At 50.2% G+C, this 230,686-nt stretch carries 177 protein-coding genes, 1 other RNA gene and 1 riboswitch (2 of these 179 cut by a window edge); of the genes, 84 read left to right on the top strand and 94 right to left on the bottom strand.

Annotated features, from left to right (window positions below):
* Positions 1 to 2,920: the 5' portion of a TonB-dependent receptor gene (locus J7619_RS05280; RefSeq protein WP_291195098.1), read on the bottom strand. The gene continues 104 nt to the left of window position 1, outside the view; only the first 2,920 of its 3,024 coding nucleotides appear in the window; it begins with the start codon at positions 2,918 to 2,920; its stop codon lies off the left edge, out of view.
* A 340-nt stretch (positions 2,921 to 3,260) separates the two neighbouring features.
* On the opposite strand from J7619_RS05280, the gene J7619_RS05275 reads away from it, so the two are divergent.
* Positions 3,261 to 4,427, top strand: coding sequence for a substrate-binding domain-containing protein (locus J7619_RS05275; RefSeq protein ID WP_291195095.1), 1,167 nt, complete (start codon positions 3,261 to 3,263; stop codon positions 4,425 to 4,427).
* A gap of 97 nt (positions 4,428 to 4,524) precedes the next feature.
* Here J7619_RS05275 and J7619_RS05270 read toward each other — a convergent pair whose 3' ends face one another.
* The 5 genes from J7619_RS05270 to J7619_RS05250 all read right to left on the bottom strand — a co-directional run bounded on the left by J7619_RS05270 (position 4,525) and on the right by J7619_RS05250 (position 12,769).
* On the bottom strand, positions 4,525 to 5,475 hold the full coding sequence (locus J7619_RS05270; protein ID WP_291195092.1) for a sugar phosphate isomerase/epimerase: 951 nt from the start codon (positions 5,473 to 5,475) through the stop codon (positions 4,525 to 4,527).
* Positions 5,476 to 5,517: 42 nt separating this feature from the next.
* Complete coding sequence (locus tag J7619_RS05265) at positions 5,518 to 7,182, bottom strand: RagB/SusD family nutrient uptake outer membrane protein (RefSeq protein ID WP_291195089.1); 1,665 nt, start codon at positions 7,180 to 7,182, stop codon at positions 5,518 to 5,520.
* Between the two features lie 47 nt (positions 7,183 to 7,229).
* The gene (locus J7619_RS05260; RefSeq protein WP_291195086.1) at positions 7,230 to 10,808 is read right to left on the bottom strand and encodes a TonB-dependent receptor; all 3,579 of its coding nucleotides are present in this window, start codon (positions 10,806 to 10,808) and stop codon (positions 7,230 to 7,232) included.
* A 189-nt stretch (positions 10,809 to 10,997) separates the two neighbouring features.
* Positions 10,998 to 12,080 (bottom strand): FecR family protein, encoded by a 1,083-nt coding sequence (locus tag J7619_RS05255; protein ID WP_291195083.1) that lies wholly within the window; start codon positions 12,078 to 12,080, stop codon positions 10,998 to 11,000.
* Between the two features lie 77 nt (positions 12,081 to 12,157).
* The gene (locus tag J7619_RS05250; protein WP_291195080.1) at positions 12,158 to 12,769 is read right to left on the bottom strand and encodes an RNA polymerase sigma factor; all 612 of its coding nucleotides are present in this window, start codon (positions 12,767 to 12,769) and stop codon (positions 12,158 to 12,160) included.
* A 216-nt stretch (positions 12,770 to 12,985) separates the two neighbouring features.
* Here J7619_RS05250 and J7619_RS05245 point away from each other — a divergent pair, with 216 nt between their 5' ends.
* Entirely contained in the window at positions 12,986 to 14,065 is a 1,080-nt protein-coding gene (locus J7619_RS05245) for a glycoside hydrolase family 76 protein (protein WP_291195077.1), read from the top strand.
* A gap of 67 nt (positions 14,066 to 14,132) precedes the next feature.
* Here J7619_RS05245 and J7619_RS05240 read toward each other — a convergent pair whose 3' ends face one another.
* Positions 14,133 to 15,596, bottom strand: coding sequence for an alpha-L-fucosidase (locus J7619_RS05240; RefSeq protein WP_291195074.1), 1,464 nt, complete (start codon positions 15,594 to 15,596; stop codon positions 14,133 to 14,135).
* Positions 15,597 to 15,812: 216 nt separating this feature from the next.
* On the opposite strand from J7619_RS05240, the gene J7619_RS05235 reads away from it, so the two are divergent.
* Positions 15,813 to 16,100 carry a hypothetical protein gene (locus J7619_RS05235; RefSeq protein ID WP_291195071.1) on the top strand — a complete coding sequence of 96 codons (288 nt, stop codon included), beginning with the start codon at positions 15,813 to 15,815 and terminating at the stop codon, positions 16,098 to 16,100.
* A 91-nt stretch (positions 16,101 to 16,191) separates the two neighbouring features.
* Here the strand turns inward: J7619_RS05235 and J7619_RS05230 are convergent, their stop codons facing one another.
* On the bottom strand, positions 16,192 to 17,613 hold the full coding sequence (locus J7619_RS05230; RefSeq protein WP_291195068.1) for an alpha-L-fucosidase: 1,422 nt from the start codon (positions 17,611 to 17,613) through the stop codon (positions 16,192 to 16,194).
* Between the two features lie 38 nt (positions 17,614 to 17,651).
* Positions 17,652 to 18,686 (bottom strand): isoaspartyl peptidase/L-asparaginase family protein, encoded by a 1,035-nt coding sequence (locus tag J7619_RS05225; RefSeq protein ID WP_291195065.1) that lies wholly within the window; start codon positions 18,684 to 18,686, stop codon positions 17,652 to 17,654.
* 298 nt (positions 18,687 to 18,984) lie between these two features.
* Here J7619_RS05225 and J7619_RS05220 point away from each other — a divergent pair, with 298 nt between their 5' ends.
* The 3 genes from J7619_RS05220 to J7619_RS05210 are packed head-to-tail and all read left to right on the top strand — an operon-like array spanning position 18,985 to position 21,608.
* Positions 18,985 to 19,878: a hypothetical protein gene (locus J7619_RS05220; protein WP_291195062.1), complete on the top strand. Its 894-nt coding sequence runs from the start codon at positions 18,985 to 18,987 to the stop codon at positions 19,876 to 19,878.
* A 15-nt stretch (positions 19,879 to 19,893) separates the two neighbouring features.
* Entirely contained in the window at positions 19,894 to 20,532 is a 639-nt protein-coding gene (locus J7619_RS05215) for an ATP-binding cassette domain-containing protein (protein ID WP_291195059.1), read from the top strand.
* On the top strand, positions 20,529 to 21,608 hold the full coding sequence (locus tag J7619_RS05210) for a hypothetical protein (protein WP_291195057.1): 1,080 nt from the start codon (positions 20,529 to 20,531) through the stop codon (positions 21,606 to 21,608). Before J7619_RS05215 ends, J7619_RS05210 begins: the two co-directional genes overlap by 4 nt.
* Before the next feature lie 208 nt (positions 21,609 to 21,816).
* Here the strand turns inward: J7619_RS05210 and J7619_RS05205 are convergent, their stop codons facing one another.
* Complete coding sequence (locus J7619_RS05205) at positions 21,817 to 22,527, bottom strand: SDR family oxidoreductase (protein WP_291195054.1); 711 nt, start codon at positions 22,525 to 22,527, stop codon at positions 21,817 to 21,819.
* A gap of 44 nt (positions 22,528 to 22,571) precedes the next feature.
* A complete protein-coding gene (yiaA, locus tag J7619_RS05200) occupies positions 22,572 to 23,006 on the bottom strand; it encodes an inner membrane protein YiaA (RefSeq protein ID WP_291195051.1) in 435 nt (144 codons plus the stop codon).
* Between the two features lie 150 nt (positions 23,007 to 23,156).
* Between yiaA and fabG the strand changes: the two genes are divergently transcribed.
* From fabG to trmD, 10 genes are all read left to right on the top strand, one after another.
* Complete coding sequence (fabG, locus tag J7619_RS05195) at positions 23,157 to 23,903, top strand: 3-oxoacyl-[acyl-carrier-protein] reductase (RefSeq protein ID WP_223403474.1); 747 nt, start codon at positions 23,157 to 23,159, stop codon at positions 23,901 to 23,903.
* Positions 23,904 to 23,977: 74 nt separating this feature from the next.
* A complete protein-coding gene (locus J7619_RS05190) occupies positions 23,978 to 26,050 on the top strand; it encodes a VWA domain-containing protein (RefSeq protein WP_291195044.1) in 2,073 nt (690 codons plus the stop codon).
* Between the two features lie 19 nt (positions 26,051 to 26,069).
* A complete protein-coding gene (locus tag J7619_RS05185; RefSeq protein WP_291195041.1) occupies positions 26,070 to 27,038 on the top strand; it encodes a DUF2279 domain-containing protein in 969 nt (322 codons plus the stop codon).
* A gap of 53 nt (positions 27,039 to 27,091) precedes the next feature.
* Positions 27,092 to 28,075, top strand: coding sequence for a DUF2027 domain-containing protein (locus J7619_RS05180; protein ID WP_291195038.1), 984 nt, complete (start codon positions 27,092 to 27,094; stop codon positions 28,073 to 28,075).
* A 94-nt stretch (positions 28,076 to 28,169) separates the two neighbouring features.
* Complete coding sequence (locus J7619_RS05175) at positions 28,170 to 29,510, top strand: DUF4403 family protein (protein WP_291195035.1); 1,341 nt, start codon at positions 28,170 to 28,172, stop codon at positions 29,508 to 29,510.
* A gap of 108 nt (positions 29,511 to 29,618) precedes the next feature.
* An RNA gene (rnpB, locus tag J7619_RS05170) (RNase P RNA component class A) lies at positions 29,619 to 30,028 on the top strand.
* 63 nt (positions 30,029 to 30,091) lie between these two features.
* On the top strand, positions 30,092 to 31,603 hold the full coding sequence (locus J7619_RS05165; protein WP_291195032.1) for an OmpA family protein: 1,512 nt from the start codon (positions 30,092 to 30,094) through the stop codon (positions 31,601 to 31,603).
* Between the two features lie 142 nt (positions 31,604 to 31,745).
* The gene (locus tag J7619_RS05160; protein WP_291195029.1) at positions 31,746 to 32,327 is read left to right on the top strand and encodes a 30S ribosomal protein S16; all 582 of its coding nucleotides are present in this window, start codon (positions 31,746 to 31,748) and stop codon (positions 32,325 to 32,327) included.
* Between the two features lie 90 nt (positions 32,328 to 32,417).
* Positions 32,418 to 32,978: a ribosome maturation factor RimM gene (rimM, locus tag J7619_RS05155; RefSeq protein WP_291195026.1), complete on the top strand. Its 561-nt coding sequence runs from the start codon at positions 32,418 to 32,420 to the stop codon at positions 32,976 to 32,978.
* Positions 32,968 to 33,642, top strand: a complete 675-nt coding sequence (gene trmD / locus J7619_RS05150) for a tRNA (guanosine(37)-N1)-methyltransferase TrmD (RefSeq protein WP_291196490.1) — start codon at positions 32,968 to 32,970, stop codon at positions 33,640 to 33,642. Before rimM ends, trmD begins: the two co-directional genes overlap by 11 nt.
* 35 nt (positions 33,643 to 33,677) lie before the next feature.
* Here the strand turns inward: trmD and J7619_RS05145 are convergent, their stop codons facing one another.
* Both J7619_RS05145 and J7619_RS05140 read right to left on the bottom strand, forming a co-directional pair.
* The gene (locus J7619_RS05145; RefSeq protein WP_106597281.1) at positions 33,678 to 34,121 is read right to left on the bottom strand and encodes a GNAT family N-acetyltransferase; all 444 of its coding nucleotides are present in this window, start codon (positions 34,119 to 34,121) and stop codon (positions 33,678 to 33,680) included.
* A gap of 50 nt (positions 34,122 to 34,171) precedes the next feature.
* Entirely contained in the window at positions 34,172 to 35,203 is a 1,032-nt protein-coding gene (locus tag J7619_RS05140) for an RluA family pseudouridine synthase (protein WP_291195019.1), read from the bottom strand.
* 37 nt (positions 35,204 to 35,240) lie between these two features.
* Between J7619_RS05140 and J7619_RS05135 the strand changes: the two genes are divergently transcribed.
* Positions 35,241 to 36,137: a 1-aminocyclopropane-1-carboxylate deaminase/D-cysteine desulfhydrase gene (locus tag J7619_RS05135; protein ID WP_291195016.1), complete on the top strand. Its 897-nt coding sequence runs from the start codon at positions 35,241 to 35,243 to the stop codon at positions 36,135 to 36,137.
* On the opposite strand, the gene J7619_RS05130 is transcribed toward J7619_RS05135, so the two are convergent.
* The 3 genes from J7619_RS05130 to rfaD all read right to left on the bottom strand — a co-directional run bounded on the left by J7619_RS05130 (position 36,127) and on the right by rfaD (position 41,103).
* Positions 36,127 to 38,400: a cation:proton antiporter gene (locus tag J7619_RS05130; RefSeq protein WP_291195013.1), complete on the bottom strand. Its 2,274-nt coding sequence runs from the start codon at positions 38,398 to 38,400 to the stop codon at positions 36,127 to 36,129. The genes J7619_RS05135 and J7619_RS05130 overlap by 11 nt on opposite strands.
* 99 nt (positions 38,401 to 38,499) lie before the next feature.
* On the bottom strand, positions 38,500 to 39,945 hold the full coding sequence (gene sufB / locus J7619_RS05125; RefSeq protein ID WP_291195010.1) for a Fe-S cluster assembly protein SufB: 1,446 nt from the start codon (positions 39,943 to 39,945) through the stop codon (positions 38,500 to 38,502).
* 192 nt (positions 39,946 to 40,137) lie between these two features.
* A complete protein-coding gene (rfaD, locus tag J7619_RS05120; RefSeq protein ID WP_291195007.1) occupies positions 40,138 to 41,103 on the bottom strand; it encodes an ADP-glyceromanno-heptose 6-epimerase in 966 nt (321 codons plus the stop codon).
* A 177-nt stretch (positions 41,104 to 41,280) separates the two neighbouring features.
* Here rfaD and J7619_RS05115 point away from each other — a divergent pair, with 177 nt between their 5' ends.
* The 3 genes from J7619_RS05115 (at position 41,281) to J7619_RS05105 (ending at position 43,890) form a co-directional block, all read left to right on the top strand.
* Positions 41,281 to 41,700: a 6-carboxytetrahydropterin synthase gene (locus J7619_RS05115; RefSeq protein ID WP_291195004.1), complete on the top strand. Its 420-nt coding sequence runs from the start codon at positions 41,281 to 41,283 to the stop codon at positions 41,698 to 41,700.
* 39 nt (positions 41,701 to 41,739) lie between these two features.
* On the top strand, positions 41,740 to 42,849 hold the full coding sequence (gene lpxB, locus J7619_RS05110) for a lipid-A-disaccharide synthase (RefSeq protein WP_291195001.1): 1,110 nt from the start codon (positions 41,740 to 41,742) through the stop codon (positions 42,847 to 42,849).
* A 96-nt stretch (positions 42,850 to 42,945) separates the two neighbouring features.
* Complete coding sequence (locus J7619_RS05105) at positions 42,946 to 43,890, top strand: helix-turn-helix domain-containing GNAT family N-acetyltransferase (RefSeq protein ID WP_291194999.1); 945 nt, start codon at positions 42,946 to 42,948, stop codon at positions 43,888 to 43,890.
* Here the strand turns inward: J7619_RS05105 and J7619_RS05100 are convergent.
* Positions 43,887 to 44,483 carry a Uma2 family endonuclease gene (locus J7619_RS05100; protein ID WP_291194996.1) on the bottom strand — a complete coding sequence of 199 codons (597 nt, stop codon included), beginning with the start codon at positions 44,481 to 44,483 and terminating at the stop codon, positions 43,887 to 43,889. The two genes, J7619_RS05105 and J7619_RS05100, sit on opposite strands and share 4 nt — an antisense overlap.
* 99 nt (positions 44,484 to 44,582) lie before the next feature.
* Complete coding sequence (locus J7619_RS05095) at positions 44,583 to 45,836, bottom strand: asparagine synthetase B (protein ID WP_291194993.1); 1,254 nt, start codon at positions 45,834 to 45,836, stop codon at positions 44,583 to 44,585.
* A gap of 148 nt (positions 45,837 to 45,984) precedes the next feature.
* Here J7619_RS05095 and J7619_RS05090 point away from each other — a divergent pair, with 148 nt between their 5' ends.
* Both J7619_RS05090 and J7619_RS05085 read left to right on the top strand, forming a co-directional pair.
* Positions 45,985 to 46,572 carry a Crp/Fnr family transcriptional regulator gene (locus J7619_RS05090; RefSeq protein WP_291194991.1) on the top strand — a complete coding sequence of 196 codons (588 nt, stop codon included), beginning with the start codon at positions 45,985 to 45,987 and terminating at the stop codon, positions 46,570 to 46,572.
* A gap of 103 nt (positions 46,573 to 46,675) precedes the next feature.
* Positions 46,676 to 47,461: an alpha/beta hydrolase gene (locus J7619_RS05085; RefSeq protein ID WP_291194989.1), complete on the top strand. Its 786-nt coding sequence runs from the start codon at positions 46,676 to 46,678 to the stop codon at positions 47,459 to 47,461.
* 63 nt (positions 47,462 to 47,524) lie between these two features.
* Here the strand turns inward: J7619_RS05085 and J7619_RS05080 are convergent, their stop codons facing one another.
* Entirely contained in the window at positions 47,525 to 49,225 is a 1,701-nt protein-coding gene (locus tag J7619_RS05080) for a hypothetical protein (RefSeq protein ID WP_291194987.1), read from the bottom strand.
* A gap of 274 nt (positions 49,226 to 49,499) precedes the next feature.
* Here J7619_RS05080 and J7619_RS05075 point away from each other — a divergent pair, with 274 nt between their 5' ends.
* Entirely contained in the window at positions 49,500 to 50,957 is a 1,458-nt protein-coding gene (locus J7619_RS05075) for a hypothetical protein (RefSeq protein WP_291194985.1), read from the top strand.
* Between the two features lie 122 nt (positions 50,958 to 51,079).
* On the opposite strand, the gene J7619_RS05070 is transcribed toward J7619_RS05075, so the two are convergent.
* Both J7619_RS05070 and J7619_RS05065 read right to left on the bottom strand, forming a co-directional pair.
* Positions 51,080 to 52,666 (bottom strand): amidase, encoded by a 1,587-nt coding sequence (locus tag J7619_RS05070; RefSeq protein WP_291194983.1) that lies wholly within the window; start codon positions 52,664 to 52,666, stop codon positions 51,080 to 51,082.
* A gap of 51 nt (positions 52,667 to 52,717) precedes the next feature.
* Entirely contained in the window at positions 52,718 to 52,864 is a 147-nt protein-coding gene (locus J7619_RS05065; RefSeq protein WP_291194981.1) for a hypothetical protein, read from the bottom strand.
* 227 nt (positions 52,865 to 53,091) lie between these two features.
* On the opposite strand from J7619_RS05065, the gene J7619_RS05060 reads away from it, so the two are divergent.
* From J7619_RS05060 to J7619_RS04935, 26 genes are all read left to right on the top strand, one after another.
* Positions 53,092 to 53,286, top strand: a complete 195-nt coding sequence (locus tag J7619_RS05060) for a hypothetical protein (protein WP_291194979.1) — start codon at positions 53,092 to 53,094, stop codon at positions 53,284 to 53,286.
* 149 nt (positions 53,287 to 53,435) lie between these two features.
* On the top strand, positions 53,436 to 54,425 hold the full coding sequence (locus J7619_RS05055) for an FAD:protein FMN transferase (RefSeq protein WP_291194977.1): 990 nt from the start codon (positions 53,436 to 53,438) through the stop codon (positions 54,423 to 54,425).
* Between the two features lie 175 nt (positions 54,426 to 54,600).
* Positions 54,601 to 55,212, top strand: coding sequence for a TetR/AcrR family transcriptional regulator (locus J7619_RS05050; RefSeq protein WP_291194975.1), 612 nt, complete (start codon positions 54,601 to 54,603; stop codon positions 55,210 to 55,212).
* Positions 55,213 to 55,267: 55 nt separating this feature from the next.
* Complete coding sequence (locus J7619_RS05045) at positions 55,268 to 56,584, top strand: TolC family protein (protein WP_291194973.1); 1,317 nt, start codon at positions 55,268 to 55,270, stop codon at positions 56,582 to 56,584.
* A gap of 269 nt (positions 56,585 to 56,853) precedes the next feature.
* Entirely contained in the window at positions 56,854 to 57,903 is a 1,050-nt protein-coding gene (locus J7619_RS05040; protein WP_291194970.1) for an efflux RND transporter periplasmic adaptor subunit, read from the top strand.
* A gap of 18 nt (positions 57,904 to 57,921) precedes the next feature.
* A complete protein-coding gene (locus tag J7619_RS05035; protein WP_291194967.1) occupies positions 57,922 to 61,068 on the top strand; it encodes an efflux RND transporter permease subunit in 3,147 nt (1,048 codons plus the stop codon).
* Between the two features lie 450 nt (positions 61,069 to 61,518).
* On the top strand, positions 61,519 to 62,730 hold the full coding sequence (spt, locus tag J7619_RS05030; RefSeq protein WP_291194964.1) for a serine palmitoyltransferase: 1,212 nt from the start codon (positions 61,519 to 61,521) through the stop codon (positions 62,728 to 62,730).
* Positions 62,727 to 63,848, top strand: coding sequence for a hypothetical protein (locus J7619_RS05025; RefSeq protein ID WP_291194961.1), 1,122 nt, complete (start codon positions 62,727 to 62,729; stop codon positions 63,846 to 63,848). The genes spt and J7619_RS05025 overlap by 4 nt, the downstream gene beginning before the upstream one ends.
* Positions 63,845 to 64,855: an NAD(P)-dependent oxidoreductase gene (locus J7619_RS05020; protein WP_291194958.1), complete on the top strand. Its 1,011-nt coding sequence runs from the start codon at positions 63,845 to 63,847 to the stop codon at positions 64,853 to 64,855. The genes J7619_RS05025 and J7619_RS05020 overlap by 4 nt, the downstream gene beginning before the upstream one ends.
* Positions 64,856 to 64,967: 112 nt before the next feature.
* Positions 64,968 to 67,538: a DUF5686 and carboxypeptidase-like regulatory domain-containing protein gene (locus J7619_RS05015; protein WP_291194955.1), complete on the top strand. Its 2,571-nt coding sequence runs from the start codon at positions 64,968 to 64,970 to the stop codon at positions 67,536 to 67,538.
* 27 nt (positions 67,539 to 67,565) lie between these two features.
* A complete protein-coding gene (locus J7619_RS05010) occupies positions 67,566 to 68,279 on the top strand; it encodes an NTP transferase domain-containing protein (RefSeq protein ID WP_291194952.1) in 714 nt (237 codons plus the stop codon).
* A gap of 77 nt (positions 68,280 to 68,356) precedes the next feature.
* On the top strand, positions 68,357 to 69,226 hold the full coding sequence (locus J7619_RS05005; RefSeq protein ID WP_291194949.1) for a hypothetical protein: 870 nt from the start codon (positions 68,357 to 68,359) through the stop codon (positions 69,224 to 69,226).
* Positions 69,226 to 70,185 (top strand): CDP-alcohol phosphatidyltransferase family protein, encoded by a 960-nt coding sequence (locus J7619_RS05000; protein ID WP_291194946.1) that lies wholly within the window; start codon positions 69,226 to 69,228, stop codon positions 70,183 to 70,185. The genes J7619_RS05005 and J7619_RS05000 overlap by 1 nt, the downstream gene beginning before the upstream one ends.
* Positions 70,178 to 71,221, top strand: coding sequence for a lysylphosphatidylglycerol synthase transmembrane domain-containing protein (locus J7619_RS04995; RefSeq protein WP_291194943.1), 1,044 nt, complete (start codon positions 70,178 to 70,180; stop codon positions 71,219 to 71,221). Before J7619_RS05000 ends, J7619_RS04995 begins: the two co-directional genes overlap by 8 nt.
* 296 nt (positions 71,222 to 71,517) lie before the next feature.
* Positions 71,518 to 72,240 (top strand): HAD family hydrolase, encoded by a 723-nt coding sequence (locus J7619_RS04990; RefSeq protein ID WP_291194940.1) that lies wholly within the window; start codon positions 71,518 to 71,520, stop codon positions 72,238 to 72,240.
* 30 nt (positions 72,241 to 72,270) lie between these two features.
* Entirely contained in the window at positions 72,271 to 73,176 is a 906-nt protein-coding gene (locus J7619_RS04985; RefSeq protein WP_291194937.1) for a PfkB family carbohydrate kinase, read from the top strand.
* 21 nt (positions 73,177 to 73,197) lie between these two features.
* Entirely contained in the window at positions 73,198 to 73,767 is a 570-nt protein-coding gene (locus J7619_RS04980; protein WP_291194934.1) for a DUF4833 domain-containing protein, read from the top strand.
* Between the two features lies 1 nt (position 73,768).
* Positions 73,769 to 74,407, top strand: coding sequence for a sterol desaturase family protein (locus J7619_RS04975; protein ID WP_291194931.1), 639 nt, complete (start codon positions 73,769 to 73,771; stop codon positions 74,405 to 74,407).
* A gap of 17 nt (positions 74,408 to 74,424) precedes the next feature.
* On the top strand, positions 74,425 to 75,174 hold the full coding sequence (gene cmoA / locus J7619_RS04970; RefSeq protein ID WP_291194929.1) for a carboxy-S-adenosyl-L-methionine synthase CmoA: 750 nt from the start codon (positions 74,425 to 74,427) through the stop codon (positions 75,172 to 75,174).
* On the top strand, positions 75,171 to 75,899 hold the full coding sequence (locus tag J7619_RS04965) for an isoprenylcysteine carboxylmethyltransferase family protein (protein WP_291194926.1): 729 nt from the start codon (positions 75,171 to 75,173) through the stop codon (positions 75,897 to 75,899). The genes cmoA and J7619_RS04965 overlap by 4 nt, the downstream gene beginning before the upstream one ends.
* Before the next feature lie 127 nt (positions 75,900 to 76,026).
* On the top strand, positions 76,027 to 77,304 hold the full coding sequence (locus J7619_RS04960; protein ID WP_291194923.1) for an NAD(P)/FAD-dependent oxidoreductase: 1,278 nt from the start codon (positions 76,027 to 76,029) through the stop codon (positions 77,302 to 77,304).
* 105 nt (positions 77,305 to 77,409) lie between these two features.
* Complete coding sequence (locus J7619_RS04955; RefSeq protein WP_291194920.1) at positions 77,410 to 79,806, top strand: GAF domain-containing protein; 2,397 nt, start codon at positions 77,410 to 77,412, stop codon at positions 79,804 to 79,806.
* A 24-nt stretch (positions 79,807 to 79,830) separates the two neighbouring features.
* Positions 79,831 to 81,114: a Pycsar system effector family protein gene (locus J7619_RS04950; RefSeq protein WP_291194917.1), complete on the top strand. Its 1,284-nt coding sequence runs from the start codon at positions 79,831 to 79,833 to the stop codon at positions 81,112 to 81,114.
* 11 nt (positions 81,115 to 81,125) lie between these two features.
* Positions 81,126 to 83,162, top strand: a complete 2,037-nt coding sequence (gene ppk1 / locus J7619_RS04945; RefSeq protein WP_291194914.1) for a polyphosphate kinase 1 — start codon at positions 81,126 to 81,128, stop codon at positions 83,160 to 83,162.
* Positions 83,162 to 84,028 (top strand): SdiA-regulated domain-containing protein, encoded by an 867-nt coding sequence (locus J7619_RS04940; protein ID WP_291194911.1) that lies wholly within the window; start codon positions 83,162 to 83,164, stop codon positions 84,026 to 84,028. Before ppk1 ends, J7619_RS04940 begins: the two co-directional genes overlap by 1 nt.
* Positions 84,029 to 84,046: 18 nt before the next feature.
* Positions 84,047 to 87,838 carry a metallophosphoesterase gene (locus J7619_RS04935; protein ID WP_291194908.1) on the top strand — a complete coding sequence of 1,264 codons (3,792 nt, stop codon included), beginning with the start codon at positions 84,047 to 84,049 and terminating at the stop codon, positions 87,836 to 87,838.
* 42 nt (positions 87,839 to 87,880) lie between these two features.
* Here the strand turns inward: J7619_RS04935 and J7619_RS04930 are convergent, their stop codons facing one another.
* Complete coding sequence (locus J7619_RS04930) at positions 87,881 to 88,402, bottom strand: DUF4142 domain-containing protein (protein WP_291194905.1); 522 nt, start codon at positions 88,400 to 88,402, stop codon at positions 87,881 to 87,883.
* Positions 88,403 to 88,440: 38 nt separating this feature from the next.
* Here J7619_RS04930 and J7619_RS32220 point away from each other — a divergent pair, with 38 nt between their 5' ends.
* The 9 genes from J7619_RS32220 (at position 88,441) to J7619_RS04890 (ending at position 99,602) form a co-directional block, all read left to right on the top strand.
* Positions 88,441 to 88,764, top strand: coding sequence for a PAS domain S-box protein (locus J7619_RS32220; RefSeq protein ID WP_409012704.1), 324 nt, complete (start codon positions 88,441 to 88,443; stop codon positions 88,762 to 88,764).
* Complete coding sequence (locus J7619_RS04925; protein WP_291194902.1) at positions 88,707 to 88,958, top strand: hypothetical protein; 252 nt, start codon at positions 88,707 to 88,709, stop codon at positions 88,956 to 88,958. Before J7619_RS32220 ends, J7619_RS04925 begins: the two co-directional genes overlap by 58 nt.
* 93 nt (positions 88,959 to 89,051) lie before the next feature.
* Entirely contained in the window at positions 89,052 to 89,477 is a 426-nt protein-coding gene (locus J7619_RS04920) for a two-component system response regulator (RefSeq protein WP_291194899.1), read from the top strand.
* Positions 89,478 to 89,708: 231 nt separating this feature from the next.
* Entirely contained in the window at positions 89,709 to 90,317 is a 609-nt protein-coding gene (locus J7619_RS04915; RefSeq protein ID WP_291194896.1) for an RNA polymerase sigma factor, read from the top strand.
* A 108-nt stretch (positions 90,318 to 90,425) separates the two neighbouring features.
* The gene (locus tag J7619_RS04910) at positions 90,426 to 91,523 is read left to right on the top strand and encodes a FecR family protein (RefSeq protein WP_291194894.1); all 1,098 of its coding nucleotides are present in this window, start codon (positions 90,426 to 90,428) and stop codon (positions 91,521 to 91,523) included.
* 99 nt (positions 91,524 to 91,622) lie between these two features.
* Positions 91,623 to 95,120: a TonB-dependent receptor gene (locus J7619_RS04905; protein ID WP_291194891.1), complete on the top strand. Its 3,498-nt coding sequence runs from the start codon at positions 91,623 to 91,625 to the stop codon at positions 95,118 to 95,120.
* A 12-nt stretch (positions 95,121 to 95,132) separates the two neighbouring features.
* A complete protein-coding gene (locus J7619_RS04900) occupies positions 95,133 to 96,815 on the top strand; it encodes a RagB/SusD family nutrient uptake outer membrane protein (protein WP_291194888.1) in 1,683 nt (560 codons plus the stop codon).
* Positions 96,816 to 96,833: 18 nt separating this feature from the next.
* Complete coding sequence (locus J7619_RS04895) at positions 96,834 to 97,988, top strand: glycan-binding surface protein (RefSeq protein ID WP_291194885.1); 1,155 nt, start codon at positions 96,834 to 96,836, stop codon at positions 97,986 to 97,988.
* Between the two features lie 327 nt (positions 97,989 to 98,315).
* Positions 98,316 to 99,602 (top strand): aminotransferase class V-fold PLP-dependent enzyme, encoded by a 1,287-nt coding sequence (locus J7619_RS04890; RefSeq protein ID WP_291194882.1) that lies wholly within the window; start codon positions 98,316 to 98,318, stop codon positions 99,600 to 99,602.
* Here J7619_RS04890 and J7619_RS04885 read toward each other — a convergent pair.
* Complete coding sequence (locus J7619_RS04885) at positions 99,599 to 100,231, bottom strand: response regulator transcription factor (protein WP_291194878.1); 633 nt, start codon at positions 100,229 to 100,231, stop codon at positions 99,599 to 99,601. The two genes, J7619_RS04890 and J7619_RS04885, sit on opposite strands and share 4 nt — an antisense overlap.
* 483 nt (positions 100,232 to 100,714) lie before the next feature.
* On the opposite strand from J7619_RS04885, the gene J7619_RS04880 reads away from it, so the two are divergent.
* A complete protein-coding gene (locus tag J7619_RS04880) occupies positions 100,715 to 103,756 on the top strand; it encodes an ATP-binding protein (protein WP_291194875.1) in 3,042 nt (1,013 codons plus the stop codon).
* Here the strand turns inward: J7619_RS04880 and J7619_RS04875 are convergent.
* Positions 103,743 to 104,378 carry a response regulator transcription factor gene (locus J7619_RS04875; protein WP_291194872.1) on the bottom strand — a complete coding sequence of 212 codons (636 nt, stop codon included), beginning with the start codon at positions 104,376 to 104,378 and terminating at the stop codon, positions 103,743 to 103,745. The two genes, J7619_RS04880 and J7619_RS04875, sit on opposite strands and share 14 nt — an antisense overlap.
* 300 nt (positions 104,379 to 104,678) lie before the next feature.
* Between J7619_RS04875 and J7619_RS04870 the strand changes: the two genes are divergently transcribed.
* Positions 104,679 to 105,692, top strand: coding sequence for an AraC family transcriptional regulator (locus J7619_RS04870; protein WP_291194869.1), 1,014 nt, complete (start codon positions 104,679 to 104,681; stop codon positions 105,690 to 105,692).
* Positions 105,693 to 105,775: 83 nt separating this feature from the next.
* Here the strand turns inward: J7619_RS04870 and J7619_RS04865 are convergent, their stop codons facing one another.
* Positions 105,776 to 108,025, bottom strand: coding sequence for a GH92 family glycosyl hydrolase (locus tag J7619_RS04865; protein ID WP_291194866.1), 2,250 nt, complete (start codon positions 108,023 to 108,025; stop codon positions 105,776 to 105,778).
* Between the two features lie 296 nt (positions 108,026 to 108,321).
* Here J7619_RS04865 and J7619_RS04860 point away from each other — a divergent pair, with 296 nt between their 5' ends.
* The 3 genes from J7619_RS04860 to J7619_RS04850 all read left to right on the top strand — a co-directional run bounded on the left by J7619_RS04860 (position 108,322) and on the right by J7619_RS04850 (position 112,312).
* Positions 108,322 to 110,898, top strand: coding sequence for a galactose oxidase (locus J7619_RS04860; protein ID WP_291194863.1), 2,577 nt, complete (start codon positions 108,322 to 108,324; stop codon positions 110,896 to 110,898).
* 80 nt (positions 110,899 to 110,978) lie between these two features.
* Entirely contained in the window at positions 110,979 to 111,563 is a 585-nt protein-coding gene (locus J7619_RS04855; RefSeq protein ID WP_291194860.1) for a Crp/Fnr family transcriptional regulator, read from the top strand.
* A 95-nt stretch (positions 111,564 to 111,658) separates the two neighbouring features.
* A complete protein-coding gene (locus J7619_RS04850; protein ID WP_291194856.1) occupies positions 111,659 to 112,312 on the top strand; it encodes a hypothetical protein in 654 nt (217 codons plus the stop codon).
* A 71-nt stretch (positions 112,313 to 112,383) separates the two neighbouring features.
* Here J7619_RS04850 and J7619_RS04845 read toward each other — a convergent pair whose 3' ends face one another.
* The 4 genes from J7619_RS04845 to J7619_RS04830 all read right to left on the bottom strand — a co-directional run bounded on the left by J7619_RS04845 (position 112,384) and on the right by J7619_RS04830 (position 119,535).
* Positions 112,384 to 113,934: a tail fiber domain-containing protein gene (locus J7619_RS04845; RefSeq protein ID WP_291194853.1), complete on the bottom strand. Its 1,551-nt coding sequence runs from the start codon at positions 113,932 to 113,934 to the stop codon at positions 112,384 to 112,386.
* 162 nt (positions 113,935 to 114,096) lie between these two features.
* Positions 114,097 to 114,792, bottom strand: a complete 696-nt coding sequence (locus J7619_RS04840) for a T9SS type A sorting domain-containing protein (protein WP_291194850.1) — start codon at positions 114,790 to 114,792, stop codon at positions 114,097 to 114,099.
* Positions 114,789 to 116,675: a tail fiber domain-containing protein gene (locus J7619_RS04835; protein WP_291194847.1), complete on the bottom strand. Its 1,887-nt coding sequence runs from the start codon at positions 116,673 to 116,675 to the stop codon at positions 114,789 to 114,791. The genes J7619_RS04840 and J7619_RS04835 overlap by 4 nt, the downstream gene beginning before the upstream one ends.
* Before the next feature lie 502 nt (positions 116,676 to 117,177).
* A complete protein-coding gene (locus tag J7619_RS04830; protein WP_291194844.1) occupies positions 117,178 to 119,535 on the bottom strand; it encodes a PAS domain-containing protein in 2,358 nt (785 codons plus the stop codon).
* Between the two features lie 190 nt (positions 119,536 to 119,725).
* On the opposite strand from J7619_RS04830, the gene J7619_RS04825 reads away from it, so the two are divergent.
* The 7 genes from J7619_RS04825 to J7619_RS04795 all read left to right on the top strand — a co-directional run bounded on the left by J7619_RS04825 (position 119,726) and on the right by J7619_RS04795 (position 133,693).
* The gene (locus J7619_RS04825) at positions 119,726 to 121,762 is read left to right on the top strand and encodes a PAS domain-containing protein (RefSeq protein WP_291194841.1); all 2,037 of its coding nucleotides are present in this window, start codon (positions 119,726 to 119,728) and stop codon (positions 121,760 to 121,762) included.
* Between the two features lie 515 nt (positions 121,763 to 122,277).
* Entirely contained in the window at positions 122,278 to 125,337 is a 3,060-nt protein-coding gene (locus J7619_RS04820; RefSeq protein ID WP_291194838.1) for a TonB-dependent receptor, read from the top strand.
* A gap of 26 nt (positions 125,338 to 125,363) precedes the next feature.
* Positions 125,364 to 126,932 carry a RagB/SusD family nutrient uptake outer membrane protein gene (locus tag J7619_RS04815; protein ID WP_291194835.1) on the top strand — a complete coding sequence of 523 codons (1,569 nt, stop codon included), beginning with the start codon at positions 125,364 to 125,366 and terminating at the stop codon, positions 126,930 to 126,932.
* A gap of 28 nt (positions 126,933 to 126,960) precedes the next feature.
* Positions 126,961 to 128,550 (top strand): arylsulfatase, encoded by a 1,590-nt coding sequence (locus tag J7619_RS04810; protein WP_291194832.1) that lies wholly within the window; start codon positions 126,961 to 126,963, stop codon positions 128,548 to 128,550.
* 42 nt (positions 128,551 to 128,592) lie between these two features.
* The gene (locus J7619_RS04805) at positions 128,593 to 130,902 is read left to right on the top strand and encodes an arylsulfatase (protein ID WP_291194829.1); all 2,310 of its coding nucleotides are present in this window, start codon (positions 128,593 to 128,595) and stop codon (positions 130,900 to 130,902) included.
* Between the two features lie 186 nt (positions 130,903 to 131,088).
* On the top strand, positions 131,089 to 132,912 hold the full coding sequence (locus J7619_RS04800; RefSeq protein ID WP_291194826.1) for a sulfatase-like hydrolase/transferase: 1,824 nt from the start codon (positions 131,089 to 131,091) through the stop codon (positions 132,910 to 132,912).
* 58 nt (positions 132,913 to 132,970) lie between these two features.
* Positions 132,971 to 133,693, top strand: coding sequence for a thioredoxin domain-containing protein (locus J7619_RS04795; RefSeq protein WP_291194823.1), 723 nt, complete (start codon positions 132,971 to 132,973; stop codon positions 133,691 to 133,693).
* Positions 133,694 to 133,756: 63 nt separating this feature from the next.
* On the opposite strand, the gene J7619_RS04790 is transcribed toward J7619_RS04795, so the two are convergent.
* The 4 genes from J7619_RS04790 to J7619_RS04775 form a co-directional block, all read right to left on the bottom strand.
* Positions 133,757 to 133,945: a hypothetical protein gene (locus tag J7619_RS04790; RefSeq protein WP_291194820.1), complete on the bottom strand. Its 189-nt coding sequence runs from the start codon at positions 133,943 to 133,945 to the stop codon at positions 133,757 to 133,759.
* Positions 133,946 to 133,983: 38 nt separating this feature from the next.
* A complete protein-coding gene (locus tag J7619_RS04785; RefSeq protein WP_291194817.1) occupies positions 133,984 to 134,475 on the bottom strand; it encodes a DUF6934 family protein in 492 nt (163 codons plus the stop codon).
* A 142-nt stretch (positions 134,476 to 134,617) separates the two neighbouring features.
* Positions 134,618 to 136,243: an NADP-dependent glyceraldehyde-3-phosphate dehydrogenase gene (locus tag J7619_RS04780; protein WP_291194815.1), complete on the bottom strand. Its 1,626-nt coding sequence runs from the start codon at positions 136,241 to 136,243 to the stop codon at positions 134,618 to 134,620.
* A gap of 110 nt (positions 136,244 to 136,353) precedes the next feature.
* Positions 136,354 to 137,682, bottom strand: a complete 1,329-nt coding sequence (locus J7619_RS04775; RefSeq protein ID WP_291194812.1) for an MATE family efflux transporter — start codon at positions 137,680 to 137,682, stop codon at positions 136,354 to 136,356.
* Positions 137,683 to 137,846: 164 nt separating this feature from the next.
* Between J7619_RS04775 and J7619_RS04770 the strand changes: the two genes are divergently transcribed.
* The 3 genes from J7619_RS04770 to J7619_RS04760 all read left to right on the top strand — a co-directional run bounded on the left by J7619_RS04770 (position 137,847) and on the right by J7619_RS04760 (position 143,381).
* Positions 137,847 to 140,312, top strand: coding sequence for an outer membrane beta-barrel family protein (locus tag J7619_RS04770; RefSeq protein ID WP_291194809.1), 2,466 nt, complete (start codon positions 137,847 to 137,849; stop codon positions 140,310 to 140,312).
* A gap of 137 nt (positions 140,313 to 140,449) precedes the next feature.
* On the top strand, positions 140,450 to 140,899 hold the full coding sequence (locus tag J7619_RS04765) for a response regulator (protein WP_291194806.1): 450 nt from the start codon (positions 140,450 to 140,452) through the stop codon (positions 140,897 to 140,899).
* Positions 140,900 to 140,951: 52 nt separating this feature from the next.
* Positions 140,952 to 143,381, top strand: coding sequence for a PAS domain S-box protein (locus J7619_RS04760; protein WP_291194803.1), 2,430 nt, complete (start codon positions 140,952 to 140,954; stop codon positions 143,379 to 143,381).
* Positions 143,382 to 143,383: 2 nt separating this feature from the next.
* Here J7619_RS04760 and J7619_RS04755 read toward each other — a convergent pair whose 3' ends face one another.
* Genes J7619_RS04755 through J7619_RS04745 form a run of 3 tightly spaced genes read right to left on the bottom strand, consistent with a single transcriptional unit; the run spans position 143,384 to position 146,705 of the window.
* A complete protein-coding gene (locus tag J7619_RS04755; RefSeq protein WP_291194800.1) occupies positions 143,384 to 144,244 on the bottom strand; it encodes a DMT family transporter in 861 nt (286 codons plus the stop codon).
* A 9-nt stretch (positions 144,245 to 144,253) separates the two neighbouring features.
* Positions 144,254 to 144,463, bottom strand: coding sequence for a YwbE family protein (locus tag J7619_RS04750; RefSeq protein ID WP_291194797.1), 210 nt, complete (start codon positions 144,461 to 144,463; stop codon positions 144,254 to 144,256).
* A gap of 1 nt (position 144,464) precedes the next feature.
* Positions 144,465 to 146,705, bottom strand: a complete 2,241-nt coding sequence (locus J7619_RS04745) for an FUSC family membrane protein (RefSeq protein ID WP_291194794.1) — start codon at positions 146,703 to 146,705, stop codon at positions 144,465 to 144,467.
* A gap of 245 nt (positions 146,706 to 146,950) precedes the next feature.
* Here J7619_RS04745 and J7619_RS04740 point away from each other — a divergent pair, with 245 nt between their 5' ends.
* Positions 146,951 to 147,544, top strand: coding sequence for an HPP family protein (locus tag J7619_RS04740; RefSeq protein ID WP_291196487.1), 594 nt, complete (start codon positions 146,951 to 146,953; stop codon positions 147,542 to 147,544).
* Positions 147,545 to 147,598: 54 nt separating this feature from the next.
* On the opposite strand, the gene J7619_RS04735 is transcribed toward J7619_RS04740, so the two are convergent.
* The 5 genes from J7619_RS04735 to J7619_RS04715 form a co-directional block, all read right to left on the bottom strand.
* On the bottom strand, positions 147,599 to 148,123 hold the full coding sequence (locus tag J7619_RS04735; RefSeq protein WP_291194791.1) for a ferritin: 525 nt from the start codon (positions 148,121 to 148,123) through the stop codon (positions 147,599 to 147,601).
* Positions 148,124 to 148,234: 111 nt separating this feature from the next.
* Positions 148,235 to 148,582, bottom strand: coding sequence for a hypothetical protein (locus tag J7619_RS04730; protein ID WP_291194789.1), 348 nt, complete (start codon positions 148,580 to 148,582; stop codon positions 148,235 to 148,237).
* 100 nt (positions 148,583 to 148,682) lie between these two features.
* A complete protein-coding gene (locus tag J7619_RS04725) occupies positions 148,683 to 148,994 on the bottom strand; it encodes a HigA family addiction module antitoxin (protein WP_291194786.1) in 312 nt (103 codons plus the stop codon).
* Between the two features lie 5 nt (positions 148,995 to 148,999).
* Positions 149,000 to 149,251, bottom strand: a complete 252-nt coding sequence (locus J7619_RS04720) for a type II toxin-antitoxin system RelE/ParE family toxin (protein WP_291194783.1) — start codon at positions 149,249 to 149,251, stop codon at positions 149,000 to 149,002.
* Positions 149,252 to 149,344: 93 nt separating this feature from the next.
* The gene (locus J7619_RS04715) at positions 149,345 to 151,015 is read right to left on the bottom strand and encodes a glutamine--tRNA ligase/YqeY domain fusion protein (RefSeq protein WP_291194780.1); all 1,671 of its coding nucleotides are present in this window, start codon (positions 151,013 to 151,015) and stop codon (positions 149,345 to 149,347) included.
* Between the two features lie 104 nt (positions 151,016 to 151,119).
* Here J7619_RS04715 and truA point away from each other — a divergent pair, with 104 nt between their 5' ends.
* Positions 151,120 to 151,866: a tRNA pseudouridine(38-40) synthase TruA gene (truA, locus tag J7619_RS04710; protein ID WP_291194777.1), complete on the top strand. Its 747-nt coding sequence runs from the start codon at positions 151,120 to 151,122 to the stop codon at positions 151,864 to 151,866.
* On the opposite strand, the gene J7619_RS04705 is transcribed toward truA, so the two are convergent.
* The 4 genes from J7619_RS04705 to J7619_RS04690 form a co-directional block, all read right to left on the bottom strand.
* The gene (locus J7619_RS04705) at positions 151,859 to 153,454 is read right to left on the bottom strand and encodes an aldehyde dehydrogenase (NADP(+)) (protein WP_291194773.1); all 1,596 of its coding nucleotides are present in this window, start codon (positions 153,452 to 153,454) and stop codon (positions 151,859 to 151,861) included. The two genes, truA and J7619_RS04705, sit on opposite strands and share 8 nt — an antisense overlap.
* Positions 153,455 to 153,558: 104 nt before the next feature.
* The gene (locus J7619_RS04700) at positions 153,559 to 154,521 is read right to left on the bottom strand and encodes a MoxR family ATPase (RefSeq protein WP_291194770.1); all 963 of its coding nucleotides are present in this window, start codon (positions 154,519 to 154,521) and stop codon (positions 153,559 to 153,561) included.
* A gap of 56 nt (positions 154,522 to 154,577) precedes the next feature.
* Positions 154,578 to 155,951, bottom strand: coding sequence for a peptidylprolyl isomerase (locus tag J7619_RS04695; protein ID WP_291194767.1), 1,374 nt, complete (start codon positions 155,949 to 155,951; stop codon positions 154,578 to 154,580).
* Positions 155,952 to 156,045: 94 nt separating this feature from the next.
* Positions 156,046 to 158,337, bottom strand: a complete 2,292-nt coding sequence (locus tag J7619_RS04690; protein WP_291194764.1) for a peptidylprolyl isomerase — start codon at positions 158,335 to 158,337, stop codon at positions 156,046 to 156,048.
* A 345-nt stretch (positions 158,338 to 158,682) separates the two neighbouring features.
* On the opposite strand from J7619_RS04690, the gene J7619_RS04685 reads away from it, so the two are divergent.
* Positions 158,683 to 159,168, top strand: coding sequence for a hypothetical protein (locus J7619_RS04685; RefSeq protein ID WP_291194761.1), 486 nt, complete (start codon positions 158,683 to 158,685; stop codon positions 159,166 to 159,168).
* Positions 159,169 to 159,183: 15 nt separating this feature from the next.
* On the opposite strand, the gene J7619_RS04680 is transcribed toward J7619_RS04685, so the two are convergent.
* The 5 genes from J7619_RS04680 to J7619_RS04660 all read right to left on the bottom strand — a co-directional run bounded on the left by J7619_RS04680 (position 159,184) and on the right by J7619_RS04660 (position 164,609).
* On the bottom strand, positions 159,184 to 159,573 hold the full coding sequence (locus tag J7619_RS04680; RefSeq protein ID WP_291194758.1) for a VOC family protein: 390 nt from the start codon (positions 159,571 to 159,573) through the stop codon (positions 159,184 to 159,186).
* A gap of 43 nt (positions 159,574 to 159,616) precedes the next feature.
* Positions 159,617 to 160,822, bottom strand: coding sequence for an acyltransferase family protein (locus J7619_RS04675; RefSeq protein ID WP_409012703.1), 1,206 nt, complete (start codon positions 160,820 to 160,822; stop codon positions 159,617 to 159,619).
* A 123-nt stretch (positions 160,823 to 160,945) separates the two neighbouring features.
* Positions 160,946 to 162,664: a GMC family oxidoreductase gene (locus J7619_RS04670; protein ID WP_291194755.1), complete on the bottom strand. Its 1,719-nt coding sequence runs from the start codon at positions 162,662 to 162,664 to the stop codon at positions 160,946 to 160,948.
* 62 nt (positions 162,665 to 162,726) lie between these two features.
* Positions 162,727 to 163,326, bottom strand: coding sequence for a gluconate 2-dehydrogenase subunit 3 family protein (locus J7619_RS04665; RefSeq protein ID WP_291194752.1), 600 nt, complete (start codon positions 163,324 to 163,326; stop codon positions 162,727 to 162,729).
* A gap of 227 nt (positions 163,327 to 163,553) precedes the next feature.
* Positions 163,554 to 164,609, bottom strand: coding sequence for an acyl transferase (locus J7619_RS04660; RefSeq protein ID WP_291196481.1), 1,056 nt, complete (start codon positions 164,607 to 164,609; stop codon positions 163,554 to 163,556).
* Positions 164,610 to 164,660: 51 nt separating this feature from the next.
* On the opposite strand from J7619_RS04660, the gene J7619_RS04655 reads away from it, so the two are divergent.
* A complete protein-coding gene (locus J7619_RS04655; protein WP_291194749.1) occupies positions 164,661 to 165,215 on the top strand; it encodes a hypothetical protein in 555 nt (184 codons plus the stop codon).
* Positions 165,216 to 165,219: 4 nt separating this feature from the next.
* Here the strand turns inward: J7619_RS04655 and J7619_RS04650 are convergent, their stop codons facing one another.
* Positions 165,220 to 166,503 carry a PAS domain-containing sensor histidine kinase gene (locus J7619_RS04650; RefSeq protein WP_291194746.1) on the bottom strand — a complete coding sequence of 428 codons (1,284 nt, stop codon included), beginning with the start codon at positions 166,501 to 166,503 and terminating at the stop codon, positions 165,220 to 165,222.
* Between the two features lie 273 nt (positions 166,504 to 166,776).
* On the opposite strand from J7619_RS04650, the gene hemA reads away from it, so the two are divergent.
* Positions 166,777 to 168,036 carry a glutamyl-tRNA reductase gene (gene hemA / locus J7619_RS04645; protein ID WP_291194743.1) on the top strand — a complete coding sequence of 420 codons (1,260 nt, stop codon included), beginning with the start codon at positions 166,777 to 166,779 and terminating at the stop codon, positions 168,034 to 168,036.
* 261 nt (positions 168,037 to 168,297) lie between these two features.
* On the opposite strand, the gene J7619_RS04640 is transcribed toward hemA, so the two are convergent.
* From J7619_RS04640 to J7619_RS04600, 9 genes are all read right to left on the bottom strand, one after another.
* The gene (locus J7619_RS04640) at positions 168,298 to 170,088 is read right to left on the bottom strand and encodes an ABC transporter ATP-binding protein (RefSeq protein ID WP_291194740.1); all 1,791 of its coding nucleotides are present in this window, start codon (positions 170,086 to 170,088) and stop codon (positions 168,298 to 168,300) included.
* Between the two features lie 50 nt (positions 170,089 to 170,138).
* Positions 170,139 to 171,476 (bottom strand): DEAD/DEAH box helicase, encoded by a 1,338-nt coding sequence (locus J7619_RS04635; protein WP_291194737.1) that lies wholly within the window; start codon positions 171,474 to 171,476, stop codon positions 170,139 to 170,141.
* A gap of 146 nt (positions 171,477 to 171,622) precedes the next feature.
* Complete coding sequence (locus J7619_RS04630; protein ID WP_291194734.1) at positions 171,623 to 173,020, bottom strand: glycosyltransferase family 39 protein; 1,398 nt, start codon at positions 173,018 to 173,020, stop codon at positions 171,623 to 171,625.
* Between the two features lie 87 nt (positions 173,021 to 173,107).
* A complete protein-coding gene (locus J7619_RS04625) occupies positions 173,108 to 173,749 on the bottom strand; it encodes a porin family protein (protein WP_291194731.1) in 642 nt (213 codons plus the stop codon).
* A gap of 203 nt (positions 173,750 to 173,952) precedes the next feature.
* On the bottom strand, positions 173,953 to 175,008 hold the full coding sequence (locus tag J7619_RS04620) for a hypothetical protein (RefSeq protein ID WP_291194728.1): 1,056 nt from the start codon (positions 175,006 to 175,008) through the stop codon (positions 173,953 to 173,955).
* 24 nt (positions 175,009 to 175,032) lie between these two features.
* Positions 175,033 to 175,947, bottom strand: a complete 915-nt coding sequence (locus tag J7619_RS04615; RefSeq protein WP_291194725.1) for a hypothetical protein — start codon at positions 175,945 to 175,947, stop codon at positions 175,033 to 175,035.
* An 11-nt stretch (positions 175,948 to 175,958) separates the two neighbouring features.
* Complete coding sequence (locus J7619_RS04610) at positions 175,959 to 176,528, bottom strand: phosphoribosylglycinamide formyltransferase (RefSeq protein WP_291194722.1); 570 nt, start codon at positions 176,526 to 176,528, stop codon at positions 175,959 to 175,961.
* Between the two features lie 134 nt (positions 176,529 to 176,662).
* Positions 176,663 to 177,358, bottom strand: coding sequence for a hypothetical protein (locus J7619_RS04605; protein ID WP_291194719.1), 696 nt, complete (start codon positions 177,356 to 177,358; stop codon positions 176,663 to 176,665).
* A gap of 90 nt (positions 177,359 to 177,448) precedes the next feature.
* Complete coding sequence (locus tag J7619_RS04600) at positions 177,449 to 178,330, bottom strand: geranylgeranylglycerol-phosphate geranylgeranyltransferase (RefSeq protein ID WP_291194717.1); 882 nt, start codon at positions 178,328 to 178,330, stop codon at positions 177,449 to 177,451.
* A 181-nt stretch (positions 178,331 to 178,511) separates the two neighbouring features.
* Between J7619_RS04600 and bshA the strand changes: the two genes are divergently transcribed.
* Together bshA and J7619_RS04590 are read left to right on the top strand one after the other, a co-directional pair.
* Positions 178,512 to 179,654 (top strand): N-acetyl-alpha-D-glucosaminyl L-malate synthase BshA, encoded by a 1,143-nt coding sequence (gene bshA / locus J7619_RS04595; protein ID WP_106598535.1) that lies wholly within the window; start codon positions 178,512 to 178,514, stop codon positions 179,652 to 179,654.
* A 128-nt stretch (positions 179,655 to 179,782) separates the two neighbouring features.
* On the top strand, positions 179,783 to 180,040 hold the full coding sequence (locus tag J7619_RS04590; RefSeq protein WP_291194713.1) for a DUF4834 family protein: 258 nt from the start codon (positions 179,783 to 179,785) through the stop codon (positions 180,038 to 180,040).
* Positions 180,041 to 180,114: 74 nt separating this feature from the next.
* Here the strand turns inward: J7619_RS04590 and J7619_RS04585 are convergent, their stop codons facing one another.
* The 6 genes from J7619_RS04585 to nuoB form a co-directional block, all read right to left on the bottom strand.
* Complete coding sequence (locus J7619_RS04585) at positions 180,115 to 184,365, bottom strand: T9SS type A sorting domain-containing protein (RefSeq protein WP_291194711.1); 4,251 nt, start codon at positions 184,363 to 184,365, stop codon at positions 180,115 to 180,117.
* Positions 184,366 to 184,516: 151 nt separating this feature from the next.
* Entirely contained in the window at positions 184,517 to 187,360 is a 2,844-nt protein-coding gene (gene carB, locus J7619_RS04580; protein WP_291194708.1) for a carbamoyl-phosphate synthase large subunit, read from the bottom strand.
* A gap of 209 nt (positions 187,361 to 187,569) precedes the next feature.
* Complete coding sequence (locus tag J7619_RS04575) at positions 187,570 to 189,405, bottom strand: hypothetical protein (protein WP_291194705.1); 1,836 nt, start codon at positions 189,403 to 189,405, stop codon at positions 187,570 to 187,572.
* A 62-nt stretch (positions 189,406 to 189,467) separates the two neighbouring features.
* Complete coding sequence (locus tag J7619_RS04570; RefSeq protein WP_291194702.1) at positions 189,468 to 191,147, bottom strand: hypothetical protein; 1,680 nt, start codon at positions 191,145 to 191,147, stop codon at positions 189,468 to 189,470.
* Positions 191,148 to 191,244: 97 nt separating this feature from the next.
* Complete coding sequence (locus J7619_RS04565) at positions 191,245 to 191,787, bottom strand: NADH-quinone oxidoreductase subunit C (RefSeq protein ID WP_291194699.1); 543 nt, start codon at positions 191,785 to 191,787, stop codon at positions 191,245 to 191,247.
* 8 nt (positions 191,788 to 191,795) lie between these two features.
* The gene (gene nuoB / locus J7619_RS04560) at positions 191,796 to 192,326 is read right to left on the bottom strand and encodes an NADH-quinone oxidoreductase subunit NuoB (protein ID WP_291194696.1); all 531 of its coding nucleotides are present in this window, start codon (positions 192,324 to 192,326) and stop codon (positions 191,796 to 191,798) included.
* A gap of 130 nt (positions 192,327 to 192,456) precedes the next feature.
* On the opposite strand from nuoB, the gene J7619_RS04555 reads away from it, so the two are divergent.
* Positions 192,457 to 193,200, top strand: coding sequence for a hypothetical protein (locus J7619_RS04555; protein WP_291194693.1), 744 nt, complete (start codon positions 192,457 to 192,459; stop codon positions 193,198 to 193,200).
* A 1-nt stretch (position 193,201) separates the two neighbouring features.
* On the opposite strand, the gene J7619_RS04550 is transcribed toward J7619_RS04555, so the two are convergent.
* The 12 genes from J7619_RS04550 to thiS form a co-directional block, all read right to left on the bottom strand.
* On the bottom strand, positions 193,202 to 193,537 hold the full coding sequence (locus J7619_RS04550; RefSeq protein ID WP_291194690.1) for a helix-turn-helix domain-containing protein: 336 nt from the start codon (positions 193,535 to 193,537) through the stop codon (positions 193,202 to 193,204).
* Positions 193,538 to 193,771: 234 nt separating this feature from the next.
* The gene (locus J7619_RS04545) at positions 193,772 to 194,239 is read right to left on the bottom strand and encodes an NADH-quinone oxidoreductase subunit A (protein WP_291194687.1); all 468 of its coding nucleotides are present in this window, start codon (positions 194,237 to 194,239) and stop codon (positions 193,772 to 193,774) included.
* 64 nt (positions 194,240 to 194,303) lie between these two features.
* Positions 194,304 to 195,185: a sulfite exporter TauE/SafE family protein gene (locus J7619_RS04540; RefSeq protein WP_291194685.1), complete on the bottom strand. Its 882-nt coding sequence runs from the start codon at positions 195,183 to 195,185 to the stop codon at positions 194,304 to 194,306.
* Between the two features lie 114 nt (positions 195,186 to 195,299).
* A complete protein-coding gene (locus J7619_RS04535; RefSeq protein ID WP_291194682.1) occupies positions 195,300 to 196,439 on the bottom strand; it encodes an ATP-binding protein in 1,140 nt (379 codons plus the stop codon).
* A gap of 102 nt (positions 196,440 to 196,541) precedes the next feature.
* Positions 196,542 to 197,483, bottom strand: a complete 942-nt coding sequence (locus J7619_RS04530; RefSeq protein ID WP_291194679.1) for a nitrilase family protein — start codon at positions 197,481 to 197,483, stop codon at positions 196,542 to 196,544.
* A 72-nt stretch (positions 197,484 to 197,555) separates the two neighbouring features.
* Complete coding sequence (locus J7619_RS04525) at positions 197,556 to 198,362, bottom strand: helix-turn-helix transcriptional regulator (RefSeq protein ID WP_291194676.1); 807 nt, start codon at positions 198,360 to 198,362, stop codon at positions 197,556 to 197,558.
* 6 nt (positions 198,363 to 198,368) lie between these two features.
* Complete coding sequence (gene moeB / locus J7619_RS04520; protein ID WP_291194673.1) at positions 198,369 to 199,406, bottom strand: HesA/MoeB/ThiF family protein; 1,038 nt, start codon at positions 199,404 to 199,406, stop codon at positions 198,369 to 198,371.
* Between the two features lie 58 nt (positions 199,407 to 199,464).
* A complete protein-coding gene (thiH, locus tag J7619_RS04515; RefSeq protein ID WP_291194670.1) occupies positions 199,465 to 200,583 on the bottom strand; it encodes a 2-iminoacetate synthase ThiH in 1,119 nt (372 codons plus the stop codon).
* Entirely contained in the window at positions 200,573 to 201,340 is a 768-nt protein-coding gene (locus tag J7619_RS04510) for a thiazole synthase (protein WP_291194667.1), read from the bottom strand. The genes thiH and J7619_RS04510 overlap by 11 nt, the downstream gene beginning before the upstream one ends.
* Complete coding sequence (locus J7619_RS04505) at positions 201,334 to 202,812, bottom strand: thiamine phosphate synthase (protein WP_291194664.1); 1,479 nt, start codon at positions 202,810 to 202,812, stop codon at positions 201,334 to 201,336. The genes J7619_RS04510 and J7619_RS04505 overlap by 7 nt, the downstream gene beginning before the upstream one ends.
* Positions 202,812 to 204,689 (bottom strand): phosphomethylpyrimidine synthase ThiC, encoded by a 1,878-nt coding sequence (gene thiC / locus J7619_RS04500; RefSeq protein ID WP_291194661.1) that lies wholly within the window; start codon positions 204,687 to 204,689, stop codon positions 202,812 to 202,814. The genes J7619_RS04505 and thiC overlap by 1 nt, the downstream gene beginning before the upstream one ends.
* Before the next feature lie 46 nt (positions 204,690 to 204,735).
* Positions 204,736 to 204,936: a sulfur carrier protein ThiS gene (gene thiS / locus J7619_RS04495; RefSeq protein WP_291194657.1), complete on the bottom strand. Its 201-nt coding sequence runs from the start codon at positions 204,934 to 204,936 to the stop codon at positions 204,736 to 204,738.
* Between the two features lie 72 nt (positions 204,937 to 205,008).
* Positions 205,009 to 205,104, bottom strand: a riboswitch (TPP riboswitch).
* A gap of 141 nt (positions 205,105 to 205,245) precedes the next feature.
* On the opposite strand from thiS, the gene J7619_RS04490 reads away from it, so the two are divergent.
* A complete protein-coding gene (locus tag J7619_RS04490; protein ID WP_223403222.1) occupies positions 205,246 to 205,749 on the top strand; it encodes a GNAT family N-acetyltransferase in 504 nt (167 codons plus the stop codon).
* A 197-nt stretch (positions 205,750 to 205,946) separates the two neighbouring features.
* Here J7619_RS04490 and J7619_RS04485 read toward each other — a convergent pair whose 3' ends face one another.
* The 6 genes from J7619_RS04485 to J7619_RS04460 form a co-directional block, all read right to left on the bottom strand.
* Complete coding sequence (locus J7619_RS04485) at positions 205,947 to 207,053, bottom strand: bile acid:sodium symporter family protein (RefSeq protein WP_291194651.1); 1,107 nt, start codon at positions 207,051 to 207,053, stop codon at positions 205,947 to 205,949.
* 96 nt (positions 207,054 to 207,149) lie between these two features.
* Positions 207,150 to 208,082: an RraA family protein gene (locus tag J7619_RS04480; RefSeq protein ID WP_291194648.1), complete on the bottom strand. Its 933-nt coding sequence runs from the start codon at positions 208,080 to 208,082 to the stop codon at positions 207,150 to 207,152.
* Positions 208,083 to 208,185: 103 nt separating this feature from the next.
* Complete coding sequence (locus J7619_RS04475; RefSeq protein ID WP_291194645.1) at positions 208,186 to 209,460, bottom strand: amidohydrolase/deacetylase family metallohydrolase; 1,275 nt, start codon at positions 209,458 to 209,460, stop codon at positions 208,186 to 208,188.
* 169 nt (positions 209,461 to 209,629) lie between these two features.
* Positions 209,630 to 211,192: a SusD/RagB family nutrient-binding outer membrane lipoprotein gene (locus tag J7619_RS04470; RefSeq protein WP_291194642.1), complete on the bottom strand. Its 1,563-nt coding sequence runs from the start codon at positions 211,190 to 211,192 to the stop codon at positions 209,630 to 209,632.
* Between the two features lie 14 nt (positions 211,193 to 211,206).
* Positions 211,207 to 214,635, bottom strand: coding sequence for a SusC/RagA family TonB-linked outer membrane protein (locus tag J7619_RS04465; RefSeq protein WP_291194639.1), 3,429 nt, complete (start codon positions 214,633 to 214,635; stop codon positions 211,207 to 211,209).
* 206 nt (positions 214,636 to 214,841) lie between these two features.
* Positions 214,842 to 215,942: a FecR family protein gene (locus J7619_RS04460; protein WP_291194637.1), complete on the bottom strand. Its 1,101-nt coding sequence runs from the start codon at positions 215,940 to 215,942 to the stop codon at positions 214,842 to 214,844.
* Between the two features lie 366 nt (positions 215,943 to 216,308).
* On the opposite strand from J7619_RS04460, the gene J7619_RS04455 reads away from it, so the two are divergent.
* Both J7619_RS04455 and J7619_RS04450 read left to right on the top strand, forming a co-directional pair.
* Positions 216,309 to 216,533: a type II toxin-antitoxin system HicB family antitoxin gene (locus tag J7619_RS04455; protein WP_291194635.1), complete on the top strand. Its 225-nt coding sequence runs from the start codon at positions 216,309 to 216,311 to the stop codon at positions 216,531 to 216,533.
* Entirely contained in the window at positions 216,533 to 216,718 is a 186-nt protein-coding gene (locus J7619_RS04450; protein ID WP_291194632.1) for a type II toxin-antitoxin system HicA family toxin, read from the top strand. The genes J7619_RS04455 and J7619_RS04450 overlap by 1 nt, the downstream gene beginning before the upstream one ends.
* Positions 216,719 to 216,736: 18 nt before the next feature.
* Here J7619_RS04450 and J7619_RS04445 read toward each other — a convergent pair whose 3' ends face one another.
* The 10 genes from J7619_RS04445 to J7619_RS04400 all read right to left on the bottom strand — a co-directional run.
* On the bottom strand, positions 216,737 to 217,915 hold the full coding sequence (locus J7619_RS04445; RefSeq protein ID WP_291194629.1) for an acyltransferase: 1,179 nt from the start codon (positions 217,913 to 217,915) through the stop codon (positions 216,737 to 216,739).
* Positions 217,916 to 218,027: 112 nt separating this feature from the next.
* On the bottom strand, positions 218,028 to 218,639 hold the full coding sequence (locus J7619_RS04440) for an RNA polymerase sigma factor (RefSeq protein WP_291194626.1): 612 nt from the start codon (positions 218,637 to 218,639) through the stop codon (positions 218,028 to 218,030).
* Between the two features lie 303 nt (positions 218,640 to 218,942).
* Positions 218,943 to 219,410, bottom strand: a complete 468-nt coding sequence (locus tag J7619_RS04435) for a RidA family protein (RefSeq protein WP_106598504.1) — start codon at positions 219,408 to 219,410, stop codon at positions 218,943 to 218,945.
* Between the two features lie 36 nt (positions 219,411 to 219,446).
* Positions 219,447 to 220,943: a sorbosone dehydrogenase family protein gene (locus J7619_RS04430; protein ID WP_291194620.1), complete on the bottom strand. Its 1,497-nt coding sequence runs from the start codon at positions 220,941 to 220,943 to the stop codon at positions 219,447 to 219,449.
* Positions 220,944 to 221,048: 105 nt separating this feature from the next.
* Entirely contained in the window at positions 221,049 to 221,480 is a 432-nt protein-coding gene (locus J7619_RS04425) for a cytochrome c (protein WP_291194617.1), read from the bottom strand.
* 127 nt (positions 221,481 to 221,607) lie between these two features.
* Entirely contained in the window at positions 221,608 to 223,341 is a 1,734-nt protein-coding gene (locus tag J7619_RS04420) for a PQQ-dependent sugar dehydrogenase (protein ID WP_291194614.1), read from the bottom strand.
* A gap of 130 nt (positions 223,342 to 223,471) precedes the next feature.
* A complete protein-coding gene (locus J7619_RS04415; RefSeq protein ID WP_291194611.1) occupies positions 223,472 to 224,722 on the bottom strand; it encodes an amidohydrolase/deacetylase family metallohydrolase in 1,251 nt (416 codons plus the stop codon).
* A gap of 54 nt (positions 224,723 to 224,776) precedes the next feature.
* On the bottom strand, positions 224,777 to 225,997 hold the full coding sequence (locus tag J7619_RS04410; RefSeq protein WP_291194608.1) for an aminotransferase class V-fold PLP-dependent enzyme: 1,221 nt from the start codon (positions 225,995 to 225,997) through the stop codon (positions 224,777 to 224,779).
* 248 nt (positions 225,998 to 226,245) lie between these two features.
* A complete protein-coding gene (locus J7619_RS04405) occupies positions 226,246 to 227,823 on the bottom strand; it encodes a SusD/RagB family nutrient-binding outer membrane lipoprotein (RefSeq protein WP_291194605.1) in 1,578 nt (525 codons plus the stop codon).
* Between the two features lie 27 nt (positions 227,824 to 227,850).
* Positions 227,851 to 230,686: the 3' portion of a SusC/RagA family TonB-linked outer membrane protein gene (locus tag J7619_RS04400; RefSeq protein ID WP_291194602.1), read on the bottom strand. 548 nt of this gene lie beyond the right edge of the window; 2,836 of the gene's 3,384 nt are visible here — the last part of the coding sequence; the start codon falls outside the window, past its right edge; the stop codon is at positions 227,851 to 227,853.

Here is a 230,686-nt window from a genome sequence, read left to right as displayed (position 1 = left end):
GATCATATCCGCTGTATTTGGTGATCGTGAACAGGTTGTTCGCACTCACGTACAAACGGATACCTTGCAAGCCCTTGAACTTCGGCACGGTATAGCCCAGCGTGAGGTTTTTACAGCGGAGGTAAGAGCCGTTTTCCACCACATAGTTGGTGATCGGTAACCGGCCGCCCTGGAAACCGCTGACATACTGATTGCTGGGGTTGGTCGGCGACCAGCGATCGGCAACACCGGCCAGCAGGTTACGCTGTCCGAGCGGGTTTTCGAATGACAGGCGGCTGGCATTGTAAATATCGTTGCCTTGCGAGCCTGAGATGAATGCAGCAAGGTCGAACCCGGCGTAAGACAGGTTGGTCGAAAAACCGTAGATGAACTTAGGGTTCGGGTTGCCCACCAGCACCTGGTCGGCCGCGGTGATCTGGCCGTCGCCGGTTATGTCTTTTACTTTATGGCCACCGATGCGACCATCATAGCCAGGGAGGATGGTTTCGCCGGTTTGGTTAACGCCATCGAAAACATAGGTTTTAAACATCCCCAGCGGCTGTCCCACTTTGAGAACCGTGTAGGTCGTCATGAAGCGCTCGGTGGTAACGCCGCCATCGAGACCGAGTACCTTGTTGCGATTAATCGTTGTATTAGCTGAAACATCCCATTTCAGTTTTCCATCCAGGATACGCGCGTTCACAGCCAGTTCGAGCCCTTTGTTTTGCAATGCGGCGAAGTTCCCGGTAATAGCGCCATAGCCAGAGCTTAGCGGTAGCGTTTTCACATAAAGCAGGTCATCCGTTTTCTTGTGGTAAACGTCGGCAATAACGCTGATGCGGTTGTTCAGCAAGCTGATGTCGATTCCGATGTTAGCTTGTTTCGACCGCTCCCAGCGCAGGTCCGGGTTTGCGATGCCGGTAGGTTCGATGCCTGTTACATAGGTATGGTTAATCATGTAGCTATTCCCCGAAGCCACTGTGGCCAGCGACTGGTAAGGGTCGATCCCGCCTGCATTCCCTGTGATACCGTAGCTACCGCGTACTTTGAAATCGGAAAGCCAGCTGATATCCTTCATAAATGACTCCTCGATGATCCGGTAAGCGGCCGAAACTGCCGGGAATACCCCGTATTTATGATTGGCCCCGAACTTGCTCGAACCGTCGGCACGAGCAGTAACATCTATGAAAAACTTATCCTTGAAACCATAGTTCACACGTGCCATATAGGAATCCAGTCGCTGGGAGCTCCTGCCGCTGCTGATGGTACGGGTCAATGCGAGCTGCATTGCCTCGTTTTTCGTCGCGTCGTTCGGGAACCCCGTCGCACTCATAGTGTTGGAATTGCCTTGTTCAAGCTGCGTACCAAATACGGCTGTGGCTTTGAAAGAATGGTTTTTAGCAAAAGTGGTGCTGTATGTAAGGATGCTTTCGTGAAGCAATGCCAGGTAATTGGAATTTGCTTTCGTACCGGAACCGGAATTGTCGTTCAGGTCGCTTTTGTTGACGATCGAACGGGGTGAATAGCCGTCGAAAAGCTCGCCTTTCTGGTCGAGGTTGAACGACGCACGGTAAGTAAGCCCTTTAAAAAGAGATACTTCGCCGTAAATATTCGCCAACGTCCTTTTGATCGAACGTTTGTTGAGCACGGCCGAAAAATTCAATGGATTGACCACCTCGCGATACTGGCCGCCGGCTTGCTCGCCGAAGGGGAAAATACTGCCGTCGGGACGGTAAGGTTGCAGCATAGGAGGAGCTCCGATGGCCGCTCCCAGAACGGATGAAAGTACCGCGCCGCCATCGCCGATGTTGGTGCCGCCTGTCTGGATACCGTTCGCGATGGAGTAGCTGCCCAGGATGCTTGTACCTATTTTGACATTTTTGCTGATGCGGTGATCAAGGTTCAGGCGGTAGGAGTAGCGCTGGAACTGAGAGCCTATCAGCGTACCATCCTGGTCGAAATAGTTGAGCGAAATAGCCAACTGTGTTTTTTCGCTGCCGCCATTGATAGAAAGCTGATGGTTTTGAATAGGGGCCTTCCGGAAAATCAGTTTTTGCCAGTTGATACCCTCGCCAAGCGATGCCGGGTCCGGATAGTAATTGTTTTTAAATACTTCATTTTCAAGTTGGGCAAACTGAGACGCGTTGAGTACATCCAGGGTTTTGTTCACTTTCTGAGAACCATAATATCCGTCGTAGGTCACCCGGGTAGCCCCATTTTTACCGCGTTTGGTGGTAATCAGGATCACACCGTTGGCTGCTCTGGCCCCGTAGATAGCCGAAGCGGATGCATCTTTCAGGACTTCAACCGATTCAATATCATTGGGATTGATCGTCGAAAGCGGGCTGACATCGGTAATCCCGCCACCGTTCGAAACCTGGATACCGTCGATAACATACAGGGGTTCGGACGACCCATTGATGGAGTTGGTACCCCGGATACGCACGCTGATGTTACCGCCGGGAGAGCCGGAGTTCTGGTTGATCTGCACCCCTGCTACACGTGCCTGCAAGCCTTGCGCGATATTCGCAACGGGTGTCTGCACGAGGTCGGCTGCTTTGACGGACGCGATGGAGCCGGTCGTCTCGACCTTCCGCTGGGTTCCGTAACCTACCACGACCACTTCTTCCAGTGCCTTGGTGTCGGTTTTCAGCGAAACATCGATTTTCGAGCGGTTCGATACGGGCACCTCTTCTTTCAGATATCCAAGGAATGAGAACACGAGCGTCGCATTGCCTGCCACATCGATGGAATACACACCTTCTGCGTCTGTCAGTGTTCCTTGCTGAGATCCTTTTACGGTCACGCTTGCGCCGGGAATCATTTCGCCCTTTTCGTCGGTCACTTTGCCTTTCACTGTTACGTCCTGCGCGAGCAGCAACTGCGTAATACCCAGGCACAGGAGGCCGAGCAGGAACAAGTCACGTATTTTTTTCTTCATGTAGTTAAAAATTAGGGTTTGATCAAAAATGATAAAATTGAAATAGTGCAATTTTTTCGCGTTGAAACGGCCTTGGCGAAGGCTCACTATACTTTTGAATAACCGGGCTGGATGGCGGTTTTTACCTAAATATAGCTGCATACAGAGGCGATACACATGTGGGTTTAGCGCATGAATTTCCGGGAATTGAACAAAAAGTATCGGTAACGTTTGCGGAAACGATACCGATATATGGTTTTGCTGATGATTAATAGGAGATTTTTATATTTTTGTAGAACGGCGTGAATCCGGGAGGAGTGGGAGGATTTGAAAGAGGTATTATTTAAAAAGTACAAGGTTTATGATTCAATGTGTGAAGTGTGCGCAGGTGGATGGTATCATGAAAGCAGGCTATGTGAGAGGAAAGCAACGGTACCTGTGCAAATGGTGCAACTACTATTTCACCCATGCGGAAAAGGACGACTCGATAGCATCGCTCGTGAAGCGTAAGCGGCATCAGACCACGATCATCGATATTGCGAAATCGCTTGGGGTGTCCAACTCTACGGTTTCGCGCGCATTACACGGGCACGCGGACATCAGCCCGGAGACGCGCCAGGCTGTGCTCGACAAGGCAGCCCAACTCGATTACCAGCCCAACCAGCTGGCTTACAATCTGGTGAAAAGCAGGACGAACACAATTGGAATGATCGTTCCGGAATTTCAGAACCAGTTTTTTCCCAATGTGATCATCGGCGCACACGAGGTCCTGACCGAGGCTGGTTATAACCTGACGATCATGCAAAGTAATGAATCCTACCAGGTCGAGATATCGAACACAAAGGCGATGCTGGCGAACAGGATCGATGGTCTGCTCATTTCGCTCACGCAAGAGACCAACAACTTCGATCACCTCAGCCTGTTCGCCAAGCGCGGTATTCCGCTCATCCAGTTCAACCGCGTCTGCGACCAGATTGATGTACCAAAAGTAGTTGTAAACGACTTCGAGGCGTCGTTCAAAGCGGTGGAGCATTTGATTTTGAATGGCTACGAGCGCATTGCCCATCTTGGCGGGCCGCTCACGTTGCAGGTGAGTCAGGAGCGTTTGAGGGGTTACAGGGCGGCGATGGAGAAGTATGGTAAACCCATTCAGGACCGGCTGATCATCCAGGGCATGCTCACCCAGCAGAAAGCCCGCATTTACGGCCAGTACCTCCTCGACCTCGCGGACCGTCCCGACGCGATCTTCGCCGTCAACGATTCTTCCGCCATCGAAATCATGCTGATGGCCATGGAAAAAGGTATTTCTATACCGGATGAACTCGGAGTAGTAGGTTTCAGTGATAATGCGGAATCCGCCTACATCGGCCCCGGCCTCACCACCGTGCGTCAGCCGACGAACCTGATCGGGCGTACCACGGCAGAGTGGATTTTACAGCTGGTCGATGCGGAGGAGATTATTGTCAATGAGAAGCGGGTATTGAGTACGGAACTGGTTGTGAGAGGGTCTTCGCGTCGGTGCAGGTAATGTTTAGTGCCTTCGTGGCATTAAAAAGAAAAAGTGCAACCCCAGAGAAGCAGCACTTTATTAACTACAGAATATAATTATGAAAATCTTGAAAAGGCTAACTCAGCGCCTCTCTTAATACTTTCAGGCTTTTAGGTACCGCGGTGGCCGGGTCTTCTTTTCCTTCCATTTCCAGCGATACGTAACCTTTGAAATTCGCTTTTCTCAAAATGCCCGCGATCCGTTTGTAATCCAGGTCGAGGTCGTAATAATGCCCGCCGCCGTAATATGTCTTGGCCTGAACGATCGTCGCGTAGGGCGCCAGGCGTTCGAACTGCGGGTAGGGATCGCCTACAAAATTCCCCGTGTCGACATTCATCCCCATTGCCGGCGACGACGCCAGCGGCTTGTATATTTCAAGCAGGTAATCGATGTTCGACGACAGCCCCCAGTGGTTTTCGATCGCGAGTACAATCCCCGCTTTCTCGGCAGCCACCAGACATTCCTGCATGGATTCGATACACCATTTGATGGCGTCCTGATCCGTGAAACCCTGGATCGGCGGCTCTTTGCCATCCTTGTAATAGTTGGCATCGCGCTTCACCGTCCGCCAGCTTCCCGTGTTCATCCGGATCGCCGGAATGCCCATTTGGGTCGCAAGGTTAATACATTTTAGGGTATGTTCAATGTCCTTTTTTCGATCTTCCGGCTTAGGCTGCACAAAGCTCTGATGGATAGAGAGAAGCGGAAGCGACAAGCCGTTGTCGAATGCAAGCCTTTTCAGCTTGTTCATGTACGGAACTGTCTCGTTATCCATTTGCCGGTGCAGGATCTCCACGCCGTCGAAGCCCAGCCGGGCAGCGTCCTCGATCACCTTGTCGATCGGGTACTTCTGCTCCTGGAAGTGCCAGTAGGAGTAGGTCGAGACGGCAATAGGGATCCTGCGTGCGGCCGGAGAAGAAGCTGTTTCGGCCTGTGCGACGTGGCTGGTCATAGCCGCCGCGCCGCCGAGTGCGATGGTTTTAAGCCAATCGCGCCGTGAAGTATTATCCTGTTCGTGAGGTACCATTGAGTGATAATTTTGGATAATAATATTAAAAAATTGTCACTTTTATGGATTTTGCTTCAAAACGTTTGCACCCATGATATCTATCTGTGCCTGAGGGATGGGGAAATACTCGCTTTTACCCTTCACGAAAGTGGCGCCGGCGAGGTAAGTACGTTTCTTGCTTTCCTTGGTCAGATAGGCATTCAACACCACATCCGCATTGCCCCAGCGCACGAGGTCGAAATGGCGGTGGCCTTCCATAGCGAGTTCGAGACGACGTTCGAAACGCACGGCCTTCCGCGCGTATTCCTGGTTCGCGAATGCCGGATAGGGTTTCACCAGGTAGTTGGCGGCGGGCTTGTTCGCAGCATCGAGTACCACCACGTTGGCTGCACGGGTACGTACCTGGTTCACGAGTTTCAATGCGGTGGCGAGGTCATTGTCTTCCGCGGCCACTTCGGCGCGCATCAGCAGGATGTCGGCCAGGCGAATGGCGCGGTAGTTGTTCGCATTGGCGCGGGGCGACTCGGCGCCGGCATTTTCACCACTGTAAGCAAAGAACTTCTTGAAAGTATAAGGCCCGCCGAAGCTCTGATCGCGGATCCAGTTTTTACCCGGGTGAACGCCCCAGTTCAGGAACGGCAGCCCGCGACGACCCACGGTCCAGTCCAGGCGCGGATCCAGCGTGCCCTCGTAAGGCGTGAATGCATCGGTGGAAGAAAGTCCCTCGTCATTCTTTACATCCGCATCATTGAATGTATCCAGCAATGGCAGCCCGCTGGCGTCGGTCTTGAATGCATTTACGAGGTTTTGAGTGGGTTGGAAGAACCCGCAGCAACCGCCGGGTGCCGAGCCGTAAGGGAAGTTGTAGTTATCTCCCCAGCTTCCGTTTTGGCCCGCGCCGCCGTCAGCAACGGACATTTGCACTTCGAAAATGGATTCCGAATTGTTTTCCGTGGTAATACGGAAGTTGTCGTGAAAGCTGTTGACGAGCGAGAACGGGCCATTGTTGATCACGTCGTCGAGCAAAGGTTTGGCAGCGAGGTAATCCTGCTGATACATATGTACTTTGGCCAGGAATGCTTTCGCGGTCCATTTGCTTGCGCGGCCCACCTGTGCTTTGGTTGCCGATACGTTGTCGATCGCGAACTGAATATCGGCCTCGATGTTCGGCCAGATATCCTTGTCGTTGGGCAGGTTGATGTAGTCGGTGACCGTCTCATCTACGTAAGGCACCATGTTCCAGAGTTTTTTCGCCTCGAAATGATACCAGGCACGCAGGAAGCGGGCTTCGCCGAGGGCCTGCGCTTTTTCGGCGGCAGTCATATCCGTAGCCTTGGCAATGAGGTTGATCACGTTGTTGGAGCGCGAAACGCCGTCGTAAACGGCCACCCATTTGTCGTTATAGGCGCCGATGTCGGCCTGGGCAATGTAACGTTCGATGGTCGTGATCTGCGCCTGATCGCCTACGTCGCTGCCTTTATACGCGTCGTCGGAGGCGATGGAACCGTAAATCCAGTTGCTGACCGACGATGTATTGACCGGTCCGGATCCGACGCCGTCGAGCAAACTGTATGCGCCGATCAATACCGCATTGACCCCGGTTTTATTCGCAAGCATGGCCTCGTTGCCCACGCCGAGCGGCGTGGTTTCGAGAAAACTGTCCCCGCAGGAGGTGAGTACGCCCACGCAGACCATTGCAGTTAATGCTAATACGCTCTTTTTCATATTGATAATGAGAATGATGCCGTGTTAAAGATTTTGATTAAACCAAACTAGAATCCGAAGTTGATACCGATCTGGTACATCTTCGAATTGGGATAATTCCCCTGATCCACACCGAGGACCGTGCTACCAGGTGTAGAGCCTACCGAGGTCACCTCCGGATCGATGCCGCTGTATTTGCTGATCGTGAAAAGATTTTGTGCCTGTAAGTACACGCGTGCGCTCTCGAAACCGATTTTGGACAACATCCCGGCAGGCAGCGTGTAACCCAGCGTCAGGTTTTTCATGCGGAGGTAGGAACCGTCCTCGATGAAGTAACTCGAAGGCTGTTGGCTGCGGCTGTCGTTCGCATCGAGGATCGGCAATACCGCATCCGGGTTCTGAGGCGTCCATGAATCGTTGAGCATGCGGAGGCTGCGGTTACCCGCCTGGTTGTTGAAATCCACCCAGCGTTTCACCATGTTGATGATCTGGTTGCCTTTCACACCCTGGAAGAATGCGGAAAGGTCGAAATTCTTGTAACCTACATTCAGGTTAATACCATAGGTGAAGTCCGGATGTGGATTACCCAGGAACTTGCGGTCGTTGTCGGTAATGGTGCCGTCACCGTCGGTATCGTGGTATTTGTATTTACCCACAGCAGCATAGCCGGGATATTTCGGACCGTTGTCCACTTCACCCTGGTTCTGGTAAATGCCGTCGATTTGCAAGCCATAGAATGAATAGAGCGGCATGCCCGCCACCGAGCGCGTCCAGGTGTAACTGCGGATCGCAGGCCCAAGGAGCACGGCGGTAGCGCTGTTGTTCAGTTTTTTGACCTCGTTTTTGTAGGTCGAGAAATTGACGCCTACAGAGTAGGTGAGATCGCCATTCAATGCCTTGTTATGGAAGTCGATGCCGAGGTCGATACCCTTGTTGTTCATTTCACCCACATTGACGAAAGGAATGGTCGCGACACCTTGCGTTGCCGGCAACGCAACCTGGTAGAGCATATCGGAAGTGGTACGGTTGTACAAATCGAGGTTCAGGCCGAACATCCCTTTCAGAAAGGTAGCATCGATACCCACGTTGGTCTGCGTGGTGGTTTCCCATTTCGCATTCTGGTTACCGAATGCCTCGGTGTCGAAGCCTGGTTGTACGGCATTGTTCGACCCGTCAATCGCGTACGACGACTGGCTCAGGCTCGAACGGTAGGTGCTGAAACCATTGTAGTTTCCAATCTCCTGGTTACCGGTTTGTCCCCAGCCTGCGCGGAGTTTCAGATCATCCAGCCAGGGAATGCTTTTCATAAAAGTCTCTTCCGACAGGCGCCATCCTGCGCTGAATGCCGGGAACGTGCCATAGCGGTTGTTTTGCCCAAAGCGCGAAGAACCATCGCGGCGTACGGTCGCTTCCAGCAGGTAGCGGTCCTTGAACGCGTAGTTTACTTTCCCGAAAATCGAGAATAACGCCCACTCGTAACCTGCGCCGGTGTTGGCAATGCCTGCGGTTCCTGAGTTGAGGTACATATAAAGCGGGTCTTCCGAGAAGAAGGTCGTGCGCGTTCCCGAGAAGTCGCGGCCGGTACCTTTAATAGCTTCTGTACCCGCCAGCACGCTAACTTTGTGGGAAGTACCGAGGTTTTTGGTATAGTTCAAAGTGTTCGACCAGGTCCAGTTGACGTCATAGGCATTGCCATTGGTCATCGCGTTGGCTGCTTCGATTTCGGCTTCTTCGAGGTCAAGCAGGGTATAACTCACGCGGTTGGCATTAATGAAGTCGATACCGATGCTCGATTTGGCGGTAAGGTCTTTCAGGATGTCCACTTCGATGTATGCATTGCCAAATGCGCGCAACGTATTGGTCTGGTTGTTGCGGCTTCTCCATAACTGCGCAACCGGGTTGGTGGCAGGGCCGAGGCCGGCAGCGCGGGTAGCCGCGAAGTTGCCCATAATGTCGTACACCGGAATGATCGAAGGAATGCGGTAGCCGTTCCCGATCGGGTTGCCGTCCTGGTTGTTGGTCGAGCTCGCGGTACCGTTCGCATTGTAGTAGCCTTTGTTTTCGGTGTAGCTCAATTCCAGGTTCTCTCCAAGGCGAATGCGTTTTTTGAAAGTAAACTCGGTATTTGAGCGGATTGAATAGCGGTCAAATGAGGTGTGAATCAATACACCATCCTGTTTGAAATAGTTGAGCGCAATGGCATAGCGTCCATTTTCGGTACCACCGTTTGCGCCGATATTATATTCCTGGATGGCCGCCGGGCGGAGGATTTCCTTGTGCCAGTCGGTACCTTCCTTGTTGGCTTTCACGATCTGGTAAAATCCGGTACGGTTGTAGTTGTAAAGCGACGGGTCTGTTTTGGGGTCTCCCTCAAAAAGGCCATAGTTGGAACCTGCCAGAATGTAGTCGGGTACCACTGCAGTAGGGCCGTTGCCGTATTGTTGGTGCGAAGGATTACCGTTTGTAAGCACGCCCGCATTTTTCCGCTGTGTCCAGAGAAGGTCGCCGAATTGCTGTGGGTCTTTAATCAGGCCAAGGTCCACTTTGCCTGTCTGAAACCCTGCGCGGGAATTGAATGTAAATCTAGGAGCGCCTACTTTTCCCTTCTTGGTCGTAATGATAATCACCCCGTTGGCAGCGCGAGAGCCGTAAATGGAAGCGGAAGAAGCGTCTTTCAATACCTGCATCGACTCGATGTTGTTCGGGTTAATGCTGTTCAGACCACCTTTCGTAGGCACACCGTCGATGACGTACAGCGGGTCGTTGTTATTGATCGTACCAAAACCCCGGATACGGACCGTCGCTTCACCGCCGGGTGTGTTGTTGGAAGTAACGGTTACGCCAGCCACACGTCCCTGTAATTGCTGTGCCACGTTCGGGGCAGCTACTTTGGTCAGTTCGGTAGCGTCAACGGTCGAAACCGCGCCGGTAATATCGCGCTTGGATTGGGACGAATAACCCGTCACCACCACTTCGCTCAACGACTTGATATCGGATTGAAGCGTCACTTCCACCATGGTTTTATTGGTAATGTCGATCTCCTGGCTCAGGAAGCCGATAGACGAAACCACCAGCGTGGTGCTGCCATCGGGAACATTGAGTGAAAATCCGCCATCGGCATCGGTGGTGGTCCCTACCGACGAGCTGCCTTTGAGGACGATCGTGGCACCGGGAATGGTGCCGCCGGTCGCGTCTTTTACGGTACCCTTAATCTGAAAATCGATGGGCTGGATCGTTTTGACGGACGTTCCTGCTCCTTCCGGCAGATTGATGACAGGCTTGGATGCAGCCCTTTTCAGCAAAATCTGCTTACCCGAAACTTCGTAGGAAACCTGCAAAGGAGTCAGAAAGCTATCTAGAATAGCTTCCAGCTTCTCCTCACGGGCGCTGAATGTGACCTTGCGCTGCGAGCGGATGAGCTCGGGGCTGTACATAAAATGCACGCCGGACAGCTTGCCGATCTGTTCGAGGGCCGCACCGATTTTCTGCTCCCGGATGTTGATCGTCAGACGACGGTTGAGTACCTCCTGCCCGTAGCCGTCGAACGCCACGGCGAACCCGGAGAACCCGATGATGATGAACAATTGTATGAGGCTGATTCTCATAATTTTGAGCAGGTAACTCTGCCGGTAAAAGGTTTTTTTCATACTTTTGTCTGTTTTGTAGGTTTAAAAAAATCGGCAAAATAATTCCCGTGTCCCTTCTCGAATTTCCATTCGGGGGACCTTCTTAGCGCCAGCACAGAAAGAGGGGATTTGCATTCGGGTGAATGATGTTGGTAGCATCGTTCACCTTTTGTTGTTTTTATCCAAATAGTCGGGTTTTGAAGTGAATAATCAGTTGCATGGGTTTCCGGTAATGGTAATGCTGTCTTCGGTAATCGTGTATTTTGCTTCCAGGATGGTACAGAGCCATTTCAACTTGTTTTCAAGCGGCTCGTCGCCCAGCGTCGCAGTAATGCTGCAATGCGCCAGACTGTTCCGGTCGAATGCAATGTTCACACCGTAAGCTTTTGCAAGTGCGTCAAAAACCGTCGTGGCAGGTGTTTCAGTATAAGTAAATTCCTGATTTTCAATAGGGATATTCAGTAGGACAGAGCTTTTGAGCGCCGATCGCACGAACGTTGCATGTGCGCGCTCGTAGGTGGCTTGCTCGTTGCAGGTAAGCAGGAGAGTAGGGGAAGCCCGTTCACTGAACACGGATACCTTACCGGTTTTCACGGCGACGGTAATCTCCTTTTCATCGGCAATGGCCTTGATGCTGAAACTGGTACCATGCACTTTGGCGACCAATTCGCCCGCATATACAAAAAACGGCTGATCCGGGTCCTTCGTGACTTCAAAAAACGCCTCTCCCGTCAGGTACACTTCCCGCTTTTTGCCCGTGAAGGTCTGAGGGTATTTAAGTGTACTGTTTCGGTGCAGCACCACGGAACTGCCATCAGGAAGCTGCACATATTTGAACGGCCGTTCCATATTGACCACTTCTTTTAATGCATTCGCGGGCTGGTTTGTTTGTGCCATCTTCGGTGCAGGATGATCGCGGTGGTAAATGCGGAACAATGCGAAGCACAGCCCGGCGACGATCAGCAGGCTCGCCGCGACGTTCCATCCTGAGAGGAACACGGGGAAAAACGATTCTTTTTTTTCGCTATTCTCCATCTGCTCCTGCCGTTTTGCGGCTTGCAACGCGTCGCTGACTTTGCGATGGATGTATTCGTCCGTCAAATGTTCGTCGCGAACGGGTACGGCCCGCACGATCTCCACAGCCTGGCGGAGGATAGCCTGGCCATCTTCATGTTCCGCAGCCCATTTCTCCCACACCGCGTTATATTCGGCACACCGGCCTTCCGCCCAACATCTGAATGCAGGATTTCCGAGGAGCGATTGCAGTAAATGGTCGGATCGGTCGTGAGACATGGAGTAACGCGCTTTTATGCATTATCCGTTTATTCCGCCGGAATACTCGCTTTGGATTAAAAATTTTTAAAACTAAATCAGAGCCAGGAGGAAATTTGGCAAAAAGAGCAAAAAATAACTGAAATGGAAGGGGGCGTACGCCACAGTCCGCGTAGATTGGACAATGCCCGCTGGATGATATTGCTGACCGATTGTGCATTGATTGCCAGAAGCCCGGCTATTTCCTCGGGCATCAGGTTTTGAAAAAAACGCAGGTAAATAACTTCCTGCTGACGCGCCGGTAGCTGGTGGATGGCTGTGCGGACCTGTTTTTTCAGCGCCAGATCGTTTTCGCGGTCAATCCAGTTGTCCTCGCTCGAAAATTCGGACAGGAGGTTATCGCATCCGTCGGTCAGTGAGGTTTCCTCTGAGAGCGGTTTGATCGTTTTCAGCATCCGGTGCCGGAATGCCTTGATAAGGTAAAACTTCACTGAAGGAGTCTCATTGATGGTAGTGCGGTGAAGCCATAAATGTATCAGCAGATCCTGGATCACATCTTCGATCAACTGCATATTGGGCGTGAACCGCTGGCCATACTGAAAAAGTGTCCGGTAATAGCGCCTCGCAAGCTCCGTATATGCGTGCTCGTCCCCACCACGGAACGAATTCCAAAGCACGGCATCGTCGGTATGTTTGTCCAATGCAGCCAAAAAGGTTAGTCAGGTTAATGGGGGATTTAATCAAAAATAGGTGGTGCGATCCGGATATGAAATAGTGTTTTGTATATTATTGGAATAACCAAATTTTATTATTCTATTTTACCAGAAAGCCGTTTATTCGGATTTTTAAACCGGCAATTTTGAAGAGGATCTTTCAAGTAGAGAACCTCTCAGGGCGTCCTTCTACTCAAAAACCGAAATAATTTTATGAAAAGTATGTACACAACGGCGCTGGTTTTACTCGGCATTGCCCGCTTCGACCTCGCCGTGTCGCAATCCGCCGCGCCCGACTATAAATCGCGCCGCGGACAAATTCTTCACAACATTGAGGGTGTCTTTTACGAGTCGTCGACAGGCCTTTTTATTGAAACAAATGGCAAGAACGAGAAGCCGCATTCCTATCTGTGGCCGCTTTGCGCATTGCTCCAAGCAGCGACCGAATCGGAAGCAGTGAGCCCGGGTAAGCAATATATGAAACCGATTTTGGGGGCCATCCGCCAGTATTACAACACCAGCGCACCTGCGCCGGGGTATCAGGCGTATGTGACGAGCGAACAAAAGGACTCCCGGTTTTATGACGACAACCAATGGATCGCGATCGCGTGCCTGGATGCGTACAACCGCACAGGCGAGAAGGACTACCTGAGCATCGCGGAGGAAATTTACCGGTTTATGATGACCGGCTACGACGATCAGGCGGGCGGCGGCCTCTATTGGAAGGAGGATGAAAAGAATACGAAAAATACCTGTTCGAATGGGCCTGGAATACTCGTGGCTTTGCAGTTGTACCAGATCAAAAAGGAGCCGGAATATCTCAAAACAGCGATTAACCTATACGATTGGACCAAAAAGAACCTGCGCGCCAGCGATGGGACGTATTATGACGCCATCAAAGTCCCGTCGTTGAAAATTGACTCAGCCAAGTACTCGTATAACACCGGTACCATGCTGCAATCCGCGGTTTTGCTGCATAATATCACCGGTAAAAAGGAATACCTGGACGAAGCGAAAGCATTGGCAGACGGTTCAAAAAGGCATTTCTACAAGAACAACAAGCTGCCGGACAATTATTGGTTCAATGTGGTGCTGTTACGCGGTTTTGAAGAACTTTACAAAATCGACCCGCAGGCGGGGGACTATCAAATCTTCATCGCCGATGCCGAACGAATCTGGAAAGAAGAACGTGACGGCAAAAACCTTCTCGGCCGCAAACCGGTAAAAACGCTCATCGATCAGGGCGCGATGCTGGAAATGTATGCAAGGTTGGAGCGGCTGGCGAAGGAGTAATATCAGGTTGTAAACAAAGAGGGCCGAAACTATCAAGTTCCGGCCCTCTTTTATTTTGTTATCGCTGCTATTCCGTATCCTTATAAACCCCAAACTCGCTGATCGCAATGCTTACCGGCGATTTGGTGATGCGGAGACGTACTTTGTTGGAGGTGATCGGCACGTCGAGCTTTGCGATGCGCTTCGCCCCTACGCTGGTGCCCTTGTACACTTCCTTCCATTCGTTTCCGATCCATGCATCGACAGCGAATTCCTCAATGCGCTGGCCGAGCTTGATATACTCCTGCAAGCTGATGATGTCAAACACGACCGGCTGGTTCATTTCAATGACTACTTCCGGGGTTTTGAAATCGTCGTCGGTTGCCCAGTAAGTATCAGTTTTGCCGTCGAGCAGGTTTTTGGCACTGTAAACGGAGTTGTAACCACGGACATTTACCGCTTTTGAGGAGGCCCGCCCGATGAGATTTGTCGCAAAGGTATTTTTGACATGGTCGCCGAATGTTTTGAGCGCCGCTACATCGTCGTTATGCAACTGACCGCGGGTATCGGGTGCAAGACCTAGGTCCAGGGCTGCGCCGCGTCCCACACTTTTCAGATAGAGGTCGAAAAGCTTTTCCGGTGTTTTGGGCTTCTCGTTGGCATGGTAAAACCATCCTTTGCGCAATGGCACATCGCATTCCGCCGGTATCCAGAACTTTCCGCCGCGGGTACCGCCTGGGTTTTCGGTGGCATTGGCCTGGCCTGGTACCGCTACATTCTGCCCCTCGGATGGCTTCGGTGTAAGCGTCGCCCATGAAGTAGGGTTTACGCTGCCGTCCTCGTTGCCTGCCCAGCGCACGTCCCAGCCGATGTCGCTGAAAATACTGGCATTCGGTTGCAACTTGCGGGTATAATTGGTCCAGGTCGAATCCCACTGATAGTAGGTGGTGTTATCGATCGAACGCTTTTCTCTGGCGCCGCCATAGTAGCCGTCGCCGCCATTTGCGCCGTCGTGCCACGACATAAACAGGTCACCGTAGTTGGTGTACAACTCGCGGAGCTGCTCGCGGTAGATCTTAATATATTCCGGCGTGCCATACTTGGCATTATTGCGGTCCCAGGGCGAGCAGTACACCCCGAATTTTAGCCCATGTTTGCGTGCTGCGTCCGCCACCTCACGCACGAGGTCGCCTTTGCCGCCACGGAACGGGCTTTTGGTGATATTGTAGTCAGTCGTTTTGGTCGGCCAGAGGCAAAAGCCGTCGTGGTGTTTCGCGACAAGGACAATTCCGCGCAGCCCGCCCGCTTTTGCAGCTTGTACGATCTGGTCGGCATTGAAATCGGTTGGGTTGAAAGTTTTGGGATCTGCATCGCCATAGCCCCATTCCTTGTTTTCGAATGTGGTAGGCGTGAAGTGCATGATACCGTACACTTCGGTTTCGTGCCATGCGATCTGACGCGCTGCCGGCAGTGCACCGTAAGGTTTCGGAGGAGTTTGGGCAAAAGCGATCGACGCCGTCAGGCAGAGGAGACCGGATATTTTTTTGATCATTTGAAAAGGTGTTTCTGATGATACAGACAGGGGTGATGCAAATTGAAAGTGAAGATCGTTTTTTTAAAAGAGTTCACAAATTTTTTGCTTATGTTCCTCTCTGATCACCATAGGCTCATTAATATGTATTGGTTGAAAACTTGATACAACATAACAAAAAGCTTAATTTTAATTTAGAAAATAGAAATATCAACTTCTTGCAAAATCAAGATCGTTATGTTGAATATCGTTGAGAATTATATCGCTTTGAAAAAGAGCATGGCATCTTTGATCAATAAATCAGGTTATAAAAATGCCTACCTGGCTGAGCAGATCGGGATTCCGGCGCCGACGTTCAGTGTCAAGAAGCAACGTGGTAATTGGAGCGAAAACGAAATGCTGCAAATCCTGTCCATCATCGAAAACGAAAAACTGAACGACTATTTCTTGCTTGAACTGATGCGTGCCGAAAAAGACGAGCCCAGACTCCCGGTCTCTGACCTGAAAAAGGAAATGGGATGGTAGTATTTTTCGTCAGCAGGTACATTCACCCCGGCGTTACCTTTTTACGTGTTTTGAACCGGGGCGAAATGTATAAGTCGTTTCCGCCGAAATCCTAATTAATCACAAATAAGTAAGCAGGTTGTGTACCAACGTCTGCGACGGTTTTTGCGGGTAGCTCAATCGCTCCGTTCTTCACTTTCAATGCCTTTTTATTACCGGCAAATGTGATTTTTGCTTTTGCCGGTATTTCCAGACCTTCCGGTTTCAGGCTTGCGGGCAGCTTTTCGCCAGCTTCGGCCAGATAGAACGCATAGGTGGTTGTGCCTTTTTTGGTGTAAGCCCATTTGCCGGCGCGGTATGGGGCCAGTGGCTTGGTTTCGTAGATACCGACACCATTTACATTCATCCATTTACCCATTTCTTCCAGGCGCGCGTAGGCTTCTTCGTGCCATTCGCCGTCAGGACCGGGAGCCACGTTGAGGAGGAGGTTACCGCCTTTTGCAACAATATCAACGAGGGTATGGACCAGTTTCTGGGTCGATTTGAAATTCTCTTTCGGAATGTAAGACCACGAGTCGCCCATTGTCATGCAGGATTCCCATGGAATGGACATATAATGATCGGGGATCGATTGCTCGGGTGTTACATAGTTCTCGAATTCGCCGGTAACCGTACGGTCTACCACGAGCAGGCCGGGCTGATGCGAGCGGGCCATTTTAGCAATGCGCGCCATATCGATGTCCTGGTCGTAAGGAATCGTTTTCTGCCAGCTGATGGTTGTATCGATGCTGCTGAACGGGCGTACCCAGCCGCCGTCAAGCCACAGAATGTCTACCGAACCATAATCGGACATCAGCTCTTCGATCTGGTTGTAGGTAAAGTCTTTGAACTTGTTCCAGATTTCGGGGCGCTTTTTGGGGTCGTAGGAAACATTTCGATCCTTTGGCGGGAAATACGGCCACCAGTAGGAGTCTGTATGCCAGTCGGGTTTCGAGAAATAGGTGCCTGTCATGAAGCCCTCATTGCGGAATGCGGCGAGTACTTCCTTGGTAACGTTCGCTTTCGGGTTGGTTTTGAATGGCGTGTTGGTGATCTTGTAGTCGGTGTATTTCGAATCGAACATCGAAAAGCCGTCGTGGTGCTTGGTCGTGAATACTACATATTTCATACCTGCGCCCTTGGCTGCCTTTGCCCAGCGCTCCGGGTTGAACTTGACCGGGTTGAAGGTTTTGGCGATGTCCTCGTAAGCCTTCTTATATTCGAACCAATCGTGAGCATGCGGCCCGCGGCGCTCGCACCAGCCTTCATCCTCCGGACATAGCGACCATGATTCCACAATGCCCCATTGGCTATATGTTCCCCAGTGCATCAGCAAGCCGAATTTAATGTCCTGCCATTTGGAAAGCTTTTGCTGCACGAGCGGGTCGGCAGGGGCAACGTATTTGGAGTGATTTTGCTCCGAATGCTGCTGTGCATACGATCCGGAAGCCCATAGCAGTCCTGCCAGGAGGGCCGCTGTCGATTTGAGGTTCATTGTAATGGTTAAGTGTTTGGTAAATACTGTATGCGGGTTTACGCGAAATAGCTTTTCGACTCGATAACCTTGCCTTTGCCATCGCCGGTCGTGATGGTATAGGAAAATCCGGGTTGTACCGACCAGGCACCTACTTCTCCTTGCTTGTTGATGGCCAGAAAACCCACCTGGAAAGTTTTGGCACGCTCGGGGTCACGTTTCACAATTCTTTCCACCGCTTTTTTGCAGGCTTCCTCAGGGGAGGAGCCATTGCGCATAAACTCGACCACCAAATGGGTACCGGCCACGCGGATCACTTCCTCGCCCTGACCGGACGAGGTAGCCGCGCCGATTTCGTTATCGACAAAAAGCCCGGCGCCGATAATGGGTGAGTCGCCCACGCGGCCCCGCATTTTGAACCCCATACCGCTCGTTGTGCACATGCCCGAAAGGTTACCTTGCGCATCCAATGCGAGGGTACCCATGGTGTCGTGGTTGAAATCGCCGTTGTCCAGCCGTGCAGGAGCAAATGGGCCGTGGCCTTTCGATTGCTTGTGTTCGATATTGATAACAGGCTTGTATTCAGCCTTTTTGAGCCATTTCTTGTACTCTTTTTCCGCGTCAGGTGAAAGTTTGCCGGATTCCAGTTTGAAACCATTCGCCAATGCAAACTGCTGTGCGCCGGCACCTACGAGAAACACGTGCGGAGTGGTTTCCATGAGCTTGCGGGCCACCGATACCGGATGTTTGATCCTTTCGAGGAATGCGACCGAGCCGCAGTTCGACTTCTCATCCATAATACATGCATCCAACGTCACATGTCCGTCGCGGTCGGGATTGCCACCGAGGCCAACGCAGCAATTGATATCGTTTTCAATGGCGATCGCAGCTTGTTCCACTGCGTCGAGGGCACGGCCTCCCTTTTCCAATACCGGCCATGCGGCGGCGTTTGAAATTTGTCCGCTGTCCCAGGTGGAGATCACCACAGGACCGCTGGCGCCGGCCACGGGCGTTTTGGCAAACAATTGATTGATGCGCGTGAAAGGCAGGGCGAAGGCCGACAAGCGGAGGAAGGAGCGGCGGTTGGTGTTCATGGTGTCCGGGTTTATGAATAGTAAGTGTAGTTTTGTAAAATTTTAAAAATGATTCCGCGGATTAATTAAAATTTTTTCAAATATACGCCCCGCGAAATTTGTGATCAATGAAAATATGAAATTTCGTATGATCTGTTCGTCGAAGTATCTTATTTTGAAATATTTGTAAGGAACCGCATGAGAAGCGACCGAGAATGCGGCTTTGATACACTTACTAATTTTTTCAAACGAAAAACAGGTGGTTTCTGATTTAATGGCAACCTTTGGCTACTTGTTGGGAAAAAGAAAGACATACACGATGATGAACTCTCCAAAAGCACGTGTGGATGTGGCGATCAATGCCTATGGTAAGCCGTATCAGACGGCGATTACACTGCTAACGCTCATGAAGCATTCGCACCAATGGATCAATAAAATCTATTTTGTAGAAGAAGCCAGGCAGCCGGAGCCACCGAATTTCAAATTTATTTTTGATCATTTTGGTGATAAGATCGTCTACTATAAACCTAACGTCTGGCTTTGGACCAAGAACGTAAAATTCGATTTTTTGCTGAATTTCAAGCGGTATCGGCATGCGGTGCGCTACCAGTATGCCTGGGAGAAGTCGGACCAGAAGTACCTGCTTGTGATCCATAATGACGTGTATTTCAAAAGCGATCTGGTAGGGGAGTATATTAATGGTATCGGCGATGCGTCCGGCATAGGCAGTATCGGGCAATGTTGGGTTTGCCCTGCGAGAGAAGCGGGCCTGTGTGATTCTGAAAGATATACGCAATACAAGCCGGATTATCAGGAACTGATGCAGCTGGCTACCACCTATCCGCAAGCCCGTACGGGCGAGTACAAGCTCGTGGTCGACCGTGCTGCGCCATGGCCTTTGCCCGAATGCCGGTTGAATGAATATGTGGCGATGATCGATCTCGAAAAAACGCGAAAGGACACTATGCCGGTGGGCAAAGGCGCGGCATTCGGGGCCTACGACCGTCTGGATGTGGGGGTGAAATGGTTTGCCGATATGAACAATGCGGGCCATAGTTTTAAACATTTCAACTACGATCCGTACGCAACGCACAGCTGGATCAGTTTGCAGAATGCAGGTCATAATGCGCTTTTCAATAAAGAACTTTACCGTTACGAAGAATCCGTAGCATTGCAGGTGCTTAAAGACGAGTTTAATATTGTTCCCTCATAACGGCCATTCTGCGATATGGTATTGGAAATCAGTCAGCTGACGCAGCGGTATGGCGAGCGGGAAATCCTTTCGATCCCGTCTTTTGCAATTGAAAAGGGCATTTACTGGATACAGGGAGAAAACGGCGCGGGGAAGTCGACGCTTTTCAGGACGCTGGCCGGGATGCTGCCATTTGACGGGCGTGTGAGGCTTGATAATAAGTATGACCTGAAAAATGACCCGGTCGAATACCGTCTCCGCCTGAACCTCGGGGAAGCCGAGCCGCTTTACCCTTCCTTTCTGACGCCTGCGGATTTGATCGCCTTTGTGGCCGAAGCGCAGAAAACATCTCGCGAGCAAAGCGAAAAGCTCATTGAAGCATTCGGCATTAATTATCTTCAAAATCCGTTCGGCAGCTGTTCCAGCGGAATGGTGAAGAAGGTTTCCCTGCTGCTGGCATTCCTGGGTGACCCTTCGCTCATTATTCTCGACGAGCCGCTCATCACCATCGACCGCGAGGCCCGCGAAGTGCTTTTCGAATTGATTAAGGAATATCATCACAACGGCGTCACATTTCTGCTGTCGTCGCACCAGCTTTTCGAGCAGGAAGGGTTGCACGTATCCCAGAGTTTCCGGCTAAAAAACAAAACACTCATAGCAACCGATGCGCTATGAAAATGCTGCTGCTCTCCACGGTTTCGGCGTTTTTCAGGCAGCGGGCCGGAACGTTCCTGGTTTTGCTCGGCGTGCTTTTCGGGTTTTTGAGTGCCAATGAGCACCATGCGTTCGCGGTATTCTTCCTGACTGACACTTACGGAATGCTCAGCCTTTTTATAATCTGGCTGGCTTACAGTTTGCTATGTGCCCAGTTTCTGGTGAATACCTGGAAGCTGCCGGAATATACCTTCATCTTTCATGCCCGTACCTGGCCTGCGCTCACGCGTGCGGGGAGGTTTTCGATGCAGGCGTTAGGCTTTCTTCAACCCATTCTGTACTACGGCGTTTACCTGTTGATCATCGCTGTTCAGGACAAGCTGCTGGGTTTCCTCTGGCCGATCATTCCTTTTTACATTAGCCTGGTGCTTATCCTCGCTTCAATCGCCGAATGGCGCATCAGGAAGCCGGTTCTGTATGTTCCTGTCAACAGTCGGAGCTTCATTAAATGGCCATTTCGGCGACCGACATCGTGGCTGTACTGGTCGATGGAATGGCTGGTGAGGGAACGAGGGATTACATTGCTGGTAGGGAAGCTGGGAGCGATGCTGGTGGCTGCGGGGACAATGCTTTATTATAGCACCGGTGAGTACGACATCCGGATGCCGGCTGTCGGCATGTCGCTGGCTTACCTGCTCAACCTGGGGCTCTCATTGGAGTTATATCAATGGGAAGGCGAGATCTGGCTCTGGGGAAGGTCGCTGCCAGTACCGGTCTGGAAACGTTGGGGCAGGGTATTGGCAGCACATATGGTGCTGATCGTTCCTGAAACCATGGTAGTGCTTCGCAGTGGCGCTCTCGGCTTTGCAGAGGTGGCACAGTTGTACCTGCTTGGCCTGACAATCCTCCTGGTCTCTCACCTATATTTATATAAGAAAAAAGGACTACCTGAAAATGCAATGCAAGTATTCCTGTTCGGATTTATTGGGCTTACTTTATTGATTTTATATAAAATACCGCTTCTTCTGCTGGCAGCATGTGGATTGCTGTTCTCGCTTTATGCATCCTGGCCTCGGGAGAGAAGCAGTCAGAAGTAGTCAGGTATGGTCATTGATGGTCAGGTATGGTCATTGATGGTCAGGTGTTGTCATTGGTAGTCAGGAGTTGTCATTTTTGGTCAGGAGTTGTCATTGGTGGTCAGGAATTGTCATTGATAGTTCTGACTACACCTGACTACACTTGACTATACCTGACTACACCTGACAATACTTGACCACACCTGACCAAAAATTTCCCAAACGAAACTTACTTGGGCGTAGTAGGCCGTACCTCAATTTTGCTAGGCAGTGTCCGTGCCGGCATTTTGATCAGGTCGGAAACGATCTGGCCGATGTCTTCCGGCTGGATTTTCCATGCGTCCTTATCCGATGGTTCGTGGTTGTTGAACTCCGTCGCCACGGAGCCCGGCATAATGGTCGTTACTTTCACACCCGCATTACGTACGTCGAGCATCATCGCCTGTGAAAAGCCGACCAGACCGAATTTGCTGGCATTATATGCGGTGCCATTGGCAAAGAAATTGGTGCCTGCCAGGCTTGCAATGTTGATAAAATATCCTTTCGACTCCGTCAATGCTGCGATAGACGCTTTGGCACTGAAAAATACCCCGGTGAGGTTGATATCGATGGTTTCCTGCCACAATTCCGCGCTGAGCTCCTGGATTGGTGCGAAATGGCCGACGCCCGCATTCGCGATGAAGTAATCGAGCCGGCCCCAGCGGCTTAGCACGGTTTGTACCGCTTTTTCCTGCGACGCCAGATTCCTCACATCCGACTCGATGGCCAATGCATAGCCTTCACGGATTTTGTTCAATGCATTGGCCGCATCGTCGGCATTCTGTTGCGACCGGCTGGTAATTGCGACACGGATGCCGTCACGAATGAGCGCTTCGGCAATGCCGTATCCTATTCCTTTGGAACCGCCTGTGATCAGGGCTGTTTTGATTGTTTCTGCCATTACCTGAGTTTAGTTTCAAAATTATACGTAACGGCTTAACAGCATCAATGATCAGAAGGTTTGGAAAATGAGCCACCGGTTTCGAAAATAGCATTGTCGCGGGTGTTCTTCTGAACGGCGATCGCCCCGAAAATTCCCAGCAAGAAGGCGAAGGCATAGAAGCCCTTTTCGCTGGGCAGCAATGTGGCATTCCAGAGGCCAACCACGAGAAGTACGATCGCGAGGATCGTGGAAAACCACGCGATACCGTAGTAAATACCCGTCACCGGAACACCTTCCAACCGGTCGCGAACGCTTTTCTGGACGGATACGGCGGCGAATAGTCCGTACATTAATACCGTAAAATAATATCCCTTTTCGCTCAGCAGCATTTCCGACCGCCAGAGGCCGATGATGAAGCCCGCCATTCCCACGCCCAATGCGATCCATGATGCGGCAATGAAGGCTCCTGATGTTTTCTGGACATTTGTAGTGTTCATGTTAGTGTAAGTTAAATGGTTGGAGAAGGTTTTTTGCCTGAATATTACATCATTTTGTAATAAAGTACCATACGTCGTTTATTTGCCGGTCTCTGCCCAATATCCTATTTTTGCCGGCAGTATACATTTTGACAGATTCTAATCCTATTTATGAAGTTAGTAGCAAATAAAGTTGCATTGGTAACAGGAGCTTCGCGGGGTATCGGACGTTCGATCGCGCTGCGCCTGGCTCAGGAAGGTGCTGATGTCGCATTTACATATTTGTCCAGCGTCGAAAAAGGCGAGGCTTTGGCAAAAGAACTGGAAGCGTTCGGTGTGAAGGCGAAAGGCTACCGTTCGGATGCGTCCGATTTTCAGGCCGCAGACCAGCTCGTTACCGACGTCATTGCCGATTTCGGCAAGCTCGATGTGCTTATCAACAACGCAGGCGTTACCCGCGACGGGCTCCTCATGCGTATGAGCGAAGAGCAGTGGGACACGGTAGTGAACATCAACCTGAAATCGGTTTTTAACCTTACCAAAGCCGCTACAAAATCCATGATCCGTGCTAAAAGCGGTTCGATCATCAATATTACATCGGTGGTCGGTATACGCGGTAATGCGGGGCAGTCGAACTATGCTGCTTCCAAAGCCGGCATCATCGGTTTCACCAAATCGATCGCATTGGAACTAGGTTCCAGAAATATCCGCTCGAATGCAGTTGCGCCAGGCTTTATCGAAACTGAAATGACCGATGCGGTGGACGCGAAAGCGGTGGAAGACTGGAAACAGTCGATTCCGATGAAGCGCGGAGGCCAGCCCGAAGAAGTGGCGGATGCCTGTGTGTTCCTCGCTTCGGATATGTCGCGTTATATCACCGGCCAGGTAATCCAGGTCGACGGTGGTATGTTAACATAGAGACTTTCTTCGTTAGTTAATAGCTGGCGGTTTCGTTGTATATTGTAACGTCGCCAGCTATTGAATACCAACACATGCGGTCAGAGCTCATATTCCAAACCCCTTACTGGTTCATCATTTTCTGCGTAGTTGCGGGCCTGGCCTATGCCTGGCTGCTGTATCAGCCGCAACCGGCCTGGGGTAAGAAACTGAATTATGCGCTGGCAGCTGTGCGTGGGATTGTGGTTGCGTTGATTTGCTTCCTGCTGCTAAGCCCGCTGGTGCGGCGTACGCAAACTTCGGTCGATAAGGCCAAGATCGTTTTCGCGATCGATAATTCCGAATCTGTTGGTAAACACGGTCAGGCTGCGATGGAGCAGGTGAAGGCCGCTGCCCGCGAACTGAACGACTCCGGCTTCGAGGTAAGTATTGAATCCCTCGGAGGCACCGAAAGCAATGCGGATTCCCTTGCATTTAATCAAAACAAAACCAATCTGGCAGGGCTGTTGCAGACAGTCCGTACCAATTTCGAAGGCCGGAACCTGACCGACGTAGTATTGCTGTCGGATGGGATTGTGAACCAGGGCGTTTCACCAACCTATAACCGTTACCCGTTCAGGGTCAATACGCTGGCAGTGGGTGACTCGGTGCCTAAGCTGGATATCCGGGTGAAAGATGTGGTGAGCAATCGCATTGCGTACCTCGGTAACGAGTTTCCGGTGCGGGCGGAGATCGCCGCGAACGGCTTGCAGGGGAAAAGTACCACGGTGACTTTAAAACAAAACGGACGTGTAATCCAGAGTCAGCCCGTGGTGATCGACCGTGCGGATTATTTCAAGGCATTTGATTTCAAAACTTCTTCTGCGCAAAAGGGCGTTCAGCATTATACTGTGGAGCTAGGTGCGGTTTCGGGCGAAACTTCGGGCAGGAACAACCGGAAGGATGTTTACATCGATATTATCGATGGCCGGCAAAAAATCCTGCTCATGGCGCTCGCGCCGCATCCCGATATCAAAAGTATCCGGAGCGTGATCGAGGCGAATGATAATTATGAGTTGGATATCAATATCTTATCCATTGCCAACAATCCGCCGGCCAGTACAAAGCCTTACGACCTGGTAATTCTGCACCAGATTCCGAACGTGCTCGGGCTGGGTAATGCACAGGTTCGCAAATTTCTGGATGCTAAAATGCCTTTGTTTTTCATTCTGGGAAATCAATCGGCGGTGCCGCTGGCCAGTTCGCTGAACCGGTCGCTGTTTATCAATGCTTCCGCGAATAATCAGGTCGATAAAGTCACGGCGCGGTTCAATCCCTCGTTTTCACAGTTGAACCTGGATGCCGAGAGCCTGAAGTTGCTCGAACGCCTTCCGCCGCTTTCGGTGCCTTTTGGTGAATACAACGTGTCGTCGGGGACCGAAACCATATTGTACCAGAAAGTAGGTACACTCAATACGAGTAAGCCGCTGCTGGTATTGAATACAAACGGCGACCAGAAAACGGCTGTGCTGGCGGGAGAGGGGATCTGGCAATGGCGGCAGGAAGAATTTGCCCAAACCAGCAAGCAGGAAGTGGTGGATAACCTTTTCCAGAAGCTGATCCAGGTCCTTTCGGTGAAGGAAGACCGACGAAAATTCCGCGTGTATCCAATTAGTAACGAGTTCGAGGCGGGTGAGCAGGTGGCATTTCAGACCGAAGTTTACAATGATATTTACGAGCCGATTTTCGGTCAGGAAGTGAAGCTGGAATTGGTGGATGAAAAGGGCAAAAGCAAGCAATTCACGTACACGCATTCGAAGGAGACACCGAGGTTCAATGTGAGCGGGCTGGCCGACGGCGTTTATCGTTATGCGGCTTCCACGACATTGAAAGGGAAACAGGAAAATGTATCAGGTCAGTTTGTGATCCGCAATGCCGATCTTGAACTGAGTAATACCACGGCGGATTTCGGAATGCTCCGCGATCTCGCGCGGCGGTCGGGCGGCACGTTTATGACGCCGGCATCGTTGCAACAATTTATTCAAAAACTAAAAACTGACCGCCCGGCCGACAGGCTGGACAGCACCGAGGACATGGTTGAACTGATCTATCTGAAATGGCTGTTCTTCCTGCTCGTAGTGCTGCTGGGGGCGGAGTGGGGACTGCGAAAATACCATGGCGATTATTAAATGCCCCCGATATGATCGAATGCGTTTTACTTTTCATTGCTTACTGATTTGTCTGCTGGCGGGAACGCTGCATCCCGCATATGCGCAGGTCGTCGTACCTTCCGCGGATACGCTCGTCCGGGACACGCTTGTCCGGGACACGCTTGCCCGGGATACGTTTTTCCGTGACTCTGTGCCGGAAGTACGGCCTAATTACAAACTGCTCCGCGGCATTTTTGCGGCTCAATCGGCGATTTATCTTGGAACGCTTTACGGCCTAAGCAAGTCATGGTACAAGAATCCGCTGACCAAATTTACCATCCAGGATGATAGTCACGAGTGGCTACAAATGGACAAAATGGGGCACCTTTACACATCGTACCAGATTGCCCGGCACACGGCGGCATTGTACAAAAAAACAGGTATTTCGAAAAGACAAATGCTGGTCTACGGCGCTATTTCCGGGGTGATTTTTCAGACACCGATTGAGATTCTGGATGGCTTCTCGCCCGACTATGGTTTTTCGCCTGGCGATATGATCGCGAACATCACGGGGTCGGCGCTGTACCTCGGTCAGATAGCATTGTGGGACGAGGTTCGTATACAACCCAAGTTTTCATTTCACTACACATCGCTGGCGCATGTGCGGCCGCAACTGCTCGGAAGCAGTTGGTCGGAGCGCTGGCTGAAAGACTACAACGGGCAGACGTACTGGTTCTCGGCGAGCCCGAAATCATTTTTTAGGGGTTCCAACTGGCCTGCCTGGCTTTGTTTTTCAGTAGGGTATGGGATTGAGAACATGGTTTCGGCGGAGACCGACAAGAGCATTGAAATGGGGTACCGGCCTTACCGGCAGTATTATTTGTCGCTGGATATCGATCTCACGAAGATCAAAACCCGGAGCAAGTTTGTTAAGACGCTGGGTTTTCTGGCCAACTCCCTGAAAATCCCGGCCCCGGCATTGCAGTTCAGCAGAAAAGGCGTCGGTTTCAAACCATTTTATTTTTAAAAACATTGTTTGAACCAATAAGCGGTTCGAATGACGAGAAAGCACTATTTACTATGAATATCGGAGATAAAGTACGATTGGTACACGGCAGGGAAGAGGGGGTTATTTACGCTTTTCTGCCTGGCAACGTGGTCGAAATTGAGATTGAGGACGGGTTTCGCATTCCCGTGCTGAGGAATGAGATTGTGACGATTTCGCCGGTGGAATCGCAGCGAATGGTAAAACCGGAAGAAGCGAAGGCGGTAGCCGCGCGGGCGGATGTGATCGTTCCGCGTAATGCGCCATTCGCTGAAAAAGGTGTTTACCTGGCATTCATTTCCGTGAACGACCGCACGTTAACGGTCCATGTGATCAACAATACCGACTGGATATTGCCATTCACGGCCGTAGCGGCTTCCGAATCGGTGAGCAGGGGGTTAGCGGCCGGCGTGCTGCAACCGCGCACCTCGCAGAAGCTGACCGAAGTGGAGATGAAGGATTTTGAATCATGGCCGGTGTTTGACATCCATGCATTGTATTTTCGCGAGGGTAATCACCAGTTGCCCGTTGGATTGAACAAGCGCATTCGTTGCCGTGCGCAGTCTTTTTATAAAAACAAGGGCAAGGTGCCTGTACTCGCGAAGGATGGATTTGTGTATCAATTGGATGACGAAAGCCTGAAACGCGAGACGCCCGGTATTTCAGAGGATGTGGCGGGGGAGATCAAGGCCAGCATGCTCGGCCAGTCGTCGCCGGAGCAGAAGACCCTTCCGAAACCGGAGCAGGTGATCGACTTGCACATCGAAAAGCTGGTTAACAATTCTAAAAGCCTGTCGAACGACGAGATCTTGAAAAAGCAGCTCGACGTTTTCGAGAGTAATCTGGAATCGGCCATCGCCAACGGAATGGAGGAAATCACGTTTATACATGGCGCAGGCAGCGGTGTGCTGAAAAACGAGCTGCACCGCAGGCTGGGCAAAAACCAGCATGTGCAATTTTTTAAAGATGCATTAAAAGAGAAATTCGGATACGGTGCAACCCTCGTCAAAATCAAGTAATGTCTACGTCAGGCGCGGTTATTTTCTGATAATCGCTTTGGCAGCCGTTGTTTTTTGGAGCTGCGGTTCTAAGAAAACCTCCCCTAAGGCCCCTATGGAAGAATACAAATATTCGGATAAGGAGATCCAGAACGAGAAACATCTGTCGGTGCTGAATGTGCCGGTCGAGATCCCGGTAGCGGAAATCGAAAAACAGATCAATAACCAGATCAAAGGGTTGATCTACGATGATAACAGTTATGAGGATGAGAATAACGATAACCTGAAAGCGAAGGTCTGGAAGATCAGTCCGATTAAAGTTGTAGCGATAGATTCGTCGTTCCTTTTTGAAGTGCCGCTGAAAATCTGGGTAAGCGCGGGGTATAAGGTCAGTCCGCTGGGCATGACGATGTCGGGCTATAAGGATACCGAATTCTCCATCCGCATCCGGCTGATTTCGAAGATAGGCATCACACCGTCATGGCAGATCAAATCGGAAACGTATGTGGACAGCTACGACTGGATCAGCGAGCCGAATATCCGTGTGGCGGGTATTAATATTCCTATCAAAGGGATGGTGAGCCGTATGCTGAACAAGAATTTTGAAAAGATAACGGAGGCAATCGACGAACAAGTCGCGTCGAATTTGGAGCTCAAAAAGAATGCGGAGCTTGCCTGGAACATCGCGCGTCAGCCGGTGATGCTTGCAAAGGAATATGATACGTGGCTGGTAATTATGCCTACCGGCGTGGAGATGACGCCGCTATTGGCGAAAAACAATGTCCTCCGCTCGGTGATCGGCATTAAAGGCTATACGCAAACCATTACGTCGGCTGTAAAGCCGGCCGTCCCTCCTGTACATAAGCTGCCCGATCTGCGCATTGTGGAGAAAGTTCAGGACGACTTCAAGATCGGGTTGATCAGTCTCGTGTCTTACGAGGATGCCGCCAGGCTGGCTACCAAACAGTTTGCCGGGGAGAAGTTTTCGTTTTTGGGCGGGAAGTATCATGTAGAGGTTACTTCCATCGAAATGTACGGACAGAACGACCGGCTGGTGATCAAGGCAGGTTTGAAAGGAAGTATTAGCGGGGATATTTATCTAAAGGGAATCCCTTACTATGATCCTGCCACGCAGCAACTGTCGCTCAAAGGCCTTGATTACGACCTGGATACCAAAAATTCGATCGTCCGGACGGCTGGCTGGCTTTTGCAGGGGCAGTTTAGCAGGATGATGGAAAAACGGATGGTGTTCCCGGTAGGAGGGCAGATTGCCGATGCCAAAAATACGATTCAGAAAACGTTGGCCAACTATAAAGTCACCGAAGGTGTAGTTGTAAAAGGAATACTTTCCGATATTGTACCCGATAAGGTTTACCTCACTCCGAAACATCTTTATTCTGTTGTATTTGCGACCGGCAAAGTGAATTTGAAAGTCGACGGATTGAAAGGAATCTGATCAAAAATTTGTACAATATTCAGCGTAAGTGCCATAATTTTTTACTTTTTATGGTATATTGACTGCTGATCGAAAGAAAGTATTTCTTAGCTTTGTGGTCAGAGGAAAGGTCTAAGCTGTCCTGCCGCTGCGGTTTTTTAACCGGGGAGGAAAGTCCGGGCAGCACAGAGTGCCGTACTTCCTAACGGGAAGGCAGTGTACTGGTGACGGTGCGCTGACAGCAAGTGCCACAGAGAAGATACCGCCCTGGCATATTTTTTGTATGCCTCGGTAAGGGTGAAAAGGTGGAGTAAGAGCCCACCGGTTTCCTGGTGACAGGGAATGCATGGTAAACCTTACGGGCTGAAAGATCAAATAGGTGTCGGTTAATGGGGCTACTCGTCCCTGCTCTCCGGGGCGCCGATACGGGTAGATCGTTAGAGGTTCCGGGTGACCGGAATCCTGGATAAATGGCAGGAACGGAGATCAGGTTTTCCTGATCGAAGTCACAGAATCCGGCTTACAGGCTTTGGCCTTTTTTCTGATTTTTGAATTTATTTATAATGCTATATTTGAATTGAATCACATAACGCGTGTTTCCCATGAAGAAAAAGAATCTTTACGTTGCTTTACTTTGTTCTACCCTCCTGAGCTACAATACGGAAGCTCAAAACCGCACCTATGAAGGACCTAACAAAATGAACACTTGGTCGATCACAGGTTACGGAGGGATTACAAAATTCTTCGGAGATTTGACCCAGTACAATGGCTTCAAGCGTGGAGACCGGGAAGAATTGACAGGTGCATGGGGGCTTTCATTGAACAAGCAACTTACACCACTGTTCGGTATCCAGCTGACTGGCTATAACGGTCGTCTCCAGGGAGCCAAAGACAATCACCAGAGCTCTTTGAGCGGTGATACTTACAGCGCGACTTTCAACAGCCCTTCATTTGTTCAGTTGACATTGGATGGAACACTGAATGTGAACCGCCTACTGCTCGGCTATAACAAGCTTCGCCGCTGGAAAGTAGATGCTCATCTCGGGGGAGGCATTATCTACTACCACACGGATGTTGACTATACCAACGTCACCAAAGGGGGGCCTGAGAAGCATTTTTCTACCAACACCGACGCCAGTTCCAAAACGGCTGGTAAATGGGAGCGTAATGGATCTACGTACACTCGTGAGTGGGTAGTACCTGTTGGTTTTACAGTGCATTATGAATTGAGTTCGCGGTTTGACCTCGGTTTGGATTACACGCATAATTTCGTGAACACAGAAAAACTGGATGCGACCGTCGGCGGATTGAGCGACTACGATTCACAACAAGGCATCTGGACCTTCGCGAAAGGTGACTCTAAAAACGATGCTTACGGAATGTTGTCGCTCGCACTGACTTATAAGCTCGGTAAAAACGCGGTAAGAGCAAAAGACGGAAAATACGATCCGGCTGCCGGACGTTACCACCTGCGCTGGGCTAACCCTCAGCAGCTGATCCCGGTACCTTATAACCCGACGATGAACGATGCGGATTCAATTGCAAAAGCGAATATGCCGAAGCCGGTTGATCCACGTCTTTATACTGACTCCGACGGTGACGGTGTAGCCGACCTGTTCGACAAAGAAGCGAATACTCCTGCGGGTAGCATTGTATCAGGTGGTGGTGTAGCGTTGGATATCGACAAAATTATCCGCGACGCTATCAAAAACAACCTGCCGAAAGACGAATGCGAAGCGTTGTTCAGCAACATCGAATTCGATACTGATAAAGCGATTATCCGCAATGCTTCGAAAGAAACCCTTAGCAAAGTGGTTGAGCTCCTGAACATGCGTACCAACTGCCGCATTGTACTCGTAGGTCACACCGATGCCCGTGCTTCGGACAGCTACAACGTATCTCTGTCACGTCGTCGTGTGGATGCAGCGAAACGCTTCCTGGTTCGTGCAGGTTTGACAGATCCTAGCCGTATCATCACTGAGTACTACGGTGAATATCGCCCAATCGCAGAAAATACAACTGTGGAAGGTTTGCAGTCTAACCGTCGTGTTGAGATCAAGATCCTGCCTAACAATACAATCCGCTCTACTTACCCGGCTGGTTTCCGCCGCTAGTAGTTTTGGGAAATACACTGAAAAGGGAGACGAGAAATTGTCTCCCTTTTTTATTTGCCCATATCAAAAAACAGGAAAGTTTTACGTACCTTTGCACCCTGTTTAATTACGGGACGAGTTCCCAACCATAACAAATTCACAAATGGCAGTTAAAATCAGATTAGCGCGTCGGGGACGCAAAAAGAAAGCGATCTATGATATCGTAGTCGCAGATGCCAGAGCACCACGTGATGGTCGCTTCATCGAAAAATTGGGTCTTTATAACCCAGGTACCAACCCTGCTTCCATCGTTTTGGAATCAGACAAAGCAGTTGACTGGCTTTTGAAAGGAGCTCAACCAACTGATACAGCTCGTTCAATTTTGCAACACGAGGGCGTATTGCTTCGCAAGCACCTTCAAGTAGGTGTTTTGAAAGGCGCTATCACGCAGGAAGTTGCTGATGCTCGTTTCGAAGAGTGGAAAGGATCTAAAACAGACCGTAAAACTACTGCTGCCGATACTTTGGCACAGCAGAAAGAGGCTGACAAGAAAGCGAAACTTGACGCTGAACGTAAAGTTAACGAAGCTCGCGCTGAGGCTATCGCTAAGAAAAACGCTCCTCCTGTGGAAGAAGTTGCAACTGAGGAAGTGGCTGATGAAGCTGGTGATGCGGCGGATACAACTGATGCAGCAGAAGCCGATGCTCCGGGAGCCGATGCTCCGGCAGAAGAGTCAGCAGAATAATTTAATGTACATACATTGCGCTATGGGTCTGTCGGTATTCCGCACAGACTCATATTGTTTTATACAGAACCAAAATTTGAAATCCCGCAAATGACGCAGGACAACTGTTATTTATTGGGCTATATCGTGCGGACACACGGCACCGCAGGCAATGTGGTAATCTATCTGGATGTGGATTATCCGGATGATTATGAAGACCTCGAAACGGTTTACGTCGAGATCAAGGGAGAACTGGTGCCTTACTTCATCGAAGACATCAATTTGCAGAAGCAGAGCAATGCGATCGTGACTTTCGAAGATGTGGACACGATCGTGAAAGCACAGGCGCTCGTAGGAAGCTCGCTTTACCTGCCTTTGGAAGAATTACAGGAGCTTGATGACGACGAATTCTACTACCACGAGATCAAAGGATTTAAAGTAGTGGATGAAACGAAGGGCGAACTGGGTGTTGTACGCGAAGTATATTCACTGAATGGCCAGGATCTGATCGCGATGGATTACCAGGGCTCGGAGGTATTGATCCCTACTGCCAATGATATTGTGATCAAGGCGGATAAGGACGCCAAATCGCTGCTGGTAAACCTGCCGGAAGGTTTGTTGGAAGTTTATCTCGACAATTCATCAGAAAGTATTCCCGATGATGCGGATTGATATACTAAGCTGTGTTCCCAGTCTGCTCGATAGCTTTTTCGCGCATTCGATATTGAAGCGGGCGCAGCAGGCAAATCATGTGGAAGTGGTAATCCATGACATTCGTGACTATTCCACGAACAAGCACCGCACAATCGATGATTACGCATTCGGAGGTGGTGCGGGAATGGTGTTGCAGATCGAGCCGATCGCGCGCTGCATACGTGCATTGCAGGCAGAGCGGGCGTATGACGAGATCATTTACCTCACACCCGACGGCGAGCAGATGCGTCAGCCAATGGTGAACCAGCTTTCGCTGAAAGGCAACCTGATGATGCTTTGCGGGCATTACAAGGGCGTCGACCAGCGTGTGCGGGATTTGTTTGTGACGAAGGAAATCAGCATTGGCGATTACGTATTGTCGGGAGGGGAACTTGCCGCGGCAGTACTTGCCGACGCGATTATTCGCCTTATTCCAGGCGTTTTGAATGATGAAACCTCCGCGTTAACCGATTCATTTCAGGACAATTTGTTAGCCCCTCCCGTATATTCGCGCCCGGCCGATTTTGAAGGCCATAAAGTGCCCGAAATCCTGATGTCGGGCCATGAAGCGAAGATTGAGGAGTGGCGTTACGAGCAATCGCTCAAAAGGACGAAAGAAAGAAGGCCGGACCTGTTGCAATGACAACGGCCCGGCCTTTATTTTGAGGCTGTAATCTTTTAAAAGTCCAGGTTACAGTTGATCCATTCATTATCGAAATTGGTGCCGTACTTGCGGTAGAAGTTAACCGCCGACGTATTCCAGTCGAGTACCTGCCACATCATCCCCGTACAGCCAACATTCTTTGCAGCGACAACCGTGGCATCGAAAAGGATTTTGCCAATCCCATTACCCCGCATGGATTCGGTGACGATGATATCCTCCATGTAAAGCCGCTTTCCCTTCCAGGTGGAGTAACGATAGTAGTAAAGACAAAGCCCGATGATCTTTGAATCCACTTCGGCGACGAAAAAGTCGAAAAGCTTTTCGTTGTAATCGCGGGTCATTTTGTCGACATTATTGGTTACCTGGTTCAAAGCCCGTTCGTAGATCGCAAGCTCCTTCACCAATTCAAAAATTGCGGGTATATCCTCTGCTGTTCCCTGCCTGGTCGAAATATTCATGTTAGTGGTTTATTGATTAGAAAGGTTAAGAATTCAGAATATACTATTTCCTACTGAGAGTTCACATAGTTTTCCCACTTTTCGAGAATCGCCTGGAAATTTTCGGGCAATTCGGTGTCGAATTGGATCCACTGGCGGGTGGTAGGGTGGATGAAGCCGAGCGATTTGGCATGTAGCGCCTGCCCGGGAATGAGGCTGAAACCGTTTTCGACCATCGCCTTATAACTGCCGCTCGACACGCCCCGGAGGATTTTATCGCCTCCATACATCGGGTCATTGAAGATCGGGTGGCCAATATGCTTCATGTGCGCGCGGATCTGGTGCGTCCGGCCGGTTTCGAGGTTGCATTTGATCATCGAAACGTAGCGAAGCGGTTTGATTACCTCATAATGCGTCACTGCGCGCTTGCCCTGGCTGCCGTCCACGTACACGTCCATTACACGCCTGTCGCGCACGCTGCGCCCGATGTGGCCGGTAACAGTGCCTTTTTCAACTTTGGGTTGGCCCCATATCAATGCGTGATAGGTACGTTCTATGGAATGATCGGCGAACTGGCTGGCGAGAAATGTCATCGCAAATTCGGTTTTAGCGATCACCAGCAGGCCGGAAGTGTCCTTATCGATGCGGTGTACAAGCCCCGGACGGCCTTCTCCATTCCGGCCGGTTGGGAGTTGCTGGAAATGATATACCAATCCGTTGATGAGTGTGCCTGTCCAGTTGCCATAAGCGGGGTGGACGACCATGCCCGCCGGCTTGTTGATAATCATCAGCACATCGTCCTCGTACACGATATTCAGCGGAATGTTTTCCGGTACAATTTCGGTGTCACGGGGTGGCTCGGGGAGCGAAAGCGTGATTATATCCAGCGGCTTGACCTTATAACTGGCTTTCGTTGGCTGGCCGTTTACCTTTACCGCTTCCGCTTCGATACCGTTTTGTATTTTTGTCCTGGAAGCGTTGGCTACGTGAAGATTCAGGAATTTATCGAGCCGCATGAGGCTTTGGCCCTTGTCGGCGACAATGCGGTAATGTTCGAATAAATCGTCCTCTTCGGAGGCAATATCAACTAGTTCTACGGACATTCTTTTTGATTTACTATCAACAAAATTATCAAAATAAGTGGATTTACTAAGTCCGTCGGTGCCCACGCCACTGGAACGACTCGTCAACGCGGAGATAGAGAAGGCCGAAGTGCAGCTTTACATCAAGCGCGATGACCTTATTCACCCAACGGTTTCGGGGAATAAATGGCGGAAGTTGAAATACAATTTACTCGATGCGCAGGCGAGGGGGGAAGGGACTGTATTGACCTTTGGAGGGGCATACTCGAACCATTTATATGCGACAGCTGCCGCTGGGAACGCATTGGGTTTGAAAACGATCGGCATTGTCCGTGGATTAGAACTGGAAGGAAAGGAGAATGAGACCTTGCGGTTTTGCCGGCAGCACGGAATGCAATTGCATTTCGTATCGCGCGAGGAATACCGGCAACGGCATTTGGAAGCCTATCTACAAGAGGTTGCCAGGCGTTTTGGAAACCCCTACCTCATTCCCGAAGGTGGTACCACGGAGCTTGCATTGAAAGGCGTGGCCGAAATGGTATTTGAAATAGAAAGCCAGCTGGGTTCGATACCTGATTTCATCGCGACGGCCGCCGGGACTGGCGGCACGGCGGCGGGAATTCTCTCTGCAGGAGCCAATGTGCTTGCTTTTTCAGTATTAAAAGGAGGGGATTTTCTCCAGGAAGACATTTTTCGGCTTTTGGCTAAATGCAAACAACCCGGTAATCTTACTTTGCTCGCCGACTATCATTTCGGCGGGTATGCGAAATGGAACAGTGAACTGCAGGCCTTTATGCAAGATTTCCGGGCTGAATTTGATATCCAGTTGGAGCAAGTTTATACAGCGAAAATGTTCTTTGGTCTGTTTGACCTTATTCGAAAAGGCTTTTTTAGAGCCGGAACGACGATTGTAGCGGTACATACCGGAGGACTCCAAGGGTTGATCAAGGCGTAGCTACTTCCACTTCCTCCTCGTTGTTGGCCGGTTTGTTGGCAATGAATTCCTTGATCAACTCCCGGTCGCCGGCGATCCAAAGCACATCCTGGTTTTCGATGACCATCGACGAGTCCGGATTGAGAATGCGCTCGCCGTTTCTTTCGAGACCTACGATCATACCATGCGTCATTTCGCGGATCTGGCTGTCCCGGATCGTTTTGCCGCGGATATTGTACTGTGTTTTCACTTCGACGCGTTCCAGTACGACGTTATCCTCATGCGCCATATACACGTCGCCGTTCGTACTCACCTCGATATGGCTCCTGAAAACGTCGAGCTGGTCGTCTGTACCGATGACCTCAATGCGGTCACATGGATAGAGAACCTCTGTGGGCCTTGGTAAATGGATGGTTTTGCTTCCCCGCTCGATCAGCACGACATTGATACCGAATGTTTCCCGGATTTTAAGTTCCTGCAAGCTTTTGCCGATCAGATTCGAGTCGGGGCTCACTTCGAGGAATGCAAAGTGTGCGTCCCACGGCAGGAGAATTCTTTTCGATTTACCGCTCCCTTCCAGTTGCCTTGCATTGAGGTTTTGCAGGAAACGATCTTCGATTTTGTGGTAAAATTGTTGAAGTCTTTGGTAAAAAATAGCGAAGCCGAGTACCATAATGCCTCCCGCTACGATAAATGCAGTCTTGGTGGAGAAGAACGAATTGAGCAGGAAGGCCATCAGCAGAATCGCTATGACCACCCTTGAAAGTTCTAGTACTAACAACGGTCCGCGGCTGTACTTCCGGCTGAGCCAAATCGTAGAATAAGCTTTCCGATTACCTCTTTTGAAAACCAACGCCCAGAGGAATGGCGAGATCAACAGGAATGTAATGGCAAAGAGCACCGAGTTGGTCAGGAACGTCTCAGGCAGGCGCGCATGCAACTGGTGTGCGAGCTGGCGGGAGGACGCGAGGATGATGCCGACCACGACGACTGAGTTCAAAATCACCGTCTGCGCATAGGATTTGAGAATTTCATTCCATTGCGTGGTTTGCGCTATGGTTTCCGTACTTGTGCTGTACCGGTTCAGGTAGAGGCGCCATTTTTCAGGGAGATGCTTGTTCAGCCATTCATATAGCGGTTCGGAGGCCTTCATCATGTAAGGCGTGGCAAATGTGGTAATCACCGAAACACCGACCGCGATCGGGTACAGAAAGCCGCTGGTTACTTTCAGCGACAGGCCAAGGTTGGCGATGATGAACGAAAACTCCCCGATTTGGGATAAGCTCATTCCCGATTGCAGCGATTTTTTCAATGGCTGGCCAGAAATAACCGCCCCCAGTGTGACAAACGTCGTTTTACCGAGCATTACAACGAGCACGAGAATGGCCGTCGGTATCGCGTATTCGAGCAATAGCCCCGGATTGATCAGCATTCCTACTGAAATAAAGAAAACGGCTCCGAAAAGGTCTTTGACCGGTTTGAGCAAATGCTCGATTTTTTCCGCATGAGTAGTTTCGGCGAGGATAGAGCCCATGATAAATGCGCCCAGAGCCGCCGAAAAGCCCGCTTTGGTAACGAGAAATACCATTCCGAAGCACAATGCGACCGAGGTGATCAGCACGCTTTCATCGTTCATCAGATGCCGGTAACGCCTGAGCAGGGTAGGGAACACGAAAATCCCGCCGAGGAACCAGATTGTGAGGAAGAAAAAGAGTTTCAGGCTCGATTGGATCAGTTCAAATCCGGCAAACTGTTGGCTTAGCGACAATGTCGAAAGCAATACCATCAGTAAAACGGCTGTAAGGTCCTCGATGACGAGAATGCCCATTACCACCCGGGTGAATTTTTGCGTTTTCAGCCCCAACTCGTCGAATGCGCGGAAAATGATGGTGGTAGATGAAATGGCGATGATGCCGCCAAGAAAGAGGCTGTCGGTTTTGCTCCAACCGAGCAGCTGGCCGGTAACAAAGCCGGTTACCAGCATCATAAAAACCTCAAAGAGACCCGTAATGGCGGCCGTATTGCCGACCTTAACCAGCTTTTTAAAACTAAACTCCAAACCCAGGTTGAAAAGCAGGAAGATCACCCCGATTTCTGCCCAGATCTCGATCGTTTTAATGTCCGTAATGGTGGGAAACAAGTGGAAATTAGGTCCGACAAGTAACCCGGCCAAAATGTAGCCCAGCACGATTGGCTGCTTCAATTTCTTGAAGATTACGGTAATGATACCGGCCATTGTGAGAATGAGCGACAGGTCTATGATTAGTTGTGGAACGTGAGTCATGAAGGGTGGATCGTTGATGGAAAAAATTACTAAGATCAATAAAATACAAAAAGCCTTCGACGAATCAAAGGCTTTCTGTGTTTTATCTGATCGGAAATTTTAACCTACACTTCCTTCCAGGCTGATTTCCAGTAGTTTTTGCGCTTCAACGGCAAACTCCATCGGAAGCTGGTTTAATACTTCTTTAGCATAGCCATTCACGATCAATGCAACCGCTTGTTCCGTCGGGATACCGCGCTGGTTGCAGTAGAAAAGAATGTCCTCCCCGATCTTCGAAGTGGTTGCTTCGTGCTCTACGGTGGCCGATGGGTTGCTCACTTCAATGTAAGGGAAAGTGTGCGCGCCGCATTTGTCGCCAAGCAGCAGGGAATCGCATTGCGAGAAGTTACGTGCTTTTTCTGCTTTTTTGAACACCTGCACCAATCCACGGTAGGAGTTTTGGCTCTTTCCGGCCGAAATACCTTTGGAAACGATCCGGCTTTTGGTGTTTTTACCGATATGGATCATTTTCGTACCCGTATCAGCCTGCTGCATGTTGTTGGTTACAGCCACCGAGTAAAATTCGCCGATCGAATTGTCGCCTTTCAGGATCACCGAAGGATACTTCCAGGTAATCGCGGAGCCGGTTTCCACCTGCGTCCAGGAGATTTTGGAATTAGGGCCGTCGCAAAGGCCACGTTTGGTCACGAAGTTGTAAATCCCGCCTTTTCCTTCCTTGTCGCCCGGGTACCAGTTCTGTACGGTCGAATATTTGACATTTGCATTGTCGTGTGCGAAGATTTCCACCACCGCAGCGTGCAGCTGGTTTTCATCACGCATTGGCGCCGTACAACCTTCGAGGTAGCTCACGTGGCTGTCCTCGTCGCCGATGATCAGCGTTCTTTCGAACTGGCCTGTTCCCGCTGCATTGATACGGAAATAGGTCGAAAGCTCCATCGGGCAACGAACGCCTTTGGGAATATATACAAATGATCCGTCGGAGAAAACCGCCGAGTTCAAAGCGGCATAGTAGTTATCCTTAGGAGGTACCACCGAGCCGAGGTATTTCTTCACCAGCTCAGGATGCTCACGGATCGCTTCGCTGATCGAGCAGAAAATGATACCCTTTTCTTTGAGCGTTTCTTTGAAGGTCGTGAAAACCGATTCGGAGTCCATCACCGCGTCAACCGCGATACCGGAGATCCTTTTCTGTTCATTCAAAGAAATACCCAGTCTTTCGAAAGTGTTACGCAACTCGGGATCGATGTCGTCGATGCTTTCGACAGCCTTCTTTTTCTTTGGTGCCGAGTAATATTTAATAGCCTGGAATTCGATGGGCGGGTAATGCACGTTCGGCCATTTGGGCTCTTCCATGGTGAGCCACAAATGGTACGCTTTCAGGCGCCATTGCAGCATCCATTCGGGTTCATTCTTTTTGGCTGAGATGAACCTGATAATATCGTCATTAAGGCCCGCAGGAGCCTCATCTGCTTCAATATCAGTCACAAAGCCGTATTTGTATTCCGAACTGGTGATTTCCTCCAACAATTCTTCTTCTTTGCTCATAGTCGTAATAATGTCACACTCTGGTTGGTATCATGCTAACACAGAGAAGTGGGATTGAGTTTATTCAGAGGGTCAAAAATACGGAAAATTGTGGAGATTCCGGCAGCGGCCGGTGGAAATAGGTTTTGGGTAAGTAAAACAGAAAAGACCCGCCAGGGCAGGTCTTTTCAAAGTTTTGATCAACAGGAAGGCCTACAAATAGGATGTCGACGAGAGATAATTCTTCACATAATCATCAATTCCCTCTTCCAGCGTGCTGAACGGACGGGTATATCCGACGGAGCGCAGCTTGCTCATATTGGCCTGCGTGAAATATTGGTATTTGTCGCGGATATCGGCCGGGGTATCGACGTACGAAATGTCCGGCGTCTTGCCCATGGCCAGGAATGTGTTGGTAACCAGGTCTTTGAATGTTCTCGCGCGACCGCTTCCGAGATTGTAAATGCCTGAGTTCTTGCGGTGGTGCATGAAGAAAATGCAAACGTCGATCAGGTCTTTGACGTAAATGAAGTCGCGCATTTGCTCGCCGTCCTTGAAGTCCGGGTTATGCGAGCGGAAAAGCTTCATTTTTTCGGTTGCCTTAATCTGGTTGTAAGCATGGAAAATCACCGACGCCATACGGCCTTTATGGTATTCGTTAGGGCCGTAAACGTTGAAGAATTTAAGACCAGCCCAGAAAAACGGTTTTTTCTCTTGCGCCAATGCCCATTTATCGAACTCGTTTTTGGAATCGCCGTAAGGGTTCAGTGGCTTCAACTGGCCGATTGTCGACTCGTTATCGTCGTACCCGTGCTCGCCCAGCCCGTACGTAGCCGCAGACGACGCGTACACGAGGGGAATCTGGTAGGCCACGCATTTTTCCCAAATACCTTTGGAATAATTTACATTCAGTTCATCAAAAATTTCCTTGTCGAACTCCGTGGTGTCGGTACGCGCGCCGATGTGGAAAATGAATTCTACGTCGCGGTGATTGGCATCCAGCCATTCGAAAAGTGCATTTCTTTCTACTTTTTCCTTGATCGTCTTTCCTTCGAGGTTTTCTGCTTTTTCGATTTTGGAAAAATCATCTACTGCAATAATGTTTGTAAAGCCGTCTTGATTGAGGCGGCTGATAAGCCCGCTGCCAATAAAGCCGGCTGCTCCTGTTACGATAATCATCGAGATTATATGTTTAACGGTAAAAAGAATGCCAGATAAGAGTAGCGAATCGTGCCGATCTACTCTTAAATTTTAACTGTGAAATAGGATTTTTTTTAGTTATCCTCTTGTTAAGAAGCAAAACTACGGATACAAGGTGTAATTTTGCACCAGAATTATCAAGTGGCAGGAAGTTTTATGATTTACGTAACAAGAAAAGAGCATTTCAATGCGGCGCACCGGCTTTACAACCCGGCGTGGAGTGATGAGAAAAACCAGGAAGTATTTGGCCCTTGCGCCAATAACAACTGGCATGGGCATAATTTTGAGCTGATTGTTACGGTGAAAGGCAAGCCCGACCCTGATACAGGTTTTGTGATCGACCTGAAAGTGCTGGGGGATATTATCAAGAATGAGGTTGTGGATAAGGTGGATCATAAAAACCTCAATCTCGATGTTGACTTCATGCAAGGCAAAATGGCGTCTTGTGAAATATTTGTGATGGAAATCTGGAATATCCTCGAACCAGCCATTGCACAGGCGGCGCCTAATGCGAAACTGCACTATATCAAGCTGATAGAAACGCCGAAGAACTTTGTGGAGTATTATGGGGAGTAGTAAGACAGCCGACAGCCGACGGCCGACGGCCGATAGCCTATGAAGTACTACCTAATTGCGGGCGAGCGCTCGGGGGATTTGCATGGCTCCAATCTGATTAAGGGCATTCGGGCAAGTGACCCGGAGGCCGAGTTTCGTGGATGGGGCGGCGATATGATGGAGGCGGAAGGCATGGACCTCGTTACGCATTATAAGGACACTGCCTTTATGGGGTTCCTGGAAGTGGTCATGAACCTGCGTACGATCACCGGTTTCCTCAAAAAATGCAAGGCGGATATTCTCGAATACCAACCGGATGCATTGATTCTGATCGATTATCCGGGTTTCAACCTGCGTATCGCATCGTTCGCGAAAGCCAGGGGGCTAAAAGTTTTCTATTATATTTCACCGAAAGTATGGGCGTGGAACCAGAAACGCGCCTGGAAGATCAAAGCCAATGTGGACCACATGTTCGTGATCTTTCCGTTTGAGGTCGATTTCTACAAAAAATACGATTACAAAGTCGATTACGTGGGCAATCCGCTCATGGATGCCATCGCCGCATTCCGGCCCGATCCTGATTTTCGCCGCGAGCATAACCTCGACGACCGGCCCATTATCGCATTGCTTCCCGGCAGTCGCAAGCAAGAGATCATTGGTATGCTCGATACCATGCTGACCACGCAGAAGCATTTCCCTGGTTACCAATATGTAATTGCAGGCGTGAAGAATTTGCCTTCTACGTTGTATGAGCAGTACTTATCCAGCGGCAAGGCAGCGATCGTTTATGAACGTACTTACGACCTGCTATCCGTTGCGGATGCGGCACTAGTGACTTCGGGCACGGCGACTCTGGAAACGGCATTGCTTAAAGTCCCCGAAGTAGTTTGTTATCGCACCAGCGGCATTTCCTACGCCCTGGCCAAGCGCCTGATCCGTATTCCATTCATTTCGCTGGTGAATTTGATCCTCGAAAAAGAAGCTGTTCGTGAACTGATCCAGGATGAATTGAATGAGACAAATCTGGTTTCTGAATTGAGAGCGATCCTTCCGGGCGGAAGCAAGCATATGGTGCAAATGCAGGATTATACGCGCCTCGCGGAGCTCGTGGGCGGGGCAGGAGCATCTCAGTACACCGGCGTACTTATCGTTCAATATCTCTCCAAGTAGCTTATTATGAATTAGATAAAAATTTTTGTGTCGATTGTAGTGATATTTATGTAGTTATCTACGTAAATTTGAACATAAATTAAAAAAGCATCAAATATGAACATCTTCAACGAAGTAGGAGCCCTCGCAATCTCGACCCGTTTGCAGCGCCTGAGTGACCAGTTCCGGAAGGACGGTGTGCTTATTTACCAGCATAACGGCATCAACTTCGAGCCGAAATGGTTTCCGATTGTTTATGCGCTGCACAGGAAGGGGGCGCTGGGGATTATGGAGCTTTCCGAGGAAATCGGTTATGCGCATCCGTCTACGATCAGCTTGTTGAAAGAGCTGGAAAAGGAAGGTATGGTGGAATCATTTAAAGACGAGCGTGATACGCGCAAGCGAATGGTGCGGCTCACAAAGAAGGCCGGTAAGCTCGTGGCGCAAATGCAGCCGGTTTGGGAGAAAATCCGTAAAACAGCAGAACAAATTATTGACAATGCAAACAACTTGTTACAAGCCATGGACGAGACAGAGTACCAATTGAAAAAAGAAGGATTTTTTGAACGTTACAAACGAATGGAAAACGAGGAAACCAATGCTGCGATCCGCATTGTGGATTATAAGCCGGAGCACGCACAGGCATTTTATGACCTCAACTACGCCTGGATTTCAGATACCTATGAAGTAGAGCCCGAAGACGAAAAGACCTTGTCCGACCCGGAAACCTACTACCTTAAAGACGGCGGTGCCATCCTGATCGCATTGTACGGCGACGAGCCGGTGGGTACGTGTGCACTGAAGCGCAATGGCGATGTAGTTGAAATGAGCAAAATGACCGTTTCAAAAAGCATGCGGGGCAAGAAGATTGGTGACCTGCTCGGTAATGCGGTGATTGAAAAGGCCCGGGAGTTAGGCGCGGCTAAAATAATCCTTTACTCCAATCGAAAAGGGTCAGCAGCGGGTATTAACCTTTACAAAAAGCTGGGATTTGAAGAAGTACCGCTTACAGGGCATAATTTCAAGCGGGCGGATATTAAGATGGAGATGATGTTGAACTAGTTGAAAATTTCTTTCAAATCGATTGAGAGTTCAGGGAATATGACCGAACGCAGTTCCGCTGTTGCAGGTTTTAGGCCGATAAAGACACCGGAATCGCTCAGTGTAAAAATGAATACATTCTGATCGATGGGCTGAACAATCCAATATTCCCTGACGCCGCTTTCCTGATATAAATCGAATTTGCTGTCTACCTCTTTCTTCGAATTGCCAGGAGATAGGATTTCAATAACCAGGTCGGGAGCGCCAAGGCAGCCTTTTTCGTCCAATTTATTTTTATCGCAAACAACACATAAGTCAGGCTGCACAACTGTGTAGATGTCTCTGTTGACAAACGCAGACTTTTTCGTGTCGAACAACCTTACATCGAATGGGGCGCTAAACAAATAACAGGATTTGTCCTTCAAATGCACGAAAAGATTGCCCTGGAGCTTTGATGAAATCAGCTGATGCGATGTATTCGGAGCTGGCGACATCTTGAAAATCCTGCCCTTAATCAGTTCTACCCGCTCCTTGAATTGCCAGAGTAAGTAATCAGCATAGGTGTATGTGCCGTCCAGGTCAAGTTCATTAAAATCAGTTACGATCGAAGGCATAGCATATTCTTTTTGAGTAAATCTACCCAAAATCCCGCCGGAAGTCAATCAGCAATGCCCGGAATGCAGGGCTGATGTGCAGCCGAACGCTATCAATGATCAAGTCTTCCGCTTCTTTTTCCGCGCGGAAGGAAACAACACATTGTTCAATATCAGCCGGTAACCGGGAGAGTTGGGGTAGAGGTTGAGGTCGGTGGGCATGCGCCGGCCGCCCCCGCCCCGGCCTTCCGGGTCGTGGCCGCCGTAGAAGGTCCATTGGCCGCGGCCCAGTTCGCCGTAAATATAGCGGTCGGAGTTGCTGCTGGTGCCCATGACGAGCGTGCTGGGCTTGACGGTGTATTTGGAGAATGCGGTGGTTTGGCCGAAAAATTCGCGGATTAAGTGCTCGTGGTTTTGTACGAGCATGGCCGGAATGACGTCCCATTTCGCCGAAAAGTCGAAAAGGGAAAAGTAGGCATCATTTTCGCCCCAGCCACGGTAACGGCCCGCTGCGGAGTTGATGTCCGAGAAATTCATGCCATCGTATTCGTCGAGTTGGAGCTTAAAGTTGTAGAATGCGAATGTCTTGTCGAAATCCAGCTTAGATTGTGCGTCGGGGTCGATACCGTCGCCGTCGAGGTTATCGACAATGTCGACGCCCTCGGCCGCCAATGCGATATCAAACGTTTCCGCACCGGAGCACATGGCAAACAGGAAACCCCCGCCTGCGCAGAACTCCTTAATGGCCTTCGCGACGGCCAGCTTCATTTTCGGGACTTTCGAAAAGCCGTAACGGCTCGCAATAGCCTCCTGGGCTTTGATATCGGCTTCACTGGTGCGGCGGAGATTTTTGCCAAACTGTCCCGTAAAATCTTCATGATGCAAGTGGAGCCAGTCGTATTTGGGAAGGTCGCCACGCAGGATTTCTTCGTCGTAAATGACTTCAAACGGAATTTCGGCATATTTGAGCACGAGCAATACCGCATCGGTATTTTCAAACTCGGCGGGGCTGATCTTGATGGGCGAATAAACCGCAATTTTGGCTGCTTTGAACAGCTTTACCACGTCCATATTCACGTTGGGGTTGCTGATCTCGTTCACGATCTGTGCACTTGCCGCCTCCGACAGCACTTCATAGGAAACTGCCCTCAGTTTGCATTCATTTTCAATGGATTTGCTGTATTGGACCTTAAAGCTGCCCCCGCGGTAGTTGAGCAGCCAATCCACTTCAATATCTCCCTTCAGCAGAATGTAAGCCAGGCCGTACGCTTTCAGATGATTGGTCTGCGTATTGTCCATCGGGATCAGGATCTGGTTTGCGAGGCAGATGTGCGACAGGAAAACCAATACGAGCGGTAGAATCTTTCTCTGCATGGTAAGAAGCGTTTGAAGTCCGAAGCTGCATCGTCAGGGGAGGTGTATCAAATTTAACGAAATATCGAGATTTTAGGTAGCTGGTTATGAGGTTTTTGTGCGTCCTATCTCTATTTTTGGAATATAGCTTTATTCACTCACATAACTCATGACGGAAACACAAGTTCTGAACTACGCGCTCAACCAATTCGCGGGTATCGACGCTGCAGCATTTGAGCTGTCGGCACCTTACTGGCAAAGAAAAACCTATGGGAAGGGCGAGTTTTACAATGAATACAAAAACGTCTGCAAATACCTGGGTTTCATCCTCGACGGCGTGTTCAGGACCTACTATATCGATGACGAATCGGCTGAGGAGAAGAATGTGTTTTTCTTTTCCAAAAACCAGGTGGTAGTAGCCTACAAGAGCTTCGTAACACAAACGCCATGCAGTTATTACACCGAATCGATGACGGAATCGACGGTTTTATATATTCACATCAATCACCTCACTGAATTGTACGGGAAGTCGCATCACTGGGAAAGGTTCGGACGGCTGGTCGCGGAAACTGCATTTAACCTGGCCATGAACCGCGCCGAGGAATTCATGTTCCGTACGCCCGAGCAGCGCTATCTCGAACTGATCCGGAACCATCCGGATATTTTCAACAACGTCCCGTTATATCATATTGCCTCTTATCTGGGCATTCAGGCCCCTTCGCTGAGCCGTATCAGAAAAAGAATGGTGGGTAAATGACGATCTTAACTTGGGTTAAGAATATAGTCGGCTAACGTGCTGAATTTTGTCATGTCCAAAGCGGAACACAAAACAAAAATTCAACTTTTAACCGATAGAAATCATGAAAGCCAATAACACCAAAACCGTCGTATTTGTAACAGGTGCATTCGTAAGCCACAATGGCTGGGACCAATGGAAATCCTATTTTGAAAGCAAAGGCTACACCACCTACGCACCTGCCTGGCCATATAAAGATGCAACGGCGGCGGAACTTAGAGACAGACAACCCAACGACACCGCCCTGGCCGGCCTGACATTCAAAGAGCTGGTTGACCACTATGCCAATTTTGTAAAATCTTTACCCGAAAAACCAATCATTATCGGCCACTCGCTGGGTGGATTGATTACCCAGATTTTGATTAACCGCGACCTGGGCGTCGCCGGGGCCGCCATTCACCCCGTACCTCCACAAGGTGTGATCCCCTACGAATTCTCCTTCCTGAAAGCAGGTTATAAAGTATTCGGATTGTTTACCTCTTTGAAAAAAACTTACCTGATGTCGCTCGCCGACTGGCAATATGCCTTCACCAACGGCATGACGCTCGAAGAGCAAATGAAAACCTGGGAAGAAAACGTGATCCCCGAATCCAAAACCGTAGCCCGCGGCGGTATTACTTCCGCAGCCAAAGTGGATTTCAAAAAAGCCCACGCTCCGTTGCTGATCACTTCGGGTGAATTCGACAACATCATTCCGGCTTCTTTGAACCTCCGTAACTTCAAAGCTTACAAACAAAATGGCTCTGTGACCGACTACAAAGAGTTCCCCGGTCGTAACCACTTCGTGCTAGGCCAACCCACCTGGAAAGAGGATGCCGATTACATCCTCGAATGGATCAGCAAACACTAAAACGGATTCCCCAACGGAGCGCAGCGGCCGCCACTCCGGTGAGGGACAGTTTTAAAATATACATCAGGAAAAGCGGATCACATGCTTGAAAGGTGTAAATCCAGTGAGAAAAACAGTAGGTGCTTCCATGGGTGGTAAGGCTCCCCGTAATGCAGTATTCTTATGCAATGCCAGTCCCGGACCGAAATGGATCGTATCTCCCCCCAATTCGTAAGAGCCGGTTGCCTCTTTCAGTAACCACGAATCTTTGGTGTTTTCAATTTTGGAAACACCTTTGAGCGTTCCGCCGGGTCTGAAAATTAATTCCAATGCAGCCGGCACACGCTTGGTACCGCTCGTTACCACTTCTATTTCCATACCGCCGGGAGCCTCCCGGATCAGCACTTTTGTTTCCAGTATTTGTACTTCGCTTTGCGGCCTGAAATTCCGGGGCATCTTCTCCCAATCGCCATCCGGCGCGATGGATTCTTTGGGATAAGGTTGAAAATAAGGTCCGTCGAGCTTCTGCGTGAGTACCCATTCATGGCCATTCTCACTGATTTTCTCAGATTGAAACTGGCCCTTTCCAAAGAAAGAAGAAGCAAAACGCACGCCTTGAAGCACTGCATTGCCTTTCATAAATGTAAACCAGACCGGATTATTGGCGATCAGCGTGCTGTCCCGGCGGTCGCGGCGAATGCGCACAAGGCCGGAATTGGGGAACGTTTTGACATAATCGACCGGCACCGGTTTCTCCGCCGGAAGGTCAGCCCAAAGCGAGGGATCGGTAAGGAAGTAATCTACAAATCCGGTGGTTTTGAGGCTGGCGGTCTTCTCGATCAGTCTGCACATGGCCGCGTATTGCGCATTCCCGTCTTTGATCGCGAAGTACCGGTACGGGTAATAGTAATTTTCAAGTGTGCCTACAATGGCCTTATCCTGTCTTCCGGAAGCATCGGTCACGATCTCTCCGTTGGGGTGGACGTAATACATCGTCATGTCGAGGTTTTTGCGGACGGCGTCGAAAAGCTCGGGTTTTTTCAGGCCCTTGCCAATGGTAATAAGCAGGCGGTCGGTGAGGGAGGAGTAAATGAATGTACTTTTTTCATTGTACTGGCCGTCGCGGTCGATGTCGATATGCTCGGCCAGCCATTGCTCGGCCCGCGCCACATATTTGGGATTGGGCCACAGCTCGTTCAGTTTGGTCAATGCGGCTGATACAACCCAGCGGTGATTGGGTGTGTGAATGCCTCCTACGCTTAGCGCATCGCCCCCGCGCACGAGGAAGGTTTTCAGGTTCGCGAGCATCTTGCTTGCCCCCTCGGTACCCGATTTCTCAATCATCGTATAAGCCATCGCCAGCCGCTTTACCAGAAAGCCGGTATCGGGCGTCGAATGAAAGTTGGTCGAAAGCAGGTCGATGGTGCCATCGCTATGCTGGGTTTTGATCAGGTATAATGCGGCCTGGTCCATGGCCGCGAGCAAATCTTTCGATTGATAGAATTTGGAAGTCGGGGAGAACAAGCCGCTGGCCCCGTACTGGATCAATGCGGAGGTGCTGTGCGGGTTAAGCAGGTCGAAACCATCGCGCAAGCCGCCGAAGTCAGGGCTCTGGGGATCCTTCTCCTGATAAGTGAGCAAAGACTCGATGCTTTTGTCGGCTTGCTTCACCAGTGTCTGCAGCCATTCGGGCATCACGTCGGCTTGAATGCGGCGGATTGCCGGCAGCGCGGGTAACGCGCAGAATGCCAGTGTACTGTTTCTTACGAATTGTCTCCTGTCCATGAAAGTACGGTTAGGTATTTCCGCAGAAAAGAAGCAAAACACCTCGGGTTACTTGCGATTTTCGACAATGAGGAGGGATAATTAGCGGTCCGGTTGCGAAGTCAATGGCGCTTCGACTTCCTATTTTTGGTATATTTAATATTAAAATGAGATAAGCGTTGCAACGGTTACAAATGAGCGGTTGTCACTCTTTGATGACAAGGTATTTCTAGTATTTTTGTCGGATTTTTTTGAGAAACACATGGGATCCAACCCATTGAATGCCGATTATTGAATGAAAACAACTGTACTTCGCAATTTGAGTCTGGGTTATCTGCTGTTACCTAACCTGATTTTTTCCATCAGCTGGTTCAGGATGCCCATTTCGGTGTGTTTGGTGGTGGGGCTGGTGGCGATGTACGTTCTTAGCTACCGTCGGGAGAAAACCCTGAAGACCGATCTCGCGACGCGTCACATGGTCGAGGTTGCATTCATTTCGCTCGCGATCATCGCCTTTTCAGGAATCGGCGGTTTCTGCTTCCAGGCATTCGACTTCTGGGCGCATAATTCGAAATATTACACGCTTTATAACCAGTCGTGGCCGGTTACTTTCAAAGAGAATGGCCGCTACGCATGCCATTACTTCGGTTTCTTTCTCGTGCCTGCATTGATTTCGAAGGGGTTAGGGGAGCCTTCGGGCATTGCATTATACCTGTGGGCTTCAATAGGGCTTTTTATTGGTATTTGCTGGATCCTTATTTTCACCCAAAGGAGCTACCTGGCGCTCGTGTTCTTTCTTTCGCTGGGCGGGATCGGCCACGTTACCAAGGTGCTGTTCCTGCACGCGATTGGCCTTAATTACCACGTGCCACCATTTTTTACAGAGATATGGCCGGTACTGTATCAAACGCAATGGGCACCCAACCAGCTCATTCCGATCATCATTGTTTCCTGCATGCTATTTCATGATTATGTGTATGACAAAAAACCTGAAAAGAGCTTTCTGGCGGTCATTTCCATTTTCATCTGGGGAATTTTCCCTTCGATCGTCTTCGTGATCATCTTCGGGATTCTGATCGTTCTGCGTTATTATAAGCAGCCGGAATATTTTCTCAAACCCAGGCCGATGCTCGACCTTTTTCTCCCCGGCCTGCTGTTTATTCCTACGTTCTTTTTCTTTCTGCAGGGAAAAAGCTCGGTCATATCCGGTTTTATCTGGCAGTTCAACCCGCGGAATGAAATCGCGTTCCACTATTTTTTCGGCGTGGTGATCGACCTCGCCGTGCTTTACGGGATTGTGCTGATATTGAAACTTCACAGAGGCCAGTATGCCAATGTCATCCATGCCTTGTTCCTGCTTTTGATTGCGATATCGCTTTTCCGGATGGGCAAATGGAATGACTGGTTCCTGCGCGGAAGCACGCCCGTACTCACGCTATTGTCGCTTTTCATTCTTCACCGCTTTGCCGAATGGGTAAAAGAGTACCCCGGCTGGTATAAGATGCGCATCGCTTATCCGATCATTATTTTCCTCGTATTGGGGCTGGTTGTGCCGCTGTCGCACATCAAACGCGCATTGACGGAGAACGTAGTCACGCATTCACTGTTCCCTGATAAAGTGAAATTTACGCCGTACCCGTATAATCAGTACGAGGATTTCTACCAATTAGGAAAGGCGATCTATTCCCAGCAGGAAGCGAATCAATTCCTGGGGCAGAAAGGGTCGTTTTACGAGATGTATCTGGCGAGGTAGGGGGCCTGCGGCCTGACCGCCGACGACCGCCGACCACTGATTTGCCTAAAACGTAAACAACAATTCCTGACTACACTTGACTATCTCTGACGACTGAGAACGATCCATTCAGCGGTCGGCGGTCAGCCGTCAAGACCCACGCTTCGTACATACCCCGGCGCAACGCGGTTCCGCGATACCTGCTCGTATGCATACGCGATGCGGATCAGCTCCGGTTCCTGGTAAGCTTTTGCCAGAAATGAAATACCGACCGGCAGGCCGCTGAGCATTCCCATCGGTAAGGTAATGGACGGAAAACCCGACAATGCAGCTGGGCCATAGGAACCATAGCCGGTCCAGAAGTCGCCGTTGACGAGGTCGGTACACCAGGCGGCTCCGGTAGATGGGCCGCATAATGCGTCCAGGTTATGCTTGTCGAGCAAGTTGTTCAATGCATCGGCCACGCCATTGATCTTTTCAAGCGCGTCTTTATATTCTTTGGTATTCAAATCGCCTTTGGCCTGCGATAATTCGAAAAGTTCCTGGCCGAAATAGGGCATCGTCTTCGCCTTATGAGCCTTGTTGAACTCGATCAGTCCTTCGAGCGACCTGATTTTCGCGTTCGATCCTGACAAATACCGGTTAATGCCGTCTTTAAATTCATATTGCAGCACCAGCGATTCCGCGCCGGGCAGTTTCTGCACCTTCATGTATTCGACCTCCACGATTTCGGCTCCGGCTGCTTTAAGCTGCTCCAACGCCTTGCCGAGCAGCGCGTCGATGCCCTCGTGCATTTCCAGCATGGATTTCTCTACGCCAATACGCTTCCCTTTTAGCCCGTCCGGATCCAGGTACTTCGTGTAATCGGTAGGCAGAGGCTGCCGGGGTTGGTGCTGCGTGATATCCGCCGGGTCCTGGCCGGCCATAGCACCGAGTAACACGGCCGCGTCGGCGACAGTCCGCCCGAATGGGCCTGCCGTGTCCTGTGTTTGGGAAATAGGAATCACGCCGTTTCTGCTGACCAGACCAACGGTCGGTTTGATGCCTACTACGCCGTTCATGGATGCCGGACATGCGATTGAACCATTCGTTTCGGTGCCGACAGCTACGGCGCAAAGGTTGGCGGCAACCGCCACCGCTGAGCCTGAACTCGATCCGCACGGGGAACGGTCTAGTACATACGGATTCCGGGTCTGCCCGCCACGACTGCTCCAACCACTGGATGACCGCGTGGAGCGGAAGTTGGCCCATTCGCTCAGATTGGTCTTGCCCAGGATTACCGCACCGGCTTCCCTGAGCCGCGCCACCAGGAATGCGTCCTTTGAAGCCACGTTATCCAGCAATGCCAGCGAGCCGGCGGTGGTTTTCATCCGATCGGCGGTGTCGATATTGTCTTTCAGAAGGACGGGAATGCCATGCAACGGGCCACGGAGTTTTCCTGATTTACGCTCCTTATCCAGGGCGGCCGCAATCTGGAGCGCATCGGGGTTTACTTCGATAACCGATGCAAGTTTGGGGCCTGTTTTATCTACACGGGCAATTTCATCGAGGTAATGACGTGTGAGAGTTAAAGATGTCAGTCTGCCCGACCGCATTCGTTTCTGCATTTCGGCGACTGTCATTTCGGTATATTCGCTGGTGGTGGTCGCGTGTGCGCGGCGCGCAAAAGCCGGCATAAGAGTAAACAATCCGGCCGCTGAGCCAAGTTTCAGGAAGTTTCTTCTTTTCATAGGAGCGCATCGTCAGGTTTTTGTTTACCTGCAATATAGAAACTTCTGCTTTTACGGACGGGGAGGCTTGTCGCCGAGTTTTTTCCAGATCCACATGATCAGCAGGAATGGCGACATGATAATTGTCGTGAGCACGGTAGCTGTACCAAGGATTCCGGCAAAAATGATCCTGAAAAAAGCCGAGAAAAAATTATTCATGAATCGGAGGAGGTCTGCTGATGAGAAATGATTTTTACAATTGATGACATCTCGTGGAAAATGTTTCTATGTTTTGTAGAACAGATGCTACCAACTGCTTTCTTTTGTGTCGTTAAATGACTATAAATCATTAAATTAAGTGCCAAAATAAACATATTTTATTGGACTGGCATAGTTATTTTTTGTAACTTTATTAATGAAAATTATAGTTAAATAATTGGAATCGCATGAACTTCTTATCGAAAGTAGTTGGGTATTCCGGGAAGTTATTTTTTGCAACTATTATGTTTTTCGCAATGATTATTTCGACTGTTGTTTCCCTGCCATTTATAGGTGCAGGAATGATTAAAGATGCCATTAATGCACATCATCATCACCAGGCTGAGGAGAGTAATCTGATAGACGAGTATAGCGAATACTGATATATAATTACCGGAAGCGGAAGGGGTACGGACGGGACGTCCGTACCCCTTCTGTCGTTGGAGGGGCTTGCCGTATTATGTCCGGGCGGCTGCCTGCGAATTGCGTGAAATGAAGTAGTTTTGCCGCGCTATTACCCATTTTTATTCCAATGAGCTTATTTTCAAAGTTTTTTCTACTCCTGTTTTTTGCCTGTCTGATCGCCTTCGTATCGCCGCTACGCGCACAGGAGCAACGTTATACATTCGAAAAGGGATTGATGGGGTCGCCCTTCAAGCTTGTTTTCTATGCGTCCAGTGATTCGGTAGCCAAAGTCGCGGCCGATCGTGCCTTCAAAAGGGTGGAAGAGCTGAATGAAATCATGAGCGACTACCGCGACGGCAGTGAGATCAACCGCCTCTCCGCGACTTCGGGAAGCGGAAAATGGGTGCCGGTGAGTAAGGATCTTTTTGATATTCTGGCGGTTTCGCAGGATATCAGCGCCAAAACCGGCGGCGTTTTCGACGCAACGCTCGGGCCTGTCGTACAGATGTGGCGGCACGCGACGCGTAAGGGCATATTCCCGCCCGAGGAAGAGATCCGCGACGCCCTGGCGCGTACGGGCTATTCCAAGTTGAAAATGGATAAGAAAACGCGCAGCATTATGCTCACGCAAAAAGGCATGCGGCTCGATATCGGGGGCCTGGGAAAAGGCTATGCGGCCGAGGAAGCGATTAAAGAACTCAAAAAATTAGGCATCACTTCGGCGATGATGGATGCGGGAGGGAAAATCGTCCTCACTAACCCTCCCCCCGGTACCAAAGGGTGGAATATCAATGTCTCGAATGGCAGTGATTCGTTGAAAGCCATGCAGCTTTCCAACGTCGCGCTCGCAACTTCCGGTCCGACATACCGCTATATGGAGTACAAGGGCGTGCGCTACTCGCATATCGTCGATCCGAAAACGGGTATCGGCCTGCTTTTCCATGTACGCACGACGGTCATCTCGCCCGACGGGACCGTGGCCGACGCGCTGGCAACCGCATTTAGCGTGGCGGGCATTGAAAAGAGTAAAAAGTACCTCAAACGTTTCAAGGGCAGTAAGGTGTGGCTTGTGGAAAAGCAGGGCGACCGCGTTGCAGAGTGGAACATGCTGGAATAAGGACGGGCGGATAATAGGACAAATCGGGTAAATATTGGTTTTAAATGTATATTTTAAATGTTTGTTTAAAATTTATATTTGAAACATTTGGCATTGTTATTTCAATTGCACAACTTTGATCCGTTGATTCAATAAGCAGCTGCAATCATTAACAAAAACCTAACACACCAGAATCGTGAAGTGCGTTACAGAAAAAAGTGAGGATAAGATAAGAGAGGCGGCAAAGCGGGTTTTTCTGAAAAAAGGTTTTGACGGCACTACCTCGCGTGACATCGCGAAGGAAGCCGATATGAATATTGCATTAACTAACTACTATTTCAGAAGCAAGGAGAAATTGTTTCTGGAAATATTCAAAGATGTGCTGGAAGAATACTTTCAGAACATGCTCACGATCCTGAACAAGGACATTGATATAAAGCAAAAGATTTCGGAGATCATCGACAATGATTTTGCGATGATGAAACAGGAGCCCGATCTGGTGATCTTCATCATGAACGAGATCCACAAATCACCGCAAAGGCTTTTTCCGGATATGTCGATTTTCAGGCAGGTGCGGGAAACCCATCTCAAAAAGCAGTTGGAAGAAGGAGCGGCTAACGGCACATTGCGGCCCATGCAGCTCGAAAACATTCTTCCGCTGATCAAATGCGGCGTAGAGTTCATTTTTATGGGCAAGGAAATCCATAAGGAGCTTTTTATGATGAGCGACGAGGATTTCGAAAAGTACGCCGAAGAACAAAAGGAGCACATTAAGGCAATGGTGTGCAACTATCTGGTGATCGGATAGCATTTTTTTTGCCGCTTCATTAAACAAACATTTAAAATAAACATTTGTTCTAGCCATGAAACACCTGTTCCATGTCACGGGGATGCTATGCCTGATGCTTTTCCAGCGAACGCAGGCGCAGCAATACGACCTCAACCAATTGCTGGACCTGGCCATGAAAAACGATTTCAGTGTACAGGCTGCACGGCTCGATGAGGCGAAAACGAATGCGAAAATCGACGAAGTGCGTTCGGCGTTGCTACCCAGCCTGAATGTGTCGGGGGATTACAAACGGTATTTCAAGATCCCCGGGCAGGTGGTACCGGCAAGCGCGTTCGGTGGGCCGGAAGGAGAGTTCAGTACGCTGGCATTCGGGTTGCCTTATAATCTTTCGACTACGGCACAAGTGACTCAGGCACTGTACAATCCGTCGGTGAAATATGCCTTGAAGGCGGCGAACCTGAACCGCGAGCTGACGTCGCTCAGCACGACCAAAACCAAGGAAGATGTGGCCTATCATGTGACGGATGCCTATTACAACCTGGTTACCGTTGTGCAGCAGATGGCTTTTCTGGATAGTAACCTCATCTCGCTCGACAGGCTTTACAAGGTTTCGGATTTGTTGTACCAGAACAAACTCGGGCAACGGGTGGACGTGGACAGGATACTCATTAACAAAACCGCCACGGAAACGCAGCAAGCCACGCTGAAAGATAATTATAATCAACTGGTTAACCTTTTGAAATACTACACCGGAATCCCCCAGAACGATTCAGTGCGTATACTTGTGAGCGTTCGTGATGTTGCATTGCCTGCGTACTCCGATTGGGACAAAACCAGGCGTACGGATGTGGCTTTGCTGCAAAAGCAAAAGGATATTAACGAGTTACAGGACAAGAATATACGTTCGGGCCTGATTCCTACGGTGAATGCTTACGGTGTGGCCAATATGGCTTTCTATGCGCAAGGCGGCGAGAATTCGACCTTTCAGGATGTGCCTGGTTACTGGGCGGGTTTGCAGCTCAACTGGAATGTGTTCGACGGAATGGCGCGGAAGGCCAAGCGCAGTCAGAACCAGATAGACCGGGAGAAGCTTGACGTGCAGCTGAAACAGGTACGCGAATCCATCCAGATGGAGGAAAACAATGCGCGGAACAAGTTTGGCGTGGAGCAGAAGAATATCAATGCCAAAAAGGGCCAGGTAGCATTGGCGGAGAAAGTTTATAAACAGATCCAGCTGCAATTCAAGGAAGGGACCGTGTCGCTTACCGATGTGATCCAGGCCGAAAACAGCCTTCTGGATGCCCAAAGTAACTATCTGACCTCGCTCGTGCAGCTCCTGAAAGCCGAACTGGAATGGAAAAAAGCAACGGGGCAGCTCGTTCAGAAATAAAAAGATACTTCATCAAAAATGCCTATTCATCAACAAACGGACACTTCATCGACGGCTGAAAACAATGATTGAATGATTGAATGATTGAATGAGTGAATGAGTGAATATTTTGCTCGGATTCCAGTCTGTACATTCACTTGATGATTGAATTGTCTATATAAATCATTCAAAAATTTGATCATTCACTCATTCACTCATTCAAAATTCAATCATTCAATCATTCGGTCATTCAATCATTCAATCATTGGGTCATTCAATCATTAACAAACATGAAACGTCTATTCATCTTCCTGGGAATTATTGCCGTGCTGGGGCTTACGGCGGCGAAGTTGCTGAGCAACAAGGAAAAAACGGAGCAGAAAGTATATATCCCTGATCCGGATCCGAAGGTGGGGGTGAAGGTGGCGGTCGCAGAACTGCGCGATCTGTCACAGGAGTCGGGTTTTCTGGGTTCATTCAACCCGAACCGGAAGGCGGAAATCCGCCCGCAGGCTAGTGGTGAGATCGTGAAACTGAACGTGGAAGTAGGCCAGCATGTGGCAGCCGGACAGCTCATCGCGAAGATCGACGACGAGCAGCTGCATTACCAGGTGGAAGCATTGCAGGTTACTTTGGAAGGATATCAGAATGATTTGAAGCGCTACGAAGCGTTGGTGAAAGGCGATGCAACCCCGGCAGTGAATGTTGAGCGCACGCAGCTGAGCATTCGCAGCACGCAGGCGCAGATCAAGCAATTGAACAAGCAAATTAAAAATACCAGTATTATAGCGCCATTCGGAGGCATTATTACCGCCAAAATGGTAGAAAAAGGCTCGGTCGTAAGTCAGGGAACACCGATCGCAGAGATTACCGACATTTCGTCGCTGAAACTGGTGGTGAATATCCCTGAGAAATCGGTGAATGAGTTCAAAACCGGTAAGGGTATTCCCGTACACACGGATGTGTACCCACACGCGAACTTCAACGGCCGCGTAACGATGGTAGCTGCCCAGGGCGACGAGGCGCATAACTATCCGGTGGAAATTACGGTGCAAAATTCATCCGTGAATCCGTTGAAAGCGGGTATGTATGGCTCCATTGCGAGCGATTCGAAAGTGAAAGGGGAGGCATTGGCGGTACCGCGCCAGGCGATCATGGGGTCGGCGAAACAGCCGCAACTGTATGTGGTTGAAAACGGCAAGGCCACATTGCGCGACGTGAGCGTGGGTGCGACGACGAACGAATACTATGAGATTACAAAAGGCCTCAAAGCCGGCGACCGCGTGGTGACCAGCGGGCAGATCAATCTGCAAAACGGGACATCGGTTATTGCGCAATAACACTTCATCAACAAGCTCATGAAATTCATTGAAACCATATTGAAGCGCCCTTCGATGATCATCGTGTTGTTCGCGATCCTGTTCATCGGCGGACTGGCTTCTTACAACCAGCTCAGCTATGTGCTGCTGCCGGAGTTTTCTGTTCCTACTATTACTATTACCACATTATATCCAGGCGCGGCGCCGACGGAGGTAGAGGCCGAGGTCAGCAAGAAGATTGAGGATGCGGTGTCCGGCCTGGATAATATTGAAGACGTGACTTCCAAATCCATGGAAAGCGCGTCGCTCGTGATCGTGCAGTTCAAAGCGGGTACCGATATTGACAAGGCATTGGAAGACGCTCAACGCGATGTGAACAACATGCTGAGCGACCTGCCCGACGATGCGGAAACGCCTTCGTTGTCTAAGATCTCGCCCAGCGACCAGCCTATTATGCAGCTCCTCGCTACTTCGAGCTTGCCTAATGAAGTTTTTTACCAACAGGTGGAAGACAAATACCTGCCGATGTTGCAGCAGATCGAAGGTGTGGCAGAGATTACCATGACCGGTGGCGACCAGCGTGAGATTAGGATTAATGTCAATAATGATAAACTGCGCTTCTACGGATTGTCGCTTTTGCAGGTAACGCAGGCCATTAACCAGGCTAACCTTGATTTTCCGACAGGTAAGGTCAAGAATACATCGGAGAATATGACGCTGCGTCTGGCAGGTAAGTTTGCTTCGCTTGACGATATTCGAAACCTCGTCATCACTTCGCCGGTGAACAACAGCCCCATCCGCGTCGGCGACGTGGCTGATATTACCGATGGCCTCACCGATGCTGAAAGTATCAGCCGGTACAACGGCGTGAATGGTATTGGTTTGTTTATCAAGAAACAATCCGATGCGAACGCGGTCGAGATCAGCAAGTCGGTGCAGGCGAAGCTCGCCTCCATTGAGAAGGCTAATGCCAAAGACAAAATCAAATTCGCGATCGCTTACGACAGTTCGATATTCACACTGGAATCTGTGGAGGCGGTAACGCACGATTTGGTGATTGCGGTGATCCTCGTGGCCGTGGTCATGCTGTTGTTCCTGCATAGTTTCCGGAATGCATTCATTGTGATGGTTTCGGTGCCGGCGTCGCTGATTGCCGCATTCCTTTTTATGTATGTGATGGGCTATTCGCTCAACCTGATGACGCTTCTCGCGCTCTCGCTCGTGATCGGTATCCTGGTCGACGACTCCATTGTAATCCTGGAAAACATCCAGCGACATTTGGAAATGGGTAAAAACCGCTGGGATGCGACGGTGGAAGGTGTGACTGAAATCGGTTTTGCGGCATTAGCCATTACGCTGGTGATCGTCGTCGTTTTTGTGCCGATTACGTTCGTTAATTCGGTGATTGCGGACCTTCTGAGGCAGTTTTCGCTGACAGTAGCATTTGCGACGATGGTTAGTTTGCTGGTCAGTTTCACATTAACTCCGTGGATGACGTCCAATATGGCGAAGATCGAACGTCTTAACCCTAAAAATCCGGCGCAGGCGTTTCTGATCTGGTTTGAAAAAGGGTTGACAGCGATAACAAAATGGTACCACGGCTCCCTGGAATGGGTGTTGGGCCACAAACTGGCTTTCTCGGGAATATTGGTGGCGATCGTGGTGATGACTGGCTGGGTAATGGGCCTGGGCATTATCGGTTCCGAATTCGTGGCGGAGGGTGACCAGGGTAAGTTCCTGCTCACGATGAAGCTCGATAAAAGTGCCTCGTTGCAACAGAATAACCTCACCGCGCGGAGCATTGAAGACTATTTGCGCAAAAAGCCGGAAGTGAAAACGATTTTCGCGAACGTCGGTGGGGCGAGTACCGGTCTGAACAGCTCGGGTCGCGGCGAAACCAACCGTACCGAATTGACAGTCGAACTCATTCCTGTTGCAGAGCGCAAGAATGCACAGCCCACGGAGGATTATATGCTGGCCGTGCGCAAGGAATTGGAGCAAAAATTCGCAGGAGTGGAATTCAATTCGGCCGCCATCGGGATGGTGAATTCAGGGACCGCGCCTATTGAAATATTCCTGAGCGGCGACGACCTCGACAAGATTCTCGCCTCCGCGAACGATCTCGCGAACCGTCTCAGGAAAACACCCGGCGCGAACGACGTGAACGTGTCGGTAGAAGCCGGTAACCCGGAAGTGCGCGTGGATATCGACCGTGAAAAGATGGCGAAACTCGGACTGGACATTCAAACCGTAGGCGCAACCATGCAGAATGCATTTGCAGGGAACGACGATTCCAAATTCAGGGATGGGGGAGAGGACTACGATATCCGCATTATGCTCGACGCATTCGACCGCAAAAATCCGGAAGATGTGAAGGCGATTACATTTTACAGTCCGGTTGCTAAGCAATCCGTGCAGTTGGCACAGTTTGCCGATGTAACCCTGAGTACTGGCCCGAGTATTGTAGAGCGCAAAAACCGTCGCTCATCCGTCACAGTCACCGCCAATACATTAGGGATTGGATCGGGAACTTTGGTGAGTAATATTCAGGCCGGTTTAAAGGAAAATCCGCTTCCGGACGACATCATACTTACCTGGGGTGGCGACGCGAAGAACCAGAGCGAAGGCTTCGGTTCACTGGGGCTTGCGATGCTGGCGGGGCTAATGCTCGTGTACTTTATCATGGTGTTGCTCTACGATAGCTTCGTGTACCCGTTCGTGGTGCTATTCTCGATACCGGTAGCGGTGATCGGTGCCCTGCTGGCGCTGGCATTATCATCGTCCAACATCGGGATATTCGCGATGCTCGGTATGCTGATGCTGATCGGTCTTGTGGTGAAGAATGCGATCCTGATCGTCGACTTTGCCAACCAGCAAAAGGCGGAGGGAGTACCGTTCCGGCAGGCGATTCTGATCGCCGGTGAAGAACGTCTCCGGCCGATCCTGATGACGACCATCGCGATGGTGATCGGGATGGTGCCGATTGCCACGGCAACCGGCGCCGGGGCCGAATGGAAGAACTCGCTGGCGTGGGTATTGATCGGCGGTTTGACGAGCTCGATGCTGCTCACCATTTACCTCGTGCCGATGGCCTATTATCTGGTAGACAGGCTGGGCGAAAAGTGGAATACGTGGAGAGCAAAGTCCGTCAACGTGCAGGAAAGCGTTGTAGTGGAAGAAATTTAGAGAAATTGAGTCTGGCAACATGAAAAAATTAATGTTTTGTCCGGTCACTTTAAATTTTTCCTGCAAACGCAAAGTCGGTCAGAGCTTGGCGGTTACAGGTCTGTGTACGGAAACAGGGCAAAACATTTTTTTTCTTTTTACCGGGAAAATACAAAATGAACGGGTATTTTAATGAACTAGTCCGCCCGGTATTGGGTTTATCTCTTAACCCGAAAAGTTGTCGAATGAAAATAAGAGTTAGCCAATGGCGAGAATTATTATTTAAAAGGCAATCGATGACGGGTCAACAAGCGAAAAAATCAATCAACCAGACTCACGATCTAAAAGTACTTAACATGGGAAATAATAGCTACAATACCAACTGACTTGCCTGATGTCTTTATCAGGCCGCAGCCTGATGCCGGTAGGCACCCCACTAAAACAAGCTGTTGATTCTGACACAAATTACTTATGGGTAAAATCTTAAATAATCGCATTGCCGAATTCAAAGACCCGGCGATTGCAAGAGCAAAAGGTGTATATCCTTTTTTCAGACCGATCGAGTCCGGACAGGACACAGAGGTTATTATTAACGGGAAGCCGGTCCTGATGTTCGGGTCCAACTCCTATCTGGGTCTGACCTCCCACCCCTACATCATCGAAGCGTCGCAAAAGGCTGCGCAGAAATATGGAACAGGCTGTGCCGGTTCGCGCTTCCTCAACGGAACGCTCGATATCCACGAGGAACTGGAACGCCGCCTGGCCAAATATGTAGGAAAAGAAGGTGCAGTGCTGTTCAGTACAGGTTACCAGGCCAATTTGGGTGCATTGTCATGCCTCACCGGCCGTAACGATTACCTGATCCTCGATGAAAGCGACCACGCCTCCATTATCGACGGAAGCCGCCTGTCGTTCTCGAAAGTGATCAAATACAAGCACAACGACATGGAGGACCTGCGTAAAAAGCTGGCCCTGCTGCCCGAAGAGGCTGTGAAACTGATTGCGACTGACGGTATTTTCAGTATGGAAGGCGACATTGTCAAACTTCCCGAACTGAATGCCATCGCGCAGGAATACGATGCGACTGTTTTGGTCGACGACGCGCATAGCCTTGGGGTAATCGGTGAAAAAGGAGCCGGAACCGCTTCCTATTTCGGCCTGACCGAAACGACCGACCTCATTATGGGAACATTCAGTAAGTCGTTGGCTTCCCTGGGTGGTTTCATCGCCGGTGACGCCGCAGTGATCGATTACCTGAAACACCGCGCACGCTCGCTCATGTTCAGCGCGAGCATGACGCCTGCATCCGTGGGAAGCACATTGGCTGCTTTGGATATTATCGAAACGGAGCCGCACCACATGGAGCGTCTCTGGGCCAATACAAGATACGCGAAAGAGTTGCTGCTCGTGAATGGTTTCGACCTGGGCGCAACCGAAAGCCCGATCCTGCCGCTGTATATCCGCGACAACGAGAAGACTTTCATTATGACACGCAGATTGCAGGACGAGGGGATTTTCGTGAACCCGGTGGTTTCACCAGGGGTACGCCCGGAACAGTCGCTGATCCGTTTCTCGCTGATGGCTACGCATACATTCGGCCAGATCGAGGAGGCAGTTGACAAAATGTCCCGCATTTACCGTGAGGTTTGTCCTGACGCAATTATCGAAAGACAAAGACTATGACCCGCATAGCCCCCGTAAGCACTCCGAAGGAATTAGGCAAGTTCATTGATTTTCCGCATGATCTGTATCAGCACGATCCGAATTATGTACCGGAACTGTTCATTGCACAAAAAGACATGCTCACACCGGGGAAGCACCCGTTTCACGAGCATTCGGAGGTGAAACTATTTCTCTCCTACGACGGAGATAAAGTGAACGGAAGGATAGCGGCGATTTATAATACGAACCACAATGCATTCACCAATCGGAAGGACGGTTTTTTCGGCTTTTTCGATACGGTAAATGACCAAAAGGTGGTGGACAGCCTCTTGAAGGAAGCCACTGCCTGGGTAAAGCAAAAGGGAGCTGATACGCTCGTAGGGCCGGTTAACTTATCAACCAATGAAACCTGCGGTCTGCTGATCGAAGGTTACGACCGGCCTCCGATGGCGATGATGCCTTACAATGCGCCTTATTATCTGCCATTGCTGGAAAAGGCCGGTTTGACGAAGAAAACTGATTTGCTGGCCTACGAAATCAATGTGGCGGATTCCAATGACAAGTCGGTGCGGATGATCGACGCGTTGGAGGAAAGGCTCAAACGAAGCGGTATCACGATCCGGCAGGTGAATCTGAAAGACTTCAAAAACGAAGTCGTGAAGATCCGGGAAGTTTACAACAAGGCCTGGGACAAGAACCTGGGTTTTGTACCAACTACCGAAGCGGAATTTGATTACCTGGCCAAGGACCTGAAAATGATTCTTGATCCGAGGTACTGTCTGGTTGCTGAAAAAGGGGATGAACTGGTAGGATTTATACTCGGTATTCCGGATATCAACCAGATTCTGATCAAAATCAAGCGCGGACGTTTGTTGCCGACCGGGATTTTCAAGTTACTGTTTGGCAAAAAGAACATTACGCGCATCCGCGTACTCACGCTCGGGGTGATCGACGGCTACCGCAAAATGGGTATCGAAGCCTGTTTGTACGGCCGCATTATCAAGAACACCTACGGCACCAAAGTGACGGGCGGAGAATGCTCATGGATGCTGGAAGAGAATTATCTGATGAACCACGCCATTGAGCAGATCAACGGGAAGCTGTACAAACGGTACAGATTGTTTGAGAAACCGATATGAAAGAAAAGCTATTCATAACAGGGGCCAGCGGATTTATAGGTTACCATCTGGTAGCGGCGGCACTCGAAGCAGGCATGGAAATCCATGCGGCAGTGAGGCCGAGCAGCGACCTGAGTTTCCTGAAAAAGCTCAATGCAGATCCGAAGGACCTCGTGTATATGAATGCTGATTTCAGTTCCAAAGATAAATTGACGAAGCTGCTGGAAGATGGAGGGTATACCTACATTATTCACGCGGCGGGAGTGACAAAAGCCAAAACCGCTGATGCCTACAATCTGGTCAATGCGGAATATTCGCTGAATCTGGCGCAGGCTGCGGTGTCTGCGGATATTCCGTTGAAGCGGTTTGTGTTTTTGAGCAGCCTCGCGGCATTAGGCCCCGCGGCTTACAATGCGGCCCAGCCGATCACAGAAGAAACCTTGCCTGTTCCGGTGACGGATTACGGAAGAAGCAAGCTTTTGGCTGAGCAATACCTGAAAACAGTAAATGGCCTGCCGCTGAGCATTATCCGCCCGACAGCAGTGTATGGCCCCGGCGAAAAGGACTTGTTCGTCCTTTTTAAAACACTCAGCAAAGGACTCGACGCCTACATCGGCAAAGGCCCGCAAAGGTTGAGTTTCGTGTATGTAACAGACCTCGTGACGGCTACCATGGCCGCATTGAGGGAAACGGAGAAGGAGATTACGGTTTACAATATCTCGGACGGACAGGCATATGACCGTTACGCATTGGCAGACCAGTTCAGGGCTATCAGCGGGAAAAACGTTTTCCGCACGCACCTGCCGCTGCTGCTCGTCGAAACGATTGCCAGGTTCCTGGATCTTGTTTATGCAAATTCATCAACAACACCGGTTTTAAACCAAGAAAAACTAAAAGAACTCACAGCCCCTAACTGGATCTGTAGCATAGATGCGGCCCGAAGTCGCCTGCATTACCAACCGCAATACAATCTGCACCGAGGCCTCGCAGAGACATTGACCTGGTATAAGGAGAACAAGTGGCTTTAACTATCGTACCCGCTTGATCATGCGCTGCCGCCGGTAAATCTGCCGGTGAGGTTGAAGCGTACATGATTTTAAAACAGGCAGGGCAGCCAAAACACGTGACGAACGTTCCAACATGAAAGCAATCAACAGGTCGATATGGCTATATATACTCATGGTGATCAGCATTTTGCAGATCGGCGCGGGTGTGGCCATAGCGCAGAATACCACTACGATAAAAGGTACCGTAACCGACGCAAAGACAGGCGAGACCCTGCCGTACGTGTCGATCCTGATCCCGGGAACAACCATGGGGACCGCTTCCGATGCCGATGGCCGGTACGCAATGACATTGCGTGAAGACCATTCGACGATCAAATTCACTTATGTAGGTTATATGGCCGTAGAAAAGCCGATCAAACCCGGCGTGAGCCAGACGATCGACGTGAAAATGGCTGTGGACGCTTCCATGCTGAAAGAGGTAACCGTTAAAACCAAAGCCCGCTACCGGAACAAGGACAATCCGGCGGTGCAGCTCATCCGCGAAGTAATCGCGCACAAGGATGAGAACAGGCCGTCGAGCAACAACTTTTTGGAATACGAACAGTACGAAAAGATATCGCTCGCATTGAGCAACCTGTCCGACGATTTCAAGGACAAACGCATTTTCCGGAATTACCAGTTTTTGTTCAAAAGCCAGGATTCCACGGCTATGGGTGGCAAGAACATGCTCCCGGCCTACATTCAGGAAAAGCTTTCGAAAATTTACTTCCGGAAAAATCCCTATAACAAGAAACAATACGTGCTGGCCAACCGCCGGGCGGAATTTGACTCGAAGTTTGTGGATAACGACGGGTTGAGTGCCTATTTCAACCGTTTGTATGAAGATATCAATATTTACGACAACGATATCTCCATTGCCACCAACCTGCTGCTGAGCCCGATCGCGAACTCCGCACCGACATTCTATAAATTCTTTATCCGCGACACCATCAAAACCGCCGATCCGCAGCTGATCGAGCTGGGCTTTGTGCCGCGGAACAAGACGGATATGCTTTTCGAAGGAAAACTATATGTGACCCTCGATGGCAAATATGGTGTGCAGAATGCTTACCTGACTGTCAACAAAGACATTAATCTCAACTTCATGCGCGACCTCGAAGCGCGCCTGGAATTTGAGAAGGGTGCCGACGGTCGCTATTTCATGAACAAATCGACGCTCGCGATGGAGTTTGCATTAGGCGAGAAGAACGGCGGTTTGTACGGTCAGCGGACTGTGAATTTTAAGGATTATACCATCAACCAGTCGCGCCCCGACAGCATTTACCGCGGGCCGGGAGAAGAAATCGTGTATGATCCGGAGGTCAAAACGACCGAATCGTTCTGGGCCAGCAAACGCCACATTCCGCTGGAACGCACCGAATTGGACATTTACAAGAATATCGATACGCTGCAAACCATCCCGTCGTTCAAGCGGACCATGGACATTGCTACACTGTTCCTTTCGGGTTATAAATCGTTTGGAGCGGTGGAGGTTGGTCCGGTAAATACCTTTTACAGCTTCAACCCGGTGGAAGGTTTCCGTCTCCGTTTCGGCGGACGTACCACAACCGACATGAGCAAGCGCGTGTATTTTGAGACGTACGCGGCTTACGGTTTCAAGGACCGGAAATGGAAGTACTTTTTGAGTGGTACCTATTCATTCAACAACAAATCGGTGTACCATTTTCCGCTGCATTACCTGCGTGCGAGCTTCCAGCGCGATACCAAGATCCCGGGCCAGGAGTTACAGTTTGTGCAGGAGGATAACTTCCTGCTCTCGTTCAAACGCGGGGATAACAACCGGTGGCTGTACAATGATATTTACAAATTGGAATACGTACGCGAGTTCGAGAGCCGGTTCTCCTATAAAATTGGGTTTACCCAATGGAAACAAACTCCCGCGGGCGTGCTCCGTTACGAGCGCCTGAACGAGGGGGGCGAGCTCGAAAATGCGTTTACTTTAAATAATACCGAGGCAAATGTGGAATTCCGTTACGCGCCGCATGAGCAGTATTACCAAGGCAAGTTGTATCGCACGCCGATCATCAACAAATACCCGATTTTTACATTGCGCTACAATGCGGGTTTGAAAGGGGTTTTTGAAGGTGAAAACAACTACCACAACGTGGCATTGAATATTCAGAAACGGTTTTATCTGTCGCAGTTCGGTTTCGCGGACATTACGGCGGAGGGTGGTTATATTTTTGGTAAACAAATACAATTCCCGCTGCTGACGATCCACCGCGCTAACCAGACTTACGCTTACCAGCTGAATTCGTACAACCTGATGAACTTCCTGGAATTCGCGAGCGACCATTATGCGAGCCTGGACGTGCAGTATTACCTGAACGGCTTTTTGTTCAACAAAATACCATTGCTGAAAAGGCTGAAACTGCGCGAAGTAGTGAGTTTTAAAGGCTTGATGGGGGGCTTGCGGGACGAGAACAACCCGGCGCTCAATCCTACGCTGTACCGCTTTGCAACCGACGACCAGGGCCGGCCTATTACCTACACTTTGGCACGCGAGCCTTATATCGAAGGCAGCGTGGGTATTGCCAACATTTTCAAGCTGTTGCGCGTAGACCTGGTAAAACGTTTCACATACCTCGACAATCCGAACGTATCGGAATGGGGTATCCGGGCGCGGTTCAGGCTTGATTTTTAAGGCATTGATTTTAAAAGAGACGTTAATATGAATTACGCAATCATAGCAGCAGGAGAGGGTTCACGTTTGGCGAAGGAAGGTTTTACGCTTCCCAAACCGATGGTGAGCCTGCACGGCGAAATGCTGATCGACCGGCTGATCGGAATTTTCATGCGGAACAATGCAGAGAAAATCATGGTCATCGTGAACGAAGAGTCGCCGCTGCTGGAAATGCATTTGATGGGTCTGGCCGAAAACCTGCCCGTTCAGATTGTAAAAAAGTCGACGCCGAGCTCGCTGCATAGTGTTTACGAGCTGTTCAAGAGCGACCCGGAGTTGAGTGAAGTTTGCCTGACGACGACCGATACCGTTTTCAGAGAAGAAGAATTCAGTGCATTCATCACGGAGTTTGAAGAAAACAAAACACTCGAAGGCCAAATGGCGGTAACTGCATTCATTGACGACGAAAGCCCTCTTTACGTGGCAGTTGACGACGACGACCGCATTGCTGCATTCACCGATGATAATAGTACCGATACCCCGTTTGTTTCAGGCGGGATTTATTGTCTCAGGAGGAAAGCGATCGAAACTGTGAATGTGGCCGTGGAGAATGGCGTGAGCCGGATGCGAAACTTCCAGCGGCAGCTCGTGGCGGATGGCTTGTATTTGAAAGCATACCCCTTCACCAAAATTGTAGATGTGGACCACGTGAGCGACATCCAGACGGCCGAGCTTTTCCTGAGTGGTGAAGTAGTTTATTGATACAAAGCATTGACACACACTGAACTGACACCAATTTATTTTAACAGACCGGGGCGTTTTGCCGGTCAACACCATAGATGAACGAATTAGAAATTCTGGGCGTGCACCGAAACAAAAAGTTCTCGCCCAACCATATCGGGAACGACGATGCGATTTTTTCCCAAACGGCCAAAGAGCTCGAAAAACTGGGATGCCGCATCACCATCTGTTGCGAAGATGAGTTCCTGGCGATGGAAACGGTGAATTACGGTAAAATTTTCACCATGGCGCGCCAGAAGCAAGTCGTGGCCAAATTGCAGGAATTGGAAAGAAACGGTACGCAGGTTTTGAACTCCGCATTCGGCATTGAAAACTGCTTCCGCACCAACCTGACGAATGCATTGAACAACGCCAATATCCCGGTGGCCGACAGCTACATCGTACCGACCGACTACCAGGGAGACGACGTTTTTGACCAGATCAAAGGAAAAGGTTACTGGATTAAAAGGGGCGATTTCCACGCGATCCATAAGGAAGATGTGTCGTTTGCCGCATCGCGTGAGGAAGCCAAGGAGATTTTGCGGGAGTACGCATTACGCGAGATCCCCGACGCGGTGATTTCCCAGCATTTGGTGGGTGACCTGGTGAAATTTTACGGGGTTAGGGGCACGGATTTCTTTTTCTGGTTCTACCCGTACGATGCCAACCACCACAAATACGCGGAGTATCAGCAGATCAACGGCAATTCGGTGTATTACCCGTTCAGTGCGGAAGGTTTGCAGAATACCGCCAATGAAGCGGCAGGGGTAGTGGGGATCGATATTTACGGGGGCGATGCCATTATCGGGAAGGACGGAGATTACCGCATCATCGACCTCAACGACTGGCCCAGTTTCGCACCGTGCCGTGACCAGGCCGCCGGAAAAATTGCCGGTCGGCTTTATGAAAGATTTTTGAACAACAATTAATGGAGACAACTACCACACCCCGCCCACTGGCAGAAGAACCCGAAAAAACCTCGGCATTCGAAAACTCGTTGAAGTCGAATGATACCGAGGAAAAGATCGATATCTGGTTTTACCGGCCGATCGGCTACCAAATCGCATTGTTTTGCGCCAAAGTAGGCCTGCGCCCGAACCCGGTGACGATCATCAGCATTTTCTTCGGCGTGGCGGCAGGGATATTGTTCTATCCGCAGCAACTGTGGATCAATGTGATCGGGATGCTGTCGCTGATGTTCGCCAATTCGCTCGACAGCGCCGACGGCCAGCTCGCACGCATGACGAACGACAAGAGCCGTTTCGGCCGCATTCTCGATGGCGTGGCGGGTGACTTCTGGTTCATCGCCATTCATATCGCGATCTGTTTGCGGAGCATGGAAGAGGGGTGGAGCGCGTGGATTTGGGTACCTGGTGTCGTAGCGGGTTTCTCGCACATGATCCAGTCGGCGATGGCGGATTACTACCGGAACGTGCATTTGTTTTTCATCAAAGGCACTAACGGCAGCGAGTTGGATAACAGCCGCGATCTGCAAAAGGAATATGATGAAATGAGTTGGTCGAGGCAGTTTGGTATGAAAATCGTCGCCCGCTTGTATTTGAATTATACCAAAGAGCAGGAATTTTTCTCGCCTAAACTGCAAAAATTGCTGGCTGTAGTGAAACAGAAATACCAGAATGGCCTGCCTGCGAAACTGATTACCGATTTCCGCGCGCAGAACAAGCCATTGATGAAGTATACGAATATCGTCCAGTTCAATACCCGGGTGATATTTCTGTTCCTCTGGCTGTTCCTCGACCAGTCGTGGGTCTATTTCTTTTTTGACATTTTCATTCTCAACCCGATCCTGATTTACATGATCGTGAAGCAGGAGCAGGTGAGCAACCATTTTTACAAGGAGATAACCTCCGGCAAATACAATGGGTAGCAAGTTGTACAAGGCCCTTTTCATGGCAATCGGCATTTTCTCGCTGGGCTATATGATCTATGGCACAGGGTTGCTCGTGATTTGGGAAAACATCAACCGGACGGGCATCTGGTTCCTGCCGGTGATCGGCAGCTGGCTGGTGATTTACATCCTGAATGCCCTCGCATTCCGTGCGATCATCCGCGAGCCCGAACTGCCCGAAACGAATATGTCGTTCTGGTCGGTACTGCGGCTGACGATCTCGGGTTATGCGATCAACTACATCACCCCATTCGTAGCGCTGGGCGGCGAACCTTACCGCATTATGGAGCTGAAACCGACGCTAGGCATTCAGAAAGCCACCTCCTCGGTCCTGCTATATAGCCTGATGCATATGTTTTCGCACGTGCTCTTCTGGCTGGCGTCCATTGTGCTGATCGTGGCGGTCGTGCCATTGAGCGATGTCATGCTTGCCGGTTGCGGGATATTGCTGGTAGTGGGGCTGGTGTTAGGATATTGGTTTATTAATGTATATAAAAAAGGGTTTACTGTAAGCACGTTCCGCCTGCTTGAAAAGGTGCCTTTTATCAAAAACAAAGCGCGGGAGTTCGCATTCAAGAACGCCGAAACGCTTTATGAAGTAGACGAGCAGATCCGCGTCCTGTACTCCGATCGCCGGAATGCATTTTATACTTCGTTGTTCTATGAATTTGCAGGGCGTGTAATCGGCTGTCTGGAAATCTATTTCACGGCTCACGCCATCGGAATGGAAATGACTTTGGCACAATCGCTGATCGTAAGCTCTGGCTCATCGCTTTTCGCGAACCTGATATTCTTCTTCCCGATGCAGCTGGGTACAAGAGAAGGCGGATTAGCATTAGCATTGAGAAGTGTGGGATTACCTGCGGCGCAGGGGATTTTTATAGGAGTGGTTTTAAGGATAAGGGAGATAGTCTGGATTATTATTGGATTAGCCCTCATTAATAGAAAAACAAAAAACAACCAGCTGGATAGCCCAGATCCAAAACTGGAACCAGTTCCAGTCAGATCTAACTGATTAGCTGAATCTGAATTAGAATCTGATTGTGATCTGATTCTGATTGTAATCTTATTCTGTGATCCCCGGGCTAAAGTCCGGGGCAAGGCGATTGGCTTCTGGATGTACTGCAGAGCTAAAAGAAACACAGAACTGCCTGTGAATTAGCAACAAGAAAAGATCCATTGCCGCCCTCTTCAGAGGACGGACAAGGAGCTAAAGGGAGCAGGTGAGCTATTGGAAGCAGGATAGTTTTTAGTTGAAAAATTAAAATAAAAATCTAATAGCCAGGGATTTCAATCCCTGGAAACTAAAATATGATTAAAGGAATTTTATTTGATTATGGCGGTACGATCGATACAAATGGCTTGCATTGGGCCAATGTTTTGTGGGATGCTTATCAAAATAATCATGTAAAGGTTGACAAAGAAGCATTTGCGAGTGCATACAAGTTTGGCGAGAGGGCATTGGCTATCCATCCGATCATCCAGCCGCATCATGTGTTTTATGATGTGCTGTTTCTCAAAGTGGAGCAGCAATTTGGCTATCTGAAAGAAAACGGATACGAGCTGGACAGCCAGGCCATCGAGGCCATCGCCCGCGAATGTGACCGCGTCGCACGCACTAGTGTTGAAAAGGCAGCGCCGGTACTTGAAAAACTGGCCGCCGAATACCCTCTCGTGATGGTCTCCAATTTTTATGGTAACCTGAATAGCGTATTAAAGGAATTTGGCATTGCGCATTATTTCCAGGCTGTCGTCGAATCGGCAGTGGTCGGCGTCCGGAAGCCCGACCCCGCGATATGGCAGCTGGGTGTGGAAGCGCAAGGCTTTCTTCCGCATGAATGCGTGGCGGTAGGCGATTCCTATTCCAAAGACATTCTGCCTGCAAAGGCAACCGGCGCGAAGGCGATCTGGCTGAATGTGGCGGGATTCGAAGAAGCCACTGAAACGCAGGCGTCGCTGGCCGATGCCGAAATTACAGATTTTGCCCAGGTGGCTGACACCATTCAAAACCTGGGTTCACAGCCAGGCATTTAAATGCCTGGTGAAAAATAAATTGAAATTACCATGTACGACATTTGTACCATCGGGCATATCACTTTGGATAAAGTAGTTACTGCCCAGTCTGTCAAGTATATGCCCGGGGGCACTTCGTTCTATTTCTCGAAGGCGCTCCGGCAGTTCGACGTCCGCTATATGCTCGTAACGGCTTTGGCTGAAAAGGAAAGCCATATCGTTGCCGGTCTGCGGGAGGAGAACATTCAAGTATTTTCCCAGAACAGTCCTTACACCGTTTATTTCGAAAACATTTACAGCGCCAACCAGGACCACCGCGAGCAGAATGTGTTGCATAAAGCAGCGCCGTTCACCGTTTCGCAAATGCCGGCCATCGAAGCAAAGTACTTTCATTTAGGGCCGTTGCTTTCGGACGATATTACCGTGGACCTGATCAAAATGCTGGCTGCAAAAGGCAAGGTTTCGCTGGATATCCAGGGCTACCTGCGCTACGTGAAAGACCAGAAGGTATTGTATAAAGATTGGGAAGATAAGAAAGAGGCCTTGCCTTACATCCACGTGCTTAAAGCCAACGAGTTCGAAATGGAGGTAGTGGCAGGTACGAGCGATGTCATTGAAGGTGCGAAATATCTCGCCAATCTGGGGGTGAAGGAAGTCATCATTACGCTGGGCAGCAAAGGCTCACTAATTTATAAGGACGACCATTTCTACCAAATCCCGGCCTACAAGCCAACCGACGTCGTGGATGCGACCGGTTGCGGCGATACGTACATGGCGGGTTACCTGGCGCAGCGCGTGAAAGGTGCGGGCGTACAGGAAGCCGGAGAGTTCGGGGCGGCGATGGCGACGCTGAAAATCCAGTCGTCGGGGCCGTTTTCGGGGGATGCCGAAATGGTGCAGGAAGTGTTACAGTACGGCGAATGCGACCGTGAGATGATCGCACAAGCCATTTTTTGAAAGTAGTTTTTGATTAAAGTCATGAAATACGTACTCAACATTCTGATGGCGCTCAGCCTGACGCTTGTTTCGTATGCAGGTGGATTAACCGATAAAAAAGCCGGTACAACGGCCACGGACCCGGATGAGTTTCCGGTTCCGAACAACGTTCCCGGATTGCTTTTTTACATTCAGCGAGATCCGAATACGAACACAATCTGTTACCAGCTTAACGTCGACAAACAGGGAAAAATCAGCGAAAAGAACCCCGTCAACACATTCTGGATTCGTTATCCGGAGGGCGGGATGCGCAAGGAGCTCAATTATTTGCAGCGAAAATTTGCCTACGGTATCAATTCGAAAGCGATCGGCAATTCCACCTTCGAACTTCGTTCGGTGGCTTATTCGAAGTTGCCGCTCTACCTCCGGAGAGATACCCGGAATGAATACCATGTTTATACCAGCATCGATAAAAAGGAATGCATCCTGAGCAGGGTATTCATCCGGATCGACGGCGGTACATTCTGGTCGCCCAATGTGCTTTACATCGAGCTTAAGGGCACCGAGATTGCCACCGGTAAAACCATTATTCAGCGAATAAAACCATCCTGACATGCCTAAAAACTATGTCTCCAATTCGACGGAATCTTCCAGGATGTTTAAAAGTAACTTCCTTGAAGCATTCTCCAAGGTACATTACTCGGTGCCTCTTTTCATTTTTGTACCGGTGATCCTCTATTTTTCCTGGAAGGCAGTAGGCCCCGGGGAGATGCCCTGGTACACTTTTGTAGGCATAGTATTCGGAGGTCTGTTCTTCTGGACTTTCACCGAATACTTTATGCACCGGTTCGTGTTTCATTTTACACCCCGCGGCAAGTTCATGGAGCGCATCCATTTCATTTTCCATGGTGTGCATCATGACTACCCCAATGACGCCAAAAGACTGGTAATGCCTCCTTCGGTGAGCATTCCGCTGGCGACCGGCTTCTACTTCCTGTTCACGCTTTTTTTGAGTGAATATTATGTAGCGGCCTTCTATTCGGGGTTCATGGCCGGGTATCTATTTTATGATATGAGCCATTATGCGTTGCATCATGCCAATTTCAAATCCGCGTTCTGGAAGAAATTAAAAAAGCATCACATGCAACATCACTATTCAGATGCAAGTAAAGGTTACGGTGTAAGTTCAGATATTTGGGACAGGGTTTTCGACTCCAACGAAAAGCGCGCCTCAAAGTCTAACTCAATCTAACTCTGTAACTTTAACTTATGAAGAACCTTGGAAGTGAGAATTTAGACCAGGTCTTCAGAGATGAAATCACGAAAGTTTCTGACTTCAGGTTCGGGACAACGGTGGTGAATGTCTTTGACGATATGGTAAGCAGGTCGGTACCCTATTACAACGAGATGCAGCGGATGCTCGCAGAGATCGCTGCCGACCACGTGAAGGAAGGAACATTTGTGTATGACCTAGGGTGTTCTACCGGCACTACACTGATCGGTCTGGACCAACTCATTCCCTCGGACATCCGGTTTATCGGGATAGACGAGTCGCAGGAAATGCTCGACAAATGCGATGTGAAGCTGAAAGAGGCAGGTTTTGTAAGACCCTACGACCTCGTCGCGGGCGATTTGCACCAGCAGCTTCCCATTTCCAATGGTTCTGTCGTGATACTTTGCCTTACGCTGCAATTTGTAAGGCCGTTGTACCGCGAAAGGCTTCTGAGAAACATTTACGAGGGGTTGAACCCCGGCGGTGTGTTGCTGCTGGTGGAGAAGGTGCTCGCGGAGAGCAGCGTGTTCAATCGTGATTTTATTAAATACTATTACGACTATAAGCGGCGCAACCATTACAGCGAGCTCGAAATATCCCAGAAACGGGAAGCGCTCGAAAATGTGCTGATCCCTTACAAGTTGTCTGAAAACATGCTTCTGCTGAAAGAGGCCGGTTTCGCCGACTGCGAAATTTTCTTCAAGTGGTACAATTTTTCAGGAATGATAGCCTATAAGAAATCATGATCGCGATCGGCAACTTCTTTTTCAAGTACAGAAATAACCTGTTTATCATCCTGTACCTGCTACTGTTTGTACCGTCGCCGCCGATCTTTTCACGCGAGCAATTCGGCCCGGGCTATTACCTGTACCCGGTGATCCTCGGATTACTGGTGACGTTTTCGGGAGAAATTATCCGGGGGATTACGATCGGCCTTGCGTACATTATCCGCGGGGGCCGTGATAAAAAGGTGTACGCCGAGACGCTGGTGACCGAAGGGATTTTCCGGCATTGCCGCAACCCGCTGTATGTGGGTAATATACTGATGTTGCTGGGCGTGGGCATTCTGGCCAACTCGCTGATCTACGTCGGAATCGTAATGCCGCTGTTTTTGTTTATCTATCAGGCGATTGTACTGGCCGAAGAGAACTTTCTGAGGAATAAGTTCGGTGCGCAGTTCGATGCGTATTGTAGTAGGGTCAACCGCTGGCTGATCAATCCGGCCGGCATTTCGGAGACCTTCAAAGATATGCGTTTCAATTACAAGCGCTGGCTTTTGAAAGAATACAATACGTTGCTGGTATGGCTGATGGGCATTGTGGCCCTGCTGATTTTCAAATACCCGGAAATCGTGCCGAAACCGGATAGCAGGATCACCCTTTTTGCGGCGATCGCGCTGATACTCGGTGCATTGTATGGTTATGTAAGGTATTTGAAGAAATCCGGAAAGATGACAGACAGCATGGCCTGAAATAAGGGGGATGGCGTTTTATAGTCAAACGCCATCCGAAAGTAACGTATTGGCACACTATTGGTTAAGCCTCCTGAACCACCCGAAGCATCACACATTTCATTAACCCCCTAATAAATTAAGCACCATGAATATTGTAATAGTAGGAGGAGGATTTGCCGGTGTAAACCTGGCGCTGGACCTTGCAAAGAGTGAGAAATTTGAGGTAACACTGGTGGACAAGAACAACTACAACTTCTTTCCGCCGCTGATATACCAGGTCGCTACGGCATTCCTGGAACCATCGAGTATCAGTTACCCGTTCCGAAAACTCTTTTCGGGAAAAGAAAACCTTCATTTCCGGTTAGGGGAGTTACAAAGGGTGGTGCCCGGAGAGAACAAGATCATCCTGCATAATGGCGAGCTCGCCTACGATATCCTGGTGTTTGCGACAGGCGCAGAAACGAATTTCTTCGGGATGGAGAACGTGAAGCGTAATGCGACGCCGATGAAAACGCTCGAAGACGCGATCAGTATGCGGAACAAGCTGCTGATGCAAATGGAGCAGGCTACGCTTAGCACCGACCCGGCGGAGATCAAGAAGCTGCTGACGGTCGTGATCGCGGGCGGCGGGCCTACGGGCGTGGAGATTTCCGGTATGTTTGCCGAAATGCGTAACGGCATTCTTCGAAAAGAATATCCTGAACTGGCCGGGAAAGGCAGCGAAATATACCTGGTCGACGGCAGCGAGGCGTTACTTTCGCCCATGAGCAAGGCATCGCAGGAGGATACTTACAGAGATCTGAGCAAACTCGGCGTGAAAATCCGCCTCAATACCCATGTCTCCGATTTTGTCGACGACAAAGTGTACTTCTCCGAAGGCGACAGTATCGACGCCAAAACGCTCATCTGGGCGGCCGGGGTTACTGGCAGGATTTTCGAAGGCATTCCCGCGGAAGCTTACGGGCGGGGGCGCAGGCTGCTCGTGGACGCATACAACAAAGTCAACAGTACCTATAATATCTACGCGATCGGCGACTGCTGCCTGCAAACAACCGACGAGGGTTTCCCGAACGGGCACCCGCAGGTAGCGCAGGTAGCGATCCAGCAAGGCAAGAACCTGGCGCGCAACTTCGAGCTAATCGCCGAGCATCAGCCGCTGCATGCATTTAAATACAATGACAAAGGCTCGATGGCCATTATCGGCCGTGCCAAAGCCGTGGTGGACCTGCCTTCGCCGAAAGTGCATTTCAAAGGCGTGATCGCGTGGCTGGCGTGGCTTTTCATACACCTCATATCGCTGATCAACCATCGTAATCGCATGAAAACGCTTTACAACTGGATGATCGCCTATTTCACCAAAGATCAGTCCCTGCGAATGATCATCAAGCCTTCGGTAACGCAGGAAAAGGTCGAATCGGTTTAATGGAACCGTAATTCAACGTTTATCGTTGGCAGTTTGACAAAAAACACTGAATTTTAATAACCGAAAGCCATCAGTGCATTCATTCAGTGTGCAAAAAACCAAATAATGGAACCGATCACAATTGATGTAACTCAAAACACACCATACGGTCTCCAGAAACTTGACTCATCCATTTCTTTCCGGAGCTTCATCAGCTTTCTGGAAAGTAATATCGATCAGGAAGAAACGGTCAAAAAGACATTTTTCTCGCTGGTTCTTGACAAACTGAAAGCCAATCCGGCGTTAGGCCGGGACATTCCGCTCTCGGAAGTCACCAACTACAAGGAGGAACTGAGTTTGATCTATGGCATGCTCATGCCGCCTATCGCCAACGAAAAGGAAGTTTTCTGGGCGTTGAGTGCTCCCGTCAGCCCTGTTGTTTTTTACGGCACGTCGGGTTTTTATAGCCTGCTTTTCCAGCAGGATGGCAATATGAGGTGCGACCTCATCGAAGACCGCGGGGTCAACCACAAGCAGAAAATGCAGATGCTCTATTCCTTCATCCTGGAAAAGCTCTACCATTTTCCGCCGCTGCACCACCCGGATATGATCATTACTTTGAAGGACGATGAGTCGGGCCTGCAAAAGTATTACCGGGTGCATATCGACAACCGTTTTTGCGAAGTATATGCGAAAGGCAGCCTTCCCGAGCTCGATCTCGATTCGCTGCGTACCGATTTACAGGAGAATTTTGATATAAATGTATTCAACACGCTGCTCCCGCACAGCCTCTTCCATTTTGAAGGCTTTTCGGTGATCACGCTGAACGACGTTACGGCCGAGCACGCCGTCGAAAATATCAAGAATACCATCCTTGACCGTGCCTCGTACGATCCCAAAACCTATTTCAATTACGTGGCCGGCGCACTGAAAATGCTGGTCCAAAATTCCAACATCGATTTCGGCTTGATGGCGGTTCTGCGCGTCAATAACAAACTCGTTTTCGACCGGGGCAATGTACTTTTCAGCAAGCTGATGAGCGCCGCCACGGAAAATGATATGGCAGAGCAGACGTACCTGGAAATGGCTACCCAGTATTTTGAGTCACCCAAAACGCTGCTATTGCGCAACCTGGGCGCGGAAGACCCTAAAAAGCAGGACTTCATCCGCATTCTTCAAAATGACGGGGTAGAGGCTTACGCGTTGACTCCCGTTTACCACGATAACAAGGTGGTAGGCGTGCTGGAAGTGTATTCCAAAGAGCAGAAATCGATCGATGAACGCCTGCTCGCGAAGCTGGACATCGCATTGCCGTGGATCGCGCAGATGATGACCAATTACATCGACGAGTTCAATTTGCAGATCGACAATGTGATCCGCGACAAGTTTACCTCGCTGCAACCCGCCGTGCAATGGCGTTTCCGCGAAACCGCCTGGCATTACATCCGCGATAAGGCGCTTAACCCGCAGAATGCGGAAATAGAAGGTATCCAGTTCCGGAACGTGTACCCGCTCTACGGCGCGATCGACATCCGGAATTCTACTCTTGAAAGAAATGCAGCCCTTCGGGAAGACCTCCGACTTCAATTCAACGTATTGATAGAAACCTTTACCGTTCTTAAACAAAAACTCGGGTTCGGGCTGGCCGACGAGATGATCTTCAAATGCCGGAAATGGATCGCGGAGATCACCGACGAAAGCACGGATAACGACGAAATGAAGATCCGGGATTTCCTGGAAAATGAAGCGCACCCTTTCTTGCAGCATTTCAAGGAGGAAAGCCTGAAAATGTTCGGCTCCGGCGCGATGGACCCCGGGGAGCTGGTATTGCGTAACCGCATCGACCAGTATTTCGAGATGATCGACGAGGACCACGGCTCGGCATTTGCCAACCGCCGTGAGCTGGAAGCGTCGATGCAGGCGATCAACTCGTCGGTCAACCTTTACCTCGATCTGTTCCGGAACGAAATCCAGGAGTCATACCCGTGCTACTTCGAGAAATTCCGCACGGACGGGATCGAATACGACATTTACATTGGCCAGTCCATTGAACCGGAAAAGCGTTTCAGCGAACTTTACCTGAAAAATATCCGCCTGTGGCAGCTGACGACGATGGCCGCGATTGCCCGGATCACGCATTCGCTGATACCGCAATTGGAAAAGCCGCTGGAAACGACGCAACTGATTTTCATCAACTCGGGTAGCATCGATATCAGCTTTCGGGACGACGAACGACGGTTCGACGTCGAAGGCGCCTACAATATCCGGTACCAGGTGATCAAGAAGCGGATCGACAAGGTGCATGTGAAAGGAACGGGCGAGCGGCTTACCCAGCCGGGCAAGATCGCGCTCGTGTATTTCAACAGCAAATCCGCCGAAGAATATGTGGGTTATATCCGGTATTTGCAGGAAAAAAATACTTTATTGGATGACCTGGAATTCTTCGATCTCGAAGACTTGCAGGGGGTTACAGGCCTCAAAGCGCTTCGCGTGGGCGTGAACCTGGAATCGGACTGGAATTAACGAAGCATTATAACTGAACGTTCTATGAATTATAACCATCGGCTCGACAAGGTTAAGCATCACGTCCACCATTTTTTCGGTACCAAGGCGCTGGCGCAGCTCAGTTACCATAACCTCGTTCACACCGAGTCGGTGGTGGCCAACGCCGTCAAAATCGCTAACCATTACCGGTTGGAGGATAAGGAGACTTTTATCGTCGTAACGGCCGCCTGGTTTCATGATACGGGTTACAGCACCGGCGAGGCGGCAGGCCATGAAAAGCGCGGAGCTGAAATGGCGGCCGAATTTTTGCGCTCGGAAGAGGTGGAGGAAGAGGTGATTGCAGAAGTGAAAGGATGCATTCTGGCGACAGTATGGCCGCAAAAGCCGACCAATTTTCTCCAACAGGTGGTTTGCGACGCCGATTTGTACCATTTGGGTACGCCGGAGTTCAGTGATTGGAACAAATTGGTGCGAAAAGAAGCCGAGCAGCGGCTGGGAAGGAAAATCGACAAGGCCGAATGGCGCAGAAGCACGATCAAACTCCTGGAAAATCACGAGTACCAGACCGATTACTGCCGCGACCTGCTGGACAAGCAAAAGAAAAAGAACCTCGAAAAATTGAAGCAGAAGCTGCTCGAAGATGTGCTGGAAGCTTCGCAGCAAGCGGTTGAAGAGAAAGACGATAGCCTGAAAGCGATGGAAACGTCTGCTGCGGATCCGCTGCCGGTGATCCGGCATAAAGAAGAAAAAACATTCATTCCCGAAATAGCCGAAGGCAAGAAAAAAAAGGACGAGCGGCCGGACAAGGGCATCGAAACCATGTTCCGGATCAGTTCCAACAACCACCAGCGCCTGAGCGATATGGCTGATAACAAGGCGCATATCATGATCACCACCACCTCGATTATCATTTCGGTGCTCCTGAGCGTGCTCGTGCGCAAGCTGGAAGACAATGCATACCTGATATTACCGACCATGATGCTGCTTACGGTGTGTATGGTCACGATGGTTTTCTCGATCCTTTCCACGCGCCCCACGATCCCGGCCGGAACATTCACCCAGCACGATATCGATGCCAAAAGTGTAAACCTGTTGTTTTTCGGGAATTTCTACCGGATGTCGTTCGACGAGTATTCCAAAGGGATGCAGACGATGATGAACGACCGGGATTTTCTGTATGGGAGCCTTACGAAAGATGTTTATTCACAGGGAGTTGTGCTCGGTAGGAAATACCGGCTGTTGCGGGTGGCCTATAATGTATTCATGTTTGGCATCGTCATCTCCGTGGTGGCCTTTGTGATCGCCTCCATTTTCTTCGAACACTGATCCGCAGTCTTATGGAAGCGTTCCGTTATTTCAACCGGGATATCAGCTGGCTTTCCTTCAACGAAAGAGTATTGATGGAAGCCGCGAACGAAGCCGTCCCGTTGATGGAACGGATCCGGTTTTTGTCGATCTATTCGTCCAACCTCGATGAGTTTTACCGGGTGCGGATGCCTTACCTGCAAAAGAACGCGATGCAGGATGCGGCCAATAATGCGTTCCTGGAAGCAGAGGCCACGGTGAACCGGCAGCAGGAAGAATTCGGCCGCATTCTCGGAAAGTCGGTGATTCCGGCACTGGCACGGCTGGGGTTTCATTTTTTGTATAAAGAACCCATTTCCGAACAGATTGCCGCATTTGCCCGCCACTATTTTTATACCCAGATAGCGGGTTTTTTGCAGCCCGTTTACCTGAACGACAAAACGTCCTTCTTCCCCGAAAATAACCAGATTTACATTGTCGTAGTGCTGCAACTTCCGGGCGACAAGGAGAAAATAGCGCTGGTGAATATTCCTGTACCCCAGCTCGACCGGTTTGTGAAAATCAAGCAGCCCGATGGGGAATACATTATTTTTCTGGAAGACCTGATCCGCTGTAATCTGTCGATCCTGTTCCCGGATGCGCTGGATATCAAAGCATTCAATGTCAAAGTCACCCGTGATGCGGAGCTGGATCTGCTTGATGAAGACGGCGAGGACGTAGCCGATCAGGTTGAAAAGCAGTTGAACAAACGCGACTTCGGTCTGGCGACGCGGTTGCTGTACGAGCCCGGTTTGTCGTTGCGGCATTTGCAATACATTGTGAATGTGTTTGACCTGAAAAAGGCATCGCTCGTGGAAGGCGGGCGGTATCATAACCTGAAAGATCTGTCGTCGCTACCTGTGGCTTCCCCGGCGATTTCCTACCCGGCCTGGCCCGCGGCACAACATCTGGAAGGGTTTGAAGAACCGGAAACACTATTCGAGGCATTGACCCGTCGTGATCTGATGGTGCACGCGCCTTACCAGACTTATGATACCATTCTCCGGTTTTTTAACGAAGCAGCGATTGATCGTTCGGTGCAGGAGATTTACACGACCATGTACCGCGTCGCGTACGATTCTAAAATTGCCCACGCATTGATTACCGCGGCCAAAAACGTGAAGAAGGTGACGGTACTCGTCGAGCTGAAAGCGCGGTTCGATGAAGCGAACAATATCCGTTGGGCAAAAAAGATGAAGTCGGCCGGGGTGAAGATCATCCACAGCGTCAATGCATTGAAAGTCCATGCGAAACTGGCATTGGTGAAGCGGAAGCACGAAACGCATTCCCACCTGGGGCTGCTCGCCACGGGTAACCTCAACGAGGGTACTGCCCGCTTCTATACCGACCATATCCTGCTCACTGCCCATCCGGCCATGTTGAAAGAGGCTGAGCAGCTGTTTGGTTTTTTAAGCAAAAAGAAAAAGCCGGAGAAGATCGACGTGATGCGCTTCGAGCATTTGCTGGTAGCCCAGTTTAATCTTCAAACCCGGTTCATCGAACTGATTGACAGGGAAATAGCGCATGCCCGAAATGGCTTGCCCGCAGGTATTACCATTAAACTCAATAACCTGGAAGAGGAAGTCCTGATCAACAAATTGTATGAGGCTTCGAATGCAGGCATTCCCGTAAACCTGATCGTGCGGAGCATTTGCAGGCTCGTGCCGGGCGTTCAGGGGCAGAGCGAGAACATCCGCATCAAACGGATTGTGGACCGCTACCTCGAACACGGACGTGTTTTTATTTTCCATAACAACGGCCGGCCGGAGGTATTCATGGGCTCGGCCGACTGGATGAACCGCAACATTTACCGCCGGATCGAAGTTTGCTTTCCGATTTACCACGAGGATTTGAAAAAGCAGCTTATCGATATCCTCGCCCTGCAATGGGACGATACCGTACAGGCCGTGTGGATCGATGAGAGACTGCATAATGCGCCCGTTACGACCCTTCCCGGGGGTGTGCGCTCGCAGGAGGCCATTTACCGGTACCTGGCAAGAGCTGTTGAGAATTTTAAAAAGACATTCTGATGAAAAAACAATACGGACCGGTACTGGCGGCTGTGGCATTGCTGGGCCTGCTCGCAGCCGGCTGCAATTCGACGCAAAAAGAGACGGAGATTTTCCGTGAATACGATCTGAATCAACCCGAGAAATTTAATCTGCCCGAAAGCCTTTTCGAAGTTTCGGGCATTGCATTCGATAAGGGGCAGAGCGACACGATTTACGCGATCCAGGATGAGGATGGCAAGTTATTCAGACTGGCCTGGGACGTGCCGAAGCAGCAGCATGCCAAATTCGGAAAAAAAGGGGATTATGAAGATGTTTCGATCATCAACGACCGCGCTTACGTCCTGAAAAGCAACGGCACCATTTACACATTTCCGATGGCCGAGGCAGTTTTCGAGGAGCCCGAGGGGGTATCAGAAGTGAAAGGTATCTTACCCAAAGGTGAATATGAAGGGATGTACGGCGACGAGGGGACGGGTGAGCTGTTTGTGATTTGCAAGAATTGCGCCGACGATAACTCCAAGAACAGCGTTTCCGGCTACATCCTGAAAACCGGACCTGATTCGGTGATAGCGGAGTCGGGCAAATTTGCGATCAATGTGGACGAGATCAAAGCGATTACCGGGAAGGTGGCGCGCGGTTTCAGACCGTCGGGTATTGCGCGGAACCCGATCACGAAGGAATGGTATATTATTTCGGCCGTAAACAAGCTGATGGTGGTGACCGATCGGCAGTGGCGGGTAAAGGACGCCCATCATCTGAACAGCAATATGTTTATCCAGCCGGAAGGCATTGCATTCGACAATGCGGGCAACCTTTATATTTCCAATGAGGGCGACGACCTTTTTAGCGGGAATGTGCTCAAATTCAGAAAATCGGGCCAATAGGGCCTTTGCTGACATCCTATGAATAGATATTTACTCCGTTTACTTACGTTAGGGACAGTTGTGGCAGGTGTATCGGCCTGTGCAACCTATAAAACCCGTTTTTCAAAGGAAGGTGCGCAATGGCAGTCGGCGTCGCCCGATCCTGCATTGGAACTGAAACATACCATGTACCTCGTGGGCGACGCGGGTAACGATGCAGCCGAAAACAGGGCCCCCGTTTTGGAATACCTCAAAACGAAACTCGGTACCGAGTCGAAAAACAGCTCCATATTGTTTCTGGGCGACAATATCTACGAGTCGGGCATGCCGCCATCGGAAGATTCGGCAGCGAGGAAAGTGGCCGAATTCCGCATTAACTCCCAGCTCGAAACCCTCGAAAATTTCAAAGGCCATCCTATTTTCCTGCCTGGTAACCATGATTGGCGCGGCTGGGGCGTGAAGGGTTTGAAACGGCAGGAAAAATACGTCCAGAAACACATCAACGAAGCCCGCGGAAAGAAAGACAAGGACGATTACGAGGATTATTTCCTGCCATTGAACGGGTGCTCTGGCCCGGAAGTGGTGGAGCTGAACGACAATGTAGTGATCATCGTCGCCGATTCGCAATGGTGGCTTACCGACTGGGACCGCGACCAGAAGATCAACGACGGTTGCGAGATCAGGAACCGCGAACAGTTCCGGTTTGTGTGGGAGAACGTGGTGCGTAAATACCGTAACAAGCACGTCGTGATTGCAATGCACCACCCGCCTTACACCTATGGCCCGCACGGAGGAAGGTTCACTATCAAGCAGCACATTTTTCCGCTCACCGAACTGAACCCGAAATTGTACATTCCGTTGCCGGTACTCGGTAGCCTCAGCGCATTGTTCCGTGCGACGATCGGTTCGCGGCAGGATGTGGCCAACAAGCATTATAAAGATCTGCGCACGGCGGTACTCGCAGGCGCGAAGAAGAACGGCAAGTTTATTTTTGCCAGCGGGCATGAGCATGCACTGGAATTTATCGAAAATGACGGACAGGAGTTTATCGTGAGCGGAAGCGGCTCTAAGGTCAGCCCGGTCAGTCTTGGGAAAGGCTCCCTGTTTTCTTCTTCCAAACTCGGATTTTCGACATTGAGCTTCTATGCGGGCGGCGAAACCTGGGCGAAGTTCTGGGAAGTGACGCCCGACGGCAAGGATGCCAAACTGGTTTTTCAGCACAAAGTGAAGGATAAACAGCAGATCGAAATACCGGATTCGACCATCGCATTTACGGAATACAACCAGCATGCCGATTCGACCACCAAATTCATTGTCAGTAATGAGGTAAAACCGATCGGAAAAATCCATAAAGCCATGCTTGGAGAGCATTACCGGCCCTTGTACCTGCAACAGTACCGTTTTCCGGTGCTTGACCTGGCTACTTACAAAGGCGGTGTGATACCCATCAAGCAAGGGGGCGGTAACCAGACCAACTCGCTGCGCCTCCGCGATGGAGATGGCAGGGAATATGCCATGCGCGGCCTTACCAAGGATGTGAGCCGGTTTCTGCCATTCCCGTTCAACCAGATGATCGCAGCGCAGTACCTGGTGGAAGATAACTTTCTGTCGACAAACCCGTTTGCACCGTTGAATATGCCGGCATTGGCGGGGGCGATCAATGTGTATCATACCAATCCCCGGATGTATTATGTACCGGCCCAACCCGGCCTGGGGACATTCAACAGCATTTTCGGGGGTACGATGAACCTCGTGGAGGAGCGTGCAGACGGCAAGAAATGGAAGAATGCGGATTTCTTCGGAAATCCCGACAAAATCGTGAGCACGCCGGAGCTGGTGGAAGCGTTGCTGGAAAACAGTAAAAACAAAGTCGATGAATCCTGGACGATCCGCACACGTTTGCTCGATTTCGTCGTCGGTGACTGGGACCGCCACGACGACCAGTGGGAATGGGCTTCGACCAAGCAAAAAGATGGAACCATTATTTACCGGCCCATTCCACGCGACCGCGACCAGGCGTTCTCCCGCTACGACGGCTTCCTGACCAACATTGCCCGGCAGACGCTGCCCTTCCTCCGGCAACTGCAAACCTACGGCCCCGAGATTCAGAGTATGAAGTGGACCACCTGGAGTGCCCGCCTTTTCGACCGGACCTTCCTGAATGAGCTAAGCTGGGAGCAATGGGAAGAGCAGGTGAAATACATTCAGAAGAACCTTACCGATGAGGCCATTGAGGCGTCTTTCAAAGACTGGCCGCCGAAGGCACGTGAAATGGTTTCCGCCAAAATGATCGAAGGCCTGAAAGCACGCCGGGCGCATTTGATGGAGATTGCGCGTACGCATTACGAGTTTGTGAGTAAGGAAGTGAATGTGATCGGTACCGAAGAGCAGGAACGCTTCCTGATCGAGCGGATGGATGACGCGCATACGCGTGTGACCGTGTACGAAACAGGAAAGGAAGGCCGGATCAAACATCAGAATTACCAGCGGGTCTTCGACAATGCTGTAACGCACGCTATCAATGTTTACGGAAATGGCGACAACGACGAGTTCATTGTAAAAGGGGATGTACGCAAAGGCGTGAAGCTGCGGCTTATCGGCGGACTGGGCAAGGACGTTTTCGCGGATAGCGCGCGCGTGAGCGGAGGCGGGAAGAAAACACTCGTTTACGACGATTTGAAAAATAATACCATTATTCCGGGCCCTGACACGAAGGACAAGCGCACCAGCCTGTACCGTTTCAATGTGTACGACCGCCGGAGCGCCGACAGCAACTACGATATCACTTTGCCGCTGCCATTGCTGGGTGCCAACCCCGACGACGGTTTTTTCCTGGGCGGAGCGGTGAATGTGACCAAATATGGTTTCAAGAAAGAACCTTATGCCTCGGTACAGAGCATTGGCGGAAGTTTTGCGGTGAGGACACAGGGTTTCAAGGTCAATTATACCGGTGATTTTATCAATGCATTCAAGAAATTCGACTTTTACCTCGATAGCTACTACCGCGGTCCGCGCTATGCATTCAACTATGCAGGATTAGGCAACGAGACAGAACGGCCGGTGGACGATGCCAATTTCTACCGCGTGCGCCAGAGCGCGTTTTATGTGTACCCGGCGCTCAAAAAGCGTTTCGGCGGACATAACGGCTTTATCACGCTGGGGCCGGTATTCGAAGTGAACGATATTCAGGCGACGGGTGGGCGGTATATCACCAGCAGTGAGAACGGCTTGCCGGATGATATTTTCAAAACCAAATATTACAGCGGTGCCAAGTTTACCTTCAATTTCAGCAGCGTCGATAATTTATTCTCCCCACACACCGGTATCCGTTTCAATGCCGCGTTGAACTGGACTGCCGATCTGAAAAGCGACAAAAACTTTACCGGTTTGCGTGCTCAATTTGCCTGGTATACCGCGCTCGACCAGAAGGAAAACCTTATTCTTGCCACTCAGGCCGGCACGGGCGTGAACTTCGGTAAAGGGTTTCAGTTTTTCCAAATGCCTAATATCGGCGGTAAGCTGGGCTTGCGAGGGTATCGTACCGAGCGGTTTTATGGAAAAAGCTCGTTCTGGCACGATACCGACCTGCGTTTGCGTCTTGGCAGCAGCTATAATCCCACATTACCGCTCACGTACGGCATTTTCGGCGGTTTCGATTACGGACGCGTATGGCTGGAAGGCGAATCGTCGGAGAAGTGGCATTACAATTATGGCGGCGGTATCTGGCTCTCGCCAGTCGACGCATTGACTATTGCCGTAGGCGCATTCATTCCGAAAGAGAAAAATGAGGAGAAGCCGCGGATCGCGGTGCAGCTAGGGTTCTGGTTTTGAAATGACGGCCGTCAGTTGTCGGCGGTCGTGGTCGTCAGACCACTATTCCAGCGAATCCCGCAAGGCTTTGGCGCGTTCTTCGAACTGCCTCATGAGGGGCAGGCGATCGGACGCCCATTTTTTCAACTCGGTGTCCTTACCCGAGATCCCTTCGATCTCCATCATATGTACGGCGCGTTCCTGTAATGCTACCATCTGGTTGAGATACAGGGTGTCTAGGCTCATGCCGGTTTGCATGGAAAGGCTATCCAGCTGCTGCTGGCGCTCGTCGGAAAGCGTCGTGGGAAGCTGCACTTTCCGGGCTGCGGCAAGCGTCTGTAATTCCTTTCCGGCCTGGGTGTGGCTGGCCGTCATTTCCTCACCATATTCCTGAATGCTGTGCCGCGTCGTGCGTGACGCAGCTACCTGTCCGGCATTGACCTGGAACAAAGCGTCGTCGGCTGCTCCCAGGATGAACTGCTTATCGAGCTCGCTGATGAGCGACGGATCGGTTTCGTCGTTGTTTTCGCAGCCGGTAAGGGCGAAGAAGAGGATCGTGAATATGAGAAATAAGTATCCGCTCATAAACTTCCTGGTTGTTTTGCAACCAGAGGATAATTATTATGCCAGCGGGATATAACGTTGTAATACTAAATCTATACGGTACCTATTCCCGTGAGGGCTGGAATGAATGCGTACAGAGAAGCAGGAGGAGGGCGTCGGAAAAGAAATTCAAAGCGATTGTCGATAATCCCTCGGACGCGATCGTCCTTTGCGACGATCATGGCTGCTGTGCGGACATTAATGAGGCCACGCGCCGGATACCCGGCTACGAAATCAATGATCTCAGGGTTGTTCGCATCGAGAATCGCTCCCGATACCCGAAGAAATGGACTTCAATGCGGTATGGAAGAACTTCCTCAATGGTGAAATTCTCAACGGTTTGATGAACATCAGGAAGAAGGATGGTACGTTGATAACCGGCAGTTTCAATGGAAAATCCAATATGCAGGGTAATTACAAGTTTGTAAGCGAAAGCCGCCTGCCTATTCTGGGCATTGAGCCCGACTATCTGGTAGGAAAAATGCATTCGAGTGGATCCACCCGAACGACCGGGAAGTTGTACTGGCACTGTTTTTAAAAATCAGGGAACACCGGCAGATCAGGACAGATCCGATCCTCGGCCGACGAGGTGTCCGGCAGATTGTACGCAAAGCAGATAAAGTTCAGAACGATGACGAATGACGCGCTAAAAATCCTTTTGGTAGATGACGACAAGATCATGCTATTCCTTCATGATACTTTTCTCAAAAGGAGCGGGATATTGTGCGATACCGTGCTTTGTTACAATGGACAGGAGGCACTGGATTACCTGGATAGCAACCAAGCGATGGAAACGACATTTCTGGTATTGCTGGACATCAATATGCCGGTCATGAACGGCTGGGAATTTCTGGGAGCGATCGGCGATAAACCCTATTTGTCCAAAGTGCTGATCGTCATGGTGAGTTCGGCGACAGAAGAAAGCGAAAAGTCCCGGGCGATGACATTCGGGCAGGTAATTGATTACCAGCAGAAACCGCTTACCATTGAAACCTGCCGCCGGATCATTGGCTCTGAAAAACTGCGGAGATTTTTCGATAATGTAATACAGGAATAACTGCACGCATTCCTCGGCTCGGCCCTGAGCCGCCCATTATTATCCTCCCGGCTTCGGCTTTTCTTTCCTCTTTTTGGGTATCGCTGTAAAATAATATTTATTAAGTTTATAGTGATATAAACCTATCTTTGAACCCCGCTTGTGCGGTCCAACCTATGCGGTTCAACCTATGCGGTCCAACCTGTGCGGTCCAACCTATGCGGTCCAACAAAGAAAAACGTCCGATAATGCATGACTAGTGGTGGAAATTTGTCTCAATCCAGGGATACCCGGCTTTGGAAAGAATTGGTGAAAGGTAATGACCAGGCTTTGGGACAGCTAATGCATTTCCATTTCAAAGCCTTGCTCAACTATGGCTTCAAATTTGTAAAAGACGAAGCCTTTGTGAAGGATTGCATTCAGGAAGTATTTATCGATCTCTGGCACAGCCGCGAAAGAGTGGTAGAGCCGGGGCACGTGAAGGCCTACCTGCTGGTATCCGTTCGCCGCAAGATCGCCCGTAACCGCCGGTCCATGCGCATGGCTGACGATTCGCTCACTCCGCTCAGTGAGGAGTATGCTTTTTCCATTGAATTTTCTCCTGAATGGTGGATGATCAAGGACGAGACCGTAGCCCGTAAAACGCAGGTGGTTTCGGAAATGCTCGATGCTTTGCCGGTACGGCAGCGCGAGGTGATCTACCTCAAATATTATCAGGAGCTGAGCCGCGAGGAGATTTCGGCCATGCTCAACATTACCCCGCAAACGGTATCCAACCTGCTCCAAATGGCTTATGGCCAGCTTCGCAAACGTTTCAGTCCTTCGGCTATCAGCGCGCTGCTCGTGTTGTTATTTTCTTGATTTTGAATCGTTTGTAATTATTTCAATAAAAATATTTCAAAAAAATCTATAAATCATGGTATCTGACGGGTGCCATTTGCATCTCTTTATCAGAAGCGTTCCCCAATCATGAATTATCGACATTATACGGCCACCGATTTCGCGACGGATCCGTTTTTCAGGTCCTGGATATTGGAACAGGATTCATCGGCGGCGGCTTTTTGGGAAAATTGGATGAAGGAAAACCCGGATCGCCGGGAGGAGCTGGACGAGGCGCGTGCATTGTTGTATGTACTCGCTGAAAAAGAGCTGTACGTAGGGGTGGAAGAGCTGGACGGGCGGGTGACGGACCTGCTGGCGCGCATAGACGGGCATCCACAACGCACGGAAGCGCCTGTGAGGCCTGCGTTTTACCGGTATTGGAGCATCGCAGCCTCGGTATGTCTCCTGGTCGGGTTCGGTTGGTTAGCGTACCGGTTCATGGAAACAAAGCCGGACGGCCCGCGCAGGACGGCCATCGTGCATGAAAATGGGGAAGGCCATATTGTGCGCTTCAATCACACGGCGAAGCCTGTTACGATCCTCCTGGAAGACAGTAGTGTCGTGACGCTGGAACCGCAAAGTGAGCTAACGTTCCCAAAACAATTCGCTCCGGAAAGGCGCGAAGTACATTTGAAAGGGGAAGCGTTTTTCCAGATCAGCCACAATCCTGAACGGCCTTTTCTGGTGAAAACAAAGGAATTGGTAACCCGGGTACTCGGGACGAGTTTTACGGTAAGGTCGTTTGACAAGGATCGGAATGCATCGGTGTCTGTCAAAACGGGTCGGGTGTCGGTTTATTCGAAGAAGGACGAACCTGTTGCCGGGACACCTGAAAAGGTGATGGGTGTAGTGCTGAAACCTAATCAGCGGGTGCTGTTCGATAAGCAGGAATCCCGGTTGGTGAAGGTGATCGTGGATGTGCCCGTGAGGGTAAGCGAAATACCGGCTGCGTCACTGGTGTTTGATGAAGCGCCGGTTAGAAATGTGTTTAAAACGCTCGAAAAGGAATACGGCATCGAGCTGTTTTTCAATGAAGAGCAGTTGTCGGATTGCCAGCTGACAGCGAACCTTTCGGGACTACCCATGTATGAGCAGCTGGATTTGATATGCCGGATCATCCATGCGAAATACGAGGTAGTGGACGGACAGGTGATTATACATGGCGAGGGCTGCAAAGCCGATTGAAATAAAATTCCGACCGATTAAATGCCCTTCGCGCAACGCGGACGGGATGGGAAAATATTGCCTTGCTTTTTTCAATACTGAAACAAATTGAAACTGAATATGCCCGGAAATCTACATTTCAAAACCATTGTGTGGGATATCATGAAACTATCCTTGTTACAGTTATGCATAATCGTCGCATTTTCGGGTGTGACGTTTGGTCACCACCGTGTAGTTGCGCAGGACTTGCTCGAAAGGAGGATTACGCTCAGAATGGAAGACAAAAGCCTTAAAACCGTGCTGTTGTCCATCGAGCGGAATTCGGAGGTGAAGTTCATTTACAACCCGGCCGAGATTCGGTCGTCGACGCGGGTTTCGTTTCAGGCGTCGAATGAGCCGTTGGCGGAGGCGTTGGTACGGTTGCTGAGGCCGCTTTCCATTCGTTATGAGGTGGCCGGAAAGCAGGTAATGCTTTTCAGGGCCGAAAAGAGCTCGTCGGTGCCGGTGCCCGAAGCCGGCCGGGAAGCGAATGACCACGAAGTACTGGCTTCGATCAGAGGAAAAGTAACCGACGAGAAAGGGGATGGCCTGCCGGGAGTGAGCGTGGTAGTGAAAGGAACTTCCCGTGGCACCACCACCAATTCGGCGGGCCAGTACGAGCTGGAATTGGGACAAGGGGAAAATACGCTGATATTCTCGTTCGTGGGGTATTTGTCGCAGGAAATCCAGGCGGGCACGCGCTCGGAACTGAATGTGGCCATGAAAGTGGATACCAAGGCGTTGGAGGAAGTGGTGGTGGTAGGTTACGGAGAAATGAAGCGGGCCGATCTTACAACCGCCCAGACTTCCGTTTCTTCCAAAGACATTGCGCGCACGACCAACACCACATTGGAGCAGGCGATCCAGGGACGCGCGGCCGGAGTGTACATCACGCAGAACTCCGGCCAGCCGGGCGGGGGCATTTCGGTGAATATCCGGGGGATCAACTCCATTAGCGGCAGCAATGAGCCGCTGTATGTGGTGGATGGCGTGCAAATCCAGGGACAATCGGTGTCATTCGGGGCGCAGAGTTCTTCCAATCCTCTGGCTGGCCTGAACCCGGCCGATATCGAATCGGTGGAAGTGTTGCAAGGCCCGTCCGCTACGGCCATTTACGGTTCCCGCGCGACGAACGGGGTTTTGCTGATCACGACAAAAAGGGGCAAGTCGGGCGATACCAAAATTGCATATGGTTATCAATTCAGTCTTCAAACTCCTCCCAAGCCGTTGAAGGTGATGGACTTGCGGCAATATGCGCAAATGGTGGGCGAATACCATCAGCTGGCAGGGGGCGAAACACCGGAGGAATTCCTCGACCCTTCACTGCTCGGAAAGGGCACCGACTGGCAAAAGGAGCTTTTCAAAAATGCGCCTATGCACAAGCACCAGCTGAGCCTCAGCGGCGGTAACGACCGTACGACCTATTATTTGTCTGGCGAATATCTGAAACAGGATGGGGTTGCATTGGGATCAGGGTTTAACCGGTATGCATTCCGGCTCAACCTTGATAACAAACCGCGCGAATGGGCGAGCATCGGGGCAAACCTCAGCTTCACCCAAACCAACGATAACCTGACGACGAGCCAGGAAAACATCATTTCGAATGCGTTGCAGCTTACGCCGCAGGTACCGGTCCGAAACATCGACGGTAGCTGGGGCGGTGGCGATGAAAATAACGGGGCGAATATTTTCGCACCCGTCAATCCGATTGCGATCGCCAACCTGACGACCAACAAGCTGGTCAGGAGACAGTTTCTGGGCGGGCTTAATATCGGTGTGCGGATTGCCAAAGGGTTACAATTCAGGAGCTCATTCAATACTAACCTGGGTTTTTCAAATTCATCCTACTACATCCCGACCTACAAAATCGGTTGGGCACAGAATGTGACGGCCTCCTACACCAACGGTTCAGGCGTGAACACCTACTGGAACTGGAACCAGCTTTTGGAATACAACAGGCAGTTTGGCAGGCACAGTGTGAATGTCATGCTCAGCCACGAAGCACAAGAGTCGACGTGGAAGAACCTCGGGGGAGGCCGGACTGGCTTCCTCACCAACGATATTCTCGATCTGGCGGCGGGTGATGCGCTTACGGCCAGCAATTCAGGCGGATCGGGCGAATGGGCGATGGAGTCGTACCTCGGAAGGCTGAACTACAATTTTGCGGATCGTTACATTATTATGGGTACTGTCCGGCGCGATGGTTCGGCCAATTTTGGTGCCGACAACAAATGGGGCTTCTTCCCGTCGGTATCGGCAGCGTGGCGCGTTTCGCAGGAGCCGTTTTTCCATGTACCGGCTATCAGCGAGCTGAAATTGCGCTTCGAAACGGGAATCACGGGTAACCAGGGCAGCGGTGGCATTTACTCACCTATGGGCACGGGTACAACACCCACCACAACGGGATTTTTGCCCACTAAGTATGCCAACGACGGCCTGAAATGGGAAGAAACGAAAACCAATAACTTCGGAATTAACCTCGGGCTTTTTCAAAACCGCATTCAGTTTGAATTCGATTATTATATCAAAAATACAGACAATCTGCTGATGGAAAAGCCGTTGCCGTGGTACATGGGAACTAACGGCACGGGCGCGGTAGGATCACCGACTGTCAATATCGGTGCATTGCAGAACAAAGGTTGGGGATTTACGATCAACACCGTCAATGTCAACCGGGGCGGGTTTAAATGGGAATCCAACCTGAATATATCAGGCTTCAAAACGAAGATCAAATCATTCTATTCGGACGCGGCTTTTGTGGACCGGACATCGTGGTGGCTGGCCGACTGGACGCAACGCTCGGAGGTGGGCAAGGCGCCGTGGCTGTTCCGCGGATATATCGAGGAAGGTTTGTTCCAGTCGGTGAAGGAAATCGAAGAGAGTGCATTGCCTGTCGACAACAACGGGGTGAAGCTGCCCATCAATGAAAACAATATCTGGGTAGGGGACGTCAAGTTCAAGGATGTGAATGGCGACGGCATTATCAACGAGAATGACCAAACAGTAATCGGTAACCCGTGGCCGAAGCTGTTTGCAGGTTTTACCAATACATTTTCCTGTAAAGGTTTCGATCTGAGCATTTTGCTGACGAGCACCTACGGCAATGATGTGTACAATTTCCTGGGAAAACTGAATACGAATGCGAGCAATATCAACCTGAGCCGGAATTTGCTCGTGCATGCGATGGATTACGCCAAACCCGTGAAAAACGACGACGGTACTGTTACCCTGTCGAATCCGGGAACGGATGTGGCCCGTATTTCGAACGGCCCGAACGGTAACTTCGCACGCCATACCGACAAATGGGTAGAGGACGGCTCGTTTATCCGCCTCAAAAACATTTCCCTGACCTACAATTTACCTGTATCGCTGGTATCGCGCCAGAAAATCATCCGTGGTGCGAGGGTGTCGGTCGGTGCCCAGAACGTCGCCACGTTCACCGGCTACTCGGGCTTCGACCCGGAAGTGGGCGCATATGTTTCGAGGGATGCCAGTGCCGCTAACCAGGCCGTCGGACTGGATTACGGACGTTACCCGCTGACACCCGTTTACACATTCAGTTTAGGATTGGACTTCTAAAACAGCCGAAAAATGAAATACTTAAAAAGCATTTACACGAAGCTGATCGCCATCATACCGCTTGCATTGCTCGGAGCCTGCTCGGAGGATTTTCTGGAATGTCCGCCCAAAGACTCCATTGTAGATGCCGGTTTTTACCAAACCGACGACCAGGTATTGGCAAGCACTGCATTGCTGTACAGTAAAGTATGGTTCGATTACAATGACAAAGCGTCGTACAACCTCGGCGATTTCCGAGCGGGCACCGCTTTTTCGGCCTGGAACGACAGGGGGAATGTCCTTTTCAACACCACAGGGAACACACCGGAGAATGGCTCGGCATGGCGGTCGTTTTTTATCGTGGTAGGGCAGTCGAACCTGGCTATCCAGAACATTCAGAAATATGCGGGGGCGTCGGTGTCCGCGGCCGTGAAAAAGCACGCCATTGCCGAGGCGCGATTCATGCGGGCATTGGCCTACCGTTTCCTGGTCATGAACTGGGGCGCCGTACCGGTGATCGAGAATAACCTTACGCTGCTTTCGGACACGACCGTACAGCGCAATACCCCTAAGAGTGTCTGGAAATTCATTACCGGTGAAATGCGCCAGATTGCGGAAGATCTGCCGGAAAAGCCGGTGCGCGTCGGAAGGCTTACCAGATGGTCGGCGGAAGGGATGCTGGCCCGTTTTTATCTCACGCGGGCGGGCGTGGAAGCGAATGCGTCGGGCCAGCGGAACCAGGTATTTCTGGACAGCGCGAAGTATTATGCCGACCGCGTGATATCCCTCAGTGGCGCGTCGTTGCTGCCGAAGTATGAAAACCTGTTCCGGTATCCTTACGATAACAACGCGGAATCGCTGTTCTCGCTGCAATGGGTGTATTCGCCAGGCGCGTGGGGTACGCAAAATTCTACGCCGGCTTATCTGGCTTATGGTCCCGATATTGCCAATGGCGACGGCTGGGGCGGTGATAAAGGGGCAACCTGGTGGGTGATGCAGCAGTATGAGGGCATTAAAACGGTTTCGGAAACAGTGCTGCAAGGCCGGACAGTCGACCAGCGGTTGAAAGCGACATTCATGCTGCCGGGCGCGAGTTATCCCGAGATCACCCAAACGATACCTGGCGGAAGCCAGAAGCTGGTCTATCCGTTCAATGGGACCGATAACAACTTTATAGCGATCAAAAAATACATTACGGGTAAAGCCGCGGATGTGGGCGGGCAGGCTGCACAGCAGAATTACGGCCACGATACCTATATGATGCGCCTGGCCGAAATGTACCTGACCTACGCGGAGGCGGTTTTGGGCAACAATGCCTCTACTACCGACGCCAAAGCATTGCAATATTTTAACCAGGTGCATACCCGCGCCGGTCTGTCGCCTGTTACCGCGGCACTTACGTTTGATCAGATTTTTAGAGAGCGGATCGTCGAATTTGCGATGGAGGGAATGGCATGGTACGACCTGGTGAGCCTGCATTACTACAACCCCACCAAGGCATATGCTATTCTGAATGCGCAGGACCGGGGATTTTTCTTTACAAAACCCGACCGCTTCCCCGATCCGACTTCCTGGACTTTCACAAAAACACCCTGGGCTACGGCTGAACGAAAAATAGATGCGAACAGCGGGAATTTCCTGTTGCCGATTCCTTCTGCGGAACTCAGTCAGGCACCGAACCTTCAAAAACCGGCAGTCGATTATCAACGTAAATGATTTTGTCAGGCATTGCTTATGAATAAATTATTTAACCTAAGAAACCTGTCGCTGATTGCCGCAATGGCGCTGATCGCGGTATTTAACATTTCCTGCCAGAAGGATGACCTTCCGAACAACGGGGAGCCTGTAATTAATTTTATCCGTGTTACCGACCCGGAGGATGCCGATTCGCTGCTTACGGGGGCCGGGCAGGGTAATTTGATTGCTATTGTGGGGGAAAACTTGCAGGATGCGAAAGAGATCTGGTTCAATGACCAGCGCGTCAGCCTGACGCCCACGTACATTACGAGCACGACGATCCTGGTATCGGTTCCGACACAGATCCCCGAGGAAATCAATAACAAAATGCGGATCGTTTTCGCCAATGGTAAAATCCTGGAACATGACTTCGAGGTGAAGATCAGCGAGCCGCTGATATCGGCCATGCTGAGCGAATATGTGCCCGCCGGAGGCGTTGCTACGATTCGCGGTGATTTCTTTTATCAGCCGCTCACCGTGACATTTGCCGGTGGAAAGCAAGGGACGCTGGTAAATGTAAAGGATCAGGAGATTCAGGTGACTGTGCCGGAAGGCGCTCAGCCGGGGCCGGTGACGATTAAAACCAAATTTGGTGAAACGAAGTCAGACCTCTGGTTCCGAGACAACCGCAATATTTTCCTGAGCAGCGATCCGTTTACCGGTTGGTGGAACGCTGCATTTGTTGTGTCGAAACCGGGCGCGGATGACCCGCCTTCCATCAATGGTAATTACATCCGGGTCAAAAAGGCAATAGGGGGCTGGCAATGGACCGAAGTGGCCGGTGGCCCGCCGGATGCGATGGGGGCCATCAGCAAGAATATCCCCGACTCGGCGATCCTGAAACCCGCCAATTATTTCCTGAAATTCGAAGTCAATACAGTGAAACCCTACAATAATAATGTGTTGAAAATTACTGCGGGGCTGGCTAGTGGTTTCAACGACAGCCAATATACCTGGCTGCCGCCCTACGACACCAAAGGGCAATGGCAAACGGTGGTGATACCATTCGACGAAATCGCCGCGAGTTACGAAAGCGCCGGCTCAAAACTGATCGTTAGCGAGAAAGGCTACTACACACGCCTGCTCTTCCACGGCGGCGGTGACCTGGATTGTGATATGGCGTTCGATAATTTCCGGATCGTTCCGAAGTGATCGAATTTTGAATGACTGAATGATTGAATGATTGAATTTTCAATTTTGAATGAGTGAATGGGTGAATGATTGAATGATTGAATGACTGAATGATTGAATAAATCGTCGGGAAATCAGTGGTTGGCGGATTGATGGATCAATACTGTTTAGAACATATTGTTCTCTAATAATGACATTTCATGACTAGCTCTGACTACCCCTGACCTGCTGGCTGTCAACCACCTATTCAATCACTCAATCACTCATTCACTCATTCACCCATTCACTCATTCACTCATTCACTCATTGAATCATTCGTATCTTGCGTTTCAAGCAAAACCTGAACCCATGAAACGCAGAAAAGTTATTCAAAGCCTTACTACATTGCCATTAATCAGCTCGCTCCCGATTTCCGGGGCGCGGGCTGAACATGTTTCGCGCAGGAAAAAGCGGGATGTTATTGCCGAGCTGGGCATTCGCTCGTTTATCAATGCGGCCGGAACGCTCACTTATATGTCAGGGTGCATCATGCACGACGAGGTCGTGGAGACGATCGAAAGCACCTCCCGGCACTTTTGTATGATCGATGAAGTGCAGGATAAGGTAGGGGAGAAGATCGCCAAACTGGTGCATTCGGAAGCCGCCATGGTAACCTGCGGCGCTTTTTCGGCTATGACCCTCGGCCTCGCGGGCGTGCTCACAGGCCTGGATGTACGTAAGGTGGAACAGCTTCCGCATCTGGAAGGAACCGGGATGAAGTCGGAAGTGATTTGCCAGAAATCCCATAACGAGCGCTACAACCATGCTTTTCTGAACACGGGTTGCACCGTGGTAGAGGTGGAGACGATCGCGGATGTGGAAAAGGCGATCAATGAAAAAACGGCATTGCTCCATTTTCTCAACATTACAGCCAATGCGGGGCAGATCAAACACGAGGAATGGGTTGCGCTCGGTAAAAAACATAATATCCCCACTTCCATCGACATTGCGGCCGATGTGCCGCCCGTTTCCAATCTCTGGAAGTTCAACGACATGGGTTTCGATATGGTGTTCATCTCCGGAGGCAAAGCGATGCGTGGGCCGCAAAGCGCGGGGATATTGATGGGCCGGAAGGGCATTGTCGCGGCCGCTCGTCTGAATGCGCCCCCGCGCGGGTTTACGGTCGCACGAGGGCACAAGGTCAACAAGGAGGAAATACTAGGTATGTACGTGGCACTTGAGAAATTCATTTCCGGTGATCACGAACGCGAGTGGAAGGATTGGGAGGCACAGATTGCACGCATTGAAGACGCAGTGAAGGACTTACCCGGCATTACGACCAAAGTAAAGATCCCGGAACTCGGAAATATCACACCGACCCTGACCATCAGCTGGGACGACAGCATTGTGAAACTGACAGGCCGCGAGTTGCGTGACAAGCTGCGGTTTGGTACGCCGTCCATAGAGGCTGGTTTCTCCGGATTGCCCTTGTATTACTACCAGGCTGGCTCCGATTCCATTGACCCTGCTGCGGAAGGAACGCTTAAAGGGGCTAACCTTATTCGCATAACAGCCTGGATGTTGCAGCCCGGCGAGGACAAGGTTGTGGCGCGGAGGTTAAGGGAAGAGCTCAGGAGCGGCCCGTCGGGCGCCTAGTCCCTCAGCGCGCTAACCCGCTGATAAAGCTCGATGACGGTATTAACCCCCAGTTTTTCGAAGATTCTCACCTTGTAGGTGCTTACTGAACTGCCTGTAATATTCAGGAATGTGGCGATCTCCTTCGTCCATTTGCCTTGTAGCAGCAGGTCCATTACTTCGATCTCACGCTGAGAAAGTGCGGCGAGCGGATTGCTTTGCCGCGTTTCGGGCGTGACGTTACCGCGAAGGAGGATCTGCTGCACCATTTCGCTCACATACCGGCCATTGACCAGAACAGCCAGAATGGCCTTGCGGATCTCTTGTGTGGAAGAATTTTTGGACAGAAAGCCATTCGCGCCTGCTTTGAGATAATGCATAGCATACAATTCCTCGTCGATGGCCGAGAATACCAGGATGTTCACTTCGGGTTGCAACCGGCGGATATTGGCGATCATCTGAAAACCTTCGCCGTCGGGTATATTAATATCGAGGAGAACCAGGTCGAGTCTTTGGCTGGAAACAATGTGAAGGGCATCGGGAAAATTGTCGGTCTCCCAAGATGTAACTGCCGGGAAAATATCACGTATAATGAAAAGGGTTGCAAGCCTTACGATCGAATGGTTCTCAACAAGCAGTATGTGTTTCATTTAACGAAATGGGTCATTAAGGGTTTCCCAACGGGATCCGAATGCCGTTCCCGATCGGTAAATTTAAATCGCCGGTCCGTTTGTTTTTGTAGCGTTGAGACAAGTTGAGGATAGAATTTTCTCTATCGGCATTTAAGAAAAGCTACACATAATGTGTTGTTAATCAAATAATTGTATATAAAATTAGAACTAATTTCGCGACGTGCAAAAAATATTTAATTTAATTCAGGTGACTTGTGTAGTAGTTTTAATACTACGCTTGTTTACAAAATTTCTGCATCTATATTTGTTTAATATAATTTTTACGAAATAGTTCGGAAGGTGAAGTCCGCAACCCGCCGGCTATGCAGACAAGGTTTCCTTTTTTGGTTTTCTGTGAATAGGCTAGTTGTTCCTCTGACTCTCATTTGCATATTACTCTGCCTGGAAAATGCTTTTTCCCAGAAGGGTTATACCCTCCGGCATTTCACGGACGATAACGGCATGCCGCAGAATAGTGTCAGAAATCTTGCCGCCGACGCGGAGGGGTTCATCTGGATCGCCACCGAAAACGGCCTGGCGCGTTTCGACGGGCAGCGGTTTAATGTGTTCGACAAATCGTTTGTGGGTACGACCAGCAACCGTTTTTACATGCTGTCGCCGTCGATGAACCCCAGAGGCGCCGGACGACCGGGGCAACAGAAGCCAGGATACGAAATTTATGCGGCAGCAGATCACAATCAGTTTGTGAAGATCGAGCATGGCGTAGCGAAGCTCGATTCGCTTTACTATAAAAACAAAATCCTGACGCTTCCCCATTTCGATAACGGCAACCCACAAACGCTGATTTCGGTGGGCATTCCAACCTATCTTCGCGACTTTGCGCGCCCGAACTACTATATCATCCCTGATAGTTACGGAGAAGGAAAGTACTATGTCATCGATAGCGCTTCGGTTCAGCTGTATCGTGGTGAACGCAAATTGTCTCAAACGGCATTTGCCCCGGACACACTGCTGCTGTGGTGGAACTACTTTATGCTGGGGGATCAATTGTATTATGCCGACGAAAGTGGCAAAGTGCTTGGTATCAATGCGCAAGGCGTGCGGCCTGTGCATATCGAAGGGGATATGCTTCGCGATAACCAATACAATGGTCAGTTTAAGGGGATGAAGGTTTTCTGGAATATAACCTCCAATCAGCTCTTTTTCTATCATCATAAGAAACTCTACGTCGCGCTGGAAGAACGGAAACGAGGGCTTACGACACAGCTGGTGCTGGATGGGTACGATCTCGACGAGCAGGTGATCCAGTCGGTGTACCGCGATCCTGCTACGGAAACGATATTCCTGGGGAGCCCGTCCAGGGGCTTGTTTGTGTTGACAAAACAGACATTCGAGGCATTGACGTCCCCCGAACCAGATATTGCGAACGTTTATTATGCAACGGTACCCAAAGGCGAGCGGGGCGTGCTGACGCCTACGGGTGTAGTATTGAGCAAAGATCCTATTACCGGCATGGTCACGACCGGGAAAGTGCCTGTCCTGGAAGCCTTGAATACGGGCGATAAACGCAGCCTTTTTTATGACAAGAAGGGTTTGCTTTGGGTTAAAATGGCAGGAGAGCTCTACCAGGTCGATTTGGAGACTAATCGTATTTTGTACAAACTGGACCTCCACACGGAAATCAAGCATATTTATCCGGACCAGGATGGTAAAATATGGATTGCAACCGGTACGAAGGGGGTTTATACATTGGACCCTTCTGAAAAGGACCCGCAGCCTAAACTCGTCAGGGATTCCATTAAGGGAACCTATTTGCAGACGTTCGGGGATAAAATGCTCGTAGCGACTACCACTGGCCTGTACGTGTTCGACAGGCATTCGGGAAAGGCAAACCTGGTCAAAAGCACAGATGGGGTTTATATCAAGAGCCTTTACGTGGATAAAGCTAACCGGATCTGGATGACGGCCAACAGCGACGGGTTGCTGATGTACGAAAAGGACAAACTTACCCGTTTTCCGCTCGACCGGAACCGGTACCTGGGAAGCCCGCATTGTATTGTCGACGACGGTCATGGTTTTTTCTGGGTTCCTACGGATAAAGGGCTGTTCCAGATGGCGATTAAAGACCTGCTCGACTACTCGCGGGCGCCCTTCGACCTGTTTTACCTATATCACTCCAAAGAGGAGGGGTTTCTCACGAATGAATTCAATGGCGGATGCCAGCCTTGTGCTTCGACGCTGAAAGACGGTACCATCTCGCTGCCATCGCTCAATGGGTTGATCTGGTTCCGGCCGGAAAAAGTGATTAAAAAAGTACCTTCGGCGGGTATCGTGCTGGACAGGATCCTGGTGAACAGACAATGGCTCGGCCGTAGCGGAGATACGCTGGTTTTACCCGCCAACCCCGTACAGGCCAGGTTCTTCTTTTCCACACCCTACTATGGCGACGCCTATAACCTGAACCTTTCCTACGCGCTCCTGGACGAATGGGAGCCGGTGGGGACTTCCGACTGGATCCCGATCCAGAGTAACGATTTCAGCATTGTGTTTTCCAACCTGGGGCACGGAACGCATACGTTGCTGGTACGCAAGGTGAATGGTTTTGGAAAAGATAATTACATGATCCGGAAAATCTGTGTGATTGTACCGCCGCTTTGGTACCAGACCTGGTGGGCAAAAATACTGCTTGTTATGGCAGTGGCGGGAGGCTTTTACCTGTACAACAGTTTTCGCCTGCGTAATATATCGAGGGAAAAAGAGCGATTGGAAGATATTGTTGCCAAACGTACTGAAAGCCTTAATCTCGCATTGCGGGACGTGGAGGAGTCGAAGAATGAAATGAGCAAGCAACTGCATATGCTTTCGAGGTTGCTGACATCGATGACGCACGATATCCAGTCACCGCTGAATTACATTATGCTCACTTCGGGATCGATCCCGGCGATGATCGAGAAAGGCGAGCTGGGTGTAGTTTCGGAGATAGGGCAGGTGATTTCAAACTCCTCGCGCCGGATGAGCGACCTGCTGCGCGGTTTGCTCGACTACATCAAGGTACACGTTTACGGCAATAGCATTCAGTTTGAAAATGTGGCGATTAGGCAGCTTGTTGAAAATAAATATGAACTGTTCAGAACCGCCAGTGAACAAAAAGGTAATGTTTTTGAAAACGAGGTCCCTGCCGGCCTGACGGCCCCTTCCGATGCCCAGATGCTGGCGATTATGGTCCATAACCTGCTCGACAACGCTGTCAAGTTTACGCATAATGGCACGATTAAAGTCACCGCGACCGAGGACACGGGCTCCGGGGTGGTCATGCGCATTTCCAACTCAGGAGCAGGTATCCCGCTCCATGTGATCGACATCATCAACACACCGGATCGCGAAGATACCGACGAAGAAATGCGGCCGTTCGGACGGAAAACGGGCCTTGGATTGTTGATCGTCAAGGAGGTGGCCGTACTGATCGACGTAAGGCTTCATGTGAGCAGCGAGGCAGAGCAAACGTGCTTTACCCTGCAATTCAATACGGTTAGAACTGTTTGAGCAACGAAACCTTTTTGGAAAGCTCTATCGAGTCAACCACGTCTAATTTATTGAAAATACGACGCTTGTAGGTACTTACGGTGTTTTCTTTCACATTCATGATCGCCGCAATCTCCTTGGTCCATTTGCCTTCGGTCAGTAGCTGCATCACGCGCATTTCATTGGGCGAAAGACTGGTAATCGGGTTCATTACCTTGCCGAAATTGTTGTCTTTGATGGTATTTAGCAGGATTTGCTGCACCTGATAACTCACATATTTGCCTTTGCTCATCACGGCTTTCAATGCTGCTTTGAACTCGTCATGCGAGGCTTGTTTGGAAAGAAATCCATTGGCGCCGGCTTTAATGTAGGGCAATGCGTACACTTGTTCATCGTACCCGGAATGTATCAGGATGATGATATCAGGCTGTTTGCTCCGGATCATGTTCATCATTTTGATATTCTCACCGCCCGGAATATCGATGTCCAGGATCAGGAGGTCAAATCGCTCCTGGTCGAGCAGAATGAGGCCTTCGGGGAATGTATCGCATTGGGTAACAGTAGCTTTTGAGTCGGATTCGGAAATGAGAAGTTTCAGTCCCATCCGGATTAGGGGATGGTCTTCGACGATCAATATCTTCATAAACAGTTGATCAAGGATACGGGCATTAGTGGATAACACACAAATCTAGAAATTTATTGAAGCTAAGAGTTGTAGAAATGTATCTACACTTCCAACGTTTTAACTCTATAAACGCACTGTTGTATACACAGTAAATTTGTGCATTAATTAACGTTGAGTATCATAAATATCCTTCTGGCATTGCCGGAGGGCTATTTTATTTTAGGGGTAATGCATTGAATGTTTGTTTTCGGGCGACAATCGTTTACCATTATACGACAGGCGCTTTCACGTTCAGGACGGGCCGTTTAAATTTACCCTATGAACGATCAGCAAAAACAATTCATCCTTGCTTTTATGGCCTATGCCGCCCAGCGCGGTGTTCCGCTGGAAAAGCTTTGCCGTCTTTCGGGTATCGAGCCGGGCGCGTTAACACCCGGCGGGGCTTTCGAGATTGGCCCCAAACAATTCAACGACCTGTGGTTGAATGCCTGTCACCTGAGTAACGACCCGCTGTTTGGTCTTCATTTGGGCGAATCGCTGCAACTGGCTGCATTGGGAACGGTGGGGGAGATTATCAAAAGCAGCACTACCGTGGGGCAGGGAGTAGAACACGCCGTTGCCCTCACTCCCCTGATCACCGATTTGTTTGGCATGACCGTCGAGCGTGACGCACATGCATTTACGCTTCGCCTGCATCCGGACGAACACCGTCGTGCGGCCTCACCGTTTGCATTTGCCCAAATGGTGAGCTTCTTCCTCGTTTTTGCCGTGCACGAGCTGGATGGGCTCATCCTCGCACGCATACGCCCGTTACGCGTCACGATGCCTTTTACCGATGCCTCCGCCGCGGAACTGGAACGTGTCCTGCGCTGCCCCCCCATACGTTCAGTGGATGAGTATGCAATTGCCTTTGACCATCAATATTGGGATATGCCGATCATCACTGCGAATTATGCTTTGCAGGAAAGCCTTTTGCAGAAAGTCGGCGCCGCGACGTCCGGCCGCTTAGCCAACGACTCGTGGCAGGATAAGGTGCAGCAGTATTTGCTAAAAAATGCCTATCTGGGTATTGTTTCGCTGGAAGAAATGGCAGCCAATTTCAATGTGAGCCCCCGCAGTCTGCAAAGAAAACTGAAAGACGAGAACGTTACCTATCAGGAGCTGGCCGACGACGTGCGCAAATCGCTGGCACTGTACTACCTGGAAAGCGGAGGGTATTATGCGAAGGAAATATCCTATATGCTGGGATACAACGAGCTGAGCGCTTTCTCCCGCGCATTCAAGCGTTGGACCGGAACGACGTTGGCGGGGTATCAGAGGAGTTTTGAATGACTGAATGAGTGAATGACTGAATATTTTTTTTTCAATCATTCAATCATTCAATCATTCAATCATTCAATCATTCAATCATTCAATCATTCTCTCCCCACCCCCCATTCTCTATTAGGCAGCGGGCCCATTTCCAGTTCGAGTGTTCCGCCGTTCACTAGTTCCTCATGCGTGAACATGGGCACATTCAATGCTTTGCCGTTCATTTTGGCACTTTGAATATATTTGTTGACCACGGAGCAGTTCTTGGCAATGACTTTAAATTCCTTCCCGTTCGGTAACTCGATGGTAACCTTTTCGAAAACAGGACTGCCGATGGTATAAACAGGCGCGCCGGGCGTGATCGGGTAGAAGCCCATCGAAGAGAATACCACAAATGCCGTCATACCACCCCCGTCTTCGTCGCCCGGAATCCCGAAAATGTTATCCTTGAACCAGACATCGAGGAGGAAACGAATGCGTTTCTGCGTTTTCCAGGGAGCATCGGTAAAGTTGTACAGGTAAGGAATGTGGAAACTCGGCTCATTACCCATCGAATATTGCCCTACCAGGCCGGTTGCGTCCGGGAATTTGCCCCAGAACTCGTATTTACTACGTCCCAATCCTTCCCGGTAAAGCTGATCGAGGCTGCTTTCGAATTTCTTTTTGCCGCCCATCAGGTCAATGAGCCCATTTATATCGTGTTGCACCTGCCATTTGTAGGTCCAGCCGTTATTCTCATCATAAAAATCGCGGCCGCCCATTCCGCCGTCGAATTTCGGGTCGATGGCAATCCATTTGCCCTGGCTGTCTTTGGGGATGAACATCTGCTTTTCTTCATTCCAAAGATTTTTATAGTTGGTTGCCCGGGCATTGAATTTCTGAAAATCAGCATTTTTGCCGAGATCTTTGGCCAGCTGTCCTACTGCCCAGTCGTCGTAGCTGCCGCCGAGGGTAACCGCCACGGCCTGACGTTTTTCAAAGCTGTCCACCAGTTTCACGGTTTCTTTTTCGCCCGGTGTCAATGCGGGGAAGAAGCCTTTGGAATGGTAGATGTCGTCCAGCTCGCATTTCGGGCCATTTCGCCACGGAAGCATGGTCGCTTGCTCGGCATTCTTTTTCATGCCTTCGTAGGCTTTGGCAATATCGAAGTTTTTAAGGCCTTTGCGGTAGCCATCGAGCAACGTTACCGAGGAATGGAAGCCGTTCATACACGCGTGATCTCCGAAAAGGACCGGAAATGTGGGCATCCAGCCGCTTTGCTCATACATATGTACAAATGATTGCAGCATGTCTTCCTCCTGCGCGGGGTTCAGGATTACACGCAGCGGGTGATGTGCGAGGTAAGTGTCCCAAGTCCAGTCGTCTACATAAAATGGCCGGTTGCTGGTATGGACTTTTTTATCATAACCGCTATAATATTGATTGTCTTCCGTGATATTCACCATTCGCTCGTAGGTGCGGTAGAGCGACGAGTAGAAGCTCCGTTTTTGCGCCTCGGTACCACCTTCCACGCGGATCTGGCCGATTGTTTTTGCCCAAAGTTGCTCACCCACTTTTTTCAGGTCCTCAAATCCCGTGTTTTTCACTTCGGCTTCAAAATTTTTCTTCGCCTGTTCGGCGCTTACAAACGAGATTGCATAGCGAAATTCGATTGCCGAAGCATTGTCGGGGAATGTAACATAGGCTTTGGCCCTTTTTCCCGTTGCGTTATCGTCGGGTACGGCATTTTCGCCATGGAGCGAACCTGTTTTACCCGCTTCGCTGAATGTGCCATAGAGGTAAACGGAAATGTCGTCGTGGTAAACTTCGCGGGCTGCTATTTCCTTTCCATCCGTGAATTTCCAGCTTCCTTCTCCATTGTTGTACTGGTCGAAGAGGATGCTTTTCCGGCCATTCTTTGGAAATTCAAAGCGGTAAATACCGGCTTTTTTGCCGGGGACAAATTCTACTTTTACTTCGTCGTCAATCAGATAAGTAGAGTAATAATAAGGCCTTAACACTTCCAGGTCGTGGTCGTATGCCATTTTGTGCTTCCAGGAGGCGGCAGTGATTGGCTGAATGCTGGGCTGTAATGCAAATGCCTGGCCGAGCCGATGCGAGACGATGATCGCGGGAAAGCTCGAAATCTGGTCGTCGAGGTAATCCTGGCGGACCGGGAACATGCGCATCATCTGGTTGGGGAGCTGCACGGTAGGACGGGTGGGTTCCAGCAGCTGACCTACGTTTCCAATGCGCAGGTCGACATATTGCAGGTTATCTTTTTCGGGACTTTTTTGTGCGGGACTGGTTAAAGAATGCAGGCAAAAAGCAAGTATGAACGAGGAATTAGTCAGTTTTTTAAAGGGTTGGATCATGCTTAATCAAATTTTAATAACGGTTTCGGTGCTTATATTTTGGTTGATTATGGTTTTAAAAAGTATAGATAGTGGTTTGTGCCGGGCTTTCCTGAAAAAACAGGCCTCTGTTGAGCAGGTTATTAAAAACCCTGGTTATTGTTTAACTTTAAATTGATATCGTGCAAGTGTAGTTTTGGGAAACGAACACGAATTAAACGCGCGTTACTTAAGAAAAGCTTAACAATCGATTAACGGAACCCTTAAATGCATTGCCAGAAGAAAACTTTTCGTGGTTTTCTTGCCTACCCGCTCTTATGAAATTCAGGTCTATTCTCTTTTGTTTTTGGTTAATTGTATTGTCGGGCATCGTTTTCGAGTTGAGGGGCCAGTCGTACGGGCTTGGTTTCGAGAGTTTTGAGGCAGTGCAGGACAAGCGGACAGGGCTCGACCTGAGCCCGGAAGGACAGATTTGCCTGGACGACGACTTTGAGCTCAGTTTTGAACTGTCCTTTTTGAGAAATAAAAAGACCTATTTTGGCTACATCGTCCGTGTTATCGGAGACGATCAGCAGAATATCGACCTGATTTACGATAACAGTTCCGTGAACCAGGAACATTTCAAACTCATCATCGGAGAGCAATTTTCCCCCACCGCATTCGATTTTCACGGAGACGACCTTTTTGCCAAATGGAACCGCATTACCCTGCGTTTTCAGAAGCAGAAACAACAGATTACCGTTGCGTACGGAGACCATAGTTTTTCACAGCCCGTAAAATACGCAGCAAAGGGTTGTTACAAGATCCTTTTCGGTGCCAACCAGTATAAGGAGTTTCGTACCACCGACGTGCCGCCGATGAAAATACGGAACGTGGAATTGCGCGAGGGCGGGCGCGTGGCCTATCATTGGCCGCTGAACGAAACGGACGGGGCGAAAGCCGCAGAGGAAGTCAGGCAAAGGGCGGCGGCGGCGGCCCATCCGATATGGATCAAAAAGCTGCATTATGAATGGAAGCTGCTGCAAACCGTTACGCTGAAAGGCTACGTGCGGGTAGGGTTTGACGAGAAAAGCAGTAATGTATTTGTGGTAGGGCAGGATTCGCTTGTCCGGTTCAGTTTGTCGGGCAACCGGATGGTAACCATGCCGTACCGAAGCGGGAAGCAGCCGGTTTACGTGGACAACCAGGTACTGTTTGATACCGGCAGGAACCGTTTGTATAATGTTTTTCTGAACGAAAAACAGGTTACCGCTTTTGATACGGCAACCCGGAGCTGGGACAAGAGCGACATCCCGGCCCAAGCCAAGACCTACTATCTCCACGCCAATAAATTCCTTTCGCCTGCCGATTCTTCGATTTACATGCTGGGAGGTTACGGGCACCTTGCCTATAAAAAGGAAGTACAACGCTACCATCTGCCATCCGGAACGTGGCAGCAAGTGACACTCAGTGATTCCGTTTTCACGCCGCGCTACCTGGCCGCGTTGGGCGCCACGCACGGCGGCGCATACGTAATAGGCGGGTACGGCAGCTCCACGGGCCAGCAAATGCTCAACCCGCGCAATTGGTACGACCTGTTGTATTTCGACCGCGCACAGCGAAAATTCAGGAAAATCTACGAACTGAAAGTGCCGAAAGAGGACTTTGTTTTTGGTAATTCAATGATTATCAACGAGCAGGATAGTTCGTATTATGCATTGATATTTCCAAAGCATCAGTTCAGCTCCGAGTTGCAACTGATCAAAGGTTCGCTTAATCGCCCGGAATTTACGCCAGTGGGCTCAAAGGTGCCATACCAGTTTATCGATATCGAGTCTTTTGCAGATCTTTTTTATGACAAGGCGAATGGCCGCTTTGTGGCGGTGACGCTGTATCGCGACGCGAATTTGCAGACCAGGGTGGCTATTTACTCCCTCTATGCCCCGCCGCTCGACAGCGTAGCCCCGCAAACAGCCTCTGCGGGAGGGTCGGAAAGCCGAAGTTTGTGGATAATCGGTGCGCTTTTCGGGGCCGCATTGCTGGTGTATTGGCTTTATCGTTACATGCCGGGGCAATTGGGCAAGCAGAAAGCTACGAAGGCACCGGTAGTCGGGCCCGTGCCGCAGCCGGAAGTATTACCGGAGGCCGGGCAGCCGGTGGCGGATGAGGAGGTGGCCGAAAAGGCAGCGCCTTACAAAAGCTGCATCCTGCTATTCGGGAATTTACAGCTGTACGATGAGGAGGGAAATGAGATCACGAAGCAGTTCAGTCCGCTGGTGAAGGAGCTGTTTCTGGTGATATTGCTTTATTCTATCCGTTGGGACGGGATTAGCTCCGAGAAATTGAAGGAATTGCTTTGGTTCGACAAGCCGAGCGAAAGCGCGCGGAATAACCGGTCGGTGAACATCGCGAAACTGAAAGCGATCCTGGATAAGATGAAGTATTGCCAGGTATCGAAAGAGACGGGCTACTGGAAGATCAAGATCGATTTCGGGAAGATCGAGGTCGATTATATGCATTACCTTACATTGCTCGGAAACCGTAAGTTGCTTACGAAAGAAAGCATCATTGAACTTGCCAGCATTACCAAGCGGGGCAATTTTCTTTCGAATGTGGAATATGAATGGCTGGACAGCTTCAAGTCCGAAATTTCGAACGAAATCGTCGACGCCTACCTGCGTTATGCGGCCTCCATCAAAATCGCCGATGATCCCGAATTTCTTGTGAAGCTGGCCAACTACGTGTTCTATTTCGATCCCGTGAACGAGGAAGCAATGATCCTCAAATGCAAGGCACTGGCGCATTTAGGTAAGCATTCGCTGGCGAAAACGACGTTTGAAAATTTTGCCAGGGAATATAACCGGATTTACGGGGAGGATTTCAGGAAGGATATGCCGGAGGTGTTGCATTCATAGCGACAGGAAGTTCGTGAATGGTATTTCTGTGTGACCGGTTCAGAGTATTTTTGTGGTAAGTCTCTTATTCGTAACTTATTATGACGGAATCTCTGCTAAATCTTTGCCGTGAAGTGACGGGAATGTCCGGCGATGAGCTGGCTATTGTTGAACGTTATCTGAAAACGGTCAGACTAAAACGGAAGCAATTTCTGATCCGGGAGGGCAGGCAATATGACTTCATCGGTTTTGTGGTGAAGGGCGCCATCCGTCATTTTACCTGGCGGGAGGGCGTGGAAAAAACCTGTAACGTCAACTTCGAAAATCAGTTTTTTACTGATTTTGATAGTTTCTACCGGGGTACACCCACAACGAACAATTCGATTGCGCTGGAAGACTCGGTCGTTTTGATCCTTTCGAAAACGGACCGGGACCTGCTGATGGCAGAGTGTCCTGCCTTCGAGCGCTTTTCCAGGGTGCTCAGCGAGCACGCGGCCCAGGAGGCTTCCGAGCGCGCATCACGACTTAGCTGGGACCGTCCGGAAGATCGCTACCTGCATTTGCTGGAACATCAACCCGATTTTGCCAGGCGCGTTCCGTTGAAATACCTGGCAAACATGTTGGGCGTCAGTGCCGAAAGTTTGAGCCGTATACGAAAACGGCTTGCGCATCCCATGTTTTCTTGACGATCGTCAAGTATTTGCCAGTCATGTCGGAAATACCTTTGTATCATCACAAGGAAGTTCCTGTGGTGTTTACATTTAACTATTCAGCCATACCAATGAAAAATGAAATGACTATTCCGGTAGAGGAGCGGGAACTTCCTCTCCATGAAACTACCCCGCTGTTGAAAACGTGGGTCCGCAATCACATTTATGCCAATGCGTTAGGACTCGCCATTCTGCATCCGTTTCTGGCGCATTATTTTACTGGCCCGCATGATAAGGCCCTGACTACCCCGCAGCTGGTTATGCATAATGTCTCTCTTGTGACTTTTATCATGATACTGGTCGTCTTACAAAACCGGGCGCTTCAAACCCGTTTCTCTATCGGTACATTCAGGGGGCTGGGGTACTTTCTACTGTTTGTACCTGCCGCTTTTTGGCTCGGATATTATACATTGTACATCCCGTTTGATATCATTTTCATGTATACGACGATCGGCCTGATCAATGCCGGTTTGATAGGCTCTTTGTTGCCCAAGCCCCGGCAATGGGCCTGGAAATGCGCTCTGTCTTTTTTGCTGGCCGGGGTTGTCGGCGCCGCATGCGGTATCGCAGCGTATTTCGCGGGACTCAAAGACGCCGGTGGATTCGTGAAGGATTACGGCATGTGGTCGCTGATCAGCATTACCGCGGCAATTACTTATGGTTCGCTGACCAGGCGACTGTTGCAGCAGCAGTTAAATGGGGCAGTTGAAACTAACGTTGCATAAAAACAAAACAGCGACCGCCGAACCGGCAGTCGCTGTTTGAATCACCCTTAACCCTCATAAAAAATATAGTCCTATTTAGTTTTGGTTGTATTTCGTGAAGCTGAGTTCTTGACGGCAGTGGTCAACACCTTTAGCTCATTTATTTCCTTTTTTAATTCCGCGATTTCTGCTGTCTGGTTTTTCAATTCCCGGACTGATTCGATCAGGTGGGGAATAAGGCCCACGTAATTCACCGTTTTAAAGCCCTTCTCGTTTTGTTGGACGAGTTCGGGGAAGTGCTTTTCAACTTCTTGGGCTATCACACCTGTTTGCAGTTCTGTTCCTCTCTTGGGGTCGATCCAGTGATAATGATAACCGCGTAACTGCGTGATGGCATCAATGCTGCCTTTCAATGGAGTAATATCCTGCTTCAATCGCTTGTCGGAACTGAAAACCTGAAGTACCCCAAACGGTGTCGATGCATTTCCGTTTTCGTCAATCCAAAACCGCCATGCGCCATTCAGGTAGAAGCCGATTTGTTTGTCAGTTTTCATCCCCACAAAACCCTCCGGTTTATTTTGAGAATTGTTGAAATAGATTCCGGCAGTGGTGCCGTCGTTCCTTATCCGCATTCGGGATGTTACGTCCAACACAAATTCCGGTAAAACGGCCTTGCTACCGATGCCGATGTTCCCGTTTTTGAGTATCGTCATGGCGTTGCTGCGATTGTTGGCATCCATGCCGTTGCCTATCTGGAAAAGCCGGTCAGTTGGGCTTCCGTTTGGCTGATCGAAAGAATTATTGTATAGCCCGACTGCCATGCTGTGCGGTGCCTTTGCAACGGTATGAAAGCCCAATGACATGCTGTAATCACCCATTGCCGCCGCTGAGTTACCCACAGCAAATGAATGATGATTGTATGCATAACAGGCATTTCCGATGCTGAATGAATATTCTTGTTCGGCAGTCGACAAGTTTCCCAATGCCACAGCGCTATGGTCTGAGGCAACCGGGCCGTTACCAACAGCAATCGAGGCATATCCACTCGCTTCTGCGTTCAATCCTGCCGCAAATGAACCCGATCCTATATTATTGTCCTCCCAGCCGCCATTGGTAAGCCCTACACGGAAGGCTGCTTTCTTGGGATGCCAGATCAACCGGGCGCCATTTCCTACCGTAGGAAGATCTGCGCTTGCTTGCATTTGATCTTTTTGGAGGATTGGAAAGTTCTCCCGCAATTTTCCGGACTCGTTCGCATAGAGGGCGTAGGGAACACTTAGAAGCTGCATCATTCCAATAAAATGAAACTTGCCCGTGTTCTTAACGTCAACTTCTGCTTTGAGAAAGAAGATATCGTACGGCCATTCAACCAGGGACAGGTCACTACCGCCAGAGCCGACGACCACCGTGAACATGCCATTTGAATCAGTTTGCGCGGGATGGATTTCTTCAAAAACTACCGGTCCGAGAACCTGACTCTGTATAATGCTGATTTTAACCGTAATGGAAGCATTCTGGACCGGCTGAGCCATATCATCAACGGCCACTCCCTGGAAGGTGAATTTGTAAGGAGCCTGGGCGAGCACAGTCTGGAAGGTTAATGCCAGGCAAAAAAGAAAATGCAGGAGAATTCTTCGTTTCATAATTGAGGTTGGATTAGCGATTATCGTAAACTGTTCCGAAAATCGCCGGGCGTGTGTGCCAAATACAAAAGCGTTTAGTGGCAGGTATCCGTGGGATTTTAAATGGTCAAACAAAACAGAGACCACCAACATGGCGGCCTCTGTACAAACCCCAGTTAACCCTCAGTGAAAAATCAGCTTTGTTGTTTTGCTTCCTACCGGGGTGTCGATTTGAAGCATGAATGAGCCGGGATGCGGTAATGTGATCATATATTTTGTACCGGGATTGTCGAATTGGCCGAGCTTGTTACCTAACTGATCAAACAGTGTCAGATTTTGTGTGCGCTCTGGCATTTGCACCTGCACCTTGTTCTCGCGTGACGGATTAGGATAAACGTAGAACCTGTCGAGGCTTTCTTTTTCCGGAATGATGCAAATGATTTTGCTATAAGTATAGGAGTCATCGAGATCGACTTGTCTTAACCGGTAATAGCTTGTGGTAACAAACTCCTGATCCACGTAATTGTAATTTTTCTCCGTTTTGGAATCAACGGCCCCATCTACCCAACCCAGCAGTTCCCAGTTTTTACCATCCTGCGATTTCTGTATTTCGAACCCGAGGTTGTTCGTTTCCTCGGCCGTTATCCAATGCAACTCGGCAAGGCCGGCAGCATTCACTTTTCCCTCGAAGCGGATGAGCTTCACCGGAAGCACCGATAAATCTGAAAATGTGTTGAGGCTGCCTAATACCCAACTGACGCTCACGCCATTGGCCGACCCGGAGCCAGTGGCGGCGTAAAGTGCCCCGGGTGAAATTTGCTGTGCCCGCGTATGATATGCGCATAGGATGATAGCGACGATGGTTAGAAGTCTTTTCATTTGCTGGTTGGGGTTGAGGTGGCTGCCTTCCCGGCTAATAACTCTTTGACGCTGGCTTCCAAAGCGCTAAGCTTTTTGTTCATTTCCTGAACCGAAGCCAGTTCCTTTTTCAGGGTAGCGATTTCTTCTGTTTTTTTGTCGAGTTCTTTGACTGCTTCGATGAGATGGGGGATGAGGCCGATGTAGTTGACGGCTTTGAAGCCGTCTTTATCAGTGGCAACGAGCTCAGGGAAGTAGGTTTCAACTTCCTGAGCGATCAACCCAGTTTGCTTATCTTGGCTACGGCGAGGATCTAGCCATTTGTAGTTATAACCTCTCAGTTTATTAAGCTTCGGTAAACTTTGGTAAGGAAATGGAGCGATATTGGTTTTAAGTCTCTTATCTGAAGCTTGAAGCGCCGCTCCGTGAAAGTATGCCCCGGTGTTATCAACCCAAAATTGCCATAAATCGCTGCAATAGAAGCCGATCTGATTATCTGTTTTCATCCCAACAAAGCCCTCTATTTGATTTTGGGAGTTATTAAAATGAATACCTGCTGTTGCGCCGTTATGACGAATTCTTGGTCTGCCTCCAAAGTCCATAATGTATTCTGGAACCAATGCATTGTCTCCGATTCCGATATTGCCATTTCGGAGAACAGTGATTGCGTTGGATCTGTCGGCGCTGGTACCATATCCTAGTTGAAAAACTCTATCCGTTGCCGCCGCCTGCGCCCCAGGGAAATCTCCCGAATTATTGTAAGTACCAATGGAAATGCCGTCGACTGCTTTGGCTAGCACTCCGTCGCCGATCGCAAAAGATCTAAGCCCGGCGGCAGTGGAGTTTCCGAAGGATGTGGAATTGTCGCCGGTTGCTTCCGAGCCATTCCCGAAAGCCAGCGCATTTGCTGCTTTTGCTTGTGAATTGTAACCTATTGCTACCGAGGTAATTCCTGAGGCAATAGCTGTGCTTCCGATGGATACAGCATCATTTGCAGACGAGACACTATTGTGACCAAAAGAAATGGAATTTTCTGCGGATGCGGTGGTGGTATGCCCTAGCGCGAAAGCACCGCTACTTGACGCCTTTGAGCCATTTCCAGCAGCAAAGGATGCTTGGCCTGTGGCTTCTGACGCTATGCCGAAACTTGCAGATTGGTTTCCTGATGCCACAGTACCTGACCCGGTGGCAAAGGATGCATTTCCCATGTTAGTACTATTCCAGTTACCGTTTTGTTCACCTACTCTGAAAGCTGCCTTTTTGGGATACCATATAAGTTTATTTCCATTTGTGACATCAGGCAAAAGAGGACTGTTATCGCTTCCTGATTGAATTACTGCTTCGTCATCTATCCACTTCTTTGATACTAGTGAAGTGTCTGAAGTTATCGAAGTTTGGGCGCTATTGGATTTAGTTGCAAACAATGAATAAGGAACGCTGAGTAATTGCGTTGTGCCAAGGTCCACTACGTCAGAGAGTCCGTCGAAGTAAATTTTAGTTCTTAGAAAGTATGCATCTTTTCCCCAGTCTATGTTTGGCATAGCACTTACTGATCCAATAGCGATGTTAAAAATTCCATTTCCGTTTGTTGTTGTTGTGTGATTCTCGGAGAATACTTCGTTACCGTTAGGGCTACCTTTGAAAATTGTGAACCCCAGTTGTATGCTTTTACTCGCCAATATCTTCCCAGTCGCATCCCTTGCTACTCCTTGAAAACTAAACTGCTGCGGCGCCTGCGCGTTAGAGGACTGGGACTGGAGCAACAGCAGCAGGCTAACCGACAGCAGCATGACGAGTATGACTTTGGGTCTACGAGGAAATGCTTTCCAATTTCTTGAACTCAATGACATCGGGGCAGTGGCGGTTTTGAAATAGCCCGGTAAATGAGCGGCTAATTTTTTCATGTGTGTAAAATGTTTTGTGTGATTCCTTTAATACCGATGGGAATATCGTTGGGTTTTCGGCAAAACGCTGCGTGCGATGAATGATCGGCTTCCGATTAAATAGCCTGCGGTGAAAATCCGGTTTATGTAAAGGAATTAATGCTTAGCAGAACATGCAAGAAAAGTCGATTGCTCATCGCCTTCGGCCGGGTGGTAAATAGATTTCAGTGTGTTGCCGGGGATGTCGAAAATTTGGCGAAAGGACATATACGTCCGGCCAAAATTTTAAACCCACCCTTATGACACAGCGCGTGAAATCACCCGTCTGGGCTTTTGTACTCCTGCTTATTTGTCTGATTTTACGATTCTGTGATTCCTGGTTGTTCGGAGAAGAAAATGCGAAGAAAAATTTTCCTCAGGATCAGCGTTTCCGGCCTTCCTATTACCGAAGGACGGTAACAAATCAGACCGGTAACCGTTTGAAGAAGACTATCAAGGGGCCTGATTCGCTGAGAAGGGCATCCTACTTTTTCCGGTAAGCGGCAATCTTTGCATACAGCTCCGCCGGCGAGAACGGCTTGCTGATGTAGTCATTCATCCCCACTGTGAAAGCAATATCCTTAATATCCATCATGGCCGAGGCGGTCAATGCGATGATGGGCAGGCGCTGGTACTTCTCGTCGGGTAACTGGCGGATGTGGCGGGTGGCCTCGTAACCGTCCATTTCCGGCATTTGAAGATCCATGAGCACAAGGTCGTAATCGTTGGCCTTTACTTTTTCGAGTGCAACCAAGCCGTTTTCGGCGAGGTCGTATTGCACGTCCCATTGCCGCATAAAGTTCTTCATCAGCAGGACATTGATATTGTTGTCCTCCACGATAAGCAACCTCATACCATTCAGATTGAAATGGTTGGCCGGCGCGCCGTTGGATTGCTCCGTCAGGTGTTTTCCTGCGATTGGAAACAACAAGCTGAAATAGAATGCCGATCCATTGCCTGATTCGCTTTCGACGTGAATTTGGCTGTTTTGCAATTCCAGGAGCCGTTTGGTGATCGTCAGGCCCAGGCCCGAGCCGCCGTATTTGCGCGTGGTGTCGGAAGTAGCCTGGGTGAAGCTTTCGAAGATGTTTTCGAGTTTTTCGGGCGGTATTCCGATGCCGGTGTCTTCCACGCGGAAGTCGATGGTAACCCGGTCGGCTTGTCGCTCCGCAACGGCCGCAGAAATGGTCACTTTACCACTCTCGGTGAATTTTACCGCGTTGCTGACAAGGTTGGTCAGGATCTGTCCCAACCGTGTCGGGTCGCCAACCACGGTGATATTGACATCGCTGCCGACTTTCAGTTTCAGCATGATACCTTTTTCGTTGGCCTTTTGCAGGATGCCCGACCGGATGTTTTCCAGCAGTGAAAGCACGTTGAAATCCAATTCCTCGAATTCGATCTTTCCGGCCTCTATCTTGCTGAAATCGAGGATGTCGTTGATCAGTACCAGCAGGTTTTCAGCCGAGAATTTCAGGATATTGAGATACTCCATTTGCTCCGGCTTCGGGTTCTGTTGCAGCAGCAAATGCGTGAACCCGATTACTGCGTTCATAGGTGTCCGTATCTCGTGGCTCATTGTGGAAAGGAACTGCGATTTGGCGATTCCCGCCATTTCGGCCTGCTCCTTGGCTTTGATCAATTCCTGTTCCGTTTTCTTTTGCTCGTCGATATCCATAATTGCGCCGTAGAGCTTCGTTACCCTGCCGGTTGCGTCCGTAAACGGTTTTCCGATGGCGTGGATGAATTTCACCCGGCCGTTGGGCAGGATAATGCGGAGGTCGAAGCTCGCCGGCGCCAGGTGGTTGATCGCATCGCGGATATGCGACTTGTACAGCGGCATATCGTCGGGGTGGATCATGTTAGAGAACAGCTCGGTTTCGGGACCGGTGCTGCCCGGTTCGAGGCCAAAAATGCGGAATGCTTCATCCGACCAGTAGTTCTGGCCGGTGATAAGATCGGCCTCCCAGCTTCCGCTATGGGTGAGCTGCTGGGATTCGGCCAGCATGGCTTCGTTGCGGCGGATCAGCTCTTCGGCGCGTTTCCGGTGGGTAATGTCGTGCCACACCACCAGGAGTACCTTCTTGTTGCTGATCAACACCGGATTGAGGGTCACTTCCACCGGAAATTCTTCGCCGTCCATGCGCCGGTGGATCCATTCGAAGCGGTTGTATCCGTTTTCATAGGCCAGCCGGTCCATTTCCACCGATTTTTCGGAGGAGCGCCGGCCATCGGGCTGGAATTCGGGGGAAAATTTGGCTGGGTGGATCGAGAGCAGTTCGCTTTTGTTTTTGCAGCGCAGCATTTTGACCGCCGCCTCGTTGCAATCCATGATCCCGTTTTCATCCAATAGTAAATGAGCGTCGGTAGAATACTGAAATATGACGCTCAGCTTTTCTTCGACGATCTTTCGCTGGGTAAGGTCCTGCAAAACACCATCGAGCTTACCCGGCAGCTCCTGTTGCATGATGTCGTCGTGAATATCGGTCACCGAGCCCACCATTCTTTCGGGTTTGCCGTTTTCAAACCGTACTGTGCCCCGGCATTCGAAATAGCGGTAGCCGTTATGTTTCGTTTTGAGCCGTACGTGTACCTCGTAGGGAACGTTGTTTTCAAACTGTTCGCGGATCGCGTCGGCTACGATCTGTTTGTCGTCGGGATGGACGAGTATTTCTGTAAACTCCTTATAGCCAGTAGGTAATTCTCCCGGCTGGTAGCCGAGTAATTCAAAAAAGCGGTCCGACCAGACCTGTTTGTCCGTTGCAAAAACCCAGTCCCATATCCCTGCATTGATACCGGCAATAACCATGTCGAGCGATTCAGGGGAGAACTTGGACTGCATAATGGATGTATAGAATTAATTCGTATAAAATTAAGACAATTTCCGAATCTCAAAACTCTTAAAACAACTTTGCCTACTCTTTTCCAAAATCCTTTACGCCGAAAACTTTTTAAGCGGTAAGATTGCATATGTTGGTATTCTGCCGTTGCCCGTGTAAATTGGTGGGCATTGAAATGGCGAAACCCTGTATATGAACGCAGAAACGGATGCGTTGAGAAAACGCATTGAAGAACTTGAAGCGGAATTGGACAAGGCCCGGCTGGGTCACACCGGCGGAGGCGATGCACTCGCATATATACAGGAAATGGAAGGGCGCTTTCGCGCGATTGCGGATACGGCCCCGGTGCTGATCTGGCTTTCCGGTCCCGACAAGCTTTGCTACTTCTTTAATAAGGGCTGGCTCGATTTTACAGGCCGCAGTATGGAGCAGGAGCTCGGGAACGGCTGGGCAGAGGGGGTCCACCCCGACGATCTGGAAAGATGCCTTGCAATCTACATTTCACATTTCGACGCACGCAAGGAGTTTAGTATGGACTACCGCCTGCGACGGCATGACGGCCAATACCGGTGGATTTCCGACAAAGGCGTGCCCCGTTACACCTCCACCGGGACTTTTATCGGGTACGTGGGTGGCTGTATGGATATTCATAACCAGATCATGTTTTCCGAGCAGATGGAAATGCAGGTCGAGGAACGGACCCGTCAGCTGAAACACTCGGAGCAATTTCTGCAATCGATCCTGAACACGGCCGGAAACAGCATCGCCTCGTACCAGCCCATCCGCAACCCGGCGGGCAGGATCATGGATTTTCGCATTGTTTACTCCAATGAGGAAACATGGGCGCAAGGTACGACCGACGATGGAAGCATCGCGGGAAAAACATGCCGCGAGGTGTATCCGGGCATTTTCCGGAATGGTGTATTTGAAAAATTGGTGAAATGTCTGGAAACAGGGCGACCGGATACTTACCAGATCGACGTGAGACGGGGTGGCGATATCGTCTGGTACGAGGCCTCGGTTGAAAAACTCAACGATAGCCTGACGGTAACCACGAGGAATATATCCGAAGAGCTCAAATCAGACCTGCAACTCAAAGATCTGAACCGGCAGCTCGCGATACAAAATTCGATTTTCAAGCATTCGGAAGAGAACGCCAACATCGGCAGCTACGCCTGGAACGTGGCGACGAACGAGCTCGAATGTTCCGATAATTTATACAGGCTCATTGGTTACCAGCCTCAGGAGTTTATTCCTTCCTTCGAACAGTTTCTGTCATTTCTCCATCCCGAGGACCGCCATCAGGCAATCCGGGACGGCATTCGCGCGTATGAAACCAAGGTAATCGTGCAGAATACCTACCGCGTGATTGCCAAAAATGGCGACGTCAGGCATTTCAGGCTGAGCGGTAATTTCATCCGGGAAGGGGAGAACCATCTCATGATCGGCGCATTGCAGGACGTGACCAAGGACAGCGAGCTCAGCGATGCACTGCATAAAAAGAATATGGAGCTCCGCCGGAACAACGAGGAACTGGCGTCGTTCAGCTATGTGGCTTCTCATGATTTACAGGAGCCGCTGCGCAAGATCCGCGCATTCAGCAGCAGGATCATGGAAAAGGAGTCCCAGCATTTTTCGGAAAGCACGAGGGATTACTTTGGACGCATTATCGCGGCGTCGGTGCGGATGCAAAAGCTGATCGAGGCGCTGCTAAGCTACTCCGGAACGAGTGGTGTCAATTTCAAATTCGTGGAAACCGACCTCAACAGCATCATGGACGAGGTTAAAAGCGACCTGGAAGAACTGATTACCGAAAAGGATGCGGTAGTAGAAGTACGCCGGTTACCGGTTTTGCCGGTCATCCCGGTCCAGTTTCACCAACTTTTACAGAATCTCATCGGCAATGGTATCAAATACAGCAGCCCGGACCGCCGGCCTGTCGTGCGGGTAGGTTATGATATCGTGGAGGACAGGGACGGGCAGGGGACTTTCTGCCGGATTAGCGTTACCGACAATGGCATTGGGTTTGATCAGCGTTATGAGAACCGGATATTCGACCTTTTCCAGCGATTGCATGGCAGGAACGAGTACGAGGGTACGGGTATCGGTCTCGCTATCTGCAAGAAAATAGCCCAGAACCACCACGGTTACATCACCGCCGAAGGTACGCCCGGCGTGGGTTCTGTCTTTCACGTGTATATCCCGACAAACGTTGTGCAGCAGGAATAAGTGGATGAAAGTTGGATATGTCGGCGTTTGAATTGTAAAAATCTGATAATCTGATGCCAAATCCCCCTTCCTCTAAAGTTTCTCTTTCAAAACCTTGCGTTTTAATTTTCAATAAGTTTACTTTGTCTATCATATTTATAGACTATATAAAATGAGTTTGCCCGATTAACCACCAGTCCGGCAAAAACATTTGTCCAAAATTCGTATCGTACCTATGAAAGCGAAAGATGTACTTCTTATCCAATCTTCGGAGCTATCTGTGCCTGGAAGGCCGGCCGCCGAGCGGATGGTGGTTTCTGATTGTCCCCGTTTCACAGCCCCGTGCTGTTCCTGTTGTTGACTCCCTGACGATTTTCTGAATATTCGATAATCCGCTGATCGGCATATGAGGCGTATGCAGATCAGGAACTTCCCGTGTATCCGTACCGCGCAAGCATAGCTTGCTCGTGGCTGCGTATATGCATGAAGGTAAGCCCTCTTGTGCCTCGAGTATCCATTTTATTTCACCACAAATAATGATCAAACATCTATTCCGCCTGTTCTTGCTGACGGGCTTGGTATTCACAGGTTTTTACCGTGCCGCGGCGCAGGACGCCATTACGGGTGTGGTAAAAGACGAGTCGGGGCAGGGATTGCCCGGCGCGACGGTAGTCGAGAAAGGCTCCGCCAAGTATGCTTTGACGGACATCGACGGGAAATTCAGTATCCCGCCCGCTAAAGAGTTTCCATTTACATTGCAAATCAGCATAACCGGTTTCCAGCAGCAGGAAATCGAGATTTATGAACAGCCTACCGAAGCCGTAGAAGTTGTTCTGAAAACCGCTAACCTGCTCGACGAGGTGGTGGTAGTAGGTTATGGTGAGCAGAAACGGAAGGATATTACCGGCTCCGTCGCCTCTGTGCCCATTGAAATCAAAAGCCAGCCGGTAGCATCGGTGGAGCGCCTTTTGCAGGGTTCCGTCGCGGGAGCGGTGGTGACGCAGACATCCGGGCAGCCTGGCGGGGGCGTGAGCGTGCAGATACGCGGGAACAACTCCATCACAGCCGGTAGCGACCCATTGTATGTGATCGATGGTTTTCCCGTCAACAACGACTACGGCCTCACCGATGCCGGGGTGACCGACGGTTCGAAAATCAACCCGCTTTCTTCCATTAACACGGCCGACATCGAGAATATCGACGTTTTGAAAGATGCTTCTGCCACAGCTATTTATGGTTCCCGCGGGGCGAACGGAGTGGTTATCATTACGACCAAAAGCGGTTCAAAGAACAAGTCGTCCGTTAACTACGACGCTTACTATGGTTCGCAAAAAGTGCTTCGCACCATCCCTTTGCTGAACGCGGCACAATGGTGGCAACTTCGGAAAGATGCAGCCACCAATTCCGGAAAAACTGCTTCTATTCCAACTATTTCAGGCTATTCGCTCGATACTACCGGGGCCGGTACCGACTGGCAGGACGCCGCATTCCGCAGCGCTTCCATTCAGAGCCACAACCTCTCCATTCTTTCGGGATCGGATAAAACCAAACTTGCGATTTCGGGTAACTATTTCAAACAGAATGGTATCCTGCAAAATACCGACTTCCGCCGCTTCTCGGCCCGCATTAACCTGGACCACCAGTACAGCGACCGTCTCCGCATTTTCACCAGCCTGAATGCAAGCAATACCAAGGCCAATGTGGCACCGTCCGCCATTGTAGGTAACTTGCTGCAAACACCTCCCTCGCTGCCCATTTACCAGGACAACGGCACTTTTGTAGTAAACAGCCCGTTCGAATCTGCATTGCAGAACCCTATCAATTCATTGTACAATCAGCTGAACGAGACCATTACCAACCGTTTCCTGGGTAATGTTTCTGCTGAATATACGATTGCGGATGGTTTGAAAGCCAAAGTGCTCGTAGGAGCCGATATCGTAGGCAACAAGCAAAACCGTTACCTGCCGAGCACAACGGCGGAAGGCCAGGCACTCAGCGGCGACGCGATCGTAGGTTCGGTTTTTACGAGCAACTGGCTGAATGAGAATACGATCAGCTACGACAAAGAGATCAATGAGAAGAACAAAATCAATGCGGTAGCCGGTTTTACGGCGCAGGTGTCGGAAAGCAAAGGTGCTATTGCCGAAGCGGCTGGCTTTGCTACGGACGCATTTGGATACAATAACCTGGCAACCGGTATCACCAACGTTGCCCCCCGTTCATTGGCCAACAAATGGTCGCTGGCTTCGTACCTTGGCCGTGTCAACTACATTTTCGACGAGCGTTACCTGTTCACCTTCACCCTGCGTGCGGACGGTTCGTCCAAATTCGGTAGCGGCAACAAGTGGGGCTATTTCCCATCGGCGGCGATCGGGTGGAACGTGAATGAGGAGAAATTCTTCCAGCGTTTCAAGAAAATCAGCTTGTTGAAACTGCGTTTGAGCGCCGGACAGACCGGTAACCAGAACATTCCTTCGTACCAGTCGCTTTCGCAGCTGGCTTACTTCCGCTACAACTTCTCGAATACGACCGTTTCCGGTTTCGCGCCGAACACCGTGCCTAATCCGAACCTCGGTTGGGAGAAAACGTTCCAGACCGACTTCGGAGTGGATTTGGGTCTGTTCAAAAACCGCATTAACATTATCGCCGACTACTATTACAAAAAAACGACCGACTTGCTGCTGACCCGCACGGTACCAGGTACTTCCGGACTCTCGGATTTCTACAACGGACAGGCTTCCGTAGTTTACCAGAATATCGGTGCGGTTTCCAACCAGGGTGTTGAATTGTATATCAATTCAAGAAACCTCGAAGGTGCTTTCAAATGGAATACGATTTTCATTGTTTCTAAAAACACCAACAAAATCCTGAGCCTCGGAGACGGTGTGGACCAGATCATTCCGGTGATTTCTAACCCTTCCATCGCGAAGGTAGGTTACCCGCTCGGTTCGTTCATCGTGTACAAGACGGACGGCATTATCCAGGAGGGCGATGCACCATTGACCCCGCAGCAAAACAAGAACCCCGGCGGCCAGAAATATAAGGATATCAATGGCGACGGCGTGATCACGCAGGCAGGCGACCGGGTGGTGATTAAAAACCAACCTGCATTGACCGGCGGTATTACCAACACATTCAATTACAAAGGTTTCGACCTGACGATCTTTTTCCAGGCGTCGCTCGGCGGTAAATTGTACAATGCCAACCGTGCGAACCTCGAATTGGGGACAGGTTATGTAAACGGCTCGACCGTACTGCTCGACCGCTGGACGCCTACCAACACCAATACCGACGTGAAAGCGGCCTACCAGGATCCTGCGATCACCATTTCAGACCGGTTTATCGAGGATGCGACTTACTATCGTTTGAAAAACCTCTCATTCGGCTACACTTTCCCGAAAGAGCTGCTTTCAAAACTGCGTATCGAAAACCTGCGCGTGTATGTGTCCGCGCAGAATCCGAAAACCTGGACGAAATACACCGGTTTCGATCCCGAAGTGAGCTTGAATGGTCAGTCGCTGATCAACAAGGGCGTAGACCAGGGCGTGTATCCTAACAACAAATCTTACCAGGTGGGTCTGTCCCTCACATTCTGATAACCACCATTCCAAAATCGATTGAAATGAAAGCATTTAAATATATTCTGTTGGGTTTCACGGCATTTGCTTCGCTTTCGTGCGAGGAATTCCTGAAAGAAGAACCCGAGGCATTTTTGTCGGAAGACCAGTATTACAAAACGCAGGCCGACGCAGTGAACGCGGTGAATGCGGTGTATTTCTTCCTGAATTCAGGCGGATCGTCGATCCAGACGCCTTACAACACGCTCTTCAATACCGGTATGAACATGGCCGGCGATGACGAGGATCCAGGACCAGGCGCAACGAATCCCGATGTGCGTTCGCTATCGGTATTGGCGCATTCGTCGACCAATCTGCGGATTTATGAACTCTGGCAACAGCATTATGCGGCAATTAAAAAGGCCAATGTGGTATTGGAAAAAGTACCGGCCATTCAGTTTGACGAGGCATTGAAAACGCGCTTGCTCGGCGAGACCAAGTTCCTGCGTGCATTGTATTACTTCAACCTCGTGCGCTTGTACGGCGACGTTCCGCTGATTCTCGAATACCAGAAGTACGTGAATGCAGCAGATTACGCGATTGCCAAATCACCTTCGGCTGACATTTACGCGCAGATCGAGAAAGACCTCACCGAAGCCGCCGCGGTGCTTCCGGCTACCTATGCGTCGCCCAACGTAGGGCGCGCGACAGCGGGAGCGGCCAAGGTGCTGCTGGCGAAAGTGTATCTGACCCAGGCTTCGCTGCCTTTGAAAGTGAGTGCGAAATATCAGTCAGCGGTGAACAAGGCGGAGGAAGCATTGTCGGCTGCGGACGGCGGCACGGGCAATTACGGTTACGACCTCGTGACCAACTATGCCGAGGTTTTTCTGCCGGCATTCAAGAACAACAAGGAGCACATCTTCTCAGCGCAGTTTAAATCCAACTCACTGGCACAGGGTAACAACGAGTGGCCGCGTTCGATCCTGTCGGGTGTGCCGGGTTTGAATGGCAACTATGCGCACATGGTGCGGTATTACACCCAGGGCAACGACAAGTTTTTCAGCATTTATAAATTGTTCAAGCCTGGCGACAAGCGTCGTGATGTGACTTTTGTGAGAAGCTTCACCAGTCCTTCGAACGGCCGTAAATATGCCCTGCCAATTGCAAATGCGGCGGTTCCGAACGATTCGACGCCATTCTGGAACAAATGGGCCGATCCTGCTTCGACGGCGGTTACCAACCAGTCGGCAGCCAATGTACCCATTATCCGCTATGCCGAATTGCTGCTGATCCACGCCGAGGCCGAAAACGAGGCGAACGGCCCGACCGTAAAAGCGTACAAATCATTGAACAGAGTCCGCAAACGTGCGGGATTGCCCGATCTGACGACAGGCCTCACCAAAGACCAGTTCCGCGATTCGGTATACCTCGACCGCCGTTTGGAACTCACTTACGAATACCAGCGCTGGTTTGACCTGATCCGTCAGCGCGATGCGGCTTACAACAGCACGTTCGTGGCCAATCAACAAAAAGTTGGAAAAACCAATGCGGCGCCGAAGCATGTCTATTACCCGATCCCGCAATCGGAAATCGACAACAATGCATTGTTGAAGCAAAATCCGCTTTGGGAGTAGCACCGGGTTTGTAATCTGTTGGTATTGAATGAATAAGAAAGCTTTCTTTGGGGTAGGCACGATCTGGGCACTGGCGGTCATGACGCCGGTGCCTGTGCCTGCACAACAGGTATCCGAAAAACCTAATATCGTCCTCATACTGGCCGATGATCTGGGTTTTTCGGATCTCGGGAGTTTTGGCTCCGAAATACACACCCCTAACCTTGACCGGTTGGCGCACGAGGGCTTGCGCATTACCCAGTTTTACAATAGCGGTCGCTGCTGCCCTTCACGCGCGGCCCTGCTCACGGGCTTGTACCCGCATCAGGCGGGCGTGGGCGACATGGTGCAGGACAAGGGTACGCCTGCCTACCAGGGATATTTAAGTAAAAACAGTGCTACCATTGCCCAACTGCTCAAAACGGGCGGTTATAACACCATCGTTTCGGGCAAATGGCATGTGGGACTTGTCCCCTCAGCCTGGGCGGTCAACCGCGGGTTCGACCAGTCGTTTACCCTGCAAAACAATGGCAGCAGCTATTTCAACTCGGAACCGCTTTACAACGACGGCCGGACGGTTACGTTTCAACTGAACGGCCGGGCGATACAGCGGTACGACACTTCACGCTATCTCACACAAGCCATTACCGATTTCGCGGTCCAGTCCATTGACCGCGTGAAGGATCAGTCGAATCCATTCTTTTTATACCTGGCCTACAATGCCCCGCACTGGCCGATCCAGGCATTGCCGGAAGATATTGCCCGCTACAAAGGCAAATACCTGCAAGGCTGGGATGCGCTGCGGGAAGCCCGCTACCGGAAGCTGATTTCGCTGGGTATTATTCAAAAAGAATGGAAGCTCTCGCCGCGCTACGAGAAAGCGCCCGGATGGAATGCCCTATCCGCTGCCGAAAAGGATCGATGGGATACCCGGATGGCCATTTACGCCGCCATGATTGACCGCATGGACCAATGCATTGGGCAGGTACTCGACAAAGTAAAGGCCATTGGCCGCGACCGGAACACACTTGTGATTTTTGTTTCAGATAATGGCGGCAGCGGCGATACCGTCCGCGAGTGGAATTATGTAACCCCAAAAACAGGCGAGCCGGGTTCGGTGCATTCGATCGATAGTTATGACCCGCCTTGGGGCAATGCGAGCAACACGCCTTTCAAACTATTCAAAAAGAATACGCACGAGGGGGGTATTGCGTCGCCATTTATTGCCTGGTTTCCGGGGAAAATCAAGGCAAATGCATTAAGCACGCAGGTAAGTCATATTACCGATATTATGCCCACGCTGCTTGAACTGGCGGGCGTTCGGTACCCCGAAACGTTTGGGGATGAAAGGCTTACATCGCTGGCAGGAAGCTCTTTAACACCACTATTTCAAAACCCGCAGGCCACGCAACCTAAGGCCATTTTCTGGGAACACGAAGGCAGCCGCGCCGTCCGCAAGGCCAATTGGAAACTTGTGGCGGAAATAAACCAGCCCTGGGAATTGTACGACCTCCAAACCGACCGGAGCGAAACGCGGAACCTCGCGACGCGTTACCCTCAAAAAGTGAAGGAACTGGAAAAAGAATACCTCGAATGGGCGGCGAAAGTGGGCGTAGTGGATTGGAATACGATCAAATAGGAATTGGATATTGATTTAAAATACATTCAAAAACAGTTTGTTATGAAGAAAATATATCGTCCATGGAATAGATTATCGCTCGGTGCACTGGCTGTGCTGGCTGCGAGCGGTCTGCAAGCGCAATATGCGCCGACGCCTGCTTACCAGGGTAAAATTGGTAAAACAGTAGCTGAAACGCAGGAGTCATGGCCGGAGAAGAAGAAGGCGGCGAAAGGCTCGCCCAACGTCGTCTGGATTTTGCTGGACGACATTGGTTACGGTGCGATCAGTACTTTCGGCGGGTTGATCCATACGCCTACGCTGGATAGTCTGGCTAACAATGGGTTGCGTTATACCAACTTCCATACGACGGCGATTTGCGCACCCACGCGCGCATCCCTGCTCACGGGGCGCAACCAGCATCCGGCGCACATGGGGCTTTTCCCTGAAACCGCCATTGGTACGCCGGGTTATGACGCGCTCATCCCGTTTGAGAAAGGCACCATTGCCGAAATCCTGAAAGATAACGGATACAATACATTTGCATTGGGCAAATGGCACATTACCCCGCTGGCCGACCTCACGCCGGCCGGCCCGTTCAACCGCTGGCCGACGGGGCGTGGCTTCGAGCAATTTTATGGGTTCCCGTCACGCGGTAGCATCGACCAGTGGCATCCCGAGCTCTGGGAAGGTACGCACCGCGAACCGGACCGGCAAGATGGCAAGCATTTCAATGAGCTGATCGCCGACCGCGCCATCAGTTACCTGGCGAGCCAGAAATCGGGTAACCCGGACAAGCCGTTTTTCCTGTACGTCGCAACCGGGGCGGGGCATGCGCCGCATCAGGTGGCCAGGGAATGGTCGGATAAATACAAAGGCAAGTTCGATGCGGGCTGGGATGCTTATCGCGAGCAGGTTCTGGCGAATCAGATCAGGTTGGGGGTTATTCCCAAGACTGCCAAAGTCCCGCCGCGCAATCCGGGTGTGAAAGAATGGAACTCACTGGGCGCCGACGAGAAAAAGCTTTATGCGCGGTTTATGGAAACTTATGCGGGTTTTCTGGAATATACGGATCATGAGCTCGGAAGGGTTATCAACCATATTCGAGAAGCCGGTGAACTGGATAATACAATCGTCATCGTTTCGGTGGGTGATAATGGTGCGAGTAAGGAAGGAACTTTCGTAGGTACAGTTAATAATTTCGGGACTGGTATTTCGGAAGTGGAGCGTTTGAAAAAGAATATCGAGCAGATAGACCTGATTGGCACCGAGTTTTCAAAGGTGAATTACCCGCTCGGCTGGGCGGCTGCTACCAATGTACCGTTCCGCCATTGGAAGCAGGACGCGAACTCGGAAGGCGGTACGCACAACCCGCTCATCGTTTTCTATCCCAAAGGTATCAAGGAGAAAGGCGGCATCCGCAACCAGTATGGCCATGTTTCGGACATTTTACCCACTACTTTGGAACTGCTGAATATTAAGGCTCCGGTTGTTCTGAATGGTATCAAGCAAGACCCGATCGAGGGAACGAGCCTCGCATACAGCCTTAATGACGCTGGTGCCAAAAGCCGCCATACGGTTCAGTATTACGAAATCCGTGGTTCCCGCTCTATTTATAAGGATGGTTGGAAGGCCGGTTCCCTGCACGTGAAGGGTCAGGATTTTGAAAAAGATCAATGGGAGCTTTACAACCTGAATGAAGATTTCAACGAAACCAACGACCTCGCAGCTTCCAATCCGGCGAAATTGAAGGAACTGAAAGCATTGTTCGATAGTGAGGCTGTGAAATACAATGTGTACCCGTTGAAGGATGGTACCGAGCCATTTACATTACCTACTGCGTATAATAATGTGGATAAAGTGGTGCTTTACCCGGGTCAATCGACGATTATCGACGTGGCCAGCCCGTTTGCATTGAAACGTTCGTTCTCGATCGTGGCGGATGCGGTGCTATCGGGTGTGGAAACGGAGGGTGTGCTGCTGTCGAGGGGTGGCGCGGCAGGCGGATTGAGCTTTTTTATTCAAAATCAGCGCTTGCAATTCGTTTACGCGGTGGGTGACGGCAACAAATATGTGGTAAGCTCTTCCAATGCAACTTTGCCGGCAGGGAAAGTGGAACTGAAAGCCAGCGTCCAGTACGACCAGAATGGCGGCGGTGTGGTGACTTTGTATGTCAATAATGCGAAGGTAGGAGAGGGCACATTGGCCAAAACTTCGGATGCGCTGTATTTGCACGAGGGTGTGAATGTCGGTTTCGATGACCTCACACCGGTAGGGGATACTTATAAAGTGCCTTTTGCATTTACTGGTAAAATCAACAAGGTCACCATCGACCTCGCACCCACGCAGCAGGCGGTTTTGGGCGCGAAATAAGGGTTTTGATTTGTTGTTACATGCCTGACGGCATTTGCGAAGTGGTGTGTAACAATACCATACTACCAATATTACATGCCTGACGGCATTTGATTTGACTAAGTCGCGTAGCGACGTAACATTGGTAGGAAAAAGAACAATGCCAATGTTTTCGAAAAATCGCGTAGCGATGTAACAACAATGCAAATGCACAAACTGACCCGCAAAATCCTTCTGGTGATACTAGCCATCGCATTACGCCCGGCCATCGCGCAGGACCGCCCGAACATCCTCTGGATCGTGAGCGAGGACAATACCATTCTGCTCGGTAGCTATGGTGATAAATTCGCGACGACGCCCAACCTGGACCAATTCGCGACCGGGAGCATCCGTTACAAAAATGCCTTCTCGACCGCTCCCGTGTGTGCGCCCTCGCGTAATACGCTCATCACAGGCATGTACCCGCCTTCGCTGGGGACCGAGCATATGCGGAGCACGTACCCGTCGCCCGCGTTCGTGAAGTTTTTCCCGAAATACCTGCGTGAGGCCGGTTACTACACGACCAACAATGCCAAAAAGGATTACAATACGCCGGACCAGCTGGACGCCTGGGATGAATCGAGCAACAAGGCGACATACAAGAACAGGAAGCCGGGCCAGCCGTTTTTTGCTGTATTTAACCTGAATGTTTCGCACGAAAGCTCACTGCACGAGCCGCTGCCTGCATTGAAACATGACCCTGAAAAGGTCCCATTGCCGCCCTATCATCCCGCAACGCCCGAATTGAAGCATGACTGGGCGCAGTATTATGACAAGCTGGAAGAAATGGACCGGCAATTTGGAAAGCTGTTGCAGGAATTGAAGGACGAAGGGCTGGCTGAGAACACGATCGTGTTTTACTATGCCGATAATGGCGGCGTGCTGGCACGCAGCAAGCGGTTTATGTACGAATCGGGCTTACATGTGCCGCTGATCGTCCATTTGCCGCCGAAGTATGCGCACCTGGCCAGTCAAAAGCAAGGCAGCGTGTCCGACAGGCTGGTTACTTTCCTGGACTTTGCGCCGACGGTCCTAAGTCTTGCTGATATTAAAGTGCCTGATTACATGCAGGGAGGGGCGTTTCTGGGTAAACAGCAGAAGCCGGAGCCACTGTATGCATTCGGTTTCAGGGGAAGGATGGATGAGCGGATCGATATGTCGCGTTCGGTGCGGGACAAGCAGTTTCGTTACATCCGGAATTATCTACCCAACAAAATTTACGGTCAATACCTGGAATACCTCTGGCGGGCGCCTTCGGTGAAATCATGGGAGGATTTGTACAAGGCCGGAAAACTCAATGCAGTGCAATCCAAATTCTGGGAAGAGAAGCCCGCTGAGGAGCTATTCGATGTCGACGCCGACCCGCATAACATCCATAACCTTGCCGGCGATCCGAAATACAAGAAGGAGCTTGTGAGGTTGCGAAATGCCAACGAACAATGGATTAAGAACTATAAGGATGTCGGCTTTATTCCGGAAGCGATCATTTACGAGATTGCTAAAACGACGCCTTTGTATGACTATGCACGAAGTGGCAGGTATGATTTGGCGAAGATTACCGCGATAGCGGACCTGGCTTCATCCCGGAATCCTGCTCACACGCAAGCGCTGATCAACGCATTGGGCGATGCCGACGCATCCGTGCGCTACTGGGCAGCCACGGGCCTCACCGTACTAAAAGCTTCGTCGGGTAAAGTTGCATTGCAAAAGGCATTGAAAGACCCGGAAGTGGCGGTGCGCATTGCCGCGGCGGAGGCGCTTTATGTAACAGGCACGGACAAGCCGGGCGCCATCACTACGTTAACCGACGCATTGAAAAGCGATAACCCTTACGCCCGTCTGCAAGCTCTGAATGTCCTGGACCTGACGGGAAAAGACGCTGCGCCGGCGATTCCCGGTGCGGAAAAGATTTCGGAGCAGAAGGCTGAAATGTTCGATTATGACATTCGGGCAGCCAAGGTGCTGCTCCAAAACTACAAGAACTCAAAGTAAAAAGTCGATAGCCAAGGCCAACCACCGAAAGCAGTAATCACTTTTAAACCCAGTTTCAATGAAAACTTTCAGACCGTTGTTCGCACTGGTATGGTTGCTTTTTGCCCATACCGCACTGAATGCACAGACCGCCCCCAAACGCGACCTCGTTTCATTCGAGGAATTTGAAGCACGGTTGTCCAAGGCAGGCAAAAATGCCCAGATCCTCGACGCCCGTCTGCCGGAAGAGTATGCGCAGAACCATCTCGAAGGCGCCACCAGTTTCAGCGTCGCCAACGAAGCCGATTTCTCCAAGGCCATCGCTAAACTCGACAAAAGCAAACCGACCTTCATTTACTCCATCGCCAACGGCCGTAGCGGTAAGCTGGCAACGGACCTCCGTGACAATGGTTTCAGCGACGTGACCGAACTCCCGGGCGGATTGAGCAAATGGATTGGCCTGGGTAAACCGGTCATTTCCACGGTGGGTCCCGGCCTTTCGCTGAGTGACTACCAGGCGTCCCTGAAATCCGATAAACTGGTGCTTGTGGATTTCGGCTCGCGCTATTGCGGCTCCTGCAAAAAACTGGCCCCTATTGTGGATTCTATCAAGCATGAACAGGCCAGCTCCGTGAAAGTGATCAACATCGAGGCCTATGAAAACAAGGCGCTTACCAAAGAGCTGGGCGTGACGGCATTGCCTACTTTGATTCTGTATCGCGGTAGCCAGGTGGTTTGGAAGAAGAGTGGCGTTACACCGAAGGGGGAGATTGAAAGGGTGCTGGCGGAAGCGAATTTGTGAGGGAAAAAGATTACAATCGGCAACCTTTTGCTGTGGTTGCCGGTTGCCTTTTGCATATACGATTCAAGAATCAGTTTCTGATTTTGCTTTTTCCCAAGGGAATGGACGTTGCAGCTTTGCAAAGTCTTCCGCTGCTTTTTCATTCTTCTTTTTCAGGAAGGGCGAATTTCTAATTGCTTCATAGATTCTCTCCTTGTCCTTGAGAAGCTCTTCTAACATAGCTTCATGCTCTTGGGTTGTGTGTTTTTCCATGCTCATAATTATCGCGTGATAGTATTAAAGTTAAACAATTATTTGCAGCCGACCAGTATTTTGTCATACTGATTGCCAACGATATAATCTGCGATTTCTCCTGACTTGACTCCCCAGAATCGAAATTCAGCCGATAATTGTAACCAGTTCGAGTTAATTGCTCTTTGGTAGAGAACATTACGCTGATTTTTACCTTGCATAGTGGATTTTTCGTCCATATATCCCTCCAACGAGAGTAGCGATTCAGGATGTTCCCTTAAAAACTCCATTGCTATTCTGGCAACGGTCGCAATAACTTTTGGCATATCACCATTCCCGCTCCTGGGGCTGTCGTCAAGAGTCCAACCATCGTAAGCGGCCACGACATCGCCGAACCCGAGATTGTATGCTGACTCCGAAGGATAGTCCGAGCTGTCGGGAATTTTGTTGATCGAAACAACTTTTTGAATATTGCCATGAATGCCCTTGCTGATGAAAAAATACAATGAATTGTCTTCGGCCCGATAGAATGGATAAGTGTCTTTGTTCATATTAATAGCGTGCGTAAATAAACCCAAAGCACACTTCTACAAACCTCCTATCCTCACTTTCATCACCAATGATCCTCCGGCACAAAAAACGCCCATCCAGCTTTCTGAATGGGCGACTTGCATTGAAATGAATGCAAAAAACCTAGAATATAAACTTCGTACTCAAAAAGTTAGAAGTATCCTCATGCACGATTTCGTTGATCAGCTGCTTGTTGGCGGCGTTCATTTTGAAGGCCACGAGCGAGCGGATCGAGAAAGCACGAATGGCGTCGGGGACGGAAAGGGTTCCTTCGGCGCTGTCTTTGCGGCCAGTGAACGGGAACACATCCGGGCCACGCTGGCATTGGGTGTTAATGTTCACACGGCTTACCTGGTTTACCAGCGGGTCGATCAGCGAGGCTACTTCGTCGGCATTGTTGCTGAAAATACTTACCTGCTGTCCGTGGGTCGAATCGATGAGGAACTCGATGGTTTCTTCGAGGTCGTCGAACGGCACCACCGGCACGATCGGGCCGAATTGCTCTTCGTGGTAAAGTTTCATTTTGCTGTTTACCGGGTAAACAACGGCGGGGTAGAAGAAGGAACCTTCCGATTTGCCGCCGTTTTCGTTCACCACTTTCGCACCATGCGCTTCCGCGTCGGCAATGCAGTCGTTGAGGTATTCGATTTTATTGGTTTCGGGGAGCGGCGTAAGGGCTACTCCATTTTCCCACGGCATTCCGAATTTGAGCTCTCCAACCGCTGCGCTGAATTTTTCGAGGAACGCATCGGCAACAGTACGGTGTACCCATATGATTTTCAATGCGGTACAACGCTGTCCATTAAACGACAACGATCCGGTGATGATTTCCTTCACCGCAAGGTCGAGATCGGCCTCGGGCGTAACGATCGCGGCATTCTTCGCATCCAGGCCAAGCACCGCTCGCAGACGGTTCACTTTCGGGTGCGATTTCTTCAATTCGTTTGCCACTTTGCTGGAACCGATCAAAGTGAGGACGTTGATTTTGCCCGACTGCATCAGACCCGGAACAATGGCATTACCACGGCCGTAGATCACATTGACAACGCCTTTTGGAAAACAATCGCGGAACGCTTCCTGCAATGGGTAATGCAGCAGCGTGCCGAATTTCGGAGGTTTGAACAGCAACGTATTACCCATGATCAGTGCCGGGATCAAGGTAGTGAATGTTTCGTTGAGCGGGTAGTTGAATGGCCCCATGCAAAGCACCACACCCAGCGGAGAACGCCTTACCTGTGCCGCAATGCCGTCGACGATGTCGAAACCGGAGGAATCGCGATCCAGGTTTTTGAGAGAGTCGATAGTTGCATATATGTATTCAACGGTACGATCGAATTCTTTAACGGAGTCGGCAAATGATTTACCGATTTCCCACATGATGAGCTTGACGATGATGTCCTTCTTCTCGATCATCCGGCCTGTGAATTGCTCGACGCAGTGAATGCGTTCGGCTACGCCCATCGTGGGCCATTCGCCGCGGCCGCTGTTGTAGGCGGTAACGGCTGCTTCCAATGCTTCCGATGCTTCGGTAGCGGTACACAAAGGATAGCTGCCGATCAGCTTGCGTTCGAGACCGTTAGCCGTTTGTACGGCAATAGGTGAGAAAACTTCATGGAACGGGCCGTCCCAGGCCTTCATTTCGCCATTGCAGAGGTACTCGCGCTGGTGGATCAGGGATGGCAGGCTGTACTCTGCAGGAATGTCCTTTTCTTCAACAAAGATGTTCCTTAACTTGGAATTGAAATCCATTGAATCAGATTTTTGTGGATAAGAATTGATTAAAAAAAGCGCACTTGGATTAATGACGAAGTTTCGCAATTATATCCTTATCAACAAGTCGGATTTTGACGAAGTTTTATCTAAACCTGATTTCTTCTTGTCATTTTGAAAAAGCGGGTCATCAGGAAAATCGACGCCATCGTCAAGCCCAGGATCAGCCCCAGCCACATGCCCGAAGCACCCATTCCGAAATGGAAAGCAAGCGTGTAGCCAACGGGGATACCGATCACCCAATAGGCAATCCCGATCAGAATTGTAGGTGTTTTTACATCCTTAATACCCCTCAATAAACCGGCGCCGATAGCCTGCGTGGCGTCCGAAATCTGGAAAACAGCCGCGAAAAGGAGCAATAAAGCGGCCAGCCCGACAACCTCGGCGTTGTCGTTGAATGCGAGCGGCAAATGGTTGCGTAATACCCCGAAACTGATCGCACAGAATGTGCCATAGATCAACGCGGTTACGAGCGTGCTTTTGCCGATTACAAAAATCTTCGCCCAGTCGTTGCGCCCGAGCGCGTTGCTCACGCGTATGGAGCCCGCCTGCGCGAGGCCCATTGACACCATAAATGTGAACGAAGCGCTGCTGAGCGCGATCTGGTGCGCGGCTTGCGCCACCGCACCCAACGTACCGATGATGATGCCCGACACCGCGAATGCGCCGGCTTCCATGCCGATCTGCAAACTGCTCGGCACACCGATATGCAGCAATTCACGCCAGGTTTGTCCTTTGAAATACCATTGATTACGGCTTACGGCAATGTATTTTTCAAAAGTTTTGTGCCTTAAAATCACAAACAATAATGCGAGGAACATCATGCTGCGGGTAATGAGCGTGGCCCAGCCTGCGCCTTCGAGTTCCAGACGCGGGAAGCCCCAGTTTCCGTAAATGAGCAGCCAGTTGAGCAGGATGTTGACGGGCATACCGGCCAGGGAAAAGATCATCGCCGTGCGTGTGTGTTCCAATCCGTCGGCAAACTGCTTCAAAGTCATGAAAAGCAGCATTGGGATAATGGAAAGGCCCATAAGCCGCATGAACGGGATGGCGAGCTCCACCACTTCGGGGTCCTGGCCCAGGTTATGCAGGTAATCTTTCCCAAAAAGCAATGTGATGGAAATGGCCAGCGCGGTGAGGGTACAAAGGCAAAATCCATTGAACAGATAATGCGAAACCTGCTGCGCGTCGCGGCGGCCGTTGGCCAGCGATACCATTTGCGAAACGGAGATCGTCATCCCGATCCCGATCACGAAAGGTATGTTCATTGCGTTGATGACGAGGGCGGCCGCGGCCAGTTGTTTGTAGCTGATAGCGCCGACCATGGCGCTGTCGATCAGGTGGAGGGCCATTTGTGCCAGCTCACCGATGATAATGGGGAATGCTAATCTTAAAGTTTGTGATGCTTCGTGTTTCATGGCTTTGTGTGGATCTGCAAAAAGACTGCAAAGGTACAAAAAACCGACGGAGGCTCAGAATCTTCATTTTAATATATCATTACGGTAGAGTAAAACGGGAAGGTAAACCGGTTTGTATGGGTAGCAATTTTTAAAAGGATTTGAGAAAATACTACAACAGGATAATGGCTATCAAAAGCAGTTTGAAGAAGGGGTTTCGTCAACGGAAATCGCTTGGTTTGGTGGGGTTTGCATTGATTCTCGGGATGTTGGGAATGACGCCCGCCCTGGCGCAGAATAATGGGAAATTGAAGGTTACAGGCAAGATTATCGATGGCGCGAGCAATGCGCCTCTGGGTTATGCGAGCATCCGGCTATTCAAAACGGCAGACAGCTCGTTTGTCTCCGGCGCGATCACCGACGAGACGGGCGGGTTCATCGTCGACATCTCCGCAGGTACCTATTATGCATTGTCTGAGTTTATAGGTTACAAGCCGAATTATACTGCTAATATAAAAGTGAGTGCAGCCAATTCTCCGCTCGACCTGGGCTCGATCAAAGTGGCGGCTTCGACCCAAACGCTCGATGAGGTGACGGTGCAGGCAGAGAAAAGTTCGATGGAATTATCGCTTGATAAAAAGATATTCAACGTTGGGAAAGATCTGGCGAATGCAGGTGGTACCGCGGTGGATATCCTTACCAATGTCCCTTCCGTCGCCGTGGACGTTGAAGGGAACGTCAGCCTGAGGGGCAGCGGCAATGTGCGCATCCTCATAGACGGAAAGCCTTCGGGGCTGGTCAGCATTAAAGGCGCGAGCGGACTGGCACAGTTGCAGGGCAGCATGATCGAGCGCGTGGAGATCATCACCAATCCATCGGCACGGTACGAGGCCGAAGGGATGGGCGGCGTGATCAACATTGTTTTGAAAAAAGAGCGGAAAGAGGGCATTAACGGTTCGTTCGATATTATCACCGGGCATCCTACCAACTTTGGTGGTGCGGCCAATGTGAATTACAGGAGGAAAAACCTCAATTTCTTTATCAATTACACCATGTCATACCGGAACACGCCGGGTAAAAACTATGTGTACCAGGAGCTTTATCGCAACGATTCCACCTTCATCATGGAGCGCGACATGAAAAGCAACCTGAAAGGCATGGCCAACAGCGCGCGGGGCGGTATCGATTATTATTTCAATTCCAAAAACGTCCTCACAGGCGCGTACACGTGGCGTACGAGCAAGGGTAAGCGGTTTTCGACACTCAATTACCGCGATTACCTGTCGAACCTCAATAATATGACGAGCTACACACACCGGACGCAGGATGAAACCGAAACAGAGCCGAACTCGGAGTACGCACTGACTTACAAGCGCACATTCAACCGCAAAGGGCAGGAGTTTACGGCAGATGTCCGCTACCTCGACAACTGGGAGGATTCGGACCAGTATTACCACGAGAATGTATATAAGCCGGACGGCAGCCCGTCGGGGATTCCGCCACTGTTGCAACGCGCCGTGAACTACGAAACGGAAAAGCAGCTGCTGTTCCAGGCCGATTATGTACACCCTTTCGGGAAGGACGGGAAGATCGAGGCAGGGGGGCGGAGCAGTTCGCGGGATATGACCAATGACTACACCGTGACACAGCAGAACAGTGACGGCGGCTGGGTTACATTGCCCGGTCTCACTAACGACTTTTTGTATGAAGAGAATATCAATGCATTGTACGGTATGATCGGCAACAAAACCGGTAAGTTTTCTTATCAGGGTGGTGTCCGCGCCGAATGGACCGGGGTTACCACCACATTAAAAAACACCAACGAAGTGAATGCCCGTAAATACGCCAATCTCTTCCCGAGCGTGCATGTTACCTATGACTTTGCCAAACAGAACGCTTTTCAGCTGAGTTATAGCCGTCGCGTCCGCAGGCCGCAATACAATGATCTCAGCCCGTTTGCGACGTACAGCGACAATCGCAACTACTGGAGTGGTAACCCCGACCTGAATCCGGAGTTTACCAATGCATTCGAGTTCGGTCATGTCAAATACTTCAACAAAGGCTCGCTGACATCGTCGATCTATTACCGTCATACGAATGGCAAGATCATCAGCATTCGCACCGTACAGGACGACGGAAGCTCCTACACTCGTCCAGAAAACCTCGGAACGGAAGATGCCTACGGGGCTGAATTTGCAGGTTCATTCAATCCATATCCATGGTGGAAGCTCGACGGAAGTGCCAACTTCTTCCGCGCGATTACCGACGGGACCGGTGTGGACGAAGATTTTAAGAGCGATACTTACAGCTGGTTTGTCCGGACGATGTCGCGGTTTACACTCTGGAAAAATACGGATGTGCAGCTGAGAGGCAACTACGAAGCACCGCAGCAAACCCCGCAAGGCCGCAGAAAAGCATTGGCAACGCTCGATCTGGCGGCAACGAGGGATATTCTGAGGGGGAATGGTACGCTGACGCTTACGGTAGTCGACGTTTTCAATTCCCGAAAATACCGCTCGATCACCGAAGGGGCCAACTTCTATACCCGCAACACTTCGCAGGGACGTTTACGACAGATTAACCTCACTTTAAATTACCGTTTACACCAGGCCAAAAAGAAACCAAAAGAGAGTCTGGAAGGCGACTTTTAATGCAAATTAAATTTATTATACGGTTTTTATTTTCTACCTTGTATACCCTTACAATGGAATTGATTGCTACCGTACCTCGTTTAGGTTGAATGTATGAGCAACGTCGATGTTATTTCATGAATACTTAAATTCAGGTTATGAGCACAAAACCAAATAAATCTATTTTCCTGGCCGACGACGATGAGGATGATTGCCTGCTGTTTGAGGACGCGCTCAGGGAAGTAAGCACTTCGACCGAGTTGTTGACAGCCAGCGACGGGGTGGAGTTGATCGATTTGATGGAAAAAGCCGTACCGCCTCCGCCGGATGTCATTTTTCTGGATTTGAATATGCCCCGCAAAAACGGTTTTGAATGCCTGGACCTGATCCGGCAGACCAAAGCCTGGGCGCACATACCAGTCGTGATTTTTTCCACCACCGGACAAGAGGAAATGGTACGGAAGGTGCATGAAAAAGGCGCCAATTTCTTCATTCGCAAGCCCGGGTCGTTTCCCAAGTTGAAACAGGCTATCAAACAGATCCTGGATATCGACTGGACCAAGCATAGCTGGACACCTGCGCCAGAAAACTTCTATTATCAATATTGACTTCTCATGACTTGTCCACCTATTTTTGAAAATATATTCTTCGTGAAAACAGGTGGACAAGTCGAAACAACTCAATCAGCATACTTCTGCAATCAATGACGATCGCCCCAGACAGGTGAATCTTGGGGATGTCGAGGGCTCTGCGTCTGCGGACTACGCGTCAGCGAACGAAACTAAGTTCTGGAACACGGTGAAGCAGGCGCCTGTGGGAATGGCCATCCTGCGTGGGGAGGATTTTGTGGTGGAAATGGCGAATGATGCTTATCTGAACATTGTCGACCGAACGGAGGATGAGTTGGTCGGGAAATCGCTTTTTACGGGACTGCCGGAAGTGCGTGAATATGTGGAGCCGATCCTGTTCCGTGTTTTGCGAACAGGCATTGCTTACCACGGCAACGAATTCGAAGTAACGATCCGCCGTTTCGGTCAGCCGGAGCTTTGCTATTTCAACTTTGTGTACCAGCCGCTTTTTGAAGAAGACCCTGAGCATGCATCGGGCATTATGGTCGTCGCCACGGAGGTTACGCAGCAGGTTTTGTCCAAACAGGCCTTACAACGCAGCGAAAACCAGTTCAGGAACCTCGTTACACAATCGCAGTTCGCGAAAGCCATACTCAAAGGTCCTGAATTCGTGATCAGCATTGCCAATGAAAGTATGCTCAATATCTGGCGACGCAGGCTCGACGAGGTCGAAGGGAAAAAACTCGTGGATGTTTTTCCGGAATTGAAAGGCCAGAAATTCCTGACACTTTTAGATGAAGTATATCACAGTGCTGAAATCTATCGGGAAAATGAAGCGGTAGCGTACGTCGATGGTCCTGGCGGCTTGAAAAAGCATTACCTCGATTTTCAGTATGCGCCCATATTCGAAATGGACGGTAGCGTATCCGGCATTATGGCGTCGGTGAACGACGTGACAGACAAGGTAACTTTGCGCCAGCAGTTCGCCGAGACTGCGGACCGGCTTTCGCTCGCGACCGACGGAACGCGCCTCGGTACCTGGGATCTGAACATCCGGACCAAGGAAATTATTTATTCGGGGAGAATGGCCGTTATTCTGGGTTATGACGAAGACGCTGTCCTTACCCACCGTGAAATGCGGGACATGATCCATCCCGAAGACAGGCACACGATCGTCGAAAAGGCCTTTCAAACAGCTCTTGAGACCGGTGTTTACTATTACGAGGCGCGGGTTATCCATCGCGATCAGTCGGTTCACTGGGTGCGGACGCAGGGAAAAGTGTTTTTCGGTGAAGGGCATGTGCCGCAGCGGATGCTCGGGACGATGATGGACATTACCGACCGTAAGGAGGCGGAGCTTGCGCTGAAAACCAGTGAGGGGAAATTCAGGACGCTCGCGGACTCGATGCCGCAGTTTGTATGGACGGCCGATGCGCAAGGATATATTACCTATTTCAACCGGTCGCTCCTCGATTATTCCGGTTTTTCGGTGGAGGAAATAGAAAGGGAAGGCTGGCTGCCTCTGGTGCATCCCGACGACCTGGCCGAAAGTGTAGGACTATGGATCGAATCGATCACGGAGGGGACTGAATACCTGTTTGAACACCGGCTTAAACGGGCAGACGGCGAATACCGGTGGTACCAATGCCGCGCCATTCCGCAACGCGATGCCGAAGGGACAATCGAAATGTGGGTAGGAACGAGCCTGGATATTCATGATAGCCGGCTGTTTATCGATCGGCTCGAAACAAAAGTACAAGAGCGGACCCAGCAATTGCTGGTGGCCAACAATGAGCTCGTGCGCACGAATATGGAGCTCGCGCAGTTCGCGTATGTAGCGAGCCACGATTTGCAGGAGCCGCTCCGGAAGATCCAGACATTCGCAACGCGTATTCTTGAAACGGAAAGGGACAATCTTTCCGAACGAGGCAAGGATTATTTCAACAGGATGCAGGCCTCTTCTACACGTATGCAACAGCTGATCGTCGACCTGCTGGCTTTTTCCCGCGCCAATGTCGCTGAAAAACACCTGGAAAACACCGATCTGAATCAGGTATTGCAAAGTGTGAAAGAACAGCTTGCCGATGTCATTCAAGCTGAAAATGCCGTCATCAAAAGTGACGTCCTGCCTGTTCGGGAGGTGATTACGTACCAATTCGAGCAGCTGTTTATGAACCTGATTGCGAATGCGCTCAAATTTATCGGTCCGGGGAGAAGTCCGGTTATTGAAATCCGTTCCGGAGAAGTACCGGGTGCCGCCATCCCGCTTGCCGGGGCCGACGCGAGCTGCTTATATCAGTACATTTCGTTTGCCGATAACGGCATCGGTTTCGATCCCCAGTACAAGGACCGTATTTTCCAGGTATTCCAAAGGCTACACAACCGCTCGACTTATGAAGGTACCGGTATTGGTCTGGCGATCTGCAAGAAAATCGTGGAAAACCATAAAGGACTGATCGACGCAGTAGGGAAGCCGGGCGTCGGATCGACATTTATCATCTATTTGCCTGTGGAATCCTGATCTCAGGCGGTTTTTTTGCGGCCGGTGTAAGTAATAGCAATGCCGATCAGAATGACGATGCCGCCGGCGATCATCCGGGCGGTTATTTTTTCTCCGATAAACAGCCAGGCAAAAATCCCCGTCACCACGGCCTGGCTTAAAAGGCTGAGCGAAACGCTTTTAGCGTCCATTTGCTTCATCGCCGAGTTGATGGTTAACCAGCCGATCAGTTGGCAAACCAGGCCTTGCACCACAAAAACGGTCCAAATGGTGGCATCGAAACCGGAGACAGGCTGATTAAAAATGAGGCATATTACAAAAAGATAGCTACTCGAAACGGCCATGCTGATGGTCATGAAACTGACGATGTCGATCTTGTTCAGCACCGTTTTGCTGATCAGGATGTAGGACGCGTACAGTACCCCTGAAAGCATTGCCAGCGCAAACCCCAAATCGAGTTTCATGGTAGTGAATGTCTCGATACCAATTAGAACGATCATTCCAATAAGTGCAACGAGTGTGCCCAACCAGAAGCGAGGACCGGGTTTATCGGGCAGAAACAGGAATGTGCCCACGCCCACCCACACAGGCGAGAGATTGGTGAGCAATGTGGCCTGAGTAGCATTGGAATAATGAATCGACAGATTCCAGACGGCAATATCGCTGGCAAAAATGACCCCGCAGAGTACAATCGGAAGCCAGAGTGTACCGATGGGTAGCGTAAATTTCCTGCGAAACAGTACATATGGCAGCAAAAACAGCAGCCCAAGCAACATTCTGTAAAACGCGGAAGTAACGCCCGACACCGGCGCCCATTTCACCAGCACCGGAAAAATGCTGATGCTGATGATACCGATCATCAGGTTAATGCGGGGATTTGACATAAACCAGGGCTAGTCTTCGCTTTCAATAACCTTTACACGTCCGATCTCGCCCGATTCCAGGCGCACTTTGATGCCGTGCGTGTGGACGGGAGCTTTGGTAAGGATGTCCTTCACAATGCCTGGCGTCAGTTTGCCGCTTCGCTGGTCTTTTTTGAGTACAATGGAAACTGCGAGCCCGGGGGCGATATTCTTTCTTTCGGTTCCTGATAATGACGACATGCTAGGCCGCTTTCGCGGTTTTTATTTTTTGTAAAATCTTGATTTCGTCGATCGAAATCGTGCTGATGAGCTCGAATAGCCCGTTGACCGTCTTCAAATCGGACAGCATTTTACGTACCGGGGACTGGTCCGCCTTTTCGATGCCCAACTCCTTGATTTGCTTTTTGCGATCGGCAAGCAGTTCAACCAGGCGCTGGTTCTGTGGCAGCGATTCCCGCACGATTTCAAGGCTGTTGCTGGTTTTCCCATCGATAATGTCCGTGGCGGCTTGCATTTGCCGGTCGATCTGCCGGATCATCATTTCAAATTCTACCGAAAATTCCAGGTATTCCAAGGTCTGCGCATAGGTCGAAAGCGAGGCGATGTAGGAAGTGAGCATGTGACTCGTCGCGACGAACTGATGGTATTCCTCCATATTCAACTGCTGGCGTTTCGGTTCGGACAGCATTTTTTGAAAATTATCCGAAAGGTTGGCCATCGCGATGATCGCATTCTTTCTCAATAGCTTCAATTCGTTTATATCCAGTTGCTTACCGGTGAATTTGGCCGCTACGATATCAAAATACTTCCGGTTAGCATCCAGCGCTTCTTTCATATACTGCTTGATCTGCGAATGCTCCCAAACGGGCAGGACATAGGAGGAAATAACGTAGGCAATCAGCGAGCCGATCACGGTATCGACTACCCGGTCCTGCAAAACATTGGTCACATGCTGCGGATTAAGGAAGTGAAAAGATAGGATCACATATAATGTAATGCTGGTAGATGCAACAAAGTAATTGATTTTCAGGAAACTGTATGCCAGTATCATCGAAACCATCATCAGGATGAACAACGGCGTGCTTTCTTCGATCAGGTACAGCAGCAGAAACCCGATGACAACGCCCAGTATGGTGCCGCCGATCCGGTGGATATTGCGTTGTTTGGTAATGCTGAAAGCGGGTTTCAGGATCACAGCGATGGTCAGCAAGATCCAGTAACCATGCCCGACATCAAAAAACAGGGAAGCAGTATAACCTGCCAGCAACCCGAGCGTTACCCGAACCGCGTGCCGGAAATGGCTCGATTTCAGTGAAAGGTTATCGAGGAGAATGCGCGGGTGGTAATCCTGCTTCGGCGTGAAATCTTCTGCTTCGACGGTCAGTTTGTAGTCGTTGCTCACGTCCGCTTCATACTTGGTAGCGCGATGCAGCTTTTTCACGCGCTCGGTAACGTCCTGCAAGCTGTTGAGGATTTGCCGGAGCATGATGAAATCCTCCATGTTGTCGTGGTTCATCTTATGCTCGCGCATGCGTTCGAATGCCCGCTGGCATTTGTTGAATGCCTCGTCGAGGTCGTGGCGCGGGTGGGAGGCGTAACCGCTCTGTACCGCCAGGCCGATCTGCTGTATTTCCGCTGCAAGCCAGGTAATGTAGGTGCCAAACAGCCGCAGTACCTTGGTGTGGTCAAATGCGCGGTGCAGGTTGGCGTAGTTTTGCTGCGAGTTGAGTATCCTTTCGAAGAGATCAATGCTGTCGAGGAACATCAGCATCAGTATCCGGCTCTTGGTCGTCGATTCTGTTACGATCTCCCGCGTTTTGAACAGGATCTCGCGGAGGTTTTCATGGTTTTCGCGGAGGATCACCTGCTGGTGGACCATCCGGTTGAAGAGTTCGTCGTAATCGGGATTGGCGAAATAGTAGTCCGCTTTAATAGAAAGCAGTTTCCCCAGCTCCACAAAATTTTCGCCCAAAAGCTGTTGAATAAGCTTGTAGGGAAGTAGTTTTTGCAGAACCATAAAGAGTATAAAATACCAGATCCCGCCCGCCGAAAATATCGCAGCCGTCCTGAGCACCATGTCGCCGCTAAGGTGGTCATCAATATTAAATACAAAAACCAGCAACGAAATAAGCCCGATGCTGTTCACGCGGTTGCCATATACGCCGACCAGCGAGAAAAACATCCCGAATACGATGATTTCAAGAAATATAATGAAATGAAAATGCCGCAGGTACCCCGTGACGCACGCCACGATGAAGCAGGTTGCGATCGCAACGAGCAAGGCATTGCGCCGCCTGTGATAGGGCCCCGGATTATCGGTGCCGCCGATCAGCAGCGTGCCCAGCGGAAAGGCGATCCACTCGCTTAATATGCCGTAATGATGAAAAATAAGGCTGGGGATGATCGTTCCCAGGGTTAGACGTACACCGGTCGACAGGTAATGGCTGGAAATAAACTTTTTGAACTCGTCGAGGTAATTCATGGAATCGGATCACGGTGTGTTATTGCAATACTACTATTTTAAATTTCGCAACCCAACAAAAGGCGTACCAAAATTTAATGGCTGCCCCGAGGCGCTTATTCGTCCGGCCTGGGCCGTTTTTTGTATATTTGGAAGGGATTAGGAGAAAGGAACCGGAGAAAATTTGGAATCTCCCCGTAATTTACGAACCATCACGATCCCGTTATAGTTCTATTTCCAATGCTACTTCAACCAAAAGTTTCGACATTTTGAGAAAAAGGATTAAACGTAACGCAAGGCTGGTCCGTTACGTCGTCTACAAAGAGACACTGATTGATTTCAAAGACCACTTCTGGACTTTCCTCGGTTCCTTTCTCGGCATAGGTCTCATTGGCCTGCTCAACGACAAACAATTCACCGATTCGGATTCCCTGTTTTTGATCGGATCCTTCGGGGCCTCGTCGGTGCTGATCTGCGGCATCGTCAACAGCCCTCTCGCACAGCCGCGCAACCTCATAGGCGGGCATGTGCTATGCGCGCTCGTGGGCGTGACGGTGCATAAAATCATTCCCGACCAGATCTGGTTGTCGTCGGCATTTGCGGTTTCGATATCCATTGTATTAATGCAGGTAACCAAAACCCTGCATCCTCCCGGCGGTGCCACGGCACTGATCGCCAACATTGGCTCGGAAAAAATCAAGGCGCTGGGTTATATGTATGTGCTGAGCCCGGTGCTCAGTGGGATACTCATATTACTTTTTGTTGCTGTGATGGTGAATCGGTTTGCAGCGCACCGCAAGTATCCGGCTAACCGGAATTGGTACAAGGTGTGGGAACGCAAATATTTCACAAGGGTTTGAAACAACAATAGCCGCTCTTTCGGGCAGCTATTGTTGTAAGATAAGGAAGTTGTATTATTCTTCGGAACCGATTTTGCCGATCGCTTTGTCGATCACATACAAACCTGTTCCATCTTCACCAATTACATCGAAAAGTTCGATCGCGCGGCGTGCATTGTCTTCTTCTTCGATTTGCTCGCTCACGAACCATTGCAGGAAGTTTTCAGTCGCGTAATCTTCTTCTTTGCGGGCTGCGGTAACGATGCGGTTGATCGACTGCGTTACGGCGATTTCGCTTTGAAGTGCTGTTTCAAATACGCTTTTGAAAGTAGGATATTCCTGTTTCACACCTGAAACCTCAGGGGAGATCGCTGTGCCGCCTACCGTCATCAGGTAGTTGAAGATTTTCAGCATGTGGCCGCGCTCTTCGTCGGATTGTTTGAGGAAATATTGTGCGCTATGCTTGAAACCGTTACGGTCGCACCACGAAGCCATAGCAAGATATTTGGCAGAAGCTTCTGCTTCCATCTTTACCTGGTTGTTCAAAAGTATCTCTATTTCCTCTTTGAGGGAAGTACGTGCTCTGAGTAAGTCTTTCATGATTTTGCCTGTTTATTCGTGTCTTAACAAGTGCAAATATCATGCGAAAGTTCAGGAATCCAAATCGTTTTAGAAATTTGGAAACGGTCTAATATAGTCTGAATGAGTAATTTAGACTAATTCTTGCTCCGTGTAAAGCAACTGGTGGAGCATCGAGTTAAGCTCGATCGCGAAGTGGGTGCCGTTCACCAGCTCACGCAACTGGATCACCTCACAAAGCGTCATTTTATGACCGATGTTGAGCTGAGGGGCTTCAACGAACTCATAGTCAGATTCGTCCGACAGGTCGAAGATTTTGCTGTGGATATCAATGCTGTTGATAAACCGGCGGAAATTCAAAAAATCCAGGATCTTAAAAGGGGCTTTGATATCGCCAAAATGAAGGATAATACGGGAAGTTAAATCACACTGTACGCTGTAACCTTTCGCGGTACTGAACAATTCATTCTGGGTATTCACTGACAGCAAGGATTTGAATCGTGGAAATTGTTACACAAAGATAGATTCAAACTTTTTGTCAAGCAAGTTTATTTGTAAGCAATCTAATTAAATGATTGTTTTACGCTGATTGCAGATTCGGATCTTTCCAGAAATGGGTGATCGCGGTACGGTCGACTTTTTTTTCTGCATGCCACATATCGTAGTTGGTTTGCAGATTGATCCAGAATTGGGAAGAGTTTCCGAACGCTTCCGACAGCTTGACTGCCATTTCAGCGGTAATGCCCGATTGCTCGTTCACAATTGCCGATAGGCTGCTTCCGCTGATACCAAGCCCTTTCGCGACCTCCGTTATGGTGAGGCCTCGCTCTGCAATGTACTCTTCTTTCAATATTTCGCCGGGATGTACTGGCGGCAGGTTTCTCTTGATCATAGCTTTCAATGGTAATCGAGGTGGTCTACATCATGAACATCGCCATCTTCGAACCGGAAAATGACCCGGAAATTAGGTGAAACCTTGATGGACCAGAATTCACCAAGGTCTCCCGTTAATTTATGAACGCCTGAACCAAGTTGCAAAATATCTTCCATACAAGTGACGGAATCCAGCTGATCGAGTACGCGGTTGATTTTTCTGAGATACGCAGCCGGCAATTTAGCCCCATTACCATCACGGTAGAAGGCCAGCAATGCTTGTGCCGGATGGAAACAATCATGATATAGTGTGTAAAAGAAAAATCCTTAGCCGTCGACTTAAGTCGACGGGAAGAGATTAAATCAATTTCAATTCGCGGCTTTCGCCCAATTGTCGCGCAATGTCGATGTCCGGTTGAAAACCAGCTTTTCTGCGGTGCTGTCCGGGTCTTTGGCGAAATAGCCTTTGCGGAGGAACTGGAAGGATTCGCCTTCTTTCGCTTCCAGCAATGCCGGTTCAGCATAGCCGGTGATCACGTGCAAAGAGTCCGGGTTCAGGTAATCTTTGAAATCGCCATCTTCCGACGATGGGTCTTCAACTGAAAACAGACGGTCGTATAGCCGTACTTCAATCTCAGCAGCATGCGCGGCCGAAACCCAGTGCAACGTGCCTTTTACATTGATACCGGTAGTATCCTGGCCGCTTTTGCTGTTTTCAATGTACGTACAGCGAACCTCGGTGATTTCGCCGTTTTCATCTTTGACAAAATCATCGCACTGGATAATGTAGGCTCCTTTCAGCCGTACCATCTTCCCAGGCGCCAGGCGGAAGTATTTCTTCGACGGGACCTCCATGAAATCTTCTTTCTCGATGAAAATCTCACGAGAGAAAGGGATTTCGCGATTGCCGGTTGAAATGTCTTCCGGGTTGTTTTCGCTATGGCACATTTCGGTAACGCCTTCCGGGAAGTTGGTAATCACCACTTTCAGCGGATCGAGCACCACCATCCGGCGTAATGCCTGTTTGTTCAGGTCCTCGCGCACGCAGAATTCAAGCAAGCCGACGTCGACCATATTCTCGCGTTTCGCAACGCCGATGCGTTCGCAGAAATCGCGGATAGCAAAAGCTGTATAGCCCCTGCGGCGCATTCCGCTGATAGTCGGCATACGTGGATCATCCCAGCCGCTCACGTGGCCTTCCTGTACCAGTTGCAGCAGTTTGCGCTTGCTGGTAACGGTATAGTTGAGGTTACGGCGGGCGAATTCATATTGGTGTGAAGTGTAAATGCCCAGTTTCTCGATCAGCCAGTCGTACAATTCGCGGTGTGGCGCGAATTCCAGCGTGCAGATCGAATGCGTGACGGTTTCGATGGCATCGCTTTGCCCGTGTGCGAAATCGTACATCGGGTAAATGCACCAGTTGTTTCCGGTGCGGTGGTGATGCGCATGCTTAATGCGGTACAAAATCGGGTCGCGCATGAGCATATTGATGTGCGCCATGTCGATTTTCGCTCGCAGCGTACGGCTTCCGTCGGGGAAGTCGCCGTTTTTCATTTGTTCGAAAAGTGCAAGGTTTTCCTCGACGCTCCGGTTGCGGTAGGGGCTGTCCTTGCCGGGTTCGGTGGGGGAGCCTTTCAGCGTCGCTATTTCTTCCGAAGTAGAATCGTCCACATATGCCAGCCCGTCATTGATCAGCTTGATCGCATAGCCATAAAGGGTGTCGAAATAGTCGGAAGCGTAGTTCTCGTTCTCCCATTCAAAACCCAGCCAGCGAATGTCATTCTTGATATTTTCAACATATTCGGTGTCTTCCGTCACCGGATTGGTATCGTCAAATCGCAGATTGGTATAACCCGGAAACTTCTTGGTCAGCCCGAAATTGAGGACAATGCTGGTAGCATGCCCGATGTGCAGGTAGCCATTGGGTTCGGGGGGAAAGCGTGTAATAATCTGGGTATATTTTCCTGATTGCAGGTCAGCGTCAATAATCTCCTCGATAAAATTCAGGCTTTTCTCTTCTTTTTTGTCTTCCGTAATCATACTAAAATGAAATTTTCCAATTTTCAAAGTTAACCTTCTTCCTGCAAATTCCGCAACCGGCCCGTCGAAATCGTAAATCCGGAGGTTTGGCTTAATTTTGCAAAATGCGCTATTTCCTAGAATTCAGCTACCGCGGCACGGCCTATAACGGCTGGCAGAAACAGAACAATGCATTGGGCATCCAGCAGGTGCTCGAAGAAGCCCTCGCCAAAGTGCTGCGAATGCCTGTCGAGCTTACCGGCAGCAGTCGTACCGATGCCGGTGTTCATGCAGAACAGCAATTTGCCCATTTTGATTTGCCCGGGCCGGTAGCCGACGCTGATTTGCTGGTTTATAAACTGAATGCATTGATCCCTAAAGACATCGCGGTTCAGCGTATGATTCCTGTGGGCGATGATGTGCATTCAAGGTTTGCAGCAACGCACCGGAAATACGAATACCGCATTACTTATCAGAAAAACCCCTTTCTTACAGATTTGGCAACGCAAATGCGACGGAACCTGGACGTAGCGCGTATGAACGAAGCCGCCGCATTGCTGCTCATCCACAATGATTTCGAGAGTTTCAGCAAGATCCACACGAATGTGAACAATTTTCGCTGTGCTATCACGGAATCGCGCTGGGTGGAATCAGGTGAGATGCTGGTATTTCACGTGAAAGCGAACCGCTTTTTACGCGGAATGGTGCGTGCTTTGGTAGGCACGATGCTCGAAGTAGGGCGTCAAAAAATTAGTGTCGCCGATTTTGAGCAGGTAATCCTATCCCGCAACAGAAAAAATGCCGGAGCGCAGGCCCCGGCAGAAGGTTTGTTTCTGGTGGAAGTCGGTTATCCCGAATCGCTGTTCAATTAATGGCTTCTTTGGTCTGGAGGTTGTTGACGAGCCTGAAAATGCGCAACGGGTTGCTGTTTTTCAGTTCATCAGGTAACAAGGCATCAGGCCAGTTCTGAAACGATTGCGGCCGCACAAACCGCAGGATAGAATGCCTTCCTACCGAAGTAAACTTGGAGTCCGTGGTTGCTGGAAACGGACCGCCGTGGTGAATGGACGGGCAAACTTCCACGCCGGTAGGCACGCCGTTCATGATAAACCGGCCAGATATTTTCGCCAGCTGCCGCACGATTTCCGGATATTGCGCTACTTCTGCCTCTTCGGCGATCAATGTGGCGGTGAGCTGGCCTTTCAAATGCGCCACCGCGTCGTATAGCTCGTCGGTGTTTTCACAAACAATCAGCAGCGAGAATGGTCCGAAAACTTCCTCATGCAGCTTCGGGTTTGCGATGAAATTTTTACCTGAAACCAATGCAATGGAAGCTTCTGCCTGGTTCTGTCCCTCCGAATGAACATCGGAAATTGCCAATGCTGAAACTTCCGGCTGCTCCAATGCTTCCCCGCGGAGTTTGTAATAGGTTTTGCAAATGCCCGCCGTCAGCATCGTGGCTGAAGGCGTGTGCAGGATTTCGGTTTTATAGGCATCCTGAAATGCTTCCAGTCCCTCTGTTTTTGTAATAAACACCAATCCCGGGTTGGTACAAAACTGTCCTGCACCCAGGCTTACCGAGCTTGCCAACGTTTTTCCGAGTTGTGCGGCATTGTTTTTCAAATATTGAGGCAAAATCACAATAGGGTTTACGCTGCCCATTTCTGCAAATACGGGAATAGGCTCCTCGCGCTCCTGGGCAAGCCGGTATAGCGCCATGCCGCCCCGGTACGAGCCGGTGAAGCCGACGGCCTTGCTGGCAGGATGCTTCACCAATGCAGTCCCGACTTCAAATCCGTCGTCGTAGAGCATTGAAAACGTCCCGTCAGGCATTCCTGTGCGCTCGGCCGCGCGTACGATTGCCTGCGCGGTGAGGTCGCTTACACCCGGGTGCGCGGGGTGGGCCTTGACGATTACCGGATTTCCTGCGGCCAATGCAGGCCCGGAATCCACGCCTGCGACGGAATAGGCAAATGGAAAGTTGCTCGACCCGAACACGATTACCGGCCCGATCGGCACGAGCATTTTACGAATATCGGGCTTCGGGGCCGGTGAGCGGTCGGGTAGGGCGGTATCGATGGAAGCCTCCACCCAGGAGCCTTCCCGCAGAAGTTCCGCGAATTGGGTAAGCTGGTTGATCGTGCGGGCACGCTCATCTTGCAGCCGGGCAATAGGTAATCCGGTTTCCAGGTTGGCGCGTTCGAGCAGCTGATCGCCGAGTGTCATTATTTCCTCGGTAATGGCGATCAGAAAGGCCGCGCGCTCTGCTGCCGGCACTTGGGAATAGCTATCGAATGCCTTTTCGGCTAGCGCCATGGTTTTGTTCACTTCCTCATTGGTGGCGCACTGGAACGTTTCAGGGAGGTAGCTGTCGCTTGCAGGCGCGTAAGCTTTGAACTGTCGCTTGCCTTCAGACGAAAGCGCATATCCTATGAAGTTTTTGCCTTGAATGATCGTCATGGTGATGGTGTGGAATATTTGGTTTTGCCTAAAAAACAAAAGTTTGTGCCATTAGCGAACGACACAAACCTTATCATTTTTGAAATAGGAAATCCTTACTGGCTTTAGAGTAGTCTTCCGATAATATCATCGACCGAAATGCCTTCTGCCTCGGCCTTGAAATTGCGGATAATGCGGTGACGCAACACAGGCAATGCAACCGCTTTCACGTCCTCGATATCCGGTGAATATTTGCCCGAAAGTAACGCATTACATTTAGCAGCCAGGATAAGCGACTGCGATGCCCGCGGGCCTGCGCCCCATTCGAGGTAGTCGTTGGTGTCTTTAATAGCCAGACTTCCCTTCGGACGAGTTTTATGTACCAGTTTCACGGCATACTCGATCACGTGGTCGGTCACGGGTACGCGGCGCACGAGGTGCTGAAAGTCGGTGATTTCCTCCGCGCTGATCACTTTCTGAACCTGGTAACGGTTATCGCTGGTTGTGTTCTTGACGATATTCACTTCCTCGGCGTACGAAGGATAATCGAGCTGGATCATGAACATGAAACGGTCGAGCTGCGCTTCGGGCAGGGGATAGGTACCTTCCTGCTCGATCGGGTTTTGCGTAGCGAGTACGAAAAACGGCTTATCGAGCGGATGTTTGGCACCGGCAATGGTGACCGAATATTCCTGCATCGCTTCCAGCAACGCCGATTGTGTTTTGGGCGGCGTCCGGTTGATTTCGTCGGCGAGGATAATGTTCGCGAAAATCGGTCCTTTGATAAATTTGAAATTCCGGTTCTGGTCGAGTGTCTCCGAGCCGAGAATGTCGGAAGGCATCAGATCGGGCGTAAACTGGATCCGGTTGAAGTTCAGGTCGAGCGAAGAAGCGATGGTTTGGATCAGAAGCGTTTTTGCCAGCCCTGGAACGCCTACCAGCAAGCAGTGTCCCTGACAAAAAATGGCGGTGAGCAGTCTTTTAACAACTTCATCCTGTCCGATAATCACATTCCCGATTTCACTCCGGATCTTATCATAAGCTACTTTCATAGCTTCGGCAGCTTCTACGTCCGATGAATACTTCACGTTATGTTTGGTTAGATTTTCACTCGTTAAAAGCAATGATTACCGCCCTTTTACCGCTATAAATCGTCGGCGTTGGCGGCCAGCCCAAGTACTTTGCAATTTCTGTATTCGGGTTCGATGCTGATGTAAACGTCGCCCTGAGCCTTTTTGAACCATTCTTCCAGTGCGTTGTTCCGCTTGTTGCTCAGTACGATCTGCGCCATTTTTTCGTAGTCGTCGTGAAGATTAGCGGTATGCGGTTCCGATTTGCTTTTGTACCAGAGGATACGCATGGCGCTGCTACCGTCTTCCAGGCGGTACGAAATAGGCATACTCAGATCGCCTACTTTCATGGTGTCGATCGCGAAATAGAGTGCGGGGTCCATGGAAGCGTCGAGGGTGAGCTTCGATTGTCCCGTGTTTCTGTCCTGGATAAGCCCGCCCGATTCGGCTGTTTCCTTGTCGTCGGAGTTGTCCAAAGCCGCTTTTGCAAATTTCAATGTGTCGCTTTTGATAAGCGTACGGAGGCTGTCGAGTGCGCGGGTGGCAGAAGTCATGTCCGTACCCTTGTTATAATCGGGACGAAGCAGGATGTGTCTTGCATGGTATTCCGCTCCCCTTGTTTCGAGGAGTTTGATCAGGTGAAAACCAAATTGAGATTCAACAATTCCTGACATTTCGCCTGGCTTGAGTGCCAATGCGGCCCCTTCAAATTCCGGTACCATCGCACCGCGTTTGGCAAAGCCGAGGTCGCCGCCTACCTTGGCTGATCCCAAATCCTCTGAATAAATCTGCGCGAGCATGGCGAAATCCTCACCTTTTTCAGCCCGTGCTTTCAGGTCAAGCAACTGCTGTCTCAGTTTTTCCTTCTGTTCCCGTGTTACCGTTCCTTTTTTGACAATATGTCCCACTTCCACTTCGGACGGAATGTACGGCAAGCTGTCTTTGGGAATAGAGTTAAAGAATTTACGCACTTCCGCCGGTGTGATCTTTACGTTGCCGGAAATTGTACGCTGCATTTTTTCGACGATTTTCTGCTCCTTTACCTGTTGGCGTAGCTCGCTTTTGAGGTTTTCCACACTTTTGCCATACGCTTCTACGATGTTCTTTTCCGAACCGAAGCGCTGGATCATGTAATTCATTTTTGCATTCAACTCACCGTCGACATCCTTGTCCTCAACGGTCACCGAGTCGATTTCCGCTTTGGCAAGGAGCATTTTGTTGATGATCAGGGATTCCAGCAACTGGCATTTTTCAGGCGCCTGACGTCCTTCGGTCTTGTACTGGTTGTACATTTCTTCCAGCTCCGAATTCAGGATGTAATGATTATCGACCCTGGCGATGATCTTGTCCAGGCTCACTCCCTGCTGACCTTGTCCGTAGCTTATCACGCTGATCAGCAGCATGAAAGCGGCTATCAAATGAGCCCCGATCCATTTATTTACTTTCATATTTTCCTTGTATGCTGATTTGGATTATTGCGGGTTTTATTGAATTAAACTCCTAAAAATGAAACAGATTCGATTTATAAATGCTAAAATACGGCTAACGCTTAATTTTTTCTAATTCCTGTGCATTGACTTTGACCGGGAATTTCTCCTGTAACCTGGCCAGCCATTGTTTTTCCAGCTCTTTCTGGTAGTCGTTGATCACGGTTCCGCGCGCTTCTGCAAACGTTTTGGGACGGGGGGGATCGATCTTCGCCACATTCGCCCACATAAACTTTCCTTCGCTGGCCACGGTTTGTTCTCCTGTCTGCCATTTGAAACCGGCGAATAACGGATCAGATTTCGGGAAATATCCCTCGCGGATCGTTACCGAACCCGGGGCATCTGCATTGTAAACCTTTTCCACATCGCTTTTCGCCTGGCTGTAAAACTGGAACGACACCCTGCGGTTACGCTCCTGCTCGGCGGATTGCCGGAAAGAACCATAGTCTTTTTCTATGATACGCAGAATCGGGATGTTTCGTGCATTTAAATATTTCACAACATTGCGGGCACGGGTCGAAGAAATGATTTCGGGCTCGTCGGCAAAGCGGTATCCGGCGATTTCAACCACGTAATCCGCATTTTTTTCCATGATAATATAGAGGTCATTCAACGCTTCCAGCTGCTGGTTGCCTATTTCAGCGGAATTGACGGGGAAGAGCAGCTCTTTCGATTTTCTTTCCAGTTTATAAGGACTTGTGGCCAAAGTTTTTTTCACGCTGTTTAAGGTTTGCGTGTCCTTTGCCGCTACGAGGGTCGCCAACGCGCGTTCGGGGTAGTTGTAGCGAGCCTTGTTTCTTTCATAAAAACTGTGCTGCCCGGTGGAATCGGAAAGCGAGCGCTGCCAAACCTGTTCTTCCATAATCTGCGACAGCAGTACGCCTTCGCGGATTTCATTCATCAGGCTGTGGAATTCCGGATTATTCTCTTCCAAATGCTCTTTTTCATATTCGACGAGCGATTCGGTGAGGTAGTCATTATAGTAACGGCGAAAAACAACAGCGGGCGAGGCATCTTTCGGGCGAGGCTGCTGCTTGCGTTTTACATAATTCAAAAATGACAATGCATCATAAGGTCGTTGTTCGATCCGAAACAGGGTAATCGTAGACCAGTCGGCCGAAACGGCGCGCTGATAATCCCATTTGCCCGTCCGCAATGTGCTATCAGCCAATGCAGCAACCTGCTGCCACTGATCTGCGGCTTCCTGAACGGCATATTTTTCGCGCAGTCGCTTCGCATTCGCCTGCTCGATTACCTTGCCGCGCGAATCGGTCACCACTTTCTTGCGGAGCGATGGTGCCATATTCGCCAGCGTTTCGATTGGCCGTTTTTCAACCAGACGGACAATGTGCCATCCATAGATCGTCAGCACAGGTTTCGAATAGGATTGCGGGCGGGTCAATGCAAATGCGGCCTCTTCGATTTCGGGCACCATCTGACCGGTACCGAATAGCGGCAGCAGCCCGCCATTTTTTCTGGACTCGCGGTCGTCGGAATATTTATCGACTACCATATTCCATTCCGCACCATTTTGGAGTTGCGTATAAGCCTCATCGATCCGCGCTTTGGCCGATTCTTTCTGAGCGGCAGTGCCTGTCGTATCCACTTTTATCATGATATGCGCCACGCGCACCATGCCGCGGTTAGTCCTGCGGTCGTTGACTTTAATGAGGTGGTAGCCGGCCTTCGTCCGAACGGGTTGCGATATTTTACCGACGGGCAATGTATATGCTGCGGTTTCGATCGGATAGAGCGTCTGAAAAGCCGTGAAATAGCCCAGATCGCCATGGTTAACCTTTGCGGCGGGGTCTTTGGAGTAGCGGGCAGCCATATCGGCGAAATCCGAGCCTTCTTCGAGGCGTCCTCGTAGGGAAATCGCTGCGCGGTATGCTTCGAGCGTGTCCGCGGGAGAGGCATCCTCCGAAACGCCGATCAGGATATGCGATGCCCGTACTTCCTGTTTCAGGCGGTTATATGCCTCGTTGGTCAGCTTTTCGACCAGTTCTTTATCTACGAGATGGTTTTTGGCCAGCTGGTCTCGGTAGGAAGCGATTTCTTCGCGGTAGTCGAGGGTGGTGTCCTTCCCTTCGGATTTGGCTTGGAGGACTTTGATTTTCAGATCGGTATAGAGCGGAAGGTATTCCTCCGGGCTCAGTGCTTTGGTCGAATCGGATGCGAACTTGTTTTTATTGTAAGAATCCTGGTAATCATCGATGGAAAATTGCTCTTTCCCGATTTCGAGCAGCGGCTGTGTTTCGGCTACCGTTTGCTTCGGTGGGGCCGTGGTTTTACATGCGCTGACAAGTGAAATCGTAACGAGACCAATATGAAACTTGATTTTGGACATATTCAGAATTTGTATTAGGCTTTCGCTGCTCAATAAAAACCGCGATAGCACTCAAATATTGTAAAGCCAGCAAAGTTAGCCGCTTTCTGGTCAGGACAAAAAAATGCGGATGGGTATGTGGTTTGCTCCATCCACATTTCCCCATCTCATCGACCCCAGCTATGGCAAAATTTGCCCATAAAATGTCCTGAATTTTGTGCCCGTAGTTTTGAAAAAAGTTTAATAAATAGTTTTTATGACTTAAAGGGGAATTACTATTTAAATATCCATAAAGAGGGATTCTGACGCTGATTCGGGTACAATTTTTTAAGAACTAATCCTACAAAGCTTTAACTTTTACAGCATATGGAGGAGAGCAAGGGCAAAGAGTTCATTCAGATGATCAGGGCGTTATGGAATGAGCAGAAGAAGAGAGAGGTTCTGTATCTGGAGGCATTGAAGAAGGACGGTATGGGGCCGTTCAGGCGCATGCTAAGCCAGGGACATGTGAGTGCCGTGCTATTCCAGAAAGAAATCCGTGCTGTGTACGATTACTTCAAATGTTTTCTCAACGATAAGGAGCTGGCCGACCAAAACCAGATTACTTCGCATACTTCCCTGCAATTGCTGGAAAATGCAAACGGACGGGAAGAAGTTGCTTCCTGCCTGAAAAAAATTGAAGCGGCAACTATCCAGCTTTACAAATCGCTCCGGCATTATCTCGACCGGGAGCCTGAGGCGCAACGCCTGATGGATGAGCATCTCACGCGCACTTCGGAATTCTACGAAATGCTTTGCAAACTTGAATCGGGCAGTCAACAACGCAGCTACGGGCTTACGGCAGCTGCCTGATCCCATTTTCACCTGTTAAATTTCATATAACTCGATCGGGAGGTCGTCGGGATCAGCGAAGAATGTGAATTTCTTTCCTGTGAATTCGTCTATCCGAACGGGTTCCGGGAAGACGCCTTTGGCATTCAAATCGGCGATTGCTTCCTCCACATTCGCTACTTTGAAAGCAATGTGCCTGAGTCCGCAAGCCTCCGGGCGCGACACGCGTGCGGGTGGCGACGGGAACGAAAACAACTCGATAATATATTGGCCGTCCAGCGAAAGATCGAGTTTGTAGGAATTGCGCGCTTCGCGGAAAACCTCGCGATCGATATTAAATCCAAGAACTTCTGTGTAAAACTGTTTCGACTTGGGGTAATCGGAGCAAATGATCGCGATGTGGTGTACGGCTTGAAGTTTCAGCATGGGAAAAATAAGTTGAGAATAACCCCAAAGATAGGGGCCCAACTCAGATCTTGATGAAAATCTTCTTTTTGTACATCCACCGGAGGATCAGCCATTCGACTAGCAGGATCAATGTACCACTCACCAGGGATGCGTATTCATCTCCGAAAACGGCATCGTAATGTTGTCCCAAATGGATTTTGAACGATCCGCGGATGAAGCTGCCGAAACCATCGGCGATCACATAAGCGGCAATCGAATTGGTGCCGATCACGATCAGCGGGAAGAACCATGGTTTCAAATCTTTTACATCCACCACGAAATAGAATGCGGAAAGCAGCAAAAACGCGCAGCCGCCGCTGAATAACGTCCAGGCGGGCGTCCAGATGCGCTTCACGATAGGGTTAAGACCGGTGAAATGGAATGCCAATGCGAGTGCCAGGAGTACCGCTGCTGTTGTTACAAAGCGTTTGAGTAGTAGTGTAGGCGATGTGGCCGATTTTAGCCATTTTCCGGCAATCAAACCTAGTGTCATAGTACCCAGGGTGGGAATGAAACTCAATGTGCTGTACCCGCCGCCATTAAACTCGAACGGTTTTTCGCGCGGGAAGAGGTTCAGGAACCACCGGTCGAATGCCCAGGCAGCGTTGGTGTTTTTGTTCCAATGTGCTGCGAAGCCTTTGAGATTATGCTCCCAATCGGCAGTGGTGCCGGTTTGCGACCAGTCGAAATCGGGGCCGGGTAGGGGATACAATGCAAAAAAGGCCGCGTAACCTACTAAAATGGCACCTAATGCACCCCAGACTAACGTGTCCCGTTGCACTTTGTCCGAAGCAAATCCTAATGCAAAAAGGATGGGGTAACCAAGCCCTATTTGGGTTAATGTGTCTTCAAATGTAAAATTGGTCTGCTCCGAATGCATAGAACGGAGGAAAATACCCAGGAAGATCAGGATCAGTGACCGGCGGATCGTATGTACCAACATCATCGTCACCGACTGATTCTTGCTCGCGCGGCTTGCCATGGAGTAGGGCAGCGCTACACCAACCAGAAATGAAAACGAAGGCTGGATCAGATCGTGCAGCGAGCATCCTACCCAGGGAACGTGACTTTGATGAAAATCCAGGAATGCCCAGAAAGCGCTATCCGGAAAAGCTTCGGCCACTCTGCCGAGCCGCAGCACTTCGGCCATCATGAGGAACATGACAAATCCACGGTAGGCGTCGACGGACGAGACGCGTTGAGGTAGCAGGGTAGGAGTTTCTTTCAAAACAGGTCGGTTTAGGGAACGGTTAAAGGCAATACTGATAAACAGCCGGAAAGGGTTACACCGAAAAAGAAAAAACCTCACAGGATTTACCTGCGAGGTTTCAGCGTGCACGGATCGGGATCGTTATACATTCATCTTTTTGAGTTCCTTCACGGCGTGGTCGGCTGCACGCGCGGTCATCGCCATGTAAGTCAGCGACGGGTTCACGCAGGATGCCGAAGTCATGAACGATCCGTCGGTAACATATACGTTCTCGGCACCCCAAACCTGGTTGTGCTTGTTCAGAACGGAAGTTTTTGGATCGTTGCCCATACGAGCCGTACCCATTTCGTGGATACCGATACCCGGATGTTTCGATTCGTCGTTGTAAGGTGTCACGTTTTTCAGGCCGGCAGCTTCGAGCATTTCAGCTGCATCGTTCATCATATCCTGACGCATTTTTTTCTCGTTTTCGCCATAAGCCGCATCGAAAACGACTACCGGGAGGCCCCATTTGTCTTTTTCGGTAGCGTGCAGCGTGAAACGGTTTTTCTCGTCCGGGATCATCTCACCGAAGCCTCCGATGTTCATTGTCCATCCGCCCGGTTGCGAGATTTCCTTTTTGAAGTCGGCACCGAAACCGTCGGTTCCAACGCCACGGCCCCAGCTTTCGCGGCTCGCACCACCCTGGTAACCAAATCCGCGCACGTAGTCACGCTTGTCGTTACCCCAGTTGCGGTAACGTGGGATGTAGATACCGTTCGCACGGCGTCCGAAATAGTATTTATCTTCAAAACCTTCGACATCGCCTCTGGCTCCCACGGCGAGGTGGTGGTCCATAATATTACGGCCCAGCTGGTCGCTATCGTTACCCAACCCGTTCGGGAAGCGTTTCGATTTGGAGTTCATCATAATCGAAGAAGAAGCGATCGCCGATGCATTCAGGAAGATGATTTTAGCAAAATATTCCTTGGTTTCAAGGGTATTCTGGTTGATCACGCGCACGCCGGTCGCTTTGTTCAACTTATCGTCGAAAATCACTTCCGAAACGATCGAATCCGGGAGCAATGTGAGATTGCCGGTTTTCTGCGCTGCGGGCAATGTAGCCGCCTGGGTGCTGAAATAGCCTCCGTACGGACATCCGCGCATACACATGTTACGGAACTGGCACGCCGCGCGCCCGAGCTCGGTATGAATTGCCTGCGGTTGTGTAAGGTGCGCGGCACGGCCCATGATAATGTGGCGGCCGGCGAATTTCTTCTCCACCTCACCTTTGACGTGCTTTTCAACGCAATTCATCTGCATGGGAGGGAGGTAATTTCCGTCAGGGAGCACATCGAGGCCGTCTTTGGCACCGCTGATACCCGCGAATTTCTCTACGTAGTCGTACCATGGAGCAATGTCAGCGTAGCGGATCGGCCAGTCTACCCCGATGCCTTCTTTGCCATTTGCCTCGAAGTCGACAGGGTTCAGACGATAACTCTGGCGTCCCCACAGCAGGGAGCGGCCACCTACGTGGTACGCACGGATCCAGTCGAACCCACGGGTTTCCAGGTAAGGATTTTCTTTATCGTTTTCAAAGAGGTAGCGGTGCTCCTCGTTGGCGGTATAACCCGTGCGGATACCTGCCCAGTATTCTTCTTTCGCCACAGTGGTAACCCGGCCGCGGTGTTCAAGTTCCCATGGCGCGAGTGTAGCTGTTTTATAATCTACAATGTGCTTGATGTCCCGGCCCCTTTCGAGCATCAGTACTTTCAAACCCTTTTCGGTCAACTCCTTGGCGGCCCATCCGCCGCTTATACCCGAACCCACCACAATTGCGTCGTAAGTGGCTTGTTTTGTTGCTTTTATGTTCAGATTCATGATGAATACGCTTCAAAAAATTTTAGAATATGGCCGTAGCGGCCTTACTTGAATGTTTGGAATTACATTGCCCAGTTTTTCTGGCCCGGTTTCAGGTCGATGCAGCCGTCGTAACGACCCGGAACGGCAACGTATTCAAGCGCCTGGGTAGCACCCGGTTCGGAAGTGAAGTAGCCCAGGAGCGTCAATTCCTTCATCAGGCGGAAGAATGGTACGCCGGCGTCTGTGTATTCCTTGCCTGCTTCGGTATATTTTTTCTTTTCCTCCCCTGCCTTAGCGAGCTCATCTTTCGCACTGGCTTCCATCTCTTTCAGGATCTTGGTTTGTTCTTCCGGTTTCGCTTTCAGAAAATCCTTCTTCTCCAACTCTGCCAGGCCCTTGTTGAAGCTTTCCTGATCTTTTGCCGCGTAGCAGTCTTTCAGCATCATTTCAATAAACTCGCCTACCTTGGCATCCTTTGCACCCGGGGTGTCTGTTTTGGGAATGATGATTTCAGCCACCTCCGAAACAAGTGCCTTGCGGTCCGTGGAGAACGGAAAAGTCATTGCTGAGGCAGTCTCCGTGGACGACTTACAGCCTTCCAGAAAAGCCAGCATGGTGGGCGCGGAGAGTGTGCCACCCATTAATAGTGCCACACGACCAAGGGCATCACGTCTTTTCATCTGATATACTTAATATAGGTTAACAATCCAAAGTGAAATTCTGCATTTGATAAATGCAATTTTGAACAGCCTGCTAATTTATGAAATATTCTGACTCATATGTTGGTTAGAATGATTCTATATAGGTGCCAGCGCTGTATCAGGCTATTTCAGAGGGTACTCGGAGGGATTAAATTTATATTAAAATGTAACCGCGAGGTTATGCGCAGCATGGTCATTCTAACGATTCAAAGAACCATTAAATTGCAGCCACGAATATCCGAATTGTCGAAGCGGCCCATGACGTAAAAGGTTCCTGCTTTTTCCCCGAACCGCCCAAGGTCCTGGGTTTCGATGAATGAGCAGGTATCGAGGTTGGCCAGATCGATGACGTTGATCCCCCCGGTTTTCGAGGAGTCCAGGTTGTGGTCGCTGATCGTAAACGGATCGTTGATGTCGCGCAACAGGACGCGCATCGAGTACCCGGGTACGAACAGGCCATCGCCATGCGAGTAGCCTTGCGAAAGGAGTTCGGTCATGCCGTACTCAGAATGGATCGCCGGCACGCCGAAGCTCGCCGTAAGTATATCGTGGACCTCTTCCCTGAGCAGCTCTTTCCGCCGGCCTTTCATCCCGCCTGTATCCATGACCGTGAAATGTTCAATGCTTTGAAGGAATGAAAGGTCAAAACTGCTTTCCGCCAGATCCAGCAATGCGAATGTAACACCGAGTAGCAGAACACCTTTGCCATCAGGATTGTCGGCGAGGTAACGCAGGCGATGCAGCATCTCACCCGTATTGTTGAGGTAGAAGCCCGAGTATTCGGATTCGCTCTCTTCAATAAAATGCTGCATCATATACACGAGCGAAGAGTTGTTTCGTTCAAGGTATGACGGTAGCAGCGCCAGGATATGAAAGCGGTTCAGATCGCCGTAATGATGCTGGAAAATGCGATAGGAAACAGCTTTGTAAAGCGGTTCATCGAAAAGGTGATGATGACTGGTCGTTTGCCCGGTTGTGCCGCTGCTCTGGAAAATAACTGACGCGTCGGAAGAATGCCCCGTAGCGACGCGATGATTCTTAAAAAACTGGATTGGAAGGAAGGGAATTTGGGTTAAATCGGTGATACGTGCCGGATCGACGCCCAGGTGCCGGATATATTCCCTGTAAACAGGATTGTATTCGGCCTGAAAGCGGAAAACCCTGAGCGCAAGCGACTCAAAATCGGCCGGTTCAAAGGTCACGATCTGCTCCCGGAGCCCTGCCCGTATTTCGGCAATGGATTTATTGTTTTGAAGTTCCAATCCTCTTACTTTCGTAGATACTAAAAAAGCAAAGTTAAAAATAGAACTCATATGAAGCTGCAAGTTTCCTTGTTCATACTATTGGCGGTTGTGTCGGCGAGATGTGTCGAGATACCCGATTTCAGTGATACACCCGCGATTTACTATAATGGCATATCGCAGAATACGCAGATCGATAGTGTCGATGGTGCTCCAAGCGGGGAAACTGAGATTGTAACTATCACCGTTGATTTTGAGGATGGAGATGGAGATCTGGGCGCAACCAATGCAGAAGTACAGGACAGGGATGTTTTTACCAAGCAATATTTTGATGCGCCGGGCTGGAATCTGGAAGCAAATTACAGACTGGTAACGATGATCAAACAAAAGAACGGCACCTGGTCGGAAAGGATCATGAGTGGTGATTCGTTCAAATTTTTTCCAAGGTTGAAACTGGACGGAAAGGCTGGTCCGATCAAGGGTAAACTGGATTTAAATGCCCGTTTCCTTAAATCACGCAGCACGGTTCCGACCACCGTGAAATTCAAAGCGAGCATTATAGACCGCGCGTTCAGGGTCAGCAACCAGATCACGACAGATACCGTGGTCGTACCTCTTTTGCCATAATCTTCTAAGATTCTTCCACAATATCGGCATTCAGGATGATCCTGAATGTCGTTCCTTTTCCTACCTCCGAAGTTTTGACGAACAGCTTGCCGGCGTGGTAATTTTCGATAATCCTTTTGGCAAGCGTTAGGCCCAAGCCCCAGCCCCGTTTCTTGGTGCTGAAACCGGGATTGAAGATTTTGCTGATTTGCGCTTTGGTCATCCCTTTTCCGGTATCGGCAATGTCGATCCAGATTTCCTTTGTTCGCGGGGGCGCTTGCAGCGTAACGTGAATCTCGCCCACACCGCTCATCGCATCCACCGCATTCTTGCAGATATTCTCGATCACCCATTCAAACAGGTTCTTGTTCAGCAATGTGGTTTGGTTCTCTGCCAGCTGGTTGTGGACTTCGAATTTTACTTTGGAAGAAACCCGTTTTTCGAGGTAGTTGATAAAATGCGTTACAATATCGGCGATAGGTTCCTGCCGTAATGTGGGAATGGACCCGATGTTTGAAAACCGGGTCGTGATCATTTCGAGCCGTATGACATCCTTTTCAATTTCCTCGGCAATGGAAGAATCGATCGTCGGGTCGCTGCGGAAGTATTCCACCCAGGCCATGAGCGAGGATAGCGGTGTACCCAGTTGGTGGGCTGTTTCCTTCGCCAGACCAACCCAAACCCGGTTCTGCTCAGCTTTTCGCGCTGAACTGAATGCGAGATAGGCCAGGTAACCGATCAGGAGCATGACCGAAAGCTGTAAAAACGGGTAGTAACGCAGCTGTGTCAGCAAAAACGAATTGCTGTAATAGATCTTCCCTGCGCGACCTTTGCCCAGTTCCACCGGAATGGGCGGATGCTCCATTTTCATCTTTTCGAGCTTTTCCTGGATGATACGTTCGCGTTCCTGGCGGCTCACTTTGGCAGGGAACTTAATGTTCTTGTTGGGGTTCGGGATGTTGTTTTCATCCACATAAATAGCCGGGATCTGATAGAAATTCACGGCATCCTCAATGACCTGGTAAATCACGTTGAAGTTCTCGTCCAACGGACTGTTCACGACGTACCGCAAACCTTCCGCATAGAGCTGGACTTCCCTTTCTTCGCGTTCTTCCAGTTCCTCGACCAGTTTGTCGGTGTAAAACAACGAACCGATGCTCAGAATGAGCAGGATGATCCCGATCACGTATTTGTAAAAGCTTTTCTGATCGTACGTATCCATCAACGAACGACGCAGGCGCTGGCTGTTCAGAATGGCTACGGGGTGCAGCTTGAAACGTGGCTTTTCTTTTGGGGTTTCGCTGATCATTCCGGGTCGGGCACAATAAACCCGATGTTAATGTTATAGTTTACAAATAACGCAAATAATTTAAGCTTAGTGGCTTTATGACCGTTTTTCATCACCCGCACGAGTCAGTTCAAAACATGATGAAAATCATGTTTTCGGGGCTTTCGCAGTGAGAAATTTGTATGACTTACGACAGTTTTATTTAAATGCTTTCTAAATAAGTGAACGGTCATAGTTCCACATTTATATTATGATTTTTGTACAGTATTTTTGTGAATCGAATTAGACAAAGTGATGTATAACCAGTTCAAATCAGTCAGTTTATCACATCGGAATGCTCCTCTTGCTATCAGGGAACAGCTTGCATTGAATGAGGCGGAAGCAAAGAGCATGATGCTTCGTCTTAAAGATTTTTTCGATATCTCCGACGTTCTTACCGTATCTACCTGCAACCGCACCGAAATATATTACTCCTGTGCCAACGATCTTAACGAAGACATTATCAAGCTTTTGCTGATCGAAAAAGGAGTGGAGGATGTAGAAAGTTTCAAAGCCTATTTCGAGCAGTTTTCCGAAGGTGATGCTGCGGTACAACACCTGTTCCACGTAGCCACAGGTTTGCAATCACAGGTGGTAGGAGATATGCAGATTCCGAACCAGATCAAGCATGCATACCAATGGTCGGCCGACCTGAACATGGCCGGGCCGTTTTTGCATCGCCTGCTTCACACCATATTTTTTGCCAACAAACGCGTAGCGCAGGAGACATTCTTCCGCGATGGCGCAGCTTCCGTTTCCTATGCGGCCGTAGAATTGCTGGAAGGCCTCATGCCGAATCCCAAAATCCTCGTGGTAGGATTGGGCGAGATCGGAACGGATGTATGCCGCAACCTTGCCCAAAACACCAATGCGGAAGTGACGCTGGTGAACAGGACCCGCAGCAAAGCCGAGGCGTTAGGTGCGGAGTTGGGTTTCCGGGTGGCGGATTTTGCAGATATTGAATCCGAAATTTCAAATGCCGACATTATCGTATCGTCCATCCAGCGCGAAGAGCCTTTCTTCACGAAGGAAATGATGGTACGCCTCCGCGGCATGTCGTTCAAATATTTTATCGACCTCTCGGTACCACGCAGCGTATCGCCGGAAGTGGAAGAAGTGCCGGGTGTAATGCTCTACACGATCGATTCGATCCGGTCGAAAGCCGATGAAGCGTTGCAGCGCCGGCTCGATTCTGTTCCGCATGTGGAAGAGATCATTAGCGAAGCGGTAGTCGAATTCAATGACTGGTCGCGCGAGATGATCGTTTCACCGACGATCCAGAAGTTGAAAGGCGCACTCGAACAGATCCGCAAAGAAGAGTTGGGACGTTTTACCAAAAACCTTACCGAATCGGAGCTGGAAAAGGTGGAACGCATAACCACCAGCATGATGCAGAAAATCCTGAAACTGCCGGTACTTCAATTAAAAGCAGCTTGCAAAAGAGGAGAAGCCGAAACGCTGATCGACGTATTGAACGACCTGTTCAATCTGGAAAAAGAGAAAGAAAGCCATTAATATCACATAGACCTCTTCCAATATCATGCTCCCTGGCCCACGCCCGGGAGTTTTTTTATGCGCAAAAAAGAGAGGGTGACATTCGCCACCCTTTCTATGTATTACCTTACCCTCCACAATAATTAATTGTATCTTCAAATCCGCACCGCACGTCGCACGTCGTGCCCGGCGCTTTTGGATTGGTCGTTCGTTACCATGAAACGACATACGACGGAGGAACTTCTTTAGATCACTCGCCCGAAAAAATATTTTTAAAATTCTCTAATCCTGGTCTCGGCTCATGGTTTCCAGCATCTTTCCTAAGTTCAGGCTGCGGGCGGATGCATTAAAAATCTGCCTGTAAACACCATTTTGCTCGTACAAATCTTCATGTCTGCCAGATTCTACGATCTGTCCTTTCTTCATGACATAGATTTGGTCGGAATCCAGAATTTGGGCAAGGCTATGCGAAATGATGACGACGGTCCGGTTTTTCTTGATGGCGTCGAGGCTGTTTTTGATCTGCTCGGTGGCGATGGCGTCGAGGCTGGCCGTAGGCTCATCGAGGAAAATGATGGGTGGGTTTTTGAGAAAAAGGCGTGCAATGGCGATGCGCTGTTGCTGACCTCCCGAAAGCAGTTGGGCATCCGTTTCGTATCCGTCGGGCAGCTCCATAATCTGCTCGTGCAGATAGGCACTTTTAGAGGCCTCAACAAGCTCGTCCCAGGTGGCATCGGGTTTGCCGTACCAGATGTTTTCCGCAATGGAGCCTTTAAAAATGTGGTTCTTTTGAAGTACCATTCCAATGGCATTTCTAAGCGAGGACAGGTCGTAAGATTTTAACGGTCGGCCGTCGAGCAGGATCTCGCCGGCATCCTGCGCATAAAAACCGACGAGGAGGTTAATTAACGTACTTTTACCGGCTCCCGAAAGCCCTACCAGAGCGGTCGTTTGCCCCGATTTGATCTCCATATTGATGCCGGATAATGCTTTGGTGCCATTGGGATAAGCAAACGACACATTCCGAAGGTGGTAGTCGCCGCGAAATTGTGTTTTTACGATTTCTCCACTCGTTTCGACCGAGTTGCCGGCATCCAGAATATCGAAGAAACCTTCTGAATAGGTTAGCGCGTCGTTCATCTCGTCATAAATGCGGTGCAGCTGGCGGATAGGGGCGGAGACGTTGTTGAAAAGCAGAATATGGAACATGATCGCTCCGATGGACATTTGCTGGTCGAGCACGAGATAAGCGGTGAGAATGATGATCAGTACCACACCGATTTGCTCAATAAAGCTCTTGATGCCGTCGTAAGTGAAGTTGGTCTTGCGCGTTTTGAGTTGTGAATCCATCAGCTCCATTTGCAGCCGGTACTGTTTTTCGCCTTCCAGTTTCTCGCGTACGAAGGACTTGATGACAATCACCGATTCGATGAGGTTAATGAGTCCGTTGCTCTTGTTCTCACGTTGCCGTTTCAATTTGCGGCGGACGCCTTGCAACTGGCCGGCTTGCTTGTAGCTTACCCAGAAATAAACCGGCAGAATAGCTAAGGCAATGCAGCCAACGTAGAAGTTAGCCGAGAACATAATGCCCAGCGCGACGACCGCATTCGCGAACAACGGCAGAATATCGATAAAGAAGTTCTGGATCAGTTTCGTAAGGCTTTCCGCACCCCGGTCGATGCGGGTTTGCAGCTTGCCTTTCTGGTTCTCATTATCGCTGAAAAACGCCAGATTGTAGGTCAAAATGCGGTTAACGGCATTCTGCGCCAGATCGCTGGAAACTTTGATACGGATTTTTTCACCAAAATACCGCTGCCCGAAAACGATAAACGTGTTCACGATTTCCTTCACGAACAGTATTGCCGTGATTTGAAGCAGCAGTTCCTTGCCTTGCAGAATGCCCCAATGCTGGTCGAGCATGGATTGCACCGTATCGACGGTGTATCGTAGGACCCAGGGATTCACCTGGGCTGTAACAGCACCGAGTAAGGTAAGGAATAATGCAAAGGCGATTTGCCGGTGATACGGCTGGACGAAAGGACGTAGTCTTTGAAAGATTTGCCAGATATTCATGCAGGATCAACAACAAATCCTGCAAAATGATTTGAATATCTGGCGCTTAACTATTTCTTGGGCTTTTTACCGGAGCGTTTGATAGGTCGCCCGTATTTGGCCATCTTTTCCTTCGCGTGATCGCGGCGTACATTAACCTTCTGATTTTTAGCTTTCTTTTCGTGAAATGCCGGACCGACGTCTTCGCGTTTGGGACGTTTCAGTTCGATGTTTTTCATGAAAATTTTGGGCTCTTCGTCGGGTGTTAGTATTTCCGAAATTTTCAACCCCTCGGGCAGCGGGAGCATGGGTATTTCAAAATCCATCAGTTCCTCGATCTGCTGTTGAAATGGCTTCTCGCGTTCGGTAATGAAGGAAATGGCAATACCCTTCTGGTCGGCCCTGCCTGTGCGGCCTATCCGGTGAATATAGTTTTCGGGTACTTCGGGAATATCGAAATTGAAAACGTGCGAAACCTCGGCCACGTCGAGTCCGCGGGCGATGATGTCGGTAGCGATCAGGATGCGGTAATTGCCGGCATGGAACTGCCTGATCGTGTTGAAGCGGTGGTTCTGGTCCTTATTGGAATGGATAACCCCTATTTTGTTCATATAACCGAGTTCCAATTGGCCGTAAAGCTGATCGGCGAGCTTTTTGGTGGCCACAAAAATCAGGACCTTGTTCATTTCCTCGTGCCGGTCGAGCAGGAAATCGATCAGATTGACTTTGGTGTAAAAATTGGGGACATCATAAGCCTGCTGCTCGATATTCTCCAAAGGCGTTCCGACAGGGGCCGCTTCGATGCGCACCGGGTCATTGAAATACGTCTTCATCAGTGCTTCCACTTCCTGGGTAATGGTAGCCGAGAAAAGCAGGTTTTGACGACGCTGTGGAAGCAAATCGAGGATGTTTTTCAGCTGCGGGCGAAACCCGAGGTTCAGCATTTCGTCCACCTCGTCGATCACCAGCTTTTTGATATTTTTACTTTTCAAAGAGCCGTTCAAAGCAAGGTCGTATAACCGGCCGGGCGTGGCCACCACCACATCGGCACCTTCATGGAGTTCCGCCATTTGAACCTTGATATTCCCGCCGCCGTACACGCCTACCGCTTGCAGCGTTGTGTATGCTGCCAATTTTCGAACTTCCTCCAACACCTGCACCACGAGCTCACGCGTAGGTACGAGGATCAACAATTGCGGCAGGCGATCTTTGGCATACTCAATCTGCCGGAGTGTTGGTAACAAATAGGCGAATGTCTTTCCGGTACCGGTTTGCGCGATTCCGCAGACGTCCTTTCCGGACATCATAACCGAAAAAACCTTGTGCTGGATGGTGGTCGGTGTCGTATATCCCGCTTCTGAAAGCGCTTTCAGAAGTGGTTTGGTGAGATTTAAATCTTCAAAAGTCATAATACAATTCGTAAAAGACTACAAAGGTAAGGCTAATCCCTCTGAACGCATTATGCTAACCGTTTTTATCTAATCGCTCCCGGAATGAAGAGGAAGGTTGAATGGCGATGCCGGAAATTGATAGACGTTCTTTTGGAGCGTCTGACTTACAGCTTGATCAATACCTTAGACTGTACATAAGAAGCCCTGGTGTTCGGGTCCAGAAAGCGGAAATCGAGGATTCTCTTGGGGTATTCCTCGCAGCTCCCGAGGATTTGCAGATCAGGCCGGATGGCCTTGAATTCCCCCACGAAGTTCTGGTGAGTATAAACCAGGCAATTTTTCATACCGATCAGTTTTCCAAAATCATCTACCTCGGTAACCTGCGTACCCGAGTAAAAGCGAAGGCTGTAAGGCGTTCCGGCCTGGTAGCTGAAAAGCCGCTCGTGCGATGCGCCGTTTGCCCTGGCGATAATGCCGAGCTTTGCAGGCGCCTGGTATTCATAAATATTAGGGTAAAAATAGGTGGTAAGCACGATATTGGCCCCGATTGCGAACACTACACATCCCGCTATCAGCTTGTTGCGGACAGTCGAAAAGAAGATCAGCCAGGTAAGGACGCTGAGAAGCGCCATGAAATGGACCAATCCGTAATAATTGTCGGCCGGAAATGTGAACCACACGAGGCAAAACAGCAGCGCGAGCGCGGCATATGCGGCTACCGCATGTACGTATGCGAGCAGACCTGAGAAAGTTTCGGGATCATTTTCCAGGCGGCGGATAATGTAGACTGCCGTCACCACCGCAGCCACGGGGTAAGCCATATACACGTCAAAAGTTGCCCTGAAAGGGTTGAGATAACTGAAAATAAAAGGCATGATGATCGCGAGCAGGCATATCAGTTCATGCTTCTGTCCTCCATCCTGATTTGGGAAAATAACCCGCCGAATCAAATCGATCATAGCCAGTATCAGGAAAATCGTCCATGGAGAGAATGTGATCAGCAAAGTGAGCAAGGGATCAATCGGCCACTGATCCGTATTGTCGGGAAAGGTGTTTTTAACCCAAATCAAACCCGCCGCGCCGATGAGGGAAAACAAAAGACTGGTAATGTTCCTGGTTTCGAGGTAGGCGTTGATTTGCCATAATGTGAAAATGAAGCATGCAGCCAGGTAGCTGGAATCCCCCAACTCGTTGTTGACCAGAAATGTGGCCTGGGATGTGGCCAGGATCAGTACGGAAAGGATCGCCGACTCTGTTCCCGCGAGGGCGCGGGTAAAGCGGTAAGTGCAAAACAGGCTGAAAAGAATAGCCAGAAAGCCAGGAATGTGGAGTGACAGCTGATTAATTCCGAAAAGCCGCATAGCGCCTACGGAGAAAGAAATAATAGGCGGGGATATGCCCGTCTGTTCATTTAACCGGCCATTTTTTACCGTTTCGGCGGAGACAGCGGCTATTTGGGCCGAAAAATCCTCGGGAATCAGCATCAGCCAGCCGATCAGCCAGATCAGCACAGCGATTCCGAGGCCCCATTGGGTGATTTTCAACAAATCCTTTTGAAGCATAGGCAGTGTGCGTTAAAACCTACCGGTAGCAAAAGTAAAGAAGGGCACTCAGATCTGGATGCCCTTCTATTCATGAATTATAGTGTGTCAGCGCGTACGTAGCCTTCCGGTATGCTTGTTGTAGGTCCCGAGCGGGAAGCTCAACCCCACATTGATACCCCAGTTGTTGTTTCTGATCTTTGAATTATCGAGTCTCGTTACATCAAGTAATCCCAGTCCGTACCGTACGTCAAAATTCAGCCAGATCTTCTCTTGCAGGCGATAGTTCAATCCACCTCCGAATGTAAGACCCAGGTCGAATGGAGCGTAAATACGGTTGTTGGAATCTCCGTTGATGTTGTTACCGTTTTTATCCCTTGCGCCAACCAGGAAATTGAGGTTAGGGCCGAGGAAAATCTTCGGACGTACACGGTCGCCGTAACGTCCGAAAAAGAAGGTGGCCAGCAATGGAGCCTGGATATAGTTTAGGTTAATTTCATTGGTTTTATTGTTGATTTGCGCGCCTAGCTGTGTAAAAAGCAGCTGCCCGCTAAAACCAAAGCCCGACTCGGAGCTGTAATTGTAGAAGCCACCGATGGTCAATCCGGGTTTCCAATCGGTATTCGAAACATCGCCGTGGAAATTGGCAATCGATAATCCTACCAGCGGGCCGATGGAAACGTTTTCCTGAGCTTGTGCCCGTGAGCTACAAAACACTACTACGAGCAGCAAAAAAATGCAATTTTTCATTTAAATGTGAGTTTGGGTGCGTCAATCCCGCTAAACACAAATTATATGCCAAATGCGCACTTTGTGGGTGATTTTATTTAACCAGCTTAACACTAGCACCGTGTATCGCCATATTTATAAAATCACATTTGAATTCATGTTGAATTTCGTGGAAAAACGTCTACGAATTGTATACGTTTCCCGCAAAAAACGGCTAATTTCCGTTATTCATCGGTATCATCTTCCGGCTGATCGGGAATCTGGAAGGGTTTGAGATAGGCTTTGAGTTGAGACGGGACAAGCCAGTGTTTGTACACTTTTCTGATATTTTTGATCTCGGCTTTCAATTCATTGATATTGGTATTGAATTTCGCGATAACAGTTACCTGGGAATTGGCGTACTGATAGGGTAGGCCACAAATGGCGGATATTTTCTGCTGGATGGCGATTTTTTGCTGATCCAGCTCCTCTACTTGCTGCCTCAGGATCTTGTTGTAGTAGCTCAGTTGATTTTTATGAAGGTTTTCAAGCCCGCTGCGGTCGGTTTGTTCGAGCTCCATTTGTAGTTTCAGGAGGTCGAGCAGGTTGTTGGCCTGGTATGCTTTCGTGATGCGCTGCATTGTTTCGGTTTTACGCAGCTTTTCGACTTCATCGGTTTCCCGGTCGGGGTGGAATGTTTTCACGAGCTCCATGTAAACGCTCCGAACTGATTTAGTGGTTTTTGCCTGCTGTGCTTCCCGCGTGCGCTGATCCATGCGCTGTTCCCTTCTTTCCGCCTTAATGCGTTGCTGCTCGTCTTCCGGCAGCTCGTGGAAGGAGACTTCGGGCTCCGTTTCGTACACACTTTCCAGCAAAAATGCAGGATCTTTGATCCGGGATACCTCCCTCAGGCGTTCTTCTTCGAGCAATACGTCGATGTCCACCGGGCTATATTTGTTAAAAACAGGTTTTAACTCGAATAGCGCGTGGTTTTTAATGAGGTCGTAGGCATTTTCGGCGATCAGAAAGGCCAGTTTGGTTTGATAGGCCTTCCGGAAATGCTCCGCTTCGTAGGTCCGGTCCCAAAGGTTCACAATATCGGCCCGGTAGCCCTGGTATTCCCGCACGAGCGGATCGAGATCACAGGGGATTCGCCGTAACATTTCGTCGAGCGCCTGTTGAAGGTCGGCGATCTGGCGGTCGAGCGCTTCGATCGTGTCGGAAAGCGTATTAAACTCCTTTTGTTTCTTGTTGAGCGGTTTGTCTTGCTCGGGGATATGCAGGATGGCGGTGTCGGTCATGGTCAGTAAACAGCGCTCGCGGGATCACAGGTTCAGTTCCTGGTAAGAAATCAGTATAATCGCCGCTACCGCAAGTACCAGTCCCCACTTATTCAGCGTATTGAGGCGCTCTTTGTATAATGCCCAGGCCGCGAGGGCCGAAACTAGCATAGTCAGAATGTTATAGATCGGGAAAACATAGGCTGCGCTGTTCCCAAATGCAGCAAGCGCCAGCAGCAGAAAATAGAGCGATAAAAAGTTGGGTACGCCGAGCAGCAATCCTCCGACAACGCTGCGGAGTTTCAGTCGATGGCCGTGCGCGACGATGCGGTAGATGAGGATCGAAGTGCCGATCACTACGGCGCCAAAGCAGGCGATGATCATAAAAACCGTGATCTGCCCGGCAGGATAGTACTTGGACGACAGGAAGTTGATCAGTGTATTGTTCGTCCCTGAGGCAAAGAAAGTCAGTATGGGCAAAATCCATAATGCCTGCTTCGCGGCTTGCCTGGTATTTCCCACATCGGAAGATTTCGGCGAACGCTGGATTGCGCCCAATGCAAGTGCGACGAGGGCGAGCACCAGTCCGAGGTAGTTGAATGCGGTAAAGTCTTTGTTGTTATTTTTGAAAACAAACAGGCCGAAAAGTACCGGAATTACCAGCGACATATTCCCCGCGAGCGACGTGGCTGTTACGCTTACTTTTTGCGCAGTAAGCCCTATGAGCATAAATGCCGTAACGAACATCGCCCCAAGGGCCATCGTGAGGATCGTTCCTTCCGAGCCCCATCGCACTTGCGTGAAGAGGTTCAAATCGGGCGTCAATACAAGCCCGGTAAGTACACAGGAGTAATAATTGAAAACGACTGCATGGAATGAATCCACCTGATAGCGCGGGTAAGCGCGCATGATCAGGTAGAGCATGACAGTAAAAACAACCGCTAGCAGGAAGAACAGCATGGCGCAGCGGCTTATCTGCCAGTAAGGATTTCGTCGATCACGCGCGGGTAATGGGCGTATTCGAGCGCGTGCACTTTGCGCGCGACGTCATCGGGCGTATCGCCGGGCGCGACATCGCATTTCGCCTGGAAAATAATATCACCTTCGTCGTAATGCTCATTCACATAGTGGATCGTAATCCCCGATTCCGTTTCTCCGGCATTGACCACCGCCTCATGTACGAAATGCCCGTACATGCCTTTGCCGCCGTACTTCGGTAGCAATGCGGGGTGGATATTGATCATTTTGTTCGGAAAGGAATTGACGAGTACCGGCGGTACAAGCATCATAAAGCCCGCCAGCACAACCAGGTCGATCCCTTCGTTTTGCAGGATCTGTGGGATTTTTCCGGTATGGTAAAAGGTTTTCCGGTCGAAAAACACCACCGGTATCTGCAATTTGAGTGCCCTTTTGATCACTCCGGCCATGGGATTGTTAGTGAAAATCAGCGACACATCCACGTCGTCGCGGCCCATGAAATGTTCACAGATCTTTTCGGCATTGGACCCCGAACCGGAGGCAAAAATGGCAATTCTCTTCATTATTAAGCGTAGTTGGTATGTGATAGATAAGGAGTATCGGTGAAAAAATACCCGGACAAAGCTATAAAAAGAACGGCTTGCCGACGAACCGGAAGCCGTTCTTTATGGAAATGTTAATATTGAGTTGTCTGATATCAATATATTTTGGACAGTTCGCTATATCCAATCAGTTTCCCTTTACGGTACGTCTCGGTTTTCAAGTCCCAAACAATACCGGGGGCACGGTATGAAACACTCTGCATTTCCATTTTAACCGGAAAGCCCATGACCATTTCCATATTCATGTCGGAATTGATTTTATAAACATCATAACTTCCCGCAGGAATGGTCAGTTTTTCCTGGCCGGCCACCGTGCGGTTTTTGATAAACATATTAAAAACCACCGGCATTGGTCCGGACTTTCCTTCTCCTTTGACGGCCGCGTCCTTCAACTTGTCGCCCACTGATAGTCTGGAAGGAATTTCGATATTGTCGTAAGTAAATTTCATTTCCATATTCTGAAACGATTTCAACTGTTCCTGACTAATGAGCGAAGCGGCATCCAGCGTCAGCACATTTCCATCGCATTTCATCTGGTAAGTGTTTTTTAGCTCGGATTTACCTTTCGTGTTGAAAGATTCCATGTCAATCGTCACCACCGTATTGCTGCCTTCCCTGGCTACCTTGGCAATTTTATACGTGAGCTTGCCAAGCGCCTTGCCTTTGCCGTCGTAGTTGTTCATTTCAAATCCGCCTCCTTCTTTAAAGGCAAAACCGGCGCATTCCTGGGCATAAGCCCTCAGACTGAGCACCATGATGCAGGCGATGCTCCATAGGATTAACTTTTTCATATCCGTAATAGCAATTTAGTTTTGGGGTAACCAAATATAACTTTTCAACCGGTTAATTAAACGGCGTGCAAGGTTAAATTAATCGGAGCGTCAGGTCCAGATCATCGTGATCAGCCCGAGCAGCATGATGATCTTGCAAAGGCTGCTGATGTCTTTGAAATCACGGCGTGTGTCGGCCTGGTACAGGCGCAATGTGAGCAATGCGATCGGGATCAGGAGCAGCAGGAACAGGAGGGTGAGGAGGTTGTTATGCAATGCGCGCGCCATCACGAAAAGCGTCAGCACAAAAACGACAATGACCGAATACAGGAATGTTTTCGTACGTCGGATACCCCATATGATCGGTAGGGTGCGGCAGCCGTGCGCCTCATCGCCACGGATGTCTTCCATATCTTTCACCACCTCGCGGATCAATGAAATGAAGAAAGAAAATACCGCGTAAATGAGCACCAAATGCCTGTTAGCCGGATAATGCACGGTGAGTATGAGCAATGTTAGCCCCGTGAGCAGGGAAACAATGAAGTTCCCGATGAACGGCAGCCGCTTGTAACGCTCGGAGTAGAACCAGAGCAATGTGATTGAAAATACGTTGATAATGAAGACGTACGGACTCACCACCAGGCCTAATATAGCGCCGACGACATTCAAAACCTGGTGTGCGCCCATGGCCCAACGGCGTTTCAGGTAGCGGCCTACCACCACTCTTTCGGGCTTGTTGACAATGTCGATTTTGATGTCGAAATAGTCGTTGATAATGTAACCTGCGGCGGCAATGCAAACCGTCGAAAGCGAGAGTACGAACATGTCGAGGTCCGTCACGATCGATTTCCATTCATGGCGCGGGCCGATGAGCAGGATGCGTGTAAGGTACTGTGTGAGGGCCACAATGACGAGATTGGTCATGCGCACAAGACGCGCACTCCCGGTGACATAATCCCACGTTGTGATCTTGGGTCTGGCCGACACATTCATGAAGTTTGACGCTGGAAAAAGAAGGTTTAGGCAATAAAATTATTCATTTTATCCCATTAACGACAATTCTTCACTTCTTTATCCATTTGTGGGATAAAAAACGTGCATTTGTTGTTAGCTATTTTGTACCGTTATCCGGACGGTTGTTCATACCGGATATTCAACCATTTGCCGACCTAATATGAAAATTGGTATCGTATGCTATCCTACCTTCGGAGGAAGCGGTGTGGTAGCTACCGAGCTTGGAAAAGCGCTTGCGAAAGCCGGCCACCAGGTTCATTTCATTACCTATTCCCAGCCTCAACGACTGGACTTTTTTAATGAGAACCTCTATTATCATGAAGTAAATATACCTGCCTATCCATTGTTCCAGTATCCGCCTTACGAGTCGGCGCTGTCGAGCGAAATGGTGCACGTAGTGGCCAATGCAGGACTCGATTTACTTCACGTACATTACGCGATCCCGCACGCGTCGTCCGCATATCTTGCCAAGCAAATTCTTGCAGCACAGGGCATTCACATTCCGGTGATTACCACCTTGCATGGGACGGACATTACGCTGGTTGGGAAAGATCCTTCCTACGAGCCGGTGGTAACATTCAGTATCAATCAGTCGGACGGCATTACCGCGGTTTCCGATTCGCTTAGAAAGGATACCTACGATCATTTCAAGATTACCAAGGACATTGAGGTCATTCCCAACTTCATCGACCTCGACCGCTTCAACAGGCAGAAGAAAGACCATTTCAAACTCGCCATTTGCCCTAATAACGAGAAGCTGATCGTCCACACTTCCAATTTCAGGAAGGTAAAAAGGATCGATGATGTGATCATGATCTTCGAAAAGCTGCGCAAGCTGCTGCCCAGCAAACTGCTCCTCGTAGGCGACGGCCCCGATCGGATGCGTATCGAGCGCCTTTGTAAAGACCTGGATATGTTGTCGGACGTTCGTTTCCTGGGTAAACTGGATGCGATCGAAGAGGTACTCTCCGTAGCCGACCTGTTCCTGATGCCTTCCGAATCCGAAAGTTTCGGACTCGCAGCGCTGGAAGCATTGGCCTGCGAAGTGCCTATTATTACTTCCAATGCAGGCGGTCTGCCTGAGCTTAATGTGCACGGGGTAACCGGCTTCCTGAGCGATGTGGGTGACGTGGAAGATATGGTGAAGCATGCGGCCTATATTCTGGACGACGCCAACCTGCCTACTTTCAAAGCGAATGCGCTGGCCCGGGCGCGGGAATTCGATGTAGCGAAGATTCTGCCGCATTACGAGGCCTATTATGAGCGCGTGGTAGAGAACAGCAAGGCGGTTGATCTGGCGTAAGCAACCGCCGGTAAACAGATAGCACCGCTCAGTTCCCGGTTTCGTCTTTCATGCGGTTTTCCTTATATTCGTGTGCTAATTATGTTAGGTTTACGTTATTGATTGAGGTAAAAAAACATTGTTGAAAGATGAAAGTGCTATTTAATATATTATTTATATTCCTGCTCCTGATCGCATTCGTGCCGTTTTTCCGGCGTTTCCTTTTCCACTTGCTGGTGGGCAGGCAGTTGATCAAGCAACAGGAGAAAGCATACCGCGCACAACAGCAGGCCGAGCGCGCCCGTACGAAGCCGGGAGGTATCCGGGTCGACAGCGCCCCGCAGAACAACGGCGATTCGTCGAGGTTCAAAGGTGGCGAGTATGTGGATTATGAAGAAGTGAAATAAGAAGATTTTAGAATCGATAGAAAGCAAAGAAGCCCGGGTCACTCCGGGCTTCTTTGCTTTGATATGAATGGGTTTTATTGCTTGATGACCTTGAATGTGGCATTTTTGCCTTTGGAGTCGATATGCAAAAGGTAAATGCCGGACGAAAGGTTACGGAGATCGAGCCGCTCCTCTCGCTGGCGGGTTTGAAGGCTGCGCAGCACCGCGCCGTTTGGCGAGATCAGCCGGATCGTTTTCTCATCACTATTTTCCGATTTTACCGTAAGAATGTCGTGAACCGGATTCGGGGCGACGAATACCTGGAATCCGGGCGCATTAGGCTCGGTCGCTGTCACCACTTCCACTTTCACCGTGGACGGAGAATCGATGAGGCCGATACCGCAGCCATTGGAAACCCGGAACAGCCGATAATACTGGCTGGGGGATGCCTGGAATAATTCAATGACGTCGGTAGGAGTGTAGGCTTGCCGGTTCATCACCGAGCCGTCGGTACCGAACTGGTAGTACCATGGCCCGCCGCCGCTAAGCAGAACAGTTACCTTCGGATTGTTGACGCCATCGAAAATCACTGTTTCGGATGCGAAACGGGCCCGGGCTTTTTGCATCGCAGCAAGCGGTGTGCCGTACGCACCGCTGCCCGTGTTCGCGTCGGATGCAGTTACACGGATGCGGTATTGCGCCGTGGGAGAGAGGTCACCTGGCACGATAGCCTGGATGGGTTTGGCGTTTCCTATGGTAGTTATATTGCGGAAGTTCCGTCCGGTGCTGTCCGAAATCTGTACGGTAAACGTATTGCCGGCAGAGAATGTCCCGGCTGTCTTGTAATCAACACTAATCGTATCACCCGTACAAGCGTTAAAACCCGATTTGGTGATAATCGCAGTGACCGTAACGGTACGTTCCGAAGGTGGGTTGACTTCTACGGTCGCCGAGCCGCTAACCACGCCATTGCCGCAGCCATTGACGATAGAAGTGATAGTATAGGTCGTCGTTTTGGTCGGTGTTACGGCCACGTAGATTCCCGATCCGGCTGAGCCATAAATGGTTCCCGAGGTACCGTCGGAAAGGGTGTACTTTGCCATATCCGAGGTATACTTATTTGTTTTGATAATCAGCTGCGTCGACTCGCCGCTATTGATCGTCGTGTTACCGGAGATCGTCACGCTTGGTTTGGTGGTGACGCCTACGCCCAGGGTCGTGGAAAGGCTGTATTTCGCAACGGAACAAATGATCGCATAATAGCTGCCTGTCAATGCGTCCGGCAGTTTGAGCGTAACGCTGCCTTTGAGGGCCCGTGTAGAGTCGAGCACAATGGTTTTGCCGTCATTACTCTGTTCTTTGATGGAGAAGCGCACGTAGCTGTCGGACAGATCGGCGTCTCCTATGAGCTCATAATTCACGGTAATGGAACCACCCTCGCACACGGCTGTGCTTTGCGCATAGGCGTTCAGGCGCGGGGTCACGGTCACATCGACTTTGCCGCTTGCAGTGCCATAGCCGCAAGCGTTACTTACTGCAACAATGCTATACTGCTGGCTTCTGGCAGGCGTAACATACCAGCTCTGGTCGCCGCTATAAAAGTCCTGGCGGGAATTGTCGCTGAAAATGGCAGTGATAGGCGATGCGCCTTCCGCGCGAATACGGAGCGTTAGGCTTTGGCCTGCTTCTATTTTAACAGGGTTACTCTGCCCGTTGTCAGGTGAAAGCGTTGCGGTGGGCGGCCCTGAGATTTGAGTGCTCTGTGGTTCTGATATCGAGCCGTCGGATGAGACGATACGCAGTAGGTAAGATCCCGTGGCGAAATCTTGCGGAACGTTGGTATTGAACTGTTTACCCTTCTCGCCGGTCACAAGCGGCGTGAAATCGGATGTGTTGTTTGGCGCTATTTCCAGCGAGTAGCTTGCACCGGTGTCCATTCCTTCTGTAATACTAAAAGGAAGTGCGAGAGGAGATCCCGCGCAGTAAACCGGCGCGAGCCCGGAGATAAACTGGATGCGGTTAGGCATGGGGCGCATGTAAGTCTTTTTATTCACCGGGAAAGTCCCGCATTCATTGGTCACCGACTTGATTTCATAGGTCGTCGTTGCGCCCGGTTTCGGTTTAACCATTAAACCATTATAATTGGGGCCGAACGTATAAGTCTTCTCCACATCGTTCTCCGTATAAATCATACTTAGCAGAGAGGTATTTGCATTCACTGACAGCGAAGCTCCGGCATCGCTCGCCACGTATTTGTAAGGCTCCTCCGGCCGTGTGTCGGGGTATATGTAAAAATCCTTCGCCGGAATCTGGATCCGTGTGCGCTCAACATTGCTGAAAAGCACCGGATTAGAGGAAGCGATGCGAATTTCCCCTTCATAGGTGTAGGACTGGTCTACCGGAATCTTTACTTTGTATTTACCGCCATGTTCCACGACCCGCAAAGGCTTAAAATCACAGCATGGCTGGTTGGTTTGAATGCTGAACTTATTACCGGCACCGAATTGCCCGACTGTGCCGAACACCACTTCAACACTGTCGCCGTTGCAAATGGTGGCTTTTATAGGTTCAATGTAAATGCCAGGCTCTGTGGCATTTTTCACAGTAAAGGTTACCGAGCCCGGGTTATCGTTTTTGAAGCAGGTATTAGCAATGGACTTGATCTTATATTCGGTAGGTCCTTTGACAAAAAGCTCGGGACCGTTGGCGTACCAGGTGTCAATCGTCTTGACTGTTCCGTCCACTTCCTCCACGACGTACGGAGCGCCGCCGTCCATATAGTAAGAGATCGACAAACGTCCCGGAATGTTCAGGACCGTGCCAGACGCCGAATTGGCGGAGTAATTGATTTTGGGAGGGGTTTGAATGATCAGATTAAAGGTATAATTGGATTCGAGGCTGGGGTTTGTGGTGACGATCTGAAAGCTTGCATTGGTGTAGCTTACGGACGTGGAAAGTGGGAATTCGAGATATTCGCCCGAACGCTTCGCGTTCACGTAGTAATTGTTGCCGTTGCTTGGGCTTACCTTAATTTTAAACGTCGTCGCATCCGTAAGCTGGGCGCTGGAAGCGAATTTTACCCGGGTATTTGGCCCTGCGCAGGCAACCAGGCTGCTATTAGGGTCCGTAGCGAAGCGTATGCCTGGCCTCACCTTGATTTGCAGGACTTCCTGGTCGATGATGTTTACGGTGCCGCAGCCTGAGGTAACGCTTTTAATGCTATAATTCTGGTTGGATGAAGGCGATACGTAAAAACCCAGGTCCGAATAGCTGCCGGTTGCCTTGCTACCGTCGGTGAGCTCCACCACAAATGGCGGAAGGCCGTATGCCTTAACATTCAGATATACCGGGTTGCTGATGTCGGTCGTCTGGCTTGGCGTGGCGAAAGCGGCACCGGTTTTGGGCCAAACAGTGATGGCGTTTTGTGAAGGGGAGGAAACAGTCGCGGGACTGTCGGTAATCACCTGCACGCTAAACTGCTGACCGTTTTGCAGTTTCAGTTTATCGGGGAAAGTTGCTACGAGATAATTGCCTTGCAGTGTTGCAGGTACTTCCACCGATCTCCGCGAACTCTGCCAGTAAGTCTCCGAAAAACGGATGCGGTACCTGGTTTGCGCATTGAATGGCGTGCCGGCGGTCGAGAAAGTTACCTTAACGTCGCTATTTTCACAAACTACGCTTGGTGCAACGCTCACCGTCTTCACAGACGTGGCATTGATTACCGGCTGGTAGCGCCCGCCGACCTCCATGGCGCCACAGGTATTTTCGGCGTGTGCAATGGTGTACACGGCATTCGTACCCCGGACCGTAAGTGGTTGGTTGACCGAAAAGCCGCCCGGATTGGCATAGAAATTGAACCGGGTACTATCATTGAGAGTCACCCGGACTTCCCCGACACTCGTTCCTGAAAAAGGAACCGACACATTGTCGAATGTATTGATAGTATCTTTCTGATTGGTCGGGTTGAGGATAATTCGACCTCTGGTGTACACAAATGTACCGTAGGTCCATCCACTCTGTGTCTTAGGCGACGAAGCGACCGCCCTGAATTGAACCTGCCGGTTAGCATAAGTAACAGAATCTGTGAGGGTAAATTCCAATCTTCCGTTGCTGAGTACGGCAGGAAATTCGGCCAGGGTGACCTGATTTTCGGCTGCGCGCATTTGGACTGAAAATTTGTTGTCCGCGTTGAAGGATCCGCTGGTGGTCACATTGAGCCGGAAAGGCACGTTCGCGCAGATCGAAGCGTAATAATCACCATTGAGGACAATTGTAGGGGACTGCGCAGAGGCAACGAAAGAAACACCGAGCCACATTGCAAAAATGCAAGCGTAAAATTTGTACATGTAGGGGAGTGGTTACAATATTTCCCGAAAATAGCACATTTAAGTCCAATGTCGGGGAGAATGTGACCACTATTTTATTTCGGTTTACAATGAGGGCAAACGCAAAAAGCCCCGGATTTCTCCGAGGCTTTGCGTATTGCTAATTGCTATCTTACCGGCTCAGGTAAAGATTCCTTTCGCCATAAATTCTCTGAAAGAACTCATCTTCCAAATCCTTGATGAAGTAGATCGCTTCTCCCGTCGATTTCATTTCAGGGCCGAGCTCCTTGTTCACATTCGGGAATTTGTTGAAAGAGAACACAGGGATTTTGATCGCCCAGCCGTTTTTCACCGGTTTGAAATTGAAATCTTTCACCTTCTTGTCGCCCAGCATCAGCTTGGTAGCGTAGTTCACGTAAGGTTCCTGGTAAGCCTTGCATATGAACGGTACCGTACGCGAGGCACGCGGGTTGGCTTCGATCACGTACACGACGCCGTCTTTTACCGCGAATTGTACGTTGATCAATCCTTTCACGTTCATTGCCAATGCAATTTTGCGGGTGTGCTCTTCGATCTGGCGGATTTCGTCCGCTGTGAGGTCGAATGGAGGCAATGCTGCATGTGAGTCACCGGAGTGGATACCAGCCGGCTCAATGTGCTCCATGACACCGATGATGTAAGCGTCCTCGCCGTCGCAGATTGCGTCAGCTTCTGCTTCCAATGCACCTTCGAGGAAGTGGTCGAGGAGGATATTGTTGTCCGGAATGTCTTGCAGGATTTTCACTACATGTTGTTCCATTTCCTTCTCGTTGATCACGATCTTCATGCTCTGTCCACCCAAAACGTAGCTTGGACGAACCAGCAACGGGAAGCCCAGCGTGCGTGAAAGTTCCACCGCAGCGTCGGAAGTTCTTACCGTGCCGAATTTCGGATAAGGAATGCCCAGCTCTTCGAGCAATGACGAGAACCGTCCGCGGTCTTCGGCCCAGTCGAGCGAGTGGAAATCGGTACCGATGATTTTTACACCGTATTTTTCCAGTTTCTCAGCCATTTTAAGGGCCGTCTGGCCACCGAGCTGAACGATCACGCCCTCAGGTTTTTCGTGCTCGATAATATCGAAAACATGCTCCCAGAAAACGGGCTCGAAGTACAGTTTGTCGGAAATATCCGGGTCGGTAGAAACAGTTTCAGGGTTACAGTTCACCATGATGGTTTCGTAACCTGCCTCTTTGGCCGCTAATACACCGTGTACACAAGAGTAGTCGAACTCGATACCCTGGCCGATACGGTTAGGTCCTGAACCCAATACCATTACTTTCTTGCGATCGCTGACGATCGACTCGTTGTCGGGGAATTCCTGCGAGGTGTTGAAAGTAGAGTAGTAGTAAGGTGTTTTAGCTTCGAACTCGGCCGCACAGGTGTCAACGCATTTGTACACACGCTTGATACCCAGTGATTTCCGGCGATCGTAAACCTTGCTTTCCTTCGTGCCGAGCAAATGCGCGATCTGGCGGTCGGCGTAACCTTTCTGTTTCGCTGTCAAAAGAAGTTCTTTCGGCAGGTCTTCCAGGTCATATTTCTCGATTTCGTGTTCCAGCTCGATCAGCTCTTCGATCTGACGCAGGAACCACGCGTCTATTTTGGTCAGGTTCTGGATCGTTTTAAACGACAGACCTATTTTGAATGCATCGTAAATGTGGAACAGACGGTCCCAGCTAGGATGTTGCAGGCTGTGTTTGATCGCTTCCTGGTCGCGGAGTTCGCGTCCATCGGCACCCAGGCCATTGCGGCGGATTTCCAGCGACTGACAAGCTTTTTGCAATGCTTCCTGGAAGTTACGTCCGATACCCATCGCTTCACCTACGGATTTCATTTGAAGACCCAGGGAACGATCAGCACCTTTGAATTTATCGAAGTTCCAGCGCGGAACTTTCACGATCACATAGTCGATCGAAGGTTCGAAGAATGCGGAAGTGCTGCCGGTGATCGGGTTGATGAGCTCGTCGAGGTCGTAACCGATCGCCATTTTCGCAGCGATTTTTGCGATGGGGTAACCAGTCGCTTTGGAAGCCAGCGCCGATGAACGCGACACGCGCGGGTTGATTTCGATCGCGATGATTTTGTCGTCGGCAGGGTTCACCGAGAACTGTACGTTACAGCCACCCGCAAACTTGCCGATACCGTTCATCATTTTGATCGACAGGTCGCGCATTTGCTGGTACAATGTATCAGGAAGCGTCATCGCCGGTGCTACCGTGATGCTGTCGCCGGTGTGTACACCCATCGGATCGAAGTTCTCGATCGAACAGATGATGATGAAGTTACCCTTGCTGTCGCGGAGCAATTCGAGCTCGTATTCTTTCCAGCCCATTACACTTTGCTCCACCAATACCTCGTGTACAGGCGATGCGTGCAAGCCGTAGTTAAGCGCTTTGTCGAAATCCTCTTCTTTCTCCACAAACCCACCTCCTGTACCGCCAAGGGTAAATGAAGGACGGATTACCAGCGGGAAGCCGATTTCCTGTGCGATCTCTTTTCCTTCGAGGAAAGAGCGGGCTGTGCGGCCCTGGCACACGTTTACGCCCAGTTCGAGCATTTTCAGACGGAATTTCTCGCGATCCTCGGTTGTCTCGATCGCCTTGATATCCACTCCGATAATATCCACCTCATACTTTTTCCAGATACCCGCCTTATCGCAATCGATCGCCAGGTTCAGCGCCGTTTGGCCTCCCATAGTAGGAAGTACCGCGTCGATGGGCTTGCCCATCGCCTTGTGTTTTTCCAGAATCTCAACGATGTACTTCTTTTCGAGTGGCAACAGGTACACATGATCTGCACTGATAGGGTCAGTCATGATGGTTGCAGGATTGGAGTTGATCAGAACTACCTCAATCCCCTCTTCGCGTAGTGAACGGGCTGCCTGGGAGCCAGAATAGTCAAACTCGCAAGCCTGACCGATGACGATGGGGCCTGAACCGATAATCAGAACGGATTTGATACTCGTATTTTTGGGCACAGTAAATGGTAATTTGTAGAAATGAAGGAAATACTTGAACAACTTTTGGCAGTTGCCTGACGATTTTGAGCAGGGGTACGTCCAAAAATTCCACAAAGTTAATTCTCATATCCGAAAAAGGACAGGTTGTGGGTTGAAATAACTGTAAAATTTTAAAAACGGGTCATTAATAGTCAGTGAGTCAAGTAGTTGTAAAATACATTTGTGTGCTACTGAAAGGGCGCGATGGCGGGGGCGGAGATGTCGAAGTCGCGCAGGCGCAGGGGAACGTTGCCCGAAGCTGCGAAACGGGTAGGAGAAGAAAGTTCGGGGATATTGACGTAATATCCGAAGCGTACTTGCAGGGTATTGAAGGTAAGGTTTTCATTCCGGAGCCGCAAACCCAGTCCGTAACCCTGGTACAGCGGGCTCTTCCAAAGATGCGGCACGCCATTGACGAGGCCTATATCCGCAAATACAAAATAGGCAATACGAAAACCTAAAAGGCTCTTGTCGGAGAAGAATACGGTCTCGGTTCCGATGGTCAGTTTCTTGGTCCCGATCAGCCGGTCGTTGTTGATACCCCTGATGCCGCGGTCGCCGCTGATATTGAGGTAATCCAGCGGGTCCCTGTTAATGCCCTTCGCAAACCGGATGTTAACAAACTGCCGGAAAAAGCTGTACCGGAAAGGGATCAGATTGCTGATATAAGTAACTTCCCCATTGATAACCCCTTGCTGCGCCACGCCTTTTTTGGAATAGGTACCCAAATTGGCCAGACCATAGAAATACCCGAGATTGTGGGGGAGGTATTTGCCCGTCGCAAATTGAAGGCCGCCGTAGCCGCGCGCACCAAATTCGGTGTTCTCGCGTCCGATCGTGAGCGCGAACAGGCTACCCACCGGCACGTCCTCCGTCCGTCCGAACCCGTAGATCAAAACGTCGCGTTTGTAGTTCCGGTTGGAAAATCCCAGGCTGATGAGCGTTGCCGTACGGTTCCAGTAATTCTTGTTCAGGTTCGGTGCTACCTCCGGGCGTTCGTCGTAATTGTATTTGTTATGCCTGAATGCCGTCACGATCCGGGAGTTCTGCGCTAGCTTGCTGTCCGCGAAAGGGAATTTGAATGCCCGCCCGATCCAGAAATCGTAGTATTTGTAGTCGGTCAACAGGAGGGTTAGCGAGTCTTTCGATTGCAATTCCCGCTTGATTTGTCTTGTGTTGTAATGCCCCACTTCCAAAGCACCGGCATATTTCGTCTCGGTCGTGATAAACCGGCGGTTAAAACGGATGGATTGCTCTTTAAGATCACGCTCGAAGATCAGGCTGGCCTGGGCGGTAATGAAGGTTTTACCAATATAAGGGACCGTATAAATGGCGCGGAACTGAAACTTTCGCACGGAATCCCTGGAATCCCAACGAATGGCCGTTCGCTGGGAATGCGTGGTCCCGCGCACGTTGATGTTTTCAAGCCCCAGACCGAATTTATTGAAGGAACTGAAACTCCCCGAGAAATTAAGCGACCATGCATCCTGAAGGAGTACGATGATATCGGCCATCCAGGTAACATCCTTTCGGGGAATGACAATGATACGCGCATCGACGAACATCCGGTTCGAACGCAAAAGACGTTCCGTGTCTTTCAGAACATGCGCCTGAATATCGTCGCCTTCCGAAAACAACAGGAATGATTTTCGGATAATACCTTCCCGCGTGTTGGTATGAACACTTTTACTTAAAAACCTTTCGAGCTGGTTACCTTTCCGGGTGGTGTCGTAAACTGACTCGCCCAGGATGTTCAGCTGGCGGATGTATATTTTCCGGATCACCATACCCTCGTAGGGCGTAAACGGGTTGGTTTCGATCTCCTTGACCTCGGTGACTTTTCCCTGGTTGTAAACGTCCCTGAACAGTAGCCGGTAAACTGCCCGTGAAAACTTGGTTTTGGACATCCGGGCTTTGAGGTTGGTATACCGGATGCTGTCGCGGCTGTGCACTTCCAGGCTGTCGGGGTTTTGTGCCGACGCGCAGAAGGAAAGCATCAGAAACAACAGCAAATATTTGCACATGGGCTATCCGGGTTCCAAATCAACTGTTTCTTAACGCAAACGCACCAATGCGAGGTATAAAACTACTGGCCGTTGACCTCGATCAGCGCCTTGGCCGTCTTTTCCGTTTCGCTTGGTGCCGGGGCATTTTTAGTGGCAAACTTACCATTGGGCCGGATAATGGAAAATGTTGCAAAGTCCAGCGGGTTAAGGCGGAAGAGCAGGTCCATAGCCTGGTTATCGTCTATCGACATGTGAATGCCTTTTAACCTGTGCCGTACGATGTACTGGCGCAGCAATGCATCCGAAACCGTGTAATTCTCGGTTGAAAAATGGACAAACAGAAAAACGATATCTTCCGGTAGCCGGGCTTGCAGTGCCGGTATGAAATCCAGTTCCTCGCGGCTCTTGGCATCCTCGATATTCCATTTGACGAGGTAGATGGTTTTTCCCTTCAGGCCATCCACAATGCCGTTGAACCAGGAAGTGCCGCGGTCGTTCGAAGCACTGAGGTAGTAGCCGGGCAATGCCTCGACCGGAGCTGTCCTTACATTTTTGAAATCCGCCAGTTTCCGGATATCCGCGCTGTCCTTCACTTCGAGCTGGACGATCTCGTCGAGCGATTGTTTGAACTGCGGAATACCTGTTCGCGATTTAATATGGTTGTTGAGCAGCAATTGTTGCGGGTAGGTGTATTTGTAAAGGTTTTTGGCCAGGTAGCGCACTTTAAGGAACTCGGTAGCCGTGCTATCAAACAAGTCTCCGTAAATACGGCTTTCGCGTTCGTAATTGAATAGCAGGTTCAGGACCATTTCATTGCGGGCAAAAAGCTTGTTCATAAAATCGAGTTCGCCTTTTTCGGCCAGGCCGTTCGCCGCAATCTGGTTCAGGTGCTGGCGGTCGTCGGCAGAAAGGTTTTTAGAATTGTCCCGGATCAGCGCTGCCATCAGCTTTACGGGCAGGGAGTTGGTCCTGCTGGGATTATCGAATTTTTTCCCTTCCACCAACTGGTCGGCGTAGTTGCCGAACCGGTTGGCCCATATTACCCGCTGTCCGGTCAGCGGTGCCCTATCCAGGCGTTTCAGGCTGTCGAGCAATGCCTTGCTAACCTGGTACTGATTACTCAACGCGTGTTCATACAGAATCTGCAACTGCTCCTCGTCCGTAACCGATTTGACCCAATTATATAAAACAGGCGAGGCTACCGTGTTCTGTGTAGCTGCCTTGACCGATCCAAGCCGCAATTCGCCACGGCTTTCGGCGATAAAGCGGGCATCCGACGGACTTTTATCCCAGAATAATTTGAAAAAATCGGTGCCTAATGTCCTGCTGCTGTTCAGCCGCTGGTTTTCTGCTGCCAGGTATGAAGGATATTGATTGTTGGCGTCCGCATTGGCGCCGGCGAAATAAAAGAGCTTTTTAGCCCTGCCAATGGAGTCGCCGTTGAAAGTAATTTCGACGGTCCCAGGCGATCCGAGAAAGGTAGTGAATGCCTTTCCACCGTAATCCATATAAATTTCTTCCTGCGGGAAAAGCATGGGAAGGGATACACGAAAAGTACCGTCAGCTTGCAAATCGGCCTGCTTGCTTAGCTCCGATTGCGGTTGCAGGATGTTATTTCGTGAAAAAGTAATGAATGGGGCCTGGCGATAAAGCCGACCGTTGAGGTTGCTGATCCGGCCCTTGATAATAAGAGAGTCGGTAACTGCGAATGCTGAATGCAAAAAGCCGAGAAAGAGGGCCGTCAGTATGATGAAGCGCATGCGGGTGATCATTAAAATTTGGTAACGAAAAATAACGAGGCTTTTTCATGCTACCAAATATGCGTGATTATTTGCCCGAATGCACGAAAAACATATACTAAGCCCTGTCCGGATTAGTGGACGGTTCCGGTTGCTTACCATCTTCATACCGGACGTAAATGCCGTGGTATCTTTCCTGTGCATCATAGTCCTTGCGAAGCGGATGGCCTTCCCAGTCTTCCGGAAGCAGGATCCGCCGGAGGTCGGGATGCCCCTCGAATGTAATGCCCATCAGGTCGAAAGCCTCACGCTCATGCCAGTCGGCGGTACGCCAGATGTGGCTCACGGTTGGCACGGAGGGCAGAGAAGCCCCAACCGTATTTCTCGGGAAAACGGTTCTAAGGATCAGATCCAGACCGTAGGGAATGGACGTGAGGTTGTAAATAAGCTCCATGGTATCGGCAGCGGCACCGTTATCGATGGCCGTAATGCAGGCCAGATAATCGAAATACAAGCGCTCGTCTTCGTGTAAAAAGCGACACACGGCAGCGATTCCTTGCGCGGGGACGGCCAGCGCGGGTTGCGGGTTTTTGGTTTCAGCCGTAATGGCGTATTCCGGGAACTGGCCGGCGATGATATCGGTGATTTCCTGAAAAGTCATAGATGGGATTAGGATAAAACGGCTTTCGCTTCTGCGGCTTCCATTTCAAGAAACAGACCGGGTGCGACTTCCTGCTTGCCGCGGATTTTTTCCTGCAATTTCATAAAACCTCCGATCAGCGCCTCGGGCCGGGGTGGGCATCCGGGAACATATACATCCACGGGAATAATGCGGTCGACACCTTTCACGACATGGTATCCATGCTCCCAGTAGGGGCCTCCACAATTGGAGCAGCTGCCCATCGAGATCACGTAGCGCGGCTCCGGCATTTGTTCGTACAACCGGCGGATGCGGTCGGCCATTTTGAAAGTAACTGTCCCGGCCACGATCATCACGTCCGACTGCCTGGGCGAAGGTCGCGGCATTATACCGAAACGTTCGAGGTCGTAGTTGGCCGCGTAGGTAGCCATCATCTCAATCGCACAGCAAGCCAAACCGAAGCCCATAGGCCATAACGACGACAGTCGGGCCCAGTTCATCAGGTCTTCCGCATTGGTCAGGATAATACCGCCGTCGCCGGTTTTGATTCGTTCGCTCATGAATATTTGAAGATGCCGGATTTTGGTACGGATATTGCTTTAAAATAGATTATCCGTCTGCAAAACTAACCATATTTGGCAAGAAACCGTTTCAGGCGGCGTTACAAAACAAACACAAACCAACAACTATATGAAACGAAAATTACTCATCAGTTTCCTGTTTTCGGCCTTTTGTATGGGCGCGGCGTTGGCCCAGTCGGATTCTACCGCCAGGATATTCAAGAGCGGGATGGCTGTATACGTAGAGCTGGGTATGCTTCCGAACAACAAAACCCTGCGCGACCAGCTGTCACGTCTGCAGGTAAAACCGTTCACATCTTTTATGGGTAATCTCGTACTCGCGCGTCGCACCGAATCGGAGCGATGGTTCTCCGAGGCCAGGATTATCGTCATGAACAGCACCAACTACGCCTCCGACCGCGATACGCGCAAGGCATACCTGAATGGATTTGGGATTGGCACCGACGGCGGACCGAAACTCGTGAATAATGCGCGTTGGAATGTGACGATACCATTAGGTGCCGATTTCATGCTGTACAGGCTGAATATCAAGAGCAATGCATCCGTATCTGCCCAGCAATTGCTGAACAACCCCTCGGCTTACCAGGCAGTGAAGCTGTACACGGCCAATATCAATCTGCACGGCGGCATCGGTGTGGATTACAAAATGGATTTCCTGCCCAAAATTCACGAAAAGGTATACCTGAGCGGTAAACTGACCTACCATCAGCCCATTCTCGGAAGACGGAAATGGAAAGGCGACAACGTGACCGTTGACGATCTGTCCCGCTTAAAGGTGAACCAGCTTTACGTGCAATTGGGACTGGTGTTCTTCCCCCGCCCGCACATGAAAAAATGGGGCGGAATGCACTAAGTCACGAGCTCTTTTTTTCAGCGAGCAGCGTACGTAGTTGGTTTTCGAGGATTTTAATATAGGTATCCTTGTCTATGTCGCTCAGTGATTCAGGAGAAAACTGCCTGAGCGGAATGTCCTGAACTATTTGCTGTACGGGACGGTCGGTGATCAACTCCGGTACGGTGCTGTTAAGGACTTCAGAGAGTTGTTTAAGGGTGTCGACAGAAGGAGTTACGTGCCCATTTTCCAGATCATTGTACTGCTCTTCACTGATTTGGAGCGATGATGCCATGTGGGCGATGGAAAATCCTTTTCGTTCACGCCGGGCGCGTAAGTTTCTTGTAAAAGCCTCCATAGTATTTTGTTGATGATGACAGAATAGATAACAAGCCCGAAAAATCGGTATTTTTTAAGTAACTGTCAATATAATTCGATAAAACAACCGCTCCTTTGGATAATTTATGGGGTTGTTTGTCAGAAAGTTATATATCTAAGATCAGTGAAAAATAGCCGCTTTGAACAACTCCGAAACTTCTGTGCCAGCCAAGGAAGTTCGTGGCGATTTGAAGCGAAATGCGGAACAGCAAGGCTACTTTTTATATCGTTCATTCACCTTTGCATACAAATCAGCCGGAACAGGTGATTTGACTTCCGGGATCTGGGGCTTGGGAAGTACCCAATCGAGATAGCCTTTTGCCCAGGCATAGGCGAGACCGAAGATAAGGATGCCGATGAAAACGGTCATTTCAGCCATCGCGAACCAGCCCCATTGGCCGTTCGTTTGCGCGATAAGCTCTTCACTTCCGAACACGACCGCCCAGGGGAAAAGAAACAGCAACTCCACTTCAAACAACACGAAAATTAATGCAACGACGTAGAACCGTACGTTGAACTGGATGTTGGCATTGCCCAGCGGCTCCTCACCGGACTCGTAGGTGGCCAGCTTCTCTTCGTTGGGATTATGCGGGCGGAGGAACTTCGCGATGGTAAGCATAACGCCGAGCAATATCAGCGCGGCGATAATGAAGAGCAGGATATAACCGAAATCGGTGAGCATGGTAATGTGCCTGTTTTGTGCAAAACTAGGCAAAATGCGCCGTATATCGTGAATGAGTGGATTATTAAATGCTAAGCAGAATGGTCCGGATGCTCAGGCCGATTACCAGTACGCCTACGAGCAGCATCAGCGGTTTGCGTTTGATCTTACCCACCAGCATCGCGCCGAACGGGGCTGCCATTACTCCGCCGACGATCAGCCCCAGTACGACTTTCCAGCTGTCAACTCCCGTAAAAAGCATAAAAGTAATACCGCTCGCGAATGCGATGGCAAATTCAGCGGCATTCACGGACCCGATGGTGTAGCGCGGGTCGCGGCCTTGCCCGAGCAAGGTGGAAGTTACGATTGGTCCCCAGCCACCGCCTCCGATGGAATCCAGGAAACCGCCCGTCGCTGCGAGAACGCTGATACGTTTGGTCTTATTTTTAACAAAAGTCTTTTGCAGTGCTTTGCGGATGATGATCACGCCCAGTATCAGCATGTAAAATGCAATGAATGGTTTGATTGCATTGCCATCGATGACGTCCGATAGCAGGTATGCACCTGTAATCGAGCCTAACACGCCAGGTATCAGCAGGCTTTTGAAAAGCTTCTTATTGATATTCTTAAAACGGAAATGGGAAATGGCCGATGCGCCGGTGGTGAACATTTCGGCAAAATGCACGCTGGCGCTGCTCACTGCGGGCGTAACCCCAAGGCTCAGCAAAAACGAATTGGAAGTAACGCCGTAGGCCATTCCCAACGCGCCGTCTACAAGCTGGGCGGCCAAACCTACCAGTACATACAACGCAAAATCGCCCGTCAGAAAGCCGGTCACCTCGTCTGTGTTGATCGCAATGACGCCATTCGTCACAAGAAGGCCCAATAACAGAAGGATAGCCGCAGCCGGAACGATATACCATGTCGGTGACGAGGGCAATTTGAGCGAGAGCACTTTGGCAAGCATTACCGTGAATTTTAGAATTTTGGAATATAGAGTTACAAAAATAGCAAAACTATTTAATCTACGTAATTGATAGATTATTAAATTTTACTTAAAGTGTCCCGCGGTAAGGCTGATTTATATTTCGCCTGTCACAAAATCCATGAAGTTTCCCTGATTGACCCAATGCATGGCGGCGTCAGGATATGCTTCCCGAAATGCCTTTGGAAACTTAACCCTGGTGTCTTTCCATTTAAATTCATAGGCGCTTAACTGCTCGTCGGCGATTTCGAGCCAATCGAGTTCCTGTTGGTCATATGTGCGCCAAAAGTGGGTGAGGGGCGTTTTTCGGGTATAGGAATTGTATTTAAGCCTTTCCGCAACTAAGTAATTTTCCCATAATGCGCCGGTATCTGTGCGCTGGTTCATGGGAAGGAAGTTGTTGATCAATGCATTTCGTATCCCGTTATCGAGAAAATACCATTTGGATGACTTTGTTACTTCCTTGCGAAGATTTTTACTGTATCCGCCAATGCGTGTGATGATGAATACTTTCGAGAACAGATCCAGATAACGTTCAACCGTGTTTCGGTCGATTTGAAGTGCTTTGGAAAGCTCATCATACGAAACCTCCTGCCCGATTTGAAAAGCAACCAATTGCAGCAATTGTAACATTTTATGCGAGTAGCGGACCTGCTCAAACATTAAAATATCTTTCAGCAGATAAGCACTGACCAGCTCTTTCAGGTAGTCCGTTTTGGCGTCAGCAGCTTCGCTTTTCAAAACCTCCGGATAACTGCCATAAATAAGCCGGGTTTCCAATTGTTGTTTTGTTACGAGATAGTTCTCTTCTTTCGACAGCTCCATTTGGGCGATAGGAAAAAGCTGAAATCGAACCTGGCGCCCTACCAGAGGTTCCCCGGTTTTATTCGATAACTCAAATGCCGATGAGCCGCTTGCCAGGATAGTCAATTTGGGAAACGAGTCGATGAGCAATTTCAGCGATTTGCCTATTTCAGGCACGACCTGTGCTTCGTCAATGATGAGGAGGTCGATATCCGTGATCCAGCGACGAAATGCTGCGACTCGTCTGTCCGACAGTAGGGCGATTGTATCAAGGTCTTCCGCATTTAGAAATAGTGACTTGCCGGCAAATTGTTCTTCGACGGCCCTCATTAAGTGCGTCTTTCCGACACGACGTGCTCCATAAACGATAAGCACTTTGTTCGAAGCGGTTTTATCGACTATCTGTGAGAGAATATGTCTTGGGAAGTCCATTTTAGCTAAATTGATTGCGTTCGCTGAACAAATTTAGCTAAATTCGTTGAATTTACTCAATCAATTTAGCTAAATTCATTGAATTGGCGGGCAATCCAAGTTTTACAGCCAAATTACCCGTTGTTCCGAAACGTGTCCTTGTCCGATAATCTCCCGGTACAATTCCGGTCTGCGGGCCTGTATGTAGCGGTGGCCTCCGGCTTGCCGGAGTTTTTCAGGGGTGAGCGTGGCGATGGTGAAATCGTTATCGAGCTTGCGGCACTCGGCGATGATGTCGCCGAATGGGTCGAGGATCATAGAGCATCCGTTTTTTAGCTGGTCTTCATCCATCCCGATGGGATTGGAGAATATGGCGTAAACGGCATTGTCATAGGCGCGGGCAGGAAGCCATTTCATGAGCCAGGCACGCCCTTTCAGCCCGTCGAATTCTTGTCGGAGGGAGGTAGGATCGACCTCGCGGTTATGCCAGAGGGAGGGATCGACAAAACCTGCGCCCGGACGCGTGGAAGGCGTACACATCGTTACGTGCGGCATGAAAATGATGTCGGCGCCCAGTAGCTTTGTCGCCCTTACATTCTCAATGATGTTGTTGTCGTAGCAAATCAGTATGCTGCATTTCCAGCCTAACAAATCGAAAGTCACATATTGATCACCAGGGGTAAGGTTCGGATTGATGAACGGGTGGAGTTTGCGGTAGCTGGCAACGAGGCCGTTTCGATCCACACAAACATAGGCCTTGTACATTTTCTCATTCGCATCTTTCTCGAACAGGCCGGCCAGGATTATGATGTTATGCTCAGTCGCAATGTCCTGCAATGCGTGAATGCTCGGGCCACCGGGAATAGGTTCGGCGATTTCGAGGAGTTGTTCCCGTGATAAATTTCGAGCAAACGTGTAGCCGGTAACAGAGCATTCGTGGAATGCGATAACCTGCGCGCCTGCTTTCGACGCTTCCCCGGCAAGCTGGCGGATTATGCCGAGATTGTAATTCTTGTCACCGCTTTTGTTTTCAAACTGGGCTGTTGCGATTTTGATCGGTTTCATAGCTGACTTTTTTACCCAAAAGTAAATGCGGGCAATGCATATGTATTGTACAAACCCGACAAGTGGTCAAAACTAATGAGCGAGCCGGATCAGATTGGCAGCGAGGACGTTTTGCGGACCAAGATATTGCCCGGGTGTGAGTCCCGACAGATTCTTCATCTCGCGGATAAGATGTGCCTGGTCGAAGAAGCCCGATTCGCAGGCGATGCCGGCCAGTGATAAATGGCCAGACTTTCTCCGCAACATTCTCAGTGCATATTGCATGCGGGTGATGCCTGCGTAGCGTTTCGGTGAAATGCCGATTTGTTCTTCAAACTTGCGTTGAAGCTGGCGCTCTGCGGCTCCGGTCAGCGCAGTCAGCTGTGCGACGGAAACCAGGCCATTTTGAACATGGATAATATCAATTGCCTTGGTTACCAGTGTGTTGTCGTATGCCGGGTTCTGCAATCGGGTTAGTAAAAAACGTTCTGCCGCCCGGACTTTGTCATGAATGGAAGGTAGGGAAGCAATTTGATCGCCTAACCATTCAATATTCGTTCTGAAACAATTCTGGCAGCCGATAATCTGGTTTCTTAGTTCCGACGCCGGCGTTTTAAACAATGCGGCCGCTCCGAATGGATGGAGGACCGCGATGAGCAGCCGGATTTTCCCCTGCACCCAAACGTTCCTGTACGCATCGAGTTGGCCATACAGGAAGTTGGCAGGAAGGCGCGCAGGGGCCGAATGCATTTCAGTTTGGCAAAAAAGCGGGTCGCCGTAGTTGAATACCACCCCCGTATTGCCATCCGAAAAAATCCGCATGGCCGATTGCGTGTCACTTTCTATCACGAGAAAATGCCGCACAATGCCGGAAAGGAGGGGTGTCGGTTTGACCTGCATATTCGATTACCAGTGCTGTGCCCAGAAACTCTGACCTTCGTAACCACTTTGCGTCAGCAGTTTCGCGGCCTGTAAGCTTCGTTTACCGCTATTACAATAAAAAACAATCTTTTTTCCCAAGGGAAACGCCTCGATACTTTCGGGGATTTCGGAGAGCGGAATGTTCTCGCCACCGAAGTTATCCGCCTCAAATTCATAATATTCGCGCACGTCCACAAGCAAAACCTGTTCGGGATCTGCTTCCCGCAATGCCTCGAATTCGTCGTAGGACATTTCCCTTGTACCTTCGACGGGTTGTTTGGCTGCAATTTCCGAAGATTTAACGGGCGCCGCAGCCGATCTTGAAAACGTGAAGACGGATTGAGTATTGGAAAGTGTATTGATAACCAATAGTTTGCCCGATAGCGGCTCGCCGATCCCGGTAATAACCTTGATAGCCTCATTGGCCATGTATGTGCCGATAATGCCGGGCAGAACGCCCATTACACCCGCTTCCGCGCAATTATCACCTTCCTCGGCGTCGGGGAAAAGGCACCGGTAGGTAGGCCCTCCCTGGTAGTTGAACACCGAAATCTGTCCCTCGAAGCGCAGGATGGAGCCGAATACAAAGGGTTTATTCAGTTCCACACAAAAGTTGTTGACAAGGTAACGTGTTTCGAAATTGTCGGAACCGTCGATAATCAGATCGTAGCCGTGAAGCAAATCTGCCGCGTTTTCGGCATTGAGGCGGTCGGGGTAGGCAGTCAGTTTTACAAACGGATTGAGCACTGAAAGTTTTTCCACCGCCGTAATGGCTTTATTTTTTCCTACATCATCGGCCGAGTACAGAATCTGCCGGTGCAGGTTGGTAAGGTCCACGGTATCGTCATCGATAATACCGATCTCGCCCACACCCGCAGCCACCAGGTATTGCAGGATCGGGCAGCCGAGCCCGCCCGCACCCACGACAGCCACTTTGCCCGCGCGTAGTTTTTCCTGGCCCGCCAGGCCCATTTCCGGCATGATAATCTGCCTGGCGTATCGTTTGCGTTCGATGGGTGTCATGTTAATGAGTCAATGAGTCAATGAGTGAATGGGAGAATGGGAGAATATATTCACTCATTCACTCATTCAAAATTAACGCCGTGTCCCAATCCTTCCAAACCGGCTCGTAACCCGCGTTGCGGATCATCCGGGCGATTTCGGCGGGACTTCGCTCGTCCGAAATCTCAAATTGTTCGAGCGATTCCGGTTCGACGGCGTAGCCACCCGGGTTGGTTTTGGAGCCAGCGCTGATGGATGTTACACCCAATTGAATGCAATGGTTCCTGAATTTCCCGGATTCGCGTGTGGAGAGCGACAGTTCGACTTCTTCGTTGAAAATCCGGTAGGCGCAAATGAGTTGGACCAACTCTCTGTCATTCATTTCCACTTTGGGTTCCAGGCCGCCTGAGAATGGCCGCAGGCGTGGGAAGGAAAGGCTGTACCGCGTTTGCCAGTAGGTTTTTTCAAGGTAGTTCAAATGCAGGGCAGTGAAAAAACTGTCGGTGCGCCAATCTTCCAACCCGATCAACACCCCCAAACCCATCTTGTGAATACCGGCCTGGCCGAGCCGGTCAGGCGTTTCGAGCCGGTAGTTGAAATTCGCTTTTTTGCCTTTCGGATGATGTTTCCGGTAATCGTCCTGGTGGTAGGTTTCCTGATACACCAGCACCGAATGCAAGCCAAGGGGGATCAGTTCTTCGTATTCGTCGCGGTCGAGCGGTTGCACTTCCATCGAGACCTGCGCAAAATGCGGACGGATCAGTTCCAGTACTTTTTTGAAATACGCCACATGCACAGTCTGATTTGCTTCGCCCGTCACCAGCAGCACATGTTCATAACCCATGCCTTTGATCACTTTCACCTCTTGCAGGATCTCGCTGTCGGTGAGGGTGCGTCGGCGCACCTTATTATCCAAACTGAACCCGCAGTAGGTGCATATATTGGTACACTCATTGGACAAATACAGCGGCACGTACATTTGAATGGTATTACCAAAGCGCTTCCGCGTCAATTGCCGGCTAAGCCTAGCCATCGGTTCCAGGTAGGCGGCAGCGGCGGGCGAGACTAGCGCCATGAAATCGTCCAACGTCCTTTTCGGAGCGGTCAATGCCCGTTCCACATCGGCGGAGGTTTTGGCATAAATGGCTTCCTTCACCGCATCCCAGGAGTAGCGCGCAAATTCTTCTTTAAAGCTCATCCAGAAATGCGGTTAATGGGCTGCTGGCTTCTGCCAGGCTGCTTTTCAGTCCTAATTTTGCCTCAAAGGCCATTCTGCCCGACAGTACGGCCAATTTGAAAGCTTCTGCCATAGCTATCGGATCGCCCGCGACTGCAATTGCCGTATTGACCAGCACCGCATCGGCCCCGATTTCCATTGCTTTCGCCGCATCCGATGGCGCCCCGATACCTGCGTCCACGACCACCGGTACTTTGCTTTGCTCGATGATAATTTCCAGGAAATCGATGGTTTTTAATCCCTTGTTGCTGCCGATCGGGGAGCCCAGTGGCATTACCGCCGATGCGCCTGCCGCTTCCAATCGTTTGGAAAGAACAGGGTCGGCATGTATGTAGGGCAGGATCACGAAACCCAGCTTGGCAAGTTCCTCGGTCGCCTTCAATGTCTCGATAGGGTCGGGCATGAGGTACTTCGGGTCGGGATGGATTTCCAGTTTCAGCCAGTTGGTTTCCAATGCCTCGCGCGCAAGCTGGGCAGCGAAAACCGCTTCTTTGGCGTTGCGTACCCCCGAAGTATTGGGCAGCAAATGAATGTGGTTGTGCGTCAGATGGCTCAGAATGTTGTCGCCCGCGTCGTGTACATCCACGCGGCGGAGGGCCACCGTCACCAGTTCGGAGCCGGAAGCGAGCAATGCCTGCTCCATCACTGCTGCCGAACTGAACTTGCCGGTGCCGGTGAAGAGTCGGGATTGAAATGTTTTATCTGCGATAGTCAGCATAATGCTTGTTGGATTTGGTAAAATGTTTTTTGCGGATCAGCGGCGGTGATCAGTGCACCTGACATTGCCACGCCGTGAATGCCGGTAGCGCGAATTGCCGCAATGTCGTCAGCTGTAATGCCGCCGATCGCGATAATGGGGGTCGAATGGCCGGCTGCCTTCATTCGTCTCATCAGCTGCCGGTAGCCTTCGATGCCGAGAATTGGGCTGAGGTTCTGCTTGGTAGCGGTAAACCGGAACGGCCCGAGGCCAATGTAATCTGCCCCTTCATCAATCCGCCGCACAATATCCTCCCAGGTATTAGCCGTGCCGCCGATGATCATTTTTTTACCCACGAGCGCACGTGCATCGGGTACAGGCATATCCGCGAGGCCGAGGTGCACCCCGTAGGCCTCAACGGCCAGGGCAATGCGCGGGAAATCATTGATAATCAGTTTGGCTCCATAACTATCGCACAGCCGGGTTGCCTCCCGGGCAATGGGCAGCAACTCTTGCTCCGGCCGATTCTTAACCCGCAACTGAATCCATCGGCACCCAGCTTCCAGGGCAAGGCGAATGCTGTCGATATGGGACATGTTGCTTGTTTCATTGGAGATGAAATGCAATTTGTCTACAACAGCGGCTATTTCATCAATCCCTAGCTCTGGATCCCGCGGTTGAAACCGCGGGCAATGGATTGCTTTTTCATTGAGATCAATTTTAGAATCCCTTGCCCCGGGTTTTAACCCGGGGATGCTGGATGTCTGCTGGAATGCAGGATGAGAAGGAAATGATTGCAATGATAAAAATTCATCATCTGATGCCAAATCCCTTGCCCCGGGTTTTAACCCGGGGATGCTGGATGTTTGCTGGAATGCAGGATGAGAAGGAGATGTTTGCAATGATTTGAGGAGCTCAAATTGGGCAATTGCATTGTCTGGATTCTGCCAGATGCTGCCCAGTACTGCTGCACCATCGAAGCCCATTTCTAATGCAGATTTCAAGTTTTCTGCATGAATGCCGCCTAATGCAATTACGCTGTTTGGAAAGCCATATTTCTCTAATCTGAAATTATCAGGCAGCTTTGACCGGTATCCTTCCTTTGAAATACTATCAAACACCGGCCCGAGAAAAGCATAAGCAACGCCATGCGAAAGCGTTTCAAGATCAGCCGGATCATGCAGGGAAGTGCTGATTATGAAGCCATTGTTTTTCAATTCTTCGAATGTCTCCTCCGACTGTGCCAACCTGTTACTTTCCGTAAAATGCAGCCCGGTAATGCCGAAATCCTTCGCTAGTGCATGATACTGATGCAAAGCAATGCGCCCGCGGAACTGCGGATGGATGCCTTCGAGTAATGCGCGGAACTGAGCCTCGCTCGCCTCAGGTTTGCGCACGTGCAGGCGCATGAGCCCGTGTGTGAAAAGCTGGTTGATCATACCAGCTTCTCCGGGCAACATTTTGGGGTGGGTTATGACGATCAATTCCTTCATTACAGATAAATTTCACTGCCCTTCTCCGCAAACTCCCGCGCCTTCTGCTGCATGCCTTCCGCTACGGCTTCTTCGGTAGCCAATCCATTCTTTTCTGCATAGTCGCGTACATCCTGTGTGATTTTCATCGAACAGAAATTCGGGCCGCACATCGAGCAGAAGTGCGCTACTTTGGCGCCTTCGGCCGGGAGTGTTTCATCGTGGAATTCACGCGCGGTATCCGGGTCGAGGGAGAGGTTGAACTGATCTTCCCAGCGGAATTCGAAGCGGGCTTTGCTCAATGCATTGTCGCGGTATTGTGCGCCGGGATGTCCTTTGGCGAGGTCGGCGGCGTGGGCGGCTATTTTGTAGGTGATCACGCCGTCCTTCACATCTTTTTTATTGGGCAATCCCAAATGCTCTTTCGGCGTCACATAGCAAAGCATGGCCGTACCGAACCAGCCGATCATCGCTGCGCCAATGGCCGAGGTAATGTGGTCGTAACCCGGCGCAATGTCGGTTGTCAGTGGCCCCAGCGTATAGAATGGTGCTTCGTGGCAGTGTTGCAACTGCTTCTCCATATTCTCCTTGATCAAATGCATCGGCACGTGTCCGGGGCCTTCGATGATGGTCTGTACATCGTGTTTCCAGGCGATTTTAGTCAGTTCACCCAGCGTTTCGAGCTCCGCGAATTGTGCGGCGTCATTGGCATCGGCAATGCTTCCCGGGCGCAGGCCGTCGCCGAGTGAGAATGCCACGTCGTAAGCCTTCATGATTTCGCAGATTTCCTCGAAATGCGTATAAAGGAAATTCTCTTTATGGTGTGCGAGGCACCATTTCGCCATGATCGATCCGCCGCGCGACACAATGCCGGTAATGCGCTTGGCCGTCAGCGGAATGTAGCGCAGCAGTACGCCCGCATGGATCGTGAAGTAATCCACGCCCTGCTCGGCCTGTTCGATGAGTGTATCGCGGAAAAGCTCCCAGGTAAGGTCTTCGGCTTTGCCATTCACTTTTTCCAATGCCTGGTAAATAGGCACGGTACCGATCGGCACGGGTGTGTTGCGGATGATCCATTCGCGGGTTTCGTGGATGTTCTTGCCGGTAGAAAGGTCCATAATGGTATCGGCGCCCCAGCGGCATGCCCACACGGCCTTTTCTACCTCCTCTTCAATGCTCGACGACACCGCGGAGTTACCGATATTGGCATTGATTTTTACCAGGAAATTCCGTCCGATGATCATCGGCTCACTTTCCGGGTGGTTGATATTCGAAGGAATAACAGCCCTTCCTGCCGCTACTTCCGATCTCACAAATTCTGCGGTAATGTGGCCTTTCGGCGTATTTGCGCCAAAGCTATGTCCGCCGTGCTGGTGTGCCAATGCGCCTGCTTTGCCATTCAGCGATTGCAAATGCGCGTCGATGCGCTGATTTTCACGGATGGCGATGTACTCCATTTCCGGCGTGATAATGCCCTTTTTGGCATAATGCAGCTGGGATACATTCTGTCCGGCCTTGGCGCGGAGTGGTTTCGCGTTGTGAGCAAAACGCAAATGGTCGAGTTTGGTATCGGCAAGCCGCATCCGGCCATATTCAGAAGTTATGGTTTCCAGTTCTTCCACGTCCCCACGCTCGCGTACCCACGCCGCACGCAGCGCGGGAAGGCCTTTTTTGACGTCGATATCCATATTGGGATCGGTATAGGGCCCGCTGGTGTCGTACACGGTTACCGGCTCGTTCGGCTCGCTTGCGCCCAACCTTCCGTGTATTCTGGTATCGTTGAGCGAAATCTCGCGCATGGCTACGGAAATGTCGTGGATTTGCCCTTTTACATATATTTTCTTCGAATTCGGGAACGGGTCGCGGGTGATGGTTTCCGGCGTTTTTTCTGTTTTCATAATGCTGTTTTTGGGTTAAATGGTGGGATACAGGACAATGCAATGCCTAGCCGCCTTGTGTGGCGGTAATGAGCGTGATCTGATCGTTGGGGGAAAGCTGGCGTGTGGGCCAGTCGGATTTCGGGACTACCGATTGGTTGATGGCAATGGCGATGCCCTTGCCGGACGGAAACAATTCGGATACGAGTTGCCCTACCGTGTGAGTGGCGGCTATTTGCTTTGCCTGACCGTTTAGGATGATTTCCATTCCTGATTCAGTTTTAAATACAAAAAACCTTAGGAATGGACCCATGAAGAAAGAATAGACGGAGCTACGTGCACAGTAACTCCTGCTTTTCCCTTCGGCAGTACTAGCTGCATCAGGTTCAAAGGGTATGATCTCAGTCCGCATGTCGGGACACCCCTAAAGTTGAGGCAAAGCTATTCGAAATTCAGGATTTTCAAAAGAATTAGAAAAAAACGTAAGTCGGATCAGGGATTAGGCGTGAAATTTTTTAAAATAATAAGGTATTTTTGGCTTCAATATTAAACCTGTATAACGACCTGCTTTATTTTGATGGATTTGATCATCAGAAGTGCGGCTCCTAAGGATCTGCCTTCGCTGTTGGAAATTATCAACCACGCTATTCTGAACACCACGGCTATTTATGACTACGAAGCCCGGACCTTAGAGCAACAAAAGGCCTGGTTTGAACAGATGTTCTATGATGGTATGCCGGTGATTGTGGCAGAGTTGGAAGGCGAAGTGATCGGTTATGGGTCCTACAATATTTTCCGTCCGAAAATCGGATATAAATTCAGTGTGGAGCATTCCATTTACCTCGACGAAAAGTCGCGTGGGATGGGTGTAGGTGGCAAATTGCTCGGTAGCCTTATTCAGCGTGCGAAAGAGTCGGGCCTGCATACGATGATCGGCTGCATCGACGCGTCCAACCGTGCGAGTATTGAATTTCACAAGAAGTATGGGTTTGTAGAAAAAGGTTATCTCAAAGAGGTGGCTTATAAATTTGACCAGTGGCTGGATCTGGTTTATATGCAATTGTTGTTGGAAGAGGATTGATTAATTAGGAGGAAAGGGAGGATGGAGGAAGGGGAGAAGGTAAAAATATAATGCTGTTAAGGCTGGTGCAAATCTCTTGATTTGTACATATTATTCGAAGGCCTCCGGCCGGTCATTACCGCAAATCGTTGCAGGCGTATTTGACCGGCCGGAGGCCTGCAAATATCAGGCACGAAGGAAAACCTTCGCGCCATTTTTTAATGGGCTCTGCCCGTTTCTACATAAGTATCTTCATCGCCGGTGGGCTTGCCTTGCCACCAGGAAGCAAGTATCGAGCCGGTAATGTTCATCAATGGCCCGAAAATCGCCGGTGCGAGGCCGACGGTGGCCATTTTACCCATTTCCTTGGCGATACCGGAGGCCAGACCGCCATTTTGCATGCCTACTTCAATGGCTATCGTGCGACAGTCGCGCTCGCTCATGCGGAACAGGCGCCCCGACCAGTAACCGAGTGTATAGCCGGATAGGTTGTGGATCAGTACGAGGAGGAGCAATGCAGGCCCGATCGACAAGAGGCTGTCGCGACCGGCCGCAGTGATGATCACGATGATGAATGCGATCCCGCCCATCGATACCAGCGGCATCGCGGCGTCGAGCCATTTTACTTTTCCGCTGAACAACTTGTTGAACGCTAATCCGGCGCCGATCGGAATGATTACCATTTTGATAATATCCCACATCATATGCAGCGTATCCACCTGCACAAATGCACCCGCGAGCTTGCTCATGAGAATAGGCGTTACCAATGGCGCGAGCATGGTGGAAATGGCGGTAATGGTAATAGACAATGCAAGATTTGCTTTCGCGAGATACGAAATTACATTGGAGGCCATACCGTTCGGAGAGCAACCAATTAGAATGATCCCCGCTGCGATTTCAGGCGGGAAGCCGCTGATGTTCGCCAGCGTATAACCGATCGTTGGCATGATGATAAAGTGGCTTACCACGCCGATTAATACACCTTTGGGCATTTTAACGACACCCACAAAATCACCGAAACTCATGGAAGTACCCATCCCGAACATGATGATCTGGATGAGGGGTGTAATGAGTGTTGAAAGTTTGAAATCGCCGACAGTAAGAAAATGCTGTGGGTAATACAGCGCCGTGGTAACCGCCGAGAAAATGACGGTGGTGTAGGTGAAACCTTTCAGCTTCTCATAACCGCGGAAACTGATCGCCAATGACAGGAAGAATGCAATAAAGAAGGGGCCGGCCGAGGGGAGGCTTCCGGTGAAAGCGAGGTAAAGCGCTATCAGCAGACAAACCGTGGCGACGCCGGACATGAGCTTGTAAATATTCATATAAATGTATTTAAAATGCAATTTTGAAAATGCGAAAGAAAATTCCTGTCTGTTTCACCAAACAGGAAATGCTGAAAACCAGGCCGGATTACTCGCTTACCAGGTTCTTTTTTTCATGTACTCGTCCAGCTCCGAACGCTTCATCGGAATTTCGTTCGGGTTGTTATCGAGCCATTTGAGGAAGTCGGTTTTCAGGGCGTCGGTCCACTGGCTATCGATCTGGCCCGGGGTGTATTTGCCCGCCTTCAGCATTTGAATACCGAATTTGTCGCGCAATGCGATGAATTCGGCCGTTTGCACCACTTTCTCGACCATATGTGCGGGTACGAAGATAACCCCTTCTTTTTTGGCTAAAACCAAATCACCGGGAAGTACCACCGCACGGCCGATGCGGATCGGGGTGTTGATGCCCGTTACTACCGCGTCTTTCAGATACGAAGGATCGAAATCGCGAACGAATGCATTGAAGCCCGGGATTTTAGAGAGGCCGTCGAGGTCACGAACGCCGGCATCGAATACCACGCCATTGCCTGTTTTGGCATAAATAGAATTGGCCAGGTTATCGCCGATCAGCGTCCCTTCCACGATTTTGCCCATGCCGTCGGCCACATATACGTCGCCTTTGGAAAGCATATCGATCGGCCAGGAGTTGGTGTTGCCGATGCGGCCCTGCTTGGCGCCGCGGTCTTTGATATTCTTCTCGATATCCGGTCGCGATGGCATGAACTGCGCCGTCAATGCGCGCCCGGCGATCACCACGTCGTCGTGTACGATTTTCCAGTTGCCTTCAAACTGGCAGTTGTAGCCTTCATTTTTGAGCACTACCCATGCTTCCTCGATATTGATGTCCTTGGCGCGGCGGACGAGATCGTCGGAGATTTTCGGGCGGCCGTCGGGGAAGCGTTCGCCTTTCCATTCGGAGGTCAGGAAAATCAGTTCTTCTTTCGGCATGGTCTGCGCCTTTGCGGTTTGCAGGCCCCCGAAGGTCAGGGTCAGGATGGTCGTTAAAGAGAGAATCGGTAGTTTCATAAGACAAGAAAATGTGCGGCAGGAATATTGAGTAGGTAAAATTAGGTAAAATATAAATGGAAGCCCTTTGCGATGCGGCCGCATGGACTTCCATATGTGACTGTTATCTTCTTGATACGACAATCGGGTTGGTCAGGCCGTTGAGGTCGTAAACCACTTTACCTGCGCGGATGGTTACTTCCGCTTCGAGTTTCTGTTTGCCCTGCACTTTCGTGCCGGTATAATCGAAGAAACCGAATGTGCCGGTGTCGTTCATCTGGAACTTGCCGTCGAGCACGCGCAGTACGGACACGTCCGCGCGCGAGCCTACGGAAAGGTTACCCAGTTCTTCGCGGTGAATGGCTTGTGCGGGAGCCCAGGTGCTGGCTTTGATCACGGCAGGAAGGTCCATGCCCATGGCGAGGAATTTGGACATCACATTCAGCATATCCTTCATGGCATTGTTCATGCTGCCCGTGTGGATGTCGGTGCTGATGGTGTTGGGATAAAAACCGGTTTTGATAGCCGGGATCGCCTGCGAGAATGCGAAGCTGATACCACCGTAACCCACGTCAAAAATGATGCCTTTCTTGCGTGCTTCGTACACGAATGGCTTCACTTTACCCGCTTTCACGTCCACGATCGGTTCGCGGCTGGCTAGCTGGCCGAAGCAATGCGTGAAAATGTCGCCGGGGCGAAGGTGTTTCATGAAAAGCTCTTCGATGGGCAATATCGGCTGGCTACCACCGAAATCGATCATGACGGGGATATTGGCCAGTTTACCCGCCTCCACAGCGCGGTCGGTGGGTGTCCAGTTGTAGCCATTAAAGTGGGCGAGCTTGATACCCACGATATATTCAGGATATTCTTTCGCGACTTTGGCGGTAGCGGCAGCGTCCATGTCTTCGACATTCTGCTCGTAAGTGCCGCCGCGCATACCTTCGCCCACGATGTTCAGGAACGAGAGCACGCGGGTGCGGGAAACGTCGATGGTTTGTTTCTTGAAATCCGGGAAGGATTTCCAGCCTGCACAGCCTGCATCCACGACGGTAGTAACGCCCGTGCGGAAGGTGAAGCCGTCGGGTGGGAGCGCGTTAGGACCGTTGCTGTAAGTCTGGTCCATTTTGGTCCCGAAGAAATTGTGCGAGTGCATGTCGATCAGCCCCGGCGTCACGAATAGGCCTTTCGCGTTCACGACTTGCACACCTTCCTTGGCGTCGATGTTTTTGGCAACGAGCATGACGGTGTCGCCTTTCAGCGCGACGTCCATGACGCTGTTGATATTGTTTTTGGGGTCAATCACATGACCGCCTTTGATGACGATCGAATACTTCTGAGCCTGGGCGGCAAAACCGGCAGAACAGAAGAGGGCGGCGGCAATGAATACTTTTTTGATCATGGGTTTTGGTTTAGGAAAGAACTATTATGGTTAAGACAAAAAAACGCATTGAAATACCTCATTCACGGATCGAAAATTTTCAGGCTTAAAAAGCGATACGGACTGCCGATTTTGGTCGGCAATCCGTATCGGTCATTTACTTCATAAACAGGCAGGGCATGGGCTCTGCTTATTTATCCCACCAAACTACACTCGAAAATGTATTGGTACCGCCCTGGCGGGAACGTGCTTCGAGGAAATTCACATTATTGTACTGCTCTTCGGAGTCAGGAATCACGAAACGGGTTGGTATTTTGCCGCCTGTAATGTTACCGGGATAATTGGTCGGCGTCAGCTTGGGATAGCCGGTGCGGCGCCAGTTCGAGAAGATTTCGTATTCGTCTTCGAGGAACAGTGCCACCCATTTGTGCGTCGCGATCTGCTCGATTTGCTGTGCTACGGTGCCGGTCGCGTTGTAAGGGTTCGCCGTCAGATAGGCATTGATCTTAGCGTCCGAAATTGTGCCGGCGGGTCCGAAAAGGGCCCATTGACGGAGTCCGGCTTTTACCGCCGTTTCGTAAGCCGCCGTCGCAGTGCTGCCGGTATACCATCCGCGAACTGCCGCTTCGGCCAGTAACAGATTGGTTTCGGCATTTCCGAACACAATAAGCGGTGAAGCGTAACGCAGTACGGTAGCGGGGTTTGGTTCAGAGAATGTGTTGAATTCCGCAGGACGGCTGTTGAAGGCCGCATTAGGCATTCCTTGTTGCAAAACGGTGGAAGTATCGGCTACATAAGTGTCCTTACCTACCTCCCGCCACACGATCGAGACTACGTTCAGGCGTGGATCTTTGGTTGCTTTCAAATAGTCGATAAATGTTTTGGCAAATTTTCCGCCTTCTACATTGTCGCCGCCCGGAGTGGTGTAATCGGTGTTCATCAATCCGTTAGCGATGAAGTTGCGACTCAAAGTTTGTGAACCGTCCACATAGCCGATAATCGCGCGATCCACATCTTCCAGGATCACACCGCCTGCGATCGCTTTTTGTACCCAGGTTTTAGCCATGGCATTGTCGACTTCCGTCAAACGCATGCCCAGGCGAAGCATGAGCGAGTACCCGAATTTTTTCCATTGGTCGATTTTACCTCCGTACATCAGGTCGGCGCCGGCAAAGTTGGCCTTGCTCGCGTCGAAAGCCACGATGGACTCGTCCAGCTCTTTCAGCATATCTGCGTAAATCGCCTGCTGGGTATCGTATTTGGGGCCGTAGTTTTTATCGCTTAATGCCTTGCCTGCATCGAAATATGGGATGTCACCGTAGACATCAGTGAGGCGATGGAAAATATACGCTCTCCATATCCTGGCTGCCGACAGTTTGTTCACAGCCAAAGGATCATTTTTCACCGCGTCGATAACCTGGTTGATCGAAATGACCGAGCCCTGGCCTTGTGCGGTGCCGGCATAGGCATTCCAGCTTCCTTGCGAATAGGTGAAATTGAAGTACTTATCGCCCGCGGCAGGCACCTCTTTGTAGGTGGCAAAATGCTGCATGGATTGGCCGATCGTCAGGTAAGCAGCGCCGGTGAAGTTCGTGGACACGCCGTCGAGCTGCGCCCGGGTGAACATAAATTCGGGAACGACCTTCGAGTATTTATTGGGGTCGAGGTTCATTTCCTCGAACCCTTTATCGCAGGAAGTAATCATCATGGCCAACGGGGCCACATATATGAGTTTTTGAAATAAGCTTTTCATCGTACAGTTCAAGTTTAGAATTTCACCATCAGGTTCACGCCCATACTACGGGTTCTTGGTACACCAAATGCTTCCAGACCCTGTGCATTGGTGCTGGTGTAGCTCGATTCCGGATCGAAGTACTGTTGTTTCTTGTCTTTGAAAAGGATGGCCAGGTTACGTGCTACGAATGACACGGAAGCCGATTGCAGTTTCAGGAACGCCAGCTTGTTGACCGGGATGTTGTAGCTCAGCACGACCTGACGAAGCTTGATGAAGTCGTTGTTGAACATAAACATCGCTGTGTAGTTCTTGTCGTTGTCATAGTAAGTGTCCACATCCTTTTTCTCCCAGGTTTTAGTGTATGGAGCACCTTCCGCTGTTACACCTTGTACGGTTACACCCGTTTCACGTCCTGGCAGCGTTTCAACCGGCAAACCGAAGCGGTAGGCGTACTGGTAAAGGTTTGAATACACGATGCTTCCGAATTTACCATCCACCAACACATTCAACGAGAAGTTTTTGTAGCGGAAATTGTTGGTGATACCCATTGTCAAAGGAGGCGTTCCTTGTCCGATTTCTTGCAGATCACCACGTACTGCATAGCCGCTGGCCGGGTTGTACACGATATTGCCTGCTGCATCGGTCTTTTTACGGTAACCCCATACCGTGCCGTAAGGTCTGTTGATCGCGTTACGGATAATACCGCCACCTACACCGGTACCGATGTCTACCTGGTTGATCCCGTCGGCCAGACGCTCGATTTTGCTTTTGTTGTAAGCCATATTGTAGCTCACATCCCAGCTGAAATTCGTTTTCTGAACAGGAGTACCTGTGATCAAAAGTTCGATCCCTTTGTTGCTCAGCTCACCGACATTCAACAATGCAGAGGTATAGCCCGAAGACAATGCAATATTGGTCGTTACGATGTCATCAGTAGTTTTTCTGTTGTACAAAGTAACATCCAATCCGAGGCGGTTATGCAGGAATTTAGCTTCCAAACCGCCTTCGTAGGTAGTAGATGTCAAAGGCTTCAGATCAGGGTTAGGTACCTGCGAAGAAGCAAGGCCTTGTACCGGCTGACCATTGTGGCCACCTTGCTGCATATTGTAATATTGATAAATCTGGAATGCATTTACAGTAGCACCACCCACTTGTGCCCACGAACCGCGGAGCTTCGCAAAGCTGATCGCCGAAGGCAGGTTAATCGCTTCCGAGAGGATCACCGACCCACCGATCGACGGGTAGAAAATGTGGTTGCTCTTAGGATTCAAAACCGAGAACCAGTCCTGACGTCCCGAAACAGTCAGATAAGCAAGGCCTTTATAACCAAAGTCAACCGAACCGAAGAGCGAGTTGATCGCGCTTTTCAGGTAAGTTGGTGTGGTGGTCATAGCCGCCAGGTTGGTGTAGCTGTAAAAGTAGGGGATCGTAAATTCGCTACCTGCTATTACAGTCTGGTCGAAAACGCTGCGTTGTGCGTTGGCGCCGGCCATAGCCGAAAAGCTTACATTTTCAAACTCTTTATTATAGTTCACCGTCAGCATTCCGTTAGTTTCGGAAGACGTGGTTTTTCTTCCTTCATAAGTACCCTTCGGGAAGAACGCATTGTTGGTCGGCTGCACATATTCCGAAGTGAAGCTGTAAAAATCCTGGCTCACGCTTCCTTTTACGTACAGGTTTTCCAGAATGTCGTAGCGAAGGCTTCCCTGGCTCAAAAAGCGGTGTTTGGTATCGTCGTTTTTGAATTTGTTTACTACAAAATACGGATTTGGTGCGGCAGGTACCGGGTTCCATTCCATCTCTTTGCCGGTTACAGCGTCATATCCGGGAGATAAGCTGCGGATATCAACCACGTTGGCAACCAGGTAAGTGGCCCAGTGCGGGTTCATGTCTGCATAACCTACTTTCGGACGGTTGGTGCCTTGTTCGAGGTTGTATTGGAAAACCGTTTCAAGGCTCAGTTTCTTGCCCAGAAATGCATTCAGGTTCAAGTTCGCGATGCGACGTACGAATGAAGAGTTGGGTACTACACTATTTGATTTGGTGTTGTTCAAACCCAGACGGAAGTTGATAGACTGGCTGCCGCCGGTCAATGCCATCGAGTTAATGTAGTTGGTACCTGTGTTATAGAAGTTTTTCAGGTTGTTTTTCTGTGGCGAATAGGGGTGCATTTGTCCATCGACCTGGATCGTTGGCTGGCCATCCATTTTGGCTCCATAAGAGAGACGTCCTGTGCTTTTGGCCTGATCCAGTGATGTAGGCTTTACGCCATCCACGCCCTGGCCGTATTCATATTGCCATTTCGGGATCACGGCAAGGCTTTCAAAGGTGGTGTTGCTGTTGATCTCCACGCCGATGCCTTTTTGGGCACGTCCTTTTTTGGTGGTAATCAAAATCACACCGTTTGAGGCGCGGGCGCCATAAAGAGCTGCCGCCGGGCCGCCTTTCAAAACGCTGATCGACTCGATATCGTCAGGGTTGATACCACCAATACCGTCACCGCGGTCAACGTTCATACCGTTACCATCAGCAGCGGTACCACCAGGCGTGGTGTTATCCATAGGCATACCATTGATCACGTACAAAGGCTGGTTGTTGCCGTTCAACGAGCCGTTACCGCGAATGACAATGCGGCTAGATCCGCCGGGGCCTGTCGCCATACCTGTCGCGTTCACCCCCGCGATTTTACCTGTCAATGCATTACCGATATTATTTTCGCGGGCTTGTGTAAATTCAGCCCCTTTTACTTCCGTTACGGCGTAGGCCAATGCCTTTTTCTCTTTGGCAATACCCAAAGCCGTTACCACGACCTCATTCAGCGCCTTTGCTTCCGGAGCCAGTTGTACGTTCACGGCAGTCTGATTTCCGACGGGTACTTCCTGGGAAGTGTAACCTACAAAGCTGAAAATCAGGACTGCTGTTTCCACTTCACCATCGGGGATTTCCAGCGAGAAGTTTCCGTCTCCATCCGACGAAGTACCACGCTGGGTACCTTTCACGAGCACGCTCACGCCGGGCAGGCCGGTGCCGGTCTCGTCTTTAACGTTTCCCGTTACATTGCGTTTAGGGGAAATTTTGGATGCATTTTCTTCGATAGGTGCCTGTTCGCGGCGCAGGATAATGCGGTCCTGTACCACTTCGTAAGTTACTTTATGCGGGGTCAGAATTTTACTGAGAACTTCGGATAAGGATTCGTCCTGAAATTTGTAGGATGCTTTCTGATTATTGAAGATCTGAGGGTTGTACATGAACTTCACTTTCGTCACATTCTCGATCTTTTCCAATGCCTTGTCAATCTCGGAATTGGCTAAACGCAAAGTCACTTTTTGTTCCAGCACACGTTGTCCGCGCACGTCGTTCGCGTGAACGAAAGTGCTGAACGCAATGGAGAGCAGGGCTTGATACAGAGTAATGCGCATGATTTTCTGTAAAGCATGGTGAAATTGTACTCTTTTTGACATAATTTTGATTTTTGTCGGGTTAAAATTCGGCATAATGATTCCCACAGCAGCCTCATTCAGATGCTGTTAAGCGTACACAAGCATGGGGATTGATCGGGTCGGTGGTGTTGCAGCATCATCGACCTTTTTGTGGAATAGTAATTAGTAGTGGTTTTGGGTCATAGGCACGGGTGAATTTGTCATAAAGTATTGAGAGAAAGGTATTTTCAATAACATCCTTTACTGTTGATGATGATGCTGGCGTCAAGTTGTTCGTACTGTGCCCCGATCGTCTTGCAAATCAGGCTGATCTTCTCGAACAGCGGCTCGTCGGAGAGCGAGGCGGTCAGGTAACAGTTCTGCATCACCTCCGCATCAAATACGATCTTCACACCGTATGATTTTTCCAATGCCGCAAATACTTCGGTGATTGGCGTTCCCTTGAATTCAAATGACTGTCTTTGTATGGGTAATTCCAGAACTTTCGGATCTGGAATAAGGCTTCTTGTGAGGCGTAACTCGTTGGGAGCGAATGTGATCTGCTGGTTGGGGGTCAATACCATTCCGCCGAGCTTGTCATCCGCATGCTGGCTCGCAATTGCCTCCTTCGTCATCGGGAATACCGAAACCTTACCTGTCTTTACCACTACTTTCACCTCCTGGTCGTCGAATGCGCTCACCTTGAAGCTGGTTCCCAGTACTTTCGTTGCGAGCGTATGTGCATACACGTAAAAAGGTTTGTCCGGATTTTTGGCCACTTCGAAGAATGCCTCTCCCCTCAGGAACACCTCCCGCTTGCGGCCTTCGAACCGGCTTGGGTAGGTAATGCGGCTGTCGGGTTGCAGGAGCACGGAGCTACCGTCTTCCAGGATCACCAGTTTGGCCTCTTTTCCCGAGTTAACCGCCTCGATCAACGGTTCTTTGATCTGGCTCAGGATCACCTTATACTGATCGGATTGCTTCTGCGAAAGGGTTTGCTTGTTATACCACCATCCTGCGAACATCAAAATCAGCACCGAAGCCGCCATATGGTACCAGTTTGGCCTGAAACGCAGCCATATTGACGACTTTTTCGCATGGTTTTCACCGATGGCATGCGAGAGCCGGTAAATTTCATTAGCCACTTCCTCATCCGAAATCCGATCGAATGCCGCTTCCGTCGACGCCAGGAAGTTCCGTGCGCGATCGACGAGTTCCAGTTTGTCCGGATTCTGTTCCAGCCACTCGGCCCACAGGGCTTCATCGGCAGGGTTGTTGAACAACACCCAGCGTCTGAAAGATGGATCGGCGGCCAGTTCCTCCGGAAGAAAATTGCGGTAATGGAGCATATTGGGCAAATAATAATATGGCTAATTTTAATAAGGATGCGAGAACATTATGCCGATACTCTCTTTTTGGAAATTAATTTTCGAGAAATTTTAAATTGAGAAGGAAAATGAGGTAAATGACCGATCGTATGCTGGGACTTGCCGTTAATTCATTTACTGGTTTTTATGATATCATATAATTGATTTCGTGAATATCAATTTGTATTTTTATGAAACGAACCAAGACGTTGAAACCGGATTTCTTTTGATTACAGAGTCTAGGACAGAAAACCGATTGTAAATACGGAGCAGACGACAACTAATATATTAGTGTCGGAGTTTTTGTAAATTTGTTTAGGAACCACCAAACTATTAACGCAAAATGCAATGAAGTTAACAGTTGTAATTACGCAGGATGAGGAAATGCTGGTTGGTCAAGTGCAGGAACTGCCTGGTATTTTGACCCAGGGAGCCAGTATCGGGGAGGTTATGGATAATATTCAGGACGCGGTTGAGTTGTACTTTCTGGATTCCGATATTATTCCCGAAAAAAGCGATTCAAAACTGGACTTTAAAAACATCGTATCGACGCAGGAACTGGAATTTGCCTGATGTCAATCAAACGCAATGAGTTTTTAAGGCATCTTGAAAAACACGGGTGCTCTCTTAGGAGGCATGGGGCAAAGCATGACGTTTATGCGAATCAAAATTTGCGCTCGACTGTACCACGGCATCCAAGGTTAGCAAAGTCGCTTTGCGACGCGATATGCAAACAATTGGGTATTGAAAAGCTTTAAATAGCTGGATGCAAGGCTTCACAGGTATTCTTTGATAATCGGGATCTTTCGAAGCAGAATGGCTAGTGCCCAGGCGCCTGTCACCGAGATTAATACTGTCACCGTAAATTTGGCCACAGCAGAAAGCGGTGCGTCGAGCAGCCAATATTGCATCCAAAGCACAAACGGATAATGCAGTAAGTAAATCAGATAGGCATGATCGGATAGGGAATCCCAGGCTTTTTGGTGGTTTTTAACCAATGCCCGAAATGTAGTAATAAATGCAATGCAGCTGAATGTGCAGGATAAGACGTAAATCGTGTAATAGATAAGGTATCCATCGAGTTCTGGTAATGCGCCTCTTTTGACAAGATTGGTCAGGTAAGGTGACGCCAGCGTAAGTGACGTATATGCCAATACGCACACTAGCAGCCATAAGGGCCAACGACGTACGAGCGGTGACGAAGTGCTGAAAATAGTTTCATTAAAATTCGCGTAGCCGAGCCATGCACCCAGTAGGAAGTAGCCGAAATACAATGCGGCACGACTGATTTGAAAGTCGAAAGGCCCGAAGCCGATCCATTTGTAAGGACCGAGCCAAAACGCGAATGGAACATACAGAGCGAAGGTGAACAGGAACCAATAACAGATGACCATCACTGGTTTGTGGACGCGCGTATGCGTTGTACTGGCGTTCAGATTGCGTTTTGGCCGGAAGATTGTATAAATGAGGGCAAATAGGATATTGAATGTGAACAGTACCCAGATAAACCATGGCGGCCCTACCGGCCATTGTTCGAGGATAAAAAAGTCTTCCACGTATGCGTACAAGCTACCGCGTCCGTGTGCGAGCAGGTGCGCGGGGTAATGTGCGACAAGATTCAGGATGGTACCGCCGATTATGAAGGGGATAAAAAGGCGGTAGAACCTGTCGCGGGCAAATGCGCCGGGGCCTTTTCGTTGAATGCTCCTGACAACAAATAGCCCCGCGATGAGAAACATCAGCGACATGAAGAACACGTCGTTGAAATTCTCGAAAATGTCCAGCCCGATCCAACGCTGCATGTCGACCACCGGGTGTGTAGACCGGATATAGGCCACCTTGTCAAAACTTGCGAAGGTAGTGTAGGCGAGAGACGAATGGTGGGCAACCACCAGGACGGTCAGAAAAGAGCGTAGATAATCGATCCAGAGAGTTCGGCTTGGGACTTGGTGCATGGGCTACGGATTGTTACCGAAAGGATGCATTAAATGAACGTCCGGTTGCATGTGATCGCAGCTAAATAGGAAGATTTAGCATGGAGCTCCGGTATGAGCAAGGGAGTTTGGACTAAACCAGCAGCGCGAAGCAGAGTAGCAGCAAGTTGCTGATGGGGTGAATGTGCTGTTTGAGCGCGGAAATCGCTTTGAAAAGGAGGTTGGCGACCGATTGCCGGTTCACCTGCATGAGATCGGCGATCTGCTCATTGTCCATTCCTTCGAAGTATTTGAGGAAGACGGCCTCCTTCTGACGGCGGGGAAGCTCTTCGATGGCGCATCGCACTTTGACCTGATTTTCACTCAGCAGTTCATTTCGTTCGATTTCGGTTTCGACAGTTTGGTAGTCGGAAACCTGGTGGGCTTCGTCGATGTCGAGAAACGGATGTGAGCCGTTGCTGCGGCGAAACTCCTGCATGAGCTGGTTACGCAGAGCACGCAGGAAGTAGATGGTTACAAACTGGATTTGAATGTTTTGTCGCCTTTCCCAGATATGGATCATCAGGTCCTGGATTGCGTCTTTGATGAACTCTCTGTCGGTAGTGAAATTGCAGGCGTAGTTGAAAAGTGTGCGGTATTGTTTGTCGGCTAGCTGGCAAAATGCCAGACTGTCCCCTGCCTGGCTTTGGTGCCAGAGATTTAAAAGAACTTCATTCTCCTCAGCGATGCGTTGTTTCTTGTTCAAATCTTATCGGGTCAGTTAAACAAATTAACTGTTAAATCGCCATAATCTAAAATATAAGTCCGACTTTATTTTTTGTGAGCGAATTTAATCCTGATTAATTGTATTATTTCGAAATAAAGTTTGTAAAAAGGATTGTAGGTGTTTGATAGGAGCGAAAGAGTTACTTTGGGGAATAGGAAAAAAGGGGGATGGAGGAAAGGCAAATAAGAGGATGTTGGCGATGGGATGGAAGAAAAGAAGGAGAAGAGTAACCTCCATTCCTTTTTTTCTTCCTCCCCTTCCTCCATCCTCCCTTTATTCCTTCTAAACGTATGCGATACAGTCAATCTCAACGAGTGAGTCGCCCGGAACGCCGCCGTATACCGCCACAGTAGTGCGGCACGGTGGTTTGCTGCCGAAACGGCCTTTATAAGCCTCGTTCATCGCCTTGTAGTCATTCAGATCGTGGAGGAATACGGAGCATTTCAGTACCTTCTCCATGGAAGAACCGGCCTTGATCAGTTCTTTCTCCAACTCATCGAGTACGTGTTTGGTGTGGGCCGTAATATCGCCGTCGAAGTGCGCACCTTTACCGGCTACGAAAACGAGGTTGTTAAATTTGGTATGGCCTGAAAAAAGAGGCACATCCTGATACATTTCCACGTCGCCCACTTCTTTTTCAGGTGCCGGAGCAGGTACTGCTGCCTGCACTTTTGATACAGCGCCGATGCCCGCAATGCCGGCAACCGAAGCGAAGAGTTTTTTGATAAGAGATCTTCTTTCAGATTTCATAACAGATTAATTAAAGTTATAGTAGAACGAGATGTATTACGAAGTTTTCTTTTTGGCTTTTTTAGCCAGTTTGTCGTTGGCAGGCAACGTTACCTTCCAAAGGCTTCCACCCGCTTTGTTACCTCCCTGTTTGCCTCCGTACTCAATGATATACAATGTGTTACCTATAAGCAAGGCGTCGGTGGGTGCCGTGAAGTTGTTGATAATGCTGGTGGTTCTGGTTTTATAATTGTCCGTCTTTTTATCGTAAACCATTTCCAGGTGCAGCAGGTCCTTACCATACCGGCGCAATGGATTGGGGTTGACTACGCCATTACGCGGACCGCCCGTATAGCGGATCACGAAGCCATCACCGGTGAACTCTTTACCCAACGCATTGTGGGTATCAAAGAAAAGGCCAAGTGGCGAGGAGTGGGCGTTGAATGTACCCACGGTCACACCCGTGGTATCGCCGTCCATGACCACGCCGGTTTTACGGTCGCGGTACTCGTTGGCATCCGGGCCTATATTCTGTACCGAAGGCGAGAATTTCACGCCGGCCGGACGTTTTGGGAAGTCGGGGTCATTGTGAAAGTATTTCATGAGGAATGCGAATGCAAACTTGCTCAGGAAAGGATCTTTTTCCGGGTCCGGGTTGAAATCCGGGAATTGTTGCGGGTTTTCGATGCCGCCCATTACCCAGGGGAACCCGTAGTGATGGCCCTTCCGTACCCAGAACATGTCCTCGGGGTGGTCGTAATCGCCGGAGTTGGAAACGGCAAAAAGATTGCCTTTTGCATCGAAAGCCATATCATAGGCATTACGGATGCCTTCCGCGAAGATGTAGCCGTCGGCTTTCAGTTTGGCAAGATCGGTTGATAGCAACAGGTCTTTGGAATTGATCGGGAAGCGGAAGATGTTCGCCGTGAGTGCATTGTCACGTGCATTGGGATATTCGCCCCCATTGTCCTGTACCTCGCCGTGATCGGTGCGGGCGCCGGTGTTGACGTAAATGTACTTACCGTCCGGACTGATTTCCAGTGCATTCCAGCCGTGGTCGAAGGTGGTTTTGTTGGCACCGTATTCGACAGTATTGAAAACGACCGTCATTTCCGGTTTGTCTACGCCGGACGTTCCCACGCCCGGCTTCATTTCGTAGCGGACCATCCGGCCTTTGTTGCCTTTGTTGTTGTTCACGCTCACGTTACCGGCCAGGAAGAGGGTGTTGCCATGAAAAGCAGCACCTTGCAGGCGTGGGATACCGTGATCCTCCACGGATAGCAGCTTTTTGCTTACAGGCTTGCCATCCTCGACAACGATTTTAACCACATCCCCGAAAAACGTGGTGTAGTACATTTCGCCGGTGACAGGGTGCTGGATCAGGCGCACCGCTTCCGGTTCTACTTTCATGTACTCTTCAATGGTAATGTCGTCTCGAAGTGCTTTGGGAACGGACGTAGTGACCTCCCGTTGTTGCCCGAAAATAGGAAACGTCAAGCCCAACGCGAGCACCGACGTGAATCCGGACTTGATAATGCGGCTGTAATGTAACATAGTGGTCTTTTATGGGGTTTAGGATTTTGGCTGTCGGCAATCAGCTTTCGGCTTTTGGTTTTTCAGTTTGACAGCCGATAGCCGACAGCCGAAGTCTATTTCAATTTATTCATTTTTGCCCAAATGCCGGATGTACGCTACCAGCTGCCAGCGCTGCTCAGCGGTGAATACATCCTGAAACGGCGGCATATTGCCCCGGCCATTAGACATTTTCCAGAACAGCGACCCATCGCTTTGCGCTTTTACGAGCGTGTCATGAAAATTGGCAGGTTTTTGGCCCAATGCACCACCCGCGGCGCCGTCGCCATAACCGCTTTCGCCGTGGCAGGAAGAGCAGTATAATGTAAAGAGTTCTTCACCTTGTGCGAGCGTAAGCGGCTCTTCATGGTAAGGGCTTTTCAATGTATCGGCCCAGGCCGGTGCCTTCCAGGGGTCCTGCGTAGTGTGTGCGAATGTGTTCTTTTCGGAAGAAAAGCCGACGAGGCCGATTCCGGAAAGCATGATGAAGCTTGCGGCTATGATGTTGTTTTTCAACATGAATATACAGAAGTGATGAATTAGTTACTTTTGCCATTCTTCCTCCAACCCCTTTAAAGGAACACTCAATTGCCGGAGAGTAATATCCGCTTAAACGGGGTTGGAAGATGAATGGCGTAATATCTTGCTACTTGATCGATGCCCTCGCTTTGGCCACTTCCTCAGTCGTGACCGGGCTCGCATTGTTTCCGAAATTGCTCCGGATGTGGGTCAATACCTCTGAAATCTCCTCGTCTTTCAAAAAGCTGTGCTGGGGCATTACGTTATTGTATGCTTGTCCTTTTACCTCAATGGGGCCCTCCAAGCCATTCAACAACACTTTAATCAGCCGCTCTTTGTCACCGGTAACCCATTCAGCCCCTCCCAATGGCGGGAAGCGCTGTGAGTCGCCCATGCCGTTGCGCTGGTGGCAGGCGGTGCAATATACACTGTAAACTTTTCCGCCGGCAACAGGTTTGTCTTTGTCCAGGTTGTCGTTCACAAAATCGGGTGTGCGGATGTGCGTCATTGTTTTGCGCTGCTCCATTTTGGCCAATGCGGCTTTGGCAAACTTCTTCTTGTTGCCCTTGTAAGTTACTTTCCAGATTTTGCCTTTTTCGGTTTCGGCAAGGTAGATAGAGCCGTCGGGACCCATGGCGATACCCATCGGGCGATATACCGCGTCGCTTACATTGACAATCGGATCCAGGCCGGCGAACCCATCCGCAAAAACTTCATACTCGCCTGCAACCTGCCCGTTCTTGAATGGTACAAACCCAATGAAATAGCTCGATTGCGGATAAGGAGCACGGTTCGTCGAGCCGTGGAATGCGATGAAAGAGCCGTTTTTGTAATGCTCGGGGAATTGGTTGCCCTGGTAAAACAAGATATCATTAGGCGCCCAGTGGCCAGGGAAACCGATCAAAGGTTTTTCATATTGATCGCATTCGCCTACAATCTTACCATCGCCGCCATATTCCGGGTTGAGTACCTTTTTGGCCTGCATCTGGTCCCAATAGCAATAGGGCCAGCCGGCGTGAGTACCTTCTTTAATCCTCAAAAACTCTTCGGATGGCAGCATAGCGCTCTGCCAACCGTTGTAGAGCTGCGGCCAGAGGCGAAGGAGATCGTCACGGCCATGTTGAACTGCATAAAGGTTATTGTCCTGAAAATTCCAATCCAATGCCACCACGCTGCGGAGGCCGGTAGCGAACTTGGTGCCGTCCTTCTGCAATTGGCCGGTCTTATTCGCATCAAATTTCCAGATACCACCGTGGTCTTCCAGGATCGGGCAGGGCATCATACCTTTGGAGCCCGGCGTTCGGTTTTGCTCCTGGCAGCAGTTCGAATTGGCACCGAATGGTACGTACATAAAACCCTTATCATCAAAAGTAATCGGCTTCGCGATGTGCTCGTGCATGCCGTGCGGGTGATCGTCGGTGAGGACAACCTCTTCCGGACTTTCGGGTACCAGCTTGCCAGGGGTGAGTTTGTAGCGATAAACAACCAGTTCGGAGCTGAAATACAGGTAGCCTTTGTAAATGCGCATGGCAGTACCATAGGCACGCTCTCGGGCAGCCCCGCCGAAGCGTTTGATAACATCGGCCCGACCGTCGTTGTTGGTGTCGCGGAGCGCGATGACGGACTCGCCTTTGTCCGCAAACCGCGCTTTTACGTAAATATCACCATTGTCATTCACAGCAATGTGCCGCGCACGGCCCGGGAGGCTGTCGACCACCACAGTGGCTTCAAATCCATCCGGTAAAAACAAGCCGCCATTTTTGGTATTAACAACCGGCAAATCCTGATCGGATCGCTGTATGAACCCAAGTGCCAGCAGCACAAGCAGGGATGCCGACAATTTCAAGCGTTTTTTAAACATAGGTCAATTAAGAGGGGTTTAGGGGATTTTGGCTATAAGCAATAGGCTATAAGCTATAAGCAACAGGCTTTATTTTACAGCTCAGAACTTACGGCCTAAAGCTTATAGCTTACAGCCTATTGCTTACAGCCTACTTTAAATATATCGGCGCGGTAATACCGTTCAAATCATAAACTATTTTTCCGCCCATTACAGTCAGTTCGCATTCGAGTTTTTCTTTGCCTTCCACTTTATAACCGGTTTTGTCGTAGAAGCCGAAATTGCCTTTGCGCATCGAGAAAACGGCTACGTCGGCGATGGCGCCTTCGGTCATATGCCCCAGCTGCTCGCGGTGGATCACTTTCGCGGGCTCCCAGGTACTCGCCTTGACGATCGCCGGCAGGTCCATGCCCATATTATAGAATTTCGACATAATGCTCAGCATGTCCTTCATCGAGCCGTTCATGCTGCCGGTGTGGAGGTCGGTACTGATGGTAGTAGGGTAAAAACCGGCTTTCATCGCCGGGATTGCCTGCGAATAGTTGAAGCTCGCGCCGCCATAACCCACATCAAACACGATGCCTCTCTTGCGGGCCTCGATCGCGAACGGCTTAACCTTTTGTGTGGTTTCGTCTACAATAGTTTCTCTGATATTGCCTTCCAGCAATGTGTATGCATGTGTATAAATGTCGCCCGGGCGAAGGTGTTTCATGAAAAGTTCTTCGAGGGGAAGGGGAGGTGTACTGCCGCCAAAGTCGACCATAACCGGCATATTTGCCAGTTTTCCGGCCTTTACTGCATTATCCACCGGTTTCCAGTCCTTGCCCTGGAAATGCGCTACCTTGAAGCCTACTACGTCGTTACGGTTTTTGAGCGCGACGCCCGCGGCCAGGTTCGGGTCCATATCGGCCGTATCCTGCTCCCAGTTTCCGCCGCGCATGCCTTGTCCTACGATGTTCAGGAACGAGAGTACGCGGGTTTTGGAATTGAAAATTACATTGTTTTTAAACTCTGAGAACGAGTCCCAGCCGGCACCACCCGCGTCGACGATCGTCGTCACGCCTACGCGGAAGGTGAAGCCGTCGGGTGGTAACGCCACCAAACCATTGCTGAGGTAATGGTTTGGCTCGGTACCAAAAAACACGTGTCCATGAATATCGATCAATCCGGGTGTAACATACATCCCTTTGGCATCCACCACCTGGCGGGCCTCCTTCGGATCGATATCCTTCGCCACTTTTTTGATCTTCCCTTCGAAAATACCGACATCCATCACCTGATTGATATTGTTCTTCGGGTCGATCACCGTGCCGCCCTTGATCAGGATGCTGTACGTCTGGGCATGGGAAGCCATGCCGAGCAGACATGCCAGAAAAATGAAAAGGATGGACCTGTGTTGCATTGTACTTCTTGAAAAAGGTTGGGTTTAGGAAGAGTTAAATGGTACTGTACATATTTAAACAACTGCTTTCGACAGTTCCTCTTTCAGTCTGGATGCTACGATTTTCTCCTCACCCGGTTTAAGCATCCAGGTAGTAATGGTCAGTGAATTGTTTTCACCAGGCATTACTTCAATAGAGGGATTGCCTTTCCGCAAGCTTTCCTGTAATGTTTTCACAGGCAGGCTTACTTTGGCGGCATCCCACGACACTTTCAATGTCGGGGTGTGGTTGCCCAATTCCGGGACCGTTACTTCGGTTACTACCCCTTTCACACTTTTTACTGCATTCTCGATGGTCGCTACCCGGTCTTCCCAGATTTTCCACTCTTTTTTGTGATCCATCTTCACGAAATTGTCGAGTGCGACATACATGCCGAGGATCTCTTCTTTATTTACCTTCATACCGCGACCGATCGTCGAGCCACGGGGAGGCATGCTGAGGCGGGCGGCATCGATATACTGCTTTTTGCCCATCAGGATACCCGCACTTTGCGGTCCGCGCATCGCTTTCCCGCCTGATACGCACACGAGGTCGAAGCCCAGGTCGTTGAAACGCCAGAGATTCTCAACCGGTGGTACGTCGGCAGCCATGTCGATCATCGTAGGTATGCCGTTCTTTTTGGCGATTTCGATCCACTGCTCATGCTTGATCAGCCCCTTGTCCGACTGGATATGAAGAAACCACATCAATGCAGTCTTTTCATTGATGGCCTTCTGCAACTCTTCCGCCGTTTCAACCTGCACGATTTTACAGCCGGTGTTGGTCAATGCGTGTGAATAGCCGATGTTGTGACCCTTTTGAATGATCACTTCCGATTTCATCCCCGTACCTTCCAAATGCGGCAATGCTTCGACCTTCTTCTGGTCCATGCCCGTAAGCACACCCGCGAGCCCAAGCGTGAGTGCGGAGAAGCACCCAGCTGTCACCACCGCTGATTCGGCATGGGTAATGGCAGCGATTTTCTCGCCTACCTTGGTCTGGACTTCATCGAGCATCATAAACTCCTTCGCCGCGCCCTGGATTGTCGCCACCACATCGTCCTGCATGAGCGAGCCGGTCATCATTGTGTAGGTACCCGCTGCATTAATAAAAGTACGAATGCCCAGTTCTTTGGCGAGGTTACGCGCCGGCGCCTTGGCCAGGAGGCCCGCAGCCTCGGCAGCGCCATTGCCCAGGAACCCGCCCAGGAGGGGAACTGTGGACAGATGCTTGATTAAATCTCTACGGTTTATCATAAGGTTAAGGACTGGATAGATTTGGTTAAAGGCCTGACAAAAAGGTTTAGACAGTATGCAGAGAGAAGATGCTTTTTATGGGGCTTAATACTCTGTTTTGTGGGATTATTTTTTTGATAATCAAAAATTTTAAAAATAAACTTTGGTCAATACCCTTTGTTGATACCTTTTTATTCCGATTGAGTGGTTTTTCAAAGTGCCTTCCGATGAAAATGTTCCGGAAGGCACTTCGTTTTCCATCAGAATCGTTAGTTTTTGTCCCACCAGAGCGGAGTCGCCGCATTGTCGGGACCGCCGAGTAATTTGGTTGCTGCCTCTACCGCAGCTCCGTTGTTTTGTTTTTCCTGCAACAGGAATGGGATACGCCTTACTACCGCTGTGGTCGGAACGTCGGTGTTGACCGAGTTGACCACCGGATAGAGTTTAGGCATTCTTGTACGGCGGAATTCCGCCCAAGCTTCGATACCGTCGGGGTACAGTGCCAGCCACTTCTGCGTAGCAATCTGCTCTCTCTGGATCGCTTCTGTTGCGCCCCATTTTACCGGAATGTTGGAAAGCGCGGCGGATTGTTGCTGGTCGCCGGGGGCCACAGGTGTTTTGGTGCTGTTAATATAAGTAGTAACCGCCGCTCCGGTAATGCCCCAGCCTTCCATCGAAGCCTGGATACCTTTTTCATAAAACGACTGTGCCGTTCCGCTACCCACATTCCAGCCATTCAATGCCGCTTCCGCCAGCAGGAAGTAGGCCTCGGCAGTATGCATTACGTCTTGCTTTACAGCCAGCTGGCGGTCCCACGCCGAGCCGCCGCCGGTGTTGCGGATCCAGCGCTCGCCGATGTTGGAGTTGTTGTCGTTGCTGTTCGCGGCAACGGCTAGTTCTGTGGGACCCAGGCCATTGCGTATGCCTTCATAGGTTTTGGTAAGAAATGCAGGCTGGAAGTAGATGCCGATGCGAGGGTCGTCATAACCTTTCAGTACCGATTCCATAGCCGCGCTCATCCGGAACTCGCCCCATCCGGAGATGGTCGCAAGGCCATTATTGTCGCCACCGAGTAGGCTTTTTGCCATATAGGCGTTGTCTGCAACGTCGGTCAGGAGGCCTCCCGCAATCGCGGCTTCGGCTTCTGTTTTAGCTTTGGCAGGATTTACCTTCGAGATGCGCAGGGCCAGGCGTAAGCGCAACGTATTCGCGAATTTGATCCATTTATTCACGTCACCACCATAGACGATATCGTAGGTGCCGTACGGTTTGTCAGTTGTTTTGCCTTTAAGCAATGCAGTCGCCTCGGTCAGACGTTTGAAAAAGTCGTTGTAGATTTCTTCCTGCGAATCATATTTGATCGGTGTCGCATCCTTGCCGGCTTCAGAATAGGGGATAGGACCATAATAATCGGTTACCCTGTGGAATGCAAACACCCACCAGATATTCGCCAGTGCATATTGCGATGTGGATTTATCCAGTTTTCCAAACAGGATTTGCAGTTGCGGTACCACCTGGGTATAAACCGGGTTCCAATGGTTGTCGATCCATGTCGGGTGCATGAAGTAGCGGTCCGACTGGAAGTTCGGCGTGGTAGTTGCGAAATATTGCGCATACAAATCCGCGAACAAGTTCTGGGCCGTCTGGTATGTACCTGCGGAATAAGATGACTGCTGCTGGGCCCGGGAGAACAGGTAAGGAAGTTCCGCATCCGTGATGGTGGTGAGCGCCGTACGACTGGTATTCAGCTCGTCGAAATCGCCCGTACAGCCGGCCACGACCATCGCTGATCCGGCGAGTACGCCCAATGTGGTTGCTCTGATATATTTATTCAATGCTAATTTCATGTTATGGTATTTTAAGAGGCTGTCTAATTAGAATCCAACTTTCAAATTCAAACCAACAGTACGTGTTGAAGGGAGGGCTCCATATTCAGATCCCTGGAAGTTACCTGCGCCCAGGTTTACATCCGGATCGAATGGAAGTTTACGTTTTGCAAGACCTGGAATATCCATTTTGGCATAACCGCGATAGATGAAGAACAGGTTGCGAGCAGTAAGCGAAAGGCGCAGCGACTTGATGAACAGGCCCGGAGGGGTTGGGATGTTGTAGCCGAGTGTCGCTTCTCTCAGGCGGAAGTTGGTGGTAGAGTAGGTAAAGAACTCTCCCCAGGTATAGCGGCCCTGCGAAACGGTTTGCCAGAAAGTCTGCGCGTCGATTGCCACATTGTTTTGCTCACCGGTTTCGGTTACCGCCGGTAATACCCATCCACCCTGGCGGTGTGCTTCGGTATAATCTGCGGTACCGTCGTAAGCCAGGTTACCATCGGTTCCGGAGGTCATTACACCGCCCACACGACCATCCACCAGGAAGCTCAGTACAAAGTTTTTGTATGAGAAAGAGTTGTTAAGACCGATGGTGAACTTAGGGTTGAAGTTACCTACGATGTTGTCGAATGCAGTTGCAACGGGAAGTCCTTTCGCATTCACGATGTAGTTACCGTTTGCATCCTTTTTCCAGCCGAATGCCTGCAAATCGCCATATGAGCCGCCTTCACGCACAATGGCCGTGGTGGTACGGGTGTTTCCGCCCAGGTTAGCTGTTTTGATGGTTTCGTGAAGCTTTACAATCTTGTTCACGTTGCGCGCGAAGTTCAGCGTAGCGTCCCAGGTCAGCGCTTTGCCTTTCAATGGAGAGGCGGTCAAAGAGATCTCGAAACCTTTGTTGTTGATCTTACCTGCATTAATAAACTGGTTCTGGAAGCCGGTTGGTGTTGCTTGCGGCAATGTAAGCAACTGGTTCACGGTGTTGGTATTGTAATAAGTAAAATCCAATCCCAATTTTCCGGAGAACAGGCGCAAATCAAGACCTAATTCTGTCGAAGAAGAAATCTCCGGTTTCAGGTTCGCGGCCGGACGCGTCGTGTTGCGGTTGATATAACCGCCGCCGTTACCCCCCTGCGTGAATGTGTACGTTTGCAGCAAACGGTAAGGATCGGTATCGTTACCCACCTGTGCCCACGATCCGCGCAGCTTCGCGAAGCTGATTACTTCCGGCAACTTCAATGCTTCGGAAAGGATCACATTACCGCCAAAAGAGAAATAAGCGTAAGAGTAGGGTTTAGGCAATGTCGAAGACCAGTCGTTGCGGACAGAACCGTCGATGGTAATGAAGTCGCGGTACGACAACGATGCCGTTCCGAATACATATTGCAGTTCTTTCTGACTGAATGCAGTTACCTGGGTTAATGCGGCTGCAAACGATAGGTCGAAGAAATTAGGAACTGTAAGGCCCGTTGTCGTTCCGCCTATTTGGGAATATTTCTGATAAGTCTGGCCGGCACCGAAGTTGTAGGTCAAATGTAGGTCTTTACCCAGATTATTGTTACCCGAAACGATCACATCCATGTTGCGTTCGGTAGTTTCGGCGGTCCAGTCGGCGTATGAGCCGCCAGATCCTGCAAAGAGCAGCGTATTGTTATAAAATCCGCGATTCACGCGATCGGCATACCAATCGTAGCTGATACGTCCTTGTACATTCAGCCAGTCCGTCAGTTCATATTTGACGGAGCCCAGTGAAATCACGCGGTTGCGTTTTTCCGAATCAAACGTCCGGTTGATCGTCCAATAAGGGTTCATATAAATGCCCGAACTTGCCCAATAGGTAGGCTTACCCGCCGCGTCCTCGAAAGTTTTGTATTGGTTCAAATCCACGCTGCGCGGGACTTTGTACAAGTTCATAGTCACAGAGCTCTCTTCGCCCGAACGCGGTTTGTTCTGGATATCGGAGTTGATATAGGTGATTTTGGCATCGGCCGAGAGGCGCTTGGTAATCTGCGTATTCAGGCGAAGGTTAAAGGTATGCCGCATGAGCTTGTTGTTCGGCAGGATACCCTGGTTATAATTATTGGTATACGAAAGGTATGTCTGGATTTTTTCAGAACCAGCCGAGACGCCGATAGAGTTATTGGTCGAAACTGCTTTGCGGTAAAAATCCTTGATATTATCCGGAAACGTCTGCATAGCGGGTCCCCAGCTCTGGCTGGAATTGGTACTTTCCTTGCCTCCGCTTCCCTGTCCGTAAGTATTTTGAAGTTTAGGAAGCAGGAATGGGGATTCGACCACAACACCGGAATTGATATCGGCTGATACCTTGCCCGCTTTTCCTTTTTTAGTAGTGATCATGATCACGCCGTTTGCCGCACGGCTACCGTACAATGCGGAGGCTGCGGCGCCTTTCAGGATGTTCATGGACTCGATATCGTCCGGGTTAATGTTGGCTGCACCATCGCTGCCGTTGATCCCGCCAAAATCGCTCGTTACCTGGCTGCGGGCAGTATTGTCGATGGGGACGCCGTCTACCACGAACAGTGCATTGTTGTTGCCGGCAATAGAGCGGTTACCACGAAGTACGACGCGCGTCGCCGAACCAGGGCCCGACGAGCCTTGCGTAATCACTGCACCGGCCACTTTACCGGAGAGCGTGTTCACGAAGTTTGCATCGCGCACATCCGTAAGCTTTTTACCGTCAATTTGCTGGGTCGCGTACGTGAGCGTCTTTGCGTTGCGCTCGATACCCAATGCGGTTACCACCACTTCGCCGAGTTGTTTCACGTCCTCTGCCAACGTAACGTCGATAGTAGTTTTGCTGCCCACGGCGATTTCCTGCGACACATAACCAATCGATGAAAACACCAGTACGGCGTTTTCG

This window comes from Dyadobacter sp. (assembly GCF_017744695.1).
Taxonomy (GTDB): domain Bacteria; phylum Bacteroidota; class Bacteroidia; order Cytophagales; family Spirosomataceae; genus Dyadobacter.
Note: the sequence above shows the minus strand (reverse complement) of the source record. Positions and strands in the feature narration are given on the sequence as shown.

Bases quoted from the DNA above. Each gene is read 5' to 3' on its own strand.
- J7619_RS04540 (WP_291194685.1), bottom strand. From the start codon at position 195,185: ATGCTTGCCAAAGTGCTCTCGCTCAAATTGCCCTCGTCACCGACATGG.
- J7619_RS04445 (WP_291194629.1), bottom strand. From the start codon at position 217,915: ATGCACCAAGTCCCAAGCCGAACTCTCTGGATCGATTATCTACGCTCT.
- J7619_RS05165 (WP_291195032.1), top strand. From the start codon at position 30,092: ATGAAGAAAAAGAATCTTTACGTTGCTTTACTTTGTTCTACCCTCCTG.
- J7619_RS04585 (WP_291194711.1), bottom strand. From the start codon at position 184,365: ATGTACAAATTTTACGCTTGCATTTTTGCAATGTGGCTCGGTGTTTCT.
- J7619_RS04465 (WP_291194639.1), bottom strand. From the start codon at position 214,635: ATGTCAAAAAGAGTACAATTTCACCATGCTTTACAGAAAATCATGCGC.
- J7619_RS04765 (WP_291194806.1), top strand. From the start codon at position 140,450: ATGAGCACAAAACCAAATAAATCTATTTTCCTGGCCGACGACGATGAG.
- J7619_RS04625 (WP_291194731.1), bottom strand. From the start codon at position 173,749: ATGAAAAATTGCATTTTTTTGCTGCTCGTAGTAGTGTTTTGTAGCTCA.
- J7619_RS04420 (WP_291194614.1), bottom strand. From the start codon at position 223,341: ATGTTTAAAAAACGCTTGAAATTGTCGGCATCCCTGCTTGTGCTGCTG.
- J7619_RS04875 (WP_291194872.1), bottom strand. From the start codon at position 104,378: ATGAAGATATTGATCGTCGAAGACCATCCCCTAATCCGGATGGGACTG.
- J7619_RS04755 (WP_291194800.1), bottom strand. From the start codon at position 144,244: ATGTCAAATCCCCGCATTAACCTGATGATCGGTATCATCAGCATCAGC.
- J7619_RS05060 (WP_291194979.1), top strand. From the start codon at position 53,092: ATGAACTTCTTATCGAAAGTAGTTGGGTATTCCGGGAAGTTATTTTTT.
- rfaD (WP_291195007.1), bottom strand. From the start codon at position 41,103: ATGATTATCGTAACAGGAGCAGCCGGCTTTATTGGCAGCGGGCTTATC.
- J7619_RS04715 (WP_291194780.1), bottom strand. From the start codon at position 151,015: ATGATTACGGAAGACAAAAAAGAAGAGAAAAGCCTGAATTTTATCGAG.
- J7619_RS04805 (WP_291194829.1), top strand. From the start codon at position 128,593: ATGAAGAAAATATATCGTCCATGGAATAGATTATCGCTCGGTGCACTG.
- ppk1 (WP_291194914.1), top strand. From the start codon at position 81,126: ATGGAAGCGTTCCGTTATTTCAACCGGGATATCAGCTGGCTTTCCTTC.
- J7619_RS04620 (WP_291194728.1), bottom strand. From the start codon at position 175,008: ATGACCGACACCGCCATCCTGCATATCCCCGAGCAAGACAAACCGCTC.
- thiH (WP_291194670.1), bottom strand. From the start codon at position 200,583: ATGAGCTTTAAAGAAGAATTTGCGCGCTACTCCTGGGATGCGGTGAAG.
- J7619_RS05075 (WP_291194985.1), top strand. From the start codon at position 49,500: ATGAAAACAACTGTACTTCGCAATTTGAGTCTGGGTTATCTGCTGTTA.
- J7619_RS05025 (WP_291194961.1), top strand. From the start codon at position 62,727: ATGACCCGCATAGCCCCCGTAAGCACTCCGAAGGAATTAGGCAAGTTC.
- J7619_RS04835 (WP_291194847.1), bottom strand. From the start codon at position 116,675: ATGAAAAAATTAGCCGCTCATTTACCGGGCTATTTCAAAACCGCCACT.
- J7619_RS04910 (WP_291194894.1), top strand. From the start codon at position 90,426: ATGAATTATCGACATTATACGGCCACCGATTTCGCGACGGATCCGTTT.
- J7619_RS05005 (WP_291194949.1), top strand. From the start codon at position 68,357: ATGAACGAATTAGAAATTCTGGGCGTGCACCGAAACAAAAAGTTCTCG.
- J7619_RS04855 (WP_291194860.1), top strand. From the start codon at position 110,979: ATGACGGAATCTCTGCTAAATCTTTGCCGTGAAGTGACGGGAATGTCC.
- cmoA (WP_291194929.1), top strand. From the start codon at position 74,425: ATGAAGAACCTTGGAAGTGAGAATTTAGACCAGGTCTTCAGAGATGAA.
- J7619_RS04550 (WP_291194690.1), bottom strand. From the start codon at position 193,537: ATGGAGGCTTTTACAAGAAACTTACGCGCCCGGCGTGAACGAAAAGGA.
- spt (WP_291194964.1), top strand. From the start codon at position 61,519: ATGGGTAAAATCTTAAATAATCGCATTGCCGAATTCAAAGACCCGGCG.
- J7619_RS05045 (WP_291194973.1), top strand. From the start codon at position 55,268: ATGAAACACCTGTTCCATGTCACGGGGATGCTATGCCTGATGCTTTTC.
- J7619_RS05105 (WP_291194999.1), top strand. From the start codon at position 42,946: ATGAACATCTTCAACGAAGTAGGAGCCCTCGCAATCTCGACCCGTTTG.
- J7619_RS04770 (WP_291194809.1), top strand. From the start codon at position 137,847: ATGGCTATCAAAAGCAGTTTGAAGAAGGGGTTTCGTCAACGGAAATCG.
- J7619_RS04990 (WP_291194940.1), top strand. From the start codon at position 71,518: ATGATTAAAGGAATTTTATTTGATTATGGCGGTACGATCGATACAAAT.
- J7619_RS05240 (WP_291195074.1), bottom strand. From the start codon at position 15,596: ATGATCAAAAAAATATCCGGTCTCCTCTGCCTGACGGCGTCGATCGCT.
- J7619_RS04590 (WP_291194713.1), top strand. From the start codon at position 179,783: ATGAAAGTGCTATTTAATATATTATTTATATTCCTGCTCCTGATCGCA.
- thiS (WP_291194657.1), bottom strand. From the start codon at position 204,936: ATGGAAATCATCCTAAACGGTCAGGCAAAGCAAATAGCCGCCACTCAC.
- J7619_RS04995 (WP_291194943.1), top strand. From the start codon at position 70,178: ATGGGTAGCAAGTTGTACAAGGCCCTTTTCATGGCAATCGGCATTTTC.
- J7619_RS05065 (WP_291194981.1), bottom strand. From the start codon at position 52,864: ATGAATAATTTTTTCTCGGCTTTTTTCAGGATCATTTTTGCCGGAATC.
- lpxB (WP_291195001.1), top strand. From the start codon at position 41,740: ATGAAGTACTACCTAATTGCGGGCGAGCGCTCGGGGGATTTGCATGGC.
- J7619_RS04635 (WP_291194737.1), bottom strand. From the start codon at position 171,476: ATGACTTTTGAAGATTTAAATCTCACCAAACCACTTCTGAAAGCGCTT.
- J7619_RS05270 (WP_291195092.1), bottom strand. From the start codon at position 5,475: ATGGTACCTCACGAACAGGATAATACTTCACGGCGCGATTGGCTTAAA.
- J7619_RS05160 (WP_291195029.1), top strand. From the start codon at position 31,746: ATGGCAGTTAAAATCAGATTAGCGCGTCGGGGACGCAAAAAGAAAGCG.
- J7619_RS05095 (WP_291194993.1), bottom strand. From the start codon at position 45,836: ATGCAGAGAAAGATTCTACCGCTCGTATTGGTTTTCCTGTCGCACATC.
- J7619_RS04565 (WP_291194699.1), bottom strand. From the start codon at position 191,787: ATGACTTTTCAGGAAATCACCGATATCATCGCCGGCCAGTTCCCGGAA.
- rimM (WP_291195026.1), top strand. From the start codon at position 32,418: ATGACGCAGGACAACTGTTATTTATTGGGCTATATCGTGCGGACACAC.
- yiaA (WP_291195051.1), bottom strand. From the start codon at position 23,006: ATGAACACTACAAATGTCCAGAAAACATCAGGAGCCTTCATTGCCGCA.
- J7619_RS04415 (WP_291194611.1), bottom strand. From the start codon at position 224,722: ATGCAACACAGGTCCATCCTTTTCATTTTTCTGGCATGTCTGCTCGGC.
- J7619_RS04930 (WP_291194905.1), bottom strand. From the start codon at position 88,402: ATGAGCGGATACTTATTTCTCATATTCACGATCCTCTTCTTCGCCCTT.
- J7619_RS04665 (WP_291194752.1), bottom strand. From the start codon at position 163,326: ATGAAAAGACGTGATGCCCTTGGTCGTGTGGCACTATTAATGGGTGGC.
- J7619_RS05130 (WP_291195013.1), bottom strand. From the start codon at position 38,400: ATGACTCACGTTCCACAACTAATCATAGACCTGTCGCTCATTCTCACA.
- J7619_RS32220 (WP_409012704.1), top strand. From the start codon at position 88,441: ATGCCAGCGGGATATAACGTTGTAATACTAAATCTATACGGTACCTAT.
- J7619_RS04435 (WP_106598504.1), bottom strand. From the start codon at position 219,410: ATGAAATCTGAAAGAAGATCTCTTATCAAAAAACTCTTCGCTTCGGTT.
- thiC (WP_291194661.1), bottom strand. From the start codon at position 204,689: ATGAAAACAGAAAAAACGCCGGAAACCATCACCCGCGACCCGTTCCCG.
- J7619_RS04690 (WP_291194764.1), bottom strand. From the start codon at position 158,337: ATGTCCAAAATCAAGTTTCATATTGGTCTCGTTACGATTTCACTTGTC.
- J7619_RS04695 (WP_291194767.1), bottom strand. From the start codon at position 155,951: ATGAAAGTAAATAAATGGATCGGGGCTCATTTGATAGCCGCTTTCATG.
- J7619_RS04460 (WP_291194637.1), bottom strand. From the start codon at position 215,942: ATGCTCCATTACCGCAATTTTCTTCCGGAGGAACTGGCCGCCGATCCA.
- J7619_RS04705 (WP_291194773.1), bottom strand. From the start codon at position 153,454: ATGACGATCATTCAAGGCAAAAACTTCATAGGATATGCGCTTTCGTCT.
- J7619_RS04640 (WP_291194740.1), bottom strand. From the start codon at position 170,088: ATGAATATCTGGCAAATCTTTCAAAGACTACGTCCTTTCGTCCAGCCG.
- J7619_RS05205 (WP_291195054.1), bottom strand. From the start codon at position 22,527: ATGGCAGAAACAATCAAAACAGCCCTGATCACAGGCGGTTCCAAAGGA.
- J7619_RS05115 (WP_291195004.1), top strand. From the start codon at position 41,281: ATGATTTACGTAACAAGAAAAGAGCATTTCAATGCGGCGCACCGGCTT.
- J7619_RS04870 (WP_291194869.1), top strand. From the start codon at position 104,679: ATGAACGATCAGCAAAAACAATTCATCCTTGCTTTTATGGCCTATGCC.
- J7619_RS04545 (WP_291194687.1), bottom strand. From the start codon at position 194,239: ATGCTCACCGATTTCGGTTATATCCTGCTCTTCATTATCGCCGCGCTG.
- fabG (WP_223403474.1), top strand. From the start codon at position 23,157: ATGAAGTTAGTAGCAAATAAAGTTGCATTGGTAACAGGAGCTTCGCGG.
- J7619_RS04745 (WP_291194794.1), bottom strand. From the start codon at position 146,705: ATGAATTACCTCGACGAGTTCAAAAAGTTTATTTCCAGCCATTACCTG.
- J7619_RS04980 (WP_291194934.1), top strand. From the start codon at position 73,198: ATGAAATACGTACTCAACATTCTGATGGCGCTCAGCCTGACGCTTGTT.
- J7619_RS05080 (WP_291194987.1), bottom strand. From the start codon at position 49,225: ATGGACAGGAGACAATTCGTAAGAAACAGTACACTGGCATTCTGCGCG.
- J7619_RS04785 (WP_291194817.1), bottom strand. From the start codon at position 134,475: ATGAACAAAGACACTTATCCATTCTATCGGGCCGAAGACAATTCATTG.
- J7619_RS05185 (WP_291195041.1), top strand. From the start codon at position 26,070: ATGCGTTTTACTTTTCATTGCTTACTGATTTGTCTGCTGGCGGGAACG.
- J7619_RS04490 (WP_223403222.1), top strand. From the start codon at position 205,246: ATGGATTTGATCATCAGAAGTGCGGCTCCTAAGGATCTGCCTTCGCTG.
- J7619_RS04605 (WP_291194719.1), bottom strand. From the start codon at position 177,358: ATGAAAAAGTTAATCCTATGGAGCATCGCCTGCATCATGGTGCTCAGT.
- J7619_RS04895 (WP_291194885.1), top strand. From the start codon at position 96,834: ATGAATAAATTATTTAACCTAAGAAACCTGTCGCTGATTGCCGCAATG.
- J7619_RS04570 (WP_291194702.1), bottom strand. From the start codon at position 191,147: ATGCGCTTCATCATACTGACGGCCCTCTTTCTCGGCTTTTTGCATTCA.
- J7619_RS05090 (WP_291194991.1), top strand. From the start codon at position 45,985: ATGACGGAAACACAAGTTCTGAACTACGCGCTCAACCAATTCGCGGGT.
- J7619_RS05265 (WP_291195089.1), bottom strand. From the start codon at position 7,182: ATGAAAAAGAGCGTATTAGCATTAACTGCAATGGTCTGCGTGGGCGTA.
- J7619_RS05275 (WP_291195095.1), top strand. From the start codon at position 3,261: ATGATTCAATGTGTGAAGTGTGCGCAGGTGGATGGTATCATGAAAGCA.
- J7619_RS04845 (WP_291194853.1), bottom strand. From the start codon at position 113,934: ATGAAACGAAGAATTCTCCTGCATTTTCTTTTTTGCCTGGCATTAACC.
- J7619_RS04475 (WP_291194645.1), bottom strand. From the start codon at position 209,460: ATGATCAAAAAAGTATTCATTGCCGCCGCCCTCTTCTGTTCTGCCGGT.
- J7619_RS05245 (WP_291195077.1), top strand. From the start codon at position 12,986: ATGAAAAGTATGTACACAACGGCGCTGGTTTTACTCGGCATTGCCCGC.
- bshA (WP_106598535.1), top strand. From the start codon at position 178,512: ATGAAAATTGGTATCGTATGCTATCCTACCTTCGGAGGAAGCGGTGTG.
- J7619_RS04405 (WP_291194605.1), bottom strand. From the start codon at position 227,823: ATGAAATTAGCATTGAATAAATATATCAGAGCAACCACATTGGGCGTA.
- J7619_RS04885 (WP_291194878.1), bottom strand. From the start codon at position 100,231: ATGAAACACATACTGCTTGTTGAGAACCATTCGATCGTAAGGCTTGCA.
- J7619_RS04480 (WP_291194648.1), bottom strand. From the start codon at position 208,082: ATGAAACTACCGATTCTCTCTTTAACGACCATCCTGACCCTGACCTTC.
- J7619_RS04790 (WP_291194820.1), bottom strand. From the start codon at position 133,945: ATGGAAAAACACACAACCCAAGAGCATGAAGCTATGTTAGAAGAGCTT.
- J7619_RS04425 (WP_291194617.1), bottom strand. From the start codon at position 221,480: ATGTTGAAAAACAACATCATAGCCGCAAGCTTCATCATGCTTTCCGGA.
- J7619_RS04670 (WP_291194755.1), bottom strand. From the start codon at position 162,664: ATGAATCTGAACATAAAAGCAACAAAACAAGCCACTTACGACGCAATT.
- J7619_RS04840 (WP_291194850.1), bottom strand. From the start codon at position 114,792: ATGAAAAGACTTCTAACCATCGTCGCTATCATCCTATGCGCATATCAT.
- sufB (WP_291195010.1), bottom strand. From the start codon at position 39,945: ATGAGCAAAGAAGAAGAATTGTTGGAGGAAATCACCAGTTCGGAATAC.
- J7619_RS05175 (WP_291195035.1), top strand. From the start codon at position 28,170: ATGGAAGAATACAAATATTCGGATAAGGAGATCCAGAACGAGAAACAT.
- J7619_RS04865 (WP_291194866.1), bottom strand. From the start codon at position 108,025: ATGATCCAACCCTTTAAAAAACTGACTAATTCCTCGTTCATACTTGCT.
- J7619_RS05100 (WP_291194996.1), bottom strand. From the start codon at position 44,483: ATGCCTTCGATCGTAACTGATTTTAATGAACTTGACCTGGACGGCACA.
- J7619_RS04575 (WP_291194705.1), bottom strand. From the start codon at position 189,405: ATGTGCAAATATTTGCTGTTGTTTCTGATGCTTTCCTTCTGCGCGTCG.
- J7619_RS05220 (WP_291195062.1), top strand. From the start codon at position 18,985: ATGATGAACTCTCCAAAAGCACGTGTGGATGTGGCGATCAATGCCTAT.
- J7619_RS04825 (WP_291194841.1), top strand. From the start codon at position 119,726: ATGAACGCAGAAACGGATGCGTTGAGAAAACGCATTGAAGAACTTGAA.
- J7619_RS05000 (WP_291194946.1), top strand. From the start codon at position 69,226: ATGGAGACAACTACCACACCCCGCCCACTGGCAGAAGAACCCGAAAAA.
- J7619_RS05015 (WP_291194955.1), top strand. From the start codon at position 64,968: ATGAAAGCAATCAACAGGTCGATATGGCTATATATACTCATGGTGATC.
- J7619_RS04795 (WP_291194823.1), top strand. From the start codon at position 132,971: ATGAAAACTTTCAGACCGTTGTTCGCACTGGTATGGTTGCTTTTTGCC.
- nuoB (WP_291194696.1), bottom strand. From the start codon at position 192,326: ATGAGCGAACGAATCAAAACCGGCGACGGCGGTATTATCCTGACCAAT.
- J7619_RS05230 (WP_291195068.1), bottom strand. From the start codon at position 17,613: ATGAACCTCAAATCGACAGCGGCCCTCCTGGCAGGACTGCTATGGGCT.
- J7619_RS05210 (WP_291195057.1), top strand. From the start codon at position 20,529: ATGAAAATGCTGCTGCTCTCCACGGTTTCGGCGTTTTTCAGGCAGCGG.
- J7619_RS04630 (WP_291194734.1), bottom strand. From the start codon at position 173,020: ATGCTTCAAAAGGATTTGTTGAAAATCACCCAATGGGGCCTCGGAATC.
- J7619_RS04800 (WP_291194826.1), top strand. From the start codon at position 131,089: ATGCACAAACTGACCCGCAAAATCCTTCTGGTGATACTAGCCATCGCA.
- J7619_RS04455 (WP_291194635.1), top strand. From the start codon at position 216,309: ATGAAGTTAACAGTTGTAATTACGCAGGATGAGGAAATGCTGGTTGGT.
- truA (WP_291194777.1), top strand. From the start codon at position 151,120: ATGCGCTATTTCCTAGAATTCAGCTACCGCGGCACGGCCTATAACGGC.
- J7619_RS04890 (WP_291194882.1), top strand. From the start codon at position 98,316: ATGAAACGCAGAAAAGTTATTCAAAGCCTTACTACATTGCCATTAATC.
- J7619_RS05235 (WP_291195071.1), top strand. From the start codon at position 15,813: ATGTTGAATATCGTTGAGAATTATATCGCTTTGAAAAAGAGCATGGCA.
- J7619_RS05020 (WP_291194958.1), top strand. From the start codon at position 63,845: ATGAAAGAAAAGCTATTCATAACAGGGGCCAGCGGATTTATAGGTTAC.
- J7619_RS04680 (WP_291194758.1), bottom strand. From the start codon at position 159,573: ATGCTGAAACTTCAAGCCGTACACCACATCGCGATCATTTGCTCCGAT.
- J7619_RS04810 (WP_291194832.1), top strand. From the start codon at position 126,961: ATGAATAAGAAAGCTTTCTTTGGGGTAGGCACGATCTGGGCACTGGCG.
- J7619_RS04470 (WP_291194642.1), bottom strand. From the start codon at position 211,192: ATGAAAAGCTTATTTCAAAAACTCATATATGTGGCCCCGTTGGCCATG.
- J7619_RS05145 (WP_106597281.1), bottom strand. From the start codon at position 34,121: ATGAATATTTCGACCAGGCAGGGAACAGCAGAGGATATACCCGCAATT.
- J7619_RS05010 (WP_291194952.1), top strand. From the start codon at position 67,566: ATGAATTACGCAATCATAGCAGCAGGAGAGGGTTCACGTTTGGCGAAG.
- J7619_RS04915 (WP_291194896.1), top strand. From the start codon at position 89,709: ATGACTAGTGGTGGAAATTTGTCTCAATCCAGGGATACCCGGCTTTGG.
- J7619_RS04880 (WP_291194875.1), top strand. From the start codon at position 100,715: ATGCCGCAGAATAGTGTCAGAAATCTTGCCGCCGACGCGGAGGGGTTC.
- J7619_RS04685 (WP_291194761.1), top strand. From the start codon at position 158,683: ATGGAGGAGAGCAAGGGCAAAGAGTTCATTCAGATGATCAGGGCGTTA.
- J7619_RS04510 (WP_291194667.1), bottom strand. From the start codon at position 201,340: ATGCTGACTATCGCAGATAAAACATTTCAATCCCGACTCTTCACCGGC.
- J7619_RS05190 (WP_291195044.1), top strand. From the start codon at position 23,978: ATGCGGTCAGAGCTCATATTCCAAACCCCTTACTGGTTCATCATTTTC.
- J7619_RS04900 (WP_291194888.1), top strand. From the start codon at position 95,133: ATGAAATACTTAAAAAGCATTTACACGAAGCTGATCGCCATCATACCG.
- J7619_RS04820 (WP_291194838.1), top strand. From the start codon at position 122,278: ATGATCAAACATCTATTCCGCCTGTTCTTGCTGACGGGCTTGGTATTC.
- J7619_RS04615 (WP_291194725.1), bottom strand. From the start codon at position 175,947: ATGCTGTTCTTCCTGCTAGCGGTTGTTTTTACTGTCATGCTCTACCTG.
- J7619_RS04975 (WP_291194931.1), top strand. From the start codon at position 73,769: ATGCCTAAAAACTATGTCTCCAATTCGACGGAATCTTCCAGGATGTTT.
- J7619_RS04650 (WP_291194746.1), bottom strand. From the start codon at position 166,503: ATGATCAGCGAAACCCCAAAAGAAAAGCCACGTTTCAAGCTGCACCCC.
- J7619_RS04830 (WP_291194844.1), bottom strand. From the start codon at position 119,535: ATGCAGTCCAAGTTCTCCCCTGAATCGCTCGACATGGTTATTGCCGGT.
- J7619_RS05070 (WP_291194983.1), bottom strand. From the start codon at position 52,666: ATGAAAAGAAGAAACTTCCTGAAACTTGGCTCAGCGGCCGGATTGTTT.
- J7619_RS04750 (WP_291194797.1), bottom strand. From the start codon at position 144,463: ATGTCGTCATTATCAGGAACCGAAAGAAAGAATATCGCCCCCGGGCTC.
- J7619_RS04950 (WP_291194917.1), top strand. From the start codon at position 79,831: ATGAATTATAACCATCGGCTCGACAAGGTTAAGCATCACGTCCACCAT.
- J7619_RS04725 (WP_291194786.1), bottom strand. From the start codon at position 148,994: ATGATCAAGAGAAACCTGCCGCCAGTACATCCCGGCGAAATATTGAAA.
- J7619_RS04920 (WP_291194899.1), top strand. From the start codon at position 89,052: ATGACGAATGACGCGCTAAAAATCCTTTTGGTAGATGACGACAAGATC.
- J7619_RS05140 (WP_291195019.1), bottom strand. From the start codon at position 35,203: ATGTCCGTAGAACTAGTTGATATTGCCTCCGAAGAGGACGATTTATTC.
- J7619_RS04530 (WP_291194679.1), bottom strand. From the start codon at position 197,483: ATGAAACCGATCAAAATCGCAACAGCCCAGTTTGAAAACAAAAGCGGT.
- J7619_RS04775 (WP_291194812.1), bottom strand. From the start codon at position 137,682: ATGAAACACGAAGCATCACAAACTTTAAGATTAGCATTCCCCATTATC.
- J7619_RS04935 (WP_291194908.1), top strand. From the start codon at position 84,047: ATGAATAGATATTTACTCCGTTTACTTACGTTAGGGACAGTTGTGGCA.
- J7619_RS05260 (WP_291195086.1), bottom strand. From the start codon at position 10,808: ATGAAAAAAACCTTTTACCGGCAGAGTTACCTGCTCAAAATTATGAGA.
- J7619_RS04555 (WP_291194693.1), top strand. From the start codon at position 192,457: ATGAAACGAAAATTACTCATCAGTTTCCTGTTTTCGGCCTTTTGTATG.
- J7619_RS04905 (WP_291194891.1), top strand. From the start codon at position 91,623: ATGCCCGGAAATCTACATTTCAAAACCATTGTGTGGGATATCATGAAA.
- J7619_RS04925 (WP_291194902.1), top strand. From the start codon at position 88,707: ATGGACTTCAATGCGGTATGGAAGAACTTCCTCAATGGTGAAATTCTC.
- J7619_RS04525 (WP_291194676.1), bottom strand. From the start codon at position 198,362: ATGCAGGTCAAACCGACACCCCTCCTTTCCGGCATTGTGCGGCATTTT.
- J7619_RS04485 (WP_291194651.1), bottom strand. From the start codon at position 207,053: ATGAATATTTACAAGCTCATGTCCGGCGTCGCCACGGTTTGTCTGCTG.
- J7619_RS04780 (WP_291194815.1), bottom strand. From the start codon at position 136,243: ATGGATTTCAATTCCAAGTTAAGGAACATCTTTGTTGAAGAAAAGGAC.
- J7619_RS04815 (WP_291194835.1), top strand. From the start codon at position 125,364: ATGAAAGCATTTAAATATATTCTGTTGGGTTTCACGGCATTTGCTTCG.
- J7619_RS04860 (WP_291194863.1), top strand. From the start codon at position 108,322: ATGAAATTCAGGTCTATTCTCTTTTGTTTTTGGTTAATTGTATTGTCG.
- J7619_RS04600 (WP_291194717.1), bottom strand. From the start codon at position 178,330: ATGAATGTGTCGGCCAGACCCAAGATCACAACGTGGGATTATGTCACC.
- J7619_RS04505 (WP_291194664.1), bottom strand. From the start codon at position 202,812: ATGAAGGAATTGATCGTCATAACCCACCCCAAAATGTTGCCCGGAGAA.
- trmD (WP_291196490.1), top strand. From the start codon at position 32,968: ATGCGGATTGATATACTAAGCTGTGTTCCCAGTCTGCTCGATAGCTTT.
- J7619_RS05040 (WP_291194970.1), top strand. From the start codon at position 56,854: ATGAAACGTCTATTCATCTTCCTGGGAATTATTGCCGTGCTGGGGCTT.
- moeB (WP_291194673.1), bottom strand. From the start codon at position 199,406: ATGACACCCATCGAACGCAAACGATACGCCAGGCAGATTATCATGCCG.
- J7619_RS05180 (WP_291195038.1), top strand. From the start codon at position 27,092: ATGAATATCGGAGATAAAGTACGATTGGTACACGGCAGGGAAGAGGGG.
- J7619_RS05055 (WP_291194977.1), top strand. From the start codon at position 53,436: ATGAGCTTATTTTCAAAGTTTTTTCTACTCCTGTTTTTTGCCTGTCTG.
- J7619_RS04985 (WP_291194937.1), top strand. From the start codon at position 72,271: ATGTACGACATTTGTACCATCGGGCATATCACTTTGGATAAAGTAGTT.
- hemA (WP_291194743.1), top strand. From the start codon at position 166,777: ATGTATAACCAGTTCAAATCAGTCAGTTTATCACATCGGAATGCTCCT.
- J7619_RS04960 (WP_291194923.1), top strand. From the start codon at position 76,027: ATGAATATTGTAATAGTAGGAGGAGGATTTGCCGGTGTAAACCTGGCG.
- J7619_RS04955 (WP_291194920.1), top strand. From the start codon at position 77,410: ATGGAACCGATCACAATTGATGTAACTCAAAACACACCATACGGTCTC.
- J7619_RS04430 (WP_291194620.1), bottom strand. From the start codon at position 220,943: ATGTTACATTACAGCCGCATTATCAAGTCCGGATTCACGTCGGTGCTC.
- J7619_RS05085 (WP_291194989.1), top strand. From the start codon at position 46,676: ATGAAAGCCAATAACACCAAAACCGTCGTATTTGTAACAGGTGCATTC.
- J7619_RS04535 (WP_291194682.1), bottom strand. From the start codon at position 196,439: ATGGACTTCCCAAGACATATTCTCTCACAGATAGTCGATAAAACCGCT.
- J7619_RS05035 (WP_291194967.1), top strand. From the start codon at position 57,922: ATGAAATTCATTGAAACCATATTGAAGCGCCCTTCGATGATCATCGTG.
- J7619_RS04450 (WP_291194632.1), top strand. From the start codon at position 216,533: ATGTCAATCAAACGCAATGAGTTTTTAAGGCATCTTGAAAAACACGGG.
- J7619_RS05215 (WP_291195059.1), top strand. From the start codon at position 19,894: ATGGTATTGGAAATCAGTCAGCTGACGCAGCGGTATGGCGAGCGGGAA.
- J7619_RS04655 (WP_291194749.1), top strand. From the start codon at position 164,661: ATGAAGCTGCAAGTTTCCTTGTTCATACTATTGGCGGTTGTGTCGGCG.
- J7619_RS04965 (WP_291194926.1), top strand. From the start codon at position 75,171: ATGATCGCGATCGGCAACTTCTTTTTCAAGTACAGAAATAACCTGTTT.
- J7619_RS04610 (WP_291194722.1), bottom strand. From the start codon at position 176,528: ATGAAGAGAATTGCCATTTTTGCCTCCGGTTCGGGGTCCAATGCCGAA.
- J7619_RS04735 (WP_291194791.1), bottom strand. From the start codon at position 148,123: ATGAAAGACTTACTCAGAGCACGTACTTCCCTCAAAGAGGAAATAGAG.
- J7619_RS05255 (WP_291195083.1), bottom strand. From the start codon at position 12,080: ATGTCTCACGACCGATCCGACCATTTACTGCAATCGCTCCTCGGAAAT.
- J7619_RS04850 (WP_291194856.1), top strand. From the start codon at position 111,659: ATGAAAAATGAAATGACTATTCCGGTAGAGGAGCGGGAACTTCCTCTC.
- J7619_RS05225 (WP_291195065.1), bottom strand. From the start codon at position 18,686: ATGAACACCAACCGCCGCTCCTTCCTCCGCTTGTCGGCCTTCGCCCTG.
- J7619_RS04940 (WP_291194911.1), top strand. From the start codon at position 83,162: ATGAAAAAACAATACGGACCGGTACTGGCGGCTGTGGCATTGCTGGGC.
- J7619_RS04410 (WP_291194608.1), bottom strand. From the start codon at position 225,997: ATGATAAACCGTAGAGATTTAATCAAGCATCTGTCCACAGTTCCCCTC.